Here is a 174,625-nt window from a genome sequence, read left to right as displayed (position 1 = left end):
TACAGCATCGTCCTCTCAATCGCCCCGACGTGACGCGCGATCAACTGCCATTCATCAACAAGCTTCACCCACACCTTCATGTAGCTCGTAAACAGCTTAACCTCGCGGGTAGTCCCGATTACCTGAGAGATCTCGTTACCCGTGATCGCCAGGTGTGAGTGTCGCTTTCAGGTAAACATGGATCTTAGATTTTGGCTCCTGCCTCAGTCCGCTTCAGCAGTACAAAAGCGTTTGCTACGCGATCGCGCGATGCGGTTTGTCCAGCCGCGCGATGCAGCGTAGGGCAAGGCAATCAGCACCGTCCAAGCACTAAGGCGGCGCCGGGATGTACCATACGGAAGATCAGAAGTTGTGCGATAACGTCGAGAAGAATCGCAATCGTGACGAGGTTGCGCACTGAAGCGAGAGCGCTGCGCAGGAGCCCGGGTCGGTCAGCCGGATGAGACAGAGTCCTCACAAGAAAGGCTGATTGCCCGCACGGCGGTCTTTCACGCCGTCGCGCGCACCGAGGATGATCGCGATCGTCGGCTGCAAGATGAACCGCATTCGGCCAGGTCCGTGGAACCGCGCGACGAGGTCGGGCCAGAAGCGGTGCGACAACAGGTAAAATTCGCCAGTCTGGATGAACTCCCAGACCGCGAACGGTAGCGCCGCAACAAGCACCAGGATGACAATCGCCGGTAGAACGGAATCACGGGAGAAAGCGATTTTCAAGTTTTAAGCTGAGTTAGCCGTGTGGCTCGACCCAACTTGGGCTTTGTCCTTGAACGCGGCCCGCACGCCCCCTTCCAGGTACCGCTTGGAATCCAGAAGGCCGTAGAGCTGGATGATTGTGGCCACGAGACCCGTCCAGCCTGTCTGATGGCTGGCGCCCAAGCCGGCACCGTTGTCGCCGTGGAAGTATTCATAGAAAAGAATGTGGTCGCGCCAGTGGGGATCGGACTGGAACTTTTCCGTGCCTCCATACACCGGGCGTCTGCCAGCCTCGTCGCGCAGGAAGATTCGGCTCAGCCGATCCGCGATCTCCTTCGACACCTCGAAGAGGTTCATCATCTTGCCGGAGCCGGTGGGACATTCAATTTTGAAGTTATCGCCGTAATAGAGGTAAAAGCTCTGCAGTGCCCGGATGATGAGGCCGTTCACCGGCATCCAGATCGGTCCCCGCCAGTTGGAGTTGCCGCCGAACATGCCGGTGTTCGATTCGGCCGGCAGGTAGTCCACCCGGAACTCCTGGCCTTCCACATTGAAGACGTATGGGTGTTGTTGGTGGAATTTGGAGAGCGAGCGGATGCCGTAGGGGCTAAGGAACTCGTTCTCGTCGAGCATCTTCGTGAGGATCCGGCGAAGGCGCTCCGGGTTGACCAAGGCCATGATCCCCCGCTCCGCCACGCCAAAGTGTCCTGGGCCCGTGGGATGGATGGACTCCAGCAGTTCAGGCATCCGCCGCAGGCGTTGGAGAATCTGAGCCATCCCCCGCGGAGCGCGCTCCCGCTGCCGAGCCTCGATTATCGAGGTGGCACACAGGGGCAGCAGCCCCACCATCGAGCGCACTTTGAGCCGCCTGGCGCTGCCGTCTGGGAGCCGCAACAGGTCGTAGTAGAAACCGTCCTCTTCGTCCCACAGACCGTCCTGACCGGGACGGTTGATTGCATTGGCGATATAGACGAAGTGCTCTGCGAACTTCACGAACATGTCTTCGTAGGCGGGGTCGTGGACGGCGAGCTCACTCGCAAGCTCCAACATGTTCTGGCTGAACAAGGCCATCCAGGCCGTGCCGTCTGCCTGCTCAAGATGGCCGCCGGTGGGGAGCGGCGCGCTCCGGTCGAAGATGCCGATGTTGTCCAAGCCTAGAAAGCCGCCCTCGAACACATTCTTACCGAACCGGTCCTTGCGGTTCACCCACCAGGTAAAGTTCAACAAGAGCTTGTTGAACGCCGATTTGAGGAAGTCCACGTCCGTCTCGCCGCGCAGGGCCTGCTCGGTGCGATTGAGGAACATGGTCGCCCAAGCGTGGACTGGAGGGTTCACGTCGCTGAAGTTCCACTCATAGGCGGGCATCGCGCCGCTGGGGTGCTGGTAGACCCCGCGGAGCATCATTTCCATCTGCTGCTTGGCGAAGTCCGGGTCCACGATCGAGAGCGGCAGCGTGTGGAAGGCCAAGTCCCAGGCGGCGTACCACGGGTACTCCCACTTGTCGGGCATCGAGATGACGTCCTCGTTCAGCATGTGGAACCACTCCGAGTTCCGGGAATTTCGATATCCGGTATGCAGAGGGTTGGACCGGTGCTCGTCAAGCCAGTTGTCACCGTCGAAGAAGAAGAACTGCTTGCTCCAGAGCATGCCCGCGATGGCCTGGCGCATTACGCTGGCCGCGTCCGCGGAGATCGAAGGCGGGGTCACGGAGCGGTAGAACTCGTCCGTCTCCTGCAAGCGCGCGGCCAGGGTCTGGTCAAACTCCGCGCCGAAGGAGGCCAGGTTGGTTTTCCCACTCTTAGCGGCAGCGAACTGGCGCGTCAGGCGCAGCCGCAGGGTCGCCGACTGCCCGGGATCAATCGTCACTCGATAGTGCGCAGCCGCCTTGGTGCCCTGCTTTTCGGGGTCTACTGCGCCCTGCTTGTTCTGTACCACGCAATCGTTGATGCCGTCCTTGACGTAAGGGCTCTCGTTCTTTTGCCCGGGGAAAAGCCGTTCGTGGTTCGTTGTGTTATCGGTGAAGAGCAGCGGCACCTCGCCCTCGCAGAAAAGGATAAATTCACCTAACGGTGTGTGGCTTGCGGCGACCGCGCTTGTGCCCGCCGGCGCCTCGATCTGCCTGAGGTTCGGTTTTTCGGCCGCTCTGCTGGATTCGGCGATCCACGACGCCCAGTCGTTGCGGAACCACAGGGTCGGCAGGAGATGCAGTTCTGCCGGCTCCGGTCCCCGGTTGACTGCCGTGATCCGCACCAAGATATCTTCCGGATCGGCTTTGGCATACTCCACAAAGACGTCGAAATAGCGGTCGTCATTAAAGACGCCGGTATCGAGCAGCTCGTACTCCATGTCGTTGCGGGTCCGCCGGCGGTTCGTCTCCACCAGGTCGGCATAGGGGTAGGCCGCCTGCGGGTATTTGTAGAGGTACTTCATGTACGAGTGGGTCGGCGTGTTGTCGAGATAGAAGTAGTACTCTTTCACGTCCTCGCCGTGATTGCCTTCGCTATTGGTCAATCCAAAGAGCCGCTCCTTGAGAATCGGATCCTTGCCGTTCCACAGAGCGAGCGCGAAGCAGAGGTGCTGTTTGTCGTCGGAGATCCCGGCGATGCCGTCCTCGCCCCAGCGATACGCGCGCGAGCGAGCATGATCGTGGGTGAAAAAGTTCCAGGCGTCTCCATTCTCGCTATAGTCTTCGCGAACGGTTCCCCACTGTCGTTCACTCAGGTAGGGCCCCCACTTCTTCCATGGCACTTTGGATTCCTGGCAATCCCGGAGCCGCGCGCGCTCGGCGTTTGCCTCGGCGACGGCTGGTTTTGAATCTGCGGGCGCTTGGTTCACCGTTGCGTTGGTCTGGGTAATTGCCATTTTCAATGCTGCCTCGTCGGGACATCTTTGCGAACCAACAAGATCTACCTTCTCTTTTGATCGGAATTTCCGTTTTGAAACCCGATTCAGGCTGGCACTAAGATCACATGGCTTGCAATCTTTGCCAGGATTTGAGTCCAAGCGTTTTCCAGGTCACAACTGGCGCGTTCTGCCTCGCGTTGATACAGAACACCGAGATCCATTCCTTATGCGTGCGTATCCGCAGACGCTTGTCCCGCCTCCAAGCGTCATCATCAAAATCTACTCGGCTAGATGTCGGCTCATCCCGCTGGCTGCGGCAGCGTTGCGATCGCAGCATGCGACCAAACAACCGCCGCATCGCGACCACGAGGTCGCGGCGAATAAGGCGAGAGCGCCTGCGCGAGCAATCTCTCGGACACTTCGGGGCCGTATGAATCGGCGGTGTCAATCAGGGGTCACGCCGTGTTCGACTGCGCGGCGGATAAGACGGATCGTCTCGACTAGTTCCTTCGGTCCGCCCCAGACACAGACCGATGATCTCTCTAGCGCCGAAAGCCGCGGCGCACTTTCAGAGCCTCACTGACAACAAATGTTGCATCGGGAAAGATGGTCAACTTTCCTTGTCACGCCCACTGATGCATCCGTTGCCACATGCGGCCTGCGCGCGGGCGATAGAGATTGCTGCGCGAATCCGGCTTAAATAGGTTTTTATGCTTGGCCGCCCACGGGGCTTCTTCACAAGCGCTTGCTGGCGGACATCAGATGGATTGTAGGCGGGTATTGAGGGAGAAGGAGGATTGAAGAATCTCAAAATCCCCGGTGCGAGGCCGCTGGCGAGGCCCGGACTGGAAGTGCTGTGCCGAATCTGCGGTACTCGGCAGTGAATTTTGTCGCGCGCATGCGCCGACGAAATCCTCCAATTCACAAGCCGCACCTTGCAGCGGCCGGGAGAATGAAAGAAAAAAACGGAGCGCGATGGAAGTGATTTCAAGAAAGTTTTCACTGGTCATGCTGCTACTCGGATGTCTTTCAATCAGCGCACGTGCGACAGCCGGCGATCGCGATATCGCAAAGGGTCGAGAGTTGTACCTGCAACACTGTGCGGCTTGCCATGGAGTCAACGGCGATGGGCACGGCCCGCTGGAACATGAACTCAAAACACCACCGGCGGACTTGCGCGTGCTTTCCAAGAGGTATGGAAATCCTCTACCGGAAGCGCAAATAGCCCGCTTCATGGACGGCCGGGCGGACGTTAAGGCTCACGGTCCACGCGATATGCCAGTATGGGGAGAGGAGATGTGGCAGTATCCTGAGGGACAAGGCAACCCGAACCAGGTGAGCGACAGTGTCGCGGATATAGTTCATTACCTGCAATCAATTCAGACTGTCGCGCATGGTGCATCGATCGAACAGAAGCGCTCATTGATTGTGAAGCGCGATCAGTGAAGGAGTGGAACGATATTCATGAAGGCATCTGGGCGCCCAGTCAACGGCAGATTGGGTCAGTACCCAAAAGATTTAATCACTTGGGGTCGCCAGCACATGCGGACGAAAAAAGAGCGTTGCCCGAACCCTCGCGCGGCGCGGATGGAGGCTCGATTCCATCGACCGCGAGAGTCGCGGCATAAGGTCTGGCAACCAGAGGGCGTTGCTTCCAGGTTAGGGAACTAGTCCGAACGGCACCCGCAAAATCGCAATTCCCCACCATCCGCCCTGGTTCAGATTTCCGGTGTTGGGAAGCTCGACTGCGACAGCGAACTCGCGGCCGTCGGGCGACCAGACGGCGTGATTGGCGTTGAATGCGCAGCTCGTGATTTGGAGTGCATTTCCGCCAGTCGGAGGCTCGACGAAGATCGCGTAGTTGCCGTTGGTGCAGTTGCGGGTCGATTCGAATTCGACCAGCGTGTCGTGCGGCGACCAGTTGGGCGTGCGCCCTTCGATTCCATCGAGCATGCGCAAGTCGCTGCCGTTCGCGTTCTCAATCCAGATCATGTTGTTCGAGTCGTTGTAAGTTCCGCCCATCACCGGTTCTTGTGCAGCCAGCGCGAGCATCTTTCCGTCGCGCGAGACAGAAGATTCTCCGGTCCACAACAAATTTTGAGTAGCGATCAGATTGCCTGCGGGTAGTCCGATAAACTGCAAGAATGGACCGGGCTTGTCCGGGACCTCGATCGAGACTTCATTTCCGCGCGGAAAGAAGGACGGGTAGGAGGCTTTTCCTGCCGGCGTTGAAACCATCTGGGGAGAGGATCCGTCGGAATTGAGCAACCAGAGTTGCGAAAACGTCTCTACTGAGCCTGTCAACTCGAACGCGATCTGAGCTGACTTGAGTGATCGGTTCCAGGACCAATCTGGCCTCGTGGCCGCATCGCCGCTCGGTGGCAGGTATAAAGGCTCTGGTGTGCCGCCTCGCGCCGGTATCGTGTAGAGCGCGAAAGGGCCTGCGGTTCCGTCAACGGTGCAACTCGGATCATTGGCGCAGCGCGTAAAGAGGACCGTGCGGCCATCAGGAGCGAATCGCGGCCAATAGTCAACATTGCCGTAGGTGTTCGTGATGAACTGTGGTGTCTGAATTGCGAATTTCTGGGTGCCGCAGACGAACTCGTTCCATCCGCAGGTCGTGGTGTCCTGTCGGAGTTGTGCCGTGCAGCTTGCTCCGATGGGGGACGAGGCAGTGGTCGTGTTCGATTCGCCAGCGCGGCCGAAAGGATCCTTGCAACGAGCAAATGTCGCTAAGGCATCTGAGATACACGCGCTGAAACTGCATTCAGCTGGGGAGATTGGTTGAGCATTTGCTGGAGTTCCGGCCCCAGCAATAGTCATGAATGCGACCAGAGCGATAGTTGATTTGATTTTACCTTTCAACAGTCTTCTCCGAGGCTGGCCGCGCAACGTGATCGCGAATAGTTGACGAAGTCCGCGCGAGTCGCCAAGCGGTTTAATTTCGAAAATTTTTGAAAGCCCTTTAAATCCGAATTTTTCGCGATGCACTTCATCGGGACCAGTATTTGGCGAGAAGTCTGTTTGCGTATAGCCTCGCCGGAATCGCGCGCGGCGCGAACCGGGCGCAGCGATCAACTAATTGGTTGAGAGACGCCGCTACCTGACCGCTTCTACCAGCGAGCGCACCGGGTAAATCGCGAGCACGTCGGAACTGTATTCGCCCAGATATAGAAGCTTGCCGTTCGGGGATAAACTCCATTGGCGGGGGAACGCGCCTGCCGGGAACGTTCCCAGAGTCGCAGCGTTTCCCGCGCCACTCAACGCCTTGGCGTAGTCGAGGATACTCACGGTACCGGCCTGGCCGGTGTAGAAACGATTGGTGTTCGCGACAGCGATGTAGCGTCGATGATCGAATGTCTGAGCCCCGTCGGGCGCGACTCCGACCGGTGTAGTTGACAAAAGGGGATTGGGAGCATTAGCGAGAACCGCCGGCGCGCTAAAAGTGAGCAGGTTGTCTTCGTCGCGTGCCGACACCCACACGAGAGAATTGTTCTGCGAGAGAAATACGCGTGTCGGCGAGCATCCTGCGTAAATCGCCGTTCGCACCGACGCCGCGGGATTGGTCTCGGCCTTGCGGACATCGATTACCGTCAGGCGTCCGTAAGGCCCTGGCGTGGTTGGCGGCGGATTTCCGATGCCGTTTGGAATCGAGCAGACGTTTCCTTGGTAGTCCGGATCGGTGTCGAGTGCCTTTTCATTGGTGATGTACAGATAGCGGCCGTCGGTCGTAAACGCGAGTCCAACCGGTGCGTGTTCGACCGGAATCGTCCCGACGATCGGGCTCGTTCCGCCCCGCGACCGGAGAGCCTTTCCTATATCGATCACACTGATGGTATCGTCGAACTCGTTCGAAACAAATGCGAAACGGTTATCGTTGGAAAGGCCAACCTCGATCGAACTCGCCGTCGTCGGGCTGGTCGGTACGGTGCCGATGATGGCATCGGATTGGCCAGCGATCGCTTTTTTTACGTCGATGATTTGAGCGCCTTCAGGTGCGGTCGAGCCCTTTTCGGTCTGAACGGTATCGACCAGGTACCTGCCGTCGCTGGTGATCGTCAAGCCGAAAGTATCGCCTCCGGTCTCAAGCACCCGCAAGAGACTAGCGGAATTCCCTCGCTGTTTTATTATCGCGATTCCGTTGCTGCTGTGGGGCAGGAAGGCGCCCATCGAAACAAACACATATCCACCGTCAGGGGTGGTGACGATCGCGAATGGAGAGCCAGCAAGCTGGATTTCCTGGCTCTCAGGATTAATGCTTTGCGCGAATACACGATCGGATATTCCAGTGATCGCGAGGATTGCGCCGACGCAAGCGACAAATAGACTCTTCATATTGAAAAAAAATACACTACTACTCTCCTAACTTGGCGCGATGACTCTAGTACCGTCAAATAATGTTATTTGCAAATCCAGGCTGAATTCGTATTGGCCGAGGCCTCAGTCGAGGCCGGAAACTGGCCGGCTGCGCAAAGCGACAAACTCGTGTTTGCGACGCGCCGCTGGACGATCCACAGAAGCGCCTGCCCTTGATCGACCGCGGTGTCGACTCCAAGCCAGTGATGTTGATTCCGAACCGTCAAAGCGTCAGAAACATCACGCAGAGAAATGGAAACTGAATTTTCAATCCGTCAATGCAGGAATTCAATTGACACTCGGCGCCCCGGCAGCGCATGGCAGCAGGTGCGGCACTCGCCGTTATTGCCTATTGTGTTCTGTACGCAGTAGTTTTAGCTGTAGTGTTCAGCTTCAAATTGCTACGCAGCAGGATATCGCGGCCTTAGCCGGAGCGCTTGAAGTGGGCTAAGTTCTGTTTCGCGCCCAGTGCTGCAAGTGCCCCCATAGCTCGCCGTCCAGCGTATCGCAGTGATCCCATTTCAACAGTTCGCGCTCCCACGATTGAAGTGCGCCCTGCCTCGCAGCGGCTTTTTCGTCGTGCCAGGCTTCCCAGGTGGCAATTTGCTGAGCCAGAAGCATTGCGCGACACTTCAGGTCATTTGCTATCTTCGTTTCCCTCCTTGTTATGAAACGTAAACTAAACGGCGCTCAGATAGCAATCTGTCTGAACGGCTGGCTACTGTCCTAATTTGGATTTTGTGCTTCCCATTTCTGGATTTCCCTAAACACATTGCGAAGCATCGCCAAAGCCGATGACAATTCCGAAGCGATTGAAGATGAATGAAAAACGTGGGTGCGTAGCAATGCACCCACCGCGCGGGCATCTTCTCCAGGGGGAATTGATTGCAGCGCTTTCCGCAGTCCGTCGAAAACGCTGATCGCTTCTCGTTCTGTCATGGCTTCGCCTCCTTCTTGGAAATCGCTTGTTCAACGAGTTTTCCGCTGGTCAAGTCTTTGCCCTGATTGTCTTGTTTTTGGGTTTCGTCGCATCAGCCGAGCTTCGAAGCAAGAGGATTGGACATCCGGCGTGCTGCACAACCCTCTCCGCGACACTGCCCACGAGGACGTGCGCCAGTCCGGTGCGCCCATGCGTCGACATGAAGATCAAACTTGCATCTACTTTTTTCGCCGCGTCAACGATCGCTTGGAAGGGTACGCTCAATTCTACTAGTGTCCGGCACTTGACGCCGCGCGCGGCTAAATTTTCGCGGATTCCCTCCAGCTTCTCTTGCGCCGCTCGCACTTCTTCTGCGACAAGCGCTCCGGAATTAGGTACCGACGCTAGCGACTCGTAATAGTTATGTTCGACGGCGCAAAGCAGGATGATTTCGGCTCCGTACGGTTGATTGAATTCGACTGCCTCGTCGAGTGCTTTCAACGAAGGCGCAGAGAAATCGATCGGCACCAAGATTCTCTTAATCGCCATCATTTTTCGGGTCTCCTCGCCGATCTCTGATGCGTCGAAAAGCCTGCGTCGTAGTTTCTCTTTCACGCTCGGAAGCTCGGCTCGTTCGCACATTCGCAAGTCGTTGCGGCTCATGTATATCTCGCGCGCAGGCGCCAAAGTGTCAAAGCGTCAGAAGCACCACGCAGAGAAAAAGAAAACGGCCTTTCGATCCGTCAGTGCGGGAGGCTGTTTTTGACGCTCCCGAATTTGAAGAAGCCGCACGCAGCGTTAAGATCTGACACTTTGACGGATCGAAACGCCGGATTGACCGCAGCCAGCGACCGACTGTCGATCTTCGAACGTCCTCTGCTCGTTCAAAACCAGAACCTGACGAAAAGCTTCAACTCCTACAGCGCGGAACTGCTCTCGCACCGATCGCGCCGACGATTCGCATATTCCTGATCTGCCGAAGCCGCGTAGCTAATCCGTTCCGGAATGTAACTGCCCGCGGTGAGCGGATGCGCGCGCCGATGAATTTCGGACAGATGACGCCGTGCCAAGTGGGTATAGATGCGCGTCGTTTCGAATGATTTGTGTCCCGGACGCGCGTCTTAAAGTCGAGCCCAAGGCGAGATTTGAATGTTTCAATCAATCGCAGATACGATGCTGCCAATGGTTTCGCGCAAGGAGCACCTCAAGCGCGCGCGTTCGGCTCGATGGAAAGGTAAAACGAAGGACGAGAAGAAAGAAGCCGCCGGCGCGGGCCGCTAAGGCCCACTGGGCCGGTATGATGCCGGAGCTGCGTTCAGCCGAGATGAAGCGCCGCGCTACGAAGCGCCAGCGCAAACGGGCCAGCAAGACGTGAGCTCATATCCGGAAAGGAAAGAGCTGGCCGAGACCGCAATCGGTCTCGCGAACCAGGCAGAGGCGCAACCGCCCTATCGCCGTCCTCATCGCAGGGCGGAATTCGAGTGTCGGCAGGGGATCATCCGTCACCTTCTGACGCGCCATCGTGAGCCGCCGCTCCTGGCCAAGCGGCCGAAGCCGTGAAGGTTTCCACTAAATCGGCGATCGCCGACGCTACGCCGGTGATGACGGTGAGCGAAACCGTCAAATTTCTCTGCGTCACTCGATTGACGATTCGCTCTCTGATTCGCAACGAAGGACTGCCAGCGTTCAAGATTGGGAGCGCTTCAGGCCTTACCAGAGTATCCAGAGCGGAAACTGTAACGATTCATAACGATGAGTGTTGCCAGTTTGGCCGAATTCGGTGTTTAGAATGTCGCGCCTACCAAGGTTCCGGCGCAGAAATCCGGGCCGAACGCCCAACTCCAGCCGCTTAGGGAGAAACCGAAATGGCAGTGATAAAGCCCCCCGGCGTCTATATTGTCGAGAAAGACGCCTTTCCCAATTCCGTAGTCGAGGTCGCGACTGCAGTACCAGCGTTTATCGGTTACACCGAAAAGGCGGATGACAAGGGAAAGTCACTGAAAAACGTTCCATGGCGGATCAGCTCGAGGGCGGAATTTCTGACCTACTTCGGCGGATCGCCAAAGGCTACCTTCAATGTCAAGCCAATCGAACAACCGGCGGCTTCGGCCCCCGCTCAACCCGCGGCGCGCGCACCGGAGAAGGCGTTTTCGCTAGGCGACATAGACTATGTTGTCACCGCCACGCAGAAGAGCGAAGAGCGCTTTCTCCTGTACTACAGCATGCTGCTGTTCTTTCAGAACGGCGGCGGCCCCTGCTACATAGTCTCGGTAGGGACTTACGATGAACCTATCACGGCGAAAAAGTTAACCGATGGCATAACGCTTCTGCTCAAAGAGCAGGAGCCGACGATGGTGGTGATTCCGGACGCGGTCCGTTTGGATCGGGCGGGTTGTCAGGATGTGCAGGCGGCTGCGCTGATGCATTGCGGCAAGGACACGCAGAGTCGCGTCGTCATCCTCGACATCTACAATGGCTTCGAGGACTGGCATCCGAACGAAGAGGACTGCGTCACGCAATTTCGCAATGATATCGGAACCAATTACCTCGATTTTGGCGCAGCTTATTTTCCCTGGCTGCGCACCAGCATCGTCGCGGACACGGATCCTGATTTCGACTACAGCTTAGTGAACAGTACCGATCTGACCGCACTTCTCACGGCCGAAGCAGTAGAGGTCGCGCAGGAGCCGAATGGCAAGCCCTTACGACCCAATGTCATCGCGGAAGTGAAGACGTTGACGGAAGAGTACAACGCTCAACTTCTCCATAAGACCTTGGTCGAATCGAGCCCCGTCTTCAGCAAACTTCTCAGCGAGATCAAAAGGCAACTTAATCTGTTGCCCCCGTCGGCGGCGATGGCTGGTATCTATTCAATGGTCGATGGCACCTCAGGTGTATGGAAAGCACCGGCGAACGTCAGCTTGAACTCGGTGATCGCACCGACAGTGAATATCTCGCCCGAGCAACAGCAAGACCTCAACGTCGACGTACAGGGCAAATCGATCAATGCGATCCGTCTTTTCAGCGGCGAGGGAGTGCTGGTCTGGGGCGCGCGCACGCTCGATGGCAACAGCGTCGATTGGCGCTACATCAACGTGCGCCGCACGATGATCATGCTCGAACAGTCGATCAAGCTGGCGGCCAAAGCCTATGCCTTCGAACCCAACGTCTCCACTACCTGGGTGACGATCAAGAGCATGATTCGCAACTTTTTGATCGAAATCTGGAATCGTGGCGGTCTCGCCGGCGCGACCCCTGACGACGCCTTCGCGGTTTCCTGCGGGCTCGGAGAAACGATGACGGCCGACGATGTCGTCGAGGGGATTTTAAGGGTGACGGTGTTGGTCGCGGTTACGCATCCCGGGGAATTCATTGAGATCACGTTCCAGCAACAGATGCAGAATTCCTAGTTCAATTACGAGTCCACAAGGAAGCAGAGCGCGACCACGCTCTTCCGGGTGTTGCACCTCCTGCCCTTAGCCGGGCTTGAATTCGAGGTGCAGCGCCTTCAGCCCCCGCAATATGAAGCTGGGCGTGTGGGCGAAGTCATTCTTGCCGGCAGCGATGCGGAGGTCGGGCAATCGAGCCAGGAGCCTTTCGAGAGCGACCCGCGCCTCGAGGCGAGCCAGTGCGGCGCCGATGCAAAAATGCTCGCCCTGACCGAACGCGAGATGATCCCTCGCGTTGGCGCGGCGAACATCGAAGCGATCCGGATCGGAAAATTCGGCCTCATCGCGATTTCCCGAAGCATACATGACGACCAACCGCGCTCCTTCGGGAATCTTCACTCCCGCGATTTCGGTGGCGCTCTTCGCCAGCCGGAAAAGACCCTGCACCGGAGACTCGAGGCGCAGTGCTTCTTCGATCATGTTCGGGATGAGCGAGGGATCGTCGATCACAAGTTTCATCTGATCCGGATTGCGCACCAGCAGCAGCATCGCGCTTGCGATCAGATTGGTTGTGGTTTCGTTCCCAGCGACGAGCAATTGTTGAATGATGCTTAACATCTCCGCGATGTCGAGCGACCTGGTCCCCTCGAGCCGGGCATTGAGCAGATCGGTGGTCAAATCATCGCGCGGCGTGGCCATTCGTTCCTCCAGCCTGGCCTCGAAGTAACGTTGGAACTCGATATAGCTGCGCGCGCATTCGAGCTGCCGCTGATGATCAATCATCCCTCCCAGCTGAGCGACCGCGTCGTCCGACCATCGCTTGAAGGCTTCCATGTCGGAATGCGGCACGCCGAGAGCGTCGGCGATTACCGTCAGCGGAAGGCCGATCGCAAATTGACTTAGCAGTTCGACCTTTCCGGCGCCGATAAACCGATCGATCAGCGCATTGGCGATCTGTCGTACTTTGGGTTCGAGCGTTGCGACCCGGCGAGCTGAAAATGCCTTGTTGACAAGAGCACGGAAGCGCGAGTGGGCAGGCGGATCGTTGGTCAGCAGCGTGTCCATCGGAGGATAGCCCTGTGCCAGAATTTCCATCACGGCCTCGGATGGTCTCGGATTGACCCCCGGCGGCTGACGAGAACTATAGATCTCGGGATGACTCAGGACGTGATGTATGTCGGCGTAACGGCTGACGATGAAGAATCCTACGCCGGGCACTTGGTATACCGGCGCATGTTGGCGCATTGCGCGATAAAAGGGATAAGGGTCCGCTACGTTCTCTGGTGAAAGCGGATTGAAGTCCGACGGCAATTGCGACTGACCCGCGACGGTCACCTCATGCTGCTTTCCTGACAGTAATTCAGCCATGATTTTCCCCGCGGTCGTGCCAAGCCCCGGGCCTTGACCGGATCAAAACCGAACGGTTCGTGTAGCAATCGGAGTCGGCCATTTGCGTGCCGGGTCCTTTTTCGATCTGCAGGACGTCGTTAACTGCTATGGCGAGTATGGAACCTTTGTCATTATTTGCAGGACTTCCTCCTCCAGAAGCTCTGGGAGGTGAGTAGCCCACTGAACAAAGTCAGTGTCCTTACTGGCCGCCGCGAGCGTGGAAGATACTGCGTTGGGATCGGCGATCTCCCAGAGATCGATGATAGTGTTCAGTCGACCAATTGAGTTTTCGTATGCTCCGAGCAGCTTCCATCCCGACCTTTCAAGCACCGGCTTGAGATGGCTCATCACTTCGTAGAATTTCCGCTGCTGCCCGTACTTCACCTTTAGTGTGGCTAAAAGGTAATAGCTCATGGGGCACCTCACCATGTCGTATATTGATGATTTGCGCGCTCTCAACCCAGTGTGCGTACCTCGTTACTGCCGTCCCAACTGTGGTTAATCGCAAAGAAGGGTCCGGCGCCTATAGTCTTCGTCCAAAAGCGCAACGCCTGGTCGAGGTCCGCAGGTACATAAGCCATCTGCATTACGTCTCCCAGTTTCGCGATCGATGTCGATGTGGTCATCGGTCCCTCTCTGGCGCTTGTTTGGCCCAGCTGATCCCGCGACGTAGTAGTTCGTAGAACACAGGCAGGTTCCAGGCTCCGCGCTCGATCTCTGGATACCAGTTCATCAGCGGGCGCATGTCGTAGTGACCGCGACAGTGGCCGAGCGTCAGATAAAGCACCCCGCCCTGACCCAGATGGTTGACGTAAAAGACCGGGTGTCGGGCTCTTGGCCAATTACGCCTTACAAAGCCGCTGGCTTCACCGTCGAATTCCGTGTCGAGGAGAACGTGCAGCTTGCCGTAGGTCTTCGTGAGGTAGAGTTCGTCCGTCGCATCGAAGGATTCGATGCCCGCCACCAACGGATCATTCGGATCGGCAACCGCCACGCGGTAGGGCCCGATCGGCGGATGAGCGATGAACATCGAGCCGAGCGTCTGCATGAAAAGCGGCGCCCAATCGGGACAATCGACCTCTCCAGACTTCAGAAAGCGCAGGATCGAGTTGGTCCCATGCAGCGCAAACCAGCGTCCGCCTCGCTCCACAAAGGATCGCAACTGTTCCTGCTCTTTCAGCCCCGGAATGACGTCGCACGTGTAACTGAGCAGAAAGTCGGCCGCGGAAATAGCATTGATATTTGCGTAGTCTTCGAAGACTCGAACTCGAATGCCTTGATCCTCCGCCAGCAACTTCAGGAACTCGAGGCGGGCAAAGTCAATATCGTGGTACTTGCCACCCACGATCAGGACACAGTTCGCGAGCTCGTGTTTTTTTTGCGCCGCCATCGTTGCCCTGGAACCTCTGGCTACTTCGTCAACGAGGAAATCCGCCAATCGTTTGGCGATCTCCTGCATCACCGCTTGGGCGGATAGAAGATAACTCGCCAGAGCCCTCGTGCGCTTTCGCGGCTTCAGCTGCGTCGAGGTAATGCTGAATCCAGTCATGCATGCGGTGCAGCCCTAACTCGTTCCGGCCGAAAACGAAATCTTTGTTCCCGCCGCTCGATAAACCGCGTTGGATCTTCGCGCAGACCCAGTTGTCCTCGTTCTGTACCGCGCTGATGAACAGCGCGACGGCGGCATCCATCATCGCCCGTTCTTCGTCGGTCGCCGGCGCTTTCGGATAGATGTGGTTCTGGATGGTGCGCGACTTTTCGGGACCCGGCCCCGGGAAGAGTTGCGAAACCATTCCGCCATGTTTGGCCGAAATGGCGAATGACACGTTAGGAAAAACAGTGCGGACAACGGTGATGCCTTCCTCGAGCTCCCACTCGTGGGGAGATCTGTTCCTGAGATCGGTAATCTTGTGGGTGGGAAACCCAACTCGCTGGTGCGGACCGAATGAATCATAGGTCATGATATTGGTCATGACCTGTCGCGCGATCGTCTGCGGATGGAGAACAGAAAAGTGATAGCCCTCGAGATAACCGTCGTGCGCTACCTTCCAGTTGGAGGTCGGTAGTTCGTTTTGCTTGTAGAGGTGCCAGTTCTCCATGCCGAATGACTCGAGTTCTGCAAGCATGCCGCCGAGGTAATCCTCGAGATCGATCGTTGCGCCGGCCGCGAGAGATACGAAGATAAGTCCGGCGCGTTCGGCCGCTGGCAACTCGGTTAAAGCGCGAGAACCTGCGTCAATTTCGCCGAATTTGCGGCGGCCTGCGACTCCCACGAGCGTGCCGCGATCGTCATAAGTCCAGCCGTGATAAGGACACGTAAATTGCTCGCAGCGGCCCCTACCCTCTTCAGTCAGCGTTGTACCGCGATGAGAGCACACCCCGATGAATGCGCGCACGCGACCGTCCTGCCCTCGCACAATGAGAACGGGGACGCCAACGACCTCCACGGACTTGTAGCTTCCCGGCTCCCGCATCTCGCACGTGAAGGCAAGTAACAGTGGCAGCCGCTTGAAGATCGCGTCCACCTCGCGCTGCCATCGTACTGGATCGACGTAGTTTTCAACCGGGATGTACCTGACGTTGTCTGCTGAATCAGTCGTCCCGTTGTTAACATGCGCGAGCAACCGCGTCGCAAGGTTCAAGTATTCGGAACGCCTCATAGTATGGCTCCTATGGTACCCGGAGACTGACTATCTTTGGATTCAGGAGGCAGTAGTCATGAAGATAGCTCGTCATCCGCTAATCCCGAGCTGTCCCATCTTTCGTCCGTCGAACGTGATAAAGCGCTCGGGCGTGACACGCATCACGATCCGCCGTGGCGAATCGAGCATTCGCACAAATCCGGCCTGCTGTTTTTCGTTACCCGGAATCAGGGCTGCGGCGAGCGCCGGATAGAACCAATGCTTCGTTTCGAGATCGTCGAGAATTGCGCAGCGGCCTTTTATGGTTACGGTTGCCGCCGGCATTCGCGTACCGGCGCTGGAGATCGCCACGGAAACTCGATCGTCGCGGCGCACCGCTTTGACCCGAGGCCGCTGGCTGCTCGCCGTGAGCCAGACCTTGCCGTCGCACCAGACGTAGCTCATCACCACCCCGATCGGCCATCCATCCGCGGTGCGCCAGGAGAAGACGCATTCGTTTTGGATCTTCAGGAGCGCGTCGCGATCGGCGTCCGCCAGAGTGAGATCTGAAACTTCCTCGTAGTTTTCCATGGTCAGCCTGATTGTGGCCCTCTTGGTACGACTCAGTCGCCGCGCTCGAGCCACCGGGAGAGCGTGTCATGAAAGGCGCGAATCTTGGTCTCCTGGTAATTTGCCAGCGTTACCGTCTTCTTCCGCGTGGCCTTCAGTCCTAACTGCACTTTCGACAAATTGAAGGTGTCCTGATTGAACACGCGCGCGAGGAAGCCAAGTTCGGGGGCCTCACACCAATCGTCGTCGGGCCCGAGCATATGGACAGGTGCCGAGGGGGGCCGTTCACCCGGCGGATAGGGCGAAAGATACATGCATTCCATGATTGCCTGATCTAGCTCGGTCCCGTTGGGCCGGAAGCGATAAACGATCCGGTTGTATGCGCCCCAGGGATGAAAGTTCGGGAACAATGTGTAGTAGAAGCTGTCGACCAGTTCGGCGTCGGACAATTCGTCGACGTGAGAGCCGAGCGTCGGCCGCAGCAGCTCGCGACCGCCCATGGCAGCTGCCGAACGTGCCGTCAGTCCGCCGCCGATTTCCACAAGCGGCGGTTCGTCAAGGCGCCGATCGACCATCGCGTCGAACATCTCCTGTTCAGTCGGCTTCCAAGGGAGGTGCGGGCTGGGAGTGCCGTTCGCGGTGATGGCGCGCGAAAAGTTGCCCCACACGTCGTACTGGGAATTCGCGTCGCCAATGCCCGGCAACAGCTGCGGATGGGTCGCGACGACGTGGAACGCCTCCATGAATGCTTCCTGCGCGACTTTCCAGTTACAGCGCAGGATTTTCGCCACGTGAGCCTGCTTGTAGCGACGCTCGAGAGGCCAGCGCCGGAACTGATCTGTCAGTTCCGGTCCGATAAAATCGTCGAGCGATTCGGCTTGTTGATCCGGATTGATGAAAACAAAGCCGCCCCAGGTCCCGACCTTTGCCTCGGGCAAACACCATTCGGATGCTCGAATTTGAGGAAAATCCCACTGACAAGGCACATGCTTGAGCGTGCCGTCGATATTCCATGCGAAGCCGTGAAACGGACAGCGCAGTTCGGTCGCGCGAAGGCTACCCGACTCGCGCAGCAGACGACCGCGATGAAGGCAGGCATTGTAAAAGGCCTTGAAGCTGTTTACGGCGCTCCGCACCACGATGAACGACAGTCCCGCGATGTCGTACACGATATTGTCGCCGACATGCGGAATGTCCTCTTCGCGACAGGCCATTTGCCAAACCCGCTTCCATAACTTTTCCACTTCGAGATCGAAAAAGTCGCGCGATATGTAGCGGTCGATGGATATTTCAGACGGCGGCAAATCGACAGGATTAGCCCGGCGCAGGAACTCGGGCACTGGGTGGGTATCGGTGTCGAGCAGCGCCTGATAGCTCAGCCAGTTCGGCCGATCGTCCGCAGCATCTTTGGCAACCGCCATATCGCTCTCCGGCCTGGCCTTTCTCAGGGTTATGATTCAGGTCTTCTCGCGATCCGATCGCGCTTGGCGCAAGCGTGACGAACGATCACGGCCGCCGATCCAGCCACAGAGGTGAGGATCGGCGAAATAGATTTCCCCGCTGATATATGTTCCGTCGGCGCGAAAGAGTCCCGTTCTGCCATCGCGCCCGGTCACCCGAATCGTGTCGTTTGTCTCGAGGTCGTACAAAGCACCGCTCAAAGGATGTCGAATCGATCGCATAGATTCATATCAATCCTTCGTAGTTGAGCGATCGTTTTTCCGTTCCCCTTGCCCGCGCCTGACGAGTCGAACCCTCGCACGGCCGTGCGCGATAGCACGTCGCACCAGGATGCGGGCAAATTCGAGAAATTGCGCTCGTTCTTCAGGATCGGCGGGTTTGCTCCAGTAGAACGTGTCGTAACCAGTCATCAGGGCGAGCAACGCGCGAGCGTGGCGCTCCGGATCTTCTGCGCCAGCGTCGCGTAGCGCCTCTGCAATCGGCTCGCTATAGCGAAACTGAACCTGCGTATAGAATTTATCGACCGTTCCCTTGCGTACGCACTCTGCCCAATATTCAATGAATGCCAGGGAAGCCTGCCAGTCCTCGGTGGTGCGCGTGAGGTAGGTTTCAAGCAGGCGATCGATTCGTTTCACCGGATCCGATTCGGCAGCGCGGATGTGGTCGAAGACCCTCAGCATGCCATCGAAAAGATGCTGCATCACGCACTGCATCAGTTCGCTTTTATCTCTGAAATAGTAATGCAGGTTCGATAGCGGAACTTTTGCCTGCTTGGCAACCTGGCGCAGAGTGGTGGCCGGAAATCCGCGCTTGCAGACGATTCGCAGCGCCGCCAGCTCAATCTCCTCGCGACGGATCTGATGGACGGCGACCTTGAGTTTTGGATTGGCGTATCTAGGCATTCACTTTCACTACCACGAACGAGCGTCCGGGTATCTAGGACGCCTGACCCAAATAACAAAGCAACCGTCCAGCGTCAAGAAGCGTGCGCGGTTCCTGGAAACCCTGAGCGTCGCGACGATTTGCGACATTGCCAAGGTTGCAGGCCACCCGTATCCGACTATTGCTCTTTGAAAAACAAATATTCGTCAGATCGAAATTCGCGCGGGTGATAAACTAGGTCGGGCGTGGTCTCAACGCGGTAGGCCATGCCGAATCGAGAGCAGGTTCTGCATTCAGGCTCGTTCGATGGCTCGATCAGCGTATTCGAAATGTGCGTTGTGGCGTTTACCCAATTCAACGACTGAGTGAACTATTCGCTCGAGATATAACAAGGGGGCGCGCCAGGCCGAAGTCACGCTTACGCTCTGGCAGCTCTAATTTCATTCCTCGTCGACCCTCATCCCGCAGTTTGGCATAGGGATGTTTCAAAGTTTGCGACCCGTCATCTGCGCGTTCCCGCTGCATCCAGCTTTCGATTTCCACGGTTGAAGCGCTATCAACCGCTAATCCAGAAACTGGCGCTTCGTCCCTCTAGCCTTGCCTTTATCACCTCATTGGACACACGCGAAAATGCCTTATCTATCGCCAGGATATCGCGCGATTGCATCACATCGTCTCGGGCACGGCGACATTTTGCATATCGATACTGCTTCGTCGAATGGTACTAAAGGCCAATGGCTGAAATGGGGGGCAACCAAATAACATTTCGACATCCGGGGGAAAACCACGGTCCGCGCTCCCATCATAAACGGCCGCTCAACCACTGTCACTTGGAGGAATTATCACAATGAATCGACTGGTCAGGAACGTGAGTATATTCGTCCTGGTCGCGGGTCTGCTTCCGATCGGTTCATGGGCTCAGGATACCGGCCCAGCAGCTCAGGCCAAAGCTGAGATGCAGAATGACGCGTTGAGTGGACTCGGACGCGAGGAATTCGAAAATCGGCGCCAGGAAATCGTCGTCGACAACATGAAGTTCTCCAACGATGAACAGAAAACGAAATTTCTGGCGATTTACGTTCCATACCAGGAAAAGCTCATGAACAATCTCAAGCAGCGCAAGAAGCTGCTCGACCAATATCAGAACGAGCAGCAAAACGGCGTAATCTCAGACGCCGAAGCGACCAAGATTCTCAATGCCAACCTCACACTCGACAGGAATCGGGTGATCGCAGAATCAACCTATCTCCACTCACTGAAATCCGTCATGCCGATGGAACAGGCATTGCGAGCCTACGAAATCGATGAGCGACTGAACGCATTCTATCTGAATGACATCCTCGGCACGATTCACCTGGTGAAGTGACGATTCTGCGGGAGCACGACGCACCTCGTCAGCGCTGGAGTCTGGCGGGGCGCATGTGCTTCACTCTGGCTATAACTATTGGGGTTCATCGATGGACAAGCACATAAGCAAGCATCCGGAAACGCAGCATCTCGCCAGCGATGTGGTTCACTACCGCGAATATAAGATTCTGCTGCAACCCGATCGCTTTATTAGCAAGCATGGCTTTCTCGAATTCTGGGAAGAAGCCTCCAAGACGCTTAAGAAGCTGGGGCTCAAAGTCGACGCCGACGAACACGCATTCGACAGCCAGGTTCGCGAAGTGCTTTTTTATGACACACCCCAGTTCGATCTTTACAACAACCATTTCATTCTGCGAAAACGAACTTTCTATGACGAAGGCTGGCCACGCCCTGGCCACGAGTTGACCTTCAAGTTTCGCGCCCCGGATCTACGGTCCGCGGCGGGCGTTGATGTCAGGCCGCAATTGGGTGGGCACGATCAGATAAAGTTCAAAGAGGAGTTGTTACTCGAACGCGACCGTCTGGGTGGAATGCGAAGCGTTTACTCCCACGGATGTGTTCTTACGTCACCGAACATTGAGCTTGATCGTGGAATCGAGGATATCGCACATGCCTTCCCAACCTTGAAGCGGATAGACATCCGCCCCAGAACCAAAATGGAACTGGTCAACAATGTGGCGGTCGAGGAAGTACAAAACACCCTGGGAATGATCCACTTCGGCCACCACTTCAAGGGCAAAGCAACGATCGCCATTTGGCGAAGTCGCGCGCTGGAAAAGTCCCTGTCAGGTGAGTTCGCCTTTCAATGCAAGTTCGAGAGCCTTGAAGATGTAAGCAAAGAGTCGATAGCTCTCTCGGAGGAGTTCTACAAAACAGTGCAGCTTGATTGCGCTGAATGGATCAAACTTGGCACGACGAAGACCGCGATGGTGTATGGGCTTGGCGATAATGGGCAATTAAAGAACCGTGAATGAGTTGCTTCAACGGGTTCCGCCGCAACATGTTCTTCGCGGTGTGTGGCGGGGATTATCGGTACCGAAAACCTGATCCAAGCTGACGAGGCAATCGGACCTGTGATGCTCGCCCGATGATCGAGCTTCCAATCGCATCGACGCTTTTCGCTCGCGCTGACAACGACGATTCCGCCATACGTCCTGACCGAGCCGACGGTTCATAATCGTCGGAGAAACGGCTACGAGACATCGTGCTCCGACGCCATTCCGGAGTTGCCCTCCCGGGAGGCGTCAAGACGGTTTCCTCCCGCAACCGGCCGGTCGGTCCGATCTCGACGACTCTGCCTTTCGGCGTCCCCTGCAAGGCGCGGCACTCAGCGAGTCGCTGCTCCTGCACGAACAGACCGTACATGCGCGAGTGCCACAGCCTCTATTTCTACCTGTCCCTGGAGAGCCCTAACGCGGAAGTCCTTCATCCTTGATGGCCAGACACGGCCGAGCAGTTATGGCCTGAGGTGCGGTTCTAGCGTGAGCATCAAATAGATAATCAAAACATGACAGATTGAGTTATTCTTTATATATCCATTATAGAGATTAAGAGGTCAATCCTGAGATTGATTTAATATTCGAGGCCGTCTAAAGTTGACCGAGACGGCGAGGTATCGATTCGTAGCCGCTCTAGATCGCAGACTCAGCCATCAAGAGGACCAACGATCCTCAGCCGATGGCCAGAGCCATATCGGTACCCGCTTCGTGCGTACAGATGGCTCATTCAAGAACCGTCACTCTGCTGTTCACCAACCTCGTCAGTCGCGCTGCGCAGCCAGCGAAGGTCGACGATGAAGCCGATGCGCTCGCACTACAGAAGCATCACAACCTTCTGACCGAGGCGATCTCCGCCGCGGGCGGAGACGAACTGGAGTGGCTTGGTGATGGTGTACTCGCGGCTTTCAACTCGACGGCTGACGCCGTTCGATGTGCAATAACGATTCAACAGAACTCTCGCCGCCCACGCTTCGGAACGCCGTCTGAAATCAGGATCGGGATCAACTTGGGCGAGGTCTTTCGGCGCGATACCGGCTACTTCGGCACGCCGCTCGTCACAGCGCGCCGTCTGTGCGACCTAGGCTCGAGCGGCCAGATTCTGTGCAGCAGCGTTATCGTCAACATTCTCAATTCCGACAAAGATTTTGAATTCCGCAATCTTGGCGACATCCTATTGAAGGGACTGGCTTCTCCGGTTGGTGTCTTCGAGGTCGTCTATCAAGCTGACGACGCCTCATCCTTCGTCGGCAGCCCGGCCTCTACTTCAGGAATCGTCACGCTGCTCTTTACGAAGCTGATCGACTCGAATTCGAACGAGATTGGAGGGCGCTATCTGCAGGCCCATCACAATCTCATTACTGATGCGATTGCGGCTTTCGGTGGAGACGAACTCGAATGGCGCGGTGACGGCGCGATGGCCGCTTTCAGGTCAGCGGCCAACGCCGTGCAATCCGCAATAAGAATCCAACAAACCGCTCGCCGGCCGATCTCCGGGGCACGCTTTGAAATCGGCGTTGGAATCGACCTGGGCGAAGTTCTCCGCCGCGAGGCTCGATACACCGGCACGCCTTTGGACAATGCACGCCGTCTCTGTGATCTCAGCTCGAGAGGTCAGATTCTTTGCAGTAGCCTTCTGGCCGACATTCTCCAGTCGCGGCACGATTTCGAGTTCCGTAACTGGGGCGAATTGGCTTCGAGCGCCGATTCCGCGCCGCTCGGAGTAAGCGAGGTAGTTTATGAGCGCACCGACCCGGCGGCGGTTCTACAGCGGACGCCGTTCGTCGGTCGCACAGCCCTGCTGGAGCGCTTGGAAAACAGCCTTCTGAACGCAATCAACGGCGTCGGCTCAGTTGCGATGCTGTGTGGCGAGCCAGGCATCGGCAAGACTCGTGCGCTCGATGAGTTCACGGAACGGGCGCTTGAGGGTGGCGCGCAGGTGCTCCGCGGCTCGTGTTACGATGGCGAATGGCAGGCCCCGTACGGTCCGTTTGCTGAGGCGGTTGCGCGTTTGGCGCGCCAGGCGCCTACCGATGTCGCCGCCGCAGCCGGAGAAAACGCAGCCGTGATCGCGCGCATTGTACCGGCCTTGCGCGACGCGATCGGCGACATCCCGGAACCGGCCAAAGTAGACAAAGAGGAAGAACGCTTCCGCCTGTTTGACGCCGTGTCGCAGTTCTTCATCGCCCTTTCACGCTGCGCGCCGCTCGTTCTGATTCTCGACGATTTGCACTGGGCGGATCGCGGCATAATAGCGATGCTAACTCACGTGATTCGCTTCGTCCCGGCCCATCCGATAATGCTCATCGGCGCGTACCGGGACACCGAAGTGGATCGCGGTCATCCGCTTTCCGGCGCGCTCGCAGATATCAGCCGAACACCGGGGTTCAATAGCTATTCTCTCGAGGGCTTTGAGGGGGACGATCTGGCCGAGTTGCTTGAAATGGTCGCCGATCGCAAGGCGCCGCCGCTTTTCGTTCAGGCAATTGTCGACGCCACCGACGGTAATCCCCTGTTTATACGCGAGGTGCTGCTTCATCTTCTGGAGGAAGGGAAGATCCTCAACGATCGAGAGCAATGGCTCTCGAATGTTAAGATCGAGGAACTTGGTATTCCCGACGGCGTGCGCCAAGTGATCGAACGCCGCCTGAGTCGTCTAACCGAGTCTGCCAGCCAATTGCTCTCTTCCGCATCTGCGTTCAACGGCGCCGTTCCCGTCGCAATCGTGGCGGCGGCCTGCAATTTCGACAAGCAAACCGCGCTTGACGCCATCGACGAAGCTATCGAGGCGCAACTGGTGCGGCGCGCGTCTGATACTGAGTATTTCGATTTTACGCATGCGTTGATCCGGCAGACGCTATATTCCCAAATCAATTCGGTTCGGCGCACGCGCTTGCACCGCAAGATTGCTGAAGAAATGGAGGGCGAGTGGAGGGAGCGGGCGATCGAGCATGCACCCGAGATCGCATATCAATTTTGGAAGTCCGCGCCCGCGAAGGGAATGGAGCGCGGCGCCAAGTATGCTCTATTTGCGGCCGATTCAGCCGAAGCCGCATTTGACCATTACAACGTCGCAGCCTTTCTGCGTATTGCGCTCGATCTCCTCTCCAACGAAGACACACAACGGCCGCGACTTCTGGCGCGACTGGGTTTCGCACTAACCTGGTCGCTCGACCTGCAGGAAGCCCTGACGACATCGCGCGAAGCGGGAAACCTCATTGCCGCTGGTGAAGGCCGCGAGGCTGCGACTCAATTCTATGAGCAGATGGCGAGAGCGATGTTCGCCGCGGGCCTGACCCGTGGCGCGTGGGATATCGCGAAGGAAGGTTTGCGATACGTCGAGGATCACCGCGACATCGCGTGGGCCAGCTTGACCGAGATCGATATCAACCGGGCGGAAGCGGAAGACCCGACGAATCCCGGAATCCTGGTCGATTCACCACGGGCGCGGGATTGGTGCGAGACTCTGAGAAAGTTCTCGCATGCGGAGCTGGCAGCGCACAACATCGATCCGATCTTTATCACGCGCGAAGAAATCAACGCGGATCCGGCGCCGCGTCCCAAGGGTTCGTGGCGGGGCGGCGACCTGCGCATGAGTCTGTCGCTGTGGCAGCACGAGGCCTCCGAATGCGAACGGCGCGGCGCCCTCGTCAGAGCCATGAGCGCCTGGGCTGGTGTCGCACGGTGTCACATCGCGTTCGGAGACTTCGCCGATGCGCAGGCGGCGATCGACCGCGCGGTCGCCCTGTCGCGCCGAATCGGACGGCCATCGGTGGGAGCAGTGAGCCTGGCTGCCGCGCGCACCGAGTTTCACATCGCAATGAATCAGGACTGGGACAAGCTGCTGGCCGATTTCCGCAACGACATGGGCCAGACCGATCCCGCAATCGGAGTGGTCGAAGTCATTCGCGCGCTCGGGGCGGAGGCAAAATGGACTTTGGCCAATGTGCTCGCGTACTCGGCTTGCGTCGATGCATATATGGGTCTGCGAGAGCGCTCGCTGCGGCACCTGAATGAGCTGCCCGCGGCGCTCGAGCTTGGAGCCGGATGGGGCAGCAACTACGTGACGATGGCGCTGTACGCGGAAAGAACGATTTGGGTACTCAACATCGCGGACCATGCGGAGATCATCGAGCGCAATATCCTCAGCAAAATACTCACTCCTGACTTTCGATGGCCTTCGGCTGACAGCCGTCTGTCGCTAGCGCACCTATGCGCACTACAGGGACGTCACGATGAAGCGGAAGGTTGGTTCAACAAAGCGCGCGAAGTGCTCCATGAACAAGGCGCTCGGACACTTTGCGCGATGACTGACTATGATCAGGCGCTAATGTATCTTCGCCGCGACGCGACTGGTGATGTCAGCCGCGCAGCGCCCTACCTCGATGCAGCTCTGAGACAATTCCGCGCACTGGGCATGGCGGGGTGGATCAGCTCCATCGAGGAATCGCGCCAGGACCGCATTCTTGTTGCGAGCGACGAGACTCAGCCGCGACTGTATCGGGAACAGTAGCACTACCCAGGCAGCATCCGAAGGTCCGCCAACGGTAGAGCCTTCTTGCAGCGTTTGGCGCATGCCCTAGCGAATACTCTCAGTGCGACGAGGGAGTTGGGAGGGAGATGCTGGCTGCACCCCCGATGCCTATCAGTTTATAAGACTAGTCGGTTATCATTCTCCCAGGGGTGGAACTGGCTTTTCTGCGCGGCAAATCGATCGGCGCTTCTTTCGCGTGATTTGGGTGATGGATGGGTGATAGCGCCCCATCTCGATCGCCCTCATTTTTTGGCGAAAGCTCTAAGTACGCGGAATCGCTGGGAGAAAGAGTGGAGCGGGCGACCGGGGTCGAACCGGCGACGTCCAGCTTGGGAAGCTGGCATTCTACCGCTGAATTACGCCCGCTCTGGGGATCCTTTTAGCAGGTGGGTTGTCTTTGGCTCAACTGCCCTTGGCGCGCAGACCGGATGTAACTGCTACTTGCGCAACCGCTGGACGATTGTGGGCGCCGCTACCGTTGGCGATATCCAGTCGTCCAGCAACGCGTAGCCGACCGCGAGCAGTGTCGGGCCTAGGAACAATCCGATGAAGCCGAACGCGAGCGCGCCGCCGAGCACGCCTAGCATTATCAGCAGGAGCGGCGTCTCGCCGGCACGGCTTATCAGCATCGGCTTTATGATGTTGTCCGAGCCGCTCACTACCACGAGACCCCAGATAAACATGAAGATGGCCCATCCGCGCTCGCCCTGCCATAAGAGCCAAATCGATGCGGGGATCCAGATGAGCGGCGGCCCGACCGGGATCACCGCCAACACGAATGTCACGAACGCAAGCAGGAGCGCTCCCGGGACTCCCGCAACGATGAAGCCGATGCCTGCGAGTATCCCCTGCGCGAGCGCGGTGCCAATAATCCCATAGACCACACCGTCGATTGTCTCCTGCGCGACTTCGAACAAGCGATGTCCCCGCTCGCCCGCCAGGCGATCGACGATCTCCGTCAGTCGCGCACCCGCCCGCGCGCCGTCGCGATACATGAAAAAGCAAATGATGAGGCTGAGGCTGACCTGGAGGATTCCTTCACCGACGATACTGCCGCCCTTCAGCAGGAACGACTTCAGCGGATCGATAAACTGGCTGACTTGATCGATCCCAAGCGAGCCTTGCTGGATGGTTTCTTCGTAGTGGCCGTTGATCCATCCGCCGACATAGGGGAGGTCGACGACGAATTGCGGCAGATGAGGCGGCCCTTCCTGGACCACCTTGCGAATCGCGCCGACAACCGCGGCGACGTTGCTGGCGAGGCTCGATCCGACGATCGCAAATGGCGCCACCACGATCGCGGCCAGCGCGAGCGTCATCACGAGCGAGGCGAGCCCCTGCCGCCCACGCATCGCCTTGACCAGACGCTGATAAAGCGGCCAGGTCGAGAAACATAGCACCGCCGCCCAGAGCATCGCGGAGATGAACGGCATCAGGACGAGGAAGCATCCGATGACCAGCAACACCAGGACGGCCAGCCCCGCCATCAGCTCGATTCGCCGTGTTTGCTCAGACTCCACGATACTGCCGCCGATCAATCCGCGTGTCCGCGAGCATCCGGCATCGCATCGCCAAAGGCAATCCTGCCCCTGGCCGCGCGCGCCCATACTTGAAGCATCCGACGAAGCGACCGTATAGTTGCCGCGGATCGAGAAGTCCGGCGGCAAAACCTTGGCCTCCAAACGAGCACGCTCGCAATTAAAGCGAATCGCCGATCGCGTTCTTGGGGCGGACCGCGCCTACCGATTCTCAGTGCTGCTGGGCGCGCTGCTTGCCGGGATGGTGATTCGTCCGTTCTTCGACAGTTCGATCGCGGCCAGCGGGATCTTCACCCTCTACATGGCGGTGGTCCTGCTCGGCAGCCTGTATGCGATCGGAATCGAGGATCGGGTTTCGGGGCGCACCCGCGAGCGGACCATTGGACGGTTCGTTGTGGCCGCCGTGCTCGGCGTGATCGGGATGACCGGGCGCGTTTCACTGCATACGCATCACAGTCCGTATCTTTTACTCTTTCTAACCGCGTGCTGGATCGTGTTTCTCATCATCATCGCGGGCGCGATTCTTAGCCGAACGTTGCGCGCGAGGCGCGTGACCGTCGATACGATAAGCGCCGCGCTGTGCGTGTATATGTTAGTTGGTCTCGCGTGGGCATTCGTATATTCGGCCATCTTCGTATTCGATAAGGACTCATTTTCATTTCCGCACTACGAAGTTTTCGGAACAACCACGTTCAGCGAAGCCCATCACGTGCTGTCGGCATTCATGTATTACAGCTTCGTGACACTGGCGACGATTGGCTACGGAGACATCACGCCCGTCAGTCCGCCCGCGCGCGCGCTTTCGGCGTTGGAAGGTATCTTTGGGCAATTCTATATCGCGATCCTGGTTGCGAGCCTGGTCGGGATTCGGATCAGTCAGGCGATGCAGGATGAGGTCGAGGAGTTACGTGAAGCGCAGGACAAGCGTTAGCGGGTGAGCGGCGCGATGAAGTTTCCTCCGATCAAAGCTGAGCGCGCGCGAACGCAGAAGCTCGCGAGCCTCTCGCGGCTCGTCAAGCGCGAGCAGTTTGCGCAGCCGGTCGCGGCGGGATCTTCGATGCGCACTTTCCTCGATTCGCTGCCCGACGCGCTCGCCGCGCGCGACCTGCGGACACTCGCACGCGATATCGCAACCACGAAACGAAACGGCCGCCTCTGTCTTCTGATGATGGGCGCGCATCCAATCAAGGTCGGACTCGGGCCGATAGTCGCGGGTCTAATCCGCGACGGAATCATTGGCGCGATCGCGACCAACGGCGCCGCCATCATCCATGACTTCGAGCTAGCCTTCGCCGGCCGCACGTCGGAGGACGTCGGCGCGGGCCTCGAAACCGGCAGCTTCGGAATGGCCGACGAGACCGGCGCATTTCTCGGAGGCGTCGCGAAGGTCGCATCAAGTGAAAATCTCGGCTTCGGTGAAGCGCTCGGCCGCGAGATTGTTCGTACCCGTCTCAAGTATCGCGCGATGAGCGTCTTCGCAGCCGCGTATGAGTCGCAGGTTCCGGCGACGGTGCACGTCGCAATTGGTGCCGACATCATTCATATGCACCCGATGGCAGATGGCGCAGCGATCGGCGCCGCGACGATGACGGATTTTCATCGCCTCGCATCCATTGTCGCCAAGCTAGCGCGCGGCGTGGTTATCAACCTCGGCTCGGCCGTGGTGATGCCGGAGGTGTTTCTCAAGGCGCTGAATCTCGCGCGCAACCTCGGCGCCAAAGCTGGCAACTTCACCGCGGCGGATATGGACTTCATCCGCCAGTATCGGCCGCGAATGAATGTCGTCGAACGGCCGACGGCTCAAGGCGGCAGACGCATCTTCCTGACCGGCCATCACGAGATCATGTTCCCGCTCCTTGCGGCCGCCGTGCGCGAAGAGCTGGGGCGACGTTCGAAGTAGCTCGCGATGCCCTCACGCTCGCGCGAAGACGCTCCGATCGCGATCCTCACCGACTTCGGCTACCAGGACCACTACGTCGGCGCGATGAAGGGCGTGATCGCGCGGATCGCTCCGGGCGCGCGCCTTATCGACCTCACGCACGGCATCCCGCCGCAATCGATCGTCGCGGGAGCGCTCGCGCTGCGCGAATCGTGGTCGTACTTTCCAAAGCGAACGATCTTCCTGGCGGTCGTCGATCCTGGAGTCGGGACCGCGCGCGCGCCAATCGCGATCGAGACTCGTGCCGGTGCGCGCTTCGTCGGGCCGGATAATGGATTGCTTGCGCTCGCCACTGAGGCCGCCGAGGTTAAGTCGGCCGTGAAACTAAGCACGGCCCGCTACCGTATGCAGAACGTGAGCAGCACATTTCACGGCCGCGATGTGTTCGCGCCCGCCGCGGCGTATCTCTGGCGTGGAGTGCCGCTGAAGTCATTTGGACCGCGCATCGACAGGATCGAGCGGCTTGAGTTCGACGAGCCCAAGCGCTCTGCGAAAACCGTCAAGGGGCGCGTGATCTACGTTGACGCGTTCGGTAACCTTATTACTAACATCGGTCGCGAGGCGCTGGCGCAACTGGATACTGCCTTTCCCGGTCGTGTTGCGTGGGTTAGGATCGATCGCAGCGCGCCGATGAAATTAGTCGAGGCCTATGGCTACGCGCTCAAGGGCGCCCTTCTTGCCACGATCGGAAGTTTCAATTTGTTGGAAGTCGCAGTGCGCGACGGTAGCGCCGCGAAGCGGCTCGGCGCCAGCGTGGGCGCCGCGGTGACGGTCACCACGCGACCCGGACAACCTTGATGGAAGATTTTGCCGCACATAGTTCCGCACCCGTCCTGACGGACATCCCGCGCTATTCCGCGCCGACCGAGGCGATCGGTCCGCGCGAAGATCGGCCCGCGATCCCGCCGCTAAACCTGGCGCTATTCTGGATCACGATGTTCACGACGACGATGATCGGCGGGACGATGGCGGGCGGCGACTACTCGCTGTGGCATCCGCTGCACAGTATCGCGTCGCTCGCGGGAGGCCTGTCGTTCTCGCTGCCGCTGATGGCGATACTACTCGCGCATGAAATGGGTCACTACCTGACTGCGCGCGCCAATAACGTTAATACTTCTCTGCCCTACTTCATCCCGGCCCCGCCCGTCGTTCCTTTTATCATCGGAACCTTCGGCGCGTTCATCCGGATGCGCGAGGTACCCAAGACTCGGCGGGTGATGTTCGATATCGGCGCGGCTGGGCCCTGGGCGGGCGCGATCATCGCGATTCCACTGCTGATTATCGGTCTCAAGCTGTCCAGTGTTACCCCGCTCGAGAACACCGCCGGCGGAGGAATTGAGCTCGGCAACTCGATACTGTTCTGGAGCCTGTCGCGGCTGGTGCTCGGCGTGAATCCCGCGACGGTGAACGTCAACCTGCATGCGACTGCCTTCGCCGGATGGATTGGGCTGCTCGTCACGACGCTGAATCTGCTGCCTGTGGGACAGCTCGATGGCGGACACGTCATCTATGCGCTCTTCCCGCGAGCCCATCGCAGGATCGGAATCTTATTTATTGTATTCTGCGGCGCGATGGTGCTGATTCCCTATCTGCTCGACTATGAATTCTGGGCGGGATGGCTTTTGTGGGGAGTTTTGGCCCTGATGCTCGGGGTGGGACATCCTGCGACTGTCGATCGCGACACGCCGCTCGATCCGTTGCGCCGCCGTGCCGCATGGGCGACGATCGTTTTATTCCTCCTGACGTTCAGCCCGGTGCCGGTTTCGTTTTCGCAGCCGCCGGCGTCGCAGGATCAGCAGGCCCCGCAGAACTCAGGGACTGAGGTCATCTACCACGCCCACGCGAACCCATGGCGGCATCTGCCGAACGTCCGCATTTGATGAACGCCGAGGCATTCGACAATCGTGGCTGACGGCGCGGCGACGGGTCGCACCCGGCCGACCTGGGATCAGTACTTCATGCGCATCACGCGTGAGGTCGCCTTGCGTTCCACGTGCCTGCGCGCGCAGGTCGGCGCGGTGATCGTTCGCGATCGCAACATCCTGGCGACCGGCTACAACGGCTCGCCGGCCGGCCTGCCGCATTGCATCGAGCCAGGAGTCGGCTGTCTCATCTACGAATCGCGCACTCCAGACGGCGATATCGAGCAGAACTGCCTGCGCACGATCCACGCCGAGATGAACGCGATCTCACAAGCGGCGCGCAACGGCGCCGCAATCCGCGACGCGGACATCTACGTGACTCACACGCCCTGCATCCACTGCATGAAGGTGCTGATCAACACTGGCATCCGCACCGTGTTCTACCTGAAGCCATACAAACTCCATACGATTGACTACCTGCTCGAGAATTCGCGTGTGAAGCTCGTGCAAGTGCCGCCGGAGACTGCAGATGCCGTCGGCTGAACCTCGTCCTTGTGGCATGTGCGAGATAGTCGATCGCATCAAGGCGGGAACGTTCCCCGATTTCGTCGCGGAACTGCCGCATAGCTGCGTCATCCTCGGATGGGAGCAGTTCTATCGCGGCTACTGCGTGATGATTGCGAAGCAGCATGCGACTGAGCTTTACCTGATGCCCGTCGGCGAGGCGCGCGCGATGAGCGATGAGTTGCGACTCGTCGCCGAAGCGATCGCGGCCGCAACGCATCCGTGGAAGATGAACTATTCGTGCCTCGGCAACCAGGAGCCTCATGTCCATTGGCATCTTCATCCGCGCTACGAAAGCGACGAGCTTCGCACTGTTCCGACCTGGTTGCGGCCCGAAGCCGAGCGAAAAATTTCTCTTACCAAGGACGACGAACGCGAGCTGCTGGCGCAGCTTCGCACGCAGATTGCGGCGCGAATTCCTGATGCGCGATTTCCGGGCTGAGCCGACGATCACCGATCGTCTCGCCGTGATTGCAATTTGGATGACATTCGCGATCGCGCTTGCTGGATGCACCAAGAAGCCGCTGCCCAACGCATACAGTCCCCAAGCGATGCTTTACGCTGACCGCTGCGGCCAGTGTCATGCGGCGTACAATCCGCACACGATGACGGCGGACATGTGGCGCATTCAAGTCCCGATGATGGAAGACAAGATGAGGCAGGCGGGTCTGCCGCCGCTGACCAACGACGAGCGCAGCGCGATCCTCGATTACCTCGCCCATTACGCCAGCAAGTGATCGCTCGCGCGACTCCGCATGCGATGCTAGATCGATCGCAACGGAGTTCTCATGGCCGACGATTTGCTCACCATCAAGCTCTACTTCGACTACAAGAGTCCGTTCACGTTCCTTGCGATGGAACCCGCATACGACCTGATGCGGACGCATCGCGTGAAGCTGCGCTACCTGCCCCACGTGTTCGACTTCAATGCTTACGGCGGGATGCTCGAGCAGCGGACCGAGCGCGACTGGCGGAAGGTCCGCTACCTCTATCGCGACGTGCGGCGCTTCGCGAACGAGCGCGGCATCACGATCCGCGGCCCGCAGCGCCTGTTCGATTCCCGCCTCGCGCTGATGGGCGGGATGTTCGCCGATCATCATGATCTCTTCCGCCCCTACTCCGATCGCGTGTTCGAGCGCTTCTTCAAACGCGAACTGAACATCGAGGATCGAACCGCTTTGAATGCAGTGATGAAAGAGGTCGGCCTCGATGCGGACGCATTCAATCGCTACTCAGAGCATCAAGGCCCCGAAGATCTCAAAGCCGCTCTCGCAGAAGGCGAACGCGATCAAATCTTCGGCGTACCAACGCTACTAGTCGAAGGCGAACCATTCTGGGGCAACGATCGCGTCGTCTGGGCGATCAAAAAGCTCGACGCGATGGGTCTGCAGAGGCCTGAGTTCAAATAGGTTGTTTTTCGCGCGCGATGCGCGAGAATCTTCTTCAGGGAACTTACATGAGAGCAATACCTGTCGGAGTCATCGGCACCTTTGCAAAGACCGCCGCACAAACCGATCTCGCAAGTCAGCTCGATCCTTCGCTGGCGTCGGTCCTTTCCACACCCACGATGATCGGGATGATGGAGCTGGCCGCGATCGACGCCGTATCCACCTACCTCGAACCGGGCGAGAGCTCGGTCGGGATGGGCATCGACATCCAGCATCTGGCCGCGACGCCGCCGGGGCATCAGGTGCGTGCCGAGGCGGAGCTCACCAAGATCGAAGGCCGGCGACTCGAATTCACCGTACGCGCTTTCGACGAGATCGAGCAGATCGGCAAAGGCGTGCATCGGCGCGCCGTCGTCGATGCGGCCAAGTTCAACGATCGCCTGAAGGCCAAGATAAAAAGCTGAGGTGCGCGCGATGGGCCAGGAAATCTACGATCCCAGCGAAGTGTTCGTCGGTCGCGACTACGGCGGCCAGACTTACGACATCACGCCCGAGCTGGTCGCGACATATATCGCGGGGACAGGCGACGACAACGCATGGTATCGCGAGAGGTCTCCGCTGGACGGACCGATCGCGCCCGCGCTGATACTCCATTCCGCGGTGTATCGCACGCTCGAATGGTACCTCAGCATCTACGGCAACCTGCACGCACGCCAGGAATGGGATCTCTTTTCGCCGGTGAAAATCGGCGAGCAGCTGACGACCCGCGCCGTAATCGTCGATCGCTACGTCAAGCGCGACCGCGAATACGTTGTGAACGAAGTGCTGGTCGGTAACGCCTCCGGGCAGATCGTCTCACGCAGTCGAACGCATCAGAGTTTTTTGCTTGAAACCAAGCCGCGCGAAGGCTTCGTTATCGATCGGGCTCGTGAAAAGGACGCCAAGCGCTCCTTCAAAATCGGCGAGCGCGGCGGCGAGCCGATCGAAGCTCCGATGCGCCGTATCACCGAAGAAATGTGCATGGCGTTCTCAGGTCCCGCGCGCAACTACCACAACGATAAGCAAAAGGCAGTCGAACTGGGCTTTCCCGAAATCGTCGTGCAGGGGATGCTCTCCGTCTGCATGATCGCCGGGATGATGACGAAGCGTTTCGGTCTAGGCTTCCTCGCCGGCGGAAAAATGGACCTGCGGCTCGTCAACGTGGTCTGGGGCAACGACGTGACAGGGCCCAAGGGCCTCATCGTCGAGCGGCATGCCGAGGGCCGCCGCACCCGGGCCGAAGTCGAAGTATGGTGCGAGAAGTCCGACGGCACCAAGAGCATCGTCGGCAACGCGAGCGCACTCGAACTGTAAAGTGATCCGGTCGCGATTGTGCGTCAGCGCGATGGCAATCGCGATTAGCGCGATCGCCGCATCAGGATGCGGCTCGACCTGCGAAACACAACTGGCCGAGTGCTCTACAGAATGTCATCGCATCTACCAGGTCTGTCAGCTGCACGGCAACGATATTTTCTACTGCCACAACCAGGCCGGTCTCTGCGCCCAGAACTGCGGCTACGATCGCAAAATCTGCAAGGAACCGCTCTACCACTTTTGGTGAGATTCGCTTGCCGCCAACTGCTTGTACGGGATTAAGACGGAGAATCCCAAATCCATTCGCCAGGGGTTCAGAAGGCCGTCTTTCTGTCAGCTCTCCTTATCCCAGGAGAGCGCGAGGGGGAGGTTAAGCGCCCTAAGAGCTCGCACATAGGCCGGGTCAGGACGAGGGGTCTAAGCCCGAAGTCTGCGCCCAGGAATCACTCGAGCCGTAAGCTGTTTCATCGTCGCGTCGGTGTCGATTGACGCAACCTACCAGTTCAGTTGTCGCGTCGAACGCGCCACTCTTCGATGCGATCAGGCCTTCGTTCTTTTCGCTGAATTCCAGAATCGCACCCGGCCTCAGTTCCAGCCTATCTCTCAATTTCTTCGGAACTGTGACTTGGCCGCGATTCGACAGCCGCGACTTTATACCATTCATGAAATTCGCCAGTTTAGTTCGATTCCATCACGCCGTCGTGAGGGATTCTATTTCGGCGACTGTTTTGGGGATGCCGGCGGTCATTACTTCGTGGCCGGTTTCGGTCACGAGCACGTCGTCTTCGATGCGGATGCCGATGCCGCGATACTTCTCTGGCACCGTGTCGTCGTCGGGCGATACGTAGAGGCCCGGCTCGACCGTCAGCACCATCCCGGGCTCGAGGATTCGGGACTCGCCTTCGCGCCGGTAGAGGCCGACGTCGTGCACATCCATGCCGAGCCAGTGACTCGTGCGATGCATGTAGAAACGGCGATAGTCGCCGCTCTTGATGATCTCTTCGGTGCTGCCGTGCAGCAGTCCCAGATGGCGCATGCCATCGACGAGGATCTTCAGCGCCACTTCGTGCGGATCGTCGAAACGCACGCCAGGTTTGATCGCTTCGATCGCCTTGAGCTGCGCGTCGAGCACGATTTCGTAGAAATCTTTCTGCAGCTCCGTGAACTTCGCGCCGATCGGAAAGGTGCGCGTCACGTCTGCCGCGTAATAGTCATACTCGGAGCCGGCGTCGATCAGCAGCAACTCGCCGGTGCGCATCTCGCGATCGTTGTGGATGTAATGCAGGATCGCGGCGTTCGGTCCCGACGCGATAATCGACGGATAGCTCGGGCCCGTCGCGCCCTGCGAGCGAAACGCGTAGTCAACTTCGGCCTCGATCTGCCATTCCATCATGCCGCCACGCGCTTTCAGCATCGCACGCCGATGGGCCTCGCCGGAGATCTTCATCGAGCGTCGCATCAAGTCGAGCTCGCCGGGCTCCTTGTGCAGCCGTGCCTCGTGCGTGATCTCACGCGGCTCGCAAATGACGGCCGGGCCGGTGCCGATTCGCGGGCGCATCGCCTGCGCCCATCTGACGAGCTTCATCACGCGCTCGTCCATCTTTTCGTTGAGGCCCAGCGGATAATGCAGGCGTTCGCTCTTCTCGAGATAACGCGGAAGGATCTTTTCGAGCTCATCGATTACGTAAGCCTTGTCGGCCCCGTATTCGATCATAGCGCCCTCGACTCCCGCCCGGCGCCCGGTCCAGGTCTCGCGCTCCTTGTCGCGCGGCCGCAGGAACAGCACGAATTCGCCATCGGGATGGCCCGGCGACAGCACTGCGACCGATTCCGGCTCGCCGAAGCCCGTCAGATAGTAGAAATCGCTGTCCTGCCGGTAGATGAATTCGACGTCGCCGGATCGCGTCGCAACCGGCGCGCTGGTCATGATTGCGGTGGCGCCCGGCGCGATCGCTTCCATGAAGCGCCTGCGCCGCGCGCGGAAGATTTCGGCATTACCGTTGAAGCCCATCGCTACTGATTACGCCACGAGAGCACGCCGCGCGCCAGAGGCGCGCGGCGCGTAGGCGCCCTTCAAATCCCTCTCCCGTTAGTTTACGGGAGAGGGATTCAGAGAGAGGCGATCATGGAAGGCCCGCGTGCGGGACTTCTACTTCTGTGATCTCGATGCGGCCGTTGCGGTTTGCGATGCACTCGTCGGGATTCGAGCTGCCTGCGGTTGCGATGAAGAGGGTGTGGCCGGTGGGGCCGCCGAGGATCGCCGCAAAGGCGTCGGTCTCGACCGTGATGCGCTCGGTCACTTCGCCGCCCTGCTTCACCCTGATGACTTCGTGACGGAATGGCGATGCGACCCAGACTGCGCCTTCCGCATCGAGGCCGATTCCGTCGGGCACGTTCTCTCCGAGCTCCGCGTACACGCAACGATTGCGCAGCGTGCCGTCATCGTTGATATCGAATGCGGTCAGCCGTCGGCCGAACGACTCGCCTACGATCAGCGTTTTTCCATCGGGCGTGATCACTGTGCCGTTGGGAAATTCGAGATTGTCGGCAACCGCGCTCAGCTTGCCGTCAGGCGTAACCATCACGAGCGTGGTCGCGTGTTGCGCTTCCCCCTTGTGCAGATCGAAACCGAAGTTGCCGACGTAGGCGCGCCCTTTCGAATCGACGACCATATCGTTGCAGTCGAACGGCGCGTGCGGCGTCATGTCAGCCGCGACCTTGAGGCCGTCGGGATCGAGGCGCATCAGCTTGCGATCGCGCATCGAGACGACGAGCATCCGCCCGTCCGGCAGCCATCCAAGGCCCGAGGGTCGATTCGGAACCTCGCACACGACCGATCGATTCCCCTGCATGTCCGTCGCGATCACCTGATGCGCGTGCATGTCGGAGAAGTAGAACTTGCCGTTATGCCATCGCGGGCCCTCTGGAAACGCGAGTCCGTCGAGCAGGGTCGTGAGCTTGCGCATTGTCGCCTCCGTCAGTCGAGCGCGCCCTTATCTTTCATCGCCTGGTACTCGGCCTTCGAGTAGCCGAGCAAACCGGTCATGACTTCCTCAGTATGCTGTCCGAGGCACGGCGCCGCCGAGCGCACCTTCGATTCCGACTCGCTGTAGCGCCACGGGATTCCGCAGTGCCGCTGCGAGCCGACCTCGGGATGCGGCAGCTTGACGAAATAATTGCGCTCGTTGAGATGCGGATCCTCGTCGATGTACTTGTTGTCGGCGCATGCGGCGGCGGCGATGTTCGCGGCCTGCAACTCGCGCACGACGTCGATCACTTTGCGCGTCGAAGTCCACTCGGTGACAATCGCCTCGAGCTCGTCCTCATTCTGCTTGCGCGCGGCGAGCGTCTTGAATCGCGGATCATTCGCGAGTTGGGGCTTTCCTATCGCTCGCGCAAGCCGGCCCCACTCCGCATCGTCAGCGCAGATAATCGACACAAACTGATCGATCACGACATCGAGAACCTTCTCCGGCAGGTCGAGGCACTTGAAGATCCCGTGCGGCGCCATCAACGGATCGCGATTGCCGTTCCGCTCGGGCTCGCGCCCGTTCATCGTGTATTCGAGGATTCCCTCGGCGAGCAGGTCCATCGCGCATTCCCACTGGCTCATGTCGATGTACTGACCCTCGCCGGTGCGCGCGCGATGATACAGCGCCGAAATCACCGCAAACGCGCCGTGAACTCCAGCGTTAGGATCGGCGTAGCTGAATCCGGCGTGCATCGGCGGCCATCCCTTGTAGCCCGTAAGCGATGAAAGCCCCGAGAGCGGCACCTGCGCAGGCCCATACGCGACGTAGTCTTTATAAGGACCGGTGTCGCCATAGCCCGAGAGCGAGATCATCACGATGTCGGGGCGGACCTTCTTCACCGCCTCGTAGCCGAAGCCCATCTTCTCGATCACGCCGGCAGCGAAGTTGTTCACGACCACGTCGCTCTGCTTGATCAGGCGCCACGCGGCTTCCTGCGCCTCGGGATGCTTGAAATTGAGCGACAGCGATTTCTTGCCCTGGTTGTATTGGTTGAAGTAGCCCGACTTGTTGAGGCTGTCGAACTTGCCACCCGGCCACGGCGGAAGCTGGCGCGTTACGCAGGGGCGGTTCTTGGTCTCGATTCGGATGACTTCGGCGCCCAGATGCGCGAGCTGCAGCGTGCAATACGGTCCAGCCCACACCCAGGTGAAGTCGCAGATTCGGATTCCATCAAGCGGCGCCTTGGCCATCGCTAAATCACACCCTTTTGTTTAAGTTCCGCGAGCTTCGCGTCATTGAGACCGAGCCCTTTGCCGAATATTTCCTGGTTATGCTGCCCGAGCGTCGGCGCGGGAGTCCGGATTTCCCACGGCGTGCGGCCATACTTGAGCGGCGCGCCGGGATACTTATGCGTGCCCGCTACAGGCTGCGCGATCTCGACGAAGAAGCCGCGCGCCTTCAGATGCTCCGAGCTGAGCAGACTGCCCATCGTCGAGACAGGAGCGAATGGCACGCGCCGCGACTGCGCCGCGCGATAGAGCTCCAGCACCGTCTGCCCGCTGACATATTCTTCAAGTAAAACTTTAAGCGCATCCCAGTTGAGGCCGCGCTGCAGGCGGTCCTTGAAGATCTCCAGATCCGCCCACTCAGGATTGCCCATGATGGCGACGAAGTTGCGCCACTGATGCTCCTCGATGCAGCACAGGTAGATATAGCCGTCCTTGCACTCCATCGTCTCGACCGGCTGGATCGGCTTCTGGCCGAGGCGCGTCGCGATCATTCCCATGTACGGCCAGTACTCGAACGTCATCTCGAGCTGCGAGCTGATCGACTCCTGAACGCTCACTTCGACGTGCTGGCCGAGACCTTCGCGAAGCTGCGCGAAGGCCGCTGCGACCGTTGCCGTCGCGGCATGCACGCCGCCCTGGAATCCTGCCTGGCTGCCGAAGGTGCGCAGCGGTGGCAGTTCGCGATGCTCGGCGCCGCCGCCATTCAGCACGCATACGCCGCCCGCGCACCACAGCGACATATCCTCAGCGCGATAGTTCCGATACGGCCCCGTGAGCCCGTACGGCACAATCGAGGTCATCACCAGCTTCGGATTCAGCTTGTGCATCCGCTCGAAGGTGAGACCGATTCGATCCATATCGAGTGGTGTAACGTTGTGAATCAGGACGTCAGCATCTGCGACGAGGCGCTCGAAGAGCTGAAAGCCTTCGGGCTCTGCAACATCGAGCGTGACGCCCTTCTTGTTGGTGTTGAGATAGAGGAAAAGCCCGCTCTTCTCAGGATGCGGCGTGTCGCCGGGAAATGGGCCGCGCGTGCGCGCGCGATCGCCGGCGCCCGGGCGCTCGATCTTGATGACGTTGGCGCCCATGTCGGCCAGCAGCTTGCTGCAATACGGCGCCGACACCAGTTCGCCCAGTTCCACGATTTTGAGATTGGATAACGCTCCAGCCATCGAAGCTCCGTCGCGATGAAAATTACTTACTCGGGAAAGACCTGGCGGAAAGGCTTGACCTCGATCCGCGCGAACACGCCGCCCTTCGTGTAGGGATCGCTGTTCGCAAACGCGAGCGCATCAGCCTCGCTCTCCATATCAAAGACTATCAAACTGCCGCTGCCATCGGTGAAAGGTCCCGCGATCTTGACCTTTCCCTGCGCGACCAGCGGCCGCAGATTATCAAGATGAGCCCCGCGCAGCTTCGGCCGAAGCGTCGCGCCGTCAGGCCCGTCATGCCCAATAAAAACGAAAAGCATCGAGACTCCCCAAAAACAAAAACTCCCGCCGCAAGTCTGAGATCATTAGCACGCCATCGCGCGTCGAAAAAAGCCGCCGCTCCGGAACCCCTCGCCTGCCAAGTTGCAACTTCGCTCACCATGACGGAAGGACAATGCCACGCGTCGTTACTCGCGCCGATTCTGCGGCAGGCTAAGTCGCATATCCCGAGTTACCTGGCATCCGCCCCCCCTTTTGCCGAGCACTTATAACAACCTGATTGTTTTATCTATTTCTTAGTAACAATAGCTTGCGCTACTAGCGACAATTCGTCATCATCCGCTGAACTCTCAAAGGGGGAGAGTCGTGGACATATTCAAAGGGGTTTGGTCCAAAGGCATCGGCTGGCGGCGCGGCACTGGAGCGCTCGGAGCGAGTAATCAAATACGCCGTGGGTATCCAGCTAAGATTGCTCTTTTTGTTGGAATCTTAGTTCTCTTGGCGTTGGCAAGATCGTGTAGCGCAATGCGGGTTACCCACTCGGACCTCGTGTAACGTCGTCTGCGATTCCGACACCGAGGTCCCGTCTGTTCCTGTGACTGTTCAAACAGAGTGCTGGGGCTCTGCGCAGAGTTGAAAGCCTACTGTTCATGCGCCCGAAAACACTGGAGCTGGTGGACGAAGCACTTCGGAAATAACTAGCGGCACTTTTCCATCGAAAAGCAGATGCTTTGAAAATCATCTCCTTCCCCGAGCAAAGCCGCGACCCCCGCAGCAACGCCAACCTGCTGTCCCACTGCCGCGGGAGTAAGTCCTCAAGTGGCTCAGGAAATCGGTAAAATAACCTCCGATTACCTATTCAAGAACCTCGAAGAATCATGCCTGACTTTGGCGGCAACTGAATACCAAGCCGGATTCCAAATTGCTCTGAGTGCCTTACATAACGGTCCTAAAATCGGCGCTCCCTGCCAACCCGTCGATCCGAACTGCCCCAACAATCAGCAGGCCCAGTCAGAGATCCAAGCTCTAGTTGACTTGGACAGCAGGACGCATATCTGGAAATACTGCGACACGATATTCAACAAATTTAAGGAGCAAACCCTCGAAGCTGAGCAAACAACCAAGCCGTCTCCGACCCCGACTCCGACCTGCACTCCGACTCCCGCAGCGAAGGCACGGACTCGAAAACCAGGTCAAACCGCCGCGGCAGGACGGCCTTCTTTTAAATCGTAGATCGCTGCTGCTAAGCGCAAGCTCTCAACAAGATCGACAGGCTGACTTGCCCTAACAATAGGCCGATTCAATGCGTCGGGCCGATGGCGCCGAGGCCTGTGTAGTAGAGGAGGAACTGGAAGGCGCCCAGGAGGAGCAGGCCTGCGAAGGCGAGGCGGTCGCTTTTGCGGACTGGGTAGTCGATGAAGGTGGTTGGTGTGGCGCTGGCGCCGAAGCCGCGGGCTTCCAGGGCCATTGCCATGTTGTTGGCTTTGCGCAGCGCGCCCATGAAGACAGGCACCGCGACCGGGACGTAGCGGCGCATCCGCTCGAATACGTTGCCTTCCGAGAAATTGTAGCCGCGTAGCCGCTGCGCATCGACGATCGTCGCCGCGGAGTCGCCGAATAGTGCGGCGAGCCTGAATGCGAGCGAGATCGCAAAGCCGAATCGATACGGCACTCTCAGTTTATGCAGTCCGACCGTGAACTCCTCGACCTTTGTCGTTGACAGGAAGAGTACTGAGGCAGCGAGCAACTCCGCGAGTTTCAGGCCGCGTCCGATGCCGAATACTATTGATAATCCGGTAACCCGCAGTGCGATTTCATGTGACCCGAAGTGAAATAGCGGTATCGAAAAGAGCGGCGTGCCGCGCTGATAGAAAAATAGCCACATGATCGTCGTCGTCATCACGAGGATGAGAAAGAACCAGCGCAGCCGGTAGAAGTTCGGCCACGCGCCCGTGACGCGCGCCGCGATCAGCATCAGGATACCGAGCGGCATCAGCGCGAGCGGATTATCGACCCAGTACACCGACCAGAACATGATGAAGAGGCCGAAGACCTTCACCGCCGGATGCAGCCGATGGAGCCCGCTGCGGCCTTCGATGTAGCGATAAATCGGCATCAGGCGCGCTCCCTGATCCAGGCCGCCAGCTCGCCGGGGCTCAGCGCGAGCGTGCCGAAGCGGCGCGACAGTTGCGTCACCTCGGGCGGCAGGAACGACGAACCCGCGAGCAATTCATCGTTGGCAAAGAACTCGCGCACGCCGCCGTCGAAGAGCTTGCGCCCCTTGCGCATCAGCACGACGCGTTTTGCGTATTCGGCCACGAGCCACGGCGTGTGCGAAATGATCACGATTGCGATTCCGCTGCGGTTGAGGTCATTGATGAGCGCCATCATCTTGCGCTGCTCGCGACAGTCGAGGCCCGTGGTCGGCTCGTCCAGAATCAGCAGCCGCGGCCGCAACGCGAGCACGCTCGCGACGGCGAGCCGCTGCCTCTCCCCCTTGCTCAGCAGGAACGGATCGCTTTGGCGCAGATCCTGGAGTCCAACCGCGGCAAGCACTTCGTCGCATCGGCGCGCGATCTCATCGGGCGCGAGCTTGAAGTTGCGCGGCCCGAACGCGACCTCGTCTTCGACGGTGGCGGAAAAAATCTGGTGGTCGGGATTCTGAAAAACGTATGCGGCCTCGTGCGCGGTCTCGGCCGGATTCATCGCCCTCCGATCGCGGCCACCGATCAGCACGCGCCCCGCGACCGGTTCGAGCAGTCCCACGATATGCTTCGCGAGCGTGCTCTTGCCGGAGCCGTTCTGGCCGACGATCGCGAGAAAATCGCCCGGCGCGATGCTCAGATCGATCGAATCGAGCACGCGCGGCCCGTTTGGATAGTTGAAACTGAGATTTTCAATTTTGATGTGAGGTTCCGGCGGGGCCGGCGATTCATCCGAAACGTGATTGTCGCCTGAGATTGCCGTGAAGCGGGGAAACTTCTTTAAGATCTCTACGTGCGCATGCTCGACGCTTTCGGCGTGAATCGGTATTTCGAGCAAACTAAGTAGATGATTCAAACCCGGTGGTCGCACGCCGGAATCCTCGAGCAATTCGAACTGGGTCATCACCTCGGCCGGCGCCGCGTCGGCGACGATCTGACCATCGCGCAGTATCACGAGCCGATCGGCGCCGCGCAGTTCTTCCGATTCGTGCTCGATGACTATCAGTCCCATGCCGCGCTCGCGCAGCGAGCGGATCAGCGCAAAGACTTCCTTCTTGCCCTCAGGATCGAGATCAGTAGTCGGCTCGTCGAGCACGACAACGCTCGGACTGAGCGCCAGCACCGATGCGATCGCGAGGCGCTGCTTCTCACCGCCCGACAGCGAGGTTGGATCGCGCGCATCGAAACCTTCGAGGCCGACTGCGGTGAGCGCCGGCGCGATTCGCGTCGCCATCGTCGCGCGTTCCATCCCAACCTGTTCCATCGCGAATGCGACTTCGTGCGCGACGTTGGTCGAGAAGAGCTGCGCCTCGAAATCCTGGAACACCATGCCGATGCGAGGGGCCGCTTCGCATACGCGCATCGAGGCGAGATCGTCGCCGCCGATTCGGATCACGCCGCTGAAATCGCCGTCCTCGAACTCGGGCACGATCCGATTGAGGCATTTCGCGAGCGTCGACTTGCCCGCGCCCGACGCACCCATCACGCCGATCATCTCGCCGGGCGCGAGCGCGAGCGTTATTGCGCGCAACGCGGGATGGGCCGCATCGCGATACGTGAACGACACGCCTTCGACGCTGATCCCCGCGGGCGCTTCGCTCGATTTGATTTGCGCCTGCGCTTTCACATCACAAAGAGGCCCGCGAAGGCGAGCAACAGGAATGGTCCGACTATGATCAGGACCGGTTTGTCGTACGGCGCTTCGAGCCATCGCACGGGCAGGAAGCCCGGCTTCCAGAATCCCGTCGAGAGCAGGTTGCCCGTGGCCCACGCCCCGCCCTCGCCTACCACGAGCATCGCAAAACCTGCGAGCTGCACGGCCAGCGGCTTGCGCTTCACCTCGGGCATCATGTCCTCGTACGTCATGCGGCCTTTTTTGACGCGCGGGTACACCGCGGCCAAAATAAACGGCGAGAGGACAAGCGCTGACACCATGTTATTGAAGATGATGACGTTGCCGAGCACGGCGAACGGCCGGATGACGAGCACGTTGTCGGCCCATCCGACGATATCGGCACAGAGCACACTCGCCGCGAGGCATGCGATCGCGTACTTCACAAAGGTCAGCGGCGAATTGATAACGGGGCGCTCGCCGTGCGCGAGCATCTCCCACACTTTATAGGGAATCCATCCGTAAACGAGGTTGGCAAAGAAACCGAAGATGTCACCCGGCGAGGCGCCGCCGAAAAAGTCGCCGATCATGTTGCCGATCGCGGAGCCCCACGCCGCGGCCGGCCCGAACAGAAACGAGCATACGATTGGAATCGCATTCGCCGGCCGCAGTTCGGTGACGCCGGGAATAAACGGCACGACCTTGAACGGAATCAACACCGCGGCGTAGAGCGCGGCGGAGATCGCGCACAGCACGACCATCCGCGTGTTGCGCCACATCAGGCGAAGCTCGCTCATCGGTGCGGAGGCCTACGCGAGATGCCCGAGCGCAGCGCCGGGCGTAGAATTGTGGCGCGCGGCGGCGCGCCACGTTACAGATTGATGATCGATACTCACATTCATCTCGACGCTGACCAGTATGCTGACCCATCGAGCACGATCAAGCGCGCGCGTGAAGCAGGAGTGCGCGCGGTTGTCGTGCCGGGTGTGTCACCCGCGTCGAATCGCGCCGTGCTCGAGCTCGCGCGACGCTTTCCGGGTTTCGTGCATGCCGCGCTCGGCTTTCATCCTGAGCGCTACGAACTTACCGATCGCGAGTTCGAAGCGACAGTGGCGATGATCCGCGCAGAGCGCTCGAGCATCTGCGCGATCGGCGAGGTCGGCCTTCCGTGGTACGGCGATAGCGCCCACGACCAATCGGTGCGAGCACGGATGCGCGAGCGCCTCGACACGATGGGGCGGTTGGCTGTCGAACTGGACTTGCCGCTGATCCTGCACGCGCCACACAATTCCGCCGCGGAGGCTTTGCGAGTCATCGCGAGCGCGGGCGCGCCGCGAGCCGTCTTTCACTGGCATAAGTCGGACGAAGCGACGACGCGTGCGATCATCGACGCGGGCCACTTCATTTCGATTACGCCCGAAGTCGTCTATCGCGAACGCGATCGCGATCTCGCGCGCATCGTTCCGCTCCAACATCTCCTCGTCGAGACCGACGGCCCGTGGCAATACGGCGATCGCTTTTCCGGTCGCATTACCGAGCCAGCGATGGTTGCCGACGCGATCGCTGCGATCGCGGCAATCAAAGCTGAGACGTTCGCGACTGTGCGGGAGATTGCAACCGAGAATGCCGCGCGGCTGTTTCGACTCAAATTCCCCTGAGCCAGAGGTTGCCCTCGATTCGCCGCGCGGACAAACTTAAATCGAGTTTATGCCGATATACGAATACCAGTGCGAGAAGTGCCGGCGCCGATCGAGCGTGCTGACGATGCGCGTCAGCGAGAAGGTCACGCCGACGTGCGAGCATTGCGGCAGCAGGAAGATGCACCGGCTGATGTCGCGCTTTGCGATGCCCAAGAGCGAGGAGGCGCGGCTCGATTCGCTCAGCGACCCGACTAACCTCGGCGGCCTCGACGAGAACGATCCCAAGAGCGTCGCGCGGATGATGCGCAAGATGGGCCAGGAGATGGGCGAGGAGTTCTCCGGGCCTGAGTTCGACCAAGCGGTCGAGGAACTCGAAAGCGGCGGCGGCCTCGACGACGACGGTTCATCGGGCGAGTCCGGCGACGATCTCTGAATCTCTGCGAAACCAGCAAGCATCAAACGATCAGAGACTCTGAATCCCTCTCCCTGACCAGGGAGAGGTCGGCGACGCATCGCGCCGCCGGGTGAGGTCGGCGGGCTTCTTCGTACGCCCGATCTTAAGAAATCCGGAAGCAGAGTACCCTCACCCGTGCCCTCTCCCTGGTCAGAGAGAGGGGATCGGACATTCACGGAGAGGATTCAGAAGGAGGTCGGAAGAACTCGATGATCAATCTGCTTGCGAATTTTGCGCCTTTGGATTTTCTGCGGTTCCTCGACGTATTCAGCGAGGCGCGGCGGCGGTTTGGTGGGCGCGCGCTCAGCGTCCATCACGACAACGGCGACCGCGTCACGATCGCTCTCCAGTTCGATACCCTGCCGATGTTCGAAGCGTTCCTGGCGGAGCCTGAAGTCGCGGGCATTCTGCGCGCGGCTCGCGAAATGAACGGCTGTCAGTTGATTCCCGAGAGCGACGACCGCAAGGCCGCCTGAAGATCAATCCGCCTCGAGCATGACGATCGCCGCCGAAGCCATCCCGTCGCCACGGCCAAGCGCGCCGAGGCTTTCCGGACTCGATGCTTTGATGTTGAGCGAGGTCTGATCGACGCCCAGCGCCGCGGCCAGACGCGTGCGCATTTCATCGAGATAGGGCTTGAGCTTCGGCGCTTGCGCGACGATCGTCAGGTCGGCGTTGACGAGGCGCCATCCGCGCGAGGCCGCGAGCTGCCATACCTCACGCAGCAATCGGATACTGTCAGCGCCGGCATAGCGGGGATCATTGTCCGGGAAATGCCGGCCGAGGTCGCCTTCGCCGATTGCGCCCAGGATCGCGTTGGAGAGCGCATGCGCGGCGACGTCGGCATCGGAATGCCCGCGCAATCCCTTCTCGTGCGCGATTTCAACTCCGCCGAGCACGAGCTTGCGGCCCGCCTCGAGGGGATGAAAATCAAAACCCTGCCCTACTCTGTATCGCATCGAAGCGGCGCCATCTTTCTGTTATCGAACTTGTGCGCGCGAGCGCGTGGAGACTCCTGCGTTGACAAGTTATTAATGGCCTAGCAAGCTTTTGCCTGGGTCCCGAGGAGGGAACCTCGCAATGCCGAGTTTCGTCAAGTCGCCGAAGTTCATCATCTCCACGATCGTCGTGCTCTGGGTTCTCTACATCATCTATGCAAACTTCCAGGTCGATACGGTCAAGTTCTACCTGCTGCCGTTCGGGATCCTGACGCTGCAGCTCAAGCTGTCGGCGATCGTGATTGGCGCGGCGCTGTTCGGCGCGGCCGCGCTGTTCGCGATTCAATATTTCTGGCGGCGCGGCTCCTCGAATCCAACATTCTCATCGAGCACGACCGGCTCCGTACCGCCAAGCAGCAAAACCACCGCCTGAGTTCCGGCTTTGAGGATCGTCTCCGACGCCGGTCCCACGAGCAAGCCGTCGGCGCGCGATACCGAGCTCAGCATCCCCGAGCCTTGAGCGCCGGTAGGAGTCGCGACGAGGCCATCCTCGCCGCGCGTCACGATGACGCGGACAAATTCAGTCAGGTTCGCTGCCGTCTTGATGTCGCTCGCGCATCGCGCCTGCACGCGCGGCAATCCCAGCCGCTCATGCCCGCCCATCTTGCGCAACGCCGCTCGTGCATAGAGGTAAAAGCACACCAGCGTCGATACGGGATTGCCTGGGAGACCGAACACTGCTCGATAGCCGACCGTGCCGAACTTGAGCGGCTTGCCGGGACGCTGCGCAACACCGTGAAAGAGTTGCTTCAACCCAAGAGCGTCGAGCGCACCCTTGACGTGATCGAACTGGCCAACTGAAACACCACCCGTCGAGAGCATCGCATCGAAGGTGAGCGCCTCGGCCAGGCGCTCGCGAATCTCGGCTTCGGTATCGCGGGCAATCTTGAGGATCGTCGGCTCGCCGCCCGCCTCGAGCACCGCGCCTGCGAGTGCGTATCCGTTCGAGTTGACAACCTGTGCACCGGTGGGAGGCTGATCGACTTCGACGATTTCATCGCCGGTCGAAACGATCGCGACGCGCGGCCGGCGGTAAACCTCGACCATCGAGCGATTGAGCGAGGCGAGCATCCCAAGGTCAGCGGGAGCCAGCGTCTTTCCGGCAGAGAATACGCCCTCACCCCGGCGCAGATCCTCGCCGCGCGGGCGGATGAAATTGCGCACTTCAGCGGCCGAGAGAATCTCGACCATGCTGCCGCTGCCGCGAGTCTTTTCGACCTGGATTATGGCATCGGCTCCGTCAGCGATCGGCGCGCCGGTCATCGTGCGCGCAGCCTGCCCGCGCTCGACCTTCTTCGACGGCATCTTGCCGGCAGGCACCGTCTCGATAACTTCGAGCCTGACAGGATTCGATTCCGACGCCGATGCGACATCGGCGCTGCGCACCGCATAACCGTCCATCGCGGAATTGTCGAAGCCCGGGATATCGCGCGGGGAGCGAATTTCCTCGCCCAGCACGCGGCCGAGAGCCTGGAGAATCGGCACCCGCTCGACGCCGAGCCGCGAGGTATTTTCGAGAACGATACGGATTGCTTCGTCGGCGCTAATCATGACGAGCCAACAATACGCTCGCGCGTCTTGCGTGAGAACCGGGCGCGGAGCGACGCGCAGTGCGCTTTGGTCACGCCAAAAAACTGACGAAGCGGCGTGATTCCGGCAGCGCGCCTTTCCTCGCGTCTCGCGCACACGCTATCGACAGGTTGTCGTGGCGCGCAAAAACTGAGAAGCGCCGATCGCCGTCGCACGATGAAACAGTTGGTGGCACGGTCTTCGTCGCGGCACGTGATTTGGATTTCTCACCTCCGTGAGAAATTGCCGTGATTGAAAGCCGTTACGCTGACGAATCAACATTTAGAACCCTGCTCGATGCGATACCCAGCGCGATAATCCTGATCGATCCACAGGGTAAAATTTCCTACGCGAATCCTACGGCGTTTGACTACTTCGGCTACTCGCCGGCGGAGTTCGTCGGCTTGCATGTCGAAGAGCTGATGCCCGGGGATTTTCGCGAGCGGCACGTCTCGTTGCGCACCGACTACACATCGCGTCCGACGATCAGGAAGATGGCGCCCGACATGGATTTGCTGGCGCGCCGCAAGAACGGCTCGACTTTCCCGGTCGAGATCGGTCTTAGTCCGCTCAGGACAGACAAGGGAGTCTTCGTCCTCGCCACTATCAACGATCTGACGGAGTTCAAGCGCGCGCACGAATACCAGGCGCGCCTGGCCGCGATGCTCGAAGGATCGAACTACGCGGTGATCGTCTTCAAGCCGGGGGGCAAGGTCATCACGTGGAATCCAGGCGCCGAAAGACTATACGGATTCACTGCCGCCGAGGCGGTGGGCAAGCTGATAGAAACGATCATGGGCGAGCAGTTCCATGCTTACGCCCTGGAAGTGGTCTCGCGATTCTCTGACGGCAAAGGCTCGCTCGAAACCGAGACGCGCCGCCGCCGCAAGGATGGCTCCTCGGTCGAAGTCGCGCTCACATCGAGTCCCGCGTTCGACGAGCATCGGCGGCTCACCGCGATCGTCGAGCTCAGTTACGATATTACCGACCGCAAGCGCGCCGCTGCCGAGCTGCTGCAACGCGCACGCGAGCTTGCGCGCTCCAACGAAAACCTCGAGCACTTCGCCTACGTTGCTTCCCACGATTTGCAGGAGCCGCTGCGGATGATCACGAGCTACCTGCAACTCCTCGAGCATCGCTACAAGGGCCGGATCGACAAGGACGCCGACGAGTTCATCGCGTTCGCAGTCGATGGCGCCAAGCGGATGCAATCTCTCATCGCTGACTTGCTCAACTACTCGCGAGCGGGGCGCGATACGGAGCTGCGCCCGATTTCGGTCGAGGAAACCGCCAAGCGCGCTACCGCAGCGCTGGCTACCCGCGTCAGCGAATCCGGCGCGATCGTTTACTACGACGCTGCTATCGAAGTGATGGCGGATCGGTCGGGTCTCTATCACTTGATGCTGAATCTACTCAGCAATGCCCTCAAGTTCGCTGGCGACGAGCCGCCGAAAATCCGCGTCGAAGCTCAGCGCGAGGGCGCCTTCTGGGTTATCTCCGTGACCGACAACGGTATCGGAATCAACCCGGGCCATCAGGATCGAATCTTCGGGATGTTCGAACGGCTGCACGCCCGCGACCGCTACGAAGGCAACGGAATCGGGCTGGCGACCTGCAAGCGTATAGTCGAGGCGCACGGCGGGCGAATCTGGGTGGAGTCGGAGCCCGGAAAAGGCTCGAGCTTCCGCTTCACCGTGCAGGCGGCGTAACGCTCTTGCGATTCTCGGAATCTAATAGGCGGCGTGATTAGACGCCTGGCTGTCGAGGGGAACTCTAACGTTGTAGGCCGGCGCCCAGGGCGGAACGAAATTGCCGAGGAGAGCTGGATTCATCGAGCGCAGACGCTCGATCGTCGTCCCATACTCGGCAGCCAGCACTCGCAACGCTACGCCACCTTTGACGCGAATCTGGCGGAATGCAGGTGCGGCGTCGAAATTAACGAATGTCAGTCCGTAGCTGGTGGCATGATGCGCGATATAAGCGACTGCCATGAAACGCCCGAACAGGGCCCGAGTGCGGCGCGGCAGCCGCTTCATCAGGCGATCGAAATTCGAGCCGCGGTAAGACCAGTAGCGGTCGATCGCATGGTCACCGTTGTTCCACGCGACGACGGCGATTCGCCAATCGGATCCGGCCGCGTCGTGAAGGGTAGCCAGGTATTCGGCGGCCGCTTGAGTCGCGAGCACTGGGTCGCGGCGCTCATCTACCCAGTAATCGACATGAAGTCCGAAGCGCCGGGCCGTATCGGCGTTGAGTTGCCAGATGCCTCTCTCCTGCCCACCCGAAAAAGCGCTCTCGGCGAAAGCCAGGTAAACCATGTCCTCGGGAACGCCATAGCTGCGCAGCACCTTCACCATCTGCACCAGATACGGGCGGCTGCGATCGAACGAATCCTGGAGCGAGTCGGGCGCGTGCATGAAGTCCGCGAGATAGCGGCGGACATAATCGTTGAGTGCAATTGGGAACGGAGGGACAACCTTCGGCGCAGAAAGAATGAACGGATTGGATTGGGGAATGACCAAGGCGTCCGCCGGCAGCAGCCGATGCTCGCCGTCCACTCCGGCGAAGTTTACGCGATCTGCCTGAACTGAAAGGGGATCGGGAGCCGAATCGATGCTGACGTGCTGCGCCTGGGAGCCGTCTCCCTGCGCCGCGCTCGCCAGGTTCACCTGCCAGAGCGGCGACGCCGCGAGGCACACGAAGATACCGGCGAAGAGTTCTTTGCTGAAACCCATTCTCCCTCAGACCGGTGAGAAGGCTATCGGCCAAGACGAGGAGGATCAACCCCGATCGGATAAAAAAATCTAATTTGTGACTTTAGTATGATTGATTGGAACTTCTGCGCTGCGAAACTTGCCGTCGCCGTCAGATACGCTGCACAACGAATCTTCGTCCGCGTCCGCCTTATTTGAGCGTTGCAGATATGTTAGCTTTTCGATATCAGGCGTCGTCCGCGTGGGCCCTGATAAAGTCGAAAACCCCTTGAATTGGCGCGATGTTGTAGAAAGTTTGCCTGACGCCGTGATCGTCGTATCGAGCGATCTCGATACTCTCGGCGTCAACACTGCGGCCGAGACGATGCTCGGCGTATCCCAGCCTTCGCGCACAACCCTACAGGACATCCTCAAGCAGAACGACTGGCTCGCCAAGATGGTCTCGAGCTGTATCGAGACGAGCCAGGAGCTCGGCGATCCCGATACCGCCCTCTTCATCGGGCCGCGCGAAGTCTCCGTCCGCGCCGACGTTTCGCCGCTGATGAGCTCCGACGAGAAGCCCCGCGGGGTCGTCATTCTGCTGCACGACCTGTCTCATCAGAAAAGCGCTGCCGAGGCTGCGGGCCGTGGCGACCTCAATCTTCGCCTTTCTCCCGCCGGACTCGCACACGAGGTCAAGAACCCGCTGACGGGCATCAAGGGCGCTGGCGAGCTGCTCGCCTCGATGTTCCCCGCTGACGAGCGGGCTCAGCAGTACTGCGGGTTGATTCTCGACGGCGTCAATCGGATCGCATCGCTGGTCGAGCAGGTGCTGACGGTCAGCTCGCCACAACGCCTGGCGCAGGAGCCGGTCAACATCCACCAGGTTCTGCATCAGGCGCTCAGATTGGCCGGGCTCCTTCCGGCCAGCGAGGGAATCAAGATTACGCAGGACTTCGATCCCAGTTTGCCCGAGGTGATGGGCGATACGGCAGCACTGGAGCGGGCCTTCCTGAATCTGCTGAAGAATGCAGCCGAGGCTATCGGCGGCGTGGGCAGGATCCGGCTGCACACGAGGATGGAGACGCGCTTCCGCATGACGGCCGAAGGCCGGCGTCTTCAGTTCTTGCGCGTCGATATCGCCGACAGCGGGCCAGGAATGAAGTCCGAGGCGATCGCGCAGCTTTTCACGCCATTTTTTACAACCAAGCCGGCCGGCACGGGGCTGGGCCTGGTGCTCAGCCAGCGTATCGTCGCCCTTCATGGAGGCCGGCTGTGGGCGACGCCCGGGGGGATCAAGACTGACGGAGGCGGGCCGGGAATCACCTTCCGCGTCACGCTCCCAGTCATGCCGCAAGCGGGCAACGCCTAATGAACAGGCATTCAGGCTCAGCCGCTCGCGACAACTGTGCACATCTCCTACATTGGTTGCGCGGGAGCGACATAGATGGCGGCTGGAGACATTACCTTTGCTGAAAGACTGAAAGATCCGAGCGGTGCTGCTGCGATTTTGATCGCCGACGATGATCCGGCGATCCGCCTCGTACTTAGGCATCGCCTCGAAGCTGACGGTTATCGGGTCGAGGAAGCGCCCGACAGCCAGTCAGCCCTAGAGGCACTAAGATCAAATCGCTTCGACGTAGCATTGCTCGACATCATTATGCCCGGCACAGGCGGCCTTGAGGTCCTGAGCGCTGCCAAGGCCGAGAACGTGCGCACGCTTATCCTCGTCATTACCGCGGCCAGCACGATGAACAACGCCGTCGAGGCGATGAAGCGCGGTGCTCACGATTACATGACCAAGCCGTTCGCGAATCTCGACCTGGTAGCGGCGGCAATAAAGCGCGGTGTCGAAGTAGCAGCGCAGGCCGCCGATCTCGATCGTCTCAAGGACGAGGTAAATCGCCAGCTCGTCGGCGGCGAAATCGTCGGCCGCAGTCCTGCGATGCAGGAGGTGTACAAGCTCATCGGCCGCGTCGTCACCAACGATGCGACCGTGCTGCTGAGCGGCGAGAGCGGCACCGGCAAGGAGCTGGTCGCGCGCGCGATTCACTTCAAGTCATCGCGATGGCGCTCGCCGTTCGTGGCCGTCAACTGCTCGGCGATCCCGCAAGGTCTGCTCGAAAGCGAACTGTTCGGTCATGAGCGCGGCTCGTTCACGGGCGCAACCGAGCGCCGCGCGGGCAAATTCGAGATGGCCGATGCGGGCACGATCTTCCTTGATGAAATCGGCGACCTACCGCTCGAACTCCAGCCCAAGCTGTTGCGGGTACTGCAGGAGCGCGAGTTCTCCCGCGTCGGCAGCGTAGAGACGTTGAAGGTGAAGGCGCGCGTGATCGCCGCGACGAACCAGGATCTGCAGAAGCTCGTGGCGGCGCGCCAGTTTCGCGAAGACCTCTACTTCCGCCTGCGCGTCATTCCGATCAGCATGCCGCCGCTGCGCGAGCGCCGCGAAGATATTTCCGAGCTCAGCGATTATTTCGTCGGCAAGGCCGTGCAGGAGATGGGCGCGCGCGTGAGCGCCGTCAGCCCCGAGGCGCGAGGCAAGCTGCTTTCCTACGAATGGCCCGGCAACGTCCGCGAGCTTGAGAACGCTGTCATGCGCGCGGCGCTGCTCGCGCCCGGCACTACGATTCGCGCCGAGGATATCGAACTGTCGCCAACCACGGTCGCGCCAATCGCGGTGGGGCGCGTCGACGATCAGTCGAACCTGGCCGAGGTGATCACGGGTCGTATCGCATCATGGTTCGATTCGCCTGGCAGTGATGAGCCGCGCGATCTCTATCACAAGCTGGTCGCCGAAATTGAGCGGCCGCTTATCGAGATGGCGCTCAAGCGCGCAAGCGGCAATCAGGTGCGTGCGGCGCGGATGCTCGGGCTGAATCGCAACACGCTGCGCAAAAAAATCACCGATCACAAGATCGTGCTGACACGTTATCCGCGCGGATGACGTTCAAGTTCGATTCGCATTTCTACGCGATGATCGATACGGCGGCCGGCCACGAGCCGGTCGCGCTCGCGCAACTTTACCTAGAAGCAGGCGCTCGTGTGATGCAGCTGCGGATGAAGAACGCATCCGCGCGCGACATCCTCGCCGCCGCCCGTGTGATCGCGGAGCTAAACCGCAGACGCGGCGCGACGTTCATAGTCAACGATCGCGTTGATCTCGCGATACTGTCGGGCGCCGACGGCGTTCATCTGGGCCAGGACGACCTCCCGATCGAGGCCGCACGCAAGCTGATCGAATCGAAAATGATCATCGGCATCTCAACCCACAGCGTCGAGCAAGCCCGAGCCGCGGAAGCATCCGGCGCCGACTACATAGGCTTCGGCCCGATGTACCCAGGCGGCCTAAAAGAAAACGCCTCCGGCAAAGGCCTTGCGATGCTGCAGGAAGTCCGCGCCGCGGTGAGAATTCCAATCGTGGCAATCGGCGGCATAACAGAAGCCCGCGTCCCCGAAGTACTAACCGCAGGAGCAAACGCCGCCGCAATCATAACGGACGTTATCCGCGCCCCAGACATAGCGGCGAAGGTGCGCTCGATCCTGGCGATCAGCTGAAGCCATCAAGCAGTTATCAAAACGTTGGCTATACGTCATCTCGACGGCTCATCTTCGCTGGGTGCCTTATGCCCTTTGCGGTGAGTTCTGGCTCGCGCTGGAAGCGACTACTTCGCACTCCGCGATGTGTCCCCGAAAATACCGGTTGGCAACCCATCGATGCTCTTCTCATTATGCTTGCGCTGATAGTCCGGCGCCGCGTCGTCGCCCTTCTTCTGCCAGTATTTCCTCAGCGTCTCGCGCTCCGCGAGATTGTCGAGATGGGGCACCGCATATCCACACGATGTCATCGTGGATTCAACGTCGATCTCCATGATCTGGCGCACGCCGGGTTCGGCGGGAAATTTCGCGAGATACTCGTCCCAGTTCCGATCGCCAGGATGAATCGTGCGGCCGTGGCCGTAGAGCCTTACGATCTGCGCGGTCTTGTCGAACGAGCAGAACATGATCGTGATGCGCCCGTTCTCCAGCAGATGCGCCGCGGTCTCGTTGCCGCTGCCCGTGAGATCGAGATAAATCGCACGCCGCTCGTCGAGAACCCGAAAGGTGTCCATGCCCTTGGGCGATACATTGACGCGGCCCTCATGCGGCGCAGTCGCAACGAAAAAAAGCTTCTGCGCGGCAATGAACTCGCTAATCTCAGGAGTGATCGTCTCAAACCATTTTGACATCGCGATTTCCCTTCCTGGACGGACTCTCCCCAAAGTCGAACGCTATATCTGGCCTGCGTATGGCGCAATAAAATACCTGCCTTTCTATGCTCACCAAATCGAGTAAGAATCGCGCCATGGCAGCGATACCCAGTTCCCTTGCGATGCCGCCCGAACCGGCGGGCGGCGGATTCAGTTTCACGCAGATGCTTCCGACGCTGGTCTTCGACGTCGCGCTTCCAATCATCGCATTCAACGTGCTCACCAGGTACGGCGTCTCGACGCTGTGGGCATTGGTTGCCGGCGGCGTGTTTCCCGCCGCCAACAATGTGCGCGCGTGGCTCACGACCGGCCGCCTCGAACCAGTCGGCATCATCGTGATGACCTTCCTCGCGGTCGGCACAGCCGCGTCACTGATTTCGGGCAGCGTGTTCTTCGCCCTCGTCAAGGATTCATTCCTGACCGCGACCTTCGGCTTCATATGCCTCGGCTCGCTGGTGATCGGACGGCCGCTGTTGTTCGTCATTATGCGCCAGTTTGTCGCCGGCGATGATCCCGAGCGTATCGCATGGTGGAACGGGCTCTGGGAGATCCCTCCCTTCCGCCGCGCGCAGCGGATCGTCACGGGAACGTGGGGCGTCGTCTACGTGCTCGAAGCCCTGCTCAGAGTCGCGTTCGCCCTGGTTCTTACGCCCGCGACAGTAGTGGCGATCTCACCGGTGATGGCATTCGGTGTGATGATCCTGATGATCGCCTGGACCCGCCGCTACATGCTCGCCTTCCGCCAACGCCGCATGCGCGAACTCGAGGCGCAGGCCGCACAGGCATCGGCCGCAGTCTAACGATTCTGTCGCGCCAGCTTCGCGCGCTATGCGGTCGCCGCGACCGGCTCGAGGCGCGATTGCTCGGTTTCCAGCGACATCACGCTTAGCGTTGTGATCACGCCGCAGATGCAGGCGACGATGAACAGGTCGAACGCCAAGCTGTACGAACCGGTCACGTCGTAGATCTTGCCGGTCAGGATCGGGCCGACCGCGGCGCCGATCGTCTGGCAGACCCCAGTTGCGCCGGCGATCGAGCCGAAGCGCTTCAACCCCATCGAGTCAGCCGTCAGCATCGGCAGCAGCACCAACGGCGCGCCGAGGGTCAGTCCGAAGATGATCACGAACGGCGCCAGGTACGCCCGATCCGCTACGTTGAACATCAGCACGATCCCGACCGCCGCCAAAAGAAAATTGACGACGAGTGCGCTGCGCGCGCTCACCCGATCGGCGAAGAAACCCATTATGAGCTTGCCCGTCGCAGTGAGCAGCAGGGCCAGGCTCATCATCTTGGCCGCGAAAAGCGGGGTGTAGCCTTTGCCGATGAGATAAGTGATCAAGTGAAGTCCCGCGCTCGCCGACACGAAGGCATAGAAGAATTGCGTCGCGCAGATCATCCAGAACGAGCGCGTGCGTGCGGCCTCGCTGAGCTCGAGGCCGGGGATATCCACGAACGACTTGCTCGGGTCGACCTCGGCCTGCGTCGTTCGCCCCAACTGCGGCGGCCGGCTCTTCACCATCAGGATGACGATTGGAATTGCAATCACGATCATCGGGATCGCGAGCGCGACATAGCCGCCGCGCCATCCGTGGCGCGCGATCGCGGCGTTCGCCACCAGCGTCATGCCGGCGCCACCGACCGCGGTCCCTGAAATCGTAAGGCCCAGAGCGAGGCCGCGATTCGCCGCAAACCAGTTTGATACAACCAGCGCGGCCGGCAGCAGCGTCGCGGCGCCGATTCCAAGACCCAGGAGAAGATACGCGCCCAGCATCGGAGCATAAGAATGCACCTGGCTCGCGAACAGGTACGCCGCGCCCGCCAGCGCCGCGCCGACCACCATCACGACGCGCGCCTCGATTCGATCGAGCAGCCATCCGATCAGCGGCGCCGAGATTCCGGCCGAGATCGCAAGCGAGCCCTGCAGCGTCGAGAGCTGCGCCCTGCTCCATCCGAACTGCTTGATGAGCGGCGGCAGAAACACCCCCGCGCAGTTGTAGCCGCCGCCGAAAATGATGAAGAGCGTCACCCAGAGGCTGGCGACGATTAGCCATCCCTGGCGTTCGCGCTGCGTCATGGCATTAACTCCGTGTTGCGCCGAGCTGGGCTCGTGGAGACTTATAGCTAAGCGCGCGCGCCGCGGCGAGCACGACTCACGACCACGCCTGCCGCTCCTTGCCATAAGGATCATTTTGAATGCCGCACTCGCGATCGAAGATCATCGTCGCGCGGCGCTCGGGCGAATAGGTCGGCCACTCGGGAATCGCCGCGTTGTTGGGATTCCCGCTGCGCGCGAACTGCAGCCACGTCCTCATCATCCGATCCGACAAAGTGTAGCGATCCGGCGACTCGCCGGTGAACGGCGCGGTCTCGAGCGTGCCGAACACGAACGGGATCTCGAGCGCATGCGGCGACTTGAGTGCGCCATTCAGCACCGGCGTCTCGAACGTGAACAGGTACACGAACACCGGCGCGGCTTTCTGCGCGACTTTGCGCTCGGCGATCACCAGCGACGGGATTCGCATCGCCGCGTCGGTCGTCAGCGCCAGCATCAGGTCGCGCGGCGAATCGCCCGGCCTGATCCGCCGATATGCCGCGATCAACGCCGCGCCGCGCTCGCCCACGAACATCCCCGCCCGCTCCACCAGGCTCTTCTCGTCGAGCGCTTTCAGCCACGGCGCAAACGCAAAGAAGAGCGTCATCTCATCTTTATTGGTGCCGATCATGAGCGGGATATTCGCCGATATCGCCGGCGCCGCCGGCGCGAACGGCCCGCCCGGCAGGTTCTTTCCGTCGATCACCGGGTTGAAGCCCACGCGGCGCCGATCCGCAAACGACATCAGGCTGATCTTCTTCAACACCGCCGCCTGCGCCGCCGCGAGCTGCTCCGCCGGCGCGCTCAACAATCGGTCGCCTTCAGTAGGCTTCAAGTCAAGCTCGGCGCAGACGCGGCTCGCCGTTTCGCTCGCACCCTCGCGGCTCATCATCTCCACGCCCGGGCCGCTCTGGATGATCGCCTTGTGAAAGAGCCCGCGCGCCGCCGGCATCGCCATCAACACGCAGACCTTGGCGCCGCCCCCCGACTCGCCGAAAATCGTCACGTTGCCCGCGTCGCCGCCGAACCGCGCGATATTGTCGCGCACCCACTCGAGTCCCGCGACGATATCGAGCATCCCCGCCACGCCCGACGAGGCGAACCGCTCGCCGCACAGATCCTCGAGATGCAAGTAGCCGAACGCGCCCAGGCGATGGTTGATCGTGACGACCACCACGTCGCCGCTGCGCGCGAGGCTCGTGCCCTCGTACCATGGCGACGATCCCGAGCCCGCGATAAACGCGCCGCCATGGCACCAGAACATCACCGGCCGCTTGCGACCGTCGAGCGCCGGCGTCCACACGTTGAGGACGAGGCAGTCCTCGCTCATCTTGAGCGGCTCGGCGACGCTGAAAATCTTGAGCAGCTCGGGCGGCAGCGCGAACGCATTGTCGTCCTGCACCGCGCGATCGCCAAAGTCGAAGGTATCCTTCACTCCCGTCCACGGCGCCGGTTTCCGCGGCGGCTGAAATCGATTCGCGCCCACCGGCGGCGCCGCATACGGGATTCCCTTGAAAATGTGTACGCCGCCAAGCGTGCGCCCGCGAACCCTGCCGAAGCTCGTATCGACGATCGGCTGAGCCGCGCCTTCGCGAACCGATGCTGCACCCATCGGAGAACCTCCAGGCTGATAACCCGCTACTAACGGCCCTGTTCCCGCGATGTCAAGGGCGCCTCGTGGCGGCGCTTCTGGATTCGCGTCGCCGCTCGTCTTGACGAATAAGCCAGAGACTCCGAATCATCTATCAGGGGTGATTCCAATGACTGAAAGACAATTTTTCGGCGTGATCGTTCGAACGTTCGGACTCTACATGATCCTTCAAAGCGTCTGCGAGGTTCAGAGCATCGTAATATCTTCGGCGTCCGATACATCAACGGTTACGAGTGGCGGCCAGCAGCAGCGTTTGCCGCCTTCTATCTTGTCGCCGGCCTTCTGCTGATACGGCGTGCGCCCGCGATAGTTTCGGCGGCATATCGAGCCGGAAAGGAATTTGAAGCGGAGGATCCAAGTTAAGCAACTTTCCGGCACTGGTTCAATTTGAGTTTTCTTCATCGTTCGGGCGTCCGATAGTCGGCAGTTTGTCCCACGCTAGATGAACGACGCAGTCAGGCCATCGAATAAGAATCGCCCCCACGACTAGGATTATCGCGCAATACAGCCATTCCTTGCTCCACGGCATACTGAGGGGATAGGTGTCCCAAAAATAAGCTATTAGGTCTTGAGCAACGCATCTCAAACCGACGAGGACGACCAGCACGCCGAGCATCCGTACCAGTACCGAGAACAGTTGTTTTTCTGTCACGTTCTTGAAAGTCCTCTGGTTGACGATAACGACTGTCCTGGTAAGCTGGCAAACGGAACCACCAACCACTGAAGAAAAAGGTCGCTTCTATGAAGGAGATCTTTCGTCGCTCAGTCGCGGACTTGCCCCTTTCGGTTCGCGCGTCCCAAGGATTGCGATACGCCGATATTCAATACGTCGGCGAACTTGTTCAGTGCACCGAACGCGAGCTGCTGGAGATCAGGAATTTTGGCCGCAAGTGTCTAAACGAGGTCAAAACGATCCTCGCCCGGATGGGGCTCTCCCTTGGAATGACGCCCAGCGATTCAAACTGAACCAGTGCCGACTTTCCCGCGCGCTCGCGATCATTGACCGTTGGGAGCACAATGACTACATCGATCTCGAGACCATCCGAGGAGAAACGCCCATGGCAAAGCCCAACGCGCTGCATCATCTCGCAATCTCGACCGGCAAAATGAAGGAGCAGATCGAATTCTTCACCGATGTCCTCGGGATGGAACTGGTCGCGCTCTACTGGATGCACGGCGTCAAGGGCGCCTGGCACGGCTTCCTCAAGCTGAACGACTCATGCTCAATCGCGATGGTCGCGATGGACAAGATTCGCGAGATCGAGCCTGCCTGGGGCGTTTCTCATGCGGGCAACCCTGGCTTGCCGTCAGCGCCGGGCACGATGCAGCATCTCGCGCTCAACGTCGATACCGAACAAGAGCTGCTCGCGATGCGCGATCGCATCCGCTCGCGCGGCATCAATATCTTCGGCCCGCTCGACCACGGTTTCTGCAAATCGATTTATTTCGCGGGTCCCGAGGGATTGTGCCTTGAAATCGCGACTTCGAGCGGCGAGGCGATCGACTCACGCGCGTGGATCGATCCCGAAGTCGTCGCCCTCGCCGGCATCACGCCCGAGGAGCTGAAAAAGTACACCTCGCCTGCACCCTACGAGGGCAAGGGCGGCGCCGTCGCGCAGCCGGCCATCGATCGGTCGAAGCCGCACATGCGCTACGAGGATCAGGAAGCCTATCGCAAGCTGATGACGATGCCCGACGAGGAAGTGACGCGCCGCATGAGCGAACCCACGCCGCCAGTCGCAGTCCCGCGCGCCAACAAGGCCGCCTAGCTCAACTGTCTGAGCAATCAAGCCACGGCCCGCTTGCTCGCCCCTCTCAAGAAATAACCTCGCCCGCAAAGCGGGCGAGGTCGATTCGACTGCAAGTTGCTTCTCCGCCTTGAAGCCGCCCGGCAATAGCCTCACCCACGGCTGACGCCGCCCGCGGAAGCCGCATACCGGGAGACGCCGCCGATGGCGGCCGTCGCGGGAGCGAGCCGCGCGGCGTCACCCACGCCAAATCCAATACTCAGTTGCGCGGCGCGGCGATTAGCACTTCGTCGCCGGGTTGCGGCTCCGGCAAGCCCAGCCGATCCAGCACCGTCTTCTGACTGATTCTCAGGCCGCGATCGGTGAGCATCGCGAGCATCTCGGCAAATTCCTTGATGTCGCCCTCTTCGGGCAAACCCAGCGCGACCTGCGGATAGCGGTCGCGCGGACCCATATTGAGATCGACGATCGGCCGCACCAGGTCGCGATTGAGCGTCGCTGCGATTCGCCGCGCATCGCTCGCCAGGATATCGCGCCGCACCGAATCATGAACCTGCGCCGCGGCGCGCGAGCCGCCCTCGCCCGTTATCTGCGTCGTCAGCGTCTGCCCGATTACCGCTTTACTCACTTGCGAATCCAGGTAGTCGCAAAACCTTTCATATAGTTCCACACTGCCGGTCTGACGCGCCTCGGTAAACTCGATTACCATCGATTCGGGAATAATCGCCGCGGCGTCAGTCCCGATATTCGCCACCGCAGCAAGCAGGCTCTGCTTGTCCTGCTCGGTAGCGCCGGCGCGATACTTTCCTACGCGCAGCGGCTGGCCGAAAATCTCGGTGAATGTCACCCAGTCCTTCAATACATAATTCTTGAACAGATACGACCATCCTGCCGCGCGCGCGAGGCCGCCGCGAATCGGCAATCCAGACTTGGCCTTGGCGATATGAGTAATGAACTTGTACGGGTAAAGCGGCGCGGTCAGCGGCTGAATACCAATCCCGCCACGCAGGCTCGCATAGAGGCCGGCGCCCGCAAAATGCGACGGCTGGGGATGCCGCTCACCATCGACCGAAATCGATTGTCCTTCAGTCGAGAGCGTGCGCACCAGCAGTTCTTCGCCCGATATCCAGTCGAACATGAACCAGCGCGGATCGCGCCACGCCAGCCGGCGCGGAAACCATTCGCGGCCCGAAGTGTCCCAGATAATCTCAGTCGCCGAGAATCCCTTGCCGATCGCGTCGAGCATGTCGAACAACGCGCTCTCGATTTGCAGCGCGCCGCCGGTCAGTGTCTCGCGCACGAGATCCGCGGCTCGTATATCTTCCGCGTCACTCGATGCCGCCCGCACCACGATTTCGAGCTGCGCAACCGATTCCTTGCGCGTCTGAAGCACGGCCAGATAATGGAGATCCTTCTCCTCCATCTCCTCGGCCAGCTCCAGGTAAAGAAAAGGATCGCCGAACTCCGCCTGCCGCAGGATCGCGGCCAGCCGATCGGGCGTAAGCCCGACCGAAGGATGCATCACGGAGTAGATATTGCGAACTCCCGCCAGGGTAGGCGCCGCCTGCTCATCGCGCAAAACAGCAGTATCCACTTCGCGCCCGTACGCATCATAAAGTCCCATCGATTACTCACAAGTGAAAGTGCGGTCATGCAATTTATATTCAATTCAATCCCGCTCCACTCTAGCCTGTAACCTCTCCCTTGCCCTCTCCCAGGATAAGGAGAGGGTTCAGACGGAAACGAGAGGATTGTCAGCATCGCACCGATACTCACTACCAACTACCCACTCCGAAGCGCCCTTTTCGTTGACTATCCTCCAACACCGGCGGGCCAAAGGGATCGCGCTGCGGCTGACTCCAGCGCGCCCGCGCGATCCCTGCATATGCGATCTCACCGCCGCGCTCGCCACGCGAGGCAAAATACGCGAGCGCCGCGGCGATCGCGCTGTCGCCGTGGCGCTTGCCGCCGTCCATCCCGACTTTGCGCTCGCCGACGCGCGCGATTCCGCGCTCGATAACGATCGCGCGATGGTCCATCAGCACTCCCCCGTCCTTGGGAATCTCGATCGTGCCGTCTTCGAACGCGGCCTTGTAGCGCGGCATATTGTCGCGGTACCAGCTCTCGCTGAGCATCACCTGCGTGATTCGATCGCCATAGCGCCCCGCCGCGCTCTCCGCCAGGTATTGCCCGTTGCCGCGCGCATCCATCGCACCGCCAAAGAAACGCGGCAACCGATCCGCGATGTAAAATAGAATCTGCTCCTGCTGACGGAACGGCACATTGCGCAGCTCAACGACGAAAGGCGTGCGCCGCACCAGATCCGCACCCAACTGCAGCGGCCATACGACGGTGAGGTCGCCCGAGCGGCCGAAATCCTCGCCGAAGCACGCCGGCACATTCTGATCGAGCGCGCCAAGCACGGCGGCGAGGTTATCCTCGCACCACGCATCAGCCTCGGCGCGGCGAACATCTTCGGGCCGCGCAACGAAATCCGCCGGCGGCTCCCATCGGATGATCGGAACCCCCGCTTTCATCCGCGCTTCGATCAGCGCCGCGCTCATGAACGTCGAGCTCGCGGCGCGCGCGATACAGAACAGCTCCTCATCGGCGTTGTCGCCGTAGAACTCGATTATCTCAGCGCGCCATCGCGCCTCAGCCTCGGGACTCCATTCGCGGCCAAGCTCCGCGCAGATCTTGCGATAGAGTCCGTCGGCCAGCGCCTCGTCGAAAGTCGTGCGATGGAGTGAAAACGGCCGCCGGCCCGCGCGAATATCGCTGACCAGCTCATTGAATGGATTATCCGCCCCGTTGTGGGTCGAGATGATGCGCACCATCCCGCCCCACATCGTGAACGCGAGCGCCGCCTTCAACAGCCCTGTGAGACTCTCGTGAAAGCCAGCCTCGTCGATCACCGCGCATCCATCTTTGCCGCGCAGGTTCGAGGGCCGCGAGGACAGCGCCACGATTTTGTGGCCTGAGGCGAAACGAATTCGGTACGCCTGGATATCGGCGCGTTCATCCTCAATAGCCACTTCCTCGACCGCGCTCGCGGCGCGATTAAATCGTTTCGCCCATAAACCGGCAGTCTCGATAAACTCGACCGCCATATCCTTGTTGTAGCCGATATACCATCCGTCCATCCCACCCCGCCCGCGAATCGAAGCGGAGAGCGCCCGATCGCAAGCCTCGGTCCAGGTAATACCGATACGCCGCGATTTCTCACTGACCTTGACCTGCGCCCGATCAGCCATCCATCGCCGCTGGTAAGGAAGGAGTATGGAGAGATCGTCTGACATGACTGACTAATGAACCGATTATCCACTCCTCATTTTTCCGACTCGCTCTGATTCCCTCTCCTTATCCTGGGCGAGGGGACCAGACAGATAAGGAGAGGCGAGATCGGGGGAGCGTCGCGCATCACAACCGGATATCCATCAATGCGTTGCGGATCTTCTCGGCGGCGGCTTCGCTCAACCCGTCTTGCTTTGCGGCATCCACCTTCTCGGTCGCCGCTTCGACGCGTTCGGCGACGCGCTTTTTCATGCGCTGCGCCCAGTCCTGGTGCGCGATTGAAGCCTTGGCGATAGTCGCAACCGTGCGCGCCAGCGCCATCGAGTCCGGCGCCGATTTGCGCGCGTGATTGTCCGGGCTCGAGGGCCGCAGCTTTTTCTCATTCAGCGACGTCAGCAGGTTGAACATCTCCGTTTGCACCAGCCGCATCAACGCCTCCTGCATCGAGACATCATCGCCATCGAACTGTTCGCAAATAGCCTTGGCCTGCTCGGTCGCGAGTCGAACCGCCTCGAGCTTGCGATCGAAGCGATGCTTATAGCGGCGAATCGACTCTTCCCGCATCTGGTAGCCATTGCGGCGCAGCCAATTCGCGAGATCCTTGTAACTGTGGAAGTCCGAATCCCTGATCCGTCGATCGAGTTCGGCCTTGAGCTCTTTGGGTATATGCGGGACCCGGAATGACGCCGAAGCTTTCGGCTTGGCGACGGTCGCGTCCTGCTTTGTACCGGATGCGGCCGCGACCGGGAGCGCCCGCGATTTCTTGCGCGGCGCCATCACCAGTACTTGCGCGGACGCGCAATCCCGTTCGGAGCGGGCTGAGTATATTCGACTACATCGACGCCGCGCGCCGTCAGCCGCGCGAACCAGTTGTCCTGTTGATCGGTCTCGAGATCGAGCAGGCCGTGATCGCGCAAATAGGTAAGCTCGCGACGCAGCGCGTTGAGCGAGACCGAGAGTTTGATATCGGCCAGCACCCGCCAGATGATATGTTCGCTGACCGCGATCGGACGGCCCGCGTCGACTACGCGCAGGATTCGCCAGCGGGCTTCTTCGCGCTGCTTCTGTTCGATATCAATCTCCGCCATAGAGCCTTTCCTTCAAGATTCGAATCTCTTCGCGCATCTCCTCGCGCATCGCGTCGAGCTTGGCGTCGAGCGTGCCGCTGAACCGAATCCAGTCTTCGCGGCGCACGTATTCGAGCGGCAGCGAAGCGCGCAGCTCGTAGAGTCCGCGCTCGATCTCGTTCCATCGCGAGGAATCGGTGTTGAGGTTCTGCCGCTGCCGATCGAGCATCCACTTCACCGAGCCGGCGTTGATTCCCGCGATCGTCACCACCACCATCACGAACGTCGCGATCGCATCCCAGCTCAACGTTCACCTCTTTCCCGCTCGCGAGGGTCGGGCTCGGGTTCGGTGGATTTCTTGATCATCACCGCGCCCGCCATCGCCAGCAGCACGATTCCAAGTCCCTTGCCGTAGGCGTCGGCATCTCCGGGATCGAAGCGCTTTTGCTGGTACACCTGCACACACCAGAACAGGATATAGGCAAACGCGCCAAGAACACCGACCACGCGCGCCGCATCGAAAGTGAGATTGTCTTTGCCGGTCAAAATATCATTGAGAAGTTTCATCAACTGACTATTTCAGTGAGTATTGGAGACGCCTGCGCCGCTGCTGTCCCCTCTCCTTATCGCAGGAGAGGGTTTCAGACGGTCTCCCGAATTTAAGGAGACGGGACTGACGAGTTGCGATTCGGGTCGTAGATGGCGCTGTCTGGCGTTGTCACCGATGCCGGCGCGGCGCATCCCGCCAGGATACTGTCGCGTTCGATTACCGCGGCTTTCAGCAACGCGACCGACGCGGCGTAGCCGCGTACGCAATCGGCCGCCGACGACGCGTCGGTCAGCGATGCGATCGGTAGCTGCGGACGCGTTAGCTGCGGAACCTTGCAATAGACAGGAACCTCGACCGGGACGTTTGCCGTGACAACCTCGGCTGGCGGCGGCATTCTCGCCGTGCAGCTCGATGCGACGATCGCGATCGCGAAAATCGCGCCCGCGCGGCACCGCCGCGCGGTGGCCTTCGCCACGCTCACCATTTGCCCAGCTCCGCGCCCTGTTGATTCGCCCACTTGATCGCGGCGTCGCAGCCCTGCCCGAGTTTCGCGTGTGCCAGCGCGTCGGCGGTTTTCGTCGCCTGCGCGGCGTGCGTTTCGGCATTTGCCACGACATTGGCCTCGCGCGTCTGGGCCGCCTCGAGCACCATCGCCTCGTCGTCGCGCAGCTTCTTGACCTCGGCGTTCTGCTGCGCGACCGCCGCGACGCACGCATCGTCGGCGGCCTTGTACTGCTGCGCCTGCGCGGTGATCGCAGCGACCTGGGCCTGGGCCGCGTCGCGCTCGTGAATCAGCACCGAGCGATACACGAGCGCGGCCGCCACCAGGCCCACGAGCGCGAGCGGTTTCCATAGCCCTGCGATGAGCGTGACGAACATCGCGGGTTCCTTACTTTGCCGCGCTCGCGGTCGCCGTCACCGCCGCCGCGTGTTGCGCAACGGCAGCCGCCAGCTTCTCAGTCGCCGCGGCATGAACCTGGATCGCCGAGGCTGTCTGCGCGGTTGTGGCCGGAGCCGCGGCCGGCGCCGCTGGCGCATGCGCGGCGGCGGGAGCAGGAGCCGATGACGACGCGCTCGCTTGTCCCTGCGCGGTGACGATACGCGACTCGATCGAATGCAGCAGCGACTGGGTATCGCTGACCAAAGTGCGGCCGAGCAAGGTGCCGAGCACGAATCCGGCCAGCCCGACGATCGGATAACCGGCCACGGCCATGATTTCGGTGGGATTCATTACTGCGATGCCTCCGTGGCGGCGCGCCTGGCGCCGCCTATTCGTACGCCCGATTTAGCCACCCGGTCAGGAATTGCTGATCATCGGAATCGCGGGCGCCGCGCGTGATTGCCGCGACCGCCCGGTAGTAACCGGCGGCTTCCGAACGCAGCGCGGCCAGCGCTGCGATCTCGGGAGCAGCGGCGGCGGCCGTGGCCGTTTCGGCGCCGATCGAACCGTCTTCGGTCACGCGATGTCCCGCGGCGCGCAACGCGCGCTGCAGGCAGGTAATCGCATGTCCGGGGCCGATATTGACGGCGAGGTCGAAAGTCTTGGCGGCGAGCGCCGCGGGCAGGCGGCCGAAATCGTACTTGCGCCACCAATCGCGAAAGTAAATCGCGACCGCGTCGTCGCGGGTCAGCTGCGCGATATCCAGATCGGGATACTCGCGCGCCGAGATGCCGAACTTGGTGGCGCCGCCGGGATCGGCGGAATTTTGCACGAAACCGCCTTCGTCGGCGAGTACCTGTGCGATCGCCGCTTCAAATTCGGGCGGATATTTCGAGGCGGACGCCCCGTTGATGCTCACGCCGATGCTCCCGCGGTCAGGTCGCGGTCATCGCGGACTCCACACGCGGCTAGCACCGCGCATCCCGAGAGTAGGATACGCGGCGCTGCCGCGTAAGGCTGAATAGTTCAGCCCTGGCGCTGCTGCGCGAGCACCTTGTACACGTAGCGCTCGGTGCAGCCGGTTTCGCGCGCCACCGCCGAGATCGAAAGCCCCTTGCGCCGCGCCTCGATGATGCGCTCGCGGCGATGGGCCCGCTCCGGATCGGCCGGCATCACGATTCGATCGCCACCGAAATGACGCGCGAAGAGCGCGGCCGTCTTGGCGCCCAGAATCCTCACCAGCACGTCCTCGGGACGCGGAGTATGCGGGACGTAGAGGCGTCGTCCGCCGAACTCGGCCACCAGCGAGGCGGCGGCGGCCGCGCCAATCACCGCGGTGATCGAGTCGAGCATGGAGTTCCTGACCCGCGGCGCGTGTATCGCCACGCGATCCAGACGCGGCGGCCGGACGGGCTGAGTCAAATTTGCAAGAGCTGTGTTCATAGGCCATATGCGGCGCGCAGGTTGAGAGGAATCGCGCCAACCCCCTTTTCACGGTCATAGATAACGTTCCATCCGATCACGGCACTCTCTTCGACACAGATGCGGCACAGACCGCCATAGCGGGCGGATTCCGCCATCGGGACTTGCTGGCGGCATTGGAGGCATCGTACGAGCCTCGGCGACAGGGAGACGGGGCGGTGGTGCGCTTTGTGTAGCGACTTCATATCGGCACCAGGTGGGAGCGGGCGTGAAAAAAACCGCTTTGACGCAGGCGGAAGCATGGGCGCCAGCCAGGAAAGGGCGGGAGCCGGCGCCGGTGGGCGGAACTCATCAAGGCGCTAGGGCGGGTAGCGTGGCGCGGCAGGCGGAATCGCGGTCTGGGAATCGGCGGTCTCCGGGCCTGCTGTATGATCAAAAATCATACTCATTGTTCATGTCCATATTGGTCGCGCGATGTCAATACCGCCCGCGCGCCAACCCGCGCCGGCTAGCCACGCCCCGCCGGTCTGCTAAAATCATCGCGCTATGAGGAAGAAGGTACTGATGGTCTGCTCGGGCAACCTCGACCGCTCGCCGACCGCGGCGATGCTGCTGGCCGAGATGTGCGCGCCGATGTGGGTCTCATCGGCGGGCACCGAGCGCTGGGCCAAAAACCAGGTCTCGGCGGAACTGCTCGACGAAGCCGACATCGTGCTCGTAATGGAAGAAGCGCATCACCAGTCGATCCGCACCCGCTTCGGCAACCAGCACGGCGACAAGGTGATCGTGCTGCACGTGCCTGACAATTACGTGTGCTGGGACGCGGAGCTTATCTCGATTCTCAAGCCCAAGCTGCGCGCCGCGCTCGGATTGCCCACCAGGTCGCAGAGTTGACATTCTGTCGATTGCGTCGAACGGCGGCCGATCCTTTTACTCTGCTGGCCAGCCTATCGTTTGGGTTCGGGAGTGACTTGCTGAGTATATGACGGCAGCGCTGCCGGCTGGCTCGGCTTGATATCCGATTTAAGCAACGTCAGCGCCATCGGCGTCAGGTCGAGCTGCGATGGGCCACGATGGCGCGCCACCTTATCGACCAGTTTGTGCAGGGCCTCGCCGTTGCACTGCGAGCATGCGACAACGAACGGAATATGGCTGTCCTGCTCGGAGGGGCTGCCATGCCACGAGTGATAGAGGCTCGAGAAGTAGTAGCGCTGCTCGATCGGATGGTTAAGTCCGGACTTCGCTAGTAACAGAATGTCACCGGCACGGTCGCCGTGCGGCCCCGCGCTCAGCCAGCGCATGCGGCGATTCAGCTGCAACAGGTCCGGGCGCGGATGCTCTTCGAGGTAATCCTCGATTTCGACGAGCTTGTGGCCGTTGAAAATCCGATACGGCTTCGCGTCCTCGGTCGGAGCGCGCGGCTCACGGGCAAAGATCAAATCCAACGTGCCCTTCAACTTGGGACTGCCCGCGCCGGTCTGGTTGGCGCGGTAGAAAGCCCGCGCCGCGGGAAGCACGTCGTGATCATAGCGCGGCGGCTTATTCCAATTGCACTTGTCGCCCGGATTCGGACACGTCGAACGATCGGCCAGATACACGTACGCAATCGCACCCTGGTACGCGAACGCCACCTGGTAGTCCTGCTGATTCGCGGCAGGATTGAGCACGAACGGACGCGGACGGAAGCCGGTCTTCGCCATCAGCGGCGCTGGACCGTCGTCGGATTGCGAATCCAACGCGTGCTGCTCATCATGCATCACAGGCGTGTGGCCGTGATCGGCAATGATCATGATGTAGGTCTGATCGAGCAGGCCGCGCTTTCGATACTCATCGAGGATTGTTCCGACTAGCGGATCGGTCACCTGCTCGAGGTATTCGACCTCCATCGGCAGTGGATCGCGCGCGAGATGCGTGTAGAGATCGATACCGGGGAAATACACCACCTGGAGCCGCGGCACTCCGTGCGTATTGAATGAATCGACGATCTTCGGCACCGAATCGATATCGTACTTCGCGTACATCTCTTTCTTTACGCCATGCTCGCCCAGCGCCTTGCCCGCTACGAAATCGGACATCACCGTGGCGAAATCGGTCGGCGCAATCGTGGTGAAAAGATCGGCACCGCGATACACGGGGTTCAGCGAGACCGCCGATTGCACACCTGCGAGATCGAACAACGTGGGGCACTCGACGGAATGGCCTACGAGGTCTTCGGTTACCATCCGTTCGGAGTCCGAGGTGTCGGTGATCGAGACTGGTGCCGGCGCGACGAACTGCATCTTCTCGCGCACGAACCATTCGTTGCCGGGCACGCCGGTAAACGCGGGCGGCTCGCCGCTGAAGATCGACGACCACGCCGCCATCGTCGTCGACGGTAGAATGCTGATCGCATCAGGCGCAGAGTACGCGTGCTCGTAAACGCCGTCGCCTTCGTCGGCGCCGAGCATGCCGCTCATGTTCGGCGCCCTGCCCGACTTGATCGCGTCCATCAGCTGGTTGTAGCCGGCACCATCGAACGCGAAGATCAGCACGCGTGGCCCCTCGGTTACCGGATGAGGCGTATGCGTCGCCGGTCGCTCTCCGCCGTTCGCCGCCATCCTGGTCGCCGGAGTGCACGATCCGTTAGCAATCACCGCGAGCAAAGCGAGCACCAGCGCGATAGTCGACAGAAAACGATGGACCGCCAGCGTCCGAAGCTGAAATGTGGTCATTGGCCTCAAAATACCAGCCGCCGAGGCAATGCTTTAGACGCATCGCTATAGAAGCTCGCTTGACTTGACCGAGCAAAATGAAACGGCTTGAAAGTTCGCGCGGCAGTCGCCGGTATCGATGCTATAGTGGCGCCACGATTCTTCAGCGCAGCGAGGTGACGACGTGATTACGAAGCATCCGTTCGGACCCACGGGACATCAGAGTTCTCGCGTGATTTTCGGCGCCGCCGCACTGGGCGGCATGAAGCAGGAAAAAGCCGACCCGATGCTGGACGTTCTGCTCGAATACGGCGTCAATCATATCGACACCGCCGCGGCTTACGGCAATTCCGAGCTGCGCATCGGGCCCTGGATGCGCGAGCATCGCAAGCATTTCTTCCTCGCAACGAAAACCGGCGACCGTACGGCCGAGGCGGCGCGCGCGAGCCTGCATCGCTCGCTCGAGCGGCTCAAGGTCGACCAGATCGATCTCATCCAGATGCATAACCTGGTCGAAGAAGCGGAGTGGCAAACCGCGATGGGGCCCGGCGGCGCGCTCGAAGCTCTCGTCGAGGCTCGCGCGCAGGGCCTCGTGCGGTTCATCGGCGTCACCGGGCACGGCACCCAGGTCGCCGCGATGCATCGGCGGAGCCTCGAGCGTTTCGCCTTTGACTCGGTGTTATTTCCGTATAACTTCACGATGCTGGGAATCGATCAGTACGCCGCGGACGTCGAAGCGCTGATCAAGCTTTGCAACGAGCGCGGCGTGGCGACGCAGACGATCAAGTCCGCCGCGCGCCGCCGCTGGCAGAATGGCACCGAGCGCAAGTTCTCGTGGTACGAGCCGCTGCGCGAGCGCGACGCGCTGCGCCGCGCCGTGCACTTCGTGCTGAGCCGGCCGGGACTCTTCCTCAACACCTCGAGCGATACGACGATCCTGCGCGAGATTCTCGACGCCGCGAGCCAGACGCCCGAGGCGCCAGCGCGGTCCGAAATGGAAGCGGACGTTGCACACTTCGCGATGGAACCGCTGTTCGTTCCGGGCCACGATCACATCTGATCGCACGCCGAAGTTGAGCATCAGCACTTGATCGTGCGAGTCTCTGCCTTAATGGCCCGGCGAACCACACCGCCGTTTCGCGCCGAACACGTCGGCAGCCTGCTGCGGCCGCAATCGGTGCTCACCGCGCGCGACGATTTCCACCATGGACGCATTGGCGCATCCGAGTTACGCAAGATCGAAGATGATGCGATTCGCGCCGTCGTCAAGCTGCAGGACGAGGTCGGTCTTCAGTGCGCTACTGACGGCGAGTTCCGCCGCGCCTCGTGGCACATGGATTTTCTCTATCAGCTTGGCGGCGTCACCAAGGCGCGTGACAACCTGACCGTTCGCTTCCACAACGAGAAGGGCGACATCGAATTCACGCCCGCCGCGCTTCACGTCGGCGGTAAGCTGAAATTCGAGCGCTGCATCTTCGGCGACGATTTCCGCTTTCTCAAGTCCGCGACTCGCGTCACGCCGAAGCTCAGCATCCCCTCGCCGAGCATGATTCATTACCGCGGCGGCCGCGCCGCGATCGACGAATCGATTTATCCCGACATCGAGGAGTTCTGGCACGATCTGGCCGCCGCATACGCCGACCAGATCGCCTCGCTCGGCGCGCTCGGCTGCACCTATCTTCAACTCGACGACACGAGCCTCGCCTATCTCAACGATCCGACGCAGCGCGAGTATATTCAGAACCTGGGCGGCGACGGCGCACGGCAGCATCTCACTTACATCAAGACCCTCAACGCCGCGCTCGTGAAGCGGCCGCCAGGGATGACGATTTGCACGCATTCGTGCCGCGGCAATTTCCGCTCGTCGTGGGTTGCGTCCGGCGGCTACGACTACGTCGCCGAAGCGCTCTTCGGTGAGCTCAACGTCGATGCCTTCTTCCTGGAGTACGATGACGCCCGCTCGGGCGGCTTCGCGCCGCTGCGCTTCGTGCCGAAAAACAAGATGGTCGTGCTGGGTCTCGTCAGCACCAAGCGCGGCGCGCTCGAAACCAAGGAGGAACTGAAGCGGCGCGTCGACGAAGCCGCGCGCTACGTCCCGCTCGAGCAACTCTGCCTCAGTCCGCAATGCGGATTCTCGTCCACCGTCGAGGGCAATCGCCTGAGCGTTGACGAAGAGATTGCGAAGCTCCGACTGGTGGTCGAGACAGCGCGTGAAATCTGGGGTTGAGGGGTTTGTGAATAAATGAAAGCGCCGCGCGCGATGTCTGGCACCGGCCCCTTTGGGGGCCTCCAAGATCCCTCGACTTCGCTCGGGATGACCGAATCTAATGCTAACTAATTGTTGCCGGATCAATTGGCTGCCGTCCACTCTGTCATCCTGAGAGGCTGTGAACAAATTGATTCTCTGCGACCTGAGCGAAATCTCCTTGCCTCATGGTGAGCGAAGTGAGCAGCGCGAAAGCACAGTGCGCTCATTTTTTGTGTCATCCTTGAGCGAACCAGGAGCGACAAGATGACTGAAAATTATCGCGCTGAAGTGATCGGCTCGATGCTGCGGCCGCAGTACCTCAAGGACGCCCGCAACAAATGGCAAGCGGACGCGATGGCGACGTGCGACTTCAAGCGCATCGAGGATCGTGCCGTGGACGAAGCGATTGCGCTGCAGGAAAAATGCGGGCTCGAGAGGATCACCGATGGCGAGATGCGCCGCACCCACTTCATCGCACCGCTCACCGACGTAATCACCGGCGTCCAGGAAATTCCCGCCTTCAAACGCGTCTGGCGCAAGCCTCACGAGCAGGGCACGAAGGGCGAGGAGACCGAGATCCAGGTGCAGTACGCCGTCGTCGAAAAGATTCGGCGCACACGCTCACTCACCAACGAGGAGTTCAGCTATGCGCGCGGCCGCGCCAAGGCGCCCCTCAAAGTGACGCTGCCGAGCCCGCTGATGATGACGCTCAGATGGTCGCCCGAGTATTCGCGCGGCGCCTATCCCGATCCATTCGATCTCTTCGCTGATGCGGCCGCGATCGTCCGCCAGGAAGCGCTGGAGCTCGCCGCGCTCGGATGCGAATGCATCCAGATCGATGCACCCGAGCTTGGGATGCTCTGCGATCCGGAGCGGCGCCAGCAGGACTTCGCCGATCGCGGAATGGATCCCAATCGCCTGCTCACTGACGGTATCGACATTGTCAACTCCATGGCAGCGGAGATCCGCGGCGTGACCTTCGAGCTTCACATGTGCCGCGGCAACAACAAGGGTTACTACGTCGGCGAAGGCGGCTACGACTCGATCGCCAGGCAGGTCTTCACGCACACGCCGAATTTCCCGCGCCTGCTGCTGGAATACGACGACTGGCGCTCGGGCTCATTCGAGCCGCTGCGCGACGTTCCCGGCGACAAGTCCGTCGTGCTCGGCCTCATCTCGACCAAGCGCTCCGAGATGGAACCGATCGACGCGATTGTCAAGCGTATCGAGGAGGCTTCGCGATACGTCGCGCTCGATCGCCTCGGCATCTCAACCCAATGCGGCTTCGGCACGGTATGGGAAGGCAACCCCATCACCGAAGGCGTCCAGGAAGGCAAGCTCGCGCTAGTCTCCGAAATCGCGCGCCGCGTCTGGGGCTAAGGCGTGCGCCGCCGAAATCCGTCTCCCGTTAAGTCACGGGAGAGAGATTTTTTGGACAAAGCGGCGGGCCGCGAATGCACGCGACTTGGCGGATGTAGCGGGATGGTACTAAGCTCCCGCCAAGACAAGTGCGATCACTGGAGGCGCTGCGATGTCGACTCAATCACATGCGCAAAAAATCCGGGCCGGACTGAAGCATCCGATTATCGACGCGGACGGGCACTGGCTCGAATACGGACCTTTCATCCTGCGCGAGCTGCACAAGCATGGCGGCCAGCGGGCGGTCGAAGGCTTCACTGCCTTCAACGCGCACGTCGGGCGCGCGCTTACAGCCTCGGTTGACGATCGCAAGCGCAAGCGCCGCGCGCAGGAGGCGTTTTGGGCGATTCCGACCAGGAACACGCTCGATCGCGCGACCGAGATCCTGCCGCACCTGCTCTACGAGCGGCTCGATGAGTTTGGGATCGATTTCACGGTGCTCTACCCAACTTCGGGACTCGGCGTCGCGTTCCATCATGACGACGAAACGCGGCGCGTGACGTGCCGGGCGTTCAACAATTTCGTGGCGGATTTTTTCGGCGAGTTTTCCGATCGGATGACGCCGGCGGCGGTGATCCCGATGCATACGCCGGAGGAAGCGATCGCGGAACTCGAGCACGTCGTGAAAAACCTCGGGCTCAAGGTCGTGATGATGGCAAGCCTGGTGCGCCGCCCGATCCAGGCGATCGCCGAGAAGGATCCTGCGGCAGCCCGCTCGGCGACCTGGCTCGACCTGCTCGGGCTCGACAGCGAATACGACTACGACCCGGTGTGGGCGAAGTGCGTCGAGCTCGGCATCTCACCGACCTTTCATTCCGGCTCACGCGGCCTCGGACTGCGCATCTCGCCGACCAACTTTGTCTTCAATCATATCGGCCACTTCGCTGCGGCGAGCGAGGCCGTGTGCAAAGCGATGTTTCTCGGCGGAGTGACGCGGCGCTTCCCGACGCTGAAGATGGGCTTCCTCGAAGGCGGCGTGGGATGGGCTTGCGGCCTCTACAACGATCTCATCGGACACTGGAAAAAACGCAACCGCGAAGCGCTGGAAGAAGTGAATCCCGCAAATCTCGATCACGCCGCGCTCGCGAAGTTCGTTAAGCAATACGGCGGCAAGTGGAATACCGGCGCCGAGGAAGAGGCGTCGAAAGATCGCGCCGGACAGAGCGAGGCGATCGGCGGAATCCGCGAGCTCGACGACTACGCGGCGTGCAAGATCAAACGCGCCGAGGACATCCGCGATCTGTTCGTGAACAATTTCTACTTCGGATGCGAAGCTGACGATCCCGCGAACTCCTACGCGTTCAATCGCAAGGCCAACCCATACGGCGCCAAGCTCAACGTGCTGTTCGGTTCCGATATCGGTCATTTCGACGTGCAGGATATGAAGGAGGTTGTGCCCGAGGCCTACGAGCTGCTCGAGGACGAGCTAATCACCGCGGACGATTTTCGCGACTTCATGTTTGCCAACCCGGTGCGCTTCTGGGGCGAAGCGAATCCGCGCTTCTTCGAAGGCACCCGCGTCGCGAAAGAGGCCGCCGCACTGATCGCCTCGAAGCAGCGTCACTTGCCGTAGGGATAGAAGGCGAAGAACGCGAGCGACAGTGCGCACAGCGCCCACAGCCCCGGGCGCACTTCGCGCCCGCGGCCCGCGGCGAGCTTGAACATCGGATAGAGCACGAGCCCGGCGGTGATGCCGACGCCGATGTTGTAGGTGAAGCTCATTAGCGCGATCACGGCGAAGGCGGGAATCGATTCGGTGTAATCGTCGAACCGAATCTTCGCGATCGGCGCCAGCATCATCGACCCTACGACGATTAGCGCGGGCGCATAGGCCTCACGCGGTATCGCGCCGACCAGCGGCGCGAGGAACAGCGAGCACAGGAACAGTATCGCCACGACGACTGCCGTGAGGCCGGTTCGGCCGCCCGCCTCCACGCCCGCCGCGGATTCGACGAACACGCCCGAAGTCGTGGTGCCGACGAGCGCGGCGAATACGGTTGCGAGCGCATCGGCGAGCATCGGGCGCTCGATGCCGGGCAGGTTGCCGTTCTGGTCGAGAAAGCCGGCGCGCGACGATACGCCGATGAGCGAGCCCATCGTATCGATCAGCGCCATCACGAAGATCGAGAGCAACACGCCAAAGAATCCGACGCTGAGCGCGCCGCGCACATTGAGCTGGAGCACGATCGGCATCGGATTCGGCGGCATGCTCACCCACTGCGCCGGGGTCGGCGCGACGCCGGTCACGAACGCGAGTGCCGCGGACGCAAGGATTCCGATCAGGATCGCGCCCGGCACGCGGCGCATCATCAAGATCGAAATCAGGAGGAAGCTCACGACCGCGATCTGTATCGGATGCGCGCCCAGATCGCCGAGCTTCACCGGCGCGCCCGGCACGCCGATCGACACGAGACCGGCCTCGTTGAGTCCGATAAACGTGAGGAAGAGCCCGATGCCGGCGGCGAAGCTGTGACTCAGGCCGGGCGGGATCGCCTCGAGCATCCATTGCCGGACGCGCGCGATGGTCAGCAGCGTGAACAGGATGCCGGCGATAAAAACGGCGCCGAGCGCGGTCTGCCACGAATAGCCGAGCACGCGCACGACGGTGAACGCGACGAAGGCGTTCTCGCCCATGTACGGCGCGATCGCGAAGGGGCGATTCGCGTAGAGACCCATTACCAGCGAGCCGAATGCGGCGGTGATGGCGGTCGCGACCATCGAGGGGCCTTCGGGAATCCCGGCCGCGTGCAGGATCGCGGGATTGACCGCGATGATGTACGACATCGTGAAGAACGTCGTGAGGCCTGCGACGATCTCGCGGCGCGCGGTGCTGCCCGCGCGCTCCAGGCCGAACCAGCGGTTTAGTGTGGATCCCACGCCCTCGCTCCGCGAGCGAATCGCTTAGCATGCCGCTTGCGGCGTAATCCAGATGAATGCAGTCCGCGGGCGACTGCGATATAAAGACTTGCCCGGCGGTCGACGACCGATCCATCTTTGACAAGGAGCTGAAACCAGGTGGCAGACGATCCTGTGGAGCGCGCGGACAATAACGCGGCACGAATGAACAAGAACTCAAAGGCGATCGCAGGCACGGGTCCGCGTACCCTCGCGGTCGATATCGGCGGCACCGGCATCAAGGCGATGGCCCTCGACGCCAAGGGCAAGCCGCTCGGCGAGCGCCAGAAAATCGAGACCCCGAAGAATGCGACGCCGAAGAAAGTGGTCGGCGTCATCAAGGATCTCGCGAGCGAAGCCGGAGATTTCGATCGTATATCTGTCGGCTTTCCTGGTGTGATCAAGGACGGCCGCGTCTTCACCGCCGCCAATCTCGGCAAAGGCTGGACGGATTACCCCCTCGAAGCCGAGCTCGCGAAGAAGTTCAAAGTACCCGTGCGCCTCGCCAACGATGCCGACGTGCAGGGCCTCGGATGCATCACCGGCAAAGGCGACGAGCTCGTAATCACCCTCGGCACGGGATTCGGCTCGGTGCTGTTCGTCGATGGGCATCGCATCCATCTCGAGCTCGGGCATCATCCGTTTCACAAGGGCAAGACCTACGAGGATGAGCTGGGGCACAAGGCGCTCAAGAAAAAAGGCGTCAAGAAATGGAACAAGATGCTGCGCGAGGCAATCGATGACCTGGCGCGGGCGTTCAACTACGACCGCCTCTACATCGGCGGCGGAAGCGCGGCCAGGATATCGTTCAAGCTGCCGCCCAACGTGTTCGCGATCAGCAACGAAGACGGCATCCTCGGCGGTATCAAGTTGTGGAACGAAAACGAAAAGCTGAGCCCGCCGCCGCGCCGCGCGGCGAAGTCCAAATCGAAGCCGGCACGCGCGAAAAAACCCGTCGCGAAGGCTGCCGAACAACCTCCGGCTCAGGCGGCGGAGGAAGCGGCGCCGACGTCGATATCCTGACAGTTACCGGCAGCGAGACATTATGTGAAGAGCGCCTACCGCTCGGGAATCGGCAGGTGGTGCAGCCGCAGGAACGATAGCTTGTCCCAGTAACCGCGCTGGAAAGCGATCTTGCCCTCGACGACGTGAAAGAAGCCGCATCCGCGCAGGCCCTCAGGATCGCGCCACTCCAGAATCGCCCACTCGCCGTCGTGGAAGATGTGCTCGACGATGCAGATCATCTTCGTGCGCGCGAAATCGCTCGTGAACATCGCGCGAATCGCCTCGCGGCCTTGGACCGGCGCCTCCGCCACCTGGTGGTTGATTGCATCGGCCGTGTACAGCGCCGCGAGCGCATCAACGTCGGCGCGATTGAAAGCCTCGACCCACGCGGAGACAACATCTTTCGGATTCATGTGATTCGCTCCGAACTTTGAAGCGAACCACACGCGGTGGCGCGAGGAAAGTCTCCTTACTTCGCGCGCAGCGGTTCGGGCGTAAACGCACCGAGCTTGGTGCCCTGGGCGCGGCGCGGGAACGCCATCTTGCGCATCGCCTCGGGCGGCCCGTCGACGAAACCGATCGAATTGAGCCACAGGTCGCCGCCCAGCAGATGTCGCAACGTCGGCGATGCGCGATGCCATACTTCCTCGCGCACCGAGACGAGGTGATTCTCCTGCACGCGAAGAAACGGACGCACGTAATATCCGAACAGCGCGCGGCGGATACTGTCGCGCGACACGTTAGCGCCGGTCTTGTGCCAGGTGTAGCCGTGAAGGATCGCGACTGAGCCGGCAGGTCCGACGATCGGTACCGTGTCGTAATCCTTGCCAGGCTCGGGATTCGTCCTGAGCTTGTGCGATCCGGGAACGTAGCGCGTGCCGCCGTTCTCATCGCTGAATTCGTCGATCATCCACACTGCGTTTGCCGACAGCAGGTACTCAGGATGCGGCGGCGGGACATATCCCGAATCCGAATGCAGCGCCATTTCCTCACCGCCGGGCGCGGTCGTGTTCGATGAAAATCCTGACAGGATGAAATCGCCGCCGAGCAGCTTGTTCATCACCGTCATGACCTCGGAATGTTGCACGATCTCCTCGAAGACCTCGCCCTTGTTGACGAGATTGAAGACGCGCTGATTGACTCCCTCCGACTCGAGGAAGGCGTTGCCTGCGCGGCGCTCGCCGGCATTGAGCTCATCGACACGGTTGCGAATCCGCGCCAGCAGCTCGGGCGGGATGAAATTCTCGATCACATACACGCCATCGCGCTCAACGCGCGCAACGATTTCATCGGTGGTCAGCGGCATTTCGAATCAGCTCCAGTTCGATTGAACGATCGGTTAATTTTGTCCAAGCCGATGCCAAAATTCAAACCGCCCGGCGACCTCTAATCGCATTTGCCGAATGGCGGCCCGCCCGGCTACTGGCGAAGGTCGTCCTTGAGCTCCACCCACGGACATTTCGAGCCCGACATGAAGTGAACTTCGGCGGCGCGGCCGGGATCGGTATCGAGGGTGCCCATCCGGAGGCCCAGCACGTTGGGGCTCGCGTCGTTGAGCTTGTAGATGGGTGAGCCGCAGCAGCTCGCGAAGTACCGATGGAATCCCGGGCTCGATTCCCATGTCGACAGAAGATCCTTGCCGTCCACGACTGCAAACTCGCCGGCCCGCATCCCGGCGGTCGTACCGAAGCTCGAACCGGAGTGCTTGCGGCATCGCCAGCAGTGGCAATACGTAATCGGCCCGAGCAGTTGTCCTCGAATCTCGTATCGAAGGCGCCCACAAGCGCATGAGCCTTTCAGCATACGGGCGAAACTAGCGCGCGCTGGCTTGGTTCGCGAGAGTCAACTGAGGCGCAACAGAATCGGCTTAGTGCGGAACCAGCCCAGGCGCCAGCTTTCTGAACATGCCGCTGCCCACCGCGTCCTCCAGACCCTTCCCGTTTAACCGCGGATCGTTGTCCGCGATACACTGCGCCGATACCGCCGCATCCATCGCCACACTCGTGTCCTGCTTGTTGCCCTGGTCGACGTCGCTGTTGGGCGCAAGCTCGGCCTCGTCCTGTGCGGCGTTGATCGCGTCGCGGCGCTCCGCATCACAGTCGGGTTCGGAATCGAAGTGACGCGCCCTCTTCCACTCCGCGAGCGGCGCCGATTGATCGACACCTTGATTGGTCATCGGGGCAGTCATCAGGAACCATCCCGCGATTGAAATTGCTGCGACATGACGAACGCTCATCCGAGATCTCCCCCGCGCGGCTGCGCTTGCGACGCTCGCCAGAATAGACGTTCGCGTGCGATATTCGATTCCTATAAATATTTGACGCAAGCAGATGGAGGGGTGGCCGAGTGGTTGAAGGCACCGGTCTTGAAAACCGGCGGCGGCGTGAGTCGCCCGTGGGTTCGAATCCCACCCCCTCCGCCAGCTATGCAGCGCGGTCAGGCCGTCGTGCCGAGCGGCTACGCGCGCTCGATGCGCTCGCGCTCGCGCGGACTGTTCATCGCTTCCCATAAGTCAGTACGGCGCTGGACGTTCAGCCAGAAGTCGGGAGTATTGCCAAACACGCGCGCCCGGATCAAAGAGGTCGCCGCCGTCACCATGCGACGGTTGTTGCACAACTCGTCAACGTGTTTGCGCTGTACACCCATCGCGTCAGCTAGTGCGGCCTGCGTCAAACCCATCGGCCCCATGAACTCTTCAAGTAGAATTTCGCCGACAGTGGCCGCCGGTTTGCGCTTCGTCATCAACATGGTTCGCCTCATCGATCTTATCGAGATAGATGCCTCAATGTCGACGAAGAGCAGACGCAATCCTTGCCATCTACTTCTGCGCAGCCGCTACAAATTGAATGGATTGTTGTCAGAACTTCGGACTTTCAACCAGCGCAGAAGCTCTCGTCTTCCGCGCCGGTTGACTTTGTTGATCCAGTGATTTGCGAATCGCGATTCGCATTGGCTCGATTAGCGATGCTCATGCCATTCGTGATGATGCCAGCCCCATCCGCCGCCGCCGTAGCCGACGAAGCAGCCGGTTGCGGAAAACATTGCCACTGAAAGCAGAATGGCTTGCGCGATAGCCAATAGTTTACGTTTGTTCATCTTTCTCACCTCGTTTCGACAACTCAGATAGAGTGCATCGACCATGCCGATTGTTCTCCGCCTAATTTTGCGAGGACTTTCCGGCGCTTTGCGTACCGTGTAGTTTTTCCAAGAGGCTGCGTTCCCGACCAAATTGGGAGTTCAATCCGAAAACGTAGATATGCTTGAATAAGTCCGCGACTCGGCTTTCGTGCCTTTAGGAATCGTGCGAAACTCCTGCTCCGCGTGTGTGGAATTGCTGGAGTGATGATGCGCGACGGGCGCCGGGCCGAGGCCGCGGTGCTCGATCGCTTGCAGGCTGCGCTTGCGCATCGCGGGCCTGACGGTCACGGGCGTCATCTCGAAGGTCCCGTCGGCCTGCTCAATACACGCCTTGCGATCATCGATTTGCAGACCGGCGATCAGCCGTTTTACGATCCGCAGGGCGCGGTGCTCGTCGCGAACGGCGAGATCTACAACGACCCTGAACTCCGCAAGCGATTTCCCGATGCGCCATTCAATACCGGCTCCGACTGCGAGTCGCCGCTGCATCTGTATCGGCGCAAAGGACTTGACTTTGTCGACGACCTGCGCGGCATGTACGCCATCGCGATTTACGATCCCGCCACCTCGAAGCTGATACTCACTCGCGATCCGTTCGGCATCAAACCCCTTTACTATGTGGAAACGTCAGAATGCTTCGCGTTCGCATCTGAGGCGCAGGCACTGATCGCGGCCGGACTTGCCGATCGTCAAATCCGTCCGCAGCCGCGCGCTGAACTGTTCCAGCTCAAGTTCAGCACCGGTCCCAATACGATCTTTTCGCAGATCCACCGGATGCTGCCGGGCGAGACACTCGTTGTTAGCAACGGACAGACTATCGAGCGGCGCCGGCGTCGCGCGTTGCCCGAGGGCGGGCCGCTCGAAGTTACCTATGACCAGGCATTTCAGAAACTCGACGAAATCCTGCGCGACAGTGCCGCGCATCATCTGCGCTCGGACGTTCCCTACGGGCTCTTTTTGTCCGGCGGAATCGATTCCTCGACCGTGCTCGCGCTGATGGCGCAGCTCTCGCCTAAGCCCGTCGTTGCGCTGACCGTCGGCTTTCCGGGCAGCCGCGCCGCTGACGAGCGCGCCGCGGCGGAACGAATCGCGCGATCAGTCGGCGCCGACCATCACATGATCGAGATGACCGAGAACGATTTCTGGAATTATGCGCCGCGCGTCGCCGCGGCGCATGACGATCCGACGACCGATCCCGCGACGCTGCCGACCTTCCTGCTCGCGAAGGCCGTAAAAAGCCTCGTCACTGTTGTGCTCACCGGAGAAGGTGGTGACGAGATGTTTTGTGGATACAGTCGCTATCGGCGCGCGAGCTGGTTCGGCGGCGCTTTCAGCCGTCATGCGCGCACGCGCGGCGAATGCGACGGACTCGCTGACGATGCGATGAGCGGATGGCGCGATGGCCTTGCCCGCGCCGAGCGCGAGGAGGCCTTGCCCGGCCGTACGTTCATCCAGCGCCTGCAGGCGGCAGATTGTGCCGAATGGCTGCCCAACGATCTGCTCACCAAGATCGATCGTTGCATGATGGCGCATGGCGTCGAAGGCCGCACGCCATTTCTCGATCCGGTGGTATCGCAATTCGCGTTTCTCTTGCCGGACCAGTTAAAGGCGACGACGCGAATGAGCAAGCGTCTCCTGCGCGATTGGGTGGCGAAGAACATCCCGGCGGCAGAGCCCTACGCGAAGAAGAAAGGATTCAATCCGCCGATCGGCGAATGGATCGCGGCGAAGAAGACGCTGGTCACGAGGATGGTCGCTGAGCAGCCGGGCATCGCCGAAATGTTCTCGCACCAAGAAGTGCAGCGCGCGTTCGCGGATCCTGCAAATCGTGCGCAACCGGCGTGGAGCATGATCTTCTACGCGCTATGGCACAGCCATCATGTGCTGAGCGTTCCCGCCGAGGGAACGATCGAAGATGTCCTCGCGGGTGCTCGCGGCCTGGGCTAGGAAGCGTCCGTCGCGACGCCGTAAACCTGGACTCGCTGCACTCGTCCTTTGACGTGGATTCCGCCGAGGGAATTCCACCTGAACTGTGATTGCGCCGCCGCGCGAGTCTCCTCGCTCACCAGGATCTCGGCGTCGAATTCCTTGGTCGCAGTCTGCAATCGCGACGCGAGATTCACCGTGTCGCCGATCGCTGTAAACTCCATGTGAGCTTCGGTGCCGATATTCCCAACGACCGCGTTGCCCGAGTTGACGCCGATGCCCATCGCGAAGCCGCTGCGGCCCTCGCCTTGCCATTTCGCGCATAGCTGATGCAGCGCGCGTTGCATTTCGATCGCGCTCGCGACCGCGTGCGTTTCGTGGCCCGGGTCTTCGACGATCGCGCCAAATGTCGCCATCATGCCATCGCCGGTGAATTTGTCGATGTAGCCGCCGTTTTTCTGCACCACGGGCACCATCCGCGCGAAGAACTCGCTCAGCACTTCGACGACTTCCTCGGGCCGCCGCGCTTCCGACATCGAGGTGAAATTGCGGATATCGGCGAACAAAACGCTGATGCGCCGCCGCACACCCTTCAGTTCCGGCACCTTGCCGTCGCGCAGTATCTGGTCGAGCACCTCACGCGACAGGTATCCCGAAAACGCCTGCTCGATCATCTTGCGTTCGCGTAAGCCGCGAGTCATCAGATTGATCGCGCTCGCCATCTCCTTGAATTCCACCGTGCCCCGAACCTCCGCCGCTGCCTCGAGGTTCCCCTTGCCTATCGCATCCACCGTCCCGCGCAGGCTGTAGAGCGGGACCGTTACACCGCGAGACAGCATGATTGCCGTGACGATCGCGATCACGACGGTGACCGCGAACGGCGGTGCCAGGTACTTCCAGACGTTGCCGAGCATCGTGTCAGGAGCCCATCCGAGCTTCACCCCCAACTCGGCTATCAGCTTGCCGGAGCGATCGTAAATCGGGGCGAGACCCACATCGTAGCGGAACTGAAAATTATCCAATTGATTATCGAGCCGGTGCAGGTTTTCGAGATTCGCCGCCTGCTGGCCATTGGCGACGAAGGGATCGCCGGCGTGATGTGCGAGGCCGGACTCCTCGCCGGTATCGACGCCATAGACGACCTGCTGCGGATTGTCGCGCGACGGTATCAGGATGAAAATGTGATCGACGTTCACATCCTGTCGGCGATTCGCGTCGCGAATCGCCTTCAACTGGTCTTCGATTTGGGTGTACTGCGGCTTGGCCGCGGTGCCGGCGGATGCGATTTGCGCAATGCTGTCAGCATGGAGCATCAGCGCGCCGGTCGCAGCGATCGAGTGAACCTTGCGATGCACCTCGCGCTGCAGCAGGCGGTTGCAGATGAGATAACTAGCAGCCGCGAAGAGGCTGGTGCTGACGACCACCAACGTCAGCAGCACGATGAACAGTTGTCCGCGATAGGTCATTGCGCGCCGCACCTTTGTCCCGATTCAAATCGAAGGCAGAGACTAGCTCATGCATCGGCGCTGCGTCAGGCGGACGCGCGAGGATTGCCGATGCGCCGTCACTCGTCATAGTGTTCGATTCACAAGGAGCCGACGCGACAGTTATGGCTAATCGCACAATTTCAGTGAAAACGAACGTTGGTCAGGTTCAGGGCGAATGCGATCCGCGCTTCGACGGCGTGCTCGACGTTTTCGTCGAGAATTTTCAAAAGCGCGACGAGCTCGGCGCGAGCGTATGCATCACGGCCGAGGGCCGCACCGTTGTCGATCTTTGGGGCGGCAAGGTCGCGGAGGACGGCCCGGAATGGTCGCGCGACACCGTCTCGATCGTGTTCTCCGCGACCAAGGGCGCATCGGCGATTTGCGCGCATATGCTGGCCGATCGCGGCAAGCTCGAGCTCGACGCTCCGGTTACGCGCTACTGGCCCGAGTTTGGCCAGGCAGGCAAGGAATCGGCCCTCGTCGCGATGATGCTCGATCACTCGGTCGGCCTGCCGCATCTGCGCACGCAGGTGCGGAACGGCGGATTTTACGACTACGAGTACATGATCGGGATGCTCGAGCGCGAAGCGCCCTTCTGGGTTCCCGGCACGCGCAACGGCTACCACGGCATCACGTCGGCGTGGACTGTAGGCGAGATGGTGCATCGCGCGTCTGGCAAGCGCCTCGGCGAATTCTTCCGCGACGAAGTTGCGGGCCCGCTCGGCATCGATTTCTGGATCGGCCTGCCGGAGCAATATGAATCGCGCGTCGCGCCAATGATCTACGCACCGATCACCGACGAAGTGCGTAACAGCCGGATCTCGAAAGCCGCCGTTGCCGATCGCGATTCGCCGCCCTTCTACTTCCTGTTCAACATGGGCGGTTTCAACGTGAACACGCGTGAGGCGCGCGCCGCCGAGATCGGCTCCGCCAATGGAATTTCCAACGGGCGCGGTCTTGCGGGCCTCTATGCTCCACTCGCCAACGGCGGCTCGCTCGGCGGCGTGAAGCTCGTCGGTGCTGACACGCTGACGCGGATGGCGCTCTGTTCGGTCGCAACGCACGACGATGCGACGCTCAAAATCCCGTCGCGATTTTCTCTCGGCTTCATGAAAGCGATGGACAATCGACGCCTCGACAACGCGAAGAACTGCTCACTCATCATCTCGGAGCCGGCCTTCGGCCACGTCGGCGCGGGCGGTTCGATTGGCTTCGCCGATCCGAGTTGCCACATGAGTTTCGGCTACTCGATGAACCGCATGGGCATCGGCATCCTGATGAACGATCGCGGACAGTCGCTGATCGACGCCGCTTATCGCGCGCTCGGATACAAGAGCAACGCCGGCGGAGTCTGGGCCTGAACTGAGCCGGAGCACGACGATGAGTGCGCGCGCCAAATCGAAATCCGCCGAGATCAGGTCGCGGCTGACTCATCCGGTGATCGACTCCGACGGCCACACCATCGAATCGATGGCCGTGTTCCTCGATTACCTCGCCGATGTCGCAGGCACCCGAGTCGTCGAGCGCTTTCCGCTCGCGCTCGAAGATACGTTCGGCGATCCGCGCTGGATGAAATCGAGCCAGGCCGAACGGCGTGATTTGCGCAAGCTGAAACCGACATGGTGGGCGAATCCCGCGCGCAACACGCTCGATCTCGCGACGGCCACGATGCCGAAGCTGATGCACGAGCGCCTCGACGAGATGGGCCTCGACGTATCCGTCGTCTACCCGACGATCGCGCTCGTCACGCTCGAGATCGCCGACGAGGAGATTCGCCGCGCCAGCGCTCGAGCGCTCAACCGGATGAAGGCGGATCTGTTCGGCGAGTTTTCCGATCGCCTCATCGCGGCGGCGACGATTCCGATGCATACCCCTGCCGAGGCGATTGCGGAGCTCGATTATGCGGTCAGAGAGGCGCGACTCAAAGCGGCGATGGTCGCGAGTTACGTGCGGCGTTCGATTCCCAAGGTCGCGCGCGAATTTCCCGGCGCCGCGAAATACACCTACTGGATGGACACCTTCGGCCTCGACAGCGAGCACGACTACGATCCGTTCTGGGCCAAGTGCGTTGAGCTGGGAATCTCGCCGACGTTCCATTCCGTCGGCTACGGATGGGGCGCACGCACCTCGATTTCGAACTACGTGCACAACCATATCGGCAACTTCGCCGCGAGCGCCGACGCGATCTGCAAAGGCCTCCTGCTCGGCGGCATTCCGACGCGATTTCCAAAATTGAAGTTCGGCTTTCTCGAGGGCGGCGTCGCGTGGGCGCGCACCCTCTTCTGCGAGCTGATCGGGCACTGGAAGAAGCGCAACGGCGAGGCAATCAAGCACTACGATCCGCAATCGACCGACCGAAAGCTGTTCAACGAGTTGCTCGCGCGCTATGGCACCGGCACGTTGCACGGCGATGCTGATCGTATTCTCGGACGCGCCAACTATGGCGGCTTCGCGGCGGGCGACCCGGCGCAGATCGATGAATGGCGCCAGAGCGGCGTGCGCTCACCGGAAGACATCCGCGATATTTTCCAGAGGCAGTTTTACTTCGGATGCGAGGGCGACGATCCGCTCACGATGATGGCCTACCGTCCGATGGGCACACCCTTCGATCTGCACCTCAATGCGTTTTACGGCTCCGACATCGGACACTGGGACGTGCCCGACATGAGCGAGTGCCTCGAAGAAACGACGGAGCTCGTTGACCATGGGTTGATGAGCCCGGGCGAGCTGCGCCAGTTCGTCTACGCGACGCCGCTCGAATTCTGGACCGCGAACAATCCGAATTTCTTCAAGGGCACGCGAATCGAATCCGCGATCGCGCGCGCCTAGCTATTCAGCGTCGGCAACGCGGCGCATCGCGCGCAGGGAACCCGGGACACGCGCCGAATGCTCGGGCGTGACCATCAGTTTGCGCGTCTGCTCGTTGTAGAGCTGCGCGTACACTCCGCCCGTGTGGAGCAGTTCTCCGTGCGGCGCGACCTCAACAATGCGGCCGCGATCGAGCACGACGATAACGTCGGATTCCACCGCGCTCGCCAGGCGATGCGCTATCAGAAACGACGTGCGACCCTTCATCAGGCGCCGCACTGCGTCGTGAATGAGGTTCTCCACCTCGGAATCGAGTCCCGAGGTCGCCTCGTCCAGAATCAATATGGGCGGGTTCTTGAGGAACACGCGCGCGAGCGCGAGGCGCTGGCGCTGCCCCGTCGAAGGACGCAGACCGCCTTCGCCGATCATCGTTCCAAGCTGCTCCGGCAGCGATTCGACAAACTCGCGGATGTTGGCTTGCTCGAGCGCGTGCCACACGTCGTCGTCGGGCGCGTCCGGGCGCCCGTACTGGACGTTCTCGCGAATCGAGGCGCTGAACAGCACGGCATCCTGCGGTACGATTCCGATCGAATCGCGCAGCGACTTGAGCGTGACCGTTGAGATATCGGTGCCGTCGATTCGGATCGATCCCGAGTCGGGCTCATAGAAGCGCGGGATCAGGCTGGCGAGCGTGGTCTTGCCCGCGCCCGAGCGGCCGACGAGCGCGACCGTGGTTCCCGCGGGAACGTGAAGATTTACGTCGTGCAGGATTCGCCGCCGCGCGCCGCCGTCAAGCGGCTGGTAACCGAATGACAGGTTGTCGATCTCGACTTCGCCGCGAGTCGCGCGCAGCTCCGTCGCTCCCGGCTGGTCGCGCACTTCGGGCGTCTCGTCGAAGAAGGTGAAGATCCTTTCGATCGCGGCGAGCGAGCTCGCCACGATACTCGACAACTCCGAGAAGCGTTGCAGCGGCAGGTAGAGCGCCGACAGGTACGCGTAGAAGGCGACCATCGTGCCGAGCGCCATCTTGCCGTGCAGGATGAAGACCGAGCCCGCCCAGATCACCACGAGCGGCGCGGCGCGCGTGATGAACTCGGTGAACATCTGATGCTCGGAAGTGAGCTTCACGTTTTCGATGGTCAGGTCGTAGAGCTCCGTCGTGCGGGTGAAGAACCGCTGCGCTTCCTGCTCCTCGCGGGCGAATGACTTGACGGTCGCGACGCCGGCCACCCGCTCCTGGAGCTCGCCGGAAAACTCCTCGACGACTTCCTGCAGTTCGTGGCTCGCCTTCTTGATGCGCGGCGAAAGGATGCGGATGACGATCACGTAAAACGGCACGACGATCATCGAGATCCACGCCAGCCGCGCGTCGAGCACGAACAGGATCCAAACCACGAGCGTGAGCGGCACGCTGTCGATCCAGATATTCGTCATGGCAGAGCCGACGAAGTTCTGCGCGAGCATGATATCGGCGGTGAAGCGTGACACGATTCCGCCCGACGTCGTGCGATCGAAAAAGGAGTGCGACAAGCGCTGCATATGCCGGAACAGCGCGTAGCGCAGATCAAAGATGAGGCGATGCCCCGCCATGCTCGCCCAGTAGTTGCGATAGTAAGTCGCGAACGCCTGGACGATGAAGAGAGCGAAAAGCGCGGCGGTGAGAGCCTCGAGCCTGCCGGGAGCGCCGGCGCTCAGATGAAGCAAGCTCGCCAGCGACGCGCACCATCGGTCGATCAGACGGTTGACCGGCTCCATTCGCGGTTGCGGTACGAGCAGAACGTCGAAGACGTACTTAAAGGCGAGCGGAAACGCGAGCGGCAGCGTGAACTTGAGCACGCCCATGACCGACCCGCCCGCGACCAGCCAAAGATGCGGCCGCACGTAGCCAAGGAAACGGAACAGCGGCGTGTGCGGGAGATGGCGCGCCAAGAGGCCGCGCCGCCGTTGGTCAGGCTCGTCGACCGCGGACGTGGTCGAATCGGAAGACTCCGGCGTCTCCGGGCGACCGGCTTCTGAAGCAGACCTCGATTGTGGCATGCGGCGGATTTTAACAGCCGCTGAAAGGCCAAAAAAGACCCTCGTGCGAAATCAGAGAGCGCCGATGATCGCGCTCGGCATCCCGTCCCAGGCGCGGCGCTCCTGGTCCATCGGCGCATCGGCGCTGCCGCTCTTCGCGTCAAACATCATCGTTGCGCGCCGCGCTTCGGTGTACGTCGGCCACGCGCCGACGCTCTCGCAACTCGGATTTCCCGTACGCGCGAATGCGAGCCACGCATCCTGCATCGCGGTCGCGAGCCGATCGGCATCCGGACCGCTGCCGGCGAAGGATTTCATGCCGGGCACATTATTGGTGCCGAAAACGAATCCCAGCTCCAGCGCGTGGCACGATCCAAGCCGTCCGCGCAGCGCCGGCGACTTCCACGTGAACAGGTAGCTGTAAACATTTTGTTCACGGCGCGACTTGATCTCGGCGAGCCGGATTCCGGGGATGCGAAACACGCGGTCACTCTCGATCGCGGAGAACAGCTCGGCTGGAGTCGTCGGTTCGCCGCGTCCGGAGCGCGCTTGTTCGTAGGCCGCGATTAGCGCGTCGGCCGCTTCAGGAGCCAGCCGGCGGCCGATCCGCGCGCCCAGGCCCTTACGATCGAGATCAGCGATGCGCGCGTCCATCGAGGCGAACAGCTTCCATTCCTCGGCCGTCGACCCGACCATGATCGAGACACCGGCCGTCGCGCCCTCGGCAACGAGATCGATCGCGGCTTTCGGCAGCGCCGCTCCGTCAACCACCGGTTGATACGCCATCCCGAGTTCAGGGCTGGGCATGCCGTTCGGCAGCAGCGTGCCCTTGAGGAGAGCCTCGGGGGTGAGCCCGTGCAGCTGCTCGGGATGCGCGGGCGATACTCCGAGCGTCTTCAGCACGTGCTCGGCGACATGATTGGCGCGCTGCGCCGAGGTCGCCGTATTGCACGAGCCGCTTTGCGGAATCGCTTTGTGGAACAATCCGCGTGCCGCGGGCGCGGCGAGCAGAGTGCCGACGCTCATGCCACCGGCCGATTCGCCGAAGATCGTCACGTTGTCGGAATCGCCGCCGAACTCGGCGATATTGTCGCGAACCCATTCGAGCGCCGCAATTTGATCGAGGATGCCCTCGTTGCCCGTCGAAGGGATCCTGCCATTGGTGATGTCCGATAGGCGCAGGAAGCCCAGCGGTCCCAGGCGATAATTGATCGTTACGACCACGGCGTTGCCGCGCTTGGCGAGCGTCGCGCCGTCGTAGATCTCTTGCGAGCCGGAGCCGATGGTGAAGCCGCCGCCGTGAATCCAGAGCATCACGGGGCGCGGCGCGCCGCTCGTGCCGGGCGTCCAGATATTGAGGTAGAGGCAATCCTCGGACATCTCACCGTTCACGGTCATCGCGGTGAGGGCACCGATCTGGGCCCGGTTCTGATGGCCCACCGGAGCGAAGCTGCGCGCATCGCGCGTGCCGCTCCACGCCGCCGCCGGTGTCGGCGGCATCCAACGCAGCGCTCCCGCCGGCGGAGCCGCATACGGAATGCCCTTGAACACCAGGAGACCGTCCTGATCGATTCCTTCTGTTCTGCCGGCGCGCGTGGTCACCGTGTTGCTCATTTGCTTTCTCTCCAAACAAGTCTTACTCGATACTCGCAAAATGACGCGCGAGATAACAAGCCGCGCGAGGCGGCCGGGTGCGAAGTTGCAAAACGCACTTTATACCTAAGCGTCGAGTTGAAGCTGACGCAGCATTTTGTCATGTCCTTATTTCGGGATTAGGATCGTAGATGAAGAAACGCATTGATGGGCGAACCGCCAAAGGCCTGCGCCTCAGAGAGCAGGCTCACGAAAGTATCCTGAACGCATATATAGACCTCATCCGCGGCGGAGTTCCTGCGCCGACCGCGCGCGAAACTGCTGAACGGGCGGGAATGTCGCTGCGCGCAATCTTTAACTATTTTTCCGATCTGCGCGCGCTCAGGCTCGCGGCATTCAATCGGATGCAGGCGCAGAGCAGTGAATTCTTTGCCGATGAGATACCTGATCGCGCGTCTGCCGCCGAAAGGCTCGAGCGATTCATCGATACTCACATGCGGCGGCTCGAATTCGTCACGCCCTTTCACCGGACTGCGGCAATGGTCGAGAACGTCGAGCCCGATGTAGCACAGGCTATGAAAAAGGCGCGCGATGCGGCGGGTCAGCAACTCGCTAAAGCACTCGGCTCTACGTTGAAGTCCTTCTCTCCCAGCGAAAAACGCGAGCTGCTCATGAAACTGCATGTCGTCTGTTCATGGGCGTGCTGGGAGATGCTGCGAGGCCACTATCAACTGCCTCCCAAGCGAGCGCGCGCGATCGTCACCGATGTGGCGATGGCAGTCATGGCCGCCGCCGAGCGCAAAGCGCAGACGCGCTAAATCCGCTTCAGCCTTTGCGCCACATTTTAGTTGCATTATTAATGCAGGCTTTTGCACCTATAGTTAATTATATCTTGAGGGCGCTAGAGCTGCGCCGGCGGAGCATGCGATGGAATATATAAGGGCGCGCGTCTTCAGTTCGTGACGCATATCGCTCGAGCATCGAGGCTCAGGAATTTATGATTGGAAAGCGCAGCACGAATTCGGCGCCCGCTTGAGCACGATTGCGTGCGCTGATGCCCCCGCCGAGACGAGTCATCACATCCTTCGCCATCGAGAGGCCGAGTCCGCTGCCGCTCGGCTTGGTAGTGAAAAACGGCTTGAAGATCGACTCGACATGTTCCGTCGGAATTCCTTCGCCCTCATCGGCGATGACAATTTCGACTGCCTCGCTGACGGTGCTGCTGACCGTTATCGTTCCGCCTTCCGGCATCGCATCGCGCGCGTTTAGCAACAGGTTGGCAAATACGTGCTTCAGCTCTGTAGCCAGTCCCGAAATTGGCGGGAGCGCATCCGGCAACAGGCATTCGATTCGAATTCGACCGCCTAGCACGGTCGGCACCCTGATGACTACATCGACCATGTCGATCGATTCGCGGACCAGCACGCTGAGATCGATCGAGCGAGGCTCGCCCTGCTGGCCTTCGCGGACGAAATTTTGCACCCCACGCACGCGGTCGGCGGCCGCGTTGATCGATCTGATCGCCGCATCAACGTCTTTGACCAGATCGGGATCGGCCTTGGCGCGAAGAATGTCGAGCCTGAGCCGGGCTGCGTTGAGATTGTTACCGAGGTCGTGCGCGAGCCCGGAGGCGAGCTCGCCGAGCGCGCGCAGCCGTTCATTCGAGTAGCGCTGCTCCTGGACCTTCTGCAATTCGAAGAGTCCGCTGATTTCGCTAGTGAGATCGATCGCGATGGCGCCGAGATGTCGCTCGCCGTCGATGTCGACTGGAAAGCGGAGCACGAAGGCGAACTCGCGACCGCCGCGACGCATCACCAGGTCCGTCGTCTGGATCGGCTGGCCGCTCGTGAGTACCGCGAGGTCGTTCCTTCTGAACGCGCGCGCGAGTTCCGGGAAAAGCTCTTCGTCGCTCGATCCAATCCATTGCTCGCGGGGTATGTCGAAATCGGCCACCAGACGATCGTTCACATAGACGTAGATTCCATCGGCGTTCTTAACCCAGATGCGCGCGGGAACGCTGGGCGTGAAGGGCGACAACAAAGCAACTATGCGAGCTGGATCGGAGGGCATTCGATGCCTACACCAGTCGAGTTGGCCGGACGGAAAATCATTTTCGGGCACGCGTCATTTTATGTACAGCGAAGGTTTCAGCTCAGCTGTATCGCAAAACCTGGTCGATGCGCTCGAGGTTGATGGGCTTTGCGAGTACGTCTACAACCAATTTGCGGCGCGGATCGCCTTGCGGGACTTCATTAGCCCATCCGCTCAGCATGAACAACCGGGCTGGAATTTTCAGGTCGGAAATCTTCTCGGCAACCTCCCAGCCGTTCATATCAGGCATCCCGATATCGCAGATGATCGCATCGAACTGGACACCCGAGCGCAGCAACTCCAGCGCATCCTGGCCGCCCGACGCGATCGACACCGCGTAGCCACGATACTCGAGCGCGTCTTTCATGCTGTCGAGATTGTCATGATCGTCATCGATGACAAGGACGCGCATTGCGCCAACCGGCGGCTCACGCGTAAAAATGGCGCGCTCGCTCGGATAATCACGAGCGACAGGAAAGATCAACATAAATACGGCGCCGCCGCCGATCCGGTTACTAGCGCCGATACTGCCGCCAGTTCGCGCCATCACGCTGGCGGCAAATGAAAGTCCAAGCCCGCTTCTTGGCTTGGGCTTGGTGGTGAAAAACGGCTCAAATATTTTATCCAGACTGTCGGTCGGAATTCCCGTCCCGCGATCGGCGATCGCGACCTCGATTTGCCCCTGATTGATCTCCGCACTCACTTCGACCATGCCGCCGTCGGGCATCGAGTCGTGCGCATTGGTGAACAGATTCGTAAAAATCTGCTCGACATCGGAGCCGAGCCCGAGGACCGGCGGCAAATCCGCATGCACCTGCGACAAATCGATAGTGACCCCTCGTTGAGTAAAGGTCGAACGGGCAGCCTCGGCTGCCTCCTGGATGACGCGGTTCAAACCGAGCGGCTGAAGCTGCGGCTCGCGGTGCGACCTGACGAATGTCTGCAGACGCGCTACGCTGGCCGCGGCGCGCGCCAGCAGTTCGCTCAGCTTGTCGATTTGAGGCCGCGAGGGCGCATTCGCATTTTCCCTGATCGTCCACAGCCGCAGGGAAATGGCGTTGAGCGTATTATTGAGATCATGGGCGAGGGCGGACGAAAGCTGCGCGATGGACCCGAGCCTTTCCTGCCGGATCAGCTCCTCGCGCATCCGCTTCAGCTCGTCTTCGGCCTCGATCCGCGAGGTAATGTCGAACGACACGCAGCCGATCAAGGTTTGTCCGTCGATCCGGATCGGAAATTTGCTAACCAGGAAGTGGCGGGTTGAGCCCGAGCTCGTGAGGCTTTCGGTCTGGACCAAGGGGGCGTTAGTCGCCAGCACGATCTGGTTGCCCTGGAGCATGACGCGAGCAGTTTCGGGCTCGAAGAGCTCCTCGGGGCTTTTGCCTACGAATCCGCCGGCCGGCAAACGCAGTTCGCGTTGAAAGTGCCGATTGGCAAACTGGAAGCGGCCATTTGAGTCCGCGATCCAGTGAAAGCCTGGAAAATTTTCTGAGAAGGCACGGAAGCGCTCTTCGTTCTCGCGCAGTTCCTGCTCGGCGCGCTTCTGCTCGCTGATATCCTGCGTGATTTTAATGAAGCCGCGCAGGACGTGATTTTCATCGTAGTTCGCGCTGAGAACCACCCGCGCCCAGAAGCGGGTGCCATCTTTGCGCATCCGCAAACCCGTGTCTTCGACGCGCCCCTCGGTCTTGGCGCGGCGCATCACCTCCGCGGGCCATCCGCGCGCGATATCCTCCGGGGTGTAGAAAATCGACCAGGGTTTGCCGATGACTTCATCAGCGGTGTAACCCTTTATTCGCTCTGCCCCGATGTTCCAGCTCGTGACCAGACCGGCCGAGTCGAGGGTAAAGATGGCATAATCGCGGACGTTCTCGACGAACAGACCGAGCAAGGCGCGCGCGGAATCGGGCGCCCCGCCAGCGGGCCCCCCTGCCGGCGGGGAGTCAGAACGCTCGGGTTTCATTCTCCAAGGTCCGCCTTAAGCCGATCGGTGGTGAAACCTGCGCTGCGAAGGTGCATCTGCCTGATTAACATGCTCTCGTCCGAGCCTAATAGTCCCACATAGCCAACACAAGTTTGGTCGGCGGAGAACTGCCGCAGGGGCAGGCAAAGTTCGCGTTTATTTCAGACGAAGCTGCGGACTTCGGGCCGGCGCATCTTCCACAGAAAACCGTCCATGTGGAAATGCACCAGCGATTCGAATACCGCGTAATAGAAATACCACCGAGCGCCGCTCAGACCGAGGAATGAAACAGGATCTGCATCGACGAAAAACTTGTAGCCCCACAGCACCTGGAAGAATCCAATCGCCACGAACGCTGCCGTGAAGAGGAAGTACCAGGAGAGCGAATGCGAGAGCAGCCGCTGCATCACTGGCGGTGCTTGCCGCGGCCGATTGTAGAATCGCCGCTGGAACGCCCAGACGAAGACCATGTACTCAACGGCATGGCTGAAGGCGAAGGCGATAACCGCATTCATTGGATTCGCCCAGAAGAGCGCGGTCGAGATCAGCGTCGTTCCGATCGCAGCCGAGAGCCGTGCGCGATTGCGAAGTCGCTGCGTGCGCCATTCATGATACAGCCAGAGTCCAACTCCACCCGCCGCGATCAATATACTTGGTATCAGGAGAAGCGTTTCGTACTTCTCCATGAATGCGACTACCGCGGAGAGCACGTCATAGAGGTCGGTGCCATAATCGAGAAGTTGCTCTTTGTTTTTTGGGACCGCGTAAGTGAAGTAGAGCGGAATCCAACAAAGTAGAAAGTACTTATCAACCCATCCTGGCGTCTTCGTTGCGGCCGCGGGTTCTTTGGCCAGATACAGCCGCAGAATGCCGAACTTCTGCATGTAGGTATGCCAGATATTCCAAAGCAGCGAGAAGGTCACAATTCCAATCAGTATCCGGCTCAGCAGCGAGCCGCGATCCTCATGGATCACGAACAACGGCGTCGCGGCAAAGAGCGCGATGCACAACAAAGGAAACCAGGTCAGCTGCCGCTGGTATTGGCGAAATACACTGCCGTCGAGGTAGGCATACGGCAATCCGTAATGGCGATGCGCGAGGTTCGCGCCCATCATTACGGCGTAAACATAGAACCGCAGGTCGTCCCAACCGGTTAGCAGAAACGGAATCAATAGCCAGATCCAACTGAAGTGATACGCGGCCATGTCGATCGCGGGCGACGTATGCCACACGCGGCTGGGCTGGCTGGGATCGGGAGGGAGAACGAAGCGCCGCCAGAAGCTTGGCTGAAATTGCTCCGCGGTTAGCGCTTGAACATTGGCTGCCATGGAAACGATGGCGCCCCGACCGTCATCCAATGTGCCACAAGGCTCTGCGATAGCAAACAGCGCGGCGCGAAATCCGGAGTCTCGGCTCCATAATGGATTTGCCTGACTTCCGTTTTTCCGGATTTGGCAAAAGAAAACGAGCCCCAGACCTGGCTCAGGGTGCGATCGTGGGACTCCAATGATCTACGAGGAGGCGAAGGCATGAAGATCGTGATTATCGGCGGCACCGGACTTATCGGCTCGAAGACCGCCCCTATCCTGCGTCAACGCGGTCACGAGGTCATCGCGGCCTCGCCCAAAAACGGCGTCAACACCGTTACCGGCGCGGGACTCAAAGAAGCCTTGGCTAGCGCGCGAGTGGTGATTGATCTTGCCAATTCGCCTTCATTTCAAGACAAGGCGGTGCTGGAATTTTTTGAGACTTCAGGCCGCAACCTTCATCCGGCGGAGGCCGCAGCAGGCGTCCAGCACCATGTCGCGCTCTCGATTGTCGGCACTGACCGGACGCCGGACAATGGCTACTTCCGGGCGAAGGTCGCCCAGGAAAGACTGCTAAAGGCGTCCGCCATCCCCTACACGATCATCCGCTCGACCCAGTTCATGGAATTCCTCGGCGGCATCGCGGATTCAGGCGCCGATGGAAACAAAGTCAGAATATCGCCCGGCTTGTTCCAGCCTATCGCGGCGGACGATGTTGCTCCGATCGTTGCGGATGTTGCGCTCGCAGCCCCGCGAAACGGCATCGTCGAGATCGCCGGCCCGGAACGAGCGCCATTCAACGAAGTTATCGCCCGCTATCTGAAGGCAGTCTGCGATCCGCGGGAGGTGGTGTGCGATCCCGAGGCTCGCTACTTCGGCGGTCTGGTCGAGGAGCGCTCGCTGATACCGCTCGGCGAAGCGCGGCTCGGTCGCATCTCTCTCGACGAATGGCTCCGGCGGTCAAAGGCTCGCGCCTAGTCCCGCCATCCGCCTCTCGTCCTCGCGAACCCGGATGAAAGACAAAAGTGGCGGCGGCTGGTGTTGCCCAAGGATCGCCAACGGATCGGTGACTAGCTTCCAGCAGCGTTTGGTGGACCGGCGGGCGGTTGATAAAACACGCCCGCTACTAGTGATTGCTGCTGACGAAAGGTCACCGAGAACGACTAAATCGTAGCCAGACACGGCCATTTTCGCTATACCAGCGAATTGGCAACAGAATTCAAAGTAGAAACCCCGGATCACACAAAGCTCTGGATAGCACAGAGCATCGATTTGGCCACGTCTTGAGGCGGTATAAATATGCTGCGATTACGCTCGTGTGTCCCTGGATTGAAATTGGTCTGGATGCTCGCGTTGCTCGCGATTCCGGCTGGAGCAGGCGCGGCGACTGACTGCGATCTTTCCAGCTACACCAAGCTCTCGACCATCACGGCCTGCCTCGGAGCGGGCAGCTCATGCACGATCAGCACGCCAGTTTATGTCGATACCAACTTTACGCGGGTGAGCGGTAGCCAGCCGCTGGGTGCGATCACGATCAGCAGCGGCGGGGCCCTGGCTTTTCCGAACGCCAGCAGGCGAGTGGAGGTTGGCAACATAATCGTCAATGGCGGAACGCTGCAGGTCGGCGCAACCTCTTGTCCGATTAGCGAGGCCAATCTTACCGAGCTGGATTTCTACGGAACCAACCCAGGAACTTTAACCTGCGGTGCTAACAGCGCCGACAACGCCTCGCTTTTCAACAAGGGCATCTGCTTCGTTTCAGGAACGTTATCGATCGTCGGCGCCAAGGGTATCGAATCGACCACTACAACCAATAGGCAACTGACCACCGGCCTCGAGGGATTGAATGGCATACTGTCAACCGTCCTGGGCGGCACGGCGGCCAATCCTGGAACCAGCTGGACTTATCTGCGTTGTCCTGCGGGGCCGACCAACACCTATGGCGCCGGAAATGGCCTCGCAGCCCCAGTGCAGGGCAGCACTGCGCAATGTCCAGGCAGCGCGACGACGCTCGCAATCCAGGGGAAATCGGGCTGGGCTCAGAATGATTGGATCGTCGTGGGAGGCACTGGCTATGCGGACGACGAGGCCGAGTTTGTCCAAATCGCGCTGATCAGCACCGGCGTTGATGGGAACGACACCATCATGCTGAAGACTCCACTAGTTCATTATCATTTCGGCGGCGCAGCGCCATCCGCAGCCACTGGCAGATGCGTCGCGGGCGATGGCAAGACAGTGGAGCCGGCCGCGTTCTGTGCGAATGCGACCTTCAATTACGGCGTTGATGAACGGGCCGAGGTCGGCTTGATTTCCCGCACCGTGCTGTTGAGCGGTCGCCAAGCGTGGGAGGCGAGAGCCCGCTACGAAGCAGGGGCGACGATCGTCGAGACTGCCAGCACCGGCCAAACGGCTCAGACCTTCCTGTTCCAGGCGACGGCGGGCACTTCCGGCACGGCAATACCGAGCTTTCCGACAACCGTGGGTGGAACAGTCAGTGACGGCTCGGTGGTCTGGACCAATAAGGGCAACACGGGAGTGGCCGGCGATATCCACTGGGGCGGCGAAATCCGCCTGCTGCCGGGGGCGGCAGCAGCCAATTCGGTGAAAATCGAAGGGGCTGAATTCGAGGAATTTGGCAAGGACCAGCTCAGTTCATATCCAATTCATTTCCACATGTTAGGCAAGGTACCTCCGGTGGCTCAGGGCGGCCCGCTAGTCGCCTACAACAGTATTCATCACAGCTACAACAAGTGCATCACGGTCCACATGAGCGATGGGGTTGCAATTACGGGCAACGTTTGTGCGCGAATCGTGGGCCATATGTTCTACCTGGAGTCGGGGCAAGAGACCGCCAATACGTTTACAGACAACCTTGGCCTCGGCGCGATGAATAACGCCTTGGCGATTTCCAATTCCGAAAAGCCCCTGTTTTGGAGCGGGGACAACCTGGCGTCGAATTCGTTGCGACCGCTCAGCTATGACGAATTCAATATTCCTTACACCGAAGATCCTTCGGTGCCGCACAACGGTCCGTCCTCTGGTTTCTGGATCAGTAACGCAAATAATAGCTTTAGCGGCAATTCGATCGGCGGATGCCAAGGCAGCGGGGTCGGCTACTGGTACGAGGAAAGTACCTTTAGCCAGTTCCAGCCCTTTGGCACTTTTAACAACAATCGGACTCATGGGTGCCAATACGGGTTGCTGACGGTTGATGACCTCGGCAATGTGGTCAACGGCTCGACCTATCCCAAGGTTAATCCGACACCACATCAAGGCGGCACCGTCGGTGGTGCCGATCTGCTCGCGTTTATTAACGGAATTACTGCCACGCGCATCCGCGATCGGGGCATCTGGGTCCGACCGGGCTGGTACCACGTCCAGAACGCGCGGCTGGCGGGCAACCGTGACGCGCTTTCCATGGTCACTGGCGGTGGTCCAGAGGGAATCGCGCCCGGGGTCTGGGGTCTAACCAGCGACTCGGTGATCGTCGGCATCAGCCAGAATAATCCCGATCGCTTCGGACCTAGTCAGTGCTTTAACCCCAAGCCCCAAGGTGGACAGGAAACTGGGTGCGTGACCGAACCCTATCTACCAACGAATCCCGCGGCGAATAAAGGCTATCCATCCCCGAACTGGAATCTTGGCGGGGTTATGTTCTACGACGGACCGGCCCGGCTGAAGAATATTCGCTTCGTCAACTTCAAGCAGAATCCCTTAACTGAACTTACCAAGGCGGACCAATCCAACCTGAGTAACTACAATTCGGCCGTACCAAATAACTACAAAGGCTTCGCGATCTATGAAGGCGATGCCGCGATCGCCTGGTTCCAATCCAATGTCAATGTTTATCCGCCGACGCAAAGCAGCGAAGGGTTGTCCTGGGATAATGTCGACTTCAAGCACCAGGTATATACCCAGCAAGTGAACCTCGCGAACTTCGTCGATGGTGACAAGAATACTGCTGTCCTTGACCGTGACGGGACTCTCGCCGGCTATGGAGTAATCGACCCGTCAGGCCATAGCTTGGCCGCACAAGGGCGTTATCCAATATCGCTCAACAATTTGCCGGTGAACTCGGTGACTGATCAACTGGTGACCGGCGCGACGCCGCCGGACTCGGCCGACGAATGCCATGCTGAGGGCCTGCAGGACGCGGTCACCACCCCGTCCGGGGGCAGCAAAACCGGCGAAGGCCGCCAGACCGCGATGATGTCGGCGGGCTCCTATGCCACGCTGGAAGTGACCGATCTCAAAGGCAACCTGCAGAGTAATGGCACCGCCGGATTTCTCAACGACGATTTGGTAACGCTGACCAAGGATGAAATCGATTACCCGGGCGTGGACCTCACTGACCAGACAACCTACGAATGGGGTCCGCACGCTGGGACTCCAGTAACCCAGGATTGTGCGATCGGCCACGGCTGCATGATCCTCACGGGGCGTAACCAGCAAGGTGCCTATGAGCCAAAAGTCGAAAGTGGCTTGGGCTATACGTTGGCCAGCGCCAACGGCTTCCCTGGGTTTATAAATTCGACCAGCAGCAGTACACCTGCGAGCCCCTACATTTCGATAGGCTTCACCGATGCGGTGCTGCCGGTCAATTCCGCGGGCACCCATTCACCTTTTTCGATTCGGATGGGAGTCTGCTTTGAAGACAAAGCCGGGCATCATCCCGCAGGGCTCAGTTCGTTCCAGGTGCTGCAGGGACGGAAATCCTATGGCTCTCCAACTGGCAATCCTTCGACTTTGACTGCCGATTGGGCCGATCTCTCGAAGGCCAATGAGTCGGGCCTTCCCGCACTGTCCCGCTACTGTGGACAGCTCGACAATACCTATTTCGGAGTGGCCCCGGTCTTTTACCCGAACATCGATCCCGACGCCGGATGCCCGGCCGCGGAGCCAAGCGGTTCAGGCCAACCGGGCCAGGGCTCAGTAATCACCTTAACCGGAGTACAGATAACTTCGCCCTCGGACATGCCGGCGACGCTTGACCCGACGAAATTCTATTACGATGCGTCCAGCGGGATGCTCTTTCTCCAGATTGAGCAGACTGAGTTGAATGCGCAGGGCGGATCGCCGATCGGAAACTGCACGATCAATCCTAAAGATCCAGCCTGCCCGACCAACGAGCATTTCTATCCATGCCCGAAGAACGGCTGCTCGCTCTATACGATTCGCATCACAGACGGCAGCTATGTTCCCGACTCGGCTTCGGGATGCTCGCCTTACGATCCAACCACTGGTAACACGATTTACAATCACGGCACCTGGGATGCCTATCCATCGGGATTGGACCAATTGGCTTACATTGTTCCGTCCGATGCGGTGAATGATCCGACCCGGGGTAACAATCTTGATCCGAATACCAAGAATGGCGAGGCTGCCCTGATAACGCCCGTTTCCCCCAATCTGGTAAATGGGGACAACTATCCCTACAACGGATTCGGCGCGAACGGAGCACCATGGTGTCCGGAGAATCGGTCGTTGACGTCGTTGGCGGTCGCCGCGAATAGCCATCCTCACCGTCATCACCATAGACGGCGCGTGGCAACGCACGGCCACCCTCAGGGGCCACAGCCGCTGGCGCGCAACTAGCCTTCGGGCAGAAACTGCCCCTCACTGCGATGAATCTAGATTGAAAGACAAAAGGCGCCGAGCATTCGACGCCTTTTGTCTTCAAGGTTTTATCCGGCCTCGATTATGCGGGACCTTCGATTCGATCGACGACCTGCGGAAGCCGGCTGCGCTTGGAATGGCCCTTGAGGCCCGCGGCCGAAATTCGCTCGAGGTACTCCTGCACCGCGAGGCGGATGAACTTCATCACCGCGATACGTCCTGCCCTGACCTGCGCCGCGTCGAGGCCGCCGCCGGAAATGATGATCAGCGGTTCCAGCACTTCGGGGCATCCGAGGATCGCGAGGATCACGTGCTCTTCGTCCTCGATGTATTGCTCCATCGCGGGGATTTCGAGCGGCCGGTGATACACATAGTAGCGGAGTTGGCCCGAGCCGTAGGAAACCTGCCGCGCCGTATCCTGCATCGCGTAACGCATGATCCTGTGATCGACGTTGCTAGGCGCAAAAGCGGCGACCTGACGACAGATCGAGAGCAGAATTCCTCCCAGCGCCAGGTTTATCGACACCGAACCCTGCGGATACAGATCGGCCCACAACCATTCCTTGAGGCCCTGCTCTGCCGAGACGCTGGCGCGCTTGAGGCCCGAGCCGCCATAAAGCGCGCGCTTGCGGAAGACTTCGAACAGCCGCGATGCGTCGAGCATCTGCGCGCACATCCAGCTTTTGAGCTCGAGGAAATCCTGGTTGATGAGCGGGACCCATCGCGACGGAAAATCGAGCGTGACCGACGTGCACTCCTGCAGAAATGTGTAAATCTGCGCGCACGCCGCTTCCATCTCGGGCGCGAGCGGCTTCTGCGCCAGCTCCGTCCATGGGATATCGGTGGCCGGCACCCAGCGCCGCGCCTTAGCTTCCTCATAGAGCGCCGCGACATTGTCGGACCATACGTCGGACTTGCGGTTCACGACGTAGCCCATGTCGGGCAGCTTGCCGACTTTCTCGCTGCCGCGCGAAACCATCGATTGGCTGGTACGCACGTTTTCGGGAATCGCGCTGAAGCCGTAGCTGCCGAGATCGAGATCGGTGTACGTCAGTCCGCGCTTGTGATCCGCGGGCTTGCCCTTCACCTTCTCGGTCTTGGCGTCGTACCATTCGAGGCCGAGCTGCCCCTGCATCACCCGGTTGGCGGCTTCGAGGACGGTGGCGTCCTCGGTGTAATCCTTGTCTGCGTAAAATGCCACGCGCTAATACCTAGTTCAGTTTGATTCCGGCTGCTTCCGCGGCCGCGACGCCCATTTGATACATGTTGAAAAGCTTGGAGCGCTCGCGCCGCTCGGGCATCCCGCACTTGTCGAGGCGCTCGAAATGCTCCTGCATCTGCTTCAAGTTGAACATCGTGGTGATCTTGATGCCTTCCTCGATGTTCTCCTTCTTGAGGCCACCGCCGGCGAGGATGATGAACGACTCGGTCAGTTCGGTCGCCGCAGCGCCGGCAAACGAGATGTTCTCGGCTTCATCGAGATGCGCGTGCAGGACTTCGCGCTTTTCGGGGAAGTGCTCGAGTACGTACTTGAAGTGCTGCATGCCGTAGCCGACGTGGCGCGCTTCATCCTGCATCACGAGGCGGAAGATGCGCTTGTCGACATCGGTCGGCGACAGGTACTCGCTGAAACGGAACATCGTGAGCACGTTGCCCTCGGCAACGAGATGCAGCGCGACTGACATTTCGCTGAACGAATCGGCGTCGCGCAGATGCTTCAGCGCCATCTCGTTCATCGGGCTCGCCTGCATCAGGCCCCATCCCGTCGTCAGCGCGCGCTTGCGGAAAACCTCGGCGTGACGCGCCTCGTCCATCGCCTGCGCGGCGATAAAGGAGCGGACCTCGATAAAATCGGGATTGAGACGCGGCAGCCACATCGCGGGCGTATCGGTCGCAATCATCTCGACTTCGGTCAGGAAGGTCATGAGCTGCGACAGAGCCTTACCGATGTTCTCAGGCAGCTCCGCGCCTTCGAGGCGATCCCACGGGATGTCGGTGGTCGCGTTCCACTGACGACTGACGGCTTCTTCGTAATAACTCTCAGTGTTGAAAGCCCATAGCTCGCTCTTGCGCGATACCCACGGCTGCGCATCGGGCACGCCATCGGGAATCTCGGCACCGCGGGGCGCATATGAGCGATTGCGGCGCAGCTTCTCAGGAATATCGGTATAGCCGTAGGTGCCGAGATCGAGATCGCGATAGGTCAGGCCGCGGCGCGGATTCGCCTCCTTGGGCTGCACCTTCTCGGTCGCGGCATTCATCCACGACAGGTCGAGCTCGCCCGACTTGATCGTGTACAGCCACTTGTCGATGAAGTTCTTGTCCTCGAGATAATTATTGGTCGCCAGATATGCCATCGGTCCGCGCCTCCGCGCTTAGTTGAACGTGACGTCGACCTTGCTCGAGAGGTCGAAGAACTCCTGGATCGATTCCATGAAACGATAGAGCTTGTCGTGACCGTCGGGATCGTCGTAGCGGATTTTGAGCCGCTCGCCGAAGTGGGTCAGCGTGTTGATGTCGTGGCTCGAATCGGCCTGGCCGTTGCGCTTGATGTTCTCGATCATCTCGCGCCACACGGGAGCGTCGCCCTCGATCTGAAAATCAACGTGCTTGAGATCGACCGTCGGAACCTCGCGCACATTCTTCAGATCGAAAACCTCGAACTCGAGGATGAAGTTGCGGATCGAGCCGTTGGCACCGACCGAGATCGCGAAGGTCGTGTCGATATAGCCGAGGCGCTTGAACTTCTCGGCCTGCGCCTCCATCTGGGTTTTGAGCTGAGTGAAATAGTCAGTCGATGGAAAAGTGATCGCCATTGCTTCCGAAGTCCTCGAATGGGTGAGACACGCGTGCCTGAACCAATCGAAATGTTACGTGCAAAGCCCGAGTTTAATCAAGCTGAACGACTGTTTCGATCGGACACATCCGCAGTGAAATCAATGCGCCGATGCCTGTTTCTGGTCCTTCGATGCCAGCTCGTCGTCGATAATCTCGGCGAAGCTCGGCAGCGGCTGCGCGCCGACCAGCGAGCGGCCGTCGATGAAGAACGCGGGCGTCCCGTCGACTCCGAGCTTGTTGCCCTGCGCCATGTCGGCCTCGATATCCTTCTTATACTTGCCGGAGTCGAAGCACGCATCGAACTGCTTGGTATTGAGCCCGAGCTGCTTCGCCGTGGCCTTCAGATCGGCGGGCGCGAGCTTGCCCTGGTTGGCAAAGAGCGCGTCGCGATACGGCCAGAATTTGCCCTGCGCATTGGCGCATCGCGCGGCCTCGGCCGCATCGAGCGCGTGGGCATGAAACGACAGCGGGTAGTCCATGTGCACCAGGCGGACCTTGTCGCCGTACTTCTGCTGAATCTGCTTGACGGTGTCTTCGCTGCGCTTGCAGAACGGGCACTGGAAGTCGGTGAACTCGACGATCGTCACCGGCGCATCGGCGGAACCCATCGACGGATGCCCCGCGAAGTTCACGGTGACGCGCGTGGGCGCGAGCAGGATCTTGATCGGCGTCTGCTTGCGCAGGCGCTCCAGCAGCGCGTCGCGATTCATGTCGGCGATCAGCTCGTCCTTGATCTGCGCGAAGGGTGGAGTGCCGGCTTGCTTGTGACCATCGTAGAACTTCTGCGCCTGCGCCTCGGTGACGCCGTCCTTACCGGTGAACTGCTTCTTCAGGTAATCGTTGACCGAGAGCTGGTCCTTCTTGGCGGCCTGCTCGAGCAGATACTGATCGGCCATCGCCTGCAGCGTCTGCTTTTTCATCTCCTCGGAGCGCTGCTCGATCATGCGCTCGACTTGCTGTTCGTATTGCGCGCGGAGCGCCGCGACTTCCGGCTTGAGTTTATCGTCGAGCTGCTGCTCGGTAATCGGATGGTCGCCCACGGTTGCAACGACTTTCGATCCTGCCGCGCTTGAACTCTCGGCGCGCGCGACCGATGCGGTCAGGGCAACGGCGAACGCGACGCCGACTAGGCCCGCAACGCTATGGATCAAGAGCGCCGAAATCGCTCGGCGCGAATTGTTGGTGAGAGAAACCATCCGCTCTATTCTGCCTCCTTGAGCAGGTCGCATCCGGCAAAGACTAGCATGCGCAAGTATGCTTGTCGCGCTTAAAGAAAAGGCTGCGGCTGGAGCGGCAGGCTCGGTTCTTACTGCTCGATGAAAGAGGAAACTTTGGCGATGACTTCGGGCGCGACGTAGCTGGGGACCATGTATTCGTTGGGACCTGGCTTGCCGGTGCCCGCGATGAAGAGGTGATTCAACCCGGGCAGTTCGTCGATCCTGACGTTGGGCGTACTCGCAAGGCCTTTGCGCCAAACGTCGATATCCTCGTCCACGATTTGAAAATCGCGCGTCCCGTGAAGAATCAGGATCGGCTTGCCGAGCTTGCGCGCGTAGCCAACCTCGTCTCGCGAGTCGAGATCATAGAAATACCCCGCAGTCTCATGCATCCCCGGCACGGGCTGGTTCGGCGCCAGCGCCTTGGCCTTGATCAGGCGCGCGCTCTCGTCCGCTTGCGGGATTCCTTGCGGCGACACCCACGGGTATCGAGCCTGGCGAGCGATTATGTCCTCGAGAGGAAGTCCGGGAGGGGCGAGCATGATCGCGCCGGCAGCCTTGGCCCGGAACGCGATCTCTGGCGCGAGCAGTGCGCCCAGACTGTGACCGACAACGAACACGCGGGCAGGATTGACTTGCGGTTGATGCTTGAGGAGCGCCACCGCCGCAACCGCATCATCGATCACTTCGGTCTGGACGGTACCCTTTAACAGTTCGGGATGTACCCTGGACCGCTTGTCGTACCGCAAAACCGCGATTCCGCTCGAGCTGAGCCCTTCGGCGATGTCAAGAAACGGATGATTCGCTTCTAAATTCTCGTCGCGATCGTTGGGCCCTGATCCATGCACGAGCACTGCGCCCGGAAACGGCCCATTGCCATTCGGAATGGTAAGCGTACCGCCCAGCGCCGCGCCGCCGCCATCTACTTCCACTTCGCGCGCAGTAAAAGCGGCTGCGCGGATATACGACGGAGGTTTGGAACTAGCCGCCGCCTCCGATTGCGCATCGACGAAGTATAGCCCGCTGATCTCACCCAACGAGTCGATCGCGATCTTCAAGGCAAAGGCTTTCGACTTGTTCGCAAAATCGACATTGACCACCCGCACCGCGATTCCGCCGTTATCGGCGCTCCGAGCAATCCGCCACGCTTTGAGATCGCCCAGCGAGCCGGTTCGCTCCTTCCATGCTTGCTCGAAAGCGGCCGGACCGAAGAGCGATTTCATCTGCGAGTCGAAATGCGCCTCGGCGGCATCGAAGTTCTCCTGCTGCAGCGCCTTGAGCATCTCGTTGACGCGGTCGTCGGCGAGCTTTTTGGATTCCGCGGCCGCCTCGGGCGACGCCTTGGCCGCGACGAAGTAAATCCCCGAGACGTTGCCGAGGCCGTCAACCGCAATTTGCGCCGCCAATCCACTCGGACGCTCGAAAGTGAGGTTTACGATCCGGACTTGCTCACCCTGCGCGCTCGCGCGATCGGTTATCTCGAACGATTTCAATTGCCCGAAAGCCGCAGTCTCCTGCTGCCACGCTGACTGGATTTGCGGCATCGCCGCCCGCATCCTGTCGCTGCTGACCTTCGACGCCGCGTCGAAGTCGTTGTGCTGCAGTGCGGTGAGAAATTTCGTCGCGCTCTGATCGGCCAGATCGGCGCTGGCCGCGCCCCCGAGTGCAAGCAACGATGTAAGAACGACTGTCGCGAGAGCGAGACCGCGAATCGCGCTCTTCATGCGCCTTTCCCCCGTCAGACTGTTAGCACGAATCGACTAACAGTCCAATAGCAGGAGCGCAACTCAGTCTAGCACGAGGTCGTGGAAGTTCGACCTGAAAAAACGCTCCTTGGTAGAATCCGGATGGGCTTCGAGGCTCGCCTCGAAACGTCCCAGCGGATCGCGGCCGCCCTCGGCGTGCGGATAGTCGGTCGAGAACATGTAGAGGCGATCGCTCGATTGCTCAATCAGCTCGCCGACATCCTCGAAAGGATACGGCGTGAACCGGAGCTGATCGTCCATTTGCTCGGAGGGCTGCCGCTTCATCTCGCGCAGATGCGGCTCGGGCTTGGCCCACACCGCGACGATCTGGTCGAGCCTCCTGCGCATCGAGGGCACCCATCCCGCGCCCAGCTCGACGCATCCGCCGCGCAGCGCCGGGAAGCGCTCCAGCACGCCGTCGAGAATCAGCACCGAGATGAAGCGCTCCGCCGAATGGAAGATGCAGGTCATGTCCTTGGAGCCGACGACCTCGGCGCCGCCGCGCGCCGTCTTGCGATTGAAGCCGTCGTTCATGAATTCAGCATCGATCGACAGCTTGCTGCTGCCGACGTGCAGCACGAACGACGCGCGCGCCTCGGCCAGCCGCGCCCAGATCGGATCGTGATCCTTGTGCCCCGGCGAGCGGCCGGGCGCATCCGACGGCATCATGAAGAGACGCGTACCCTCAGCCAGCGCCTGGTCGAGTTCAGTCGCCGAGCGCGCGGGATCGTCAAGAATGAGCACCCCTACTCCCACGAGGCGCGGCTCGTCGGCGACGAAGGCGCGCATCGCACGATTGAAGGCGCGCACCGCGCCGTAGCGAACCTCGCGATCGGTGCATCCGAAAAGCACGGCCGCCGCGAACGATGAAAAAACGATCTGGCGATCGATTCCCAGCAGGTCGAGCACCTGGCCGCGCTCGGCACAGTTGAAGGCGCCAAGCGCCTCGTACCATTTCGGGCCGCGCAGGATCTGATCACCAAGCGCGCGTCGCTCCGCAACGACTTCCGGCGGATGACATCGCGCGGCACCCTCCTGCGGCAATCCGGCAAGCGTCGCGTCGAGCGTGCCGACGGGCAGGAGCCGCGGCATCCGCTCGCGAATCGCGGGGTCAGCGTAGGCGGTGAGAAAATCCGGCAGCTCCATGATGTGACTGTCGGCGTCTGAGAGTCCTCGGCGTGGCATGAGACCTGATTAGCGCCGACCCAGTGCAGAGAGCAAGCCGCTCGCGATCAATCGTGGTCCGCGTTATTCGCGCTAAGAGCGCTAATAGATCGTCTACCTTGTATTGAGACGTGCGTCCTCTTCGGAGATGCAGAGTGATTTCTCCCACATACGGACCGGTCCAGGATTGTCCATCCCACGCGTGATGCGCTCGAATTTCCTTGCGAAGTCGAGATGCCGATTGAGCGTCTGATTACATTGTTCATCGATCGCGAAAACGGGAGCTTCACGTCGGGCCAAGACGAGCCCGGAATTGCGCGAGGCATAATGAGGCACCAGCCTAACATCGCAAGGGTCGCTGCGTGTTTTCCGTTCATAACTAGTTGTTATCGCCCATTAACTCATGTGCCAGAGAATGCCCAGGATGATCTGCGGCGTGAGGATGCGCAAGGCCATCGTCAGGGGATACACCGAGGCGTATGCAGTTGATTGCGCTTGCGATTCGCCGAGCGCGTTGGCGAAGGCGAGCGCGGGAGGATCGGTCATGCTGCCTGAGAGGACTCCGCACAGTGTCAGGTAGTTCAGCTTGAGGATAGTGCGGGCGGCGATGCCTGCGATGCAGATCGGAACGACGGTGATGATCGCGGCGGTGCCCATCCATAGCAGTCCGTCGCCGTTCACTACCGTTGCGACAAAGCTCTTGCCCGCATCGATTCCCACGCAGGCCATGAAAATCGAGACGCCGAAGTCGCGAATCGTGTTGATAGTGTCGGGCGACATGTTCCACCTGAGCGGACCGATTGTTCCGATTCGCGAAAGTATAATCGCCGCGACGATCGGACCGCCAGCCAGCCCTAGCGAGAGCGGCACCGGAACGCCAGGAATCGAAATTGGCATGCCTCCCAGCAGCACACCGAGCGCGATGCCGATGAAGATCGGAATGATCTGAGTATTCTCGAGCGCGCTGGTCTGATTGCCGAGCAGTTGCTCAACCTGTTGCAGTTGATCGTCCTCGCCAACGCAGGTCAGGTAGTCGCCGAAGTGCAGCTTCGTATCGGCCGTCGGACTCAACTCCAGCCCGGTGCGATTGAGCCTGGTAATAGTCACTCCGTGAAGCTCACGAATATGCAGATCGGCGATACGGCGGCCAAATATATTTCGCTGCGTCACGAGCATGTCGCGGGCGCGGAGCGGACTCTCCATTTCGTTGAGCCTGAGATTCGATTCGACACCGAACGATGCGCACAGATTTTCGAGCTGCGGCCGCGGCCCGATACATAGAATCGTATCACCAATCTCGAAGATGTCGCTCGGCGCCGCGACATGCTGCCGTCCCTGGTGCAGCACGCGGCTTATCACCACGCCCTGCAAGACGGGGAGCTGCGCCAGGCAGATTCCCGCAATCGCCGAATTCCGAATCTCGATACACATTCGCTCAAGCGGCAGATGGTCGCCCGACTGCTGGCGTTTGAATCGCTCCGCTTCCGCATCGACATCGACGCGAAGAAGTGAACGCAAAATGCCAATTGCCAGCAGGACGCCGACGATCCCGAACGGATAAGCGATCGCGCAGGAAAGACCGGTCTTCGCGATACGGTCCGGTCCGGCGTGCAGCACTTGCAGCATCTGCTGCGCGGCGGCCAGCGACGGAGTATTCGTGGTCGCACCCGATAAAAGGCCGGCAACGATCTCGAGCGGCAGGCCGACTATGTAATGGATCGCGACGGCCGTCAGCGCCCCCATCACGACGATCGAAACCGCGATCAGATTGAGTATCGCGCCGTCGGTCTGGAACGCGGCGAAGAATCCCGGCCCGACTCTGATCCCGATTGCATAGACATAGAGAATCAGGCCGAAGTCGCGCTCAAATCCGAGCAGCTCGGAATTCACCCTGAATCCAAAGTGGCCGAGCGCGATTCCGGCGAACAGCGGCCCCGCTATCCCGAGTTGAACCGGGCCGAACTTTATCTGCCCGAAGCCCAGGCCAAGGAATGAAACCAGGGCGACAACGATAACCGCGTTGGCGATATGCTCGCCGCTGAAGAACAGACCGTAAAACCACATGACGCCCCCCGCCCATGTGAATCCGAAGACGATGCTTCAAAAAAGGTTGGCGAGGCGTGGGTGATCGGTCAATTGCGGCGGCGTGATGTGCCGACCAATGCCTAACGTCGATTGCGGCAGCGCATCGGCGGGCTGTGCGCGCTGCATCGCGGTGGCGAAAACGCTCGCGCGCTAGCGCTGGAACGATGGACCCGAGTAGCCGGCGGACAGTTGCTGATCCACGCCGCCCAACGAGAACGGAGTGCCGGCGGTGAACCCGCCATCAACTACCATCGCGGCGCCGGTGACCCAGTTCGCCTCGTCGCTCGCGAGGAACATCGCCATGTTGGCGATATCCTCGGCCTGTCCCGCTCGCTGAAGAGGCTGGGCCTTGCCGAGCATCGGATCGAGCGTCTCTTTGCCGCCAGGAATTCCGCCGTGAACGAGAGGCGTACTGATAACGCCCGGGCAGATGCAATTGACCCGGATTTTATCCTTGCCCAGCTCGATCGCAGCCGTGCGGGTGAGATTGATCACCGCGGCCTTGGATGCGCTATAGGCGTGAAGGCGGAAGCTGCCCGACAAACCGGCGATCGAGGCGGTGGAGATAATCGATCCGCCGCCTGCGGCGCGCATCGGCGCCGCGGAATGCTTGATACCAAAGAAGACGGCCTTGAGCAGAATCGCGAAGGTCTTGTCCCATTCGGCTTCGGTGGTGGTTTCGATCGAGCCGGTCGCGCCGATGACGCCGGCGTTGTTGTAAGTGATATCGAGGCGTCCGTACTCGCGGACGGCGCGATCAATGAGCGACTTGATGTCCTGCTCGCTGGTAACGTCGGTGCGCTGGTAAACGGCGCGTCCGCCGGCCGCGGCGATTTCGGACACGAGCAGCTCGCCGCCCTGCGAGTTGAGATCAGCGGCAACGATGGCCGCACCCTCGGCCGCAAAGCGAATGGCGCTCGCACGTCCAAGCCCGCTAGCCGCCCCAGTGATCACAGCAACTTTACCTTCAAGTTTACCCATCGAAATTCTCCCGCGCTCCAGCGTCTCACGTTAGCCTGATAGCCACGTCCCTACTATCAAATTGTCGGTCCGACGCGATAATGGAACCTCGGCGGCACCGGCCAGGCTCAGCCGCAACGAACATCAGTTGCCGAAGGATCGACTTCAGATCAACGCACACTTCCAATATTGTTTTTCATCACGCGAGAGTGGCGCAATGGCAGATACGCTGGACCTGGGACTCGTACTAGGACCGGCGCGATTTGCTTTAAGATCAGAAAAGGCCCGATTTCATTGACTTATGCGCGCGTGACGAAGACCCCATCGAGCACTTCGCGCACATCCGAACAAATAGAAACGCCAAAGTGGAGGCTCTCGAAATCGGGCCGCGACGCTCATTACAAACTGCCGCCGGGGGGGTCAAAAAACTGATTTTATTTGTCCAATCCGGGGACCGGCACCGAGAACTCAAGAGGCACGGCATCGAGCAAGGCAAGTACCTGCGTCATGCAAAAGCAATCACGACTTTGATCGAAGCAGCGGGTAGCTCGCGAGACCGTGAGCGCGAGATTTCTGTGATGGACTCCGTCAGAACAAAATTGCGCCCAGAAAATTCGCGCCATTGAGGTTCGCGCTCTTAAAGTTTGCCCCCTTGATGCTGGCGCCGGAAAGATTTGCGCCCGCCAGGTTCGCGCCAGTAAGGTTGGCGTTTCGCAGGATGGCTCCCGAGAGATTAGCCCCTGTCAGAACGGCGTACGATAGATCGGTATTCGTGAGATCAGCGCCTGCGAAGTTTGCGCCGTCGAATACCAGGCAGCTGAAGTCCTGATTCGACAAATCCGCTCCCGCAAAATCGCAATTGCTGAAGTTCTGCGGCTTTGCTTTCGGTGCCCTGCAATCAAGTATCTGATTCGAAACGTAGGAGCCGCAAACCTGGTTGGAAACTCCGCCCGAAGCCTCACCGACTCCGAGGCCGTTCATCGAAAACGAAGTGATCGCGGGCAGGACAAACGCGCTGCCTAAAATCAATTTCCGGAGGAAGGAGCGCCGGGATTCATCAAAGCTCTCAAAAAGCTTTTCCGGTATGTCGCCTTTTCCCACGATTCGATCCCCCTAGAGTTTGCGCCTTTGCGCGTACTATCTAGCGCGGGCGCGATATAGTTGCAATCCTTTACTTCTGCCATCGGAGCCCAATGCTCCAACCTCAGCTAATGAGTCCCTCCCTCTTCAATGCTGCAAGACAGTCGGCAACCTCCTCGATCGGTGCGGTGGGGAGATCGTAGGCAGTTCGCAGCAGTTCGGGCATATCCTCCTCAGCGTTACGCCCATTGCACATTTCTAAAATCAGCGCCGCGGTCTGATTCAGGTAATGGACCCGATCAAGGTCGGATTGATAGACGATATAGCCATCAGCGACAGCGTTGATCTCCAAACCTGGGATCGTTACCGGATTACGGCGCGAAGGCCCATCCATAGCCAAAACCTCCCGGCCAGAACGAGAAGATTACCTGCGGGATTGTATCGGCCTCACGGCTCGATTGCCCAGAGCCGCCTCCCATGCCCGCATTACTGCTGAAGATACCTCCCTTTGCGTGTAGCGTTGATTGAGCAGTTGGTACGCGCATTCGACCAGCCTGACTGACAACTCACCGTTCTCTTTCAAGCTCAAGCACGATCGGGCAAAAGATTGCGCATCGTCCGCGCACAGCACGTGTTCGCCATCGACGGCGTCTAAGCCCTCGATACCCAGAGTCGTAGTCACCACCGGAACTCGATGGCTGAAGGCCTCGAGTATCTTGATCCGTGTGCCGCCGCCGACGCGCAGCGGAACCACGACTACGTCGGTGTTCGCATAGACAGACGAAAGATCTTCAACGAATCCATGCACTCGGACCTCCGGGCAGCGAAGCACTGCACGCAACGGCGAAGCGTCACCGGTGCCCACCAGGTCGACGACGATCTCGCGCCGGGTCAACTCGCGCAAGGCAGGTAGAACCTCGCCGCACAAGTAAAGCGCCGCATCGACGTTAGGAAAGTAGCCAAAGGAACCGACGAAAAGCAGCCTGAGCGGGCCGGAGGCCAAGGACGCAGGCGAGACCGCCGCTTCTGTCAACGGGTAGCAGTTCGGGACAACCTCAATCTGCGCGTTTGGAAAACGCTTTACCATGCGCTGAGAGTCGACTTCGGAACTGACCAGGACGCGATCGAATCGCGGAATGTAAAGATTACCCAGAGCCGCGAACTTCCGCGATTCAGCGGCGGCTTCTTCGCCCGCGTCGTCCTTTCCTAGTTTCGACTGGAGATACGCGAGACGCTCATAAGTCTTCGAATCGTCATCATCGAGATCAATCACGCAGGCGCGAGCCTCCGAAGATTGGCGTAGGAATGGTTCCGCCAAGGCGGCAAGGTAGAGCCGCATCACATGCAAGCCGGCGACATCGAGCCGCCGGCCCGCCGCCAATAAGTCTAGTGCAAGCCCGCTGTGGCAGAAACGGCTGAGGTGGGGTTTCGGATAGGCGAGCCTCGCCCGATGACGCTCATCCGGATCAGAAACGCGATCGATCAACCCGAACAACGGGTCGAGATTCTTCACCAAGTCCAGGACTTCGACCGAGATCGTCAACCGCCGCACAAAATCGGAAGGGGAATCTGGCAGCCCGGCTACGGGCAAAACCCTCAGGTGTATGTCGAAGCGGCAGGCGAGGGCCTCAAGAATCGCGCCCGCACGCATAGCCAGGCCGTTGCCGGACTGTTTTGGCATGGTTGGGGTTACATAGAGAAGGCGTTGTCGTGCGGTAGTCACTGCTTCGGCCTTGCCGCTCGTCAATTTCGTTGAAGTAAATGGCAAAGGCGCCGAAACGGTGGTTCTCGCACGCGATCGAGCAATGCCTGAAATTGCGGCCGCACCCCCGCGCGGCGCCATTGGTGATGCTGGCTGTAAGCCTCATCATCCTCGTCCAGCCTGTTGAGATGCGCAGCTAATTCTTCCAGACTGGAGAAGTCACGTGCATTGATGAAGCAGTTCTCGCCGGGAGCGTACATGTCGATGTTCGGCGCCCCGCGGTATATGGGCACGGCGCCGGCTGCCAAGGCCTCGAAGAACTTCTCAGAAACGTAATCCTCGGCGATAGAGTTCTCCAAGGTGAGCGCGAACTTGTAGCGCGCCATCACTTCCATCAGGCTAGCGCGGCCCGTATCAGCCATAGGCAAGGGTTTGTTGCGCAGCACATGTCCGTAAGAATCTATCTTGACGCGCTTCATTAGTTCAGCGGCGTATGAAGTCCGATCGCATCGATCGATTTGACTGGATCTGAAGTATACGACTGGTGACGATTCGGTCTTTGGCTTCGATGCGACAATTACCGTCTGAGCCATTTCGGGCTGTATGTATGGACACCACACCGTCGCATCGCGCCGATAAGTCATCGTAATCTCGAAATTTCGCATGAACGCGCGATCGGCCAGTTCCGGATAGTTCACCTCGCTCTCCATCGACCATGCTACCCACGTCTGAGATGGGAGTTTCCGCGGCAAGTCGATGCCGCGGAGTGTAGGGATATGAAAAATGAGCGCCGTAGCGAGGGGAAGGAGCTTTCGATCTGACGTCATCGCGGCCGCTCCGCCGCAATCGATAATTTCGGCCGGGTCGGCAACTCCGAAAGGCTGGTTGTAAAAGAGCAACAACGGCTGCCGTGACGATGGGTCAAGAGGCTGTACCCTCCCAGTCATTTGACTCTGAGCGTTGCTATCGTGGATGGGTCGAGACTCTCAGGCAGGAGCAATGCATCACTTCCATCAGGACCAAGAGCGTTGCTGAATGCTTCGAGCTCCACGACCGGGTAGGCGGTGGCGCCGGCGTCGGTTATCAGGTTGGCCGCAGGAATGAATTGGCTAAAGTGTTGATTGGCGATCTCAACCAACTGACGAGTGGCTTCCGGAAAGAACCGCGGCGCAAACTCGACAAACAGTGGGACCCCCGATCTCCAGAGCTCCGCTCCGGTATTGATTACATCCGCCTCGCAGCCCTGAGTATCGCTCCAGACGAGGGCGATGCTACGCGGTTCGATCTCGAGTTCCCTGATTAGATGCGCCAGCGTTTTGGTGGGAGCTTCGACAACGCTGCGCACGGAATAAAGATCGGTCCAGCTGGGGCTGCTTCCATCGCGACAAACCTCCGCCGCTCCACTGTTACCATTGGGAACGATCAACCGCACACGCTCCACATCGGCTGCGCAAATCGCCGCGTGAACACAGGTCACCCGGCTATCCAGGCCGTTAGCGGCAACGTTCCGCCGGAGAACATCAAAGAGCTCGGGCACCGGTTCTACTGCGATAATTCGGCAGTCGCTCTGCTGTGCGAACGGGATCGTGAAGGTTCCGAGATTTGCACCAACGTCGATCACGACGTTGCGACGTGCCGAAAGCAATCCGCAGTTCTTCAACCATCTCAAGATGGCACGCACTTCTGCTTCCTGAAATCCACCATGAACGAACAAGTTCTCCGAGATGACGTGATCCCACGTCAAGCCTGTCCACCAGGTACTGTGGCGGTTGAACTTGACCTCCTCGGACTCAGTTTCCAGCAAACGCCAAATCAACCTGGCACGGTCCGGACGAGACAAGGCTTCTGCCATTCGCATCGCAAGCGCCGCCGGCTCGATACGCGCGAGCGAGTCTCTGGGGCTGTCCCGATTCCTAGCCGATGTGACCCCGCGGTCAGAATCATGATGCGCCGTTACCGGTGCTGGGCTCCCCATCGCCGCCTCAACCTGCGAGCGCAGCGCCGAGCCGCTATCGAGCGGCCGCGGCTTCGCTGAATCACCCGAACTACGTCCGAACCCGAACCAGGCGCATTGGTAGCCATAGAAGTAGACTTCAGCTCCAACGCTGGCCGCATGGCGGGCAATCGATCGGCCTTTGCCACCAATTGCGGGCGATTGGATCGGTGCTATGCGGCCGTCTGCGCTCGGCACGCCAAGAACAAACATGGGCGAGTCATCGACGACCACGAGCGTATCGGGCCGAAGGAGCGGTGCGATGGCTAGCAGTTCATTGAGGTGATGGTTGGCGCTCGGTAACGGATCGTCCAAGTTTACATCGTACGAATCCAGGTACAGCAGATCGAGTGAGCCGAGCTTGGGGGAAGTTTGGCGGACCAAGCCTTCAAGGAACGCAATGCTGTCTCCGGTATGTATTTGTGCGTGGGTGACTAACGATTTGCAGGTGGCGACGGCCGCGGGGTCAGCATCAACTGAGAGTAGCGTCGAGCCCGGATGAAACTCCGCGTACTTGTCGAACAATACGGTGCTTTGACCGTCACCCGACCAATTGTCTATCTGGCGAACACAACCCGTTTCGACTATCTCGACGGGATGGCCAAGGCGATCGAGGTATTCGAATATCCTGGCGAAGCTGTCGGCGCGGCGGGCCAGGCGAGGCCTGGCGACCTTATTGAAATAATCCCAGAACTCGGCAGACCGCATTTCGATTCAACTCCCGGCTCGTCCGATTCATTTACGCTGAAAGTTCTTCCCTGGTTGTCCGCCATGATTCCCAGAGCCGATAGAAGACCGGATGTGCATCGGGTCGCAAGCGGCGGACATCCTCTGGCGAGTAGAACCATGGCTTTCCCAGGGCCGTGAAGTGAACCACCGATATCTTTGAGTAACTGTCTTCGAAATCGCCAAAAAAACCCGGACGCCGACGATCTTCCCATTCGGAGTTCAGGCTGAAAACGTTGAGCGGAAGAGTTGTGATTTCAGAACCGAACTCTGCGTTTGCAATTTCCATGTCGTAAGAGTTCGTGTAGGCCGCAGTAGCGATGCGCCGGCTGAGCCGATTCCAGCTCTCGTCCGAGGGACGTATGAGCAACAACGCAGTAGTCCAGAATGGCTGCGGTAACCAATATGCCTTTGGCGCCGCAACCGGTCCGTCGAAAGGAAAACGAAGCAGGTAATCGAGGTTCTTCAATGGTATCGAATCGGCATCAATGAAGAGCACGCGCTCATACCGGGTCAATTGAAAGATACGAAGTTTGACCAGGCAGTCTTTGAAATATGCGTGATTGATATGCGGCAGCGGCGCGACCTCGATGGTCGTGAGTCCCATCGCCCGCATCTGACTAAGGACGCGGCCTGAAACAGGCAAATGGAGAACCAGAAGATCGACATCGGACCTCATCCCAAGCCGTTGCAGCATTCGTACGAATACCATCACCGCAACTGCATACGCGTGAGTCGTTGCATAGAACACATAAGCCAGATGATTAGTTGATTCCGGCAGATTGAGGTGTTGTCCAGTAGCCATTAACTAATTGAGTACTTCCTGGATCGCATTCATAGCTGCGTCGGGATCGCCTAGCTCGACGACGTACGTCTCGGCGTGATCGATCGTGGCAGAGAGTTCGCGCACCCAATCTTTTCTCATCGATACCGGCGCCGTGCAGTGTGGAAGGACGCGGCGAACCATGTCCACTTTGCCGCACCGGACGAGCCTGCTCCGTTGACCAAAATTCGGTTCAATAAACACGATTGTGTTAACGGGTGCCGGACCGATCAGCCACTTCTTTCCGAAGTCCTGAGGCTCGATCGTTATCAGACGGTCGGGCCGGGCAACCTCTGCCGAATCTGCCTCTTCAAAGACAGCGGCTTTTGGCAGGAGCGGCAGACTCTCTCCACCCAGCAGAAACCGGCGCGGAAACGCGAACGCAACTGATTGTCGGAGCAGTGCGAGTTCATCTCCGGCGATTTCAGTCCCACCCATTAGCAGACGAACCGCCAAGGTTGATTTACCGGACCGTCTCGCGCCCACGATCAGAAAAGATTTCCCTGAGTAGTTTCCAAGTGCTGCTCGGATCCCAATGTGGTCAGCCAGGGTCGTCATAGTCCGTCGATGCATAAAGTCTAACAGGGTTTCCAGCGCTCTTGTGACACTTAGTTCATATTCGTCATACATGCCGTCACCGCTCAGACGATACTCTCCGTCGACCCATTCGACAGCGAATGCGCGGTGATGAACCAGGGGGAGAGCCTGCTCAACGCTCAAATTCAGCGCGGCCAGCCGATCTATGAAAGCCCTCGAGTTGGTGCGCACCTCGAACTCGTCGCACAGCAATCGGATTCGCTCAACGAAGACCAGCTTTCCGACTCTTTTCACTGCAGCCTCGGAGAAGTCGGTTGCGAGAATAGAGGGTGGCGAACCGAGGGCATCGAACTTGCCGGTGAGATGATTTTCAAGCGGTTCATTCAAGAGCGTGTAGAACCTCGAGATTCGGCATTCCCCAGCACTGATATCCCATGTCGATCGCCATGATCCCTAAGCCCTCGGTCTCGAGTTCGCCGTCGATTTTCAACGGGTGTGGACGTCTGACCGCCGGGTTGGACGCGCCGTAAGGAAAACTGGGGAAAATCAACCCATCGCGATGCACGTCGGCGCGGATCATCAGCACCGTTCCGCCAACGGCGTCCAGTCGGACGAGATCCGGTCCACCACGCAGTTTGTCCATATGAACCTGTCCGCGTTCTCGCCACGCGTTCAGATCGAAGGTCGGGCCTCCGTAGCGCTTAACGCAATGCGGATGGACGATGTCGCGGCCGGTCGCGATTAACCGCTCGATCAAATCAGGTGGATACTCGATCACATCTACGTCAAGCCACAGAACCCAATCGTGATGTTTGAGTGCGTGGAACAGCAGATGGTTTCTTGCCTTCGCCAGGATTTTTCTCCGGGGGATTTGGAACGCAGGGGTCCATCGCGGCAGACCATTCGGAATCTGGAAATTGAAATTGCGCCGCCAAAGTTCAGCCCCAGCGTAATGCTCCTTCAGGTCGTCAAGCCGCCCCGCAAGCCGCTCGTAGGTTTCGTCGGTGCTGTCGCTTTCAAGAAAGCCAAGGGAAATCAGTGAGGCCGGATACGTCAGGTTGGCGATGCTACGAAAATAGCGATCGAGGAAGCGCGCTGCATTTTTGACCGGCGTAAGTATCAGGACCGACTCTGATTGGGTCGCCATAGCGAAGACTTCTCCGCTGACTTCGATCTCTCTTACCCGCGCTTGTAGCCTTCCCAGTTCAAATCTGGCGCACTCAGCCAGTTGTGCCCGGGTTTCAATTCACCGCTATCTGGGCGCCTGGAGGTATCGGCGAGGCGCTCTAGAGCCATTGCGATTATCCGTGAACGAGACGAGGTGGACGGCACCCGTTGCTGCTCCTCCTTCAGTCGATCGAGCAGAGCGAAATCAATTGCCGCCAGAATGCGAAGTGCGCCAACTATGTCGCGCTCGACTTCGCGGTCACTGGGCAGCGCTTCGCCTGCTTCCAGAATCCGCTTGACGAGCGGCATCAGAGAATCGGCGGGGTCTCCGGTAGCGCGAGATTGTGCCGGGAAATCAGGAGGCACCGGGACCAGTTCGATCGGCATGTAAGGTCGCTGCAGGTATTTGCCGCGCCATATTCCGTCGTTAGCAAATTCGAGAGCACAGCTCTCAATGCCGTTTCCTTCGAGCCGCAACTCAGGGCCGTGTGCTCCATCAGCGACATACCAATAGCGCTCGGTTAGGCTAGCTCCCGAGACCACGCGATGATCCGCCAGCAGTTCGACCACACCCTCATTGGAGGAAACGCGCACCAGGCGGAAATGCCGAACGCGCGAAAGATCATCCTCCAGTCTGCGAGCGACTTCGGAGCGTCCCGGAGGATTGAATATTCTTCCATCCCACAGACGCGATAGCTCCCGTAACAATCCGCGGCACTCATCCTCAAGTCGAAACCCCTCGATTCGCGGGTTCTCGCCGTTCAGGATCCACTTCGCCATGTTGCGATGCTGAAAGAGTACCCGTCCTTCGCGATCGCGTTGACATATCGTGGATTCCAGGAGTTTCGGCCGATGCGGGATCAAATGGTAGGGCTGAGAGAGAATCAACCAAGCGATCAGGAATGTATCTTTGTCGCCATGAAGAAACTCATAGAAATCGTTTGAATGTTGATTTATCCAGTGCGTGAGCGACAGCGCCCGCCAGCATCGGGATTTATCCAGGACCATCTGCCCTGACTCGATTGACCAAGTGTCGCGATAATCAATGTTGGCAAGCTCCCATACCGGGTTGTTGGGCGCGAGCTTTACCAGGTCAGGCCAAAAGATCGTGCCGGTCGCGCAGAACTCTGGCGTTTCGAAGAGCAATGCGGGATCCCTAAGCGGAATGTTGTCAGCGTCAATGAGAATCACTTCACGAAACCGCGAATTCATCAACGCATACGGCTTCAGCTCCCAGCCTCCGAGCTGCTCAACCTGTTGACGTTTGGCTACCTCGAATCCGTCAACTGGTTGCGCGCCCAAATCGTTGAGCAACCCGCGCATCGGGAGGCCTACTTCGCCAGGTCCAAGGTACCAGACCTCTATGGGCAGCGTGCATCCGAGCTCGCGCCGGAGAATTCCGATCAAAACCCACGCGCAGGTAAAGAGCCTCGCCCCGCCCGCGCAAATGACGATGCCGCGTCCGACAAATCGCTCGTCGGGAAAGTTGACCGCAGTCCGCGCCGCGGCCGCGAGGTGCTCCTTCAATTCCCGGTTCAAGGAAGTTCAGCTCTCGTCCAAGCTTACAAGAGGGCTGCGGCGAGGCGCTAGTGACAATTCTGCAAAGAACACTCGCGCCGGTCCAGCGAAACGACATACAAGCACTAGCCTAACGCCGTGGTGGCACGCGCGGCCGCGAGCTGGCGCTTCACTTTGAACTCAAGACACCCGGGTTCTATTTCTTCAGCGCGACGGTAATGTTTTTCGCTGTCCTGGAACAAGCCCATTCTGAACTTGCAGAGACCAATCTCAGCCTCCGCCCACGCGCCGAAAATCCGCCGATCGTAAGACACATCGTGCACCAAGCTGTGGGCGTCAATGCGAGCAAGACGTTCGAAAATGGGAATTGCTTCAGAATATCGCTCTCCGTTGACCAATATCCGCGCACGCATCCATTCAACTAGTAGATTGTCCGGGCGGAGCGAGGCGGCCTCGTCGACCAGCTCTCGCGCCACGTCCCCTTTCAGCTCGAACAACTTTGCCAACTCGATGAAGCAAAGACTCGCCTCCGGCCCCGCAACGAGGCTGCGGCGCCCAATTTCGATGCCACGCCTCCAGGCGCTCTCCGCTTCGGCCCGCTCGCCCATTTGCAAATGGACGACGCCCAGGTGCCACCACAAGTATATTCTGTCCGGATCGACCTGCAGTTGCTTCACGAGCAGTTTCAGATTTCGTTCGAGCTTGCGCGACTGGTCACCGTCATATCCTAGGTGATCGATAGTCAGTCCCGAAGCACCCACAACTCTATGATGCTGGGTCACCATGTTGTCGAGGCTTGGCAAAATTGTCTCGTGGATGGCACCTTGAAACCGGATATCGGATTCGTGCCGAAAGAGCCGATGCTCACGATAGGCAGTAAAGCCAGTGCGAGGATGAAAGCGCACCGTGCATGCGCATAAGAGCGAATTGCTGAGCTCAACTTCGAGACTTGCGCGATCATAGCGACGGAGCCGTTCGTCCGCATCTATGTAGAGGATCCAGTCGCCCTCGGCCTGGTCAAGGGCATAGTTACGCGCAGCCGAAAAGTCATCGCGCCATCGATAGTCAAACAGCCGCGCACCACTGGCCATCGCGATTTGGCGGCTATCGTCAGATGAACCAGTATCGACCACAACTATTTCGTCAGCCAGGCTCTCGAGGCTCTGCAGGCAGGCAGCGAGATGGCTCGCCTCGTCTTTGACAATTAGTGCGGCTGAGATCAGCTTTCTCATTGTCGGCAACGCGCACAGCGTGCAAATGCGAAGCCTATCAATAAGAGCACTTCGACCGCCAGCGGAAGCACCTTCTTGAATCGACGGGGCCGCGTCTCCGCGGTTGTGCCAAACTGACGCCAAAGTCGTTGAAATTCTCTGGCAATGGCAGCGATTCCAGTCTTGACGACTCGTGTATTCGAGGTCGCCGGTACACCTGTCGATACCAGCTTCATCTCTCTCGAGCAGGCCTAAAGCTCGCGATTTCTAAGCTCCCTCGCGATATCGCTCTCGCGCTCGCGATCGCCGCAATTGGTAGCGTGCTTTCGCCTTAATAAGTAAGAATTCCTCGAATCGGCCAAGTTCGAACGTATCGGCTATCGCCAAAACAAGCGTTGATCAGGAGCTGCTTGAACTATCGAGGAGATCCGATCCGGCAGAGGAACTCAGACCGCTCAATGCGAGTACGTAGCTTGCGACGCAGAACGCCAGGACTAGCAGATCGCGAAGCAGCTCCGTGCCGGGTCGCAGATTCGACACCGGTCCGAAGCAGCCACAGTTGACATCGAGGCCGCGAACCAATGCTGACCCTATCGCCACGCAATAGGCAGCGGTCGCCACTGCGATGGCGAGCAGTCCAACCCTTCGGTGCCATCCTGTCACAGCGAGGAGCCCAGCCAGAATCTCAAAGGGCGGTATCGACAGGGCTGCTGGCACAATCAAGCCGGCGGGCAAAATCTTGAACGATGCGATGCTGTCGGCAAAAGCTTGCGGCCCGAAACTTTTAGCCCATCCCGCATAGATGAAAAGCCCCCCCACCGCTACAGACATTATCCAAACGATGATTCTATTGTACAATTTCATCGGACCATCAATCCGCTAGTGAGCTTCAGGCATGCCATTGTCGGTCCATCCCTGCCAACCGTCAGTGAACACCTGAACCTGACTGTATCCGAGACTAAGTAGTGCGCCGGCCACGAGACGGCTGTCATGACAGTCGCCACCGGAACAATAGACAACGATCGGTTGATCGCGATGCTGGTCGAGCGTGGGCCGGAGCGCTTTGTAACTCGATGGAAAGTCGTCGCGCGGCAGACTCAAAGCCCCCGGGATATGACCCTGGTCATAGAATGTCTTGTCCCTGGCGTCTACAATCAGCGCCGAGCCGCTCTGAAATATCGTCCGAAATTTATTGAATCCGATCGAATCCGAGCCGTTGAGTTGCATCGGTGGTGCCGCAACCAAATGCGCCAGTTCGGCCGAAAGGCGTTGCTCGGGTGATTGATAAACTAGCGGCAAGGGAGTCGACCGAAACCGATTAATACCAAGTCCGATAAGAAGCGACCCAAAAGCGAGAACGATAACATACAGGAAGTCGCCGACTACACTCGAACGGGTATTCATTTACGAAGCCTATTCTAACTTCCTGTGGCCAGATCTCGATCGTCACTCCGCCACTTTGATTATGAAGGAGGCGCGGTGACCGTTCGCTATTGCCAACACTCTGTAATCACCCGGCGCCAAGCTGACGTTGTTGCCGTAGTGGGTCGTGGAATCACCGGCCATCCCGCTCATTCCACTCATCGCACCCATTGCGCCCGTGCTGATCATCTGCATCCTTACCACTGGTACATCCTGGCGTGTTCCGGCCGGTTTTCCCGAGCTGTCCAGAGCCTGATAGGAAAGCTTCACATTGGCGTTCGTGAGCGCCTTGTTGGTCGCCTTGTCGAAGACATGGACGACCAGGTGATGATTAGGATGCGAGGGAGCGTCGGGCTGGACAGGCTCAGCTCCACCGAGAATCAACATGCCCGATTTGGCCTCGCCCGCGGAAACCTGCTTCGCGGTGGAGAAGGGTTCAGGCGGCAACAGCTCAAGCTTGACGCGGTAAGGTCCGGCGGTTTTGGTTTGGGAGATATCCTCGGCCAAGCATCGCGTAGCCATGAGCACGAGGAGCATCACCAATCCCAGAGAAATCGAACGCTTCATGTTACGTCCTCCTGTTGGTTTGATGTTTAGATAAAGGATCGCTCTTTTCGGCTCTCGCCAGAGCACAAAGGGTTATTGGTGCTCTTCTCAATAGATATCATGCGGCGAATAATACTCGAACAACCTCACTGTTCGCGATGGCCGTACCGCGTGCGCAGTGCATCTCTTATTTGATCGACCGGAGAACCTTCCTTCGCCATCTCGGCAGCGTCCATCGCTTCGCCCGCGCAAATCTCGCACGACGCGCCATGCGTGTCGCGATAGCAGTCGAGCAGGTTCTTGTGACCCAGCACCCGATCGCAACCGCAATAGCAATGGAGCTTTGCGAGCAGTGCGGGGTTCTGCTTGGCGACAATATAGGCTTCTCGTGCGGGACCGATGAATTGAAAAGGATCCAGCACTAGCGGATCGGTGGATTGTATGCCCGCTCGCACTCCTCGCGTGGGACACACAATGCAGCACTTGCCACTGATGCAAAACGGCGCCGAACCAAAAGGTTCGGGGGCTAACAGGTGCCAAACTAGCACGCCGCCACCTACCGTCAGCATTAGAGCACCAAGCGCACCGAGCGAGAGCGAGCGTATCTGCTCGTCGGGTCTCCACCACCGGTGGCTCTGCCGCCTTTCCCTGGGCATCGCTCAGCTCGCACTCAGAGCTTTTCGAAGATCCACTGCCACCTCGTCTGGCTTTACTATTTCTCCGTTATACTCACGCAGCTCTCTGCCATGCGAATCAAGCAGGAAAACTCCAACGACGTGTGACACTGAGCCATCGTCCTCCCGCTCCCGGCGTAACTTGAAGGCCGACAACAGAGCATCTACGTCATTGGGACGACCGGTAAGAAACAACCATCCTGGCTGATTGACACCGTGCGCGTCCGCGTATTGTTTCATCTGCTGAGGTCCGTCATGTTCCGGATCAATCGAAACCGACACCAATGTGAATTGCGTTCCGAGAGCTGGTCCGAGTTGCTTTGCAATTGCATTCATCCGCCCCGTCAGTGTCAAACAGGGACCTGGACAGGACGTGTATATGAAATCCACCAAGACCGGCTTTCCCTTGAGGGATGACAGGTTGACGTTCTTGCCGGTCTGATCGACCAAGTTCAGATCGGGCAAGCAATTGGCGTTGTTAGTGGCATTGTAAGCTCCCGACTGCGATCGGCATCCGACTACGGTGACAAGCGTCAATGCCACGACTGCTAGAAGTCCGGATTTGCTTCTCTTTTGGACGCGAACAGAATCGAAGTTGCGCTTGGTGGCAAATTGTTTCGAATGCATTGTCCAATCGTCTCCCTGGAAAATGGAGTTGAAGAACCGTTGTTCCAACCACCAACCAGTGGCTCTGATTTGCTAGTCCATCTCGGCCGCTCTCAAGGCATCGGCTGCAAGGGCCGATGCTTCGGTCTCCTGAACATATTGGGAAAGCTGGCGCCCGTTGGGAGCAACCAGAAAGAACTCCAGCACATGCCCTACTGTGTTGTTCTCCTCACGCTCCCGCTTCAAATTGAACCGGCCCATCAAGGCGTCGACCGTCGGAGGTGGGCCTGTCAGAAATATCCATCCTTGACGCTCTGCTCCTTGCGCCTTTGCATAATCGTACAATTGCTTTGGACCGTCGTGCTCAGGATCGACTGTGACGGACACGAGCACAACATTCTTTCCGAGATCAGGTCCTAACTTGTCTGCAATTTTTCGCATCCGGGCCGTCATCAAAAGACAGTCGTCCGGGCAGTGGGTATAAATAAAGTCAAAAAGGACGGGCTTCCCCTTGAGCGTCGCGAGCGACACCGTTTTGCCGTATTGATCCGTCAAACTGAGGTTAGGCAGGCAGTCCGCCTTGCTGGAAGGAGGAAACCCTCCGCTCTCCCTTGGAGCCGATTCACTTTGCGGATCCTTGGAGCAACTGGCTAGCGTGAGCGAAATTGCTAGACCCAAAGCGAGGATAAACGGAGGCAGCCGCGACAAATGAGCGATATGAGGCTGTGAGGTTTTCATATCAGCCCTCCGTGATTTGTTTGTCGTCATATGGGCGGTTCATTTTCCTGGCGGAGCGTTTGCTCGTTCGGGATCGATGATCAGGTTAAGCGGAATTCCGCGCGTGGCTGACCAAAACCCGTCCAAAATTAGCTACGGGTTCGGTGAGGGACCGAACAACAAACGACTCGGCGGAAATTTAGCGAAGCAAACTACTCAGACGAGCTGTCTAGGCGGGGGAACGTCCGGTTTGACGCTGCCTTTCAACAGGCGTGATTCGACGGTGGGAGGTAACTCCCTCCATCCTTCGGAGATGGACTCCATACTCCTAACTTGCGGATATACCAGCAGCACGTGCGTAGACGTGGTCGCGATCTGCACAGGATGACATATATCAAGGGCGAGTTCCGGATGCTGTGGTCCGAGGACCAGAACCAAATCTGATGACAGAAAGCCCATGCTGGTGGAAAGAATCACGAGTGCGACGATGACAATTATCGCCGCGCCATGTCTTGATCCTGACCGCTGCATTGCCTGTCGACTCTAGCTCCTCAGAACATTCGTCGCCACTTGGTCAACTCCGCGCTGCTGATTTGGACTTCGTCCCCACGAATCACGTAGTTGAGTTTCCACGGGACGCACGATCCCGCACCGGTCGCCAAGGAACTCATCCTGTATCGGTTTCCGCAGTAGCGGCAAATCACGTAGCCCTTGGAAGACGTGTATCCTTGTCCATATGCGGCACACTCTTCGCACGCATCAACAGCCGCCTCGACGCGGCCGGTTTCATCGCGGGCGACGATGAAACGGACATTAGCGCCGTCATCGCTGGTGTAAATGTAGAACCTGGCCTGACCCGGGCGTAGATCTGCCACGGAGACGGAAATCGTACCCTTGCCGGTAACCTGGATCAGACCAACAGCATCGTTTCTGAGGGCGGCAAATGAGATTGCTGCGGCGGCAAAGACGATCGAGCTAGCTAGCACGATGAGTCCCGACCTGTTCGCACCAAGCCGCAACATACTATAGAGCGCTACACCGGTTTATCATTTCTGTCAAATGGACCGAGCGCCACGAATGCCAGCTCGCGCCGAATCACTGTATCCTTGAACGCAGCGTCCATTTCTGCGATTACTGCAGCAAGTGGCCCACGTCTTTACAAAGCCAACACGACGATCTTTGGCGCTCACGCTCGTCGTGGTTCTCTTCGCAGGTTTCTTGCCTGTGGGTGCCGGCCTTGCGCTGATCTCCACTCCTCGACACGTGGAGTTCTCGCTCGATTTGTGCCATCCGCTTCAAGCTTTCGATACAGTCCAATCAGTACCGATGGCGCGCCTCTCGTCTCCAGTAGTTGAATTTGTGCGGCTGGATTTCGGAATTGTGTCGGACGTAACGCCGCCAACAATTCTTCGTCCTAAATCTCCCCCCGAGAGCCCGCCTCCCGAGCCGATGGCCTAGAAGCTCCTTTTTTGTCATCGATCTTTGATGCGGCGACGCTCAGAGGCCGCATCATGGCTCTGATGGGCAAGATTTTGTGCGCCTTGGCAAGGGAGAAAACGATGAAAGAGTTTATTACGCGCTCGGTCGTTCGGACGATGATCGCGCACCGACTCGAAGTTCTGCTTAAGTACGGAATGCTATTCCTTCTTGGGGCGGGCATCTGCTTCGCGCCCGCTATCACTTGGGCCTGCGCATGCGGATGCGGAGTTTTTGAAGTCGGCACTGCCTCCTTGTTCCCATCAGGAGCCGGAGGCCAGGTCTGGCTGCAATATGAGTACATGGATCAATACATAAACTGGCACGCTACAACGCCTGCTTCCGCGGTCTATAACAATGACAAGTATATTCGAACCCACTTCACGGAAGCTGGTTTTCAATACATGTTCAACCGGAGTTGGGGCATCATGGCCGAGGTGCCCTACTGGTTTCGCGATTACAAGGGGGCGTATTCCGGTGACAATGATGATCTTCAATGGCACGACAACAATTCCATCGGCGACATCCGCATGCAGGCGATGTATACCGGCCTGACCGAGGACATGTCGACCGGTCTGCTGGCGGGAGTCAAAGTCCCAAGTGGTCAATGGAGCTTTCCATACTGGGATCGTGATACCCAGATCGGGACCGGCAGTACTGACCTGCTGCTGGGGGCATATAAGCTTGGTTCGTTCCCGCAAAAGTTGGGATCGGTGCCGCTGACTTTCAAAGATCGTCCTTTCCACTACTTCGTTCAGGTCAACTATGATCTGCCGCTGTGGGAACAGGACCAGTACACTCCAGGCAGGGAGGTCGACGGCGCGGTGGGCGCTTTCTATGACTTCGGCCATGTTGGCGTTCTCAAGGAACTCGCTCCGATGTTTACTTTCCTCGCTTCCGATCGTACGCGAGACACGGGCAACAACGCGGATCCGGCTGACAGCGGTTACACCCGATTCATAGTCGCACCAGGAGGTGAAATAAGAATCGGACCAATCCGAACATACGCCGATATCGAAGTGCCGATTTTTCAAAACATGAGGGGTTACCAGTTGACCGCGCCCTTCGCGACCAAGGTGATACTGAGTTACAGTTTCTGACTCTCGAGCAGTGGGTGACCGATGCATCTGAAAAAACTGTTGCTCACGATCGGACTGCTGCTGCTCACAGTGGGCTCTGCTGGCAGTCCGGCATCCGCGAGCGCGGATGTCGGGCAGCCGGCACCGGCGCTGGTCGTTGACGAGATTGGAGGATCGAAATTCGACCTGTCCGCTCTGCGCGGGAAGGTCGTGATCATCAACTTTTGGGCGACCTGGTGTCCTCCGTGCCGCAAGGAGATGCCCGCGCTCGAGGCCTTCTACAAGCAGTATCATGCGAAAGGAGTCGAGATGATTGGAGTCAGTGCTGATCGTCCGCATGATCGAAGAGATGTGGAGTCAGCGGCGAAATCTCTCAGTTATCCAGTCGCAATGCTCGAAGATGCCAAGGATAATGGCTTTGAAGATCCCAGCTCGCTGCCGGAAACCTTTGTCGTCGACAGATCCGGAGTTATTCGAGCCAAGTTCCTGGCGGACGAAAATGGCCTCAGCGAAGAAAGCCTGACGGCTGCGGTGCAGCCGCTGCTCCAGGCCCAACCCCCGAATGCTTCCTCAACATATTGACGTGTTGTCCAAGTCGCTCGCAGATTTGCGAAACCGACCGCGGCCGCGCCCCCGGGTGCTACGGCGATTCGCCCTATCGGCTTTTGTCGTTTTTGCTGGTTGCGCCTCGAACGACAGCCGGCTCTCGAGAGTGCAGGAGCTTCAAGAGGCGAGCCGGCAAGTCGCCGCGCAAGAAGATCAGTGTATGGCTGCTGCGGTCAAACGCGCGAACGATGCGATCTCAAAGCTCAATGGCACCGACCAAGCAACCAAACAACAAATACAATCGATCGATGCGCAGCGATCTCACGATTTGGCCGAATGCAAAACGACAGCAGACAGCGCCGATCAGGCGTTGTCAGCGCGTGAGCTGGCTGAGTATCAGCACGAAGCCGAAGAGCAACGGGCGCGCGTGTTGATGTTGGAGGTAATCACAGGACCGCCACCGTGACAGTGAGTAGTGCATCCCTGAGATAGAAAGATCTGATTGAGAAAACTCTGCCGGTGAACTTTCAAATACGCTCCAAGCGTAATGAAGCTCTGAATCCATCGAATTGCGATCGAAGAGCGGACGAACCACGCATCGCACTGGTGTACATTGACGCGGGTGGCGGCCATCGGGCATCGGCCACTGCGCTCAAGGTGGTTATCGAAAGGCAGGGGCGGCCGTGGCAGTCGGTGCTCGTGAATCTTCGTGACGTCCTCGGGCCTCGCGACCCCATCCACAGCTGGACCGGAATTCGGATTGAGAACTTCTATAACGAACTTCTCAAGCGCGGGATTACCATCGGCAATGGAATGATGTTGCGTCTCGGACAGGCGATAATCGGGTTTACTCATCAAAGTCTCGTTGATTCGTTTGCCCATTACTGGCGCAAGCTTCAGCCCGATCTGGTCGTATCGCTCATTCCCAATTTCAATCGAGCGATGCTCGAGGGCCTCCGGGTGGCAGATCGTTTATTGTCGCGCGCCAGCACGCCACTCGTCACGATCCTCACCGACCTGGCCGACTGTCCGCCGAGATTCTGGATTGAACACCACGAGCAATACCTAGTCTGCGGTACAGAAGCCGCGGCGCGCCAGGCGACGCTGGCCGGCCATCCGGAAAATAGGATTTTTCGCACGTCTGGCATGATCGTGCGTCCGGAATTTTACGAGGAACCGAATTTCGATCGTCGCCGTGAGCGCGAACGGTTAGGGCTTGATCCGGATTTGCCGACAGGACTTGTGATGTTTGGCGGGTGCGGCTCACGCCAGATGCTCACAATCGCCAAGCGGCTCGCAGCGGCAGGATTGCCTACCCAGATAATCTTTGTTTGCGGGCGCAACGATGGTCTCGCGACTAAACTCAAACAAGTGCGAATGCCGTCGCGGAGCGCTGTCGAGGGTTTTAGGCCGGACATGGCGCGTCTGATGCCTTTAGCGGACTTCTATATTGGGAAGCCGGGGCCCGGCAGCATCAGCGAGGCGCTTGTGATGGGACTGCCGGTCATAGTCGAACGCAACGCGTGGACGATGCTGCAGGAGCGATTCAACACCGACTGGGTTGCCGATAACGAACTAGGTCTGGTGTTGCGTTCCTTTAGCGATGTGGTTCTAGGCGTCGAAATGATGAGCAATCCGCTGCGATTGGCGCATTTTCGCTCGCGGGTCGCATCATTGCGCAATCGCGCAGTCTTCGAGATTCCTGAAATCCTGGCTACCTTAGTATCAGCCTCGGCGTGTCCTGCACCCCTTTGAGATCGAGTCACCAATAGTACTAGGTCGAAGAGACCTGCGAGGTGCCAAATGGCAGGCAAACAACGGTCCAAAGAAGTACAGCGATGGACCGCTGAATCTCGCGCGGAACTTGCGATCAGCCTGGTTAAGGGTGAGACAACGGCGGCCGAGGCGGCGCGGCGTCACGTGCCAAAAGTCGCCGAAGCCGCGTTGCGGGCGCGGCTGAGGGACGCTTCGGGTTGTACCGAACAAGTTTTCCGTCCTCGGTGCGCACGGTGAGCGCGTGTTGATCGTGAGTCCCGCCAACGACGAGCGTGCTGGAGTCCCGCGATCCGCGGCGATGATCAATGACGGCCACAAAACCGAAGCGGTGTATCGGCGCCACGCGATCACCGATACCGCAATGCTGCAAGAAGCCGCCCTAAAGCTCGCTGCTTGCACGACGCCGAAGAGAAACGCCAAAGTAACGCCAAAGTGGACCCCATTTTGGCAGTTTCGTAGAGATTCCGATCTTCAAAATATCGCCTATCTCCTGTACTTTTTAATTCGAGCGAGAGTGGCGGAATGGCAGACGCGCTGGACTTAGGATCCAGTGCCGCAAGGCGTAGGGGTTCAAGTCCCCTCTCTCGCACCATCTCGAGTATAAATCACGAGATCCAGATTTCGAGCTGATCTCGCATCCATCACCGATACTTCGCTGGGTCGTCTAGGGGGCCTGCACGATCGTCCTTGTAGAGGCCGATTTCCACGAAGTCCGCTTCGAATCGCCAATCCACACTTAGGTGAAACTTGACTTCTTCGGCATCGTTACGATAATGAAAATCATTATCACTATCGTCCCGCCCTGTCGTGCGCGTAGCGCCGGAATGGATTCGATCGAATGTGCAGCTCTTCTTCAGCCCTTAAGTACCTGCTCCTGGTCGCTTTGGTCGCTCCCCTGCTCATGAGTTGCGGGGGTTCATCGGGAGCGGGATCGTCTGGTCCAGTTCCGATTCCGCCGGTGCAGAATGCCTGCGCGCGCGCCGTCGCCGGCAGCCTCGTGCAAAACCCGCCCGACCTGTTCAGCAGCAACGGAACGCTCAAGGTTACTTTCTCTTACCAGACCACAACCGATGCGGAGGGGCGCCAGCTCTTCTGCTTTATGACGCCCGATGGTCTGGAGAATCCCACGCTCCACGTTCATCCGGGCGATCAGCTGATCATCAACGTGACCAACAACACGCCCTCGACGCCGGTCGTGATGCAGATCAATCCGCCAAACTGCGGCGCCACCAATCTGACCGGCTCGTCGCTGAATATGCATTTCCACGGCACCAACATCTCGCCAAGTTGTCATCAGGATGAAATCGTCCACACCCTGATCAACTCCGGGCAGGCCTTTCACTACTCGCTCAAGTTCCCCTCGGACGAGCCGCCCGGTGTCTACTGGTATCATCCGCATGCTCACATGCTGGTTGAATCGGCGCTGCAAGGCGGAGGCTCGGGAGCGATCGTCGTTGAAGGTATCGAGAATTTTCAGCCGGCCGTCGCCGGACTCGATCAGCAAATCATGGTGATTCGCGATCAGAACGTCGCCGGCAATCCAACGCCGGGCGGCGATGTTCCCTCATGGGACATCACGCTGAACAACATTCCGATCGCGTACCCGGCGGAAATTCCCGCCATCGTGCAGATGCAGAAGGGAACGCAGCAGTTCTGGCGCGTATCGAATTCGAGCGCCGATACGATCCTCGATCTCCAGGTACAGTTCGATGGAGCGCCGCAGAATCTCCAGATCGTGGCGCTCGACGGAGTTCCGCTCGGATCGCAGAGCTACAGCGGGCAGCCGCAAATCGTCAACGCGACTGACATTCTGATACCGACGGCAGGCCGCGCCGAGTTCATCGTCAACGCACCGCCGGATTCCGTCGCCAACGCCGATCTCATCACGCTCAACATCAATACGGGGCCCGACGGCGATAACGACCCGCAACGGACCCTCGCGACGATCCAGACAGTTGCCGCACTGCCGCTTACGAGCGTCGACGCGCAGAAGAAGATCCCGTCCGCGCGGGGCGCGAAATGGACACAGCGCTTCGCCGGACTTGCCAGCATCGCGCCGGTCGCCTCGCGCATTCTCTACTTCTCGGAGAACAATCCGATCTCACAGTTCTTCATCACCGAGCAGGGTGCGACGCCGACGCTCTTCGATCCAAACAATCCGCCTGCGATCGTGACGACCCAGGGATCGGTCGAAGAATGGACGATTCAGAATCAGACCCTGGAGAACCATGAATTTCATATTCATCAGATCCATTACCTGGTCGAGTCGCAGGACAACTTTGAGATCAACGGCAGCACGCCCGACCCCAGCATCGGGGGACAAATGCTCGATACCATCCAGATACCATTCTGGGACGGCAATCCCGCCCATCCTTATCCGAGTGTGACGGTGCGAATGGACTTCCGCGGCGCGGACATCGGCGATTTCGTCTATCACTGCCATATCGCGGAACATGAAGACGACGGCATGATGGCGATCATCCGCGTGCTCCCGGCTGGAACAATCGCGAATGCGATCGCGAGGATGAAGTTGTACGTGGCGTCACTGCCGATGTTCAATTCACATGATCAGCAGCAGCTCGAAAGAGTTTACGCGTGGTGCGTCAATGGCAGATTGGTCAGGAAACGGCTGACTCGCGCCACGACGCAACGTGAAGTTCGGCCGCCGCAGAACGGCGCGAACGCACCTCGCCCTGCTTACCAGCCGCAGAACGCGAAATTGCGCGAACAAGGGATGCAAACCGCCAGTCGCTAGCCAGCAGATCCAATCGTCGTACACTCCCGCTGCTGCGCCTTAGGGCCGCAGCAGCGGGTCGCTATTTTCATAGTTTGGAGACTAACTGTCAGCAGAATTGCGACAGCAAGTTGCGCGCTTAGTCGCCGTAGTAGCGGCGGTCTTGTTCGTTCTGGATATGGTTGCCGATCGCAAAGCCCGCGGCCGCGCCGCCGAGTCCGCCGATCGCGGCCCCTGCGCCAGGCGCACCGACGGCGGAACCCACGACCGCACCGCCGACGGCGCCGGCGCCGCCACCGATGAGCGTTCCTTTTTCACGCGTTGTCAGCGGCTCGCCCGAGCACGCGGCCAGCGAAACCGTCGCGGCGATCGCCAATGCCAAAATACCAGCCTTCCTGGTTTTCATGATGCTGCCCTCCGGTCCATCAGGTCGGACACTAGAGGAGCATCGGGCATGCCATCGTTAAACCGCCGATGGGAGGCGATCTTTTACGCTCGAGCGGTGAATCAAATACGAAGAGCGTCGCGACCGTGTAAAAATTCATCGGCCGCAACGACCTTAATCGCGAATAGCGAACCTGCTATGGCGCGGGCGCTTGATCGACGAACTTTACGACTTTCGCCTGACATATGACGTCGCAAAACTGGTAATCGCCACCCGCTACGATCTCCGTGTGACAAAGCCCCGGCTGCTCATGATAGCTGATGACGGCGTCAGCGTGAGGAAACTCCTTGAGCGCGCCGATTGCGATCCGGGAAGCGCCGCAGTTCCTATTGACCTCGCGCATCTCGCCGATCGTCTTGAGCTGATGCCCCGCAACCTGCGTGTCGGTCGTCACGACGATCGGTTGCCCAGCTTGCGTCAGCGGCAGCGGCTTGGGCTTCTGCGCGCCGCATCCCGCCAGCGCGATACATAGGGCGAGCACAACCCGTTTCATCGTGACGACCATCGTTTCACCTACGGGCGATAGCCCGGCAGCCGCGCCTGCATCGCATTGGGATATTCGACGGGCAGCGCGCTCGCCTTGTCGAGCGTCGCCAACTCCTGCTCGCTTAGCTTGAAGCCGAGGACTCCCAGGTTTTGATCGTTCTGCTCGGTGGTGCGTGCACCGTAGATCGTTGAGCTGACCGTCGGCTGCTGCATCACCCAGGCGAGTGCGATTTGCGATACCGCCCTGCCCCGTTCCCTGGCGATTTGCTCGACGGCCTCGAGCGTCGTGTAATTGCGCTGATCGGCCAGCCGGCCCCAGAGATCCATCTTCGCAAGGCGGCTGTCCTCGGGCGGCTTCTGACCCGACTTGTACTTGCCAGTCAGGAAACCGCCGCCGAGCGGGCTCCACGGAATGACGCCGATTCCTTCGCTGCGGCATAGCGGAAGCAGCTCGCGCTCGATCTCGCGCGATATGAGGCTGTATTGCGGCTGCAGGCTGTCGAAGCGCGCGAGCCCGTGCTTATCGCTCACCCAAAGACTCTTCATCAGTTGCCACGCGGCAAAGTTCGAACATCCGATGTAGCGGACTTTGCCGTGGCGCACGAGGTCGTCGAGCGCGCGCATCGTCTCTTCGATCGGAGTTTCGAAGTCCCAGCTGTGGACTTGGTAAAGATCGATATAGTCGGTTTGAAGCCGCTTAAGGCTACGCTCTACCTCAGCCATGATGTGTCCGCGCGACAAACCGATCTCGTTGGGACCGACCGGCTTGCCGATGAATACATTGGCGTTGAAACGTACTTTTGTCGCCACTACCAGCGAACTGCGCCGCGGCCCAAGGATTCGCCCAAGGATCTCCTCGGAGGCCCCGGCCGCGTAAACATTGGCGGTATCAAGAAAATTGCCGCCGGCGTCGATAAATTTATCCAGAATATTTGCGGCCGTCGCTTCGTCTGTCTCACGTCCAAACGTCATGCATCCGAGGCATAGCTCCGAAACTTTGAGGCCGGTCGCACCAAGTCGCTTGTATTCCATTGATCTTTTTATCTCCCAAGGGCCGAAGTTTAGTCGCTCCGCAATCGAAGGCAATCGAAAATCTTTCGCGATGAATATTTTGAATTGGAGTCCGTCTCTATAATCGGGTGCTCAACGGCTCTGGCACCCACTGGTTGGATGCTCCTCCCACCAACCGGGTCACCGCTCGCCGCCTAAGCGAGCGGCCGCTACGAACAGGCGGGCGTTATGGAGTCCCCCCCCTCCATCAATCGCCCGCCATTTTTTTGTCCTCCGCATTTTCCATTCGCGACGCGTTATGCCGCTCGATGCGGGTAACTGTCAGTTTATGCGACTGATTCACGCCGTGCGCGCGCGAGAGTGCCGCGCAGCTTGACACCGTTGATCTGCGCAGTCATCGTTTCGCCTCGATGTCCAAGCGGATTAAGTGGCTGATTCTCGCCCCGGTTATCGCTTTCGTTTTCGGCGCCTTGCTCATGAGCTGCAGTGGCGGGAGCAGTACTGAGGAATTTCCGCCGCCTGCGGTTTTGATCGCGCTATCGCTTTACGACGGCACGCCATTTCCTTCGACGCCGACTCCCGTACCCACGACCGGCCAAACAAATCCAACCGCCACTCCGACCTTCACGCCTCGCCCGATCGCTGCTCCAACAGCTTCGATTACGGTGGGTTCAACCATAAATTTCGGGGACCAGGGGACCTTCGAGGTCAACGGGCAACCTGGGTTGCTAAAGTTCTCCGACCTGACGTCAACCTCGCTCTTCACCAGTAATAATCCAAGCGTTCTCCTGGCACCTCCGCAAAATGCGCCGACTCCCGGTACCTACACTGGAATCGCCGACGGATGCGCCTGCGTAAGAGCCAGCAATAGCAACCTTTCAACTGATGCCGTTTCTGTCCTCGTATTTTCCTCAGCCACTCCGACTCCAACTCCCTGTGCTTGCCCTACGACAGTTCCCACGCCGACCCCGGCGGCCGCAGTCACATCCGCCGTCGAGAATGCGGCGGCGATCACGCCGAGTGCGGCCAATAATGCCGGCATCGAATCGTGGGTATTCGATGCGAAGGCCAATCTGAGCGGGCAGATCGTTGCTGGCGTTGATGGAACGATCTACTTCATCACCGCGGATCACGTGTTTCATGCTGTAAGTAACCAGGGCAAGGAAGTGATGCGCAGGGTCGCGAGCGGCTCGTCGCCGATTATCACTTCGAACGGACTCATCGCGTATCTCAACGGCTCCAGCCTCGAGGCTCTCAATCCCAACGGCAGCCTCGCGTGGACCGCAGCAGTCGGCAGCGGCGCCGGACCAATCGCAACTAATGGCGACACCATCTACGTCGCGACGTCCAGTGGACTCGTATCCGTCAGCACCTCGGGCCAGGTGAAATGGAACGTCGGCGCGGGCAGTATTGACGCGTCCGCGGCCACGGCCGAAGGTATCGTCATCGCCGCCACGCATGGCGGCCTCAGTGCGTTCGCGCTCGATGGCGCATCGTCGTGGACATTTTCGCCGACGGGCGGATTCTCGGGCGGCCTCGCCGCGCAGGGAGACACCGTCTACGCCGGCTCAGCCAGCGGCGCGGTTTACGCAATCGACGATAGCACTGGCAAAGTGAACTGGGAGGTGAGCCTGCCGGCAGCGATTTCCGCAGGCCCGGCCATCGGCGACAGCGCAACGATCTACGTCACCGCGGGATCCGTCTATGCGATCTCGTCGAGCGGCAATATCCTATGGCAACAAACCGGCTCGCCGACCGCCGATGGACCGATAGTTGCCGTAGGCGCGCAAGACGTCTTCGATGCGGCCGCCGATGAACTGGCGATCGTGCTCGGCGCCGACGGCGGCTACATCTGGTCATCCCGCAGCTTCGGCCAGATCGTAACGGCCACGTCAGCCGCAGGAATCATTTACGTAGGCACGTCAGACGGCAAAGTATTCGCCGTCCGCTAGCGCAAAGGCATCGTCACGAAGCGCGCTGCGGAGCACGAGCGCCGAGGTCGGGCAGGATTGCGGACCAAACAGCAAGCTTGCTCCGCCGCGACAACACATCAAGGTTGATCCGCTGCGACAATTCTCATCCCCCTTTCCGTGCGGGAAGGGAAGTTGCGCTCGGGCGATTCGTCGCTCAGATTCCCGGGCTGCGGGTGTAGCTTACTTCTTTTTGGGGGCGCGCCAGATGTCGGGCTTCTTGTTGGCCGTCATCTCGGCGAGCGAGGTTAGCTCTACCTTCTTCGGTTCTACGAACAGCAAGCCGAAGTCCGGGGATTCGGGGCCGGCGGGCCAGAATTGTGCAAGATCGTAATCGAAGATCTTGCTCGTCCATACGCGCTTCTTCTCGGCCACATCGTCGATGAACTTGGCGCGGCCCGTCACCGTCAGATGAATCATCTCGGGGCCGACCGCATAGAATAGCTCGACGCGCGGATTGCCCTCGATATGGGCGGCCTTGGGCGAGGTGCGCCCGGTCGCGATCCAGAGCCGATCGCCCTCAAACGCAGGATGCACGACGCGAACCTTGGGCTGATTTCCCTTGGCGGTCGCCAGATACGCCCAAGTCGCCTTTGATGCAATTTGGTGAACTCTCTGCCAGAACGCCGCCTCGTCCATCTAAAGCCTCCACAACTTGCTGAAATTATCCGCACATGACGCTTGTATTAGCGCCGCGTGTCTTAAGCTGCTCAGAAAACTTACACTGCCGCTCTGGCCTCGGGAAGAGTGTGGACGAAAAGCCTTGCCGTGTTTGACACTTTCATGGAGCACCGATAGCGTGAGCCACGGTCAGGAGTAACTACCCAAGGTGGAACGTCAGGCTCGACGCGCGCAGGTTCTGCGCCACGCGAAACGGATTTTTGCCCGCAAGGGATACCATCGCACCAACGTCGCCGACATCATTTCGCGCGCTGGAATCGCTCGCGGAACCTTCTACCTTTATTTCCAGAACAAGAAGGATCTGTTCGAGGAATTGCTGGAACAGGTCGTGACTGAGGTGAGAGAGCGCGTGCTGCGGCTGCGCGTTGGCACGGACGAGCCCAACCCCGTCGAGCAGCTCCGCGACAACCTGATTCGCGTCCTCAGCTATCTGCTGACCGAGCGCGAGCTGACCGACATCCTGCTCAACCATTCGACCGGCTTTGATCGCGAGCTCGATGAGCGCATTCAGACGTTTTACGACCGCATCGCGGCGCTCATTCAGCGCTCGCTCGACCTCGGCGTCCAGATGAACCTGGTGCGCGGATGCGACACCCGAATCGCCTCGTATGCGATCCTGGGAGGAATCAAGGAAGTCGTCGCGATGGCCTCGCGGACCGAGAACAGCGACTTCGGCACGCTGGCCGAGGAAATCCTCGCGATGGGCCTGCGCGGAGTGGCGCGTCCGGAGCTTCTGGCGAGCGGCCTGCTCGATACAAAACCCAATGGCGGAGCGGCTTCCGAGGCCGGCTCTTTTTTTGGACCAAAACTAGACTGACATGTCAGTTTCTCGATCGAAATCGGCGCAAACGGCGCGCCCACGAAGCGGATCGATTGCTTTCTACGATCTCGACGGCACGCTGGTTGACCTCAACCTCGTGCATGCGACCGTTTATATCCTCGCCAACCTTGGCGAATGGTCGAATCGCGCGAGCTACCTGCTGTCGTTCGCCGCGCGCCTGCCGCGGATCTTTATCGCCGAGCAAAACGATCGCCGCCTGCTGAACAAGGAGATGTTCGCCGTGTTCCGCAACGTATCGCGCAGCCGGCTCCGCGCGCTCGGCGAAGAATATTGCGAGCGGATCCTGGTGAAGCATCTTTATCGGCGCGCAGTCGAAATGATCGAGGGCAATCGCGCGGCCGGCATCGAGCCGGTCCTCGTCACGGGCTCGCCCGACTTCGTTGTCGAGCCGCTAGCTCGTCATCTCGGAATTGCCGACTTCGCCGCGAACCGATTCATCTATCGCGCCGGCCGCGCCACGGGGCGCCTTGCCGAGCCGATCATGGCAAGCGACGAGAAAGCCGATTGGTGCGCCGCGTATGCCGCCGAGCGTGGAATCGATCTGCGCGATTGCTGGGGCTACGCCGACTCGCATTACGATCTGGCGTTCCTCGCCGCCCTCGGCCATCCGGTGTGTGTCAATCCCGACCGCAAACTGCGCACCGCAGCGGCGAGCCGTCATTGGCCGATCATCCATTTCGAAAAATCTACCAACGACGAGCGCGAGGATTTCGACGCCGTCCTGTCGAACCTGGGAGAACCGGATGGCGCGTCCTGAGAGCAGACTTAAAGAACTGAAGCCCGCGGAGTTGCGCCATGAAGTCGGCGCGCGCCGCGAGCTGGTCGTCACGACCACGCGGCGCTCCGAAAGCCGCCTGATTCCCTATGGCGAGGAGTTCCTGTTCGAGAAGCTGCCGGTCGGCACACGCGTGATCTATCCGCCGCCGCCACTGGAGCCGCTCGCCGATCCGGACCAGGCGATTCGCTATGCCCTGCTCCGTCCCGAAAATCAGGACCCGCTCTTCGCGCAGCTAAATCCCAACATGCGCGTGACGATCGCGATCGACGACATCAGCCTGCCGCTGCCTCCCATGCGGCGGCCCGATATCCGCGAGCGCCTGCTCAACCAGGTGCTGCAGACTCTCGCCGACTACGGTGTCGATGACGTCCATCTGATCGTCGCCACGTCGCTGCATCGGCGGATGACCGAGTCTGAGATCCGCCGGATGGTGGGCGAGAAGGCCTTCAAGCAGTTCTGGCCCGATCGGCTCTACAACTTCGACGCGGAGAACCGCGCCGAGATCGCGATGCTCGGCAAGACCGATCACGGCGAGGAAGTATGGCTATCCAAGCGCGCCGCCGACTCGGACCTCGTCATCTACCTCAACATCAACCTCGTGCCGATGGATGGCGGCCACAAGTCGGTTGCCGTCGGGCTGTCGCCATACCAGAGCCTCAAGTATCACCACGACGCCAAGACCCTGCGCGACAGCCATTCGTACATGGACCCGAAGCATTCGGCGCTCAATCGCTCGGCAGAGCGGATGGGCCGTCTCGTGCAGAAGAATCTCAAGGTTTTCCAGATCGAGACCGCCGTTAACACGCGGATGTACGGCTCGACGATGGACTTCCTGCACAAGAACGAAGACAAGTTCACCGACTGGGATCACACTCGCCTCAAGGCGTTCCAGTTCGCGATGCGCAATCTGTCGCCCGAGATGCGGCGCCAGGCGCTTTACAAGTACGCCTCGCCGTTCGGGATGATCGGCGTGTGGGCGGGCGAGACCGAGGCCGTCCATCAGAAGACGCTGGCCAAGGTTTTTCAGCAATACGCGGTGCCGGTGAAAGGCCAGTCCGACATCCTGATCGTCGGCGTGCCTTACATCTGCCCCTACAACGTCAACTCGATCATGAATCCGATCCTCGTCCAGTGCACGGGGATGGGCTACCTGTTCAACATGTATCGGAACAAGCCGCTGGTGCGCGAAGGCGGCACTATGATCATCTGCCATCCGCTGCGCGACGAATTCCATCCAGAGCATCATCCGAGCTACATCGAGTTCTTCCATCGATGCCTCGCGGAGACCACTGAGGCGACCGAGCTCGAGCATCGCTTCGAAGCCGAATTCGCGCGCAACCCGACCTACATCCACATGTATCGCTACGGCCACGCCTATCACGGCGTGCATCCCTTCTACATGTGGAACTGGGGCGAGCCCGCGCGCCAGCACGTCGGGCGCGTGATCGCCGCAGGATGCGAAGAGCCTGCGGTCGCGGCGCGCATGGGATGGGACAGCGCCGACACGCTCGAAGAGGCGGTCGGCATGGCAACGTCGGACCTCGGACGTTCAGCATCGATAACGTATCTGCATCTGCCTCCTTTGGTGATTGCCGATGTCGAATAACAACGGCCGTCGAAACGGGGTTGTGCGCATCGCAGGCGCGATGCCGCCGCTCGAACAGGTCTTCAAAGGCCGCCGCATCCTCGTCACCGGTGCGACAGGCTTCCTCGGCAAGGTGTTCCTGAGCCTGATGCTGCGCTGGCATCCCGAGGTCGAGCGCTTCTACCTGCTCATCCGCGGCGATCGGCGCGGCGCCAACAATCGCTACCGCCGCGAGATTCTCGATTCGCCCGTGCTCGGCCCCGTGCGCGAGTATCTTGGCGATCAGTATGACGCGGTGATGGCGAAAAAGATCGTTGTGCTGCCCGGCGATATCACCGAGCGCGGGCTGGTCAATGACGAAGACGCCGAACTCGTGCCCGAGCGCCTCGATGCGGTCGTTCATAGCGCGGGTCTCGTCAACTTCGAGGCGTCGCTCGAAAAAGCCATCGGCATCAACGTGACCGGCGTCCAGAACGTGCTCGAATTCTGCCGCCGCACCAAGGCCGCGATGATCCACATCTCGACCTGCTACGTTGCCGGCGACGACGACGGCCATCGCTACGAAGATCAGATTCCCGTCAATTGGTGTCCGATCGGCAAGAAGAGCTTTCGCCTCGAGCGCGAGATCCGCGACGCGCTGTCGGCGATCGAACGCGTCGAGGCTGAATCGCGCGACCAGCTTCATCAATCCGAGTTTCGCGAAGAAGACGATACTGGCGAGGAGCACGTCGCCGGCCTCGAGCATCGCCGCAAGCAATGGGTCGAAGATCGCCTGAAGGACATCGGGCGCAAGCGCGCGCTCAGTTGGGGATGGCCCAACACTTACAGCTACACCAAGAGCCTCGGCGAGCAGCTCGTGCTCGCGGCGCGCGATGAACTTAATGTCACGGTGGTGCGACCCGCAGTTATCGAAGGCTCGCTCACCTTTCCCTTCCCCGGATGGAACCAGGGCGTCAACACCAGCGCTCCGCTCGCTTACCTGGCTGGCCGTGGCTATCGCCTTTATCCCGCCAATCCGGATCTTGTCCTGGATGTGATCCCGGTCGATCTCGTGGCGCAGGCGATGATTCCGGTTCTCGGCGCGCTGCTCTTGAAGCGCCAGCGGCCCATCTACCAGCTCTGCACCTCGGACGTGAATCCCCTCACGATGAAGCATCTCGTCGAGCTGACCGGCCTCAGCACGCGGCGCGAGCAGCGGCGCGAAGGCGGCGCGATGGCGTGGATCGGGCCGCATATCGAGGCAACCGTCGTCAAATCGAGCACCTACGACTTGGGCAGCGAGACCCTGCCGCGCGTGCTCAAGCAGGCGACTGAGTTTATCCGTGAGGCGGTCGGCGAGGACAATGCGATAGCCAAGCGGCTCGACAGTGCGATGGGCGACTTCAAGGAGAACGCCGGCATCGCGCGCGAGCTGGTCGAGGTCTATCGGCCATATATTCAGGAACTGGTTTACACCTTCCACGCGAAGAATATCCGCGCGCTCTACGCGGAGCTCTCTCCTGACGATGCGCGGCATCATCCATTCAGCGCCGAAAAGATCGATTGGTACGACTACTGGCTCAACATGCACATGCCCGGGCTGCGCAAGCACATCTTCCCGCAGCTTGATTTGCATACTCGTGGGCGTCCAAGAGGATTGCCGCGGCGCAAGAGCCTGGTGGAGATGCTCGACCGCTCCGCGGATCGTCACGGCGCTGAGATCGCGCTCACGGCGCGGCGGCAGTCGGGCGAATCCACCTCGATGTCGTATCGCGAGCTGCGCGACAAGGCGCATCGCGCGGCGCTGCTGCTTCAGACCCGCGGCGTCAAGCCGGGCGATCGCGTCCTGCTCATCAGCGAGAATTCATCCGACTGGGTGCTCGGTTATTTCGCCATTTTGTATGCAGGCGCAGTCGCGGTTCCGCTCGATCATCTGATTTCAGCCGACGAGCTCCAACCGATTTGCAAGATCGCGGAGCCGACCGCGGCGCTGCGATCCGCCGAAGTGCACGAGCATCTTGGCGACGGTATCCGCAAGAGCGCCGGCGCCAGGGTTATTGAGCTCGACCTCGCCGAGCTCGGCCGCCCGTTTATCTTGAAGGGCGACGTCAAGCCGGCGCCGCCGCCCGAACGCAAAGCGCTCGCTTCGATCGTTTTCACCTCGGGCACGACCGGCGCGCCGAAAGGCGTGATGCTCACGCATGGGAACTTCGCCGCGGAAGTGGCGATGCTCTCGCGGGTGTTCGTGCTGGGCAACGATGACATCGTGCTCTCGCTGCTGCCGCTCCATCACACGTTCGAGTTCACGTGCGGGATGCTGCTACCGCTCGCGAGTGGCGCGCAGATCGTTTATCCGCTCGGCGTCGATGCGAAAACGCTCTCGCGCACGCTCGCCGACATCCGCCCGACGGCGCTCATAGGAGTGCCTGCGCTGTGGGAGGCGATCCATCGCCGCACGATGGACGAGGTCGAGGAGCGCGGGCCGTTCTTCGCCGCCGCGTTCAGGCAGCTTCGCAAATGGAACAACTCGCTCGACGGCGACTACGGCGTCAACGTCGGCTCGATCGTTTTTCGCCAGGTGCATTCCGCGCTTGGCGGCCGGCTTAAACTTGCAGTTAGCGGCGGCAGCGCCCTGCCCCGCCGCGTCGCCGACTTTTTCAACGATATCGGCGTCAAGCTGCTCGAAGGCTATGGCCTCACTGAAGCGTCGCCGGTGCTGTCCGTCGCTCGCCCTGACGAGGCGCTGTGTTCGGGCGCGGTCGGCAAGGTGCTGAACGGCGTTGATCTCAAGCTCGTGCCGGAAGGTGCGGAGGTCGGCGAGATCGTCGCGCAGGGTCCGAACGTGATGGCGGGTTACTATCGCAATCAGGCCGCCACCGACGAAGTGTTGCGCGACGGATGGCTGCATACGGGAGATCTCGGCCGCTTCGATGCCGACGGTCGGCTCTATATCGTCGGCCGCGCCAAGGAAGTCATCATCGATTCCGGCGGTAACAATATTTACATCGACGAGCTCGAAGAGGTTTACGGGCATTCCGCGTATGTGAAGGAGCTCGCCGTCGTCGGCCTCAAGGTCGGCCAGGGCGAGCAGGTTGCTGCGCTCGTCGTGCCCGCGTATGCGCGCGGAGAGAGCCGCCGCACCGTGGAGGAGCGGCTGCGATCGCATTTCGATCAGGTCGGACAGAAGCTCAGCGCGCACAAGCGCATCCGCATTATTCGCTTCACCGACGCGGAACTGCCGCGCACGCGCACTCGCAAAGTCAAACGCAGCGAAGTTGCCAACCTGTTGCGCCTGATGCTCGAGGCGCGCGGCGACAACAAGGAAGTCGCGGCCAGCGCCGAAATCGAGCAGTGGCTGGCGCAGGCCCTCGCGCAACTCTCTCCAGATCCGGTCACGATCACGCCGGGGACGCGCCTCGTCGAGGATCTTGGTCTCGATTCGCTGGCGATGGCGGAGCTGGGCGAGTTGCTCGGCGAGCATGCGAGCCGCGATATCGCGCCCGAAGAAATTTCCGATCTGCGCACCGTCGCCGATTTGCAGAAGCTCGTCACCGAGCCCAACGCGCCGGGACGCACGCGGCTTCCGTCCTATGCGCGGTTCGCCGACCCGTTCATCCCCAAGTTGCCGCAGCCGCTGCGGTGGCTGGGCCGACTGGCGGTGCGCGGCAGCGAACGGCTCGCGTTCGACACGTGGCTCAAGCCGAAGATCATCGGCGCGGGGAATATCCCGGCCAACAGCAACTTTGTTGTCGTCGCCAATCATTCGAGCCATCTCGATTTTGCGCTGCTGGGTCACGCCTTCGGCCCGCTGGGACGCGATCTGCGCGTGCTCGCGGCCAAGGATTACTTCTTCAACACCAACGCGCGGCGCTTCCTGGCGGCGAACTTCACCAACATGATTCCGTTCGATCGCGAGCGCGCGCAGCTCGAGTCGCTCGAAGATGCACTCGGTCAGCTTGCGGCCGGCCGCTCGGTCCTGATGTTCCCCGAGGGCACGCGCTCGCCCGACGGTAAGATCCAGGATTTCAAGAGCGGCGCGGGCTTCCTCGCGATGCGCAGCGGATGCGACGTGCTGCCGGTGTTGATTCGCGGGACGCACGCCGTGCTCGGCAAGGGTAGCCTGTTCCCGAAGCGCGGGCCTGTGGAAGTGCGAATCGGCAGAGCGATCAGCGCGGCACAGTTGCGTATCGCTTCAAACGACGGCGAAGGTGCAGGCGCATACCGCAAGATCGCCGACATGCTGCGCGACGCGGTAATCAGCCTCGTGCCGAAGCGCAAAGCCGCCGCCACCGCACCGTTGGTGGTCTCGCGCCTGGCGCCGTCGGCGGAGCCGCATCCAGAGAATCGCTCGCGCAAACACGCACGGCACGCCGAACGCCGCCACGCCAAGGGTTGATGCGAAGAATAAAGGGATGGCGTGACAACTCGTCGTCTCCTGTCGGCCCTCTTCTCGATTCTGAAATCCCTCTCCCTGGTCAGGGAGAGGGATTTAACCGGATAAGAAAAGGTGATCAGAATCTTTGCAAGATTCTTTTCGCAATTGCGTTTCTCGCGATCGCGGTCGCCATGGCGAACAATGCGCTCGCCTGGGATTCGCAGACCCACCGGATGATCGCAGACCTAGCGATCGCCACGCTGCCGCCTTCGCGGCTGAAAGACTTCTTTTCGGCCAACTCCGAGACGCTGCAACAATATTCGACCTATCCCGACACGGTGCTGCGCGATCGCTATGGCAGGGCTGAGGAGCGGCGGCATTTTATCGATCTCGAGGTCTACGGCTCCGATCCGTGGTCGGTCCTGGTGCCGGACCGCGCGGCGATGATCAAAAAATTCGGCGTCGCCACCCTCGATCGTTCAGGCACGTTGCCGTGGACGATCGAGGAAGTCGCCGACGAATCCCGTCGCGAATGGAAAAGCGGCAACTGTCCGCAGGTGCTGCGCCTGTCGGGATATCTCGCACATTACGTCGGCGACGCGAGCCAGCCGCTTCATTCGACGATTCACTATGACGGTTACAATTACCGCGACCGGGGTGTGCACGCGCGAATCGAGAAAGCCGTCGATTTGGACCTTAACGACATTTACCGCGAGTCTTCGATGGTTCCATCGGTTGTGCCGGTGAGCAGCGTCTGGGACGTCGCGACGGCAGAAATTCGTGACGCCAGCAAGCACGTCAACGAATTGATAGAAGCTGACCGCTCAGCCCGTCGCGGATCCGACGATCGCGAAGATTACGATCGCAAGCTGATGAAGCTGGAGCGTCCGCTCTTTGCCTGGCAAATCCATCGTGCAGCGTCGGTGCTCGCATCAATTTGGCTGTACGAATGGCATCAGGCGGGGAGCCCGATCGTCTGCCAGAATGCTATCATGCGAAATATCGTTCCTGCGCGGTAAATTGCCAATCACGACAAAGCCGCTGGAATACAACCGCAATCAACGGTTAAATAAGTCGCAATGGATTGGTGGACGCAGCGGCATAATGGACACCTCCGGCCCATACGGAACGGGCGTCCGTCCGTCAGCGAGATCGTGCACGAGATCCTCGTCGGCGAATATCCGCGCGATGCCGACGTCGAATGGCTCAAGCACGAGCATGGCGTGACTGCCGTTCACAATCTCCAGGATGACGAGGATCTCAGCGTCAACGGCCTCGACATTCGCGCGCTGCGCGACAAGTACGAGCATCACGGAATCAGGTTCGTGCGCACTCCGATTCAGGACGGCAGCTCCGACGAGATGGCGGCACGGCTCAAGGCCGCGCTCGACGATCTGCACAGCCTCGTCGGCAGCAAGGAGCGCGTCTATCTGCATTGCAACGCGGGACTAAATCGCGCGCCGACGCTCGCGATCGCCTACCTGCGGGCGCATCGCGGGATGTCGCTCAACGAGGCGATGGCGCACGTCAAGGCGCGGCGCGCATGCGGTCCCTTCATGACGGTGCTCGAAGATTACTTCGGCCCGCGCGACCTCAAGCCGGACAAGTAGGATGTCATCGAGCGGCGCCGCTCATAGCATCGCGAGGGCCGTGCCGAAACAGCGGATGCTGACGATATTCGCCTGGGGCGTACATCTGTACACCGGCCTCGGTGCGGCGCTCGGCTTCCTCGCGCTCTACTTCGCGGCCGAGGGTGACTTTCGCAATTCGTTCATTGCGATGGGTGTGGCGACCTTCATCGATTCGAGCGACGGTCCACTCGCACGCCTGCTCAACGTCAAGCTGCGCACACCCAGTTTCGATGGTGCACTCCTCGACAATATCGTCGATTATCTCACCTACGTCGCGGCGCCCGTGTTCCTCATGATCGAGGCCGGCATCATTCCAGATGACAAGCTCGGCCTGGTGATTGCTTGTTTTGTGATGGTAGCCGCGAGTTACGGCTTCTGTCAGACCAACGCCAAGACCCACGACCATTACTTTCTGGGTTTTCCCAACTATTGGAACCTGATCGCCTTCTACCTCTTCTGCCTGGAATGGGGCCGTTTTTTCAACCTCGCGATCCTGCTCAGCTTCGGCATCTTGGTGTTCATCCCGATTCGGTTCATCTATCCGAATCGCACCGTGCCGCTCAGGCCGCTGACGCTTTCGCTCGGAATCGCGTGGGCGGGTATCACGATCTTCATGCTCTTCATGCTGCCCGAGGTGAACCGCGTGCTGCTGTTCGCGTCGCTCAGTTTCATCGCGTATTACCTGGCCGCGTCGCTCTTCCTCCACGCCCGCGTTGTGAAGGCGCATCGCTAGTTCGCGATGGCTCTGCCGGCAGGAGCCGCGCGCGCGGCGGGCACGAAAGACTGGCTCGAAGTAATCGCCGCTGACTCGCCGCTGCTTTTGATCGCGCCGCACGGCGGCCGCGCCGAGCCGCGCACGCGCGCGATCCTGCATCCTAAGGTCAACGACCTGCATACCGCCGCCATCACGCGCGAACTTGCCGCGCGGGTCGGAGCGTCGGCCCTCATCAATCATGCGATGGATCGCAATCGGCTCGACTGCAACCGGATCGCGCAGATCGCCGAGAGCGCGCCGTGGCTGCTCGAGATGATCGACGAACGCCTCCGCGAGATTGTCGAACGTCACGGGCGCGCGACGATCCTGCTCATCCACGGATGGAATATCATCGAGCCTCGCGTTGATTTTGGCCTCGGTCTGAAATTGCTTGGCGGCGAGCTGCGGCCACCCGGAGCAGCGCACGTCTCGGCCAGCGACGAGTTTATCCGCGGGCCGCTGGCGGCGTTCGCTTCGCGTTTGCGCGAGGGTGGTATCAAGCCGAGTTTCGGGATGCGCTATCCCGCCGGCGGTGCGCAGAACCTCTTGCAGGCCTTTACGCGGCGTCATCGCGAGAGCACCGTCGCCGCATTGAGAGCGATGGCGGAGACCGCGGACAGCGGAACCCTCGATGCGCTCCAGCTCGAATTCTCCGTTGCGTGCCGGATGCCGGGGCCGCTGCGCGAGCGGTGCATCGACGCGATGGCGTCGGCGTTCGCGCCTTCATCGAAAATCAAGAACACGGAAAGCGGTGGCACGCCGATCATTCGCATGCCGCGTCCGAAGCTGGTGTCGCCGGTGGCCAAAGCTCCACCGCCTCAGCCGACGCGGGTCGGCATCGAGCTTTACGACCCCGCCTCGCGTATCGGGGCGATGGCGAGTTTCGATCTCGGCGCGGGCGGATTCGGCGCGCGTATCATGATCCTGCTCGGCGCGCGGCGCGTTGCGCTCTTCACAGGCGAAGGCCGCGTCGAGCGAACCGAAAGAGGCATCGCGCTGGGCGCGTTGAAGCTCGATCAACACGGCGAATCGCTCAAGCTATCGTTCGATGGCGCGGCGGTGATCGTGCCCGACAGCACCGAGTATCTAAGTATTGAACGCGCACTCGCGTCGGGGCGGCTCGATCCCGCATTGCGCATCAATGTCGAGCTGACGCCGTTCGGGACGCCGCTCGACCTCGCGGAGATCCTGGTCGCGGCGAAGGACCCGGCGCGGCTTGCGACCGCGCTCGCGTCGTTCGGCAAAATCGATGGCGAGATCGTGGTCGAAGGCGATGCGCGCGCGCTCGGCGGCCACGCGCGCGCCGGAGTCTCATTCACCGGACTTGGCCCCGCGAAATTCGCATCGCGCCGGATGGCCTGGGTATGCTTCGATGCAAGCACCGCGCTCGAGATGCGTCACACCACGAGCGACGCCGGCGACGAGCTGCGGTCCGCGCGCGTCATGACTGATGGGGAATGGCGCGAGCACGAATTGTGTTCACTAACGCTCGAAGCTCCTGAAGTCGAATCGCCACCCCATCAGATGGAAGCGGAGATCGCCGCGGCGGACGCAACGAAGCGGCGCATCGTCGGCAATCCCGAGAGCTTCATTCCGCTCTCGCGCCCGGGGCCTGACGGGTCGCGGATTTACACCGCGCTCGGATTCGCGACTTTCACGATGGACGAGCGGTCGGGCAGCGGGATGTTCGAGTACTCGCGCCGCGCGTCATCGGTGATGACGGCGGACTCCAGCGAAGAAGGCGACGATCCGGATTAACCAGCGAGCGGCGGCGCAGAGACCGCGACAGTCTCGCGGGCGCGCGCGGTCAATATTGTATCAATGTGATTTGCGAGATCGCCCAGGCATTTGCCGGTCGGCGTCGTGGCATACTCGCGCACGAAGATCGTCGCTCGATCGGAAGACTCGGCCAGCCGCGGCTCGAACGGGATTCGCGCGAGCAATGGAACGGACAGTCCGTTCGCAAGCGCGAGTACTTCGCCCTCCGGCCACAGCGGCCGCACCGCGCGGCAACTGTCGCAGTTGAAGCCGGCCATGTTCTCGACGATGCCACTTACGGGAATCTTGGCGGCAACGAGATACTCGACAGCGCGGCGTAGAGCGCGCGACGCATGCGCGGACGGATTCGTCATCACGAGCGCACCCTGCAGCGGCAGGAGCCGCGTCAGCGCATGTAGGCGATCGAGACCCGGTGCGAGGTCGACAATGATCAAGTCGAGAACGCCGAAACGGGTCTGCGCGAAAATCCGTGCCAGCGCGTCGCTTGATTTCATCTCAGCCGGACCGTGATGAGAGTTGCCCTCGAGAGCAGGCTCCTCGACGAGAAAGGTGACCGGAGGCGGCTCGCCGCCGGGCAGCATGTCGCTCGACACCATCCGAAGTCCGTGGGGACCCGACGCGGGCTCGATTCCTTCGAGCATCGGCAGATGGCGCGGCGGCTTTACCCCGAGCATCCCCAGGACACTTGGCGCGTTCAGATCGGCGTCGACAATGGCGACTTTGCGCCCTTTCAGCGCGAGGGACGCGCCGAGATTCACCGCGAGAGTGCTCTTACCGACGCCGCCTTTGGCGCTGGCGATAGCGATGACCGCTTTGACACTCGACAGGTTGGTGCGAATACGCTCGGACGTATCGGCGGAATCGCCGGCTGGTCCGGCGTAGTCGGTGAAGATTCTCATGAAGAGGTAGTAGCTAAGCGCTCCTGAGTTGTTGGCGTTGGTGTACCGCTAAGGATGCTATGTTTAGAGCGTCCGGTAAAGGACAGGGCGTCGCGCGGCAGATGGCATCGAATGTGCTTCCGCGAGCTTCAACTCCCGCATGGACGCCCAAGCTAGCGATAGCGTATCCCTTCGCGCTGGAAATTTCTTACAACATCGGCTGCAGCAGGCGCGCGACGGACTCGTGAGCTCGCTCAACGATGGAACGATGCCGCCAATCCTCAGGATCAACTTCGTCAGAATGTGCCAGGTCATTGGCAAACATCGCGTCCATTTGCGCGCCGAATCGGACGCTCAGCACAACGGCGTTGATCTCGTCATTGCGGGCGATGCTCCACCAGTCGAGATTTGACGAGCCGACGGTGGACCAGACACCGTCGATTGTCGCGGTTTTCGCGTGCAGCATCTTGCCCTGGTACAGGTAGATTTTCACGCCCGCGTCCATCAGCTCGGCAAAATGCGATCTGGCCGCGGCACCGATCAGAGGCTCGTTGCTTTTGCCGGGCAGCAGCAGGCGCACGTCGACTCCACGCCGCGCCGCGTCTTCCAATGACTCGAGCATTTGATCGCCCGGCGCGAAATAGGCGTCGGTAATGAAAACGTTTTTCTCCGCGTTGCGAATCGCCGAGATCATCGTGACGTAGATCGTGCTGAACTCCTCGGGCGAGCTCCACAGCACGCGCACGATCTCGGGCCCGGCGGGCTCGAGCGCCGGAAAATAATCGTTGAAATCGAGGCGCTCGCCACCCTGCTCCCGCCAATTTTCCATGAAAGATTCCTGAAACTCCGAAACCGCAGGTCCGTGGACCTCGACGTCAGTATCGCGCCACGATTTGACGATCTCCTGCGCGGAGGTTTTCTTGAGGCTCAGGCGCCGGCCGCCGGAATAGACGCCCGAGATATTGATCCCCCCGACGAATGCGGTCTTGCCGTCGATGACCAGGAGTTTTCGATGGTCACGATGAGTCGGCGCCCATGAACCTCGTGCCGCAAAAGGGTTCACCGGGTCGAACTCGACGACCTTGATACCGTTGTTGCGCATGTTGTCGATGAAGGCCGATTTGGTCAGGATCGAGCCGAAGCCGTCATACAGCACGTTCACCTGCACGCCCTGCATCCGCTTCACGATGAGCGCATGCGCGAACTGCCCGCCAATTTCGTCGCTGTCGAAAATGTAGGTCTCGAGGTTGATGCTGTGTGATGCGCCCTCGATCGCCGCGAACATCGCGCGATAAGTCGTGGGCCCATCCTTGAGCAGCGTCACGCTGTTGCCGACCGTGAGCGGGCTTCCGGCGATCGCCTGCTCGAACGCGAGATGGCGCTGAAGCATATCGGTGTCGTGACTGCGGGCCTCCAGCGCTTTTATGATTGCCGCGCTTTGGTCATACGTGAGCGGTCCTTCGGCGTTCTCGACCTTCGGCCGCCGATAGGTCTCACGATCGTGAATCAACGCGAGCGCATCGGGCATGCTGCCGCATCCGCCGAGCCAACCGAGGCACAGCATCGCCAGCAGTATCTTCGCCAGGCTGGCCGACAAATGTGCGCAACAACGCAACCGGCAATCCTCGCGGGACTACGTCCCTCTTTATTATACGAATCTCGCGCGGTGTGGTTTACCGCGCGATATCAGAAGAAGTTGCTGAGGTTGCGCGAGAGGAGCACGGTCTGTTCGAGGAAGATCTTGCGGTCCGCAATCTGGAAGGATTCGCCGACTCGGCGCAACACGTCGTGCCGCGAGCCTATCCAGGATGTCTCCTCGGAATTGAGCCGCGTGCGATAGAGGTGGAAGTTCGATTCGACTTCGAGCGTGCGGCCGTCGTCTTTCACGATACGAACGTTCGTGATCATGTGCCTGGTGCGCGAGGGCGGATCCTCAGCCCACGAGCGCCCGCTCTTGAGCTTCGAGATCCGGCCCGCGAGCAGCATCTTGGTCTCGTCGAAGAACGCCATCTCGCCCGGCCTGGTAAACTCCTTGTCCATCTCGCGCTGAGTGCGGGTGCGCCTGATCGGCATGAAGTAGCGAGCATCGTCGCTGAAGAGCGCGAGCCATTCGTCATAGCGATGCGCGTCGAGCAGAGCCGCCTCGTCATAGTAGAAGCGCTCAACTTCGAAATGCCGCAACATCGCATCGATGCGCTCTTCGCGCGATTTCGTTTCTGCCTCAGACATCGAGCGGCTCCTTCAGATGCGATCGCCCGGCGTGGTCGCCTGCTTCAGCTCGTTCCAGTCGAGCCCCTTCATCCACTGCGCCCACGAATGATAGGTCCAGAGCTGCGCGTATTCGCTGGTGAGGCCTTCGATTCGCGAGAGCCCGCCTTCCTTGATGATCTTGCCGCGGCCGAGTCCCATGTTCAGCAGGTGCTTCATGCGCTGGCTCGCGAGGCCGCGCGACTGCGCGGTGGCCTGCGCCCAATTCTCGCCGTCTTCCTGCTCGAGCACGCCGGCGGGGCCGAAGATGCGGCTGGCCGTCGTGACCATGAAGTTGCGCATCTCGCGCGGCAGGTTGCGGTCCACGAAGGTGAACCACCAGATCTCCGTATGGCTCGGGTCGCGCGGAATCCGCAGCGAGATCTGCGGCTGTGTCACCGTAGCCCATGCGGTGGGAAAGATATTCGGATGGCCGGCGACGTTTATTCCCACGGGGCCAAGCACTTCACGCGCGCGCGGCGTATCGCGCCAGCCCGGATCGAACTCGAAATGCCCGCTCGACGATCTGGTCGGGCCGCCGATCGCATGGCCGAATTCGCCGAGCACGACGACCTGGTCGAATTTCGCGCCGACGATTCCGGTGCCGGACAGTTCCAGGTTGGCGCCGCTTTGCATGTTCACGCCGCTGAGATCGATCTTTTCTTCAGTGCGCATATTCGCGTCGCCTGAAGGAATAACGTCAGGCTGGAATGCCGACGCGTGAGTTATCTGCGGGTGATACCAGTCAAACAGATTGTCAACGGCGATTTTCCAGTTGCATTCGATGACGAATTTCTGGATCCCGGGCACGACTTCCATGTCGCCGCGCAGCGCGATCGAGTCGAGCGAAAGCCGGCCCGTGGCGCCGAGGTATTCCTCGAGCGGCGGCGCCGAGGCGTCGTGAGTGCCGAAGACAAAGCCCTTGTAGTTGGCCACCTGCGCGACTTGCGCGAGGCCGTGCTGCGACTTATCGAGCTCGCCCTGGTAGAAGTCTCTCAGGCCGGGGACGCCGTTGAGGCGCCCGTCGATGCCGTACGACCAGCCGTGATAGGTGCAGAGGAAGCTTCTCGCGTTGCCCTCCTCGGCGCGGCATACGGCGTTGCCGCGATGCGCGCAGGTGTTGAGCATCGCCTTTATCGAGCCATCTTTCTGCCGCACGACGAGGACGTTGTCGCGGCCCATCACTGATTGGAAAAAATCGCCGGGCTCGGGGATTTGCGTCTCATGACATAGAAACAGCCAGGCGCGGCCGAAGATCCGCTGCATCTCGAGCTCGAAGATTTCGGGATTGTTGTAGATGCGGCGGTCGATCTCGCCGCGCTCGAGCGAAACCAATTCGTCAATCTCGGTATTAGCGAAGGTCATAGAAATGTTCCTCAACGATGAGCTGAACAAAAGAGCCTCACCACCAAGGACTGAGGCACAAAGTATGTTCGAGCAGAAAGTCTCTTTTGGCTGCGCCTGCTACGGTCTGACTTCGTGCCTTTGTGCCCTTCGTGGTGAGGCTTTTTCTCTTCTCACACGCCCAGACGCGATACGCCCGGTTAAGCGGATTGTCAAACAAATGAAGGAAGGTCAAAGAAGCAGGGATCGCCGCGACTGCGGCGCGGATCCACTGCGAGAACGGCAGAGCGGATTCGAGCTCAGCCGTTCTCTTCGTCGGCGTCGGTCGAACCGAGCTTGCGATAGGTGTTGCGCTCGTCGTCGAAGCGGCGCTGCGACTTGGCCTCGCGCTCCATATCCTGCTGACAATCGCGGCACAGGCGCGTGAACGGCATCGCATGGAGCCGCTCCTCGGCGACCTCCAGACCGCACGAATCGCACACGCCGTACGATCCATCGTCGAGGCGCGCCAGCGCGTCGTCGATTTGCTTGAGCTTCACGCGCTCACGATCCGACAGGATAAAGTTGATCTCGCGATCGCGCTCTTCCGAGGCGAGGTCGTAGGCATCCATGCCCTCGTCCTTGTTGCCTTCGCGCTCGGCCTTGAGCTCGGAATCGATTTCGTCACGCAGTCTGGCCTTGGTTTCCAGCAGATGCTCACGCACGTTGGCCAGAAACTTCTTGCGGTTCGTGGCGGCTGGTTTCTTGGGCATCTTAAGCGAAACTCCTCTCAAACTATTGAACACTCTCGGCGATCACGCTCGCGTGCAGGTCGTAGCTTAGCGCCTTGTCTATCCGTGCACGCACAAAGTCACCAGGCTGCGCATCGCCGGTCAGGAACACGGTGCCATCGATCTCGGGGGCCTGCCCCGGGGTCCGCGCACGCAGCCTGGCCCCACGGCCCGGCATCGCACTCTCGACCAGCAGCTCAGTCTCGCCGCCGACCAGCGCGCGATTCTTCTTGAGCGAAATCTCCGACTGCATCTTCATCAGCTCGGCGCGCCGCTCGCGCTTCACCTTCTCGGGCACCTGGTGCGGCATATCGAAGGCGGCGGTGTTCTCTTCCCGCGAGTAGGTAAATACGCCGAGACGGTCGAATTGTTCCTCGCGTACGAAGTCACTTAGACGTTTGAAACCGGCGTCGGTTTCACCGGGGAATCCCACGATGAAAGAAGTCCGAATTACGACGTCAGGAATCTTCGTACGGATACGCTCGAGGATTCTGCGCAGCGCATCCGCCGAGCGCTCACGACGCATCGCGCGCAGCACGTCGTCATCGGCATGCTGTAGCGGGATGTCGATATACTTAACGACCTTGGGCAGCTCCGCGATCGTCTCGAGCAGCTCGTCAGTGACAAAATTCGGATAGCAATAAAGCAGGCGTATCCAGCGCAGCTCGTCGATTTCGGAGAGCGCTCGGAGCAGACCGGCCAGCGACGATTTCGGCGCGAGATCGCGTCCGTAGGCGGTCAAATCCTGCGCGATAAGATTGATCTCCCGCACCCCCTCGGCTGCAAGGCGGCGCGCCTCGGCGACCAGATCCGTGACGGGGCGGCTTTCATGCAAGCCGCGAATCTTTGGAATAATGCAAAAGGCGCATTTGTGATTGCAGCCTTCTGAAATCTTCAAGTACGAGGAGAAGAATGCGCCGGTTGTAATTCTGGGCGCGGCGGCGGTCGGCAGCAGATGGGCGGCACCGGCATACGCGAGCTCGCGATGCTCAGGCGCCTCGGTCTGGCGCAACAGCTCTGGCAAATCGAGAAAATTGCCGGTGCCGACGAATACATCGACCTCGGGCATCGAGGCGCGCAACTCTTCGCCATAGCGCTGCGAGAGGCATCCCGCGACGACCAGCCGCTTGCCGTGCCCGCGGCGCTTGGTTTCGGCCGCGTCGAGAATCGCATCGAGCGATTCCTTCTTTGCCGACTCGATGAAAGCGCAGGTATTCACCAGCAGCACCTGGGCCTCGTCCGGGTCGAGCGTGATCTCAAAACCGGCGCGGACCAGCGCACCAAGCATCAACTCGCTGTCGGCGAGGTTCTTGGGGCAGCCCAAGCTGAGTAGGTGAACTTTTTCCATCTTACGCAGCGAAAAGCTGAGGGGCTATATATGTACTCGCCGCCTCAAAGCGAGGCAATCAATGGAATGCAAGATTCGTCCCAAATATTTCAGAACGATTACTGCGGCGGCGGCGCGGTAACGATATCGGCGCCGGGCGGCACCTTGAATACGAACAGCGCGTCGGACATCGGCGCGTTGTGCTTGATATCGGTGAACGAAATCGCGGTCGTGTTGCCGAGCTGATCCTTGAGCGTAAGCGCAACGATGTCGTAGGTCTTCGAATCGACGCTGAGATCGATCTGATTGCCTGCGACCTTCGGCACGAGCTGCACGCGCGTCACCCCGCCGGAGGCCGTATCAGGCAGCATCGTGGCAGTGAACTCATGCTCGATACTGCCGGCTCCGAGCAGAAAGGCCGCCGCGCTGCTCGACGCGAGCGCCTGCTTGAGAGGAGTCTCTATAACCTGCTCGAGGTCGGGATCGTAGTTGTAGAGCGTCGTGCCGTCGCTCACGATCGTCTCGGTGTCGGGCTGCTTGAAGTTCCAGCGCATCTTGCCCGGCTTCTGCAGATACATCGTGCCCGAGCGCTCGCGCTTGCTCGATCCTACGGCCTCGATCACCTCATTGAAGGAGGCCGAGAACGATTGCGTATCCTGGTAGCGGTGCTGGATGCCATCGAGCACGCGCTTCAGTTGCGGGCTAGCGGTGGCCGCGAATGCCATCTCACGTGGGGACGACGGCCATCCCGCACCCGTCACAATAGATGCGATCAACAGGAAGCCAGCGCCGAATCTGCGCCGGCGAAGGGGATGTTTTGGCGCTCTCACGGCTTCGATTGTATTTGATGAGCGATGGTGCTGCACCAGCCGATTCGGGGCCAGCGGTTTCATGACAAAAAGATTGACTTTGCGATCAGATTGAAGGATTACAACATCGAACGTGCAATTTGTTTCAGGCGCGAAGCGCAAAAGCGAGGTTGCAATGCGTCACTCTGGCAGCGTGCGGAGTCTGTGGTGGCTGTGCCTGGCGGCTCTGCTGCTCGCGATCGCGCCCGGGGCGGCACGCGCGCAACTCCTGGGATCGGGACGCAACCCGCTCCTCGATCTGCTGCCAACCCCGAGCGGTTCGTTCGGCCAGCAAGTCCACTTCGTTCCCAATACGTTCGTCTTCTGGAACAGCCCGCTCTTTGCGACGACCGACCTCCCGGTCGGATGCACCGGCAGCGAATGCATGCCGATTCCCGCTTATGCCGACGTGCTGCTCGAAAATTCAAACTTCATCCAATGCAAAGGCGGTCCGTACGCTCTCTGTTACTATTCGGGGCCGAACGCGGCGGCCAACTTGTCGTGCGAGCTGACCCTCGACGGCAAATTCGCCAACTGCAACTGCTACGAGATTCCCTACGGCACCTACTTCGTCGATCTAAATTCCATCCTGAACTACTTCGTTTACCTGCAAACTGTCGCCGTATGCGGCGCCGACGGCAGCCAATGCTCGGGCAAGCCCAACCGCGCACCGGTCTGCACCTATATCAACAACAATAACCTGATTCCCGGCGCTGACATGGTGTCAACTTTCAGCTTCGATTGCATCCCGACTAACGGCATCGGCTCGACCAACTGCGCGCAGGCCGAGCCCTATGCCGGATGCATGACGGCGCCATGCTACCGCAATCGCGACACCGACAAGACCGGGCTCGTGCAGTGCTCATGTCCGATTTACGACGGCCCGTATCAACTGGGCCTCGATGAGCAGCAATGCACGCTCAGCAACGACCTGGTGTGGTCGGCGGCTTATAATCCGAGCCTGACCGGCACGGCGCCCACGACCACCGGATGCTACCCCGACGCTCCCGGTCCGGCAGGATGCCCACTGCTGCCGCAGCTGATTCCACCGCCGCCCGCGGGCGTGAACTGCAAAAAGGTCTGCGAGGAGTACAGGACCTGCCGTAACGCCAAGGGTATCGAGGCGGGCTACACCTGCGACTCGACGCTATGCACCGCGCAGTGCGACGATCGCGATCTGTCGCAGACGGCGTGCAACGGCCTCACGGCCGACGGCCACGTGCTCGGCGCATGCGACATCAGCGAGATCGCCAAGACTGAGGAAGCCGCAGGATGCAGTTGCTGCGCAAGCCAGCTATGCGACTGCAATGCCAACAAGCAAACCAACGACGCGATTTACGATCTCGTGCAGAGCCAGCAGAAGCGAGGCATCACGTCGCAATGTGATCAAAACGGCACGCTCTGCGGCACTCCGCACTGAGCGAGTAGATCGCAAGCCGCAAATCAGCATAGATCCGCGTCGCGAAGCCGCATGAATAGCCTCGCCCGCGCAAGGTGGGCGCGATTGATGACCGGATATGCGAACGGTCTGCGATCGCCGCCCATCGGAATCAGGGCAATCTCGCGGATCGCCCCGTACTAACTTCTGTTCCGCGTCGGTTATTTCACGTCGAAGCCGACGCGCGTCCGGAAGTCTTACTGAGTTCACCGCGGATTCTTTTGAATCCATGTTCCCCCGGTAATCCGGGTGAAAGACGAGCGATGCTACAGCTTCGTAAATGTGAACGGGCAGACGCGCGTGGTTACCCACTGGCCCTTGCCTTGGGCGGTGTCGAAGTGTGCCGTCACCGGATGCTGATACGGAATGCCGTGGGCTGTATGGCCGAGGTTGTAGGCGGCACCGCCGGTTAAGCCCGTCGCCATGAGGTTGGCGTCGCCGTTGTTCTGGATAGTGCCGTCGAGCGACATCCAACCGGGCTGGTTCTGATCACCATGCTCGCCGTGGATCACACTGTTAGTCACGTCGGCGTTGAACTGCCAGCTGAACGCCTTCGAGCCATCCCGGCCATCAGGGCATGCGAGCGTGACGTTCCATCGACCGTCAAACTGACCGGCCGCAGCCGGCAACAGGTGCAGACTCGTGGTTGAGAGCACTCCGAGCAAAATGAGAACGCTGCGTCGCATCATCCCCCTTCTTGTCTCTCACTTCACGCTGCGCAGGCGCACTTCGCGGGGCTTGGCGCCATCGGGCGGCATCACGATTCCCTCGCGCTCCATCAGCTCGACCATCCGCGCCGCGCGATTGTAGCCGATCCGCAGCCGGCGCTGGATCATCGAGATCGAGGCCTGGTTCGTTTCCATTACGATTCGCACCGCCTCGTCGTACATCTCGTCGCGCTCGTCGCCGGTATCGCCGCCGCCATCCTCGCCCGGAGGCTTGGTGTCGAGAATCTCCATTCTATATTCGGGCGCGCCCTGCTCGCGCAGAAAATCCGTCAGGCGGCGAATCTCTGACTCAGACACGAATGGACCGTGCAGGCGGCGCAGCTTCGCGCTGCCCGGTGGCATGAAGAGCATGTCGCCCGCGCCGAGCAGGCGCTCGGCGCCGATCGAATCGAGAATCGTGCGCGAATCGACGCGCGATGTGACTTGCAGTGAAATACGCGCCGGCAGGTTGGCCTTGATAAGGCCGGTGATAACGTCGACCGACGGACGCTGCGTCGCGAGGATCAGGTGGATGCCTGAGGCGCGCGCCTTCTGCGCCAGCCGCGTGATATCGCGCTCGACGGTCTTGCCCTCGCTTAACAGCAAGTCAGCAAGCTCGTCGATGATGATCACGATCTTCGGCAGCTTGCGATGCTCAAGCGAGCCGACCGCGGGATCGTTGGGATCATCGGAGGCCGGCACGCCCTGCCCCGCCATCCTGAGCTCCGAGAGCGGCACCCCGGATGTGAGCGCCTTGTTGTAGCCATCGATATTGCGCACGCCCAGCTCGCGCATCATCAAGTAGCGCGACTCCATCTCCTGCGTCGCCCAGAGCAGCACGGCCGACGCCTTCTGCGGATCGACAACGACAGGCACCAGCAGATGCGGGATGTTCTCGTAGACCGACAGCTCGAGCATCTTGGGATCGACGAGGATGAAGCGCACGTCGTCGGCGGTCGCGTTGAACAACACCGACGCGATCATGGTGTGAATCGAAACGGACTTGCCGGTGCCGGTTGCGCCGGCAATCAGCAGATGCGGCATCTTGGCGAGATCTGCGGCGACGGGCCGCCCGGCGATATCTTTGCCGAGCGCGATCGTCAGGTGGCTGCCGGTGGCCGAAAATTCCTCGGCCTCGAGAATCTCGCGCAGATAGACGCGCTCGCGCTTGCGATTCGGCACCTCGATTCCGACCACCGCCTCGCCGGGTACCGGAGCCTGGATTCGCACTGCCTGCGCTCGCAACGCCATCGAGAGGTCGTCGGACAAGTTGACAATCTGACTGACCTTGATTCCCGAGCCCGGCTCGAACTTGTACATCGTAACGACGGGTCCGGGCTGTACTTCAACCACGCGACCCTCGACGCCGAAGTCCCCCAGCTTCTGTTCGAGGATACGGGCGCTGCGCTGAAGCTGCTCTTCATCGATCTGAGCGTGTTCGCTCGGCGGATTGTCGAGCAGAGATGGCGAGGGAATTTTGTACGCGCCCTTCTGCCGCGGTTTGGCCTGCGCAGCCTTGGCGCGGCGCTCGCCGAAGGCATCCTTGAGATCGAGCAGCCGCACCTTGAGCGGCTTCTTCTCGGCGTCGTCATCGGGAACTTCGTCGTCGGATGCGAGCGATATTGGAATTGGACCGTCGAGCGGCCGCGAATCATCTTCGAAGCTGCGCTCGGGCACAGGCGTCGAGCGAATCCGGCGCGCGACGCCCGCAACCAACTCTGTCGGAGCGCGGCGTAGCATCAGCGCCAGTCCGCATATGAGTCCAAGGCCGACCGCGATAATTCCGCCGCCAACGTTGAGCGAATCGTTAAGTGTGCGCGCCACGGCCGCGCCAAGCTCGCCGCCGATTCGCTCGTCGGCGCCGTTCCAGAGCGCGGCCGCCGTGCCGAGCGCGAAGATCACGAGCGCGCCCCCGCCGATCTCGCGCGCAATCGCGCTCTTGGTTCTGCCGATCCAGATTCGAGTCGCGAGAAAGGCGACGAGCACCATTGCCGCGAACGACATCGCGCCGATGCTCTGAATCAGAATGTCGGCGAGCGCGGCACCGACCGGACCGCCAAGATTCGGATTGCGGCCGAGGGCGCGGCTTACGAGACTGACGACGCCAAACGCCGCGAATCCGATCAGGCCCAGCGCCGCGAGCTCGCGCGCGATACGGCTCGGTGGCCCCGGCGGATCTTCCGGGATCTCTTCTTCGATCGCTTCGACCGGAAGCTCGACCGGCGGCGTTTTCGGCTGGCGCGGAATAGCTAAACCTCCGTGACGTAGGGAATCACGAGCGGCCGCTTGCCAAGCTCGTCGCTGAAGTAGCGTTTGACGGCGCGGACGATTTCTTCTTTGAGGCGCGGCTCGTTGGCACGAAGCGGCATCCCCAAGCGCGTCAACCGGTCGCGCAATTCCTGGCTCGCGCGGCGCATATGAATCGAAGTGCCGTTGCCGGTGACCAGCCCCCGCGAGACGAGATCAGGTCCCGCGACGATTGCGCCCGTGCTCGCCGATATCACGACGATCGCGGTGACAGTGCCGTCGTGCGCGAGCACGCGCCGTTCGCCGACGAGGGCGGGATCGCCCTGCTCACCGCCTTCGATCATGACGCGGCCCGAGTGCACGGAGTTTCCGCGATGCGCGCCCTCGCCGTCGAGCACGAGCGAGTCGCCGTTTTCCATGAGAAGACAATTCAGTTCCGTGAGACCGGTGCTGGCGGCTAGAGCAATATGCCGCACGAGATGGCGATACTCGCCGTGAATCGGCACGAAGTATTTCGGCCGCACGAGATTGATTAGCTCGACGAGTTCATCCTGATTGGCGTGACCCGAAACGTGGACTGGCGCGACCTCGGCATAAACAACTTCGGCGCCTTGCTTGTAGAGTCGATTCACCAGGCGCTGGATCGTGCGCTCGTTGCCCGGGATGAATCGCGACGAGAGCACGACCACGTCGCCCGCTTCGATATGAACCCGCGGATGCGTATCGACCGCGAGTTTCGCAAGCGCCGACAGCGGCTCGCCCTGGCTGCCGCTCGCGAGGTAGCTTAGCCGCTTGGGCTCGAGGAAATCCGCCTCATCCTGATCGATGAAAACGCCCCGCGGCAGGGCGAGCTGGCCGGTTTCGAATCCGAGGCGCACGCTCTCGGCCATCCGGCGCCCGAGCGGCACGACGCGCCGGCCCATCTCGTGCGCGACCTCGGCGACTTGGCGCATCCGATGCAGATGCGAGGAGAACGCCGACAGAAAGAAGCGCCCGCGCGTGCGGCGCACGAGATCACGAATCACGGGCTTAAGCGAGCTTTCCGATCCAGAGCGGCCCGTGCGCTCGACGTTGGTCGAATCCGAGAGCAGGAGCGCCACGCCTTCCGCGCCGAGCTCGGCGAAGCGCTCGCGATCGAATAACTCGCCGTCAACTGGAGCATCGTCGATCTTGAAATCGCCGCTGTGAATGATGATCCCGGCTGGCGTGCGGATCGCGAGCGCGAGCGAATCGGGCGTCGAATGGGTGACGCGGATCGGCTCAATCTCGAAGGGGCCGGCGCTAAACGATCGCCGCGGCATGATTTCGCGCAGATCCGGCATCGAGTCGAAACCCGCCTCGGCAAGCCGCCTGCGCACAAACGCGAGCGTAACTTCGCTGCTGTAGATCGGCGCCGGAAAATGGCGCAGCAGATGGGGCAGCGCGCCGATATGATCTTCGTGCGCGTGCGTAAGCACGATAGCGTCGATTCGAACGCGGCTCTGCACCAGCCAGGTGATATCTGGGATATAGAGACCCCCGCCGAGCGCCGGCTCGTCGGGAAACATCACGCCCGCATCGATCAAAATCGCGCGCCCGGCACATTCGATCACCATCAGGTTGAGCCCGATTTCACCGAGCCCGCCCAGCGGCGTGATTCTTACCGATGCGGATGTCGAAGTACCTGCCGCCATCCTCGCTCCCCGACCCACAACTCCATCTTGGATTATATAAGGCAGGATCCTCATACGAAAGGCGAATCGCCCGCGTATCCCACGGGCGTTTTCGCCCATGCTTAATGGCCCTTCAGGTATCGTAACGCAGCCGGCGGAAGATCGTATTTCCAGACAGGAGAGATGTTTATGAAACTCTGGAAAGTGGCAGTTGCAGCGATGTTCGCGCTCTTTATGTTTGCGATGCCGGGCCGCGCCAGCGCTGAGTGGTATCCATCCCACCCGGTTCCAGTGACGGCTCCTGCCGCACGCTATTATCCGGCGGGATACTATGGGGCTCCTTACTATCCTGCCTGGAACCACGGCCCGGGTTGGGGCTACGGACCTGCGTGGGGTTACGGCCGGCCATTAGCATGCAATAACCCGTGGTTCCGTCATCATCATCGCGCCTGCTGGTAGAAGCTGCCGCTCTGCCCGATAGCGCTCCGCGTTGCGAACCTCCGCGCGCGCGGAGCGCTTCCTGTTTATAAATCTCTGGAATGTTCGCGTAGGTCTCACTTGCCTTGCCGGCGAGCGTGCGATTAGCTTTTAGCGCAGAGGTGGAGTGAGATGGCGTCGGTAAACAAGGTTATTCTGATTGGCAATCTCGGACGCGATCCGGAAACGCGCTACACCAATTCCGGATCATCGGTGACGACTTTCTCCATCGCGACTTCCGATACCTTTACCGACAAGAGCGGCAATCGCCAGGAACGTACCGATTGGCACAATATCGTCGTCTGGGGAAAACAGGGCGAGCTGTGCGCGCAGTACCTGAAGAAAGGGCGCCAGGCTTATATTGAAGGACGAATCTCCTACCGCGAATATGAAGCCAAAGATGGAACCGGCAAGCGAAAAACCACCGAGATCGTAGCGCTTACCGTGAGGTTCTTGGGCGGACGTGGTGGCGGCGACGGCGAGTATGCCGGCGCTGGCGCATCGCGTGGAGGCTCAATGTCGGGCGGCGGTGGCGGCGGCAGTGGAGTCGTCGACGAGATGCCGCCGATCGATGACGAGGATATCCCGTTTTAGTCAGCGCGCGATTCGATCTCGCTCGCGCGCGATATAGTCGAGCAGCGTCCGCGCGAACTCGCTCGCAGTCTCCACCAATTTCAAATCAATAGGCTTGCGCTCGATCTGCAGGCGCAGCAGATCGCGGTCTTCGTTGACGTGCGGCTGGATGCCGCTGAAAAAGAATCCCGCCCGCTCCAGCTCGAGGCAGACCTGCGGCGCGCTCGGCTCATCGATCATCACATCGACGAACACCGCTTCAGCCCCGGATTCATCGATCAGCGATCTGGTTGCCTGGATTACCTGCCGCACACTCGCGCGGCCTGGATAAATGACGGCAATCAGGCCCGCTCGCTGATCGGCGTCGTAGCGGAAGGTCACCTCGCCGTCGGAATCTGACGACCTCGCGTCGCCAAATTCGATCTCGCTTCCGAGCCTGCCGTAGATCTCGCGAGCGAGCGCTCGATGATTGTCCGGCACATACAGGATCTTCTTCGGTGCGCTGGTCAGATACTTGAAGTACACGATCGGCGTAAGGCGCTGTGGGAAATTATCAAGCTTGAAGCCCGCCAGGCTCCAGGCTCCGAAGCGGATACCCGTTGGAGTCGACTGGTATCGCTCCGCCGCTTTTTGGCTGTACACGTGATGCGTGACCGCCTCACCGTATAAACCGACCACGCGCTGATCCAGCGCGGCCTGTACCAGGACAATTCCGATTCGTCCCAATAGATTCGCGTTGCGATGCTCCGCCAGGACCATCGCCTCTCCCAGCTTGGCGAAACGCTCGAGATTCGGCCGCTCGAGTGCCGCGTGAGCGACGACTCGCCCGGTCTTATCGACCCCGACGGCCGAGGTCAGCTTCCGCTCCGCGTTCATCTTCAGCAACTCGCCGGGATCGAAAACTTCGCGATGAAAGTAGCCTTCGCCATAGACCTGCAGCGCCAAATCGGGCATTTCGGCGGCATCGTGCGGTGTCAGCAGTCGAACGACGTACTCAGAGTCCATATGCGCCATCCAGAATTATAGCTTCGAAGCTTTTGCCTATGTAAGGATAATAGGTCTACTATGGGATGCCATAGTTCTATTAAGTGCCAGAGCGCAGATAAAGTCATATGCAACCAAAGCGCAACTTACGTTACCGTGCGCTGCTCAAACTGGCGAACTCCTCGCTGATTGGGGCCTCGCCGCGCGTGGATTGACCCGGTGAACACTACCCAGGTCACTCAAGGCTTTCTCTTTTGCTTCGGGCTCGGCGATTCCCCTGCGCGCAGCGCGCCCGCGTTCCAAAAGCAGACGCGGCGCTCGATGCCGTTTCAACATTTCCGCAACGAGGCCTGAACATCCGCAATGAAACAGAGCGCATCATTCATTCTGATTGCCGTGACGCTGGCCGTATTCGCCACGGCTTGCAGCCATGACGATCCGCCGTCCGCACCACGAATCGCGGTGACGGTCATGACTGTGGCCGAGGGCGAGGCTTCACGCTCCGGCGCTTACACGGCGAGCTTTCAACCCGACCAGCAGGTTGCGATGGCCTTCCAGGTGGGCGGCTATGTCGATTCGATCAAGCAGGTGATGGGCGCGGACGGCCGGCCGCGCGACATCCAGGGCGGCGACCACATCAAGGCGCACGAGCTGCTCGCCTCGGTGAAGCCTGACACCTACCAGGCACAAGTCAGCAAGGCGGCCGCTGGAGTTGCGGCTGCGCACGCCTCATTCGACCGCGCTCAGCACGACTACCAGCGCGACTCGGAACTCATGAAGCTGCAGGTGATTGCGCCGAGCCTCTACGATCAGGCCGCGCAGCAGTATCAGTCATCGAAGTCGGAGGTTGAGCAGGCGAGCGACGCGCTGAGGCAAGCGCAGATCAACCTCGGTTATTGCAAACTGAGTTCGCCGATCGAGGGCGAGGTGATCGACCGCCGTATCGAAGTTGGCTCGCTCGTCGAGCCATCGACCATCGCATTCGACGTCGCCAACATCGACGACATGAAAGCGGCCTTCGGTGTTTCCGATATCCTGGTCGGCCACCTCAAGCAGGGCTCGATACAAACTCTGACCACTGAGGCTCTCCCCGGTGCCGTGCTCATCGGCAAAATCACAAGCATCGCGGCCAACGCCGATCCCACCACGCGCACCTTTCAGATTGAGGTCACAGTGCCGAACAAAGACGGCCGCCTGCGTCCCGGGATGATCGCGGCGCTGCAAATGCGCGACGGCAATGCCGCCGTCGCCGAAGCGTTGACGCTTCCGCTCAATGCGATAGTGAGGCCGCCGCATGATGCACGCGACTTCGCCGTCTATGTCGTCGAAAACCAGGGCGGACGCAGCCTCGCCAGCCTGCGCAAGGTCAGCCTCGGCGAGATCATCGGCAACGAGATTGCCGTGTCCCACGGCGTCGCGGCCGGCGACCGCGTGATCGTGCGCGGCGCGACCATGGTCTCCGAGGGCAGCGAGGTCAGGATCATCCCCTGATGGCTCATCGCAGCGACCACGAAATCGTCAGCTCGACGCACAATCTCGCGCGCTTCTGCGTCGAAAATCGCGCCGTGTCGTGGGTGTTGCTGATCGGCGTCCTGATGTGGGGCGTGCTCGGCTACATGCGGATGCCCAAGCGCAAGGACCCGGACATCCCGGTGCGCACCGCAGTAGCGATTTGCCCCTGGCCAGGCGTGAAGGCGCAGAAGATCGAGCAGATGGTGACGCGCAAGATCGAAGCGAAGATCGCGCAGAACTCGTTCATCCATCCTGCGGGCGCGAGCACCAACTACGGCATCCGCTCGGTTACGCTTGACGGCGTTGCGATCATTTACGTCCAGCTCTCCGAGCGGCTCGCCGACTCGGCCAAGCAATTCAACGACATCAACCTGAAGCTCAACGCGATCAACGACCTGCCCGACGGCGCGGGACCGATCATGTTTCAGAGCGATTTCGGCGACACCGCGGCGCTGATGCTGACGGTCGCGAGTCCCAAGGAGGGCGAGGTCGAGCTGGCGTTGCGCGCACGTGCGATCGCGGCAGCGATCGAGAGCGCGCGAGAGAGCGCTTCGCCCGACGCCCGGAGCGGCCGCGTCTCACTCGTCACGCTCTTTCCGCTGACGCTCGGCACCGAGAACGTGGTGCGCGTGCGCGACGGTCTGTTGCAGTATCTCGGCGCGCATAACTACGTGCGTGATCTGCGCGCACTCGATGGCAGCGGCTTCGTCGGTATCGACGGGGTCGCGATGCCCGGCGTCGATCTGCCAAAGACCGCCAACAAGTTCATCACCGATTACATCGGTACTTCGGTTTTTCCCGCGGTCCATCCCGATGCGTGGGCGCCGGTGTTGATTCGCGATCCTGCCGACACCGAAAAGGTGCTGCGGGCGTTCGCCGGCGACAGGTACACCTATCGCGAGCTCGATCGCTTCACCGACCTGATTCAGCGCACCCTCGAAACTGTTCCTACGGTCGAGAAGGTTTCGCGCTCCGGCGTGCTGCCGGAATGGATTCAGCTCGCATACTCGCAGAAGCGGCTCGCGTCGTACGGCGTGACTCCGACGCGCCTTGCGCAGCTAATCGCCGAGCGCAACATCACTCGCTCGGGCGGCACGATCAACGCCGAAGGCACGGACGTGAGCGTGCATCCGACCGGCGAGTTCAAGAGTCCCGAAGAGATCGGCGACCTGATGATCAAGCGCAGCGACACGGGCCTGCCGCTCTATCTGCGCGATCTGGTCGATGTGCTGCCCGGCTATGAGAATCCGCCGCGGCTTTTGAATTTCTACACCTGGCGCTCGCCCGACGGACGATGGAACCGCAGCCGCGCGATCACGCTGGCGATTTTCATGCGGCCCGGCGAGCAGATCGGCGAGTTCGGCGCGGCGGTCGACCGGAGCCTCGCGACGCTGCGCGATCGCCTGCCCGAGGATCTGATTGTCGCGCGCACTTCCGATCAACCGCGCCAGGTCAGCGAGAACCTCGACCTGCTGATGACGGCGCTCTACGAGGCGATTGTACTGGTCGTGCTGGTGGCGTGGCTGGGATTCTGGGAATGGCGCTCGGCGCTACTGATCGCGCTCTCGATTCCGATCACGCTCGCGATGACGTTCGGCATGATGTACGCGCTCGGCATCGATTTGCAGCAGGTGTCGATCGCGACGCTGATCATCGCGCTCGGTCTGCTGGTTGACGATCCGGTCGTGGCCGGCGACGCGATCAAGCACGAACTCGGCATGGGCCAGCCGCCGTCGATCGCCGCGTGGCTCGGACCAACCAAGCTCGCACGCGCGATCCTGTTCGCGACCATCACCAACATCGTCGCCTACCTGCCCTTCCTGATGATCAGCGGCGACACGGGGCAGTTCCTGTACAGCCTGCCGATCGTGATGACCTGTGCGCTGGTCGCCTCGCGCATCGTGTCGATGACCTTCATCCCGCAGCTCGGCTATTACCTGATGAAGCCGGGCAAGCCGCTGCCGCCGATCGAGTATCGGCGCGAGCACGGCGCGACCGGCATCTACTATAAGCTTGGCCGCTACGCGCTCGAGCATCGCAAGATGTTCGTGCTGGGCTCGTTCATCTTCCTCGCCGGCGGTTTCTCGATTGGAAAGCATCTGAAAAGCGCCTTCTTCCCGGAAGACGTTCAGTACCTCTCGTATGTCGATGTCTGGCTGGGCAACGGCGCGGCGATCTCCGAGACCAACAAGGCGGCCGCCGAGGCCGAGGTCGTGGTGCGGCGCGCCGCTGCGGAATATGGCCGCGAGCACCCGGGCAAAGACGGCCAGCCGCGCGCGATCCTGAAATCGGTGACCAGCTTCGTCGGCGGTGGCGGTCCGCGCTTCTGGTTCTCGGCCGCTTCCGAAGCGCAGCAGAGCAACTACGCGCAGCTCATCATTGAGATCAACGACAAGGAAGACATGCCCAGGTTCGTCGGCCCGCTGCAGGAGGCACTGTCGAATTCGGTGCCGGGCGCGTATCTCGACGTGCGCCAGTTGCTGACCAATCCGGTGCAGTACCCGATCGAAGTCCACGTTCTGGCGCAGGCCGACGTCGATCCGGCGCAGGAGGAGCAGGACATCGAAACGCTGCGCGACATCTCGGACCAGGTCCTCGACATCATGAAGTCAACTCCGGGCGCGCAGCGCGTGCGCACTGACTGGCTTCAGGAAAGTCCCGTGGTGCAGCTTCCGATCAACGCCGATCGCGCCAATCTCGCCGGCATCAGCAATGCCGATATCGCGCGCTCAGCGGCCGCGGGGCTCAATGGATGGCCAGTCGGATCGCTGATCGACGGCGACCAGCAGATCCCGATCGTGGCGCGGCTGCGGCAGGAGGAACGCGCGCGCCTTTCCGACGTCAGCAATCTCTACGTCTATGCACTGACCGGCGAGGGCCGCGTGCCGATCAATTCGCTGGTGCCGATGCAGTTTCACATGAGCCAGGAGCGTATCGTGCGCCGCGACCACTTCCGCACGATGACGATCATGGCGTTCCCGGCGCAGGGCGTGCTGCCGTCTGAAATCATGGCCAAGGTGATGCCGAAGATCGAGGCGCTGCGCGCCGACCTGCCGCCCGGCTACCGCATCCTGATCGGCGGCGAGCAGGCCAACCAGGACCAGGGCTTCGGCGAGCTCGCGGTGGTGCTCGCGACCTCGGTCGGGCTGATCTTCATCGCGCTGGTGATCCAGTTCAACAACCTGGTCAAGCCGTGGCTGGTTTTCAGCGCGGTGCCCTACGGCGCAGTGGGCGCATTCATCGCCTTGTGGCTGACGGGCACGCCGTTCGGCTTTATGGCGTTCCTCGGGGTCGCGAGTCTGGTCGGCGTGATTGTCAGTCACGTCATCGTGCTGTTCGAGTTTATCGAGGAGCGGCAGGAGATGGGCGAGGAGCTGATCCAGGGCCTGCTCGACGCGGGCATCGAGCGCCTGCGCCCGGTGATGGTGACCGTGGGCGCGACGTTGTTCGCGCTCTTCCCGCTGGCGCTGCATGGCGGCCCGCTGTGGCGGCCGCTGTGCTTCGCGCAGATCGGCGGGCTGGCCCTGGCGACCGTGATCGAGCTGGTGTTGGTGAAATCTTTTTACGCGATCTTCGTTGCGGACCTGGGAATTCTCAAATGGGGTCCGCATCAATCGAGCGCTCATCAATGAGTTATTCCGATCCACACGAACGTGACTCAACCGAAATCCCTCCGGCACTCTTGGAAAAGCTCGCCGCGCTGCCGCTGCTCGAGAGCCTCGATCGGCAGGTGCTCAAAGCGACTGCGGCCGAGTTCGACTGGTTCAGCCTGCCGGGCGGGCAGATTCTGTTTAATCGCGGCGACCAGGACGATTCGCTTTATATCGTGCTCTCCGGGCGCCTTGGCGCTTTCCTGCCCAACGACCAAGGCGGCGAGGTCCTGGTCCGGCAGATGACGGCGGGCGAGACGGTCGGCGAGATGGCGCTGCTGTCGGGCCAGCCGCGATCGGCCACCGTGCTGGCGCTGCGTGACACGGAGTTAGCGCGGCTCGCCAAGCCCGAGTTCACGAAGCTCGTCGACGAGCATCCGCGCGCGCTGCGCTTCATCACGGATCTGCTGGTGCGCCGGCTCCAGCAGCCGCCGCGCCTGACGCCCTCGATGGAGGCGCCGAAAACCATCGCGATCCTGCCGATCGATCGCGAGGTGGCGGTCGCCGAGTTCACGCGCAAGTTGAGCAAGACCTTCGCCGATCTCGGCCTCAAGGCTGATGTCGTCGAGCACCACGCCAAGGATAATCCCGTCGAATGGTTCAACCGGCTCGAGGAAGACCACGATATCGTGCTCTACGAGGCCGACTTCGAAGCCTCGGCGTGGACCCGCCTCTGTTTGCGCCAGGCCGACCGGATTGTAGTGCTCGCACCCGCATCGCGCGCAGCCAACGGCATCCCTCCCAGCGCGGAGCTTGCGCTTAATAACCCGCGCCGCACCCCGATTGAACTCGTGCTGTATCGCGATAAATCGGCGGATTCGTCGCACACCCTCGCCCATACTCGGCGCTTCACATCCGCCCGGCATCATCATCTGCGCGCGAGCGAGGCGCGCGACTTCAGACGCATCGCGCGGATGATCTCGGGCCGCGCCATTGGCCTGGTGCTTTCGGGTGGCGGCGCGCGCGGCATGTGTCACGTCGGGGTAATTCGCGCGCTGCACGAGGCGGGAATCGAGATCGATCTATTCGGCGGCGCGAGCATGGGCTCGATCGTCGCCGGAGGCGCGGCGCTCGGCTGGAGTCCGCCCGATCTCCGGCGGCACATGAAGGAAGCCTTCTTCGATGACAACCCGGTCAGCGATTACACCTTGCCGATGATCGCGCTGGTACGCGGCCGCAAAACGACCAGCTTCCTGCGGCACCACTTCCAAAATCACCAGATCGAAGATTGCATCTATCCATTCTTTTGCGTCTCGACCAATCTCACCACCGGCGAACTGTATATCCATCGCAACGGACCTATCTGGCGTGCGACGCGCGCCAGCGTTGCGATTCCTGGCGTGCTGCCGCCAGTGGTCCTGGACAGCCACATCCTGGTCGACGGCGGCGTGCTGAATAACCTGCCGATCGACATTATGATGGAGATGCGCCGCGGACCGATCATCGCCTGCGACGTTTCGCGCAACTACGAGCTGAAGGCCAGCGTCGATGACATCGATCACCGCCCGCTCTGGCAACTGCTCGGCCACGCCCGCAAGGGCACGCCCAACATCGTGACGGTTCTGATGGCGGCCGGGATGATCAGCAGCTACCAGCAATCGCGCTTGCATCGCAATGACGTGGAAATGCTGATTGAGCCGCAAATTTCGGACATCGCGATGCTCGACTGGAAGGCCTTCGACCGCATCGTCGAGGCGGGCTACCGCCAGACCATCGAAAGCCTGGAAAAGCACAAGGGATCGCTGCTCGTTTCCTGAGCGTTCGCGCGCGAACTGGCATTTGAATAACCAGGTTTGCGCCTGCGTCTATCGACCTATATCGTTACACACCTGGCCGGAACAGCCAGACATGATTTGTGCCTAACAGATAGACAAGGGGAAAACTCCAGCTTATGGAACGCATTTACTCGCAGGCGGCGCAGCACGCCGCGGCGCGGCTCAAAGCGTGGAATGAGCCGCACAACGAGGTTTCGCGCCTGATACACGCGGACTACGTCGCGGCGCTCAAGGACTGCCTGAGCCGCAAGCAGGTCGAGAAGATCCTGGCGAGGGCGCAAAGGCTGTGGCCCAGAATCAATCGCGTCCGGCACAAGGTTCCTGGCGGCGAGCGCTTTGCCAGGGTCGCGGCGCGCCAGGGCGTCAAGCTTCAAGCCTCGCCCTATCGCGGTGAATTGGGACTCGCGCTGCGCGGCTTTTACCTCGATGCGCGCGAACTCGGCGCGCGGCGGCCGTTGATTTACCTCAACACCGCCCATCATCCAGCGATCGTCGCGCTCACCTGGCTGCATGAGATGGGACATCATCTGAATCGCGATCTGCTCAAATCAACTCAGGACCAAATGCACTTCCTCATCGACGCGGGTTACGAAGACCATCTTGCGGATTCCGCCGAGCTCGCCGCCGACGTGATCGTCGTCGTTGGTGCTTTCCCGATGCGCGACGCAGCTCGCCTGGCGCTTAACCCTGACGATCTCGAACGGATGGCGCGGCCCGGCTCGTTGGACACTACCGACGTCGAGCGCCTCTTCGCCTACGTCAACGAGCGCATCGGCGATGACGGATTGTCACGCGCGCAGCGCAGGCGCGCTCGCGATCTCTACGGTCCCGAGGCGGTGCATTTCACGAAGCTG

General features: G+C 60.3%; 157 protein-coding genes and 3 tRNA genes (1 of these 160 cut by a window edge). 64 read left to right on the top strand and 96 right to left on the bottom strand.

Annotated features, from left to right (window positions below; translation table 11 throughout):
• Nucleotides 1–453: 453 nt before the first annotated feature.
• Both VMA09_01080 and VMA09_01075 read right to left on the bottom strand, forming a co-directional pair.
• Entirely contained in the window at nt 454–663 is a 210-nt protein-coding gene (locus tag VMA09_01080) for a hypothetical protein (protein ID HUA32169.1), read from the bottom strand.
• 54 nt (nt 664–717) lie between these two features.
• On the bottom strand, nt 718–3,555 hold the full coding sequence (locus VMA09_01075) for a hypothetical protein (protein ID HUA32168.1): 2,838 nt from the start codon (nt 3,553–3,555) through the stop codon (nt 718–720).
• Nucleotides 3,556–4,512: 957 nt separating this feature from the next.
• Here VMA09_01075 and VMA09_01070 point away from each other — a divergent pair.
• Nucleotides 4,513–4,983 carry a cytochrome c gene (locus VMA09_01070; protein ID HUA32167.1) on the top strand — a complete coding sequence of 157 codons (471 nt, stop codon included), beginning with the start codon at nt 4,513–4,515 and terminating at the stop codon, nt 4,981–4,983.
• A 213-nt stretch (nt 4,984–5,196) separates the two neighbouring features.
• Here the strand turns inward: VMA09_01070 and VMA09_01065 are convergent, their stop codons facing one another.
• The 4 genes from VMA09_01065 to VMA09_01050 form a co-directional block, all read right to left on the bottom strand.
• Nucleotides 5,197–5,775, bottom strand: a complete 579-nt coding sequence (locus VMA09_01065; protein HUA32166.1) for a hypothetical protein — start codon at nt 5,773–5,775, stop codon at nt 5,197–5,199.
• A gap of 861 nt (nt 5,776–6,636) precedes the next feature.
• A complete protein-coding gene (locus VMA09_01060) occupies nt 6,637–7,872 on the bottom strand; it encodes a hypothetical protein (GenBank protein HUA32165.1) in 1,236 nt (411 codons plus the stop codon).
• 747 nt (nt 7,873–8,619) lie between these two features.
• The gene (locus tag VMA09_01055; GenBank protein ID HUA32164.1) at nt 8,620–8,832 is read right to left on the bottom strand and encodes a hypothetical protein; all 213 of its coding nucleotides are present in this window, start codon (nt 8,830–8,832) and stop codon (nt 8,620–8,622) included.
• 49 nt (nt 8,833–8,881) lie between these two features.
• Nucleotides 8,882–9,475 (bottom strand): universal stress protein, encoded by a 594-nt coding sequence (locus VMA09_01050; protein HUA32163.1) that lies wholly within the window; start codon nt 9,473–9,475, stop codon nt 8,882–8,884.
• Nucleotides 9,476–9,961: 486 nt separating this feature from the next.
• Between VMA09_01050 and VMA09_01045 the strand changes: the two genes are divergently transcribed.
• Both VMA09_01045 and VMA09_01040 read left to right on the top strand, forming a co-directional pair.
• The gene (locus VMA09_01045) at nt 9,962–10,093 is read left to right on the top strand and encodes a hypothetical protein (GenBank protein ID HUA32162.1); all 132 of its coding nucleotides are present in this window, start codon (nt 9,962–9,964) and stop codon (nt 10,091–10,093) included.
• Nucleotides 10,094–10,677: 584 nt separating this feature from the next.
• The gene (locus tag VMA09_01040; GenBank protein ID HUA32161.1) at nt 10,678–12,222 is read left to right on the top strand and encodes a phage tail sheath C-terminal domain-containing protein; all 1,545 of its coding nucleotides are present in this window, start codon (nt 10,678–10,680) and stop codon (nt 12,220–12,222) included.
• 66 nt (nt 12,223–12,288) lie between these two features.
• Here VMA09_01040 and VMA09_01035 read toward each other — a convergent pair whose 3' ends face one another.
• From VMA09_01035 to VMA09_01000, 8 genes are all read right to left on the bottom strand, one after another.
• On the bottom strand, nt 12,289–13,569 hold the full coding sequence (locus tag VMA09_01035) for a cytochrome P450 (protein HUA32160.1): 1,281 nt from the start codon (nt 13,567–13,569) through the stop codon (nt 12,289–12,291).
• A gap of 126 nt (nt 13,570–13,695) precedes the next feature.
• Nucleotides 13,696–14,004, bottom strand: a complete 309-nt coding sequence (locus tag VMA09_01030; protein HUA32159.1) for an NIPSNAP family protein — start codon at nt 14,002–14,004, stop codon at nt 13,696–13,698.
• 41 nt (nt 14,005–14,045) lie between these two features.
• Nucleotides 14,046–14,216 carry a hypothetical protein gene (locus VMA09_01025; GenBank protein HUA32158.1) on the bottom strand — a complete coding sequence of 57 codons (171 nt, stop codon included), beginning with the start codon at nt 14,214–14,216 and terminating at the stop codon, nt 14,046–14,048.
• Nucleotides 14,213–15,049, bottom strand: a complete 837-nt coding sequence (locus VMA09_01020; protein ID HUA32157.1) for a ThuA domain-containing protein — start codon at nt 15,047–15,049, stop codon at nt 14,213–14,215. Before VMA09_01020 ends, VMA09_01025 begins: the two co-directional genes overlap by 4 nt.
• Complete coding sequence (locus VMA09_01015; protein HUA32156.1) at nt 15,009–16,232, bottom strand: SRPBCC family protein; 1,224 nt, start codon at nt 16,230–16,232, stop codon at nt 15,009–15,011. The genes VMA09_01020 and VMA09_01015 overlap by 41 nt, the downstream gene beginning before the upstream one ends.
• Nucleotides 16,233–16,322: 90 nt before the next feature.
• Nucleotides 16,323–16,802, bottom strand: a complete 480-nt coding sequence (locus VMA09_01010) for a pyridoxamine 5'-phosphate oxidase family protein (GenBank protein ID HUA32155.1) — start codon at nt 16,800–16,802, stop codon at nt 16,323–16,325.
• A 32-nt stretch (nt 16,803–16,834) separates the two neighbouring features.
• A complete protein-coding gene (locus VMA09_01005; protein HUA32154.1) occupies nt 16,835–18,202 on the bottom strand; it encodes an aromatic ring-hydroxylating dioxygenase subunit alpha in 1,368 nt (455 codons plus the stop codon).
• Between the two features lie 270 nt (nt 18,203–18,472).
• A complete protein-coding gene (locus tag VMA09_01000) occupies nt 18,473–18,943 on the bottom strand; it encodes a TetR family transcriptional regulator C-terminal domain-containing protein (protein HUA32153.1) in 471 nt (156 codons plus the stop codon).
• A 1,028-nt stretch (nt 18,944–19,971) separates the two neighbouring features.
• Here VMA09_01000 and VMA09_00995 point away from each other — a divergent pair.
• From VMA09_00995 to VMA09_00985, 3 genes are all read left to right on the top strand, one after another.
• Entirely contained in the window at nt 19,972–20,490 is a 519-nt protein-coding gene (locus tag VMA09_00995) for a hypothetical protein (protein HUA32152.1), read from the top strand.
• 91 nt (nt 20,491–20,581) lie between these two features.
• A complete protein-coding gene (locus VMA09_00990) occupies nt 20,582–21,466 on the top strand; it encodes a hypothetical protein (GenBank protein HUA32151.1) in 885 nt (294 codons plus the stop codon).
• 742 nt (nt 21,467–22,208) lie between these two features.
• Nucleotides 22,209–26,000, top strand: coding sequence for an AAA family ATPase (locus tag VMA09_00985; protein HUA32150.1), 3,792 nt, complete (start codon nt 22,209–22,211; stop codon nt 25,998–26,000).
• Nucleotides 26,001–26,312: 312 nt separating this feature from the next.
• On the opposite strand, the gene VMA09_00980 is transcribed toward VMA09_00985, so the two are convergent.
• Together VMA09_00980 and VMA09_00975 are read right to left on the bottom strand one after the other, a co-directional pair.
• Nucleotides 26,313–26,387 (bottom strand) — tRNA-Gly (locus VMA09_00980).
• Between the two features lie 71 nt (nt 26,388–26,458).
• Entirely contained in the window at nt 26,459–27,703 is a 1,245-nt protein-coding gene (locus tag VMA09_00975; GenBank protein HUA32149.1) for an AI-2E family transporter, read from the bottom strand.
• Between VMA09_00975 and VMA09_00970 the strand changes: the two genes are divergently transcribed.
• The 11 genes from VMA09_00970 to VMA09_00920 are packed head-to-tail and all read left to right on the top strand — an operon-like array spanning nt 27,693 to nt 34,912.
• Nucleotides 27,693–28,490 carry a potassium channel family protein gene (locus tag VMA09_00970; GenBank protein ID HUA32148.1) on the top strand — a complete coding sequence of 266 codons (798 nt, stop codon included), beginning with the start codon at nt 27,693–27,695 and terminating at the stop codon, nt 28,488–28,490. The genes VMA09_00975 and VMA09_00970 overlap by 11 nt on opposite strands.
• A gap of 15 nt (nt 28,491–28,505) precedes the next feature.
• Entirely contained in the window at nt 28,506–29,459 is a 954-nt protein-coding gene (locus VMA09_00965) for a hypothetical protein (protein ID HUA32147.1), read from the top strand.
• A 6-nt stretch (nt 29,460–29,465) separates the two neighbouring features.
• Nucleotides 29,466–30,296 (top strand): SAM-dependent chlorinase/fluorinase, encoded by an 831-nt coding sequence (locus VMA09_00960; protein HUA32146.1) that lies wholly within the window; start codon nt 29,466–29,468, stop codon nt 30,294–30,296.
• Entirely contained in the window at nt 30,296–31,378 is a 1,083-nt protein-coding gene (locus VMA09_00955; protein ID HUA32145.1) for a site-2 protease family protein, read from the top strand. The genes VMA09_00960 and VMA09_00955 overlap by 1 nt, the downstream gene beginning before the upstream one ends.
• Before the next feature lie 24 nt (nt 31,379–31,402).
• Nucleotides 31,403–31,903: a dCMP deaminase family protein gene (locus VMA09_00950; protein ID HUA32144.1), complete on the top strand. Its 501-nt coding sequence runs from the start codon at nt 31,403–31,405 to the stop codon at nt 31,901–31,903.
• Entirely contained in the window at nt 31,890–32,366 is a 477-nt protein-coding gene (locus VMA09_00945) for an HIT family protein (GenBank protein HUA32143.1), read from the top strand. The genes VMA09_00950 and VMA09_00945 overlap by 14 nt, the downstream gene beginning before the upstream one ends.
• Nucleotides 32,347–32,661, top strand: coding sequence for a hypothetical protein (locus tag VMA09_00940; GenBank protein HUA32142.1), 315 nt, complete (start codon nt 32,347–32,349; stop codon nt 32,659–32,661). The genes VMA09_00945 and VMA09_00940 overlap by 20 nt, the downstream gene beginning before the upstream one ends.
• Before the next feature lie 51 nt (nt 32,662–32,712).
• A complete protein-coding gene (locus VMA09_00935) occupies nt 32,713–33,333 on the top strand; it encodes a DsbA family protein (protein ID HUA32141.1) in 621 nt (206 codons plus the stop codon).
• Between the two features lie 47 nt (nt 33,334–33,380).
• A complete protein-coding gene (locus VMA09_00930) occupies nt 33,381–33,776 on the top strand; it encodes a thioesterase family protein (GenBank protein HUA32140.1) in 396 nt (131 codons plus the stop codon).
• A 10-nt stretch (nt 33,777–33,786) separates the two neighbouring features.
• Nucleotides 33,787–34,665, top strand: coding sequence for a MaoC family dehydratase (locus VMA09_00925; protein ID HUA32139.1), 879 nt, complete (start codon nt 33,787–33,789; stop codon nt 34,663–34,665).
• A gap of 31 nt (nt 34,666–34,696) precedes the next feature.
• The gene (locus VMA09_00920; GenBank protein HUA32138.1) at nt 34,697–34,912 is read left to right on the top strand and encodes a hypothetical protein; all 216 of its coding nucleotides are present in this window, start codon (nt 34,697–34,699) and stop codon (nt 34,910–34,912) included.
• 444 nt (nt 34,913–35,356) lie between these two features.
• On the opposite strand, the gene VMA09_00915 is transcribed toward VMA09_00920, so the two are convergent.
• From VMA09_00915 to VMA09_00895, 5 genes are all read right to left on the bottom strand, one after another.
• Nucleotides 35,357–36,676 carry an aminopeptidase P N-terminal domain-containing protein gene (locus VMA09_00915; GenBank protein HUA32137.1) on the bottom strand — a complete coding sequence of 440 codons (1,320 nt, stop codon included), beginning with the start codon at nt 36,674–36,676 and terminating at the stop codon, nt 35,357–35,359.
• Between the two features lie 112 nt (nt 36,677–36,788).
• Complete coding sequence (locus VMA09_00910) at nt 36,789–37,631, bottom strand: SMP-30/gluconolactonase/LRE family protein (protein HUA32136.1); 843 nt, start codon at nt 37,629–37,631, stop codon at nt 36,789–36,791.
• Nucleotides 37,632–37,642: 11 nt separating this feature from the next.
• The gene (locus VMA09_00905) at nt 37,643–38,887 is read right to left on the bottom strand and encodes a CoA transferase (protein ID HUA32135.1); all 1,245 of its coding nucleotides are present in this window, start codon (nt 38,885–38,887) and stop codon (nt 37,643–37,645) included.
• A 2-nt stretch (nt 38,888–38,889) separates the two neighbouring features.
• Nucleotides 38,890–40,098, bottom strand: coding sequence for a CoA transferase (locus VMA09_00900; protein ID HUA32134.1), 1,209 nt, complete (start codon nt 40,096–40,098; stop codon nt 38,890–38,892).
• A gap of 26 nt (nt 40,099–40,124) precedes the next feature.
• Nucleotides 40,125–40,397 (bottom strand): YciI family protein, encoded by a 273-nt coding sequence (locus VMA09_00895; protein HUA32133.1) that lies wholly within the window; start codon nt 40,395–40,397, stop codon nt 40,125–40,127.
• A 778-nt stretch (nt 40,398–41,175) separates the two neighbouring features.
• Here VMA09_00895 and VMA09_00890 point away from each other — a divergent pair.
• On the top strand, nt 41,176–41,589 hold the full coding sequence (locus VMA09_00890; protein ID HUA32132.1) for a hypothetical protein: 414 nt from the start codon (nt 41,176–41,178) through the stop codon (nt 41,587–41,589).
• 67 nt (nt 41,590–41,656) lie between these two features.
• Here VMA09_00890 and VMA09_00885 read toward each other — a convergent pair whose 3' ends face one another.
• From VMA09_00885 to VMA09_00875, 3 genes are read right to left on the bottom strand one after another with little or no spacing between them, the layout of a single operon-like run.
• Nucleotides 41,657–42,472 carry an energy-coupling factor transporter transmembrane component T gene (locus tag VMA09_00885; protein HUA32131.1) on the bottom strand — a complete coding sequence of 272 codons (816 nt, stop codon included), beginning with the start codon at nt 42,470–42,472 and terminating at the stop codon, nt 41,657–41,659.
• Nucleotides 42,472–44,187 carry an energy-coupling factor transporter ATPase gene (locus VMA09_00880; protein HUA32130.1) on the bottom strand — a complete coding sequence of 572 codons (1,716 nt, stop codon included), beginning with the start codon at nt 44,185–44,187 and terminating at the stop codon, nt 42,472–42,474. Before VMA09_00880 ends, VMA09_00885 begins: the two co-directional genes overlap by 1 nt.
• Nucleotides 44,184–44,969: a QueT transporter family protein gene (locus VMA09_00875; protein HUA32129.1), complete on the bottom strand. Its 786-nt coding sequence runs from the start codon at nt 44,967–44,969 to the stop codon at nt 44,184–44,186. Before VMA09_00875 ends, VMA09_00880 begins: the two co-directional genes overlap by 4 nt.
• 21 nt (nt 44,970–44,990) lie before the next feature.
• Between VMA09_00875 and VMA09_00870 the strand changes: the two genes are divergently transcribed.
• The 3 genes from VMA09_00870 (at nt 44,991) to VMA09_00860 (ending at nt 46,742) form a co-directional block, all read left to right on the top strand.
• Complete coding sequence (locus tag VMA09_00870) at nt 44,991–45,830, top strand: TatD family hydrolase (protein ID HUA32128.1); 840 nt, start codon at nt 44,991–44,993, stop codon at nt 45,828–45,830.
• A 49-nt stretch (nt 45,831–45,879) separates the two neighbouring features.
• Entirely contained in the window at nt 45,880–46,245 is a 366-nt protein-coding gene (locus VMA09_00865; protein HUA32127.1) for a zinc ribbon domain-containing protein, read from the top strand.
• 230 nt (nt 46,246–46,475) lie between these two features.
• Nucleotides 46,476–46,742: a hypothetical protein gene (locus VMA09_00860; protein HUA32126.1), complete on the top strand. Its 267-nt coding sequence runs from the start codon at nt 46,476–46,478 to the stop codon at nt 46,740–46,742.
• Between the two features lie 3 nt (nt 46,743–46,745).
• Here VMA09_00860 and ispF read toward each other — a convergent pair whose 3' ends face one another.
• Entirely contained in the window at nt 46,746–47,225 is a 480-nt protein-coding gene (ispF, locus tag VMA09_00855) for a 2-C-methyl-D-erythritol 2,4-cyclodiphosphate synthase (GenBank protein HUA32125.1), read from the bottom strand.
• Nucleotides 47,226–47,346: 121 nt separating this feature from the next.
• On the opposite strand from ispF, the gene VMA09_00850 reads away from it, so the two are divergent.
• Entirely contained in the window at nt 47,347–47,637 is a 291-nt protein-coding gene (locus VMA09_00850; GenBank protein HUA32124.1) for a hypothetical protein, read from the top strand.
• Here VMA09_00850 and glp read toward each other — a convergent pair.
• Nucleotides 47,547–48,815: a gephyrin-like molybdotransferase Glp gene (gene glp / locus VMA09_00845; protein HUA32123.1), complete on the bottom strand. Its 1,269-nt coding sequence runs from the start codon at nt 48,813–48,815 to the stop codon at nt 47,547–47,549. The two genes, VMA09_00850 and glp, sit on opposite strands and share 91 nt — an antisense overlap.
• 266 nt (nt 48,816–49,081) lie before the next feature.
• Between glp and VMA09_00840 the strand changes: the two genes are divergently transcribed.
• Nucleotides 49,082–50,542 carry a PAS domain S-box protein gene (locus tag VMA09_00840; protein ID HUA32122.1) on the top strand — a complete coding sequence of 487 codons (1,461 nt, stop codon included), beginning with the start codon at nt 49,082–49,084 and terminating at the stop codon, nt 50,540–50,542.
• 21 nt (nt 50,543–50,563) lie between these two features.
• On the opposite strand, the gene VMA09_00835 is transcribed toward VMA09_00840, so the two are convergent.
• Nucleotides 50,564–51,568, bottom strand: coding sequence for a transglycosylase SLT domain-containing protein (locus VMA09_00835; protein ID HUA32121.1), 1,005 nt, complete (start codon nt 51,566–51,568; stop codon nt 50,564–50,566).
• A 220-nt stretch (nt 51,569–51,788) separates the two neighbouring features.
• Here VMA09_00835 and VMA09_00830 point away from each other — a divergent pair, with 220 nt between their 5' ends.
• The 3 genes from VMA09_00830 to thiE all read left to right on the top strand — a co-directional run bounded on the left by VMA09_00830 (nt 51,789) and on the right by thiE (nt 55,087).
• Nucleotides 51,789–52,898 (top strand): ATP-binding protein, encoded by a 1,110-nt coding sequence (locus VMA09_00830; protein ID HUA32120.1) that lies wholly within the window; start codon nt 51,789–51,791, stop codon nt 52,896–52,898.
• Nucleotides 52,899–52,973: 75 nt separating this feature from the next.
• A complete protein-coding gene (locus tag VMA09_00825; GenBank protein ID HUA32119.1) occupies nt 52,974–54,476 on the top strand; it encodes a sigma-54 dependent transcriptional regulator in 1,503 nt (500 codons plus the stop codon).
• Nucleotides 54,473–55,087, top strand: coding sequence for a thiamine phosphate synthase (gene thiE / locus VMA09_00820; protein HUA32118.1), 615 nt, complete (start codon nt 54,473–54,475; stop codon nt 55,085–55,087). Before VMA09_00825 ends, thiE begins: the two co-directional genes overlap by 4 nt.
• A gap of 107 nt (nt 55,088–55,194) precedes the next feature.
• Here thiE and VMA09_00815 read toward each other — a convergent pair whose 3' ends face one another.
• Nucleotides 55,195–55,758: a pyridoxamine 5'-phosphate oxidase family protein gene (locus tag VMA09_00815; GenBank protein ID HUA32117.1), complete on the bottom strand. Its 564-nt coding sequence runs from the start codon at nt 55,756–55,758 to the stop codon at nt 55,195–55,197.
• A 116-nt stretch (nt 55,759–55,874) separates the two neighbouring features.
• Between VMA09_00815 and VMA09_00810 the strand changes: the two genes are divergently transcribed.
• Complete coding sequence (locus tag VMA09_00810; protein ID HUA32116.1) at nt 55,875–56,579, top strand: VC0807 family protein; 705 nt, start codon at nt 55,875–55,877, stop codon at nt 56,577–56,579.
• A gap of 26 nt (nt 56,580–56,605) precedes the next feature.
• On the opposite strand, the gene VMA09_00805 is transcribed toward VMA09_00810, so the two are convergent.
• The 3 genes from VMA09_00805 to VMA09_00795 form a co-directional block, all read right to left on the bottom strand.
• Nucleotides 56,606–57,853, bottom strand: coding sequence for an MFS transporter (locus VMA09_00805; protein ID HUA32115.1), 1,248 nt, complete (start codon nt 57,851–57,853; stop codon nt 56,606–56,608).
• Nucleotides 57,854–57,929: 76 nt separating this feature from the next.
• On the bottom strand, nt 57,930–59,483 hold the full coding sequence (locus VMA09_00800; GenBank protein ID HUA32114.1) for a carboxylesterase/lipase family protein: 1,554 nt from the start codon (nt 59,481–59,483) through the stop codon (nt 57,930–57,932).
• A gap of 225 nt (nt 59,484–59,708) precedes the next feature.
• Nucleotides 59,709–59,924: a hypothetical protein gene (locus VMA09_00795; protein ID HUA32113.1), complete on the bottom strand. Its 216-nt coding sequence runs from the start codon at nt 59,922–59,924 to the stop codon at nt 59,709–59,711.
• A gap of 656 nt (nt 59,925–60,580) precedes the next feature.
• Between VMA09_00795 and VMA09_00790 the strand changes: the two genes are divergently transcribed.
• Complete coding sequence (locus VMA09_00790) at nt 60,581–61,291, top strand: VOC family protein (GenBank protein ID HUA32112.1); 711 nt, start codon at nt 60,581–60,583, stop codon at nt 61,289–61,291.
• 238 nt (nt 61,292–61,529) lie between these two features.
• On the opposite strand, the gene VMA09_00785 is transcribed toward VMA09_00790, so the two are convergent.
• The 12 genes from VMA09_00785 to VMA09_00730 all read right to left on the bottom strand — a co-directional run bounded on the left by VMA09_00785 (nt 61,530) and on the right by VMA09_00730 (nt 68,641).
• The gene (locus tag VMA09_00785) at nt 61,530–62,894 is read right to left on the bottom strand and encodes a DUF935 domain-containing protein (protein ID HUA32111.1); all 1,365 of its coding nucleotides are present in this window, start codon (nt 62,892–62,894) and stop codon (nt 61,530–61,532) included.
• A 151-nt stretch (nt 62,895–63,045) separates the two neighbouring features.
• Nucleotides 63,046–64,524 carry a hypothetical protein gene (locus VMA09_00780; GenBank protein ID HUA32110.1) on the bottom strand — a complete coding sequence of 493 codons (1,479 nt, stop codon included), beginning with the start codon at nt 64,522–64,524 and terminating at the stop codon, nt 63,046–63,048.
• Between the two features lie 166 nt (nt 64,525–64,690).
• Nucleotides 64,691–65,341 (bottom strand): phage protein Gp27 family protein, encoded by a 651-nt coding sequence (locus VMA09_00775; GenBank protein ID HUA32109.1) that lies wholly within the window; start codon nt 65,339–65,341, stop codon nt 64,691–64,693.
• Nucleotides 65,341–65,652, bottom strand: a complete 312-nt coding sequence (locus VMA09_00770; GenBank protein HUA32108.1) for a hypothetical protein — start codon at nt 65,650–65,652, stop codon at nt 65,341–65,343. Before VMA09_00770 ends, VMA09_00775 begins: the two co-directional genes overlap by 1 nt.
• The gene (locus tag VMA09_00765) at nt 65,639–65,938 is read right to left on the bottom strand and encodes a hypothetical protein (protein HUA32107.1); all 300 of its coding nucleotides are present in this window, start codon (nt 65,936–65,938) and stop codon (nt 65,639–65,641) included. Before VMA09_00765 ends, VMA09_00770 begins: the two co-directional genes overlap by 14 nt.
• Nucleotides 65,935–66,198 carry a hypothetical protein gene (locus VMA09_00760; protein HUA32106.1) on the bottom strand — a complete coding sequence of 88 codons (264 nt, stop codon included), beginning with the start codon at nt 66,196–66,198 and terminating at the stop codon, nt 65,935–65,937. The genes VMA09_00765 and VMA09_00760 overlap by 4 nt, the downstream gene beginning before the upstream one ends.
• A gap of 92 nt (nt 66,199–66,290) precedes the next feature.
• The gene (locus VMA09_00755) at nt 66,291–66,656 is read right to left on the bottom strand and encodes a hypothetical protein (protein ID HUA32105.1); all 366 of its coding nucleotides are present in this window, start codon (nt 66,654–66,656) and stop codon (nt 66,291–66,293) included.
• Nucleotides 66,657–66,658: 2 nt separating this feature from the next.
• Complete coding sequence (locus VMA09_00750) at nt 66,659–67,060, bottom strand: hypothetical protein (GenBank protein ID HUA32104.1); 402 nt, start codon at nt 67,058–67,060, stop codon at nt 66,659–66,661.
• A gap of 10 nt (nt 67,061–67,070) precedes the next feature.
• On the bottom strand, nt 67,071–67,412 hold the full coding sequence (locus VMA09_00745) for a hypothetical protein (GenBank protein ID HUA32103.1): 342 nt from the start codon (nt 67,410–67,412) through the stop codon (nt 67,071–67,073).
• Nucleotides 67,413–67,449: 37 nt separating this feature from the next.
• Nucleotides 67,450–67,980, bottom strand: coding sequence for a glycosyl hydrolase 108 family protein (locus tag VMA09_00740; GenBank protein ID HUA32102.1), 531 nt, complete (start codon nt 67,978–67,980; stop codon nt 67,450–67,452).
• 107 nt (nt 67,981–68,087) lie between these two features.
• Nucleotides 68,088–68,414, bottom strand: coding sequence for a Mor transcription activator family protein (locus VMA09_00735; protein ID HUA32101.1), 327 nt, complete (start codon nt 68,412–68,414; stop codon nt 68,088–68,090).
• An 86-nt stretch (nt 68,415–68,500) separates the two neighbouring features.
• Nucleotides 68,501–68,641 carry a hypothetical protein gene (locus VMA09_00730; protein ID HUA32100.1) on the bottom strand — a complete coding sequence of 47 codons (141 nt, stop codon included), beginning with the start codon at nt 68,639–68,641 and terminating at the stop codon, nt 68,501–68,503.
• 388 nt (nt 68,642–69,029) lie between these two features.
• Here VMA09_00730 and VMA09_00725 point away from each other — a divergent pair, with 388 nt between their 5' ends.
• Nucleotides 69,030–69,377: a hypothetical protein gene (locus VMA09_00725; GenBank protein HUA32099.1), complete on the top strand. Its 348-nt coding sequence runs from the start codon at nt 69,030–69,032 to the stop codon at nt 69,375–69,377.
• A gap of 53 nt (nt 69,378–69,430) precedes the next feature.
• Here VMA09_00725 and VMA09_00720 read toward each other — a convergent pair whose 3' ends face one another.
• On the bottom strand, nt 69,431–71,194 hold the full coding sequence (locus VMA09_00720) for an alkaline phosphatase family protein (protein ID HUA32098.1): 1,764 nt from the start codon (nt 71,192–71,194) through the stop codon (nt 69,431–69,433).
• 163 nt (nt 71,195–71,357) lie between these two features.
• Here VMA09_00720 and VMA09_00715 point away from each other — a divergent pair, with 163 nt between their 5' ends.
• The 4 genes from VMA09_00715 to VMA09_00700 all read left to right on the top strand — a co-directional run bounded on the left by VMA09_00715 (nt 71,358) and on the right by VMA09_00700 (nt 76,413).
• Nucleotides 71,358–72,233 (top strand): aldo/keto reductase, encoded by an 876-nt coding sequence (locus VMA09_00715; GenBank protein ID HUA32097.1) that lies wholly within the window; start codon nt 71,358–71,360, stop codon nt 72,231–72,233.
• A gap of 51 nt (nt 72,234–72,284) precedes the next feature.
• Nucleotides 72,285–73,400 carry a 5-methyltetrahydropteroyltriglutamate--homocysteine S-methyltransferase gene (locus VMA09_00710; protein ID HUA32096.1) on the top strand — a complete coding sequence of 372 codons (1,116 nt, stop codon included), beginning with the start codon at nt 72,285–72,287 and terminating at the stop codon, nt 73,398–73,400.
• Between the two features lie 285 nt (nt 73,401–73,685).
• Nucleotides 73,686–74,801 (top strand): cobalamin-independent methionine synthase II family protein, encoded by a 1,116-nt coding sequence (locus VMA09_00705; protein HUA32095.1) that lies wholly within the window; start codon nt 73,686–73,688, stop codon nt 74,799–74,801.
• A gap of 151 nt (nt 74,802–74,952) precedes the next feature.
• Entirely contained in the window at nt 74,953–76,413 is a 1,461-nt protein-coding gene (locus tag VMA09_00700) for an amidohydrolase family protein (protein HUA32094.1), read from the top strand.
• Here VMA09_00700 and VMA09_00695 read toward each other — a convergent pair.
• Entirely contained in the window at nt 76,401–77,717 is a 1,317-nt protein-coding gene (locus tag VMA09_00695; GenBank protein ID HUA32093.1) for an NCS2 family permease, read from the bottom strand. The two genes, VMA09_00700 and VMA09_00695, sit on opposite strands and share 13 nt — an antisense overlap.
• A gap of 138 nt (nt 77,718–77,855) precedes the next feature.
• Here VMA09_00695 and VMA09_00690 point away from each other — a divergent pair, with 138 nt between their 5' ends.
• Entirely contained in the window at nt 77,856–78,758 is a 903-nt protein-coding gene (locus VMA09_00690) for an ROK family protein (protein ID HUA32092.1), read from the top strand.
• A gap of 35 nt (nt 78,759–78,793) precedes the next feature.
• Here the strand turns inward: VMA09_00690 and VMA09_00685 are convergent, their stop codons facing one another.
• The 4 genes from VMA09_00685 to VMA09_00670 form a co-directional block, all read right to left on the bottom strand.
• On the bottom strand, nt 78,794–79,153 hold the full coding sequence (locus tag VMA09_00685) for a nuclear transport factor 2 family protein (protein HUA32091.1): 360 nt from the start codon (nt 79,151–79,153) through the stop codon (nt 78,794–78,796).
• A gap of 56 nt (nt 79,154–79,209) precedes the next feature.
• The gene (locus VMA09_00680; GenBank protein ID HUA32090.1) at nt 79,210–80,046 is read right to left on the bottom strand and encodes a phytanoyl-CoA dioxygenase family protein; all 837 of its coding nucleotides are present in this window, start codon (nt 80,044–80,046) and stop codon (nt 79,210–79,212) included.
• A 113-nt stretch (nt 80,047–80,159) separates the two neighbouring features.
• Nucleotides 80,160–80,543: a GFA family protein gene (locus VMA09_00675; protein HUA32089.1), complete on the bottom strand. Its 384-nt coding sequence runs from the start codon at nt 80,541–80,543 to the stop codon at nt 80,160–80,162.
• 64 nt (nt 80,544–80,607) lie between these two features.
• On the bottom strand, nt 80,608–80,976 hold the full coding sequence (locus VMA09_00670; protein HUA32088.1) for a hypothetical protein: 369 nt from the start codon (nt 80,974–80,976) through the stop codon (nt 80,608–80,610).
• A gap of 96 nt (nt 80,977–81,072) precedes the next feature.
• Here VMA09_00670 and VMA09_00665 point away from each other — a divergent pair.
• Nucleotides 81,073–81,162: transfer RNA gene (locus VMA09_00665), tRNA-Ser, on the top strand.
• A gap of 35 nt (nt 81,163–81,197) precedes the next feature.
• Here VMA09_00665 and VMA09_00660 read toward each other — a convergent pair.
• Nucleotides 81,198–81,482, bottom strand: coding sequence for a HigA family addiction module antitoxin (locus VMA09_00660; GenBank protein HUA32087.1), 285 nt, complete (start codon nt 81,480–81,482; stop codon nt 81,198–81,200).
• A 216-nt stretch (nt 81,483–81,698) separates the two neighbouring features.
• On the bottom strand, nt 81,699–81,836 hold the full coding sequence (locus tag VMA09_00655) for a hypothetical protein (GenBank protein HUA32086.1): 138 nt from the start codon (nt 81,834–81,836) through the stop codon (nt 81,699–81,701).
• 225 nt (nt 81,837–82,061) lie between these two features.
• Between VMA09_00655 and asnB the strand changes: the two genes are divergently transcribed.
• Entirely contained in the window at nt 82,062–83,825 is a 1,764-nt protein-coding gene (gene asnB, locus VMA09_00650; protein ID HUA32085.1) for an asparagine synthase (glutamine-hydrolyzing), read from the top strand.
• Here asnB and VMA09_00645 read toward each other — a convergent pair.
• On the bottom strand, nt 83,822–85,270 hold the full coding sequence (locus VMA09_00645) for an adenylate/guanylate cyclase domain-containing protein (protein HUA32084.1): 1,449 nt from the start codon (nt 85,268–85,270) through the stop codon (nt 83,822–83,824). The two genes, asnB and VMA09_00645, sit on opposite strands and share 4 nt — an antisense overlap.
• 143 nt (nt 85,271–85,413) lie before the next feature.
• On the opposite strand from VMA09_00645, the gene VMA09_00640 reads away from it, so the two are divergent.
• Nucleotides 85,414–86,652 carry a serine hydrolase domain-containing protein gene (locus VMA09_00640; GenBank protein ID HUA32083.1) on the top strand — a complete coding sequence of 413 codons (1,239 nt, stop codon included), beginning with the start codon at nt 85,414–85,416 and terminating at the stop codon, nt 86,650–86,652.
• 19 nt (nt 86,653–86,671) lie between these two features.
• Nucleotides 86,672–88,120 carry an amidohydrolase family protein gene (locus tag VMA09_00635; GenBank protein HUA32082.1) on the top strand — a complete coding sequence of 483 codons (1,449 nt, stop codon included), beginning with the start codon at nt 86,672–86,674 and terminating at the stop codon, nt 88,118–88,120.
• On the opposite strand, the gene VMA09_00630 is transcribed toward VMA09_00635, so the two are convergent.
• Nucleotides 88,121–90,028: an ABC transporter ATP-binding protein gene (locus VMA09_00630; GenBank protein ID HUA32081.1), complete on the bottom strand. Its 1,908-nt coding sequence runs from the start codon at nt 90,026–90,028 to the stop codon at nt 88,121–88,123.
• A gap of 159 nt (nt 90,029–90,187) precedes the next feature.
• Nucleotides 90,188–91,729, bottom strand: coding sequence for a carboxylesterase/lipase family protein (locus VMA09_00625; protein ID HUA32080.1), 1,542 nt, complete (start codon nt 91,727–91,729; stop codon nt 90,188–90,190).
• Between the two features lie 170 nt (nt 91,730–91,899).
• Between VMA09_00625 and VMA09_00620 the strand changes: the two genes are divergently transcribed.
• Nucleotides 91,900–92,526, top strand: coding sequence for a hypothetical protein (locus VMA09_00620; protein HUA32079.1), 627 nt, complete (start codon nt 91,900–91,902; stop codon nt 92,524–92,526).
• A gap of 169 nt (nt 92,527–92,695) precedes the next feature.
• Here VMA09_00620 and VMA09_00615 read toward each other — a convergent pair whose 3' ends face one another.
• From VMA09_00615 to VMA09_00605, 3 genes are all read right to left on the bottom strand, one after another.
• A complete protein-coding gene (locus tag VMA09_00615) occupies nt 92,696–93,778 on the bottom strand; it encodes an ATP-binding protein (protein HUA32078.1) in 1,083 nt (360 codons plus the stop codon).
• A gap of 82 nt (nt 93,779–93,860) precedes the next feature.
• Nucleotides 93,861–95,762 (bottom strand): PAS domain S-box protein, encoded by a 1,902-nt coding sequence (locus VMA09_00610; protein HUA32077.1) that lies wholly within the window; start codon nt 95,760–95,762, stop codon nt 93,861–93,863.
• A gap of 161 nt (nt 95,763–95,923) precedes the next feature.
• Nucleotides 95,924–97,090, bottom strand: coding sequence for a hypothetical protein (locus VMA09_00605; GenBank protein ID HUA32076.1), 1,167 nt, complete (start codon nt 97,088–97,090; stop codon nt 95,924–95,926).
• A gap of 201 nt (nt 97,091–97,291) precedes the next feature.
• Between VMA09_00605 and VMA09_00600 the strand changes: the two genes are divergently transcribed.
• A complete protein-coding gene (locus VMA09_00600) occupies nt 97,292–98,047 on the top strand; it encodes an SDR family oxidoreductase (GenBank protein ID HUA32075.1) in 756 nt (251 codons plus the stop codon).
• Nucleotides 98,048–98,413: 366 nt separating this feature from the next.
• A complete protein-coding gene (locus tag VMA09_00595) occupies nt 98,414–102,664 on the top strand; it encodes a G8 domain-containing protein (protein HUA32074.1) in 4,251 nt (1,416 codons plus the stop codon).
• A gap of 103 nt (nt 102,665–102,767) precedes the next feature.
• Here VMA09_00595 and VMA09_00590 read toward each other — a convergent pair whose 3' ends face one another.
• The 24 genes from VMA09_00590 to VMA09_00475 all read right to left on the bottom strand — a co-directional run bounded on the left by VMA09_00590 (nt 102,768) and on the right by VMA09_00475 (nt 128,402).
• Nucleotides 102,768–103,886 (bottom strand): hypothetical protein, encoded by a 1,119-nt coding sequence (locus VMA09_00590; GenBank protein ID HUA32073.1) that lies wholly within the window; start codon nt 103,884–103,886, stop codon nt 102,768–102,770.
• Nucleotides 103,887–103,896: 10 nt separating this feature from the next.
• Complete coding sequence (locus tag VMA09_00585) at nt 103,897–105,042, bottom strand: hypothetical protein (protein ID HUA32072.1); 1,146 nt, start codon at nt 105,040–105,042, stop codon at nt 103,897–103,899.
• Nucleotides 105,043–105,060: 18 nt separating this feature from the next.
• Nucleotides 105,061–105,501 (bottom strand): hypothetical protein, encoded by a 441-nt coding sequence (locus tag VMA09_00580; GenBank protein HUA32071.1) that lies wholly within the window; start codon nt 105,499–105,501, stop codon nt 105,061–105,063.
• 120 nt (nt 105,502–105,621) lie between these two features.
• Nucleotides 105,622–106,719, bottom strand: a complete 1,098-nt coding sequence (locus VMA09_00575; GenBank protein ID HUA32070.1) for a thioredoxin domain-containing protein — start codon at nt 106,717–106,719, stop codon at nt 105,622–105,624.
• 110 nt (nt 106,720–106,829) lie between these two features.
• Nucleotides 106,830–108,464: an alpha/beta fold hydrolase gene (locus VMA09_00570; GenBank protein ID HUA32069.1), complete on the bottom strand. Its 1,635-nt coding sequence runs from the start codon at nt 108,462–108,464 to the stop codon at nt 106,830–106,832.
• 63 nt (nt 108,465–108,527) lie between these two features.
• A complete protein-coding gene (locus VMA09_00565; GenBank protein HUA32068.1) occupies nt 108,528–109,670 on the bottom strand; it encodes an amidohydrolase family protein in 1,143 nt (380 codons plus the stop codon).
• Nucleotides 109,671–110,045: 375 nt separating this feature from the next.
• Complete coding sequence (locus VMA09_00560; GenBank protein ID HUA32067.1) at nt 110,046–111,713, bottom strand: putative transporter; 1,668 nt, start codon at nt 111,711–111,713, stop codon at nt 110,046–110,048.
• 171 nt (nt 111,714–111,884) lie between these two features.
• Entirely contained in the window at nt 111,885–112,715 is an 831-nt protein-coding gene (locus tag VMA09_00555; protein HUA32066.1) for an SDR family oxidoreductase, read from the bottom strand.
• A gap of 567 nt (nt 112,716–113,282) precedes the next feature.
• Nucleotides 113,283–113,795 carry a pentapeptide repeat-containing protein gene (locus tag VMA09_00550; protein ID HUA32065.1) on the bottom strand — a complete coding sequence of 171 codons (513 nt, stop codon included), beginning with the start codon at nt 113,793–113,795 and terminating at the stop codon, nt 113,283–113,285.
• A 103-nt stretch (nt 113,796–113,898) separates the two neighbouring features.
• Entirely contained in the window at nt 113,899–114,168 is a 270-nt protein-coding gene (locus tag VMA09_00545) for a PqqD family protein (protein HUA32064.1), read from the bottom strand.
• A gap of 30 nt (nt 114,169–114,198) precedes the next feature.
• The gene (locus VMA09_00540; protein HUA32063.1) at nt 114,199–115,455 is read right to left on the bottom strand and encodes a glycosyltransferase; all 1,257 of its coding nucleotides are present in this window, start codon (nt 115,453–115,455) and stop codon (nt 114,199–114,201) included.
• 62 nt (nt 115,456–115,517) lie between these two features.
• Entirely contained in the window at nt 115,518–116,423 is a 906-nt protein-coding gene (locus VMA09_00535; protein ID HUA32062.1) for a glycosyltransferase family 10, read from the bottom strand.
• The gene (locus VMA09_00530) at nt 116,420–118,177 is read right to left on the bottom strand and encodes an FkbM family methyltransferase (protein HUA32061.1); all 1,758 of its coding nucleotides are present in this window, start codon (nt 118,175–118,177) and stop codon (nt 116,420–116,422) included. The genes VMA09_00535 and VMA09_00530 overlap by 4 nt, the downstream gene beginning before the upstream one ends.
• A gap of 31 nt (nt 118,178–118,208) precedes the next feature.
• Entirely contained in the window at nt 118,209–119,000 is a 792-nt protein-coding gene (locus VMA09_00525) for a hypothetical protein (protein HUA32060.1), read from the bottom strand.
• A 3-nt stretch (nt 119,001–119,003) separates the two neighbouring features.
• Complete coding sequence (locus VMA09_00520) at nt 119,004–119,942, bottom strand: hypothetical protein (protein HUA32059.1); 939 nt, start codon at nt 119,940–119,942, stop codon at nt 119,004–119,006.
• Nucleotides 119,935–120,702 carry a hypothetical protein gene (locus tag VMA09_00515; GenBank protein HUA32058.1) on the bottom strand — a complete coding sequence of 256 codons (768 nt, stop codon included), beginning with the start codon at nt 120,700–120,702 and terminating at the stop codon, nt 119,935–119,937. The genes VMA09_00520 and VMA09_00515 overlap by 8 nt, the downstream gene beginning before the upstream one ends.
• Before the next feature lie 32 nt (nt 120,703–120,734).
• Nucleotides 120,735–122,249: a hypothetical protein gene (locus tag VMA09_00510; protein ID HUA32057.1), complete on the bottom strand. Its 1,515-nt coding sequence runs from the start codon at nt 122,247–122,249 to the stop codon at nt 120,735–120,737.
• A 116-nt stretch (nt 122,250–122,365) separates the two neighbouring features.
• Nucleotides 122,366–123,472 carry a glycosyltransferase gene (locus VMA09_00505; GenBank protein HUA32056.1) on the bottom strand — a complete coding sequence of 369 codons (1,107 nt, stop codon included), beginning with the start codon at nt 123,470–123,472 and terminating at the stop codon, nt 122,366–122,368.
• Nucleotides 123,473–124,330: 858 nt separating this feature from the next.
• Nucleotides 124,331–124,855: a rhodanese-like domain-containing protein gene (locus VMA09_00500; protein HUA32055.1), complete on the bottom strand. Its 525-nt coding sequence runs from the start codon at nt 124,853–124,855 to the stop codon at nt 124,331–124,333.
• A gap of 42 nt (nt 124,856–124,897) precedes the next feature.
• Complete coding sequence (locus VMA09_00495) at nt 124,898–125,440, bottom strand: hypothetical protein (protein ID HUA32054.1); 543 nt, start codon at nt 125,438–125,440, stop codon at nt 124,898–124,900.
• Nucleotides 125,441–125,565: 125 nt separating this feature from the next.
• The gene (locus tag VMA09_00490; protein HUA32053.1) at nt 125,566–125,841 is read right to left on the bottom strand and encodes a CYCXC family (seleno)protein; all 276 of its coding nucleotides are present in this window, start codon (nt 125,839–125,841) and stop codon (nt 125,566–125,568) included.
• 237 nt (nt 125,842–126,078) lie between these two features.
• Nucleotides 126,079–126,720, bottom strand: coding sequence for an SCO family protein (locus VMA09_00485; GenBank protein HUA32052.1), 642 nt, complete (start codon nt 126,718–126,720; stop codon nt 126,079–126,081).
• Nucleotides 126,721–126,792: 72 nt separating this feature from the next.
• Entirely contained in the window at nt 126,793–127,437 is a 645-nt protein-coding gene (locus tag VMA09_00480; GenBank protein ID HUA32051.1) for an SCO family protein, read from the bottom strand.
• 530 nt (nt 127,438–127,967) lie between these two features.
• Nucleotides 127,968–128,402 (bottom strand): Fe-S-containing protein, encoded by a 435-nt coding sequence (locus VMA09_00475; protein ID HUA32050.1) that lies wholly within the window; start codon nt 128,400–128,402, stop codon nt 127,968–127,970.
• A 525-nt stretch (nt 128,403–128,927) separates the two neighbouring features.
• On the opposite strand from VMA09_00475, the gene VMA09_00470 reads away from it, so the two are divergent.
• The 7 genes from VMA09_00470 (at nt 128,928) to VMA09_00440 (ending at nt 135,048) form a co-directional block, all read left to right on the top strand.
• Complete coding sequence (locus VMA09_00470; protein HUA32049.1) at nt 128,928–129,992, top strand: hypothetical protein; 1,065 nt, start codon at nt 128,928–128,930, stop codon at nt 129,990–129,992.
• A 21-nt stretch (nt 129,993–130,013) separates the two neighbouring features.
• On the top strand, nt 130,014–130,553 hold the full coding sequence (locus VMA09_00465) for a TlpA disulfide reductase family protein (GenBank protein ID HUA32048.1): 540 nt from the start codon (nt 130,014–130,016) through the stop codon (nt 130,551–130,553).
• Nucleotides 130,554–130,737: 184 nt separating this feature from the next.
• Nucleotides 130,738–130,983, top strand: coding sequence for a hypothetical protein (locus tag VMA09_00460; protein HUA32047.1), 246 nt, complete (start codon nt 130,738–130,740; stop codon nt 130,981–130,983).
• Between the two features lie 140 nt (nt 130,984–131,123).
• The gene (locus VMA09_00455; protein HUA32046.1) at nt 131,124–132,272 is read left to right on the top strand and encodes a glycosyltransferase; all 1,149 of its coding nucleotides are present in this window, start codon (nt 131,124–131,126) and stop codon (nt 132,270–132,272) included.
• A gap of 319 nt (nt 132,273–132,591) precedes the next feature.
• Nucleotides 132,592–132,837 carry a hypothetical protein gene (locus tag VMA09_00450; protein HUA32045.1) on the top strand — a complete coding sequence of 82 codons (246 nt, stop codon included), beginning with the start codon at nt 132,592–132,594 and terminating at the stop codon, nt 132,835–132,837.
• A tRNA-Leu gene (locus VMA09_00445) sits at nt 132,802–132,885 on the top strand. Before VMA09_00450 ends, VMA09_00445 begins: the two co-directional genes overlap by 36 nt.
• A gap of 246 nt (nt 132,886–133,131) precedes the next feature.
• The gene (locus VMA09_00440; GenBank protein HUA32044.1) at nt 133,132–135,048 is read left to right on the top strand and encodes a multicopper oxidase domain-containing protein; all 1,917 of its coding nucleotides are present in this window, start codon (nt 133,132–133,134) and stop codon (nt 135,046–135,048) included.
• Nucleotides 135,049–135,166: 118 nt separating this feature from the next.
• Here the strand turns inward: VMA09_00440 and VMA09_00435 are convergent, their stop codons facing one another.
• The 3 genes from VMA09_00435 to VMA09_00425 all read right to left on the bottom strand — a co-directional run bounded on the left by VMA09_00435 (nt 135,167) and on the right by VMA09_00425 (nt 136,990).
• Nucleotides 135,167–135,433, bottom strand: a complete 267-nt coding sequence (locus VMA09_00435; protein HUA32043.1) for a glycine zipper domain-containing protein — start codon at nt 135,431–135,433, stop codon at nt 135,167–135,169.
• Nucleotides 135,434–135,608: 175 nt separating this feature from the next.
• The gene (locus tag VMA09_00430; protein ID HUA32042.1) at nt 135,609–135,965 is read right to left on the bottom strand and encodes a hypothetical protein; all 357 of its coding nucleotides are present in this window, start codon (nt 135,963–135,965) and stop codon (nt 135,609–135,611) included.
• A 20-nt stretch (nt 135,966–135,985) separates the two neighbouring features.
• Entirely contained in the window at nt 135,986–136,990 is a 1,005-nt protein-coding gene (locus tag VMA09_00425; GenBank protein ID HUA32041.1) for an aldo/keto reductase, read from the bottom strand.
• Nucleotides 136,991–137,379: 389 nt separating this feature from the next.
• On the opposite strand from VMA09_00425, the gene VMA09_00420 reads away from it, so the two are divergent.
• On the top strand, nt 137,380–138,921 hold the full coding sequence (locus tag VMA09_00420; GenBank protein ID HUA32040.1) for a PQQ-binding-like beta-propeller repeat protein: 1,542 nt from the start codon (nt 137,380–137,382) through the stop codon (nt 138,919–138,921).
• Nucleotides 138,922–139,122: 201 nt separating this feature from the next.
• Here VMA09_00420 and VMA09_00415 read toward each other — a convergent pair whose 3' ends face one another.
• Nucleotides 139,123–139,578: a pyridoxamine 5'-phosphate oxidase family protein gene (locus tag VMA09_00415; protein HUA32039.1), complete on the bottom strand. Its 456-nt coding sequence runs from the start codon at nt 139,576–139,578 to the stop codon at nt 139,123–139,125.
• Between the two features lie 190 nt (nt 139,579–139,768).
• Between VMA09_00415 and VMA09_00410 the strand changes: the two genes are divergently transcribed.
• From VMA09_00410 to VMA09_00375, 8 genes are all read left to right on the top strand, one after another.
• Nucleotides 139,769–140,437, top strand: coding sequence for a TetR/AcrR family transcriptional regulator (locus VMA09_00410; GenBank protein ID HUA32038.1), 669 nt, complete (start codon nt 139,769–139,771; stop codon nt 140,435–140,437).
• 1 nt (nt 140,438) lies between these two features.
• Complete coding sequence (locus tag VMA09_00405) at nt 140,439–141,218, top strand: HAD-IB family hydrolase (protein HUA32037.1); 780 nt, start codon at nt 140,439–140,441, stop codon at nt 141,216–141,218.
• A complete protein-coding gene (locus VMA09_00400) occupies nt 141,205–142,845 on the top strand; it encodes a lactate racemase domain-containing protein (GenBank protein ID HUA32036.1) in 1,641 nt (546 codons plus the stop codon). Before VMA09_00405 ends, VMA09_00400 begins: the two co-directional genes overlap by 14 nt.
• On the top strand, nt 142,835–147,199 hold the full coding sequence (locus tag VMA09_00395; protein ID HUA32035.1) for an AMP-binding protein: 4,365 nt from the start codon (nt 142,835–142,837) through the stop codon (nt 147,197–147,199). Before VMA09_00400 ends, VMA09_00395 begins: the two co-directional genes overlap by 11 nt.
• A 170-nt stretch (nt 147,200–147,369) precedes the next feature.
• Nucleotides 147,370–148,197, top strand: coding sequence for a S1/P1 nuclease (locus tag VMA09_00390; GenBank protein HUA32034.1), 828 nt, complete (start codon nt 147,370–147,372; stop codon nt 148,195–148,197).
• 60 nt (nt 148,198–148,257) lie between these two features.
• Nucleotides 148,258–148,788, top strand: a complete 531-nt coding sequence (locus VMA09_00385) for a dual specificity protein phosphatase family protein (GenBank protein HUA32033.1) — start codon at nt 148,258–148,260, stop codon at nt 148,786–148,788.
• A gap of 1 nt (nt 148,789) precedes the next feature.
• The gene (locus tag VMA09_00380; protein ID HUA32032.1) at nt 148,790–149,542 is read left to right on the top strand and encodes a CDP-alcohol phosphatidyltransferase family protein; all 753 of its coding nucleotides are present in this window, start codon (nt 148,790–148,792) and stop codon (nt 149,540–149,542) included.
• Between the two features lie 6 nt (nt 149,543–149,548).
• On the top strand, nt 149,549–151,321 hold the full coding sequence (locus tag VMA09_00375; GenBank protein ID HUA32031.1) for a hypothetical protein: 1,773 nt from the start codon (nt 149,549–149,551) through the stop codon (nt 151,319–151,321).
• On the opposite strand, the gene VMA09_00370 is transcribed toward VMA09_00375, so the two are convergent.
• From VMA09_00370 to lolA, 7 genes are all read right to left on the bottom strand, one after another.
• Nucleotides 151,318–152,241 (bottom strand): P-loop NTPase, encoded by a 924-nt coding sequence (locus VMA09_00370; GenBank protein ID HUA32030.1) that lies wholly within the window; start codon nt 152,239–152,241, stop codon nt 151,318–151,320. The genes VMA09_00375 and VMA09_00370 overlap by 4 nt on opposite strands.
• 187 nt (nt 152,242–152,428) lie before the next feature.
• Nucleotides 152,429–153,784, bottom strand: a complete 1,356-nt coding sequence (locus VMA09_00365) for a phospholipase D-like domain-containing protein (GenBank protein HUA32029.1) — start codon at nt 153,782–153,784, stop codon at nt 152,429–152,431.
• A 122-nt stretch (nt 153,785–153,906) separates the two neighbouring features.
• Nucleotides 153,907–154,449, bottom strand: coding sequence for an aromatic-ring-hydroxylating dioxygenase subunit beta (locus tag VMA09_00360; GenBank protein ID HUA32028.1), 543 nt, complete (start codon nt 154,447–154,449; stop codon nt 153,907–153,909).
• Nucleotides 154,450–154,461: 12 nt separating this feature from the next.
• Nucleotides 154,462–155,832, bottom strand: coding sequence for a Rieske 2Fe-2S domain-containing protein (locus VMA09_00355; GenBank protein HUA32027.1), 1,371 nt, complete (start codon nt 155,830–155,832; stop codon nt 154,462–154,464).
• Nucleotides 155,833–156,110: 278 nt separating this feature from the next.
• Nucleotides 156,111–156,563 (bottom strand): TraR/DksA family transcriptional regulator, encoded by a 453-nt coding sequence (locus VMA09_00350; protein ID HUA32026.1) that lies wholly within the window; start codon nt 156,561–156,563, stop codon nt 156,111–156,113.
• 22 nt (nt 156,564–156,585) lie between these two features.
• On the bottom strand, nt 156,586–157,929 hold the full coding sequence (rimO, locus tag VMA09_00345; protein HUA32025.1) for a 30S ribosomal protein S12 methylthiotransferase RimO: 1,344 nt from the start codon (nt 157,927–157,929) through the stop codon (nt 156,586–156,588).
• A gap of 98 nt (nt 157,930–158,027) precedes the next feature.
• The gene (lolA, locus tag VMA09_00340) at nt 158,028–158,684 is read right to left on the bottom strand and encodes an outer membrane lipoprotein chaperone LolA (GenBank protein HUA32024.1); all 657 of its coding nucleotides are present in this window, start codon (nt 158,682–158,684) and stop codon (nt 158,028–158,030) included.
• Between the two features lie 208 nt (nt 158,685–158,892).
• Here lolA and VMA09_00335 point away from each other — a divergent pair, with 208 nt between their 5' ends.
• Nucleotides 158,893–160,176 carry a hypothetical protein gene (locus VMA09_00335; GenBank protein ID HUA32023.1) on the top strand — a complete coding sequence of 428 codons (1,284 nt, stop codon included), beginning with the start codon at nt 158,893–158,895 and terminating at the stop codon, nt 160,174–160,176.
• Nucleotides 160,177–160,460: 284 nt separating this feature from the next.
• On the opposite strand, the gene VMA09_00330 is transcribed toward VMA09_00335, so the two are convergent.
• From VMA09_00330 to VMA09_00320, 3 genes are all read right to left on the bottom strand, one after another.
• On the bottom strand, nt 160,461–160,880 hold the full coding sequence (locus VMA09_00330) for a hypothetical protein (GenBank protein HUA32022.1): 420 nt from the start codon (nt 160,878–160,880) through the stop codon (nt 160,461–160,463).
• A gap of 18 nt (nt 160,881–160,898) precedes the next feature.
• Nucleotides 160,899–163,055, bottom strand: a complete 2,157-nt coding sequence (locus VMA09_00325) for a DNA translocase FtsK 4TM domain-containing protein (protein ID HUA32021.1) — start codon at nt 163,053–163,055, stop codon at nt 160,899–160,901.
• Nucleotides 163,056–163,150: 95 nt separating this feature from the next.
• On the bottom strand, nt 163,151–164,821 hold the full coding sequence (locus VMA09_00320) for a ribonuclease J (protein ID HUA32020.1): 1,671 nt from the start codon (nt 164,819–164,821) through the stop codon (nt 163,151–163,153).
• A gap of 168 nt (nt 164,822–164,989) precedes the next feature.
• On the opposite strand from VMA09_00320, the gene VMA09_00315 reads away from it, so the two are divergent.
• Together VMA09_00315 and VMA09_00310 are read left to right on the top strand one after the other, a co-directional pair.
• On the top strand, nt 164,990–165,259 hold the full coding sequence (locus VMA09_00315) for a hypothetical protein (protein ID HUA32019.1): 270 nt from the start codon (nt 164,990–164,992) through the stop codon (nt 165,257–165,259).
• A 150-nt stretch (nt 165,260–165,409) separates the two neighbouring features.
• Nucleotides 165,410–165,871: a single-stranded DNA-binding protein gene (locus VMA09_00310; protein HUA32018.1), complete on the top strand. Its 462-nt coding sequence runs from the start codon at nt 165,410–165,412 to the stop codon at nt 165,869–165,871.
• Here the strand turns inward: VMA09_00310 and VMA09_00305 are convergent, their stop codons facing one another.
• Nucleotides 165,872–166,855, bottom strand: a complete 984-nt coding sequence (locus tag VMA09_00305) for a hypothetical protein (protein ID HUA32017.1) — start codon at nt 166,853–166,855, stop codon at nt 165,872–165,874.
• Between the two features lie 342 nt (nt 166,856–167,197).
• Here VMA09_00305 and VMA09_00300 point away from each other — a divergent pair, with 342 nt between their 5' ends.
• The 4 genes from VMA09_00300 to VMA09_00285 all read left to right on the top strand — a co-directional run.
• Nucleotides 167,198–168,325: an efflux RND transporter periplasmic adaptor subunit gene (locus VMA09_00300; GenBank protein ID HUA32016.1), complete on the top strand. Its 1,128-nt coding sequence runs from the start codon at nt 167,198–167,200 to the stop codon at nt 168,323–168,325.
• Nucleotides 168,325–171,978 carry an efflux RND transporter permease subunit gene (locus tag VMA09_00295; protein ID HUA32015.1) on the top strand — a complete coding sequence of 1,218 codons (3,654 nt, stop codon included), beginning with the start codon at nt 168,325–168,327 and terminating at the stop codon, nt 171,976–171,978. The genes VMA09_00300 and VMA09_00295 overlap by 1 nt, the downstream gene beginning before the upstream one ends.
• A gap of 50 nt (nt 171,979–172,028) precedes the next feature.
• Nucleotides 172,029–173,753: a patatin-like phospholipase family protein gene (locus VMA09_00290; GenBank protein HUA32014.1), complete on the top strand. Its 1,725-nt coding sequence runs from the start codon at nt 172,029–172,031 to the stop codon at nt 173,751–173,753.
• A 134-nt stretch (nt 173,754–173,887) separates the two neighbouring features.
• A protein-coding gene (locus tag VMA09_00285; GenBank protein HUA32013.1) for a hypothetical protein crosses the window boundary here: on the top strand, nt 173,888–174,625 show its 5' portion. The gene runs 33 nt beyond the window's last position; only the first 738 of its 771 coding nucleotides appear in the window; its start codon is at nt 173,888–173,890; the stop codon falls past the right edge of the window.

Source organism: Candidatus Binataceae bacterium (assembly GCA_035508495.1).
Taxonomy (GTDB): domain Bacteria; phylum Desulfobacterota; class Binatia; order Binatales; family Binataceae; genus JASHPB01.
Note: the sequence above shows the minus strand (reverse complement) of the source record. Positions and strands in the feature narration are given on the sequence as shown.

Coding starts and splice junctions, on each gene's coding strand:
- VMA09_01075 (HUA32168.1), bottom strand. CDS start 3,555: ATGGCAATTACCCAGACCAACGCAACGGTGAACCAAGCGCCCGCAGAT.
- VMA09_01070 (HUA32167.1), top strand. CDS start 4,513: ATGGAAGTGATTTCAAGAAAGTTTTCACTGGTCATGCTGCTACTCGGA.
- VMA09_01065 (HUA32166.1), bottom strand. CDS start 5,775: ATGGTTTCAACGCCGGCAGGAAAAGCCTCCTACCCGTCCTTCTTTCCG.
- VMA09_01060 (HUA32165.1), bottom strand. CDS start 7,872: ATGAAGAGTCTATTTGTCGCTTGCGTCGGCGCAATCCTCGCGATCACT.
- VMA09_01055 (HUA32164.1), bottom strand. CDS start 8,832: ATGACAGAACGAGAAGCGATCAGCGTTTTCGACGGACTGCGGAAAGCG.
- VMA09_01050 (HUA32163.1), bottom strand. CDS start 9,475: ATGAGCCGCAACGACTTGCGAATGTGCGAACGAGCCGAGCTTCCGAGC.
- VMA09_01045 (HUA32162.1), top strand. CDS start 9,962: ATGTTTCAATCAATCGCAGATACGATGCTGCCAATGGTTTCGCGCAAG.
- VMA09_01040 (HUA32161.1), top strand. CDS start 10,678: ATGGCAGTGATAAAGCCCCCCGGCGTCTATATTGTCGAGAAAGACGCC.
- VMA09_01035 (HUA32160.1), bottom strand. CDS start 13,569: ATGGCTGAATTACTGTCAGGAAAGCAGCATGAGGTGACCGTCGCGGGT.
- VMA09_01030 (HUA32159.1), bottom strand. CDS start 14,004: ATGAGCTATTACCTTTTAGCCACACTAAAGGTGAAGTACGGGCAGCAG.
- VMA09_01025 (HUA32158.1), bottom strand. CDS start 14,216: ATGACCACATCGACATCGATCGCGAAACTGGGAGACGTAATGCAGATG.
- VMA09_01020 (HUA32157.1), bottom strand. CDS start 15,049: ATGCAGGAGATCGCCAAACGATTGGCGGATTTCCTCGTTGACGAAGTA.
- VMA09_01010 (HUA32155.1), bottom strand. CDS start 16,802: ATGGAAAACTACGAGGAAGTTTCAGATCTCACTCTGGCGGACGCCGAT.
- VMA09_01005 (HUA32154.1), bottom strand. CDS start 18,202: ATGGCGGTTGCCAAAGATGCTGCGGACGATCGGCCGAACTGGCTGAGC.
- VMA09_01000 (HUA32153.1), bottom strand. CDS start 18,943: ATGCAGCATCTTTTCGATGGCATGCTGAGGGTCTTCGACCACATCCGC.
- VMA09_00995 (HUA32152.1), top strand. CDS start 19,972: ATGAATCGACTGGTCAGGAACGTGAGTATATTCGTCCTGGTCGCGGGT.
- VMA09_00990 (HUA32151.1), top strand. CDS start 20,582: ATGGACAAGCACATAAGCAAGCATCCGGAAACGCAGCATCTCGCCAGC.
- VMA09_00985 (HUA32150.1), top strand. CDS start 22,209: ATGGCTCATTCAAGAACCGTCACTCTGCTGTTCACCAACCTCGTCAGT.
- VMA09_00965 (HUA32147.1), top strand. CDS start 28,506: ATGAAGTTTCCTCCGATCAAAGCTGAGCGCGCGCGAACGCAGAAGCTC.
- VMA09_00960 (HUA32146.1), top strand. CDS start 29,466: ATGCCCTCACGCTCGCGCGAAGACGCTCCGATCGCGATCCTCACCGAC.
- VMA09_00955 (HUA32145.1), top strand. CDS start 30,296: ATGGAAGATTTTGCCGCACATAGTTCCGCACCCGTCCTGACGGACATC.
- VMA09_00945 (HUA32143.1), top strand. CDS start 31,890: ATGCCGTCGGCTGAACCTCGTCCTTGTGGCATGTGCGAGATAGTCGAT.
- VMA09_00940 (HUA32142.1), top strand. CDS start 32,347: ATGCGCGATTTCCGGGCTGAGCCGACGATCACCGATCGTCTCGCCGTG.
- VMA09_00935 (HUA32141.1), top strand. CDS start 32,713: ATGGCCGACGATTTGCTCACCATCAAGCTCTACTTCGACTACAAGAGT.
- VMA09_00930 (HUA32140.1), top strand. CDS start 33,381: ATGAGAGCAATACCTGTCGGAGTCATCGGCACCTTTGCAAAGACCGCC.
- VMA09_00925 (HUA32139.1), top strand. CDS start 33,787: ATGGGCCAGGAAATCTACGATCCCAGCGAAGTGTTCGTCGGTCGCGAC.
- VMA09_00920 (HUA32138.1), top strand. CDS start 34,697: ATGGCAATCGCGATTAGCGCGATCGCCGCATCAGGATGCGGCTCGACC.
- VMA09_00915 (HUA32137.1), bottom strand. CDS start 36,676: ATGGGCTTCAACGGTAATGCCGAAATCTTCCGCGCGCGGCGCAGGCGC.
- VMA09_00910 (HUA32136.1), bottom strand. CDS start 37,631: ATGCGCAAGCTCACGACCCTGCTCGACGGACTCGCGTTTCCAGAGGGC.
- VMA09_00905 (HUA32135.1), bottom strand. CDS start 38,887: ATGGCCAAGGCGCCGCTTGATGGAATCCGAATCTGCGACTTCACCTGG.
- VMA09_00900 (HUA32134.1), bottom strand. CDS start 40,098: ATGGCTGGAGCGTTATCCAATCTCAAAATCGTGGAACTGGGCGAACTG.
- VMA09_00895 (HUA32133.1), bottom strand. CDS start 40,397: ATGCTTTTCGTTTTTATTGGGCATGACGGGCCTGACGGCGCGACGCTT.
- VMA09_00885 (HUA32131.1), bottom strand. CDS start 42,472: ATGCCGATTTATCGCTACATCGAAGGCCGCAGCGGGCTCCATCGGCTG.
- VMA09_00875 (HUA32129.1), bottom strand. CDS start 44,969: ATGAGCGAGCTTCGCCTGATGTGGCGCAACACGCGGATGGTCGTGCTG.
- VMA09_00870 (HUA32128.1), top strand. CDS start 44,991: ATGCCCGAGCGCAGCGCCGGGCGTAGAATTGTGGCGCGCGGCGGCGCG.
- VMA09_00865 (HUA32127.1), top strand. CDS start 45,880: ATGCCGATATACGAATACCAGTGCGAGAAGTGCCGGCGCCGATCGAGC.
- VMA09_00860 (HUA32126.1), top strand. CDS start 46,476: ATGATCAATCTGCTTGCGAATTTTGCGCCTTTGGATTTTCTGCGGTTC.
- ispF (HUA32125.1), bottom strand. CDS start 47,225: ATGCGATACAGAGTAGGGCAGGGTTTTGATTTTCATCCCCTCGAGGCG.
- VMA09_00850 (HUA32124.1), top strand. CDS start 47,347: ATGCCGAGTTTCGTCAAGTCGCCGAAGTTCATCATCTCCACGATCGTC.
- glp (HUA32123.1), bottom strand. CDS start 48,815: ATGATTAGCGCCGACGAAGCAATCCGTATCGTTCTCGAAAATACCTCG.
- VMA09_00835 (HUA32121.1), bottom strand. CDS start 51,568: ATGGGTTTCAGCAAAGAACTCTTCGCCGGTATCTTCGTGTGCCTCGCG.
- VMA09_00825 (HUA32119.1), top strand. CDS start 52,974: ATGGCGGCTGGAGACATTACCTTTGCTGAAAGACTGAAAGATCCGAGC.
- thiE (HUA32118.1), top strand. CDS start 54,473: ATGACGTTCAAGTTCGATTCGCATTTCTACGCGATGATCGATACGGCG.
- VMA09_00815 (HUA32117.1), bottom strand. CDS start 55,758: ATGTCAAAATGGTTTGAGACGATCACTCCTGAGATTAGCGAGTTCATT.
- VMA09_00810 (HUA32116.1), top strand. CDS start 55,875: ATGGCAGCGATACCCAGTTCCCTTGCGATGCCGCCCGAACCGGCGGGC.
- VMA09_00805 (HUA32115.1), bottom strand. CDS start 57,853: ATGACGCAGCGCGAACGCCAGGGATGGCTAATCGTCGCCAGCCTCTGG.
- VMA09_00800 (HUA32114.1), bottom strand. CDS start 59,483: ATGGGTGCAGCATCGGTTCGCGAAGGCGCGGCTCAGCCGATCGTCGAT.
- VMA09_00795 (HUA32113.1), bottom strand. CDS start 59,924: ATGAAGAAAACTCAAATTGAACCAGTGCCGGAAAGTTGCTTAACTTGG.
- VMA09_00790 (HUA32112.1), top strand. CDS start 60,581: ATGGCAAAGCCCAACGCGCTGCATCATCTCGCAATCTCGACCGGCAAA.
- VMA09_00785 (HUA32111.1), bottom strand. CDS start 62,894: ATGGGACTTTATGATGCGTACGGGCGCGAAGTGGATACTGCTGTTTTG.
- VMA09_00780 (HUA32110.1), bottom strand. CDS start 64,524: ATGGCTGATCGGGCGCAGGTCAAGGTCAGTGAGAAATCGCGGCGTATC.
- VMA09_00775 (HUA32109.1), bottom strand. CDS start 65,341: ATGGCGCCGCGCAAGAAATCGCGGGCGCTCCCGGTCGCGGCCGCATCC.
- VMA09_00770 (HUA32108.1), bottom strand. CDS start 65,652: ATGGCGGAGATTGATATCGAACAGAAGCAGCGCGAAGAAGCCCGCTGG.
- VMA09_00760 (HUA32106.1), bottom strand. CDS start 66,198: ATGAAACTTCTCAATGATATTTTGACCGGCAAAGACAATCTCACTTTC.
- VMA09_00750 (HUA32104.1), bottom strand. CDS start 67,060: ATGTTCGTCACGCTCATCGCAGGGCTATGGAAACCGCTCGCGCTCGTG.
- VMA09_00745 (HUA32103.1), bottom strand. CDS start 67,412: ATGAATCCCACCGAAATCATGGCCGTGGCCGGTTATCCGATCGTCGGG.
- VMA09_00735 (HUA32101.1), bottom strand. CDS start 68,414: ATGCTCGACTCGATCACCGCGGTGATTGGCGCGGCCGCCGCCGCCTCG.
- VMA09_00730 (HUA32100.1), bottom strand. CDS start 68,641: ATGGCGGAATCCGCCCGCTATGGCGGTCTGTGCCGCATCTGTGTCGAA.
- VMA09_00725 (HUA32099.1), top strand. CDS start 69,030: ATGAGGAAGAAGGTACTGATGGTCTGCTCGGGCAACCTCGACCGCTCG.
- VMA09_00720 (HUA32098.1), bottom strand. CDS start 71,194: ATGACCACATTTCAGCTTCGGACGCTGGCGGTCCATCGTTTTCTGTCG.
- VMA09_00710 (HUA32096.1), top strand. CDS start 72,285: ATGGCCCGGCGAACCACACCGCCGTTTCGCGCCGAACACGTCGGCAGC.
- VMA09_00705 (HUA32095.1), top strand. CDS start 73,686: ATGACTGAAAATTATCGCGCTGAAGTGATCGGCTCGATGCTGCGGCCG.
- VMA09_00700 (HUA32094.1), top strand. CDS start 74,953: ATGTCGACTCAATCACATGCGCAAAAAATCCGGGCCGGACTGAAGCAT.
- VMA09_00685 (HUA32091.1), bottom strand. CDS start 79,153: ATGAATCCGAAAGATGTTGTCTCCGCGTGGGTCGAGGCTTTCAATCGC.
- VMA09_00680 (HUA32090.1), bottom strand. CDS start 80,046: ATGCCGCTGACCACCGATGAAATCGTTGCGCGCGTTGAGCGCGATGGC.
- VMA09_00675 (HUA32089.1), bottom strand. CDS start 80,543: ATGCTGAAAGGCTCATGCGCTTGTGGGCGCCTTCGATACGAGATTCGA.
- VMA09_00670 (HUA32088.1), bottom strand. CDS start 80,976: ATGAGCGTTCGTCATGTCGCAGCAATTTCAATCGCGGGATGGTTCCTG.
- VMA09_00660 (HUA32087.1), bottom strand. CDS start 81,482: ATGACGAAGCGCAAACCGGCGGCCACTGTCGGCGAAATTCTACTTGAA.
- VMA09_00655 (HUA32086.1), bottom strand. CDS start 81,836: ATGAACAAACGTAAACTATTGGCTATCGCGCAAGCCATTCTGCTTTCA.
- VMA09_00645 (HUA32084.1), bottom strand. CDS start 85,270: ATGACCTATCGCGGACAACTGTTCATCGTGCTGCTGACGTTGGTGGTC.
- VMA09_00640 (HUA32083.1), top strand. CDS start 85,414: ATGGCTAATCGCACAATTTCAGTGAAAACGAACGTTGGTCAGGTTCAG.
- VMA09_00635 (HUA32082.1), top strand. CDS start 86,672: ATGAGTGCGCGCGCCAAATCGAAATCCGCCGAGATCAGGTCGCGGCTG.
- VMA09_00625 (HUA32080.1), bottom strand. CDS start 91,729: ATGAGCAACACGGTGACCACGCGCGCCGGCAGAACAGAAGGAATCGAT.
- VMA09_00620 (HUA32079.1), top strand. CDS start 91,900: ATGAAGAAACGCATTGATGGGCGAACCGCCAAAGGCCTGCGCCTCAGA.
- VMA09_00615 (HUA32078.1), bottom strand. CDS start 93,778: ATGCCCTCCGATCCAGCTCGCATAGTTGCTTTGTTGTCGCCCTTCACG.
- VMA09_00610 (HUA32077.1), bottom strand. CDS start 95,762: ATGAAACCCGAGCGTTCTGACTCCCCGCCGGCAGGGGGGCCCGCTGGC.
- VMA09_00605 (HUA32076.1), bottom strand. CDS start 97,090: ATGGCAGCCAATGTTCAAGCGCTAACCGCGGAGCAATTTCAGCCAAGC.
- VMA09_00600 (HUA32075.1), top strand. CDS start 97,292: ATGAAGATCGTGATTATCGGCGGCACCGGACTTATCGGCTCGAAGACC.
- VMA09_00595 (HUA32074.1), top strand. CDS start 98,414: ATGCTCGCGTTGCTCGCGATTCCGGCTGGAGCAGGCGCGGCGACTGAC.
- VMA09_00585 (HUA32072.1), bottom strand. CDS start 105,042: ATGGCATATCTGGCGACCAATAATTATCTCGAGGACAAGAACTTCATC.
- VMA09_00580 (HUA32071.1), bottom strand. CDS start 105,501: ATGGCGATCACTTTTCCATCGACTGACTATTTCACTCAGCTCAAAACC.
- VMA09_00575 (HUA32070.1), bottom strand. CDS start 106,719: ATGGTTTCTCTCACCAACAATTCGCGCCGAGCGATTTCGGCGCTCTTG.
- VMA09_00570 (HUA32069.1), bottom strand. CDS start 108,464: ATGAAGAGCGCGATTCGCGGTCTCGCTCTCGCGACAGTCGTTCTTACA.
- VMA09_00565 (HUA32068.1), bottom strand. CDS start 109,670: ATGCCACGCCGAGGACTCTCAGACGCCGACAGTCACATCATGGAGCTG.
- VMA09_00560 (HUA32067.1), bottom strand. CDS start 111,713: ATGTGGTTTTACGGTCTGTTCTTCAGCGGCGAGCATATCGCCAACGCG.
- VMA09_00555 (HUA32066.1), bottom strand. CDS start 112,715: ATGGGTAAACTTGAAGGTAAAGTTGCTGTGATCACTGGGGCGGCTAGC.
- VMA09_00545 (HUA32064.1), bottom strand. CDS start 114,168: ATGGATGGGCCTTCGCGCCGTAATCCGGTAACGATCCCAGGTTTGGAG.
- VMA09_00540 (HUA32063.1), bottom strand. CDS start 115,455: ATGCCAAAACAGTCCGGCAACGGCCTGGCTATGCGTGCGGGCGCGATT.
- VMA09_00535 (HUA32062.1), bottom strand. CDS start 116,423: ATGACTGGGAGGGTACAGCCTCTTGACCCATCGTCACGGCAGCCGTTG.
- VMA09_00530 (HUA32061.1), bottom strand. CDS start 118,177: ATGCGGTCTGCCGAGTTCTGGGATTATTTCAATAAGGTCGCCAGGCCT.
- VMA09_00525 (HUA32060.1), bottom strand. CDS start 119,000: ATGGCTACTGGACAACACCTCAATCTGCCGGAATCAACTAATCATCTG.
- VMA09_00515 (HUA32058.1), bottom strand. CDS start 120,702: ATGGCGACCCAATCAGAGTCGGTCCTGATACTTACGCCGGTCAAAAAT.
- VMA09_00505 (HUA32056.1), bottom strand. CDS start 123,472: ATGAGAAAGCTGATCTCAGCCGCACTAATTGTCAAAGACGAGGCGAGC.
- VMA09_00500 (HUA32055.1), bottom strand. CDS start 124,855: ATGAATACCCGTTCGAGTGTAGTCGGCGACTTCCTGTATGTTATCGTT.
- VMA09_00495 (HUA32054.1), bottom strand. CDS start 125,440: ATGAAGCGTTCGATTTCTCTGGGATTGGTGATGCTCCTCGTGCTCATG.
- VMA09_00485 (HUA32052.1), bottom strand. CDS start 126,720: ATGCATTCGAAACAATTTGCCACCAAGCGCAACTTCGATTCTGTTCGC.
- VMA09_00480 (HUA32051.1), bottom strand. CDS start 127,437: ATGAAAACCTCACAGCCTCATATCGCTCATTTGTCGCGGCTGCCTCCG.
- VMA09_00470 (HUA32049.1), top strand. CDS start 128,928: ATGGCTCTGATGGGCAAGATTTTGTGCGCCTTGGCAAGGGAGAAAACG.
- VMA09_00465 (HUA32048.1), top strand. CDS start 130,014: ATGCATCTGAAAAAACTGTTGCTCACGATCGGACTGCTGCTGCTCACA.
- VMA09_00460 (HUA32047.1), top strand. CDS start 130,738: ATGGCTGCTGCGGTCAAACGCGCGAACGATGCGATCTCAAAGCTCAAT.
- VMA09_00450 (HUA32045.1), top strand. CDS start 132,592: ATGATCAATGACGGCCACAAAACCGAAGCGGTGTATCGGCGCCACGCG.
- VMA09_00440 (HUA32044.1), top strand. CDS start 133,132: ATGTGCAGCTCTTCTTCAGCCCTTAAGTACCTGCTCCTGGTCGCTTTG.
- VMA09_00435 (HUA32043.1), bottom strand. CDS start 135,433: ATGAAAACCAGGAAGGCTGGTATTTTGGCATTGGCGATCGCCGCGACG.
- VMA09_00430 (HUA32042.1), bottom strand. CDS start 135,965: ATGAAACGGGTTGTGCTCGCCCTATGTATCGCGCTGGCGGGATGCGGC.
- VMA09_00425 (HUA32041.1), bottom strand. CDS start 136,990: ATGGAATACAAGCGACTTGGTGCGACCGGCCTCAAAGTTTCGGAGCTA.
- VMA09_00420 (HUA32040.1), top strand. CDS start 137,380: ATGTCCAAGCGGATTAAGTGGCTGATTCTCGCCCCGGTTATCGCTTTC.
- VMA09_00415 (HUA32039.1), bottom strand. CDS start 139,578: ATGGACGAGGCGGCGTTCTGGCAGAGAGTTCACCAAATTGCATCAAAG.
- VMA09_00405 (HUA32037.1), top strand. CDS start 140,439: ATGTCAGTTTCTCGATCGAAATCGGCGCAAACGGCGCGCCCACGAAGC.
- VMA09_00400 (HUA32036.1), top strand. CDS start 141,205: ATGGCGCGTCCTGAGAGCAGACTTAAAGAACTGAAGCCCGCGGAGTTG.
- VMA09_00395 (HUA32035.1), top strand. CDS start 142,835: ATGTCGAATAACAACGGCCGTCGAAACGGGGTTGTGCGCATCGCAGGC.
- VMA09_00390 (HUA32034.1), top strand. CDS start 147,370: ATGGCGAACAATGCGCTCGCCTGGGATTCGCAGACCCACCGGATGATC.
- VMA09_00385 (HUA32033.1), top strand. CDS start 148,258: ATGGATTGGTGGACGCAGCGGCATAATGGACACCTCCGGCCCATACGG.
- VMA09_00380 (HUA32032.1), top strand. CDS start 148,790: ATGTCATCGAGCGGCGCCGCTCATAGCATCGCGAGGGCCGTGCCGAAA.
- VMA09_00375 (HUA32031.1), top strand. CDS start 149,549: ATGGCTCTGCCGGCAGGAGCCGCGCGCGCGGCGGGCACGAAAGACTGG.
- VMA09_00370 (HUA32030.1), bottom strand. CDS start 152,241: ATGAGAATCTTCACCGACTACGCCGGACCAGCCGGCGATTCCGCCGAT.
- VMA09_00365 (HUA32029.1), bottom strand. CDS start 153,784: ATGCTGTGCCTCGGTTGGCTCGGCGGATGCGGCAGCATGCCCGATGCG.
- VMA09_00360 (HUA32028.1), bottom strand. CDS start 154,449: ATGTCTGAGGCAGAAACGAAATCGCGCGAAGAGCGCATCGATGCGATG.
- VMA09_00355 (HUA32027.1), bottom strand. CDS start 155,832: ATGACCTTCGCTAATACCGAGATTGACGAATTGGTTTCGCTCGAGCGC.
- VMA09_00350 (HUA32026.1), bottom strand. CDS start 156,563: ATGCCCAAGAAACCAGCCGCCACGAACCGCAAGAAGTTTCTGGCCAAC.
- rimO (HUA32025.1), bottom strand. CDS start 157,929: ATGGAAAAAGTTCACCTACTCAGCTTGGGCTGCCCCAAGAACCTCGCC.
- VMA09_00335 (HUA32023.1), top strand. CDS start 158,893: ATGCGTCACTCTGGCAGCGTGCGGAGTCTGTGGTGGCTGTGCCTGGCG.
- VMA09_00330 (HUA32022.1), bottom strand. CDS start 160,880: ATGCGACGCAGCGTTCTCATTTTGCTCGGAGTGCTCTCAACCACGAGT.
- VMA09_00320 (HUA32020.1), bottom strand. CDS start 164,821: ATGGCGGCAGGTACTTCGACATCCGCATCGGTAAGAATCACGCCGCTG.
- VMA09_00315 (HUA32019.1), top strand. CDS start 164,990: ATGAAACTCTGGAAAGTGGCAGTTGCAGCGATGTTCGCGCTCTTTATG.
- VMA09_00310 (HUA32018.1), top strand. CDS start 165,410: ATGGCGTCGGTAAACAAGGTTATTCTGATTGGCAATCTCGGACGCGAT.
- VMA09_00305 (HUA32017.1), bottom strand. CDS start 166,855: ATGGACTCTGAGTACGTCGTTCGACTGCTGACACCGCACGATGCCGCC.
- VMA09_00300 (HUA32016.1), top strand. CDS start 167,198: ATGAAACAGAGCGCATCATTCATTCTGATTGCCGTGACGCTGGCCGTA.
- VMA09_00295 (HUA32015.1), top strand. CDS start 168,325: ATGGCTCATCGCAGCGACCACGAAATCGTCAGCTCGACGCACAATCTC.